Source organism: Vibrio gallicus, assembly GCF_024346875.1.
GTDB lineage: Bacteria > Pseudomonadota > Gammaproteobacteria > Enterobacterales > Vibrionaceae > Vibrio > Vibrio gallicus.
The window spans coordinates 1,730,142-1,960,827 of record NZ_AP024871.1 but is presented as its reverse complement, the minus strand read 5'-3'; the positions used below and the strand labels follow the sequence as shown (position 1 = coordinate 1,960,827).

The following is a 230,686-nucleotide window of genomic DNA, read 5'->3' as shown; positions in this document are numbered from 1 at the left end:
TTTAGCAAAACAACGCTCGGCTGCAGCAAGGGTTGCATTGATATCTGCTTCGCTGTGAGCCAAAGAGGTAAAGCTTGCTTCAAATGCAGAAGGTGCTAAGTAAATGCCTTCTTCTAGCATAAGGTGGAAGAAAGCCTTAAAGCGTTCAACATCACACTCGGTCACGTCCTGATAGCTGGTCACTTCACTTTTATCGGTGAAGAAGAAACCGAACATACCACCTACTTGGTTCACAACCAGTGGAATACCTTGTTTGTCGGCAGCCGATTTAAAACCATCAGCCAGTGTCTTCGTGATTTGAGCAAGGCGCTGTTCGTTACCCGGTTGAGTCAGTTCGGTTAAGCAAGCGAAGCCTGCTGCCATAGCTATCGGGTTACCAGATAGAGTACCGGCTTGGTACACCGGTCCAGTTGGTGCGATATATTGCATGACTTCTTTGCGTCCACCAAAGGCACCAACTGGCATACCACCACCAATTACTTTGCCTAATGTGGTTAGGTCTGGTTTCACGTCATAGTAGGCTTGAGCACAGCCTTGTGCGACACGGAACCCAGTCATTACTTCATCAAGAATAAGCAGCGCATTGTATTTATCACATACGCTACGCAGCTTCTGTAGGAAGTTATCAACGGGTGGAATGCAGTTCATGTTACCAGCCACAGGCTCAACGATGATACATGCAACTTGTTCTGGATTTGCCTCAAACAAAGAGATAACAGAATCGATGTCATTGAAGGTTGCGGTAAGGGTATGCTTAGCAAAATCAGCCGGAACACCTGGTGAACTTGGTTGACCAAGGGTTAAGGCGCCAGAGCCAGCTTTAACTAGTAAGCTGTCAGCATGGCCGTGATAGCAGCCTTCAAATTTGATGATCTTGTCACGATTGGTATAACCACGAGCCAATCGAATTGCGCTCATGGTCGCTTCTGTACCAGAGCTTACCATGCGCACCTGTTCCATGGATGGAACGATACTAGATACCAGTTGCGCCATTTTGATTTCTAGCTCGGTCGGAGCACCAAAGCTAAGGCCGCGCTGAGCGGCTTCAACCACTGCATCACGAATAGCTGGGTTATTGTGACCAAGAATCATAGGCCCCCAAGAGCCGACATAATCAATATAGTCTTTGCCATCGGCATCGAAAATACGACAGCCATCAGCTTTCTCAATAAATAGTGGAGAGCCACCAACCCCATTAAAGGCCCGAACTGGAGAGTTCACACCGCCAGGGATAACGGTTTGAGCTTGTTGATAGAGTGCCTCTGATTTGCTCATTCTTAGAATCCTTGATTTCGAAAAGTGGCGCTATTGTACACATAACTGGGAGAGCAAGGCGAGATAAGGCGCAAATTACGTGTTGAATTCGCTTTGAAATTTTGAATACTTGAACACTTTGCTCAGGTATTACATAATCACTGCATAATCTGGGTTTGTAACCCTAGTGGCACCATCGTTTTTTAGGAGAGTTCCTGTGAGTGAACTAGATGTACCTTTGAATTTTTCAGACGCAGCTGCGGCGCGCGTTAAAGTATTAATTACCGAAGAAGAAAATCCAGATCTAAAACTGCGTGTTTATATTACTGGTGGTGGTTGCAGTGGCTTCCAATACGGTTTCACTTTTGACGAAAAAGTTAATGATGGTGACGCTATCATAGTTAAAGATGAGGTGACTCTTGTGGTTGACCCTATGTCTTTGCAATACCTTATCGGTGGCACGGTAGATTACACTGAGGGCCTATCTGGGGCTCGATTCTTTATTGATAACCCAAATGCGACCACTACTTGTGGCTGCGGTGCATCATTTAGCGTGTGATCCTATACTCAGATATATGAAGGTAAGTGCATTATACTGACTAATCGAAATTGATTGGTCGTAATAGTTGAAAGGATATCGACTATTACTAAAGGGATTTATATGACACCTTCAAATATAGGGCGCGTGTTTTCACAGCGCCCATGGATTATTTCTTTAGTCATTGCTGTTGCTATCTGTGCTTGGCTTTTGGCTGGATCTCTACAAGCTGATCAACCCTCCTCAAGTAATGCCTCCTCCACCAATAAAACCCCGGTTCCTTTAGCGCGTGTTGTTGTTTCTTCTTTTGAGGCAAAACCCGTGGCACGAAAGATTGATCTATATGGCCGCACAGCTCCCAATCGAGACGTTGAACTGAGTGCAGAACTCGACGGTCGAATCGAGCGAGTACGGGTTAAAAAAGGCGAGACGGTCGAGCGTGGACAGGTTATTGCCAATGTCGACAAGGGGGATCTCGCGATTCAGTTAACGCGTGCTAAGTCTTTATTAAAGGTTAGGCAAAAAGAGTTTGATGCCGCGAGCTCTTTGAAAAAGCGAGGCCTGCAAAATGAAGTCGCTTTTGCCAATTCAGAGGCACAATTAGCCAACGCTAAAGCTGGGGTTGCCAATGTCAATCTGGCGCTTAAAAACAGTGTTATTCGTGCTCCGTTTGCGGGGGTTATCGATCAGTTGTACGTTGAGGTCGGTGATTATGTTGCGCGTGGCGATCAGGTAGCACACCTTATTGATCTCGATAAACTTGTTATTGAAGTAGACCTGAGTGAGCGTCATATACAGAGGGTGAAAAAAGGGCAACCCGCCAATATTCAACTGCTAGGCGGAGAGGTTATTGTTGGCACTCTACGCTATGTTTCGCGAAACTCATCTATTGCAACCAATACCTTTCCTATCGAGATTGAGATAGCAAATCCTGAACAACAGCTTCCATCAGGGGTAAGCGCGGAGGTTGAGCTAGAGCTCGATACCAGAATGGCGGTTAAGGTCACTCCCGCAATGCTCGCCTTAGATGAGGCTGGTAACCTTGGAGTTAAAACCTTAGTTGAAGGCGATATGATTCGCTTTGTGCCGATACAGATAGTTAAGGCGCAGCAAGATGGGGTATGGCTTTCAGGCTTAGGTGACAAGGTTGAGATCGTTACCACAGGTCAAGGGTTTGTTCGAGATGGTGATCGCGTTATCGCCGTGCATCAGTAGGGGATAAGGCTTATGTTTGCGCTTATTGATGCGGCACTTTTACGTTCACGCACCATTTTAACTCTGTTAGTTATGTTGCTAATTGCTGGGGCAGCTACCTATCTAACGATACCTAAGGAATCTAGCCCCGATATTACGATCCCAATCATATATGTTTCTATTGGACACCAAGGTATCTCTCCTTTAGATGCCGAGCGTCTGCTGGTTCGCCCCATAGAGCAAGAGTTGCGGTCTATTGAAGGGGTTAAAAAAATGACCTCTACAGCCTCAGAAGGCCATGGCTCAGTAACGCTAGAGTTTGTGGCGGGTTCAGACCTTAATAAAGCGATGACCGATGTCAGAGAAGCGGTTGATCTTGCCAAGTCACGCCTGCCCGCAGACAGTGATGATCCCATCGTTAATGAGGTAACGCTGGCAAGTGAAGAGCCAGTATTGTCAATTGCCCTTTATGGTACGGTGCCAGAGCGCACCATAGTGCAGATAGGTCGACAGCTGCAAGATAGGCTAGAGAGCTTTAAGCAAATACTCGAAGTCGATATTGCTGGTGACCGAGAAGATATTGTTGAGGTTATCGTTGATCCCCTGTTAACCGAGAGCTATGGGCTAAATCAAGGCGATATCTATAACCTGATAGCGGCCAGCAATCGTGTGGTGGCAGCCGGCTTTGTCGATACGGGGTATGGGCGTTTTTCAGTTAAGGTTCCCTCGGTATTTTCCACCCTACAAGATGTTATGGATCTGCCCGTTAAAGTGGATGGCAAGCAGGTGATCACCTTTGGCGATGTGGCAACGATCCGTCGTTCATATAGAGACCCTGAGAGCTTTGCAAGGTTAGACGGCGAAGATGCAGTTGTCCTCGATGTTAAAAAGCGTGCTGGTGAAAATATTATTGAATCGGTGCACTTGGTTAAAGCGGTTATCGAGCAAGCACAACAATTGCCGCAGTGGCCGAGTAACTTATTGGTAAAGTACACCTATGACGGCTCTAAAGACGTCGATATGATGCTTACTGATCTGCAAAACAATGTGCTATCTGCAATTATCTTGGTTGTTATTGTGATTATCGCAATCCTTGGGGTTCGCACCGCACTACTGGTAGGAATATCGATCCCGGGTTCATTTCTTACTGGCTTATTAGTGCTATCCGTATTTGGGTTGACCGTCAATATTGTCGTATTGTTCTCCTTAATTATGGCAGTCGGAATGCTGGTGGATGGCGCCATCGTAGTGACTGAGTTTGCAGATCGAAAAATGCAGCAAGGGATCCCTCGCAAACAAGCCTATCAAGAAGCAGCTAAGCGTATGGCTTGGCCAATTACCGCCTCAACAGCGACGACGTTAGCCGCATTTGCACCCCTTCTATTTTGGCCAGATACCACTGGCGAATTTATGAAGTATTTGCCACTGACTCTCATTGCGACCCTGAGTGCTTCATTGGTCATGGCGCTGATATTTGTGCCTGTGCTTGGTAGTTTAGTGGGCAAGCCGCAGTATATGACCCAAGTTAAGCAGCGTAGAGCGCAGCAGATCCAACAAGGGGACTTTTCACAGACCACCGGATTTACTTGGCTTTATTATCGCACTTTATCTATCGCAATTAAGCATCCACTCAAGGTATTGTCGACGGCGATATTGATGGCGGTTGCGGTTGGCTTTGCTTATAACAAGGCCGGTCTAGGGGCTGAATTCTTCCCTGAGGTTGATCCGCCTTTCTTTACGGTTAAGGCTCGTTCACATGGGGATCTTTCAATACAAGAGAAAGATCAGATCATGCGCCAAATTGAGAGTGTCATCCTTGGTCACCCAGAGTTAGATAGTGTGTACACCAAAACAGGAGGCACTGACGAAATAGGTTCGATTCAGATAACCCCTGTAGATTGGCAAAATAGGCGCCCAGTTAAAGAGATAATTGAACAGCTTAGAGTCAATACCGACCAATTTGCTGGCGTCGAGATCGAATTTAAATTCCCAGATGCAGGCCCTCCTGTGGAAAATGATCTGGTGATTGAGGTGACTTCTAGGGATCCTACATTGATTGATGCCGCTGCGAAACAAGTTCGTCTGTGGGCAGATAGTAATCCAGCTCTAACCAATATCAGTGACAACTCAAGTAAAGCGGGGATTGATTGGACTATAGATGTGAATCGAGCAGATGCGGCGCGTTTTGGCGCCGACGCTAGCTTGGTTGGTAACACAGTGCAGTTTGTGACCAATGGTCTTGTTGTGGGGGATTATCTTCCCGATGACACTGATGATCAGGTGGATATTCTAGTGCGCTTTCCCGATCATAAAAGAGATATTGGGCGCTTCGATGAATTACGGGTCAAAACCCACGCAGGTTTAGTGCCTATTACTAACTTTGCCACCATCAAGCCCGAACCAAAGCAAGACACTATTCATCGCTTAGACGGTAAGCGTATTGTTAATGTTGTTGCAGATATGGCCGAGGGATATAACCTCGCACAACAGCTACCTGATATTCAGGCAGCCCTCGATGATTTGCCTCTTGCTAACGGCGTTGAGTTTCGTATTAAAGGGCAAAACGAAGAACAACAAAATTCTTCTGCTTTCTTACAATCTGCATTTATGGCGGCGCTTGCGGTAATGGCGTTGATCTTGATAACTCAGTTTAATAGTTTTTACCAAGCGTTATTGATCTTAAGTGCAGTGTTGTTTTCAACGGTAGGGGTCTTTGCAGGGCTACTGATAATGCAAAAACCGTTTGGGATTATCATGTCGGGCATTGGCGTTATTGCTCTGGCTGGGATAGTGGTTAACAACAATATTGTACTAATTGATACCTTTAACCAGTTGCGAAAGCGCGGATTATCTAAGGAAGATGCTATCTTGCGTACTGGAGTACAGCGTCTACGACCGGTAATGTTAACCTCAATAACCACCATTTTAGGCTTGATGCCTATGGTGTTACAAACCAATGTAGACCTGATTAACCAGAAGATTGAGGTTGGCGCGCCAAGCACGCAATGGTGGACGCAACTTGCCAGTGCAATTGCCGGTGGGCTTGCCTTTGCAACTGTACTTACGTTAGTGCTTACTCCCTGTCTGCTTATGTTCGGACGAGAGAGTAAGCCTAAGGTGAAGTAATAGAGAAGCGATGTAATTACAGCTGCTTGCGCAACACTTTTCTAATCAACATGTGCAGTTAGCAGAGTACGATAGCGCTCCAATTCAGTGAGGCGCTGCTGGGCAAGGCTAAGGAACTGCTGCTTTTTACTTCCAGTTAATGACTTAGATTGCGGTAGCTTAACGGTGCGTGGGTTCTTGTGTACCCCATTAACCAAGAACTCATAGTGAAGGTGTGGCCCAGTAACACGCCCTGTGCCACCTAAGGTACCGATGGTCTCGCCCTGTTTTACTCGTTGTCCGCCTTTTACGCGGCGCTTTTGTAGATGCAGGTACTTGGTGATATAGGTATTGCTGTGTTTGATAAATACATAATTACCATTGAACTGGTTGTAACCTGACTTCAAGACCACCCCATCTCCTGCTGAATAGATGGGTGTTCCTACTGGCGCCGCATAATCTGTACCACGGTGAGCGGTAACTTTGCCGGTTACTGGATGGCGACGATTTGGATTGAAGTTTGAGGTGACGCGACGAAAATCTACTGGTGAGCGCAAGAATGCCTTTTTCATCGCTCTCCCTTGCTCGTCATAGTAGTTACCACTCTCTTCATCGAGTATGGCTTTAAAGGTTTGCCCTTGGTTGGAAAATTGAGCGGCCAGTATCCGACCTTGATCAACAATCTCACCCTCAACAATCTTTTCTTCGTACAATAACTTGAAGCTGTCTTGTGGGCGGATATCAAGGGCAAAATCAATATCCCAGCCAAATATCCCAGCCACACTCATTATCTGATTTGGGGTTAGGTTGGCATCAATAGCGGCATTCCAGAAGCTAGAGGTGATCGTAGCTTCAGTGTAATTGAATTGCACATTTACCTGTTTTTGTTCAATCTCAGCACGAAAACCATCTGTAGTCTTATTGACCACAAAGGTTTCAAAGGTACTGAGTTGGCGTCTGATTTGAATTAGCTGATCTTGTTTATTGAATCCAAAAAAAAGCTCATCATTCGGCCTTAGTAGTGATAATTGCTTATTTATCTGCGGGTCACTATGGATAAGCCGATGCAGTAAGCCACTTGATTGACCAATACGCTTAAAAAGAACCGCAGCACTTTCTCCTGGACGTACGACAATATTTTCCCAGCGGGTGACGCGTGGCAAAGTGGTTACCTCGCTACGGTTAAGTAGCGACTCATCAATAGGGAGCGAATATAGTTTGCCTACCTGGTAATTACTCCTATGCTGACTCAGCTGCGCTGGGTCAGGGAGAAAAAATAACGCCATAATAATAAGCGCAGCAAATAGGCAAATTAACGCTCGGTGCAAAAGGGGTAAACGTTTAAAAATGGTTAGCATAGCCCGATTCGTTAAATAAACAGTTAAAATTCATATTTGATTAGTCTAACGGCTTTCAAATCTATTCGCTATTCAAGTACACTGTCACGATATTATTTTTTCCTGATTTTGTGGGAGCACGACATGGCGAGTTTCGAAACCGCACTGGCTGAGATTAAACGTGGTACGGATGAATTAATTCCTGAAAGTGAATTGATTGAAAAACTTAAAGAGGGACGCCCTCTACGTATTAAATTGGGTGCTGATCCAACGGCGCCTGATATCCACCTTGGTCATACGGTAATTCTAAATAAATTACGTACCTTCCAAGACCTAGGTCATGACGTAACGTTCCTTATTGGTGATTTCACCGGTATGGTTGGTGACCCTACAGGCAAAAACACGACACGTCCGCCACTGACTCGTGAAGATGTACTGCGTAATGCCGAAACCTATAAAGAGCAGGTTTTTAAGATCCTAGATCCTAAGAAGACCAAGATCGCCTTTAACTCTGAGTGGTTAGGTGAACTAGGCGCAGAAGGTATGCTTCGTCTAGCGGCTAACCAAACTGTAGCGCGTATGCTAGAGCGTGATGACTTTAAGAAACGCTATAGCAATGGTCAGCCTATCGCTATCCATGAATTTATGTACCCACTTCTTCAAGGTTATGATTCTGTTGCAATGGAAACCGATGTTGAATTAGGTGGTACGGACCAAAAGTTCAACCTACTTATGGGACGCGAACTGCAAAAGGCACACGGTCAAAAACCACAAGCTGTTTTGACTATGCCGTTATTGGTTGGTCTTGATGGTGAGAAGAAGATGTCTAAGTCTGCTCATAACTATATTGGTGTGAGCGATGTACCTACTGAGATGTTTGGTAAGATCATGTCGATCTCTGATGACCTAATGTGGAGCTACTATGAGTTGCTGTCATTCCGTCCTCTAGAAGAAATCGCACAGTTTAAGGCTGATGTTGCTAACGGTGCTAATCCTCGCGATGTGAAGATCCTACTGGCAAAAGAAATCATTGCACGCTTCCACTCAGAAGCTGATGCGGATGCGGCAGAGCAAGAGTTCATCAATCGTTTCCAGAAAGGCGCGATTCCAGATGAAATGCCTGAGTTTGAATTTGAGGTAGGACGTCCAGTAAGCAATCTGTTAAAAGAAGCTGAATTGTGTTCTTCTTCATCTGAAGCGATGCGCATGGTGAAACAAGGTGCTGCTAAGATCGATGGTGAAAAACTAACCGATAGCAAGTTTGTTCCTCAAGCGGGCACTTTCGTATTCCAGGTAGGCAAGCGTAAGTTTGCACGTATTACACTAAAATAATCCTACTTGAGTTGAGTAACCCTCAGCCATAGGAATATAAAGTGTAAGTAGTTATTAATGGGCGCCTATGGGTGCCCATTTTGTATTTATTGGCTGATAACATTTTGCTATATTACGCCCGCTGGGCTAATCCAGTAACCTTTGGAGATAACTATGAACACTACCGACCATCCTCCTAGTAGAAGGGGAGAAAAATAACCCTGTCGGTGTGACTGTTATCTGTCTCTGCCCTCAGTGGTAGGGAATTCATTTTCTATTTCTCTTCTGTTTTTCTCCTGTAAATCTAGCTGTAAATAAAGCCGATCTCAGCCTATTCGCTGGGGTGCTATGTGTTTTATTTTGATGGTCGTTACCGTGCTTTTGTACCGCTGATCGGGAGATTCGCCATGACGGTAATGAACACTACAATTGCTCACGACTTGAATTCATTTTCTCGTGAGGAGATATGTGCGGCAACCAGTGCATTCTTGCAATATGATACAAGTCAGCAGTTGGCACTGCTTCAAAAAATGCCAATCGAAGAAGCCGTAGGCATACTTAATCAGTGCTCTGTGGCTTATGTGCAAAAGATGATAAGTGAACTGGAGTTGTGTGGAGATGATGTCCGCGCACGCCACTTTGCGCATCAACTTGGTTTTATTCGTTCAGAGGCTGAGCCACATAAAGGCTATCTCTCGACTAGCGTATTAGCTCATGTACAGCAGAGAATAGGCTGGATTATAGGGTTAGCCTTGATGGGGATCGTTTCTGGACTGATTATCGCCAGTTATGAAGATACACTGAGCCAACTGGTTCTGTTGGCTATTTATATGCCAGTTATTGCTGCCGCTGGTGGCAATACCGGTACTCAGGCGGCAACCTTGGTTATTCGCGCCTTAGCCACCGGTGAGCTGAAAAAGCGCCAATGGCTATCGGTATTATGGAAAGAAAGCCGAGTTGCGCTGTGTATTGGCTTTGTGATTGCGTTAGTGATCGTTGGGCGAATACTGCTGTTTAGCGATGGCAGTACAACCGGGGGTTATGATCTTAATACCATTGCTCTTGCCGTTGCTATAGCACTTTTTATACAGGTGACTATCTCAACCACGTTGGGAGGGGTCTTACCGATAATTGCGCGTGCATTTAAGCTTGATCCTGCGGTATTGGTCAGCCCGGTATTGGCGTCTATCGTCGATATCTCTGGAATGTGGATATATTTCAGCGTGGTAAACCACTTCCTTGGTATCGCGTGATGATAGCAGGCCTTTGGCCTGCTATTTGTTTAGTAAATTGCGATAGAAGTTCTGTTCAAATACCGTAATTGCCGGTGGAATATCACTGCCTTTCTTGGGGTGATAGTTTGATACATACTCGACAAAGCTTCCCTTAATATTCCCTTTATCATCCAGTGTATAACCAACGATGTTGTGGGTACCAAAAAGAGATCCACTTTTGGCAAGGATATGGCCTTTTATTGGGTCTTTGCGCATGCTTGGTCTATGTTTTAGGGTGCCAGTTTCTCCAGCCACTGGCAGCATAGATAAGATCCCAAGCTGATGATCGTGGGTTTGTAGATATTGCAGTATCTGCATCATGGTTTTCGGCTGAATTCGGTTGTTTCGAGATAAGCCCGAACCATCATTTAATACCGCTAAACTCAGGTCTATATTCGCTTTGTCATGCAGTAGCTTCTTGAGGGCAGCAGTACCACTGGCAAAGCTACCACTCACACCAAATACCTCATGTCCTAATCTTTTGGTTATGGAATCAGCATATAGATTGTTTGAATCTCGAAGCATGATTTGTAGTAACTCGTCTATGCTGGCTGAGTGGTGTTGGGTAATAAGCTTGGCGTGTTGGTTCGTCTTTCCGCGCTGAATATGGCCAGTTATTGTGGTGCCCCAGTCAGTAAATATCTGTTTAATAACCGCCGCGACATACAGCTCAGAGGACTGCAATGCAAACTTCAAGGGTAAGGGCTTGCTTCGTGGCTGAAGACAACCACTTAATCTGTAGTGGTTATCAGGGAAGGTATTTAATTCAAGATCACAAAAGCTCTGTTGTTGCTGCTGCTTGGTAACGCTGACTACGCTACTTTGCACCCCAATTGGTTGAAAAGAGGGAACATATACGCGAGTACTGCCATTGGCGTTAGTGGTAATTGAGGCTTGTACACAATTCCCCTCGATAGATATCGCGCTAACTGGCGCGGCATAACATACACCGAGTACATCCCATGGCCAACCTACGCCTCGTGTATAGCCATCAAATATCGAGTCATCGAGCAATAAGTCACCATTAATGATTTTACCTTTTAGGGGGCTTAATAGCGTTTTGAGATCCGAGCGAAGCAGGCTCGGATCTCCAGTAAAGCGCACCACATAATTTTGTTGCTGCTTTAATAGTTGGGTATCAAAGCGAAAATCACCGCGAGGCCAATACAGCTTAGATGCAAGGGCGGTAACCAGTTTTAGGGTACTGGCAGGAGGCATCAATTGGTTAGGATTATGTGATTCAAGTTCGCTGTTATTATCCCTAACAATAATACCGACACTACTGCCTTGAGGTAGCTGAGAGTAGGGGGCAATGGATGCCATAGCGGTTTGGTATGAGAATATTCCGACAGCTAGAATGAAGAGGCGGCGCATATGCGTCCTATTGGCCGATTAAAGTGTTGTCAGTATAAACAAAAACAGTGGCCTATTGGCAGGTGTTTCGTCAACGGTTTTTATTGCTCACTGCATGCTTAGTAATAATAAGATTATTGGTCATATTTGTGTTATTTCGCTGCAATATTAGTGCAATAACCAGCTTCTATGGTGTCGGCATAACTCGCAGCCTTTTAAAGGCGAACATAAACACCGAAGGGAAGTAAGCATGAAACAGTTCGACCATGATGATGATCAGCGTCCTTTACAGCAGGAACCTGAATTTAATCGATTTATCGAAGCGGCTATGTCACGCAGAAGTTTTCTTAAAAATACGGGGGCTGCAAGTAGCGTTGCTTTCTTTGCTGCTAGTCCAATTAGTCAGGCTGTTGCAGGCTCTATGGCCAGTAAAACCGATATCATGGGCTTCGATGCTATTCCAGCCTCGACAGCGGATACGGTTGTGGTGCCTGCGGGTTATAATGCTGATGTCCTTATCTCGTGGGGTGACCCTGTTATTGATGGTGCACCTGAGTTTAGTCAGTCAAACGACTCTACGGCTCAAGAGAAGCAGTTCGGCGATAACAACGATGGGATGACATTTTTCCCTATTTCAAATGATCGAGCTGTGCTGGCTGTAAATAATGAATATGTGAATAAAGAGTATTTATACGCCCATCAAGGTGAAAATATTTCTGCTGATGATGTACGTAAAGCGCAGGCGGCTCATGGTGTGTCAGTTGTTGAACTGATCAACAAAAATGGCAAGTGGATAGTTAATCCCAAAGGAGCAGTCAATCGCCGCATCACCGCTTACACAGAAATGGAAATGACAGGTCCTGCTCGAGGGCATGCTCTTCTTAAAACGGCTAGCGACCCATCTGGAACTAAAATCCTTGGCACCATGAATAACTGTGCCAATGGACAAACTCCGTGGGGGACATATTTAACCTGTGAAGAAAACTTCAATGGATACTTTGGCTCTTCATCTAATGCTGAGCTTGGTGATAGCTATGCTCGTTATGGCCTTAAAAAACAAGATTGGGGTTATGATTGGTTTAAACACGATGAACGCTTTGATATGGCGAAACACCCCAACGAATCAAATCGCATGGGGTGGGTTGTAGAAATCGACCCAATGAATCCCAACTCAGTACCGAAAAAACGGAGCGCACTCGGTCGATTTAAGCATGAAAATGCCGCCTTAACCCTTGATGAATCTGGCCATGTAGTCGTATATATGGGCGATGATGAGCGCGGAGAGCATCTCTATAAGTTCATTTCTAAAAACAAATACGTTCCGAATTCGAGTACAAACCTAGACTTACTTGAGCAAGGAACACTTTATGTAGCGAAATTCACCGGTACCGAAGGCGAACAAACTGGGAGAGGTGAATGGCTGGAAATGACTTGGGGTAAAAATGGTCTTACTCCAGAAAATGGTTTTCCAGATGCTGCCTCTGTAATGATCTTTGCGCGTCTTGCTGCTACTCAGCTCGGTGCAACAACCATGGACCGTCCGGAATGGGTTGCTGTGCACCCACATGATAATTCCGTTTTTGCCACATTAACTAATAATAAGCACCGTGGAGTTAAAGAATCTCAAGGGCTCAATGCTGCAAATCCGCGACCAAAAAATCCTTATGGACATATCATTCGCTGGAGACCCGATAATGGTAAACATACCGCAAGCACGTTTGAATGGGATATATATGTGTTAGCTGGGAACCCAGAGGTTCACGAGTCAGGTTTAATGGCTGGCAGTGATAACATCAATAAAGATAATATGTTTAATAGCCCTGATGGAATCGATTTTGACCGTTTTGGTCGCCTTTGGATTCAAACCGATGGCAACTATAAAAACCAAGGTGAATTTGCGGGAATGGGGAACAATCAAATGCTGTGCAGTGATCCTAGTACTGGTGAAATTCGTCGCTTTCTAACGGGACCAGTAGCGAGTGAAATTACAGGGTTAACATTCTCACAAGACAATAAAACCATGTTTGTGGGGGTTCAACACCCAGGTGAGAAACTGGCTGATTCTCATTTTCCTCAAGGTGGGGATAGTATCCCTCGTTCGTCTGTTATTGCCATTACACGTAAAGATGGAGGTGTAATTGGTGCTTAACCAAGGGTAGCTTATTAAACAAACACCTGCCTATTGGCAGGTGTTTCGCTATTAAGCGGTATTGGCTATACCATTATAGGTAGTAACGAACACCCATGTTCCACATGTCATTCTCTTTTTCGTACAGATCAGAACCTAGGTCAACCTGGTAACCTGCAAAGGTAACGAACTTAGGAGTAATGTTGTACTCAGCTTGGAAAGCCATTTGGCTGTATACCGTGCCGTCTGCTACCTTGTCGCTACTTTCAACAGATTCATAGTTGATAGATAGGTTTAGGCTGTTTGCAAATGCGTATGCTGCAATAAATTCGATACCGTCAGAATCTTTAAGAGCGATGTCATTAGCGAGTACCGCATTGGTGTTGTAGTTTGACGTGCCGTGCATGTACTCATTCATAGTATAAACAGCAGCTACGTAAAGGCCGTTACCGTAAGAACCATACTTCGCAGAAAGTGCGTGAGAGGTTGCTTCTTTGGTTCCGATTACACCGTTAGTACGATCACCTGCGTTGTATGAGTAACCTACCATGAAGTCAGCAAAGTTTGCACCCACTGCCACTTGACCACGAGAGTCAAAACCACTCGTCGCATTGTCTTGCCAACCTAGGCCACCGAAGATAGATAGGTTGTCACCTAATTGGATGTCATTACGGTAAGAAACCATATTTTCCGCACGACCCGTACCTAGGGCACCGTGGTTGTCGTACAGGAAGTCGTTCGCAAATGCGATTGGCATATCAGCGATACCCGCAACGTCATAGTACGGAGACCATTGGGTGCCCGCTACAGCGCGACCAAATGTTTCGTGAGTCACGCCAATGTAACCAAGACGGGTAGTGAATGAGTTTGCACCACCATCAAGGTAGTTTAGAGACCACTCACCCTTAGCATCAGCCGTAAAGCCATTGCCTAGGTCTTGAGTGGCATTGAAGTTGATACGAGGAGAGTTAGCAATGATATCGGTGCCGCCGCTCTCGAATGCCTTGCTGTCTGAGTTATATACATCACCCGAGTTGCCTTTAGCGCTTACAGATACGTGTCCACCGATTGAGAAAGTAGAACCGTTGTCATTGTATAGTTCAACAGCATGTGTCTGTGTTCCAAATGCAGCCGCAGTAACGGCTAGCGCAATAATTTTCTTGTTCATTTCTAAATCCTAAAAGTATTGTCCATAATAGGCATAGTGATAGCCCAAACTTTTTTGAGACAACCCCTGTTATCTAGCTCCCACTAAGTTATTGTTATCTGTGGTTTTTTATTGCTTGATAAGAATTGCTCTGGAAGGAATTTTGACTCAATTTAGAACCTCTCAGGAAGTAAAATGATATAAAGCTAGGGAACTTTTTAAATACCACCCTATGAGTTAGGGTGCATATGCAATTAAAACAGTGAGTTAACGTGGTATATAAAATTATATGAATAGCAACTAGTTTGTTGTTTTTTATAAAAACGGTCAAAAAACGCACTTATAATCAATTGGTTGAATGTGATGTTGCTCACGAAGTTCACTTAAGAGGTGGGTGTTAATTTAGATGAAAAATGACGCCTTTTTGGGTACAATCCATGTAATCCAATTGATTTATACCTATTGAGCTATTTACTTAATAGGTTTTTTTGTTGTCCTATTTTTGTTTGGACATAGAGGTTAATATGCAAAAAGTACCTATGACTGTTCGTGGCGAACAGCAACTAAAAGTAGAACTTGAGCGTCTGTTGAAGCTGCGTCCACAAATTTCAGCTGCAATTGCAGAGGCTCGTGAACTCGGTGACCTTAAAGAGAACGCTGAATATCATGCAGCTCGTGAAGAGCAAGGTATCTGCGAAGCGCAAATTCGAGACATCGAATACAAGCTATCCGTGTCTCAGGTAATCGACGTAACCAAGATGGATAACTCTGGAAAGGTTATTTTTGGTACAACGGTAACCCTGATTGATGTGGATACTGAAGAACAGTTTAAGTATCAAATTGTTGGCGATGATGAAGCTGATATTAAATTAGGTCGTATCTCAGTAAGCTCTCCAATTGCTCGTGGTCTTATCGGCAAAATGGAAGGCGATGAAGTAACTATCACCACCCCTGGTGGTGTGAAAGACTTTGAAATCGACCAGGTAGAGTATCTATAAAAGAAAAAAGGCTGCGTAATGCAGCCTTTTTTGTCTCTATACTCGTATTATTTACGAGGGATCTCGATTTTGCGCGCTTGGGTTTGGCGATACAGAACAAGAGTTTTACCAATTGTTTGTACTTTCTCTGCGCCAGTTTCGCGAACGATAGCATCGATAATTAAGTTTTTCGTGTCACGATCTTCTGATGCAACTTTTACTTTAATAAGTTCATGATGATCGAGAGCGATTTCGATTTCCGCTAGAACAGCCTCTGTCAATCCATTTGCGCCCATTAGTACAACCGGCTTAAGGTTGTGTGCTAGGCCTTTTAGGTGCTGTTTTTGTTTGGTGCTTAAATTCATATCGCGGCCAAATTCTTTCGTGTAAGGGTTGAAAAATACTATTTTAGCTTCATATCTGTATGAAGACTATACCCAAGTCATTTATTAGCCTTTAATAAGGTAAATAGTGGCAAAAAACATCGTTATTTTGGGATTTTAATGAGTAAACAAAAACATTCTGCAAGTTCTGGCCGCTGGTTGAAGGAACACTTCGATGATAAATACGTGAGCGAGGCGAAGAAAAAAGGCTATCGTTCACGCGCTATCTTTAAGATTGAAGAGATTCAAGACAAAGATAGGCTCCTAAAGCCGGGTCAAACAGTCGTGGATTTGGGCGCGGCACCCGGTGGTTGGTCTCAGTACGCAACAAAAATTGTTGGGGATGAGGGGCAGGTCATAGCGTGCGACATTTTACCTATGGATTCCATAGCAGGTGTGGCATTCTTACAAGGTGATTTTCGTGACGAAGCAGTGCTAGATGCTTTGTTAGAAAGGATCCAACCAAGCATGGTTGACGTAGTAATGTCAGACATGGCACCAAATATGGCAGGCAATTTGTCTGTAGATCAACCAAGAGCTATGTATTTGGTTGAGCTTGCCCTCGATATGTGTCGACAAGTTCTAGCTCCAAATGGTAGCTTTGTAGTTAAGGTATTCCAAGGCGAAGGGTTCGACCAATACGTTAAGGAATGCAGAGACTTGTTTAAGGTTGTAAAAACTCGTAAACCAGATTCGTCGCGAGCTCGTTCGCGAGAGGTTTACATTGTTGCAACTGGCTACAAAGGCTAACATTTAACAATCTGGCTACAGTGTGTAAACTGTAGTAATCTATCTTTAATTACAATTAGTTATCGAGAGGCTTACACCTTGAGTGACATGGCAAAAAATCTAATTCTGTGGCTGGTAATAGCTGTAGTGCTAATGTCCGTTTTCCAGAGCTTTGGGCCTGGGGACAGCAACGGAAAAAGTGTGGATTACACCACATTCGTACAGGAAGTTGGTCAAGGCCAAGTTCGTGAAGCAAAAATCAACGATAAAGAAATTGTTTTTTATCGCAATGATAATTCACGTAATGTGACGTACATGCCTGTGTACGACACTAAGCTACTTGATGATCTTATCAATAAAAAAGTTAAAGTGTCTGGCACAGCACCAGAAGAACAAAGCTTACTAGGAACTATCTTTATTTCTTGGTTCCCGATGATTCTTTTGATTGGTGTGTGGATCTTCTTTATGCGTCAGATGCAAGGCGGCGGTGGCAAAGGTGCCATGTCGTTTGGTAAATCTAAAGCACGTATGATGAGTGAAGAGCAGATCAAAACGCTATTCTCTGATGTGGCTGGCTGTGATGAAGCCAAAGAAGACGTTAAAGAGCTCGTGGATTACTTACGTGATCCAAGCCGATTCCAGAAACTGGGCGGTAAGATCCCAACGGGTGTCTTGCTAGTCGGTCCTCCTGGTACAGGTAAAACTCTACTTGCGAAGGCGATTGCTGGTGAGGCTAAAGTTCCGTTCTTTACTATCTCTGGTTCTGATTTCGTAGAAATGTTCGTCGGTGTTGGTGCATCTCGTGTGCGTGACATGTTCGAGCAAGCGAAGAAAGCAGCGCCTTGTATCATCTTCATCGATGAGATCGATGCCGTAGGTCGCCAGCGTGGCGCAGGTGTTGGTGGTGGTCACGATGAGCGTGAGCAAACGTTGAACCAAATGTTGGTAGAGATGGATGGTTTTGAGGGTAACGAGGGTATTATCGTTATCGCTGCAACTAACCGTCCAGACGTATTGGACCCTGCATTACTTCGTCCTGGTCGTTTTGACCGTCAGGTAGTGGTTGGTCTTCCGGATGTACGTGGTCGTGAGCAGATCCTGAAAGTACACATGCGCAAGGTTCCCCTTGCTAGCGATGTAGAGCCATCTTTGATTGCTCGTGGTACTCCAGGTTTCTCTGGTGCAGACCTTGCTAACCTTGTAAACGAAGCAGCACTATTCGCGGCTCGTGGTAACAAGCGCAACGTTGCTATGGCTGAGTTTGAGCAAGCAAAAGACAAGATCATGATGGGTGCAGAACGTCGCTCTATGGTAATGACTGATGACATTAAAGAGTCAACGGCTTACCACGAAGCAGGCCACGCAATCATTGGTCGCTTGGTTCCTGAGCACGATCCTGTGTACAAGGTATCGATTATTCCACGCGGCCGTGCGCTGGGTGTGACTATGTACCTACCAGAGCAAGATCGCGTCAGCATGAACCGTCGTCACCTTGAGTCGATGATCTCAAGCCTATACGGTGGTCGTCTAGCTGAAGAGCTTATCTACGGTAAAGAGCGTGTATCTACTGGTGCATCAAATGATATCGAACGTGCGACTGATATCGCTCGTAAGATGGTGACTCAGTGGGGCTTCTCTGAGAAGCTAGGTCCTCTTCTTTATGCAGAAGAAGAAGGCGAAGTATTCTTGGGTCGTAGCGTAACTCAGACTAAACACATGTCTGATGATACCGCTAAGCTGATTGATGATGAGATTCGTCAAATCATCGACCGCAACTATGCTCGTGCTCGTCAGATCCTTGAAGAGAACATGGATATCATGCATACCATGAAAGATGCACTGATGAAGTACGAAACCATTGATGCAGGTCAGATTGATGACCTAATGGAACGCCATGACGTGATTCGTGAGCCAGCTGGATGGGGTGAACAAAGTCAGCCTGTTGAGCAGCCAAAAGCGGAAGCTGCGCCAGAAGCTAAGTCAGATACAGAAGCTGAATCAAAAGCAGATGTAGAAGCGACTAAACCAGAAAAAACGGACAAAGAGTCCGAATAATCAATAGTTAATAACAAACCCCGAGTTCGCTCGGGGTTTTTCTGTTTATACCTTTCAAAATTATGATACTAACCAATAATTCAAAACATTTAGATCTAACCACACCTCAGGTGATGGGCATCCTAAATGTCACTCCAGATTCATTTTCTGATGGTGGTCAATTCGATGGTATTGATAACGCTATCGAACACGCGGTGCAGATGATATCTCATGGTGCAACCATTATAGATATCGGCGGTGAATCAACACGCCCTGGAGCCCCAGACGTTAGTTTAGAAGATGAGCTACAACGCGTTATTCCAGTTATTAAGGCATTGCGCAGTCAGTCTGATGTATGGATATCAATTGATACCAGTAAAGCTGAGGTCATGCGTCAAGCTGCACTGGCAGGAGCTGATATCATTAATGATGTGCGAGCTCTTCAAGAGCCAAACGCACTTCAAGCCGCGGCTGAAAGTGGTCTACCTATATGTCTTATGCATATGCAAGGTCAGCCACGTACGATGCAAGCTAACCCTCGCTATGATGATCTTGTACATGACATCGGCGAGTTTTTAAAGCAGCGCATAGCGGCATGTGCAAAAGCGGGGATTGATAAGGATAAGCTTATTCTTGACCCAGGCTTTGGCTTTGGTAAAACCTTACAGCACAATTATCAGTTACTTGAACAACTGGATAAGTTACACCAATTTGGTTTGCCTATTTTGGCGGGCATGTCGCGTAAATCCATGGTATTTAAACTATTGGATAAAACAGCGACGCAAGCAGTTGCAGGTAGCATTGCTTGTGCTGTTATTGCCGTACAAAAGGGTGCACAGATTATTCGTGTGCATGATGTAGAGCAAACCGTAGATGCGATAAAAGTTCTAAACTTTATCCAACAATTAAAATAATACTAGGTAATATTATGTCGAAGAGACGTTATTTTGGCACCGATGGTGTCCGAGGCAAGGTTGGTCAATACCCTATAACTCCTGATTTTGTTTTAAAATTAGGCTGGGCTGCGGGTCGCGTACTTGCTAAGCAAGGCACCAAAAAAGTCATTATTGGCAAGGATACTCGTATCTCTGGCTATATGCTTGAATCTGCACTAGAAGCAGGATTAGCCGCGGCAGGTCTAAAAGCGACCTTTACCGGACCTATGCCAACACCTGCTGTTGCATACCTGACCCAAACCTTTCGTGCAGAAGCGGGTATCGTGATCTCAGCCTCTCATAACCCGTATTATGATAACGGCATTAAATTCTTTTCATCTGAAGGTACCAAGCTAGCCGATGATATCGAACTGGCGATAGAAGCTGAGCTAGACAAAGATATCGAGTGTGTTGAATCGGCTCTACTGGGTAAGGCATCTCGCTTAAAAGATGCGGCAGGTCGTTACATTGAATTTTGTAAGAGCACCTTCCCTCATCACCAAAATCTATCTAAGTTGAAAATTGTTGTAGATTGCGCCAATGGCGCTACCTATCACATTGCACCAAATGTGTTTAAAGAGCTTGGTGCAGAGCTGATAGTTATGGGCTGCGAACCTAATGGTTTGAACATCAATGAGAAAGTGGGTGCTACCGATGTACGCGCATTGCAAGCCCGCGTAGTCGAAGAAAAAGCTGACCTTGGTTTAGCATTTGATGGCGATGGTGACCGCATCATTATGGTTGACCATAAAGGTAATAAGGTCGATGGTGACCAAATTGCTTATATTATTGCGCGCGATGCACTTCGTCGTGGTGAATTGAAAGGGGGGGTTGTTGGCACGCTAATGACTAACCTAGGCATGGAAAATGGCCTGAAACAGCTGGGAATACCATTCTCTCGTGCTGCGGTCGGTGACCGTTATGTGATGGAGCAACTGCAACAGAAAGGTTGGATGATTGGGGCTGAAAACTCAGGTCACGTCATCTTGCTTGATAAGGTAACAACTGGGGATGCTATCGTCGCTGCGCTACAAGTATTAGCCTCTATTGTTGATAGTGATATGAGCCTATATGACCTGTCTCAAGGTATGTCACTTTACCCACAAGAGTTAGTGAATGTACGCTTTAGCGGTAACACTAACCCGATGGAGCTCGATGTAGTTAAACAAGCCGTAATAGATGCAGAAACTGAGCTTGGCGATAAAGGTCGAGTGTTATTACGTAAATCTGGTACCGAGCCACTAATTCGAGTTATGGTTGAAGGTGAAGATGGAGAGTTAGTGCTTAAGCTAGCGAACGGCATTGCTGACGTAGTTAAGCAGTACTGCTAAAAAAAATGGTCACCAAAGGTGACCATTTTTATACAAATCTAATATAAACCAAGAGCGCGCAAGCGACTTGGCTTTTATATTGGGTTAATTATTTAAGCATAGCTTCATTCGAGTTTTCACGAATGTGCTTAAGAATAGATTTAACGCCACGTGCACTAGAAGCAACGATATTACCTGATTTTAGGTAGTCAGTGCCGCCAGAGAAGTCAGTTAGAATAACACCTGCTTCACGAGCAATAAGTTCGCCCGCAGCTATTTCCCACGGTTTAAGGCCAAGCTCAAAGTAGCCATCAACGCGATTAGCTGCAAGGTAGCAAAGGTTAAGCGACGCAGAACCAGTACGACGGATGTCAGAAGCTTCCACAAATAGAGCACTTAGAATTTTAAAGTAAGATTCAGAGTGTTGCTTATGTTTGTGAGGGAAACCAGTCGCAAGTAGAGTACCTTGAAGGTCTTTTAGTTGCTTAACGCGGACACGAGAGTTGTTAAGCTGAGCGCCTGAACCACGTTGTGCTGTGAACAGGTCGTTTTGCATTGGGTCATAAACACAAGCAACTTCTGTTTTACCATTAATGCGAACTGCAATTGAAACAGCGAAGTGTGGTATGCCTCTAGCGAAGTTTGCTGTGCCATCCAGTGGGTCAATGATCCATTGTACAGCGTCGTCTTTGCCTTGTTGTAGGCCAGACTCTTCTGCAATGATGCTGTGATCAGGGTAAGAAGCTTTAATCGTTTCAATGATTAAATATTCTGCTTCTTTATCTACGTTGGTCACTATGTCATTAGTGCCCTTTAGAGATGATTCGATTTTGTCAGCGTTTTCTAGAGATTTAGCAATATGATTGCCTGCTTTTCGCGCAGCGCGAATCGCAATATTCAGCATAGGATGCATATTTATATACCCAACGGATGTTAAAGAACTAAAGCGAGGCGGAGTATAAGCAAGAATGACGCAAAATGGAAGTGGTTATTTTTTATTCGAATTAATTTTAGTGTTGCTTTAAAGAGCCGATGTATTTTGTTTCCCCTGCGGGAAATGGGTTGTGTTACCATTCTGTTGATTTAATTTTGCAAGGAAAACATGATGCTAAACCAAGTCAAAGTTGTACTGGTCGGTACCTCTCATCCCGGAAATATTGGCTCAGCGGCAAGGGCAATGAAAGTGATGGGGCTTCACCAGCTGGTATTGGTTGACCCACAATGTGACGTCGATGAACAAAGCATGGCTTTAGCCGCCGGTGCTAATGATGTGGTGAAAAGCGCTAAGGTCTATCCAACCCTTGAGGCTGCCGTTGCGGATTGTGTATTAGTTGTCGGCTCTAGTGCACGCTCACGAACTTTAGATTGGCCAATGCTAGAACCACGAGAGTGCGGAGCAAAATTTGTAGAAAATGGACAAAGTGCTCCGGTGGCCTTGGTGTTTGGTCGTGAGCGTACTGGTTTGAGTAACGAGGAGCTTCAGATTTGCCAATATCATGTCAGTATCCCAGCAAATCCAGAGTACAGCTCATTGAATCTTGCGATGGCAGTACAAACATTGACCTATGAAATACGTATGGCATTTCTCGATCATCAACAATCTGCTTTCCCTGAAGCGACACAGATCGAATATTCGCGACATAGTGAACTGGAAATGTTCTATCAGCACCTTGAAAAAGTACTAACCAATACCCAGTTTATCTCTAAGGACAAACCAAGCCAGGTTATGAGTAAGCTAAAGCGCTTATTTAGCCGAGCTAGGCCTGAGGCACAAGAGCTCAATATATTGAGAGGGGTTTTATCCTCAATTGATAAGTCAGTTTCGCGTAAATAATAACCATGTAATAGTAATGGTTAAATACCTGACTAAATCACTCAAATAAATACTTGACCGTTTTTGTCGGGTATGGGAGACTTTCCCTATTCTAGAAATCGGAAAGAGTGTGATATGAAGCTTACATCCAAAGGAAGATATGCCGTTACAGCTATGCTTGATGTGGCGCTGCATTCTCAGACGGGCCCAGTGCCACTGGCTGATATCTCTGAGCGTCAAGGTATATCTCTTTCCTATTTGGAACAACTGTTTTCCAAACTGCGTAAGGCAGGTCTGGTTGCGAGTGTTCGTGGTCCTGGTGGGGGATATAATCTTGGCAAAGTAGCCGATGATATTGCTATCGGAACCATTATCTCTGCTGTTGATGAATCAGTAGAGGCAACTCGTTGTAATGGAAAAGCAGATTGTCAGGGAGGTTCGCGCTGTTTAACTCATACCTTATGGCGTGATCTTAGCTCCCGAATCAGTAGTTTTTTAAACAATATCTCTCTTGGTGAGTTGATGTTGGATAACGAAGTTTTAGAAATTTCTGGGCGTCAAGATATGGAGCTTTCGGTTCACAATACCCCAAGTTCAATCACTGAGAAAATTAGTATCAACGTCCGCTCATAGAGCAACAGTTTTACTTGGAGTAAATAAATGAAACTGCCTATTTATTTAGACTATTCAGCGACTTGTCCTGTAGATGAGCGTGTCGCACAAAAGCTAGTCCAATTTCTGACTATGGACGGCACATTTGGTAATCCGGCATCGCGATCGCACCGTTTTGGTTGGCAAGCAGAAGAAGCCGTTGATACGGCTCGTGAACAGATTGCCGATCTTCTCAATGCCGATCCTCGCGAGATCGTATTTACTTCAGGTGCAACTGAATCTGACAACCTTGCAATTAAAGGTGCAGCTAACTTCTACTCGAAGCGCGGTAAGCACGTAATTACAAGCAAAACTGAACACAAAGCAGTACTTGACCCATGTCGTCAATTAGAGCGTGATGGCTTTGAGGTGACTTACCTTGAACCAGAAGCAAACGGCCTTATCGACCTCAACAAGCTAAAAGATGCAATGCGTGAAGACACGGTATTAGTTTCTATTATGCATGTAAATAATGAGATCGGTGTTATTCAAGACATTAACTCTATCGGTGAGTTATGCCGTGAACGCAAGATTATATTCCATGTCGATGCAGCTCAATCAGCAGGTAAACTGCCTATTGATGTACAAGAAACTAAGGTTGACCTTATGTCTTTGTCTGCACACAAGGTATATGGTCCGAAAGGTATTGGCGCACTATATGTTCGCCGTAAACCACGCATTCGCTTAGAAGCGCAAATGCACGGTGGTGGTCATGAGCGTGGTTTCCGCTCTGGTACTCTACCTACTCATCAAATCGTGGGTATGGGTGAAGCGTTCCGTGTCGCTAAATTAGATATGGAAAAAGATTATCAGCATGCTCTTAGCCTGCGTAATCGCCTATTAGATAAGTTAAAAGGCTTAGAAGAGCTCACAATTAATGGTGACCTAGAGCAACGTGTTCCTCATAACCTAAACGTAAGCTTCGCTTTTGTTGAGGGTGAATCACTGCTTATGGCATTAAAAGACCTTGCGGTATCTTCAGGTTCAGCATGTACTTCGGCAAGCTTGGAACCATCATATGTATTGCGCGCACTCGGTCTAAATGACGAACTAGCACATAGCTCAGTGCGCTTCTCATTTGGTCGTCACACCACTGAAGAAGAAATAGATTACGCTGCACAGCAAATCTGTGAAGCAGTAACAAAACTACGCGAAATGTCCCCATTATGGGATATGTTCAAAGAAGGGATTGATCTGGACACCGTTGAGTGGGCACATCACTAATTCCACGGATGTGGACAATTAGAGGAATTTATTATGGCTTACAGTGAAAAAGTAATTGATCACTATGAAAATCCGCGCAATGTAGGAGCTTTTGATAAAGAAGATCCAGCGGTAGGTAGTGGTATGGTTGGTGCACCTGCGTGCGGCGACGTAATGAAACTTCAAATCAAGGTGACACCAGAAGGTATCATTGAAGATGCGAAATTCAAAACCTACGGTTGTGGTAGTGCTATTGCCTCAAGCTCACTAGTAACTGAGTGGGTTAAAGGTAAAACGGTTGATGAAGCTGCCGCTATCAAAAACTCTGAAATTGCAGAAGAGTTAGAATTGCCACCAGTGAAAATTCACTGCTCTATCCTTGCTGAAGACGCAATTAAAGCTGCAGTAACAGATTACAAAAAGAAACATCAAGAATAATAGTTGGGGAGCGTGCTCCCCAGTTTAAAGAAAAAAGGTTGTAGTATGGCCATCACAATGACACAAACCGCAGCGGATCGCGTACAGGCATTCATGTCTAGCCGAGGAAAAGGAATTGGCTTGCGCTTAGGTGTAAAAACCACAGGCTGTTCAGGTATGGCTTATGTGCTTGAATTCGTAGACGAACTAAACGAAGAAGATACGGTTTTTGAGCAAAAAGGCGTAAAAGTAATTATCGATGCCAAGAGCCTAGTTTATCTTGATGGTACAGAGCTTGATTATGTAAAAGAAGGCTTGAATGAAGGTTTCGAATTCAATAACCCTAACGCGAAAAGCGAATGTGGTTGTGGCGAAAGCTTCAATGTCTAATCAAATTTAAGAGTAGGGAAGTGTAAGCTTCCCTACTTTTGTATTTCGATACAGAGAATCCAGATGAATCATTTTGAACTATTTGGGCTACCAACGCAGTTTGAGCTCGATGGTAGCCTTCTTTCTTCTCAATTCCGCGAACTTCAACGTCGTTTTCACCCTGATAACTTCGCTACGGCTTCAGAGCGAGACCGCTTAATGTCGGTGCAAAAAGCGGCCAATATTAACGATGCTTATCAAATTCTAAAGAACCCTATTCAGCGCGCAGAATACCTATTGCTACAAAACGGCGTCGATATTCGAGCAGAGCAGCAAACCCTTCAAGATCCGATGTTTCTAATGCAACAAATGGAGCTGCGAGAAGAGCTAGAAGAAATAGAGACAGCTCACGATGCTGAGAGTTTGTTATTTGATTTTTCAGATAAAGTATCGACAATGCATAAGCAGCAGTTGCAACAAGTTCAGCAACAACTACAGCAGTCGGACTGGGAACAAGCCGCCGATAGCGTTAGAAAATTAAAGTTTATTGATAAGCTAAATGTAGAGATTGAGCGCCTCGAAGACCGTTTGATGGGCTAGTCGCTTAATAAAAGGAAACACATGTCATTACTTCAAATAGCAGAGCCGGGTCAAAGCTCTGCACCTCACGAGCATAAGCTGGCTGCCGGTATTGATCTGGGAACCACAAACTCTCTTGTGGCGACGGTTCGTAGCGGAGAAGCTAACACGTTAAGTGATGAGCAAGGGCGTACAATTTTGCCTTCTGCTGTTCATTATCAGCAACAACAGACCCAAGTGGGTTATCCTGCTTTAGAGCTTGCTGAGTCTGATCCTGCAAACACTATTATCTCAGTTAAGCGCCTGTTAGGTCGCTCAGCAACAGATGTACAGCAGCGTTTCCCTAACCTGCCTTATAAGCTTGGGATTAGCGACAATGGTCTTCCGCTGCTTGGTACTCCACAAGGGGATAAAAACCCGATTGAGGTTTCAGCCGATATCTTAAAGTCACTTTCAGAGCGCGCGCAACAAAGCCTTGGTGGTGAGTTGACAGGTGTCGTTATTACCGTACCTGCCTACTTTGATGATGCGCAGCGTGCAGGGACTAAAGATGCAGCTACTCTAGCGGGTCTAACCGTATTACGCTTGCTCAATGAACCGACAGCGGCAGCAATTGCATACGGTCTTGATTCGGGGCAAGAGGGTATTATTGCAGTCTATGACTTAGGTGGTGGTACCTTTGATATCTCAATATTACGCTTATCACGTGGCGTATTTGAGGTGCTATCGACCGGTGGTGACTCTTCTTTAGGCGGTGATGACTTTGATCACCTATTAGCTGAATACCTACAAAAACAGATCGGATTAGACTCATTAACTGCGCAGCAGAGCCGTATTTTACTCAATGCCGCGACCAAAACTAAGATAGCCCTTTCTAACCAAGACGTTGCGCAAGTATCGGTATTGGATTGGCAAGGTGAGGTGTCTCGCAGTGAGCTTGAACAGCTAATTCAGCCGCTGATTAAGCGTACCTTGATGTCTTGTCGACGCGCAGTAAAAGATGCAGAGATCGAGAAACAAGACGTATTAGAAGTGGTGATGGTTGGTGGCTCCACCCGAACCCCGCTAGTTCGCAATATGGTTGGTGAGTTCTTTGGACGCACCCCACTTACCAGCATTAACCCAGATGAAGTTGTGGCGATCGGCGCGGCAATTCAAGCCGATATCTTAGCCGGCAATAAGCCTGATTCAGAGATGTTACTGCTAGATGTCATTCCGCTATCTTTGGGAATCGAAACTATGGGCGGCTTGGTTGAAAAAATCATCCCTCGTAATACCACAATTCCTGTAGCAAGGGCGCAAGAGTTCACCACTTTTAAAGATGGTCAAACCGCGATGTCAGTGCATACAGTGCAAGGTGAGCGTGAGATGGTAGAAGACTGCCGCTCATTAGCTAAGTTTGCCTTAAAGGGGATTCCACCGATGGCCGCTGGTGCTGCTCATATTCGAGTAACGTATCAAGTAGATGCAGATGGTTTATTGTCGGTAAGCGCAATGGAGAAGAGCACTGGTATAAACGCTGAGATCCAGGTTAAGCCTTCATATGGTTTAAGTGATGACGAAGTTGCTAATATGCTGAAAGAGTCAATGACTTACGCTAAAGATGACATGCAAGCTCGCGCATTGGCTGAGCAGCGTGTAGAGGCTGACCGGGTTATCGAAGGCTTAATTGCCGCCATGCACAGTGATGGTGATGAGTTGCTATCGGATCCAGAACGTGCAGAGCTGCTGCAAGCCGTTGAGTCTTTGATCCAATTGCGTAACCAACAAGATGCTGATGCAATTGAAGAAGGCATCAAGCAAACCGACAAAGCAAGCCAAGAGTTTGCATCTCGTCGTATGGATAAATCAATTCGCCAGGCATTGTCCGGGCAATCAGTCGATGATATTTAGAGAAGATATTAATTATGCCTAAGATAGTTGTATTGCCACACGATGATCTATGCCCTGATGGTGCTGTGTTTGAAGCGCAAGCAGGTGAAACTGTACTGGATGTAGCACTTAAAAACGGTATTGGTATTGAGCATGCATGTGAAAAGTCATGTGCTTGTACTACCTGTCATGTTGTTATTCGTGAAGGCTTCGATTCACTTGAAGAGAGTGAAGAGCTAGAAGATGATATGCTAGATAAAGCATGGGGATTAGAGCCTGAATCGCGCTTAGGCTGTCAAGCAAAGGTAGCGGATCAAGACCTAGTGGTAGAGATCCCGAAATACACCCTTAATCATGCAGCAGAAGATCACTAAACAAGGAGTATAGCGTCATGAAATGGATTGATAGTCGTGACATTGCCATAGAGTTGATTGAGCAGTTTCCTGAGCTGGACCCTAAGACTGTTCGCTTCACCGATTTGCAAGAGTGGGTTATCGCCCTTGAAGGGTTTGAAGATGAGCCCAATCACTGCAATGAAAAAATTCTAGAGGCTATTATTTTATGCTGGATGGATGAAATCGATTAAATAGATTGAACTTTGGCCGTCAATATTGAGTCACAAAGTCAATGGACTCTAAATGTTCATCCAATAGTATTTATATGATGAAGGTCGGGCTTTTATGCCCGATTTTTGTGCTTTTGAAAGCAGTCTATGCATAATGTCTTAAATAAAAGCATTAGATAGGTTATATCTAGATAAGCTCGTTGACCGAGTTTAATACAGTAATAAAAGTAGAAGGCAAGGAGAGGTTATGTCTACAATGCAAATAAAATTAACTACAGAGCAAGCCCCATCTCAATGGGGAGAGAATGCAATTCTTTCCTTCAACGGTGACAGCGCTACAATCCATATTGGCAAAGGCCATGATCAAGGTGCGATTCAAAAAGCAGCTCGTAAACTCGATACCCAAGGCATCAAAAACGTATCATTAACTGGCGAAGGCTGGGGATTAGAAGAAGTCTGGTCTTTCCATCAGGGTTATCGCAATGCCAAGAAAAACAATGAAATGGTTTGGGATACGCTAGCCGAAGCCGATCAAGCTGAACTTGAAGGTCGTATTAAGGTTTCAAACTGGACCCGCGATATTATCAATAAGAGTGCTGAAGAAGTCGCACCTCGTCAACTGGCGACGATGGCAGGTGAGTTTATTAAATCTCTAGCTCCACAGCACGTTACCTATCGCATCGTTAAGGACAAAGACCTCCTAACCGAAGGTTGGGAAGGTATTTATGCGGTTGGTCGTGGTTCGGAGCGTACTTCGGCAATGCTACAGCTAGACTTCAACCCAACTGGCGATCCTGAAGCACCAATCATGGCGTGCTTAGTTGGTAAAGGTATTACCTTTGATTCAGGCGGTTATAGCATTAAGGGCTCAGCCTTTATGACGGCAATGAAATCCGACATGGGTGGCTCAAGTACCATTACTGGTGGCCTAGGTCTTGCTATTTTACGTGGCTTAAATAAGCGCGTGAAGCTGATTCTATGCTGCGCTGAAAATATGATTTCTGGTCGTGCACTGAAGCTAGGTGACGTGATTACTTATAAGAACGGCAAAACCGTAGAAGTAATGAACACCGATGCCGAGGGTCGCCTGGTCCTTGCTGATGGCCTTATTTATGCAAGTGAGCAAAATCCTGAGCTGATCATTGATTGTGCAACCCTTACAGGTGCGGCTAAAAATGCATTAGGTAACGACTACCATGCTCTATTTAGCTTCGATGATGCCCTAGCAGAGCAAGCGTTAGCGTGTGCGCAGCAAGAGCGTGAAGGTCTATGGCAATTGCCGTTGGCTGACTTCCATCGCGGAATGCTACCGTCAAACTTTGCTGACCTTTCAAATATATCGTCTGGGGATTACTCTCCAGGTGCATCAACTGCAGCTGCTTTCTTGTCTTACTTTGTTGAAGATTATAAACAAGGTTGGTTGCACTTCGATTGTGCGGCAACCTACCGTAAATCAGCCACGGCAAAATGGCCTGCTGGTGCAACGGGGAGCGGCATTCGCACCCTAGCTAATCTACTTATTAATCAATAAACATCCAGCATGTGATCTCAGGCTTCGTAATGAAGCCTGTTTTTTGAGATAACTATAACGGTAATAATAATAAGACGAATAAGGATATATCATGGCTCTAGAACGAACGTTTTCCATCATTAAACCTGACGCGGTAAAACGCAATTTGATTGGTGCTATCTACCAACGTATCGAAGCGGCAGGATTACGTGTAGTGGGTGCTAAAATGGTACAGTTAGACGAAGCACAAGCAAGTGGCTTCTATGCTGAGCATGAAGGCAAACCATTCTTTGATTCACTAAAAGAATTTATGATGTCTGGTCCGGTTATGGTTCAGGTATTAGAGGGTGAAGATGCCATTGCTCGTTATCGAGAGCTGATGGGGAAAACGAATCCAGAAGAGGCAGCTTGTGGTACGATTCGTTCTGATTATGCTTTGAGTTTACGCTATAACTCAGTACATGGCTCTGATAGCCCTACATCGGCTGCGCGTGAGATTGAATTCTTTTTCCCTTCCTCTGAAATTCACGCTAGACCATAAAATAGCCTTGCCTAAAATAATCGCGGTCGGAGTTTATCTACCCGCGATTTTTAAACTCTATCTCGTCACTTCATAGACCTTGATCACATACTACTTGTTGAAACTGTGCAAAGCCTGTACAATTCGCGCCCCAGATTTGTTGTTTGTCGTTGAGAGGCTCCATGACCAAAACTAAAGTTAATCTACTTGATTTTGACCGCCAAGGGTTGCGTACCTATTTTGCTGAAGAGCTTGGTGAAAAGGCATTTCGTGCCGATCAATTAATGAAGTGGATGTATCACTTTGGTGTCGATGACTTCGACAAAATGAGCAACATAAACAAGAAGTTGCGCGAGAAGCTTCAACGCTTAACTGAGATTAAAGCACCCGCTGTTTCAGATGCTCAATACTCAAGTGACGGCACAATCAAATGGGCAATGCGTGTTGGCGATCAAGATGTTGAAACGGTTTATATCCCTGATGGTGACCGTGCGACGCTATGTGTTTCTTCACAGGTAGGTTGTGCCTTAGAGTGTAAATTCTGCTCAACAGGGCAACAAGGGTTTAACCGTAACCTACGCGTTTCAGAGATTGCAGGTCAGATTTGGCGTGCAGCTCGCGAGATCGGTTTAGAAAAAGAAACCGGTCGTCGTCCGATTACAAACGTTGTAATGATGGGAATGGGAGAGCCGTTGCTGAATATGAAGAACCTGATCCCGTCATTGAACCTAATGCTCGATGACCTTGGTTTTGGTCTTTCTAAACGTCGCGTAACGGTATCAACTTCAGGTGTTGTATCTGGCCTTGATCAAATGACAGGCAATATTGATGTGGCACTGGCTATCTCATTGCATGCACCGACCGATGAGCTGCGCCGTCAGATTATGCCAATCAATGACCGTTGGAATATCGAAGAATTCTTGTCTTCAGTGCGTCGTTATATTGCATCCTCTAATGCTAACCGTGGGCGAGTGACAGTTGAGTATATCTTGCTTGATCATGTCAATGACGATATGGAACATGCGAGACAACTCGCAGAACTGCTAAAAGACACTCCAGCAAAGATCAATTTAATACCATTTAATCCGTATCCTGGTTCACCTTATAAGAAGCCGAGCAATTCGCGTATTGATCGCTTTATGAAAACCCTGATGCAATACGAATATACGGTGACGTTACGTAAGACTCGCGGCGACGATATTGACGCAGCATGTGGTCAATTGGTTGGTGATGTAATTGACCGTACCAAGCGTACCCAGAAAGCGCGCACTGAAGAAACCTCTCAAGGTGATATTCCAGTCAAAACTCTGTAATTAGAGTATCCCCTTAAAAGAGTGACAAGCTTCTTCAGCGCAATGTTGGAGAAGCATATGTTTAAAGCATTGATCACACTTTTTTATCTCAGTCTCTGCCTTGGCTGTGTTACAGTAAAAAGCGCAGATGATAAAACCAAATTTGCCCCTCTGGCCGCGGCCAATGCACGCATTGAGCTTGGACTAAGTTACTTACAACTTGGTGATACTGTCAGAGCAAAGCAAAATTTCGATATTGCACACCAGTATGCACCGAAATATGTTCGTTCCTCCTCTGCATTAGCCTATTATTATCAATATGTTTCTCAGGTAAAGCTGGCTGAAGATTGGTACAGACGAGCTTTAGATCTTTCTCCAGATAATGGCAACTTATTAAATGATTTCGGCGTGTTTTTATGCCGCCAGCACCGCTATAAACAAGCGTTGCAAAAATTTGAGCAAGCGATACAACAGAGCGACTATATATTGGTCGCAGCGAGTTATGAGAACTCGGGCCTCTGTGCATTACAAGCAGGGCAATGGCATCAGGCTGAGGCTTATTTTATTAAGTCTCTTGAGTTTCAACCTAACCGCTATCGCAGTGATATCGAGTTAGTAAAACTTAATATTCGATTTGGCCAAGCTCAGTTAGCACAGCAAAGACTTAATAGAATTCATATTCGGGTAGGAGTAACACCAGAGGTAGAGTTACTGCAGAAAGAACTGCAGGGCTTACAATAACTCTGTTATTACTTTTATTTTAAACAAAAGTTTAAATTTATAATGACCACAGATTCAGCAAATACAGACACAGAAAAGACAGATGAAACCCCAAAGATTATGCTTGGGGAAATCTTAAAAACTAAGCGAGAATCTCTAGGCCTTTCAACTCGTGAAGTCGGGGATAGACTGCGCCTCAGAGTTGCAATAATTGATAGCATAGAGGCGAATGACTTTCATAAGGGACAAGTTCATACCTTTACCCGTGGTTATATTCGATCTTATGCCAAGCTAGTTGGTGTCGATGAGAAATCAGTATTAGATATCTTTGATAGCCTTAAGCTTTCAGCTTCTTGTGAAGAAGAGATGCAAAGCTTCTCTCAAAAAACCCAGAAGAAGAAACACGACAATCGCATCATGAAACTCACTTGGGGTATCTTTGCGGTAATCGTGGGTATTTCTGCAATCTGGTGGTGGCAGAACGAACAAAACGTAGATGTGGTTGCTGAACAGCCTGCACAACAAGAGGTGCAGCAACTTGATTCAACGCCTGCTGAACCTGAAGTGACAGATGAAGCCATAGCAACGGAAACCGGGTCTGCGTCAGAAGACCTTACATCCGTATCCGCTGCTGATTCTAGTTTAGCGATTGAAAAACCGACCCAATTGCCAGCCGTAATACCACCTGCAATCTCAATGAGCTTTAAAGCGGACTGCTGGATCAAGGTATCAGATGCCCAAGGTAAAACCCTACATATGGGAGTGAAGAAATCAGGAGACTCATTAAAGCTTGAAGGGCAAGGACCATTTAAGTTTGTTGTTGGAGCGCCTGAGGCCGTATCACTATCAATTTCGGGTGAACCATTCGATCTTTCTGGGTATACTGCGGGTAAAGTAGCACGTTTTACTGCAGAGTAACTATGCATCACGAATCTCCTATTAAGCGTCGTCCATCGACGCGTATTTATGTTGGCGATGTACCAATCGGCGATGGTGCGCCAATTGCCGTACAGTCAATGACCAACACCCGCACCACAGACGTGGCAGCGACCGTGGCACAGATCCAGGCCTTAGAGAAGGTTGGAGCGGATATTGTGCGCGTGTCAGTACCGACTATGGATGCGGCTGAAGCCTTTAAGCAGATTAAGCAACAAGTCAAAATCCCGCTGATTGCAGATATTCACTTTGACTATCGTATCGCCTTAAAAGTGGCTGAATACGGTGTAGATTGTCTGCGAATCAATCCGGGGAATATTGGCAACGAAGAGCGTATTCGCTCGGTTGTTGATTGCGCTCGCGATAAGAATATTCCAATTCGCATTGGTGTTAATGGCGGCTCATTAGAGAAAGACATTCAGGTTAAATATCGTGAACCAACCGCAGAGGCGCTGATTGAATCAGCAATGCGTCATGTTGATATCTTAGATCGCCTTAACTTCGATCAATTTAAGGTCAGCGTTAAGGCATCGGATGTCTTTTTAGCTGTTGAGTCTTATCGCTTATTAGCCAATAAAATCGATCAACCTTTACACCTTGGTATTACGGAAGCTGGTGGTGCTAGAGCTGGTGCGGTTAAGTCTTCTGTTGGCTTAGGCATGCTGCTGTCTGAGGGCATTGGTGATACTTTGCGTATTTCTCTTGCTGCTAATCCAGTTGAAGAGATAAAGGTTGGCTTTGATATTTTAAAATCGCTGCGTATTCGTTCGCGTGGTATTAATTTCATCGCTTGTCCTACGTGTTCGCGACAAGAGTTTGATGTTATTGGTACTGTCAATGCGCTAGAAGAGCGCCTTGAGGATATTACAACCCCAATGGATGTCTCTATTATTGGTTGCGTTGTTAATGGACCGGGTGAAGCAGAAGCATCACATATGGGCGTTGCTGGTGGTAATAAAAAGAGTGCTTTTTATCTTGATGGCAAACGCCAGAAAGAGCGCTTTGATAATCAGCAAATGATCGAGCAACTAGAAGCGAAAATCCGTGCTAAAGCAAGTCTACTAGACCCTGCGCAACGCATCGATATTAACGATATTCAAGAATAATGAGCTCAGAGCATTAGGCTCTGACATGAGATGGTAATTTATAGTGGCTAAAACTATTCAAGCAATTCGAGGCATGAACGACTGCCTTCCAACTCAATCTCCACTTTGGCAGAAAGTGGAATCAACGGTTAAACGCGTTGTTAGCGCATATGGATACAGTGAAGTTCGTATGCCTATCGTTGAGGTAACAAACCTATTTAGCCGTGCTATTGGTGAAGTTACCGATGTGGTTGAAAAAGAAATGTATACCTTTGAAGACCGTAATGGTGAAAGCCTAAGTCTTCGTCCAGAAGGTACCGCAGGTTGTGTACGCTCTGGGATTCAAAATGGATTGCTATACAATCAAGAACAGCGCCTATGGTATATGGGACCAATGTTCCGTCATGAGCGTCCACAGAAGGGACGTTACCGTCAGTTTCATCAGTGTGGTGTTGAAGTCTTTGGCATTGAAGGCCCAGATGTTGACGCTGAACTGATCATGATGACAGCACGCCTATGGCGAGAACTGGGTATTGATAAGCACGTTCGTTTAGAGCTCAACTCTATTGGCTCTCTTGACGCTCGCGCAAACTATCGTTTAGCGTTAATCGAGTTTTTAGAGCAGCATATCGACGTACTTGATGAAGACTGCAAGCGCCGCATGCATACCAACCCTCTGCGTGTTCTTGATTCAAAAAATCCAGATGTACAAGCCATCCTTGGTGATGCGCCGCGTCTTTCAGATTATCTGGATGATGAATCTAAACAGCACTTTGCTGGTCTATGTGAACTTCTTGACGCCGCTGGCATCGAATACCAAGTTAATCAGCGCTTAGTTCGTGGTCTTGATTACTACAACCGTACTGTATTTGAATGGATTACCGAAAGCTTAGGTGCTCAAGGCACCGTTTGTGGCGGTGGTCGCTATGATGGTTTGGTTGAGCAACTCGGTGGTAAACCAACTAAAGCGGTTGGCTTTGCGATGGGCCTAGAGCGTTTAGTATTAATGCTTGAGACCTTAGAGCTTGATGAGGTTCGTCCGGTTGTCGATGCCTATGTTGTTACCGCAGGTGAAGGCACACTATTAGCTGGAATGAAGCTTGCAGAGTCACTGCGTGAACAGCTACCAGAACTGCGTATTATGAATCACTTCGGTGGTGGTAACTTTAAGAAACAATTTAAGCGTGCTGATAAAGTTGGTGCTCACGTAGCATTAGTGCTTGGCGAAAATGAAGTTGAGCAAAACAGCGTAGTTGTGAAAGACCTTAAAGGTGGTGAGCAAGCTACGATCGCACAGAACGAGCTCGTATCTCACTTACAAAAATTACTATAAAGAGGAACTGTCGTGGAACTATACGATAGCGAAGAACAACAAGTTGAAGCCATTAAGGATTGGTGGCAGGAAAATGGTAAGGCTGTAATCTTAGGTGCTGTTATTGGCCTTGGAGGCTTATTTGGCTGGCGTTATTACCAAGATTCAGTGGTTGATAACCAAGAAGCTGCCTCACACGCTTACAATACAACGATTCAGACTTTGCAAACTAAAGGTCTGGACGCTACTGCTGATGTGCAAACCTTTATTGATAACAACTCTGGCCGTGAATATGCAGTATTAGCGGCAATGCAATTGGCTCAAGCACAGATAGCAGCTGCTAACTATAAGCCTGCATTAGAACAACTTGAGTGGGCTAAGGCGAATACCAAAGATTCAGCTTTACTGCCTGTTATTGAGATCCGTGCGGTTCGTGTTAAAGCCGAAACCGGGGATGTTGAAGGTGCAATTTCTGAACTAGCTGCAATCAAAGCAGAAGGTTACGAAGGCCGTCTGGCTGAGCTTAAAGGTGACTTGTTACTACGCAAGGGTGATAGTGAAGGCGCTTATAGTGCTTATACCGAAGCTCAACAAGCGAAAGATGCAAGCCAAACTCTTCAGCTTAAGCTTGATGACTTAGCAAAGTAAGGTTATAGCAGATGGCAAACAGAAAGTGGCTAAAACGCGCGCTAATTGCGAGTATTGCTCTGGGTATCGTCGGGTGCGCGAGCGAAGAAGATACTATCGTAATGGCACCGGTTCCTGTGGTGAAGAGTGAATTTACACCTTCACAGGAATGGTCAACCTCTGTCGGTAACGGCGTTGGTCAATATTACTCTAAACTGACGCCAACCTATGCCTATGGCAAGATATTTGTCGCAAGCCGAGATGGTGATGTTGTCGCATTAGATCCGGAATCTGGCGACGAAATCTGGTCAGTTGATCTAGAAAAAGATGTACCCGCCCGCTTGTCTGGAGGAATCAATGCCTCTTATGGACAGCTATTTATTGGTACCGAAAACGGAGAGATGATCTCTCTAGATGAGAATACTGGTGAAGAAAAATGGCGTGTGCAAGTAGATGGTGAGGTTCTATCTGTTCCTGAAACCGACTCTAACTTAGTGCTGGTTCATACGTCACGGGGGGCATTAGTGGCCCTTGATGAAGAAACGGGTAATGAGATGTGGACGGTAAGTACCGAGGTACCGAACCTAACACTACGTGGTACCAGTTCACCGACTGCACTCTCAGGTGGGGTATTTTGGGGGACTGCAAATGGCCGTTTGGCCGCAGCTATCGTAGAGCGTGGTCAGATGATCTGGCAGCAACCGGTAGGCACGCCAAAGGGTGCAACTGAGATTGACCGTCTCGTAGACTCTGATGCGCAACCACTGGTTATTGGTGGAATGCTGTATACCATTGGGGTTAATGGTCAATTGGTTGCGATTGATTTACGCTCCGGTGCACCGGCTTGGAAGCGCAACTACTCTTCGGCAAAAGATATGGCCACCGATGGTCGAACTATCTACCTTGTGACAGACAAAGATTATATCGTGGCAGTTGATGCGCGCAGTGGTACTGAACTGTGGCAAAACCGAGAGCTAGAATATCGCTTGCTCACACCACCAACCATTATTGATAACAAGGTTGTCGTGGGTGATAGCGAAGGCTATCTCTACTGGCTAGATCGCCGTAGTGGCGAGTTTGTTTCGCAACAGCAAGAAGACGATAGTGGCTTTGCAGTTGCACCGTTACAGCTTGAGGACGGCTACTTAGTCGTAACTCGAGATGGCAGTGTTGAGAAGAAGAAGATCGAAGAATAAGATCATTGGATCTTTTTGTTTAACTGCGGTTGAAATTCAACCACTAATTATCAACACATACTATTATCTGTGATATGATTCACATTCGGCTCTTGGCTAATGAAAGTCAAGAGCCGTTTTTATTATTCTAAATAGAACAGTTTCATTTTTGAGGTCGTTATGGTTCCAGTTATTGCGCTTGTTGGGCGTCCAAATGTAGGTAAATCTACTCTATTCAACCGTTTGACACGCACTCGCGATGCCTTGGTTGCGGACTTCCCAGGCTTAACGCGCGATAGAAAATATGGTCAAGCTAAGCTAGGCGAACATGAGTTTATCGTGATCGACACCGGCGGTATCGATGGTACTGAAGAGGGTGTTGAAACCAAAATGGCCCAACAATCTCTAGCTGCTATCGATGAAGCCGATGTGGTTTTATTTATGGTTGATGGCCGTGCTGGCCTCACCGTATCAGATGAAGCTATTGCTCAGCATTTACGTAAGATTGAAAAACCAGCGATGCTTGTAGTTAACAAGGTCGATGGTATTGATGCCGACGCAGCAAGTGCTGAATTTTGGAAATTGGGCGTTGATGATATGTATCAGATTGCTGCGGCTCATGGTCGTGGTGTGAGCGTATTGATTGACCGTGCTCTAAACCCATTTGCAGAAGAACTTAAAGCTGAGCAAGGTGAAATTGAAGATCTCACGGGTTTTGAAGATTCAGAAGAAGAGAAATTAGAATACACAGAAGAAGAAGCGGAAAATGAATTCAAGCGCCTTCAAGACCAGCCAATTAAATTAGCCATCATTGGACGTCCTAACGTAGGTAAATCTACGTTAACCAACCGTATTCTTGGTGAAGAGCGCGTTGTTGTTTACGATATGCCTGGTACCACTCGTGATTCTATCTATATCCCAATGGAACGCGATGGCCGAGAATATGTGCTGATTGATACTGCTGGTGTTCGCCGTCGTAGACGTATTAATGAAACCGTAGAAAAATTTTCTGTGGTTAAAACCCTTAAAGCAGTAGAAGATGCTAACGTGGTTTTGCTGGTTATTGATGCCCGTGAAAACATCTCAGATCAAGACCTTAGCCTATTAGGCTTTGCTTTGAATGCGGGTCGTTCGATTGTTATCTCAGTAAATAAATGGGATGGATTGGATACTGAAGTGAAAGAGCGAGTGAAGAAAGAGCTCGATCGCCGTTTAGGCTTTGTTGATTTTGCTCGTATTCACTTTATCTCAGCATTGCATGGTACAGGTGTTGGTCACTTGTTTGAGTCTGTGCAAGAGGCGTATAAGTCTGCAACGACTCGTGTAGGTACCTCAGTACTTACCCGTATTATGAAGATGGCAAGTGATGATCACCAACCACCCCTTATTCGTGGTCGCCGTGTGAAGCTTAAGTACGCGCATGCTGGTGGTTATAACCCACCTCTAGTCGTGATTCACGGTAATCAGGTTAATGACCTTCCTGACTCTTACAAGCGCTATCTAATGAACTACTATCGCCGTTCTTTAGAGATTATGGGGACACCAATTCGCATTCAATTCCAGAATAGTGAAAACCCGTACGAAGCGAAAACGAATAAGATGACCATCTCTCAAGAGCGCCGTAAGAAGCGCCTTGACCAGATGCTGAAAGGTCGCAGTAAGCGATAAACAGATAAACCGCCGTCAGGCGGTTTTTTTATACCTGCGTTATAGAGATAGCTTGTCCCGAAGCATATCTCTTATTACATAAACCTGTATTTCGACATCATTCACGAAAAGATCGTTTTATTATTGTCTTGTAATTCGGCTTTTTACTAACTGCATTAGTGTAATGTTCTTCTGTAAATCCAAAAACAGGATATGTAACTTATGCTTTCGGTATGTGGTTATATAAATGTTCTTTTTGATGTAGATCGCTGTTCAAGGAACACAAAGGCGATGATCTAGCTAAGATCTTTTTTGGGCTAATTGATTGAGTTTCTATGAACGAGGGCATATATCATAGAATATAAGTGTTTTATGGAAGTTGGAGTGTAATATGCAGCAAAATAAATGCCCACAATGTAACAGTGATCTGGAATGGGATGGAAAGTACGTATGTCATAGCTGTGAACAACACTATAACAAGGTAGGTTTTTGTCCTGATTGTGATGCCGAGATGGAAAAGCTACAAGCGTGTGGGGCTGCCAGTTATTTTTGTAATAGCTGCAATGAGTTAAAGTCTAAATCTCGTGCTCGCTTTGAGTTTCAGCCTGTTGCCTAGTCTTGTACTGTAGTGACTAAATATAGAGCGTGACATTCTCGTACTGGCATTACCCATGCTATGAACTAAAGGTTTGTTCACGACTCTATAGATATAACCTTTGAGGTGATCTTGCCATCAGCAAAGCGGGTAGTAAGCATATCATCAGCTTTAACTTGCTTGGCTTTTGTAACCACAGTTGATCCTATCGAACTGATTGAGTAGCCACGCTTCATTGTGGCCAGCGGACTGACTGCGTCGAGCTTTTCTGCCAGCAACCCAAGGGCATACTTTTCTTTATTCATACGGGTAGATAGCGCACTATGTAGCCTTTGTTCAAGGCTTGTGAGTTGCTGCTTTGCCGTAATTAATTGGTTGTCAGGTGAGCGTAGCTCAAGTCGATGGCTGAGATTAGCTAGCTGCTGTTTTCGTGCCGCTAATAGGTCACGTATTGCTTGTCTTATGCGGGTTTCTTTTTCATCAAGCTGCTGGCTTTGTTGTTGCAACTGATGCTTAGGGTGTAACTGCTGTAATCTATGCTGCTGTATCAACATCTGTTGCTGATGCATGGCCAGTTGTTGCTTAATCGCGGCGATAAGCTGACGTTTCTTGGAGACAAGTTGATCGAGCTTGTAGCTCTGATCTCGGCTGACAAGTTCAGCTGCTGCTGATGGGGTAGCGGCGCGCATATCGGCAACGAAATCTGCAATAGTGACATCAACTTCATGCCCAACGGCACTGATAATCGGGATCTGGCTGGCGGCAATTGTGCGAGCTACTGCCTCATGGTTGAAACACCAAAGGTCTTCCAAAGAACCGCCACCTCGGCCAACAATTAATACATCGCACTCGTTGCGCTCGTTTGCTAAGCCGATTGCCTGCGCGATACTAAAAGCTGCAGATTCGCCTTGTACAAGGGTAGGGTAGATGATTACAGGTAGGCTAGGGTCGCGACGCTTTAGCACGCGCAGAATATCGTGTAATGCAGCGCCAGTAGATGAGGTGACAACACCAATTCGCTGTGGATGCTCAGGAATAGGCAGTTTACTTGATTGAGCAAACAACCCTTCGCCAGCAAGTTGCATTTTTAGTTGCTCGAATTGCTGTTGCAGTCTGCCATCGCCTTCTGGCTGCATAGAGTCGATGATCAGTTGATAATCTCCACGTGGCTCATATAAAGAGAGGCGTGCTTTTACCAATACCTGTTTTCCATTCTCAGGTTTAAAGCTTACTCGACGGTTGTTGCCACGAAACATGGCACATTTAACCTGGGCGCGAGAGTCTTTTAGAGTGAGGTACCAATGCCCAGAAACTGGGGCTGAGAAGTTTGATATTTCGCCGATAAGCCACACTATACCCATTTCGTTTTCTAGTAACAGACGAACATCTGCATTTAAGCGTGAGACGGTATAGATGTTTTTATTTGGTTGGGAGGGCAAATTCAACTCGTTAGGCATGAGTATGGAAGATAGCTCCAATATAATACACATCAATGGCTTGAGTGCAAATAAAAAATATAAAAATGTCTAGCCAATCGTTTGCGCTCTGCGTATAATCCCTCCGCAATATCAATCCAACGCAATCTTCTAGCTTCCTGTTAGGTGTTGGATTTCTCTATTTTTTACTTATTGTTGTGAGATATTGCAAATGCTACGTATTGCCAAAGAAGCGCTGACCTTCGACGATGTATTATTGGTTCCAGCACACTCCACTGTTCTCCCAAACACTGCTGATCTGCGCACTCGTTTGACGAAAAACATTACCCTAAACATCCCAATGATCTCTGCATCTATGGATACAGTTACAGAAGCTCGCTTAGCGATTGCTCTGGCTCAAGAGGGGGGTATCGGTTTCATTCATAAGAATATGTCTATTGAACAGCAAGCTGAGATGGTTCGCCAAGTTAAGATCTTTGAAGCAGGCATTGTTTCTGACCCAGTGACTGTTCGCCCTGAACAAACTATTAGTGAAGTTCTTAAGCTAACTGAAAAACATGGTTTTGCTGGCTTCCCTGTAGTAGCGGACGGTCAAGAACTCGTGGGCATTATCACGGGGCGTGATATTCGTTTTGTTACTGAACTAACCAAAACGGTTGAAGAAGTAATGACGCCTAAAGCTCGCCTAGCGGCAGTGACAGAAGGCGCTTCTCCTGAAGAAGTTCAAGAGAAAATGCACGAAGCTCGCGTTGAAAAAGTTCTCGTTGTAAATGATGAATTCAAACTTCGCGGCATGATCACGGCAAAAGATTTCCATAAAGCAGAGCGTAAACCTAACGCATGTAAAGATGAGCGTGGCCGTCTACGTGTTGGCGCCGCAGTTGGTGCTGGCGCGGGTAACGAAGAGCGCGTTGCCGCTTTAGTTGAAGCCGGTGTTGATGTCCTATTAATCGATTCATCTCATGGTCACTCTGAAGGTGTTCTTAACCGTATCCGCGAAACACGTGCAGCATACCCAGATCTAGATATCATCGGTGGTAACGTTGCAACTAGCGCAGGTGCTCGTGCACTTATCGACGCTGGTGTAAGCGCAGTTAAAGTGGGTATTGGCCCAGGTTCAATCTGTACCACTCGTATTGTTACTGGTGTTGGTGTTCCTCAAGTGACAGCTATCGCTGATGCCGCTGAAGTTGCGCAAGAGTTCGATATTCCAGTTATCGCTGATGGCGGCATTCGTTTCTCTGGTGATATCTGTAAAGCTATCGTAGCGGGCGCATCTTGTGTGATGGTTGGCTCTATGTTTGCAGGTACTGAAGAAGCACCGGGTGAGGTTATCCTATATCAAGGTCGTTCTTATAAGTCTTATCGTGGCATGGGCTCTCTAGCTGCAATGTCTCAAGGCTCTTCAGACCGTTACTTCCAAACAGATAACGCTGCTGACAAACTTGTTCCTGAAGGCATCGAAGGTCGTATCGCATATAAAGGTCGCTTGAAAGAGATCGTTCACCAACAAATGGGTGGCTTACGTTCAAGCATGGGGCTTACTGGTAGCCCGACAATTGAAGATATGCGTACCAAAGCTGAATTTGTACGTATCTCTGGTGCTGGTCTGAATGAATCTCATGTTCATGATGTTCAGATCACTAAAGAAGCACCAAACTACCGCCTAGGTTAATATTTGTACCGCTGAATTCCTTGAGTTCAAGGAATTCAACTTAGCCAATATCAACTTAACTACCCCTAGCGATTAGGGGTAACAGATTATTTAAAGTTTTGGAGGTAAATTTGCCTCCATCCATCTAATACTATTGAGATTTCTAAATGACTAAGAATATCCATGACCAGCGTATTTTGATCCTTGATTTTGGTTCTCAGTACACTCAACTTGTTGCGCGTCGCGTTCGTGAAATTGGTGTTTACTGTGAGCTTTGGAGCTGGGATGTAGAAGAAGCGGACATTCGTGAATTTAACCCAGACGGTATCATTCTTTCTGGCGGTCCGGAGAGTGTAACTGCAGCTAACTCCCCACGCGCCCCTCAATATGTATTCGATTCAGGTGTTCCTGTATTTGGTATCTGCTATGGCATGCAAACCATGGCTGAGCAACTTGGCGGCAAGGTTGCAGGCTCTGATGAGCGCGAGTTCGGTTATGCGCAAGTTAAGGTTGTACAAGAATCAGCACTATTCAATAGCATCGAAGATGCTATTGCTGAAGATGGTAAAGCCTTACTTGATGTGTGGATGAGTCACGGCGATAAAGTTGTTGAGATCCCATCTGATTTTACCAAGATTGCGCAAACGGATACCTGTCCATTTGCAGCTATGGCAAACGAAGATAAAAAATACTATGGCGTGCAGTTCCACCCTGAAGTGACGCACACTCGCCAAGGTAATCGCATGCTAGAGAACTTTGTTCTTAATGTTTGTGGTTGTGAAAAGCTATGGACCTCTCAATCTATTATTGATGATGCGATTGCTCGTATCAAAGAACAGGTAGGTGATGACGAGGTTATCCTTGGTCTGTCTGGTGGTGTAGATTCTTCGGTTGTGGCTATGCTGGTTCACCGTGCAATTGGTGACAAACTGACTTGCGTATTTGTTGATAACGGCCTGCTTCGTCTTAACGAAGGCGAGCAAGTGATGGATATGTTTGGTGACCACTTTGGTCTGAATATCATTAAGATTGAAGCAGAAGAGCGTTTCTTGAGCGCCCTTGAAGGCCAATCTGATCCAGAACAGAAGCGTAAAACTATCGGTCATGTATTCATTGATGTTTTCGATGAAGAGTCGAAGAAATTGAAGAATGCTAAATGGCTTGCGCAAGGTACTATCTACCCAGATGTAATTGAGTCAGCGGCATCGAAAACAGGTAAAGCGCACGTTATTAAATCTCACCATAACGTTGGCGGTTTGCCAGATGATATGGAAATGGGGCTAGTTGAACCGCTTCGTGAGTTATTTAAAGATGAAGTGCGTAAGATTGGTCTAGAGCTTGGTCTGCCTTATAACATGCTTTACCGCCACCCTTTCCCAGGTCCTGGTCTAGGTGTACGTGTTCTTGGTGAGATCAAGAAAGAATATTGTGACCTATTGCGTCGCGCTGATGCTATCTTCATTGAAGAGTTACATGCAGCGGATCTATACAACAAGGTGTCGCAAGCCTTTACTGTATTCCTACCAGTTCGCTCGGTCGGCGTTATGGGTGATGGTCGTAAATACGATTGGGTTGTTTCTTTGCGTGCTGTTGAGACTATCGACTTTATGACTGCGCATTGGGCACACCTGCCATATGACTTCTTAGGTAAGGTTTCAAATCGCATTATCAACGAGGTTGATGGTATTTCGCGCGTTGTTTACGATATTTCAGGTAAGCCACCTGCAACAATCGAATGGGAATAATCTTCCACTAGATATCAAAAACCCGCGCAATGATGTGCGGGTTTTTTTATGCATCTTTTAAGCCGATTAGTATTTGATGTCGTTTAAGCTCGACAAACTCTAGCAAAGCGCCCCTAAGGCATGCGAAAATAGCAGTATTGAGTGAAATAGAAAGAAGAAATAAAGATGGCGAAACTGACCCTTCAAGAACAAATGTTAAAAGCGGGCTTAGTGAATGAAAAGAAGCTAAAAAAGGCTAAGAAAGGCGCTAAAAAGTCCCGAGTTCAATCAAGAGAAGCGAAGGCCGCGGCAGAAGAAAACCGCGTTGCCCAGCAAGAGCGTGATAAGAAAATTAACCAAGAACGTGAACAGGCGCGCCTAGCTAAAGAGCTCAAGGCACAGGTTAAGCAGCTTATTGATATGAACCGTATCGATACCTCAAAAGGTGAGATTAAGTACAACTTTACTGACGGCACCCTAGTTAAGTATCTATATGTTGAAGAGCTGATTCGAAATCAACTGAGTAAAGGGATTTTGAGTATTGCGCGCTATGGCGAGAGCTACGCTGTCATACCAACCATAGTTGCAGAAAAAATAGCGACGCGAGTACCTGAAGCTGTGGTTTCAACCAGTGAATCAACCGCAGACGACGTAGATGAGGATGACCCATATAAAGACTATGTGATTCCTGATGACCTAATGTGGTAGAAAATCCAATCATTACAAACAAGGCAGCTTAGGCTGCCTTGTGTCATTTTGCTCCCCGATAAACAAGGACACACACCTATTTATCAAGGACACACACCTATTTATCAGGGACACACACCCTATAATCAGGGACATACACCCTATATATCAGGGACATACACCCTATTAATTAAGGACACACACCAGAAATTAAGGTGGTTTCTATTCAAGGCTAGAAATTTATCTATCAAAACATCGGTCACAGTATGTTCAATTAACGGTGCAACTCACAGCCTTGAGCTCGTAACGTAACTATTGGTTACATTGGCTCTAGGTGCGTATTACCATATAGGTCATCGACTAAATCGAGATGAGCTTTTTGTTTCGATACCGAGTCAGCATCACGCTTAGGTTTATACCAAGGAAAGTAACGGATAACTGTATGAAAAAACTCCTCGCGATACTGAGCATCACATGGGTTACATTCATGGCTCATGCTGCGCCTCAAAACTGGCAAGATATTGAACAGAAAGCCAAAGGACAGACGGTTTACTTTCATGCTTGGGGCGGCAGTCAGGAGATAAACCGCTATCTGCAATGGGCGTCCAAAGAATTACAGAGTCGCTATGGCGTTACTCTTAAGCACGTAAAGGTCACCGATATTGCTGAAAGCAGCTCGCGCTTATTAGCTGAAAAAGCTGCGGGCAAAGCACAAGGTGGTAGCATTGACATGGTATGGATTAACGGTGAGAACTTTAAATCTATGCAGGAAAACCGGTTGCTGTTTGGACCCTTTGTCGAGCAACTTCCAAGCTGGAAATATGTTGATAAGAGCCTGCCTGTAGATGTGGACTTTTCCGTTCCAACCGAGGGCTTTGAAGCGCCTTGGGGGGTGGGGCAATTAGTGTTTATTTATGACTCAACGCAGCTAACAAATCCTCCCGCTTCTTTTAGTGAGTTACTCAGTTATGCGAAGGCTCACCCTAATCGAGTGAGCTATCCGAAACCCCCTGAGTTTCATGGTACTAGCTTTATTAAGTCACTATTGATTGAGTTAACCAATGATAGCCCGTTACTACAAAGTCCAGTAACAGATAAAAGCTATAATCAACTCACCCCAGCGCTATGGCAGTATTTAGATGCCTTGCATGCTGTGGCGTGGCGTGGCGGTAAACAGTTTCCTTCAGGGACATCTGAAACGGTGCGCTTACTAGATGATGGCCAGCTCGATCTTGCTCTGACATTCAACCCTAATGCGGTTTATTCAGCTCAGGCTGCTGGGCATTTAGAGCCAACAACACAAGCTTATGCGATGGATGCCGGGGCGCTATCTAACATTCACTTCTTAGCGATTCCGTGGAACTCCAGTGCTAAGGCTGGTGCTATGGTAGCGATTAATTTCTTGTTAAGTCCTGAGGCTCAGTCACGTAAAGGTGATGTGAATATCTGGGGCGATCCATCAGTATTAGAAAAACAGTATCTCACTGGAAGTGCAAAGCGTTCACAGCAATTTAAATCTGTCTCTGAACCGCACCCGAGTTGGCAGGTTCGCCTTGAAAAAGAATGGTTACAGCGCTATGGAAACCAGTAAGGTTGCCGCGTAATGCTTCGATTGTTGTACCTTGTGGTTATCGCGGTATGTGTATTACCGATTGTGCCGGGAATGTTAGGTGTCAGCGCCTCTTCTTTAAGCTTCATCCCTCCGTTGGGGATGGAGCAAGTTTCCTTGCAAGCATTCAGCGATGTATTTAGTTGGCATGGTGTAGGGCGCTCAATTGCTCTAAGTTTAAGCTCGGCATTACTGAGCAGTTATTTAGCTTGTTTGCTTACTTTTGTTATTCTCCAATCATGCTGGCATAGCCGCTGGTGGCGACGTATTGAAATAACACTTTCTCCTTTATTAGCCTTGCCACATGTGGCGTTTGCGATTGGTTTTGCTTTTCTGTTTTCTCCAACCGGACTTGGCGTGCGCGCACTGCATGCCTTAACCGGAGTAGACCTTACTCATAACAGTGGTGCACAACAAGCGCTGCTGGTTCAAGACCCATATGCTCTAGGGCTAACCTTGATGTTAGCCATCAAAGAGGTACCGTTTTTACTGCTAATGAGCATCCCTATCCTTAAACAGCTCAATGTAGAAAAAAGCATTAAGGTCTCCGCCTCTCTTGGCTATAGCGTCTCTCAAATGTGGTGGAAGGTGCTACTGGTACAATGGCTGGTGAAGCTGCGTTTTCCTATGTTTGCGGTGTTGGCGTATAGCTTGTCAGTAGTCGATGTAGCCTTGATTGTAGGGCCGACTAATCCCCCCACTTTTGCAGTATTGGTATGGCAGTGGTTTAACGACCCCGATTTGTCGCTGTTGCCTCGCGCATCGGCAGGTGCTGTGGTGCTGTTTTGTTTGACCTGTTTTGTGTTGCTGCTAGCTCGGGGAATCGAATATGGCGTGAGCCGGAGATACCGAGCTTGGCAATATTCGGGACGTAGTGGTATCCAGTTTCCGGGCACAAGCGTAATACTTGGATTGATTGGGCTGTGCCTAAGCATAGTGCCGGTGATGCTGTTGTGGAGCTTTGCTCAGCGCTGGCGCTTTCCTGACTTAATACCGAGTCGATACAGCATGCGGTTCTGGGAGTATGAGTGGCAGGGGATTATTTCTACCTTGCAGCAAAGCCTTAGTTTGGCTTTAGTTTCTTCACTAGTTGCTATCGTACTCGCTTTAATTGCTCATGAATATCGCCTACGTTATCGCTGGCATATCCCTGGTATGGTGATAGTGCTCCCGATGTTGATACCTCAGTTATCTATGCTATTTGGGTTGCAGATAGTGAGCTTGTCGATAGCCGGTGATTACCATTGGCTTTGGGTATGTTGGGCGCATGTATTGTTTGCATTTCCTTTTGTGTACTTGGCTCTTGATGGCCCTTGGCGTGCCTATAATCCCAAAATGACGCAGGTAGCGTTAAGCCTTGGAAAGTCGCCACTGCATGTATTTATTGCGATTAAACTACCGCAGTTGTTTTCAGCTGTACTATTTGCGTGGGCTATCGGGGTCAGTGTTAGCCTAACGCAATATCTGCCAACCTTGATACTCGGGGCTGGACGTATTACCACTTTGACCACAGAGGCGGTTGCGCTTTCGAGTGGCTTTGATCGCCGAGTCACAGCAATCTATGGGCTTTGGCAGGCATTGCTGCCATTGATGTTCTTTATGCTGGTGGTGCTATTAAGCCGCATTAAGCTTGGTCGTATTTCTATAAAAAGGTTTGTAGCTGATGAGTCTATGTCTAAACGCACTCACCGTTTATAAGCGCGATGGTGCGCTGTTGTTTGATCCTATTGATCTCACTGTTAAACCGGGAGATGTGGTGTCATTAATGGGACCTAGTGGTTGTGGGAAATCTACGCTACTTGACGTCATCGCTGGACACCTAAGTGATGAGTTCTGCTATAAAGGACGAGTCGAGCTGGATGGAGAGCAGATAGATGCTCTACCAGCTCACAAGCGAAAGGTTGGGATTCTTTTTCAAGAGGACTTGTTGTTCCCTCACTTGAATATCTGGGAAAATCTCGCCTTTGCCTTACCTGAGTCAATTAAAGGGCAGGCTCGTCGTGAACAAGCAATTCAGGCACTAGAGAACCTATCGCTATTAGAGCTACAGGCATCTTATCCTGATCAGATATCGGGAGGTCAAAGAGCGAGAATATCTTTGGCGCGTATGTTACTTGCTAAGCCTCAAGTTGCACTATTAGATGAGCCTTTCAGTAAACTCGATAAGGCTCTGCGCAGTCAGTTTCGAGACTGGGTGTTTGAGCAACTAAAGCAAGCTAACATTCCAACGCTATTAGTGACTCATGATGAGCAAGATAACCCGCCGAGTTGCCGTACCTTGAGCTGGCCTTGGTGCGATATATCACACTCGTTACAAAAAGAGGACCGTCATGCTTGATAGCTACAGCGTGCGTTTAATTCGCTGGCCACTGGCGCAATGCGCGAAACTACTAGACCGATGTGGAGCTACTGCCAATCAAGTGACTGTTATTGGCTTTGTTATTGGTTGTCTGTCTCTGCCAATGTTGGTCATTGAGCAATATACGGCTGCATTGGTGTTTATTGTTTTAAATCGTATCTTTGATGGGCTTGATGGTGCATTAGCCCGCAGGCAAGGGATCAGTGATGCAGGGGGCTTTCTCGATATTAGTCTCGATTTTCTTTTTTATTCGCTGGTACCGTTTGGCTTTGTTTTAGCTAATCCAGAAGCAAATGCGATTGCTGGAGCGTTCCTGATTTTCTCTTTTATTGGTACAGGGAGTAGTTTCTTGGCTTTTGCGGTAATGGCGGGAAAGAGGGGTATCAATAATCCTGTATATAAGTATAAATCCCTCTATTACATGAGCGGCCTTACTGAAGGAACAGAAACCATAGCCTGTTTTATTATATTGTGTCTGCTTCCTCATTATTTCTCTTATATAGCTTACGCCTTTGGTTGCTTATGCTGGTTTACCACGGTAACTCGCATCTACTCTGGGTTTCATACCCTAAAGGGAAGTGAGGATTGCTAGCCAGATAATGGTGTAAATCACGCTAAGCCACCTATATAAAGGGGTTAGTGAGCGCGCATCTAGTGATGTTGCGACCACTAACCCCTTTTTTGCTTCAAATTCCCTTAATGATCGAATCAAAATTACTCGATATTTTTTCAATCTAAGATTTCATATTCTGAATGTGTTGCCAGTAAACGGTATTGGCAACAACTATTAGCAAGCAGTATCTACTGCCACATTCAGAGGAGAAATGAATGTCACTACATCGCCCAAAGCCGACATTGGTTGAGGATCTAGGTTCTAAAGCTGCGCCTAGCCTTACCCAAACAGCTGCTGATTATGGGCATCAAAAGGTTTTAAAGCCGTTTAAGCAGTCTTTTGTATTAGCCATATTCGCAGGAGCGTTTATCGCTCTAGCGTTTGTTTTCTACATTACGGTTACCACAGGATCACAAGGCCAAGGATGGGGCATGACCCGTTTCGCTGGAGGTTTAGCGTTTGGACTTGGTCTTATTTTAGTTGTGGTTTGTGGCGGTGAGTTATTTACCAGCACCGTATTAAGCTCTATAGCATGGGCTCAGAAGCGAGTAAGTAGTAAGCAGTTACTACTGTGTTGGCTTCGGGTATATGCGGGCAACTTTGTAGGAGCAATGCTGACACTTAGCCTAATTATCATGGCCAAGATGTATTTACTCGACGGTGGAAATTGGGGGCTCAATGTATTGTACATAGCAACCCATAAGCTGGAGCACTCATGGTGGCAGGCATTTTCACTGGGAGTGTTATGTAACTTATTGGTATGCCTAGGAATATGGATGAGTTTCAGCAGTAAAGAGAGTGCGAGCAAGTCACTACTTGTTCTATTGCCAGTGGCGATGTTTGTCAGCTCGGGTTTCGAGCACAGTATTGCCAATATGTTTATGGTGCCTTTAGGGATAGCAGTGAAGTTTTTGGCATCCGGTGAAATGTTAGAAGCGGCACATACGGCAGGGATACACATTGAGCTACTTAATGTGAGCAATTTTGTAGTAAACAACCTAATACCCGTAACCCTAGGAAATATTTTTGGTGGAGGTGTATTAGTCGGGTTGGCGTTTTGGAGTATAGAGAATAAATCCGAAGACGGCCTACACGTAATCAATACATCAGATCAAAAATATTCGAACCTATCTAATTTGGAGTACGACATGCTAGAAAAACTAAAAAACTTACGCGTAGCGGATTTGGCTACCAATGATCAAGTAACTTGCTACGAGACACAAGACTGTGTGAGTGGTCTAAAAGCATTAATCGATAATAATCAAGCTGGGGCTGCGGTTATTGATAGTGCTGATAATGTTGTTGGCTTTATTTCACAGCAAGATCTACTGCGCGGGCTGTGGGGACAAGACTTTGATATTGAGTCGACACTAGTAGTAAAAGATTTTATGCAAACACCCGTTTGTACATTATCACCAGAGCAAAGCGTACTTAGCGCTCTTGAGCCAATGATAGTTGACCAAGATGTTCTTTATCCGGTTAACAACAATGGTTTTTATATGGGTGGGGTAAGTGCTTCTTATAGCGAGCGTTTAGCTCAAGCTGCGAGCAAAATGCCGAGCAGCTATCCAGTCGTTTTCCAAGGGCGTTATGTTGGTTTATTGCAGCGTGATGCTATAGCAGCATGGGTTGCTAACTTCTATCAGCCGCAACAGCAAGCTGATAAACAACGTACTGTCGCGTAAATAAAAAATGACACAACCAAGTTTTTAGGTCACACGGGAGTTGAACTCTTGTGTGGCTTGAAAGATCGTCCCTTAGTTAATCTTCTTGCTTCTGATAACAAGCACTCCCTTAAAGGGGACTCACCACTATCTGTACGCCAGATAAATGAAATTTCGCGCTGCATATTTAACTGAGGTGTTGGTAATATTATCAGTTGATTGGTCTCTAACTTATTCACCACGTCCAGATAAGGAACTACGCCAAGGTAGCTTCCGTTGGCAACCATTGCCTTTATTACACGCACACTTTCATATTCCTTCCATACCTTTATATTATCTATAAGCCCATGTATTGCGCCATCAAAGATGCGCCTAGTTCCTGCCCCTGGTTCACGTAGCACCCATTTGGCTTGTTCAAGCTGCGCTAATGTTACCTGCTTATAGTGGGCAAAAGGATGATTAGGGGAGGCAATAACCACTAAGTTATCATCTAACCAGTGTTCTGTTTGTAAGCGTCCATCGCTGTTCTTTCCCTCTATAATCCCAAGGTCACAATCATAATTTAACAGTGAGTCGATGACGTTCTCAGTATTCTCAATCATCAGGTCAATGCGCATTTCAGGGAAATCGCTATCAATTTTACTGATGAGACCAGGTAAGAGGTGTTTGGCGGCAGTTTGACTTGAACAGAGGGTTAGGTTGCCACTGATAAGGTGTTGGTCATGTAAGCCAAACTCAATTTGTTGTGCATTTTGTAGCAGTTTTTTAGCACGCGGGCGTAACCAGTGTCCCCAGTGACTTAGGACCAGTCTATTGCCTTGACGATTGAAAAGAGGGCGGTCAAGTACTGACTCCAGTTGAGATAGTGACATACTTACAGCGGATTGGGTCATAGAAAGCTTCTTAGCCGCAGCACTAACGCTCTCTTGGCTAGCGACTGCGTCAAATACGGTGATCTGTTTTAAAGAAAACTTGAACATAACCTACTCCTTGTAAGATATATGGGGTCATAACTCAGCATGAAAATCACTCACAAGTATCAAATAAATTGATACTGACTATGCATAAATACTAACATATTGATTGTTTTATAAAAGTTAGTTTTCATTACTATTGTGTAATAGGTGGTAAATAACTGTATTACTTGCACCAAGCCATATAGGGTAGTCGAGATAGACGAATACATCTGTGGGCGGAGTTGAAATATTTTTAATGAGGCGTATTATTTCGGCTATTAATAGGATAATCGGAGTAGGTCATGTCTGAATGTGAATGTGTAGTTAGCGACTTACTTAGTAGCGATGAAGGGCAATTACAGCTGGAAGCTGATTTTGCACGCTTGTCTAAAGCATTATCACATCCTGCTCGCGTTAGAATTCTAAAGGTACTTGTAGATTTAGACTCTTGCGGAGGATGCCTAAATAGCGATCTGGTTGGAGAGTTAGGGCTTGCACAATCTACGGTTTCCGAGCACCTAAGAATACTTAAAGAGGTTGGCTTTGTTCGCGGAGAACCTAAGCCCCCTAAAATGTGCTACCGAGTAATACCTGAAACAGTAGCGCAATATAAGAAAATGTTATCCGCTTTGTATTAAGCGGTTTTTTTTACTACCATCAATCGTTTTTCGACGATTAACGAAGGTGACTATGAGTCAATCACAAACAGCAACAACCAAGCTGAGTTTCTTAGACCGCTATCTTACGGTTTGGATCTTTCTAGCAATGGCAATCGGAGTCGCTATTGGAGCATTGTTTCCACAGGTAGCTGATATTAATGAGTCTTTGTCGGTAGGTGGAACAAATATTCCATTGGCGATAGGACTTATTTTAATGATGTACCCTCCGCTTGCTAAAGTGAATTACAACCTGCTGGGTAAAGTCACCAAAGACCGTAAAGCAATTAAGCTTTCTCTGGTTATGAATTGGATTGTTGGCCCTATCTTGATGTTTGTTCTAGCAATGACCTTCCTTGGCGATCACCCAGGATACATGGTTGGTATCATCCTTATTGGTTTAGCGCGCTGTATTGCAATGGTACTGGTTTGGAATGACATCGGTGGCGGTAATCGTGAATACGGTGCCGCACTTGTTGCACTTAATAGTGCTTTCCAGATAGTAACCTATAGCTTTATGGCATGGTTATTTATCACAGTGTTACCTCCAGTTTTTGGCTATCAAGGTATGGTTGTCGATATTTCAATGCTTGAGATTGCGCAAAGCGTTGCTATCTACCTTGGCATCCCATTTGCTGCCGGCTTCTTAGGTAGAAAGTATCTTGTGGCTGCAAAAGGTGAAACTTGGTACAACGAGGTATTTATTCCGCGTATCTCACCAATGACATTAATCGCGCTTCTTGGCACTATCGTGCTGATGTTTAGCCTTAAGGGTGAGATGATTTTAGAGTTGCCAATGGATGTAGTGCGTATTGCTATTCCGTTAACCATTTACTTCGTGGTTATGTTTTTCAGTAGTTTTTATATTGGTAAGCGTATGGGCATTGAGTATGACAAGAATGCATCAATTGCTTACACCGCAACTGGCAACAATTTTGAATTGGCGATTGCGGTTGCGATTGCAGTATTTGGTATTAATTCAGACCAAGCGTTCGCTGGAGTAATTGGGCCACTGATTGAGGTGCCTGTCCTAATTGCCCTTGTTAATGTGGCGCTTAAGAAAAAGTACACGCTAAAAGCGGCATAATATAATACTAATATCAATCTCTTAGCCCCATTATTATGGGGCTTTTTTTATGCCTTTATCTCTTCTTATATCTGCCTGTGCTATCGGGCATCGCACTGCCTCAATAAATTAGTGTGAGCTACTTCTCCGTTTTATCCTTCGATTATCAATAATTATGCGATCATATGCACTGTTTTGATTATGCCTGAGTGATCAATATATCATTTGCGTAACTCGTATCTACTCCTTTTGCATGTCATACAATATAGTCACGGTATATGAGCAAGCATTCATAGGGATTGAACAGATGAAGAGTCATAAAGAGATAGCTCAAGATGCTATTGAACTAGTAAAACCTGCCATTGAAAGGCTATTTGAGCGTACTAATCGCAAGGAAATGCATATTGTGATCATGGACCCAAGAGTTAAGCCTTGGGAGAGTGATTTTCAAGAAGCTATTCTATGTGAAGCCTCTCTTGGTCAACCGCAATCGTGGACGATTCCATTCGATGAGTTCGCAAGAAAGAAAGCTCAGCAAGCGTGGCGAAACTCCAATTCAAATTTAACCAATCAAACCCTACATACATCTTCGCTTCGTGAAGACGACCTGTTGTTCTACGGCTCATTTGTCTATGGCGATATCGTTGTCGCGTGCAGTGGCGTAGAGCAGTGGTATGACATGCTAGTGAGCGGCTGGATTGCAGTCGCTATGGAGCAGCTATGCATGAGTGAATATCAAAATAATAAGATCTCCAACCCTACTCAAACACTTAGAAAGTAACTATCCAACATAAGGTCAATACAATGAATAAACTATTAAAATCTCTACTGGTTGCTGCCGGTATTATGGTATCTGCAACTGCAGTTGCTGCTGATTACCCAACTAAGAATATCCGCTTGGTCGTTCCTTTTGGTGCCGGTGGTGGTACTGATGCTGTTGGGCGTACACTTGCAAATTCAGCCAAAGACATTCTTGGCCAAAATATAGCGGTGATGAACCGTACTGGCGGCGCAGGTGCTGTAGGGATGAGTTTTGGTGCTCAACAACGAGCAGACGGTTATACCTTGACTGTTGTTACTCGTGAAATTGCTTCTTTACCACAGATGGGACTGATGCAACACGATGCAAGTGATTTTAAACTGATTCGTATGGTTAACCTTGACCCTGCAGTTGTTCTAGTTGCTAAAGATAGCCCATATAACACCATTAACGACCTTATTGCTGAAGCTAAAAAAGGCGATGGCGTAGTTAAGTTTGCATCTACTGCGGCTCCAAACTTCTATCTAATGGCACTAGAGAAAAACCAAGGTATTAAACTAAACGCAATTCCTTACAACGGTGCAGCAGAAGCGATTCCTGCGGTTCTTGGTAACCATACTGATGTAACTATGGTTACCCCAGGTGAAGCCATTGCTCAGCTGCGTTCTGGTCAGCTAAAAGCACTAGGTGTAATGTCTGAAGAGCGTATTTCTTATATCCCTGATGTACCAACTTTAAAAGAGCAAGGTATTGATGTAGTCACTGGTACATGGCGTGGTATTGGCGCTCCTAAGAATACACCAGATGAAGTAATCGAGACGCTAGGCAAGGCATTTGATCAAGCGATGGCATCACCTGAATTCAAAGAGTTTATGAATAAAGGCGCGATGACTATCCACAACATGAATGCACAAGAGTTCACTAAATTTGTTGAGCAAGATACTAAGTCTCTTTCGACTTTGATTAACTAACACCATTGATATTAGGGGAGGGTGCAAGCCTCCCCTTAATTCTAAATACCTAAGGGCAAACGCTATGCTCAATCGACACGTTGTATTTCCCTCTCTTCTTATTGTTTGTAGTGCGTTCATTCTTTATTTCGTTAGCCAGTTCGCAGAGCCTAGATTTCAAGATGCCAGCGTAGACGCAAAATTCTTTCCAGCTGTGATTGCGATTATTCAGGTGTTGATCTGTGTAGCGCTTATTGTGCAACATAAGCTTAAAAAAGCCGCGACCGAAGCTGAGCAAAAAATCATCTCTAAGATGGCTGTATTTGGCATTCTATTTTTGATTGGCTATGCGGTTCTTATCACGATTGTAGGCTACTTATATGCCAGTCTTATCGCTTTCACTCTTTATCTAGTTTTCTTCAAAGTTAAGAAGCCTCTTTATTATGCAGTGGCTTGGAGCTTTGTACTTGGAGTGTATTACCTATTTGGTGAAGTGTTTTATATCGCACTGCCTGAAGGCATGTTTTATTAGGAGCCACTATGCTTGAACATATTTTAAATGGCCTATTAACCGCCTTTAGTCCTGACGTTTTACCGGTTCTGATATTTGGTGTTGTGGGTGGGATTGTGCTGGGTGCTTTGCCTGGGCTTACCGCAACAATGGGGGTAGCTATATTACTGCCATTTACCTTTGGTATGGAACCTACAGCTGCTTTAGTTATGCTGATTGGGGTCTATATTGGTGGAATTTACGGCGGCTCAATTGCTGCTATCTTACTAAAAACACCCGGTACACCGGCATCAGCAGCTACCGTGTTAGACGGACATACATTAGCCGCCAAAGGGCAGGCAGCCCGAGCGCTTAGTATCTCTGCGGTTGCTTCTTTTACTGGAGGCTTGATCAGCACCATAGTATTGATTGCTGTTGCCCCGCTTCTAGCCAATTTTGCGTTGCGCTTTAATGCTCCCGAATATTTTGCACTTGCGCTATTTGGTTTAACTATTATTGCTAGTGTGTCATCGCAGAATATATTAAAGGGATTGCTGGCAGGTACGATTGGCTTGCTAATCTCAACGGTAGGGTTAGACCCTATCAGTTCAGTTCCTCGCTTCACCTTTGGGGTGATGGATCTCTATAGCGGTATCAACGTAATTCCAGTATTGATTGGCTTATTCGCACTTTCTGAAGCCATTAATCAGATAGAGAAAATTCTACAAGAGAAGAAAGCCAAAGCACCGAAGTTTGATCACAAACTGATGAGCAAACAAGACCTGAAAGAGATGATGCCAACTGCAATTAAGAGTGGGGTCATGGGAACAACCATAGGGTCTGTTCCTGGCGCTGGCGCGGATATCTCGGCTTTTGTTTGTTACAACGAAGCCAAGCGTTCTTCTAAGAACCCTGATGAGTTTGGTAAGGGTTCAGTGCGCGGATTAGCAGCGGCAGAGGCGGGCAACAACGGTGTTACTGGCGGGTCATTGGTTCCACTTCTAACCTTAGGCGTTCCTGGAGATGCAGTTGCCGCAGTACTGCTTGGGGCATTGATTGTTCAAGGACTTACCCCAGGACCGCTGCTATTTGCTCATAGCCCAGAAGTAGTTTATGGCGTGTTTAGCTCTATGCTGGTAGCAAACGTAGTGATGCTATTAGTTGGGCTACTTGGCATTCGATTCTTCTGCCGTATCATCGAAGTTCCTAAGCTGCTGATGATCCCTGTGATCCTGTTTTTATCTGTGGTTGGCGCCTATGCTATCAACAACTCGATGTTTGATGTGGGCATTGCGATTGCATTTGGTGTTTTGGGCTTTGTATTAGGTAAATTAGAGATCCCATCTTCACCAATACTACTGGCTATCATATTGGGGCCAATGGCTGAAACCAATTTGCGTAAATCATTACTTATGTTTGATAACAGTTGGTCATTCTTGTATGAGCGTCCTATTGCACTAGCCTTTATTTTACTGGCTGTGTTCTCTGTTTACTCGACAATGAAAATGAAGAAAAAGCAGAGGCTTGAGTCACTAAAGAACTCATAATGTTCAACTAAGTCAGTGATAATATTCACTGGCTTAGTTATTTTTTTACGCAGAAAAGCCCATCTAGGCTGACCGTTTGAGCAAGATAAGATTTTTGATTTGTAAGCGGCTAATTTTTATAGTGTGATGCGATTCAAATATTGTCTTATTATATTAATGCATTATTAGTGCATCTAATTAACAAGGCTCAATATTGGAGTCTGAATTAATATCCCAGAGGGAACGATTCATGCAAAAACTGAATAAAACAGCAATGCTTGTAATGGCAGCACTAGCTGGTGGCCTTGCAGGCTGTGCAACTACCGCAACAGATGCAACCACTGCAACAGATACAGCGACTGCAACCACTGTAAATCATTCACAAACTGTTGTAGCTAAAGACCCAGCATTAGCAGCACAGTACAACCTTGATGTTAACAAGACTCCAACTGAAAACTTTGACTTGTCAAAATTCAAACTAAACCTGCCAATGGATGACGATAAGTCAGAGCGCGCAGGTAAGGTTATGGAAATCTACAAGGATATGTTGAACAATAAAGAGAAGCCATTCTCTCAAAAAGATTGGTTCTACACTGACCAAACTACAGGCGCAATGGTGTTTGCTTCTCCAAACAAAGCAATGACCACACCTAACTCAAAGAATGCTCGTAGTGAACTGCGTGCAATGCTTGCCGATGATTACGGTTCAAACAAAAATAACTTTACTGTAGCTTCGACTAAAGATGCTGATCAATACGGCTCTATCGGCGGCGAAATGAGTGCGACTCTTTCTGTTGATTGGGTTAGTACCAGTGGTAACTATAAAAAGAACGGTGCATTCGCAACTGTAATTGGTCAAATCCACGGTTCTAAAAATGAACCGCTGAAGATCATGTACCGTAAACTGCCAGAGCATAAGCACGGTTCACTTTATTGGAACTATGAAACAAATGCGCTAGGTGATGACTATGGCCAACGCCGTGACATCATGCATGAAGTATTTGGTAAATCAGGCCTACGTAAGGGTTCTGCAGATCCAGTTGATGGTATCCTATTGGGTGAAGTGTTCTCTTATAACGTAAATGTAGAAGGTGACATCATGCACCTAACCTTTACTAAGAACCCTGGCAAGCCAACTCAAGAAATTAAGAAGTTCGACATCAACCTAGCGAAAGGTCACTATAAAGGCGATGAGTATGACCAAGGCTACGCAAATGATTGGATGTACTTCAAAGCAGGTACTTACAACCAATGTAATACTGGCTCAAGCGGTTGTTCTAACAACGGCATCGAAGCTGGTGACTACACTAAAGTAAGCTTCTACCAGTTTAAACTTGATCAATAAACTTCGTTTTTATTGACCTCTAACAGCCCGCTCACATTTTGAGCGGGTTTTTTTATGCTTGTAGTTGCTGGCTAGGGGGAGGAGTTATCGTATTGAGGAGTAGAGGAAATCGAGCTGATAAAAAAGGGCTCTTAGAGCCCTTTAAAACGGTTTAACAGAACAGTGACTATCTTGCTAGATTGCCGCTATAACTGAAATCTCCACGAGTAATTCTTCTCTTGCCATAGATGCTTGCACGCACGCTCGTGCAGGGGCATGACCTTCAGCAACCCAGTTGTCCCAAACCTCATTCATTGCTGAGAAATCATCCATGGTCTTAATATAAATAGTAGCTGAAAGCAGCTTGGTTCGATCAGAGCCGACACTGGCTAGTAGATCATCTACTTTCTCCAGCATAGTACGAGTTTGGCCGGTGATATCTTGGCTAGAGTCTTTAGCAACCTGGCCACAAAAATACACGGTATTATTATGAATCACAGCGCGACTCATGCGTTGTTTGGTTTCTTTTCGTTCAATCATCGTCTTCACTTTAAAAGAGTATTTATGGTTCAAATAGATGAGTGGCGATTATACCGAACAGCCAATAATATAATTTGGTAACTAGCTCAGTTTTTCGTTTTTTATCTTGTGTACGTCACGATATGGGAAGTAAAAGGTAAGGTCTAAAGTGTGGTTAGGCCGCTATTTGTATGGGGTGTGTTAGAAGCAAGATGCTTTCTATTTAACAGCGACTACCTGAATGCAGAGCTAATGGTTACTCATCCCCATCGCTTAATGCATACTTTATCTCCTCAGAAGAGAAGCCTTTGCGCGAAAGCATAGCGTAGGCCTTGCTTCGTTCTTTAAAGTCATTCAGGTCGTAAGATTTCTTATGTAGCTGTTCGAGGCAAGAGGCAAAAAAGTCGATCTTGCCGCTGTTAGTCGCTTGTTCGATAAAAGTATCGAGGTCAGAAATATCGATTTTTCGCAGCTTCAGTTCTTGGCGAATGACCGTAAGGCCTTTGCCTTTTCTTACATACTTGAGCACTTCCTTTTCAAGGTCTGCTTTTTCAGCCTTTATCTCTAAGTTAGAGCGTAAAGTGCCTACATAGGGGTGCTGAGAAATAGCTGTTTGCACCTGCGAAAATGTAAACCCACGCTTTAGTAAAGAGTTAACTAGCTTCTCACGACTCATCGTAAATTCTTGATACTGGTTATTGAGCCTTTCTATCAAAATAGCCAACTCGTCTATTTCAAGTCGCTTTTTAACGGTGTCGATAGCACTGACAATAGTGTGCTCACCAATCCCTTTATGCTTTAATTTCTCTACAATGTAGTTCGACCCATACTCACTACTAAAAGAACGCTCAGCAAACTGCTCAGCAAACACAGAGTCAGACTTGAGATAACCGTAGCCTCGCAGGCTCTGCAAGGTCTGATCGATCCATTCTTGATTATCTGTTTTCGCCTTGAGTTTAGTCAGCAGTTCACTCTCAGTCATATCCCTCTGAGTTAGGTGCCACATAGCCGAATTCATCACGCTCTCAATGCGTGTGGCTTTTCTTGGTTTGTTGGAGTCAGAGTTCATGGTGTTACCGAGAGGTTTGAATGACGGTGATTATCATAACTTAGATTATGGTCATTTGGACTAACCTGTGTAGTTTGATTTTAGACTTAGATTGATGGAGTCTTAAGATTCTAAAGCAATTGGCTTAGGGGACTTGCCTTTTTACTCAGTTATCGATTGCCTGGCGCCAGATAACCCTGATTGAGATCGAATTGACATGGAATCTGTCACTATGTCCACCGACGGTAGAGCGTGAATTATCCGATAAGACCCAGTAAGACAATGAAAATGAGATATTGCCTATTTTTCAATGCTTTAGGGAGTAAGGTGATTATCGAAGAGCGACCTCCATTATCCAAGTGCTTAATGCTAAACAACCGTTATGCCAGCACTTTTCAGCCGGAATAACGGTTATAGTTTAACTATTTACATAACGAGTAAGTTCCCTTAATACGTTGCGTAAACACTTGTGTTGGCATCATTATCATAGGCGATGACATCGAAGCCCTTATACGCACCACCGGCCATGCCCGGAGAGTGCATTGGCATTCCCGGCGTTGCTAGTCCTTTAATATCTTGCGGGCGCTCTTTGAGAAGGCGGGCAATCTCTTTCTCTGGTACATGCCCTTCAATTAGATAGCCATCGATAATCGCGGTATGGCATGCCTTGAGCTTAGTAGGTAGCCCATACTCTTGATTGACGCTTGTCCAATCTTCTTGGTCATGGACATCTACCTTATACCCTTTGTGCTCCATGATCTTTACCCAAGCGGCACAGCATCCGCAACTTGGGGATTTGTACACTTCAATATTGCTACTTGCAAAGCTTAGACCACTAAATAGCAGGGAAGAGGTAAGGATGACTTTGTTGATTGTATTCATTGTATTGCTCCATTGCCAAGCGATGAGCTCGGCAAATTAATATTGTGTAGAAAGTGAAAAATACCTTTATCGTTAGATTTTGTGGGATCGAACGCTAAACAATAGGAGGCCGCAATACGGCTTGCTTGTAGGCTGGAAAAATACCTGGAGAGGGTAGCGCATCACTCGCTTGCTCAAGGCTTATACTTGATAAAATCAGTGTTGATGAGGGTAAACTCAGTAAACTGCCACAGGCCTGTTCGCAGCACTGGTGAGAAGTGCTTCCAAAGTCTTTTATTTTTCTTTATTTTCAATGTCTTATTTGAAATTGATTTTTTGGTTTTGTGTCGATTTAGTACTGAAAATATGGATTAATTACCTTGAGCTGTCAACTGGGTTCAGCTCCCACTTAGGGAGTTGAACTGGCAGCGATAGCTATGAGTAGATAACACAAAGAGCGGAAGCTCTTTGGACTTTCCTATTGTATTTATTGATACTGAAAGGGGTTATTGGCCTGAATTTATACCTAGTTTTTTTACCATTTTTAGAGAATTATCGAATATAGCTGTCGAAACTTCTTCAGGAAAGCTATCTGGAAGTCTAGCTTTTAGTCGTTCAATTGCTTGAGGAAGCTCAACTTGGATATCGTCTAAGATTTGTTGCATCTTTTCTTTGCTAAATCCTACAGATGTGGCTGTATCTAAGAAGTGACGAGCGTAGATTTTATTTATTTCATACTTCTTACCACGAGTTGCTTTTATCCCCATAGCTAACTTTAGCTTTCTTATATTTAATCCTTTTCCTCCAAGGACAACATAAGCAGATAGAATGTCATAAAAAGGGGTAAGCTTATAGCTTCCTCCTTTTTCAATAAAAATGGAAAAGTTCTTAGCATGTCCATCTGTAGCGCCAATTGCCCACTGGAAAACTTGGAACTTCATGAAGTTGTATTGGTCTTCTAGTGCGTTACTCGACCCCATCAAAAGCTCCATTATTTCAGCGATACCAGGACCACCTTGAGACTCATACTTTATAGATGAAGGTTTTCCGAAAACTTGGCAAATATCCTCTTGAGGTAATCGCAATAAATTTGTTTTATCTTTGTTCCAGCGTCTATCGAAACGTTCTACTGCTAGTGCTTTGACTTTTTCAGTATGGATAATCTCAACATTAGGCACTTCGAAACCAAGCTCTCTAGCCAACTCAATACAAAGGTATTCATTTTCAACGCTATCTGTTAGATCTAACGTTGCATGAGCTTGCTGTATTTCTCCAATAGGTAACTTGATAATATGAGTAGTTGGTGTATTGCCTTTCGGTATGCACCATTGGTCGTTGGAGCGAAGAAGAGCCGTTTTTTCTTGTGCGCCCGCCACTGATATTCTGAAGTCTTCCTCTTCTTCAAGCATCCCTAAGGGTATATCTGATTTGTATGCGAGAAGAACATTTTCAAGCTTTTCTTCATTTAGCGTCTCATAATTGATCTTATCTTCATTATAAGGTTGCTCAGGAGGTAATAAGGCTATTGCACCAACACTGTCTTTACCTACCTCTTTTAAAAGGTCAAATGGTTGCTTAGAAGAGGCTTTATATCTAGCAACTATTCTTTCTCTAACTTTTGGAGCATCAGGCAAAAGGTTATCAAAGTAATTAATAACTGCATCTGATTTTATTGGTGCTATTTGCAACTTTAATGATAAAGATATGGGGCGGGCTTTTCTGTTATTTATCCAGTCTGGATCATACTGGAAAGAATGAGCACCATTCGATTGTTTTTGTAATCTGCCGACAAGCTCTCCATTCATATAAGCTAGTAGTTCTTGCATTACCAGTCTTCCTCATCATTATCGTTACAATGTTGTACTAGGCTCTTTTCTTCTAACTTCAGTGTTAAGTTCATGGCTTGGAGCAGTTTAAAAAAAGTTGAGAGTGTAGTGAGATTTGGATTGTTCTCGAAGTTGGATATTGTTGATTGCTTTATACCAACTCTTTTGGCTAGCTCAGTCTGACTCCAGTTGTTCTTTTGCCTTATAAGAAGCATGCTATCAGCAAGTTGCTTTGGGCTATATATCATGTATTAGCTTCCTATTTTTTTGAATTTTAGATGCATAATTGCGTGCTTTATACATAGAGTATAGCATTATCCCTTGTAGGGGATACTAATTTGTTTTTGAATTGTACCTATCCCTTACAGGGGATGATAGTGTACCTATCCCTTATAGGGGATGATAGTGTACCTATCCCTTGTAGGGGGTAATAGTGTGCCTATCCCTTGTAGGGGATGATGGTTTACCTATCCCTTATAGGGGATGATAGTTTACATATCCCTTGTAGGGGATGATAGTGTACCTATCCCTTGTAGAGGGTGATATGTGCGTATCCCTTGTAGAAGGGAGGATATATACATTATGTTTAGATAGAACAATCAAAGCCCTTGGCTTTGACTTATCTATATACAGGATGATATTTAGCATGGATGAGCTTGAGTAAGTAAATCAAGGGATAGAAATTGCGGGACACCCATAAATATTGACGCCTCTCGACTCTACAGCTAGCTTTAATTGATGCACAGTGCATCTGGAGGTAGTTGTTATGACACAATCTCGACAGTCTCAAGTTTCTCTTTCTGATACTCCTTATTATCATTGTATCTCGCGTTGTGTTCGCAGAGCCTATCTGTGTGGCGACGATAAATATACAGGGCAATCATTTGAGCACCGTCGAGCATGGGTGGTTGAGCGGATGCATTATTTGTCTACGGTATTTAGTATGGATATCTGCGCCTATGCGGTGATGTCAAATCATTACCACATTGTGCTGCATGTCGACGAGCAATTAAATCAACAGCTTAGTGATGAAGAGGTCTGCTGGAGATGGGGGCAGTTATACTCACTTCCCGTATTAGTTCAGCGCTGGCTAAGAAAACAAACCTGCGTTGGAATTGAAAGTGAAACAGCTCTTAGTATCATCAATGATTGGCGAGAGCGCCTGATTGATATTTCATGGTTCATGCGCAGCTTAAATGAGTTTATTGCGCGCAAAGCCAACGCAGAAGATGACTGCTCGGGACGGTTTTGGGAGGGGCGGTTTAAGTCTCAAGCGTTACTTGATGAAGAAGCCTTATTAACATGCATGGCTTATGTCGATTTGAATCCCATACGCGCAGGCATCAACGACAGCATCGAAGCGTCTGAATACACCTCCGTTTATGAGCGTGTTCATGGCGTGTCACATCAAGATGACCCCCCTTGTAACAAGAAGGCATTATTTGGTTTTGTTGGCGATACCAGTGAGTCTGAGCAGCGTGGCATTCCGTATTCATTACTCGATTATATTGAGCTAGTGGATTGGAGTGGCCGTGTTATTCGAAATGACAAACCCGGTGCAATTGTCGCTTCGCACCCGAAACTACTACATTCACTTGGCTTAGATACAGAGACTTGGATGGGCTTAGCCAGTAATTTTGGCAAAGATTATCAAGGAGCGGTCGGAACACTGGATGAGTTGGCGTTATTTGCAGAGCATACAGGTAGGCGATGGATAGCGAAAAAGAACCAACTGCGACGATGTTTGCACTGACCACTCGCTCTATTTACTCATATTCACCGCACATCTTTATTAATTAGCCTAGCTAACGATACGCCACGCCTTGAATTCGCTAAGTTACGTATTTTAATGTCAATTTCACGACATTAATCAATATTTGGCCGATTTGAACTCATTATTTTGCGCTTTACCACGTAGCGGTTAAGTATCGTTCTGATTACTATAATTAATGGGTGTCCAGTTTTATCTTTCTCTGGCTAAGAAAACAAACCTGCGTTGGAATTGAAAGTGAAACAGCTCTTAGTATCATCAATGATTGGCGAGAGCGCCTGATTGATATTTCATGGTTCATGCGCAGCTTAAATGAGTTTATTGCGCGCAAAGCCAACGCAGAAGATGACTGCTCGGGACGGTTTTGGGAGGGGCGGTTTAAGTCTCAAGCGTTACTTGATGAAGAAGCCTTATTAACATGCATGGCTTATGTCGATTTGAATCCCATACGCGCAGGCATCAACGACAGCATCGAAGCGTCTGAATACACCTCCGTTTATGAGCGTGTTCATGGCGTGTCACATCAAGATGATCCCCCTTGTAACAAGAAGGCATTATTTGGTTTTGTTGGCGATACCAGTGAGTCTGAGCAGCGTGGCATTCCGTATTCATTACTCGATTATATTGAGCTAGTGGATTGGAGTGGCCGTGTTATTCGAAATGACAAACCCGGTGCAATTGTCGCTTCGCACCCGAAACTACTACATTCACTTGGCTTAGATACAGAGACTTGGATGGGCTTAGCCAGTAATTTTGGCAAAGATTATCAAGGAGCGGTCGGAACACTGGATGAGTTGGCGTTATTTGCAGAGCATACAGGTAGGCGATGGATAGCGAAAAAGAACCAACTGCGACGATGTTTGCACTGACCACTCGCTCTATTTACTCATATTCACCGCACATCTTTATTAATTAGCCTAGCTAACGATACGCCACGCCTTGAATTCGCTAAGTTACGTATTTTAATGTCAATTTCACGACATTAATCAATATTTGGCCGATTTGAACTCATTATTTTGCGCTTTACCACGTAGCGGTTAAGTATCGTTCTGATTACTATAATTAATGGGTGTCCAGTTTTATCTACTGACACTGCTATGCTTGGATACACACCATTGATGTTAGCGATTGAACTTGATGAAGCTGAGCTGGTGGAGGCTATGATAGATTCAAAACAGTATCAGGCTAACTTTCAAGATACCTGTATTGATTCACGTACTGGTCAACGAGTCGATATTGAACGCTTGATAAGAGAGTGGCGAGCGTCGAATGTAGCTAAAGCGCTTAGTTAAAGGGTATAGCTGAGCGCTACTCGATCTCATTCGAGGAATAAACTAATGAGGCTGATTTTATCTACTCTCACTAAAGATATACTTCAATGATACAAATACCCTAATGGCTGCTATTTTTATCCCAACCAGTATATTCAATACGTTGCCTTAAATGGAATCTATCTCATTGTTTTAAATTATTTTATTAAGTAATCTCTTTGGTGCTTATACAAAACTAATTACATAGGTGGGCTAGATGAATAGACAAGCGGCAGAACAATTACTCAAAACAGCAATTGATGACGAGGATGCGCAGTTTAGAGAAGGTCAGTGGGAAGCTATTGATGCATTAGTTAACCACAATCAAAAGTTGTTGGTTGTTCAACGAACTGGTTGGGGAAAGAGTTCGGTCTATTTCATTAGCACAAAAATTTTCAGGGATAGAGAGCAAGGACCTACAATCATTGTATCGCCTTTGCTTGCGTTAATGCGTAACCAAATAGAGTCTGCTGAGAGGTTGGGTATACGTGCAGTTACAATGAACTCATCTAACAATGAGGATTGGGAGGCTGTTACTCGTGACATCTTAAATGATCAAGTTGATTGTTTATTGATTTCTCCCGAGCGACTCGCGAATGACAATTTTGTTGAGACTGTTCTTCGTCCAATTGCTGACAGAATATCCTTAATGGTTGTAGATGAGGCTCATTGTATCTCTGATTGGGGGCATGATTTCCGTCCAGATTATCGCCGAATTGTTAGTATTCTAAGGCAACTTCCAGCAAATACCCCGGTTCTTGGAACTACAGCGACTGCAAATAGACGAGTTGTTGAAGATATTGAAGCACAGTTGGGTGATATTCAGACGCTACGCGGACAATTAGGTCGTGATAGTTTGGCATTGCAAAATATTCGATTACCTGATCAGGCGTCCAGATTAGCTTGGCTTGCAAGAGTAATTCCGCAATTGGACGGTACAGGGATTGTCTACACATTAACTACTCGTGATGCTGAGCAAGTCGCAGAATGGCTAGTTCGCAATGATATTAATGCTCGTGCTTATCATGGCAAAGTTACTCACCCAGATTTTATTACCCCGGCAGGTAATCCTGATTCAAATGCTTATCGTCAGCATTTAGAAACCCTGCTATTAAATAATCAAATTGACGTGTTGGTAGCTACTACCGCTTTAGGAATGGGTTATGACAAACCTGACCTTAGTTTTGTTATCCACTACCAATCACCAGGCTCAATCGTAGCTTACTATCAACAAGTTGGTCGGGCAGGGCGAAGGATTTCAGATGCGAAGGGGGTACTTTTATCCGGTGTCGAGGATTCTGATATCCATGAGTATTTCCGATCTTCAGCATTTCCCAGCCTTGAGCAAATCAATGAGATACTTGAAGCACTCGCTAGTGTCGATGGTCTAACAATACGTCAATTGGAAGAGCTAACCAACCTTCGTTTTGGGCAAATTGAGAAAGTGTTGAAGTTACTCAGTGTAGAGAACCCTGCACCTGTAATTAAAGAAGGTTCACAATGGAAGCGGACACCGGTTAGGTTCAACTTGGATCAGGATAGAATCGAACACCTGACTCATCAGCGGGAGTTAGAATGGCAAGAGGTTCTAGATTACCAAGTGAGTGATACTTGTTTAATGCTATACCTTCGCCAAGCTCTGGATGATGAGGAAGCACAGCCTTGTGGACGATGTGCAGTTTGTCTCGAAGAAGAAATAGTGACTAGTGCAATAGATTCTGCATTAGCCCACGATGCAGCGATTTTTTTGCGTCATGCAGAAATGACAATAAAACCAAATGTTCAGGTAGCAGCAGGAGCATTTGTTGAAGAAGGGTTTAGAGGTAACTTACCTATTGAGCGAAGAGCTCAAGAGGGCAGAGTACTGTCTCGTTGGGGGGATGCTGGTTGGGGACAAATGGTAAGAGATGATAAACATGACAATCATTTCCGAGATGAGTTAGTTGATGCAATGGCTGAAATGATACTTGAACGTTGGGAGTTAGAAGAACGACCAACTTGGTTATGTTGCGTCCCGTCCCGTAATCACCCTGAACTAGTTCCTGATTATGCTAGAAGGTTAGCTATACGGTTAGGTTTAGAATTTGTCGACGTGATACAAAAAGTTAGAGACAATGAACAACAAAAGTTCCAGCAAAACCGCTTTCATCAATGTCGTAATCTAGATGGTGCTTTTGAAGTCGAGGGATCGATACCAGAAGGGCCTTGCTTCTTAGTTGATGACATTGTTGATTCGGGTTGGACGTTAACTGTTCTCGCTGCGAAGCTTCAGCAAGCTGGCAGTGGTAAAGTATACCCAGTCGCACTAGCTTCCACATCGGTAAATGATTAATGAATTTAACAACAACAGCACAAGCGATAATCCTGCTTACCAGTTACTTTGGCAAGCAGGATAAAGATGCAGCAAAGCCGCTCACTAATGCGGAATGGGCACGTTTCGCTATGTGGTTGAGGGATAGTCAACTCAGTCCAGCTGACTTGCTGGATAACGACAAGAAAGCGTTGCTATCTCAGTGGCGAGATCCTAAAAACAAAGTGACTCAAGAGCGAATTGAAGCCCTCTTAAAGCGAGGCCACAGCATGGCACTAGCGCTTGAAAAATGGAGTCGCTCAGGCTTGTGGGTGATTACTCGTGCCGACAAAGATAGCTACCCTAAACGTTTACTCCATAAGCTTGGTAACCAGGCTCCTCCTGTGCTGTACGGATGTGGAGACAAAGAGTTGCTTAAGGCTGGTGGTATTGCAGTCGTAGGCTCACGCAATGCTTCTCCTGCAGATCTTGCTTATGCCGAACTGGTTGGATGTAAATCCGCGAATGCTGGTCTAGGGACTGTTTCTGGTGGAGCTAGAGGTGTCGATGAAACTTCAATGCTAGGTGCTATGAGTACTGGGGGTGCTGTTATTGGCATACTCGCTGATAGTTTACTGAAAACCTCTACTTCGGCCAAATATCGAAGCGGTCTAATGAGCGGCAACGTTGTGTTGGTCTCCCCTTTCAATCCTGAAGCTGGCTTTAACCGTTTTAATGCAATGGACCGCAATAAGTACATTTATTGTCTTGCGGATACTTCTGTAGTGGTTCACTCAGGAACTAAAGGCGGTACATGGGAAGGGGCTATTCAGAACATAAAGAAAGGTTGGGTTCCTACTTGGGTAAAGCAAACTCAAGACGCTGCAGCTGGTAATGCTGGAATTGTTGCAGCAGGAGCAAGCTGGTGTAGCGAGAACATTGTAGAGCTGGATGTTCAATCATTATTAGTCAACAGTGCCAATTCTAACGTTAACAACCAAACGGACTTGTTTAGCCGAGCACAAGCAGATTTGTTCGCACAGCCAAATGAAATATCTCAGAGTGAATATAACGATGAGAAGGCTGTAGAAGGCAGTTCTGAGCAAGAAATGAAAAATAATGAAGCGCTAGTAGAGAACAAAGAATCCGCTTTACTGACAAAGGCAGAGCCTGATGCTGTTACCAAAGACAGCTTTTATCAATTGTTTGTTCAGTATCTACAAACTTTAGCCAGTGAACCAATATCAGAAACAGAACTTGTTGAAGTATCAGAATTGCATAAAGGACAGGTAAAAAGCTGGCTAGCTCTTGCTCTAGAGCAAAATTTGGTGACTAAATCAACACGACCAGTGCGGTACCAGTGGAACAAAAAATAACTAAAAATAAAATCACAACACAGAGCTTAGGTATTTCATGACCAAACAAAACGAAGATACACGGGTAAAGATACCAACCATACTGCACCTAACGCGCTTAGGGTATAAGTACTTATCTTTAAAGCAGGCTACTTGGTGCACTGATACCAATATTTTCCCGGATATCTTCAAAAAGTCGATTGAGCGTATTAATCCTGGAGTGGATGATGGAGATGTTGAACGTTGCTTGGATGACTTAAAGTTAAGCTTAGATAATGAAGATCTAGGTCGTGCTTTTTATGAAAAACTGACGAGTCGTTCCGGTACAAAACTCATCGACTTTGACGACTTCTCAAAAAATAGCCTACACGTAGTAACAGAGCTTACATACAAGAATGGTGATGAAAAGTTTCGTCCAGATATCATTCTGCTCATTAACGGTATGCCTTTAGTCTTTATTGAGGTGAAAAAGCCAAATAATAAAGATGGTGTTCTAGATGAACGAAAACGAATCAATGAACGTTTCCAAAATCCCAAATTTAGACGCTTCGTTAACATTACTCAGCTCATGCTGTTTTCTAATAACATGGAATACGATGATGGTAGCCCCGAGCCTATTCAAGGGGCGTTCTATGCGAGTTCATCTTATACAAAGCCTACCTTCAACTACTTCCGAGAAGAAGAAGTTCTTAATCTTACTAAGCTACTTAAGCCTTTAGCCGATGAGACTGAGAACTTTGTTCTAAAAGACAATAACTACACTGTTATTAAACATAGCCCTGAATTCCTCACCAACAAAGGCCATGATGCGCCAACCAATAGAATATGCACATCACTTTTTAATCCAGAGCGCCTTGCGTTCATGCTGAGATATTCTCTAGCGTACGTTAAAGAAACCGATGGTCTACAAAAACACGTGATGCGCTACCCACAGCTGTTTGCGACCAAAGCGATTGAAAATAAGTTAAGCGAAGGCATTAAGAAAGGCATTATTTGGCATACTCAGGGAAGTGGAAAAACGGCTCTGGCTTATTACAACGTAAGGCACTTAACCGACTACTATCAAAAGCAACACATAATCCCTAAGTTTTATTTTATTGTTGACCGGATTGATCTACTGAAACTACAGGGTCGTGTCTTGCGTTTTGCCTACCCAACTTTTCCATACCTAAATTAATCCGCTTTTTACTAATTTAGGATAATCACTGGCAAGGTTTTGTCCAAAAATGAGTTATAGAGCGTTCATTAGTAATGACAGAGCGTTCATTAGTAACAGACCTATCAACTAAAATCTTTTGGATGCTTTAGTTATATATGCACTCCACCAGTTCATCATATCTCGGCGACGCTCAATGTATTGAGCTCGATTGTACGCGCTACGAGTTTGGTTTGGGTCTACATGTGCAAGAGCAGATTCAATCAAGTCGAAATCAAATCCCTCATCGTTGAGTGCTGTAGAAGCTATTGAACGAAAGCCATGGCTCACGAGTTTTCCTTGATACCCCATACGCTTTAATGCCGCATTTACTGTTTGGCTATTAAGAGGCTTGAAGTTGTTCAAAGGGGAAGGGAAAACACAAGGACTGTTTCTTCTCAAGCTTTTAGTGAATACCAATAGCTCAATACAGCAATCACTTAAAGGAATGATATGCTCCCGTCTTCTTTTCATCTTATGAGCTGGAATGATCCAAAGTTTATTTTCGAAGTCTATTTCGTCCCATAGGGCGCTAGCAGCTTCGCTTGGCCTTGTCATTGTGTGAAGTTGAAATTCTATAAGGCAACGAGTTACTCGGTTTAGTGAGGCTCTAGATATTGTGCGCATCAGCTCGGGAAGCTCAGAAGGTGGAAGGGATTTCATGTTTTCTGGCTTAGGTTTTTTGAACGCGACATGGATCTTTTGAATTGGGTTAGAGTGGATCTTTCCCGTATTGACAGCAAAATTCATAACTTCATTAAGTCGCTGGCAAAGTCGCTTGACTGTTTCTAGGTTTCCTTTGGCTTCTACAACACGCAAAATCTTAATGACTCTAGGCGCTGTAACTTTTCCTATAGGCATTTGCCCTAAATAAGGAAAGATGTGTAGCTCAAGAGAGCGCAATATATCTTCGGCATAGTCGGCAGTCACACTGTGTTTTTTGACTTCTAACCATTCGTTGGAGACTTCAATAAGCAAGTTCGACTCTTCTAAGAGTGCTAGCTCGTTTTGAGCCTCAATGTGTTGTTTGGGATCGATACCCTGTTCAACGAGTTCTTTATAGTCAAATGCCACTTTGCGGGCATGCTTCAGTGAACAGTGAGGGAATTTTCCAATTTGAAGTTTGATTCGTTTTTTTGTTAAAGGGTGAGAGTAGAGGAAATAGAAGATCTTCGAACCATTTGGTCGGACCCTAAGAGAGAGGCCGTTGCCATCAGACAGTAGTTGTTCTTTTTCTGTAGGTCTCAGTTTTAGGAGCTTAGTATGTGACAGTCTTGAAGTGGCTAGTGGCATTTTATGTTCCCCCAAATTTCATTTTGTTCCCCAACAGTAGGTTTTGGGGAACAAAATGTCTAAGATGCAGTGACATCTCTTGAGAACTCTTAAGAATGTAAGTGTTTGATTTATGTTGTTATAGGCAAAAAAAAGGCCACCCAAAGGTGGCCTTTTCCAATCGATTGGTGGAGCTGGCGGGAGTTGAACCCGCGTCCGAAAATCATTCATCATTGGTACTACATGCTTAGTCGATCTTTAAATTCACCAAGTACCTGCGAACCGACACGCTAGTAAATGACTATCCTGAATTATATTTCGAACTTCATCTCTCAGGCGGGAGAATCCGATCTAGCTCTTTTGGGTTTGATCTCTTATTGGTCCCCGTCTTAAAAGCGGAAGCTAGGGTAAGAGAGCTCTCAGCAGGTTATTAAGCTGCTAGTGCGTAGTTTTCGTCGTTTGCGACTATTTTTTTGCGGCTTTTTACGTGGCCAACCGCCCCACGGCATGCACCTCAGACTTCAGAATTCCCGTCGAATCCTAGATCAGCCCCAAGTGTTATTTGCATAGTACCAGAAAAGGCTCGCCTGTCTAGTTCGATGCTAACTGGATGCTCAATATTAGCGCAAATTACTCTTCATAATTCGTGCTTTGTCGCGAGCCCAGTCTTTTTCTTTTAGATCTGTACGTTTATCGTGCAGTTTCTTACCTTTAGCTACGCCTACTTTGATCTTCACCCAGGAGCGTGACCAGTATAGAGAAAGGGCAGTAAGGGTCATACCATCACGATTAATGCTACCGAATAGGTTATCCAGCTCTTTCCTTGAAAGTAGAAGCTTACGGATACGAGTCGGGTTAGCAACAATATGTGTTGATGCTTGATTGAGCGGTATGATGCTCATACCACTAATAAATGCCTCGCCATCTTTAAGATAGACGTAGCTCTCAGCGATATTCGCTTTACCCTGACGTAGAGATTTTACCTCCCAACCTTGGAGCTCTAAGCCAGCTTCAAGCTCGTCGTCGATAAAGTATTCGTGACGGGCTTTTTTATTTAGCGCAATAGTATTACTAGTCGCTTTGGTTTTTGATTTTTTCTTTGCCATAATGGCTTCATTATACGGATTGCCTTATTATAGGGAAATTGTTTTTGTCCTTGTAAGGACGATTTTTAGGCAAATTAATGGTTTAGCCTTGGAGGAGATGAAATGCCACAAGTGACCCGTTCGGCTTTGGTGTCTTTTAGTGCTGAACAAATGTTTGATTTGGTCAACGATGTTGCACGTTATCCTGAGTTTCTACCCGGCTGTTCTGGCAGCAAGGTGCACAATGTCGATGATGTGAGTATGACGGCATCGGTTGATGTATCTAAAGCAGGTATTAGCAAGACGTTTACGACTCAAAATGTACTTGAGTATGGTCGAGTGATTGAGATGAATCTTGTTGATGGTCCATTCAAGCATTTAAGTGGCGGTTGGTTTTTTACTCCCTTAGATGAGCATGCTTGTAAGGTTGAGCTTAAGCTTGAGTTTGAGTTTTCAAGCAAGATTGTAGAGATGGCATTTGGCAAAATATTTAATGAGCTGATGTCTAACATGGTGAGTGCTTTTACGAGCCGAGCAAAACAGGTGTACCCGTGTTATGAGTATTGATTCTGTGATGATTCATGTGGAGGTGGTATACGCACTTCCACAGGAACAGCGCGTGGTTTCGCTGGTGGTGAATAAAGAGCTTACGGTTGAAGATATTATTGTTCAATCTGGGTTGTTAGCCTTATATCCTGAGATAGACCTCAAGCAAAATAAGGTTGGGGTGTATAGCCGCAATGTAAAACTGAATTCTACAGTGCGCGATCAAGATAGGATTGAAATCTATCGGCCGCTATTAGCAGATCCGAAAGAAATCCGCCGTAAGCGTGCCCAGCAGGCAGCTGAGAAGACAGCCTAAGCTTAATAAAATTTAGTGATAAAAAGGCGCTTATTAAAGCGCCTTTTTTTATTGAATCGGTTGGTTAAATTGAGCACCAGCAGGGAAGTCGCCTTCAATGCGCTGCAATTGGCCGCTATCACCAAAGAATACAAAGAGGTTCTTTTGGGTAGGGTCATTGTGACCTTTAGTGTAATGGTAGATGTAATACCATTTATTAGGCTCACCATTTTCAATTAGCATTGGAGAACCAAGGACGAAACGTACCTGTTCTTTGGTCATGCCAATACGCAGCTGATCAACTGCTGATTGCTCAATATAGTTACCTTGAGCTATGTCGATTCGATACACTAACTTCTCAAGAAGAGAGCAACCGGAAAGCATAGACACCGCGAGCGGTACTGCGATTAACCACTTTTTAAACTGCATATTAGGTCTTTAACTTTAAAACTGAAACTCGGCAAATGATAAACAAGCTCTAACAGCTTGTATAGCGAAACAGCTTTTAGTTATCTAATTTCGCTACTGATATTCTATTTTGTGCATCAACTTCGGTTTTTGACCAGTATAAGCTGTATGAGTTCCCTGTTAGGCCGCCATTAATTCACGAGCATTTGCTAGGGTGGTATCGGTTATCTCACTTCCCCCCAATAGCCTTGCTAGCTCTCCAACTCGCTGTTCGGAGTCAAGCATGGTCATGCTTGTTTCAGTGTGTCCAGAGTGCATTTTTTTAGCGACAAACATTTGTTGATGACCACAGCCGGCAACTTGGGGCAGGTGGGTAACACACAATATTTGGGTACTCTCTCCGAGGGAACGCAACATCTTGCCAACGATTGCGGCCGTTGGACCACTGATACCTACATCTACTTCATCAAAGATAAGGCTCGGGGTCTCAACTTTTTGAGCGGTAATAACCTGAATCGCAAGGGAGATCCGTGATAGTTCCCCGCCAGAGGCCACCTTAGCTAATGACTGTAATGGCTGTCCTGGGTTTGCTGAAACCAAGAACTCAACGTCATCTGCGCCAAGTGGCGATGAGAACTTACTGTCGAAGTTGATTTGAATATCAAAGCGCGCCTGCTCCATACTCAGCTGTTGCATGCTATTTGATATCAGCTTATTAAGCTCTTTAGCGTAGCGCTTACGAGATTTACTAAGCTTTTCTGCACTCTTTATATAGTTCTCTTGAGCGATGCTAACCTGTTGGGTTAGTTGCTCAATCTTTTCATCTGAACAATCAAGTGCTTCAATTTGTGCTGAGAGCTGTTGATGGTGAGTGTAGAGATCTTCTGGTAATACATTGTGCTTTTTAGCCAGCGACATAACTTGTGAAAAGCGCGCCTCAACGCTTTGCATATGTGCAGGGTCGATATCGACAGAGTCAAAATAATTACGCAGCTCGCTATTGGCTTCTTCGGCTTGAATAAGGGCATCGCCTAGCATCTGACTTATCTCACTCAGTTGCGGGTCAAGCTCACTGAGTTGATTTGCACAATTGATACTAGCTTGCAGCATGCTAAGTGCGTTGTATTGTTCGTTCTCACTAAGGAGATCTAAACTCTGTTGGGTGAGACCTAATATCTCGCCACTGTTGGCTAATCTTTTATGCTCGGTCTCAAGCTCGCTAAACTCATGTTCGGTTAGCATTAGCTCGTCTAATTCTTTGATTTGATATTCAAGTAATTGTTTTTGAGCTTGATTTTGCTCACTGTTTTGAATGATTTGCTTGAGTGTATTCTCAGCCTGACGCCATGTTTGATAACGTTTTTGGGTGTGAGCTATTAGATTGCTATGTCCTGCATAGTCGTCGAGTAAGTTAATTTGATACTCTTTTTTCAAAAGCTGGTGGTGAGCATGCTGACCGTGAATGCTCACAAGTCGTTGTCCTAGTGATTTCAGCTGTGAGATAGGTACTGGATTGCCGTTAATAAAACCACGCGAGCGGCCATCTTTGCTCACGACTCGACGCAAGATACATTGCTCATTCTCTGCCAGTTCATTGTCTTCTAACCATCGTTTGGCGCTGAGGTTATGTTCAATGATAAAGCTGGCTACAATATCGACCTTGTCTTCACCCTGACGAATCATACCGGCATCGGCGCGACAGCCTAGACATAGGCTAAGTGCGTCGATGGCGATTGATTTACCGGCACCGGTTTCACCGGTGATGGTAGTCATACCAGGGTTAAGTTCAACCTGTAGTGATTTTACGATAGCGAAGTTATTAACACTTAAATGAGCGAGCATACTGAAATCCATATCTAGAAGTACTGTATATGAGAACAGTATATACTGGTTTTACATACAGTAAAGATGTTGGGTGAAATTTTTTATTCAGTATGCGCTAGGCTCTAAAACAACTTACTTGACCAACCTAGCTTCTCTCTAAGTACGTGGTAGTAGCTGTAGTTCTTGGGGTGAATTAGGTTGAGGACGTTTGGGCTCTGATAAATATGGATCTCATCGCCAGGTTCAACCGGAAGAGAAATTTGGCCATCACAGCTGACTTCTTGGGTGCCAACCATATCTGGAGCGAGTAATAGCTTTATGCGACGGTTACCGTCAACTACCAGCGGGCGACTAGATAGGGTGTGTGGAAACATCGGCACTAGCGATATGCTGTTTAGGCTAGGGGAGAGTATCGGCCCGCCACCAGAGAGTGAATATGCGGTTGAGCCGGTCGGAGTCGAAATAATTAAGCCATCAGAGCGTAATGAGAAGGCGAAAGTATCATCGATATAGACTTCAAACTCTATCATATGAGCGACTTTTCCAGGGTGTAATACCGCCTCGTTTAAGGCTGCATTTTGACTCTTAACCTGCCCATGGCGGTGGATTTCAGCCTCTAACAAAAAACGCTGTTCGCTGATGTATTCCCCTGATAGTACCTCAAGCAATGGCTGTTTAAAGCTATCTGGGTCGAGGTCGGTTAGAAAGCCTAGATTACCTCGATTTACTCCGATGACTGAGATATCAAAACGCGAGAGAACACGAGCCGCCCCGAGCATATTGCCATCACCACCTATCACAATTGCAAGGTCGGCATTTTTTCCGATATGCATTAGATTGGTAAAAGCACTGCTATCTACTTTGTGATTCATCAGCTCTTTAAGGCGGTCATCAACCAGAACCTTATAGCCTTGCTCAACCAGCCAATCATAGATTTCTTTGTGAGTTTGAATTGCAAGGTGGCTGCGTGGCTTACCTAAAATCGCAATAGTTGAGAAATGTTTACCCATTTTAATCCCATTTTTTAATATATGGACTTCGAGAGACTTGAATCAGAAATGATGATCCCCATAATAAAGGCAAGTTGATTAGAGATGCTAATCTTTTGTCAGAGTTTATCTGTCAATATAATAGCACTTTCATGAATAGACTTGTCTTGCTGGAGATATCATGAGCGACAAAGATACAAAGATTGATGAACAAGAATTAGAACAAGCAACTCAAAAGCAAGCCGCTGAAGAGATTGTTGAAGAGATTACTGCTGAACAAGATGCTGATGTTATTGGTGACGAAGGCGATGTTGAGTGGAATGAAGAATCGGTTGCTGATTTTGAAGAGTCTAAAATAGCTCAGCTTGAAGCTGCGCTGTTGCAAACTGAAACTCGCTTGAAAGAGCAACAAGATTCAGTATTACGTGCCAAGGCTGAGGTCGACAACATGCGTCGTCGTACTGAGCAAGAAATGGCAAAAGCTCGTAAGTTTGCTATCAATAGATTCGCAGAAGATTTATTGCCAGTTATTGATAACCTTGAGCGTGCAATTCAAGCTGCGGATACCGAAAACGAAGCCATTAAGCCTATCCTTGAAGGCATTGAAATGACGCATAAGTCTTTCCTTGAGGTTGTGACTAAGAATGGTTTAGTTGAGATCAACCCTGAAGGGGAAGCCTTTAACCCAGAACTGCACAATGCAGTATCTATGGTTGAGAGCCCTGATCACGAAAGCAATATGGTAACGATTGTATTGCAGAAAGGGTATGAACTTAACGGTCGTGTGGTTCGCCCAGCGATGGTAATGGTTGCTAAGTAATCCTTTAAGCAAACTGTATGTTAGAAGAGAGGCCGTTATGGTCTCTCTTTTTTTTGCCTTAAAACGGTGGGTATTCCGAGTACAGATAGCTCAAGTAGGCGCAATAATATGCTTCACTACCAATAAAAACTCGTTTTTTTACTTTTTTTTGGGCTTTGCTCTTGAATCCACGTTTCTCGCCCTTATCTATCAGTCAGAGCAAATAATTACTGAGCGAAACAGCTCACCTGCTTTGAAAATTTTGTAAGACTTGGGGTTGAATCCAAGCGAAACACACCCCATTTATTGGGATATAGAAATAGACAATTAAATTTTTGGAGATAGCCAGATGGGTAAAATCATTGGTATTGACTTAGGTACTACAAACTCTTGTGTAGCAGTACTAGACGGCGATACGCCACGTGTAATCGAAAATGCTGAAGGTGAACGTACAACAGCATCTGTTATCGCATATACAGACGGTGAAACATTAGTAGGTCAACCAGCTAAGCGTCAGGCGGTAACTAACCCAGAAAACACGCTATTTGCAATTAAACGCCTAATCGGTCGTCGTTTTGAAGACGAAGAAATTCAGCGTGATCTTGAAATCATGCCTTATAAGATTGTTAAGGCTGACAACGGTGATGCTTGGGTTGAAGCGAAAGGCCAAAAAATGGCTGCTCCTCAGGTTTCTGCTGAAGTTCTTAAGAAAATGAAGAAAACAGCTGAAGACTTCCTAGGCGAAGAAGTAACTGGCGCAGTAGTGACTGTTCCTGCTTACTTTAACGATGCTCAGCGTCAAGCAACTAAAGATGCTGGCCGTATCGCGGGCCTAGACGTTAAACGTATTATCAACGAACCAACAGCTGCGGCTCTAGCATATGGCCTAGACAAGTCAGGTGGCGATCGCACTATCGCAGTATATGACCTTGGTGGTGGTACTTTTGATATCTCAATCATCGAGATTGACGAAGTTGAAGGTGAAAAAACCTTCGAAGTTCTAGCAACTAACGGTGACACTCACCTAGGTGGTGAAGACTTTGATAACCGCATGATCAACTACTTAGTAGAAGAGTTTAAGAAAGAGCAAGGTATCGATCTTAAAGCTGATCCACTAGCAATGCAGCGTGTTAAAGAAGCAGCAGAAAAAGCGAAAATTGAGCTTTCTTCTACTACTCAAACTGACGTAAACCTACCTTACGTAACTGCTGATGCAACTGGTCCTAAGCACATGAACGTTAAAGTGACTCGTGCAAAACTTGAAGCGTTAGTTGAAGACCTAGTTCAACGTTCTCTTGAGCCACTTAAGGTTGCTCTAGCGGATGCAGACCTATCTGTAAATGACATCAACGATGTTATTCTAGTAGGTGGTCAAACTCGTATGCCTATGGTTCAAGCTAAAGTTGCTGAGTTCTTCGGTAAAGACGCTCGTCGTGACGTGAACCCTGATGAAGCAGTTGCTATGGGCGCTGCAGTTCAAGGTGGCGTACTAGCTGGTGAAGTTAAAGACGTACTTCTACTAGACGTTACTCCTCTATCTTTCGGTATCGAAACGATGGGTGGTGTAATGACTAAGCTAATCGAGAAAAACACTACTATCCCAACTAAAGCGGATCAAGTGTTCTCTACAGCGGAAGACAACCAAAGCGCAGTGACTATCCACGTTCTTCAAGGTGAACGTAAGCAAGCGATGTACAACAAATCTCTTGGTCAATTTAACCTAGAAGGTATCCAAGCTGCACCACGTGGTATGCCTCAAATCGAAGTAACATTCGATCTAGATGCTGATGGTATCCTGAATGTATCTGCTAAAGATAAGCAAACAGGTAAAGAGCAGAAGATCACAATCCAAGCTTCTGGTGGCCTAAGCGACGAAGAAATCGAAAAAATGGTTCAAGAAGCAGAAGCTAACAAAGAAGCTGATAAGAAGTTTGAAGAGTTAGTAACTGCACGTAACCAAGCTGACCAAATGATCCACGGTACTCGTAAGCAAATGGAAGAAGCAGGTGATGCACTTCCAGCTGAAGAGAAAGAGAAAATTGAAGCAGCAATCAAAGAGCTAGAAGAAGCGAAGAATGGCGAAGATAAAGACGCTATCGACACTAAAGTTCAAGCTCTTATGGCTGCGGCTCAAAAACTAATGGAAATGGCTCAACAACAAGCTCAAGCACAGCAAGCACAAGGTGCTGATGCAGGCCAACAACAGTCTCAAGATGATGACGTTGTTGATGCTGAGTTTGAAGAAGTTAAAGACGAGAAAAAATAATTATCGATGCTATAGCGAGTCATTTGAAGCTGTGTTTACCTGAGTAAAGGTGACACCTTGTTTTGAACAACTCGCTCTAGTTTAGAAATAATTTTTCTATTCTGACAGTAGCTTATGGGCGTTTGGGGAAACCTTTACGCCCTTCTGTTTGTAAATACAGCTGTCGATATAGATGATACTTTTAGATCCTAGAACCTCCATCTATATCGATATAAACACCAAGCGGTTGAAGCCGTTTGCAGTACTAAATTGGTGACGAAACACATGTCTAAACGTGATTTTTACGAGATCTTGGGTGTAAGCAGAGATGCTTCAGAGCGTGATATTAAGAAAGCATATAAGCGCTTAGCGATGAAGTATCACCCTGATAGAAACCCTGATGATGAATCAGCAGCTGGAAAGTTTAAAGAAGTAAAAGAAGCGTACGAGATCCTAACTGATTCGCAAAAGCGTGCAGCCTATGATCAACACGGTCATGCAGCCTTTGAGCAAGGCGGTATGGGCGGCGGTGGCTTTGGCGGCGGCGGTGCGGATTTCGGTGACATCTTTGGTGATGTATTTGGTGATATCTTCGGCGGCGGTCGTCGTGGTGGTGGTCAACAACGTGCCCAGCGCGGTTCAGATCTGCGTTACAACATGGAACTGACTTTAGAAGAAGCGGTTCGTGGATGCGCCAAGGAAATCGAAGTTCCGACTCTAGTTAGCTGTGATGTGTGTGAAGGCACTGGCGCTAAGAAAGGCTCTTCAGCTCAAACCTGTGGTACTTGTCATGGACACGGCCAAGTTCAGATGCGTCAAGGCTTCTTTGCCGTACAACAGACTTGCCCTACCTGTAATGGTAAAGGTCAAATCATTAAAGATCCTTGCGATGCATGTCATGGTGAAGGTCGTAAACACAAGACTAAATCTCTTAGCGTTAAGATCCCAGCAGGCGTGGATACCGGTGATCGCATTCGTTTGTCTGGTGAGGGTGAAGCTGGAGAAAATGGTGCTCCAGCGGGTGACTTATATGTTCAAGTACATGTTAAAGATCACCACATCTTCGAGCGTGACGGTAGCAACCTGTATTGTGAAGTACCAGTAAGCTTTGCAATGGCGGCGCTTGGTGGTGAAGTTGAAGTTCCGACTCTTGATGGACGAGTTAGCCTGAAGGTCCCTTCAGAAACCCAAACTGGTCGTATGTTCCGCATGCGTGGTAAAGGTGTGAAGGGTGTTCGCGGCGGTCCACAGGGCGACTTGATTGTTAAATTAGTGGTTGAAACACCGGTTAAGCTTAGCTCGCGTCAAAAAGAACTACTGCGTGAATTTGAAGATTCTTGTGGTGGCGATGCGGCCAATAAACACAAGCCTAAATCGGAAGGTTTTTTCAACGGCGTGAAAAAGTTCTTTGATGACCTAACCAGTTAATCATTGCACCACAATTTACTAGGCCAGCTTTTAGCTGGCCTTTTTTGTATCTCAATTTAGCATGCGTTTTTTCGAGATAGCTCCCATGCCTGGGGGCTGTTTTTGCCTATCGACCAGAACGGATTACCTTTTGAGGATGTAATGTGAATTGAGATAGATGCGAATGAGCGGCTTTTCATTGATTGAACTCCTTACTACGCTGTGTGTGTTGAGCCTTAGCTGCGCTGTTGGCATACAATCCTACGCGGAATATCACCAGCAGCAGAGACACAAACTTGCCGCTCAGCAAGTGTATTCAACTATTTTGGCAACTAGCAACCTTGCCTATGCCAAGCACCGCTCTTTGTGGCTTCACATTCAGTCAGCGACAGACACACAACACACCCTTCTCATATCTGCTTCTAATTCACCATTGCCAGCGTTGACCCAGATTACCCTTGAGGATGTAACATTAACCGCAACCGATGCCAGCATTCGTTTTGATGGCGCGAAGGGGATTGCTATGGGTAATGGGAGTATCGTAATTGGTGGCAGTTCTGACTCGCAACTTAAGGTGATTTACCATCAGATCAGTGGTCGAATTAGAATATGTTCGACCGGCAGTGAGAGCTTAGGCTATGCGGCATGTTAGGGGATACAGCCTCATAGAGCTGTTGGTAGCGCTATCAATGTCATCGCTACTCATGCTTAGCGTTAGTAGTTTAATGATTACCTTGCATCAGCAGGTTGTCGCGGAACTAAAACAAGCGCAATTGTTGATACAAGCCAATCGGATTAATGAGTATCTGGTCGCTGAAATAAAAAGAGCAGGCTTTGCTGTTTCGCAATCGGCATCGGTGGTGGGTAATCAACTGGCGATACATTATAAGCTAGGGGAGTGCTCAGAGTGTCAATATCAAGGTTTACTGATATTTGAGGAAGACAATAAGCTTAAGGTCTGTAACCGGTTGTCAGCCAACCCCATATCACTTACCCAGGTGTGTGAACAATCGATTAAGTTTTCAATGTTGAGCGATAAGTTGATTGTGGTGGAGTCCTTTATCGTTTCAGAGGTCACTAGCCGGCTGTACAGCATCGACTATGCCCTGAGGTTGAAAGGAGATACACAGCTAGAGGAATTCAGCTTGCTGGCCAGTGCGCGAGGCGCTGACGGTGCTGAGTAATACCCCACGTAATATGCAAGGTGGAGCCTTGCTGATTGTGATGTCACTCATGCTGGTACTTGGTGTTTATTCAATCTACCAATTTAATACTGTGTCACAGCGCTTGCTGTGGCATCAAGAGTTAATAATGTCTCGCACTCAACTCAATCTTACCCTAGATAGCGCACTAAATTGCTATGCATTACATTACCCAGATGCGAGCCCATGTCACTATCAATCTATGCTAGATTTTGACTCCGAATTTATAGCAGTAAATCAGGTACGGCTAACTGTTTTACTCGGTGAAGCTAAGCGTGCTCAAGTTATGTATTTAGGTGGGGAGTTAGCAGAGCATGCTTTGGTGACTGACGATAACGCCATAGTGTCTGTATTTGGCCGACAGCAAACGGAGCTAGAGGCGACTTTTGAAGCCACCAATGCTGATGAGTGTGGCAGCGCTTTAGCTTTGTTGTTAGAGCAAGGTTATCGTTCCATTTGGATTAAGGGAGACTGCCAGATCACGGCTGATAAATGGCAAGTGGTAACCACCTATCAACCGCAAATTCTGCTGTTTAGCGCAACAGAGGTATTTATTTCTGGAGCCGGTCATTACCAAGGCAGTTTGCTATTTGAGGGGGTGGCTAGCGATGGCTTACAGGGACAGATTGCGTTGCAAGGGATCACCCTTTCAGGATATGTGGTCATTGATGGTGAGCTTATATTGGATGATGTTGCCCTTATCCCAGAGGTGGCTCAGCTTTCTCAATCGCTAATCTATTATGCTAATCGCCACTGGCAAGCGTGGAGTTGGTATGATCTCTAAGCTTGCAGGGCTAGCACTGTTGGAGGTACTGGTTGCTGTCGCACTGTTGTCTGGTGGTTCATTGTATCTCATTGAATTGTCGCTATGGTCTCAGCGTGAAATACACAGTCAGCGTCAATCCAATCAAATCCGCCGCGCATTAATCAATAGACTGGAGATTATACGGCACATGCAGATAAACCCAGACTTGCTGCTTACTTTAACCCCTGCCTTAAATAATACTGCTATGCAGGGGGTGAGTTTTGAATTAACTCGCGCTGATTATTTAGGAAGTTTTGGTCATAGCGGTACACAGATAACACTACAAGCTGAATGGGAAAACCCACATGGTGAATTTAAATCTTTAACCGTAAATACACTATTGGCATTTCATTGAATAGAGTTGCGATTGAGAGTTGTATTAAAGATAGGTATTTGGCTGTAGCGTCATTGTTAATGACGAGTTGACCTACTGTTGGTGTGGTTGTTTTGCTTGTGTTAATCATAAATAAAAATGCAATCCCACCCCACATTTTGGAATCTTACATTCCAAAATGCACAGGTAAGTTTGGTACGATGCGCTCCTAAAAAAATAATAACAATTAACGCATCAACACAACTAATACTTAAATTACGGTACTATTTATGAGCAATCACGCAGCCAACCTGCCTCCTCAGAAAGCGAGTGGTATGGACCGCTTTTTGAATTTAATTGAAAAAGTGGGCAACAAAATTCCAGATCCAGCAATACTGTTCTTCTGGGCACTGATCATCGTTTGGGTTAGTTCAGCACTACTTTCTAATGTTTCTTTTGACCTGATTAACCCGCGTACAGGCACACCGCTTGAGATTACAAACCTATTAACTGGTGAAGCCCTTGCTAGTTTCCTAGCCAACATGGTGACAACCTTTACTGGATTTGCACCACTGGGCATTGTACTGGTGGCTATGTTAGGGGTCGGTGTTGCCGATTCATCTGGTTTCATTACCACTGGCCTGAAAAAAATGCTGGCTTTTACCCCAGCTAAGCTTTTAACGCCAATGCTGATATTGGTGGCTATTGTTTCGCATACCGCAGCAGATGCTGGCTACGTATTGGTTATTCCTCTAGGTGGTATCATCTTCCACGCTGCTGGTCGTCATCCTCTTGCGGGTATTGCAGCTGCATTTGCCGGGGTTTCTGGTGGCTTCTCAGCAAACTTTGTTCCATCAGGAATTGACCCTCTACTGGCGGGCTTTACTCAAACAGCAGCTAATGTATTAGACCCTGAATATGTGGTGAACCCATTAGCTAATATTTACTTTACGGGCTTGTCTTCAATCTTGATTGTCGCGATTGGCTGGTTTGTCACTGAGCGAATCATTGAACCGCGCCTTAATGCATCAATCGATGTAGATGAAGATGCAGAAGAAGCACCAGATCTTGGCTCTATGACAGCTCAAGAGTCAAAAGCATTTAAATATGCTGGCTGGTCTATGGTGGTGGGTATTGGTCTACTTATTGCCGCTATCATGCCTGAGAACTCAGCTCTGCGCTCTCCGGAAGGGGAGGTGACCGCCTTCTCTGCACCATTGATGCAGTCAATCGTGCCATTGATCTTTATCCTATTTATCATCCCAGGCATCGTATACGGTCGTGTGGTAGGTAAATTTAAGAGCAGTAATGATGTTATCAAGTCTATGTCTGACACCATGAATACCATGGGTGCATATATGGTAATGTCGTTCTTCTGTGCTCAGTTCCTAGTTGCGTTTGGTCAATCAAACATAGGTACTATGCTGGCGCTGTATGGCGCGGAAGGCCTAAAGGCGATGAACCTAGCTGGTGAAGCGACAATCGTGGGTATGATTTTGCTGACTGCGATGGTGAACCTATTGGTTGGTTCAGCTTCTGCTAAGTGGGCATTGATTGGTCCTATTCTAGTTCCAATGCTGATGGCTGTGGGTATTTCCCCTGAACTCTCGCAAGCGGCTTATCGTGTCGGTGATTCGGTATCTAATATTATTTCACCCTTAATGGTGTTCTTCCCATTAGTCGTGGTTTATTGCCAGCGCTACGTTAAATCGACTGGTATCGGGACGCTAGCGTCATTAATGATGCCATTCTCAATTGCGATGCTGATTGGTTGGACTATCTTCTTACTTGCGTACTGGGCTCTGGGCATTCCTTTAGGAATTAGCGCACCTTATACCTATAGCATGTAACTTAGCTTAATTAGAACAGCCCGCAGCCTTAAAACTGCGGGCTTTTTTGATCATGGGTTTAGGTGTTTGGCGTGAAAGGCCAAGTGGTCACTAATAAAACTCTGTATGAAGAAATAGCTGTGGTCATAGCCTTTTTGCATGCGCAGTTCAAAGTCTAATGAGTGCTGTGCTGCTACATCAATTAAATGATTGGGTTTAAGCTCTTTTTCTATAAATCCGTCAGCATCACCTTGGTCAATTAAGATAGGTAAACTTGAACCAAGCTTGGCAAGTAGGCGGCAGGCGTCATATTGCTCCCACTGCGTTTTATCCTCACCAAGATAATTGGACAACGCTTTTATCCCCCATGGGCATTCCATGGGATTAGTTATAGGGCTAAAAGCGGAGATCGAGCGATAGCGGTGTTGGTTTTTAAGGCCAATGGTTAGTGCGCCGTGCCCTCCCATACTATGACCAGATATGGATCGCAGATCCGATACTGGGAAATATTGCTCAATCAAGCTTGGCAATTCATCGACGATGTAGCTATACATCTGATAATGCTTAGACCATGGCGATTGAGTGGAGTTGAGATAAAAGCCTGCTCCGAGTCCAAAATCATAGGCTGACTCAGGATCATCAGGGACCTCTTCACCACGAGGGCTGGTATCTGGGGCGACAATGGCAATCCCTAGTCGCGCTGCTGCTTCAAATGCCGCTGCTTTTTGCATAAAGTTTTCGTCACTACAGGTGAGCCCTGATAACCAATACAGTACAGGAACCGGGTTGTCGGTTGTGGCCTGAGGGGGAAGAAAAAGTGCAAAGCGCATCGCGCAATTGAGTACATCTGAGTTATGGGTATATTGCTTGTGCCAGCCACCATGGACTTTTGCCTGGCTGATATTTTCAAGTGACATAAAGCGTTCCTAAATAAAAGGAGGCGTCAGGCTTTAGCTGACACCTCCTTGCTTAGATATAATTAATAGTGAATTACAGTACGGATGCTTTCACCTTTGTGCATTAGTTCAAAGGCTTCATTAATATTATCAAGGGGCATGGTGTGGGTGATAAAATCTTGCAGACCAAATTCACCAGCCATATAACGCTCTACAATTTCAGGAAGCTCAGAGCGTCCTTTTACACCACCGAAAGCACTGCCACGCCATACGCGGCCAGTAACCAGTTGGAATGGGCGGGTGGATATTTCTTGGCCAGCACCAGCAACACCAATGATGACTGACTCACCCCATCCTTTATGACAACACTCAAGGGCGGAACGCATTACATCTACATTGCCGATACATTCAAAAGAGTATTCGACGCCTCCATCGGTCATTTCAACGATAACCTCTTGGATTGGCTTATCGTAGTGTTTAGGGTTAATGCAGTCTGTTGCACCAAGTTGTTTTGCTAACTCGAACTTACTTTCATTAATATCGATACCTATGATGCGATTGGCTCCTGCCATTTTAGCGCCAATGATGGCCGATAGGCCGATACCACCAAGCCCGAAGATAGCAACATTATCGCCTTTTTCTACTTTGGCGGTATTTAGTACCGCACCCATACCGGTGGTGACTCCACAGCCCAGTAAGCAAACCTCTTCAAGAGGGGCTTCTTTATTTACCTTCGCTAGTGAAATCTCAGGTAATACCGTGTATTCAGAGAAGGTTGAGCACCCCATATAATGGTAAATTGGTTGGCCGTCTTTGTAGAAGCGGGTAGTGCCATCAGGCATTAGGCCCTTACCTTGGGTCTCTCTGACTGCTTGGCAGAGATTGGTTTTGCCGGACTTACAAAATTTGCACTCACCACACTCGGCAGTGTAAAGAGGGATAACATGGTCACCGACCTCAACGCTGGTCACGCCGTCACCGATCATCTCGACAATGCCGCCGCCTTCGTGTCCTAAAATGCTAGGGAAGATACCTTCAGGATCATCCCCTGATAGTGTAAATGCATCTGTATGGCACACACCAGTAGCAACGATACGCACCAACACCTCGCCCGCTTTAGGAAGCATAACATCAACTTCTTCCATCTTAAGTGGTTGGTTTGGTCCCCATGCTACTGCTGCGCGAGATTTGATAAATTGTTCTGCCATGATGCTTCCTATTTAGTTTGCCAAAGCCCCTATAAAGGTAGTTGAGTTTGGCGGCTTTTCATTTAATAGACTTAGTATATATTTCCTATAAATAATGATAATAGGTCTATTTTGAAATAGACTATTACATTAATGTAATAATAGGTTGTGATTGATGGCGAACTGGGAAGGTATTAATGAGTTTGTTGCGGTAGCACAGAACCAAAGCTTTACTGGAGCGGCTCAACAACTAGCAACCTCAGTGGCAAATATTAGTCGCCGAGTGCATAGTCTTGAGCAGAGGTTGGGGATTAAGCTGTTGCTACGTACCACGCGCAAGGTGTCACTGACTGAAGCGGGGGCGACTTATTACCATCACTGTAAGCCATTAGTTGAAGGCTTAGGTATGGCTGAGCTAGCGGTAACCCAATTGCAGTCCTCTCCACAAGGGCGAATCAAAGTCACCGCTCCCGTCACCTTTGGTGAGCAGGTACTTGCCCCTTTGATGCACCAGTTTTTACTTGAATATCCGCAGGTAGAGCTCGAGCTTGTATTGTCCAATCAGCGTATGGATCTGATTGAAGATGGTTTCGATCTGGCGATTCGTTTAGGGCGACTTCAAGACTCAACGATGATGGCGAAAAAGCTGTTAAATCGAGATGTATTTGTGTGTAGTAGCCCTGAGTATCTAGAAAGACATGGTGAACCACACACCTTGTCTGAGCTCAAGCATCATCAATGTTTGCGTGGGTCGGTAAAGTACTGGCGTTTTGATGACAAAGGAAATGAGCGCCTTATTCATGTTGACGGTAGAATACAGTGTAATAGTGGTTATGCATTAGTTGATGCAGCGATTAAGGGGCTAGGTATTGTCCAGCTTCCTGATTATTATGTGCAATCCTATCTTGCGTCAGGAAAACTGATTGAACTGCTAAAGGCCTACCGAGGGAAGCAAGAAGGGGTGTGGGCGTTATACCCGCAAAATCGGATGTTGACGTCTAAGGTGAGAACCTTGATTGATTATCTCTCAGATACACTTACTAGGAATAAGTATGGACAGCAATAGCCCATCAACACAATTTAGTGAACTCGATTATCAGTTTATGCGACGAGCAATAGAGTTAGCTGCTGAGGCTGAAGAGCATGGCGAGGTGCCAGTTGGAGCGGTACTGGTTAAGGATGGGCAAGAGATTGCCTGTGGTTGGAATCAGAGTATTGGACTGCATGATGCCACGGCACATGCTGAGATAATGACCCTACGTGCTGCGGGCAGTAGCTTACAGAACTACCGCTTATTGGATACCACCCTATATGTCACCCTTGAGCCATGCCCTATGTGTGCTGGTGCCTTATTGCATAGCCGAGTAAAGCGGATCGTATATGGTGCACCAGATCTTAAAGCGGGTGCGGCAGGGACTGTCCTTAATTTATTTGAGAGCCCAGCTGCGTTTCATTACGCTGATATTGAGTCTGGATTAATGGAACAAGAGTGCAAACAGCAATTACAGGCATTTTTCCGCCGTAGACGAAAAGAGCACAAGGCCTTGAAGCGGTTAGCGCAACAGCAAGATGGTGAGCAAGAGGGTTAAGCTAAGCTAAATGTCTGGCTTGAGTTTTCAATTGTAGTAGCAGCGTAAGCTCTATTGCGCCAAAGAATCTTTTTCTTGTTATTAGAAAGCATGCGTTTACGGCGATTTGCTGCAACGGCTTTTAGTGCTAATTTTTTAGACATTCTTCTCTTTTGTTTCAATGACATATCTCCATGATTACGAGGTTAGGCAATGTTGTTGTTTTCATTGCTTAACTATATATAGACCATAATTGTGAACGTTATATGAACCTATATATATGCTCGAGGTGATATTTTCAATATGCGTCATTAAAGCTAAAAATTAAACTGTGATCGCTACCATCTTTATTGTTTAAGGAGTGCTCGTTTGTGAGCTATCAGTCTGATTAGCTGATGATTCAGGCGTATTCACGGCCTGAATAACCTTTAATCCTTCAGTGCTGGTTTGTGTCTGTTTGTGGTCCCGTTTATCAATGTGCCCAATAATACTCTGATAATAGCGACGGATATTCTCAACGTAGTTGAGTGCCTCATCACCTCTGGCATAGCCATAGCGTGTATATTCGTAATACCCTTTTTTACGTAGCAATGGTAAACGCTCTTTTACATCACTCCATAGATTGGGGTTAGCACCTTGTGCTTTAGCGATGCGCCTTGCATCCATTACATGCCCATAACCCACATTGTATGAGGCAAGTGCAAACCAGATTTTCTCATGCTCGGTAATCGTGTCTGGGATGCGTTTGACGATTTTTCTAAGATAGGCAACGCCCCCTCGAATCGACTGTTCAGGGTCGAGTCGATTAGTCACGCCGACACTTTCTGCGGTAGGGAGTGTCAACATCATCATGCCGCGCACACCCGTTGGGGATTTAGCATAGGGATTCCAGTGAGATTCTTGATATGCCAGCGCTGCAACCAAACGCCAATCGAACTCTTCAGAGTGTTTCTTAAACAGCTGCTCCCATTTTGGAAGTTTACTGTCTAATGAACGCACAAAGGCGCGGGTATCGACATAGTCAAAATCTTGGATGTGTCCTAGGTATTTTTCTTCGAGTAGATGCAGTTCGCCATTTTGTTGGATATTGCCAAAGAATTCGATCACCAAGGCATAAAGGCTCTCATCACTGGTTTGTCGTAAATACCAAGAGGTGGGTTGATCCTCGGTAAGCTCAAATGCCAATGCTAGGTCTGGATAGATGCGCTGGGTTAGAGAAAGCTCGATGGAATCGGCGACAGTGAACAGTCGCTTACCTTCAGATACCTGTTTGAGTAGTTCATTGATATCGTAGCGATCGGTTGTTTCATACTTTATTTTAGTGTGAGTTTTGGACAGGTCAGCTAAGGTATGCTCAAAGTGAGATCCCTTTACTACAGTCAGCATTTCACCACTATCGATAAGCTGTTGTAGGTTTCTTGGGCGCCATGTGCCTTTCTTATAGACAACCTGCTGACTTACGTAGTAATAGGCAGGCCCTGGGCGAAACGCTTTTATTCTATTTGGTGCTTGGGTTAGTCCCGCTGCAATGATATCAATTTCCCCATTCTTTAAGGCAGGGAACAATTCAGATAGGCGATAGGCCGGCTTTATTTCGAGCTTAACCCCGAGCTCTTTTGCAAATTCAACAGCTAAGTCGTACTCCAGCCCTGTTGGACCGTCAGGACCTATATAGTATGAAAGCTGGTTATTTAGAGTACCAACTCGCAACACTCCGCGATCTTTTATTTTTTGCAATTCACTCTTAGAGTCTATTTCATATTGGCAGCCAGTTAGGGCAAACAAAACCAATAGTGATAGTGAAGATTGCAGTATCTTTTTGAACATCGACGTGCGCATGTTGTTGGAACTTCTCCTGCTTACAAGCTTAAAGTTCACCTTTATATCAAAGGCAGTACCTAGGTGAAAGAGAAACAAGCATAGCAGTGATGTTATTGGGAGGTAATTAGGGTTGATTGGTGGGTTAAAAAAAGTCAGAGGCAAATATTTGCGCAAACGGTTGCTTTTTGTGTTACTTCACAAAACAATTTGCTCTATAATACGCGAAAAATTAAAAGGTAATGCTGCAATAGCTTTAGTGGTTTACGTTTAACCAACTGAATATATTGGAATATTACTTTTAATCCATCATTTAAGAGACCTAAGCACATGAGAATTTTGCGTGGCTCCCCAGCTCTTTCTGAGTTTCGTGTTCAAAAACTTCTAGAACTTTGCCGTGAGCAAGGGCTTCCAGTGACAGGCATTTACGCTGAGTTTATGCATTTTGCAGATTTAAACTCAGAGCTCGATGACCAAGAACTAGCTAAGCTTGAAAAACTGCTTACCTACGGCCCAACTATCGAAGAGCACAAGCCTGAAGGTCTTCTACTTTTAGTTACACCTCGCCCAGGTACGATTTCACCTTGGTCTTCAAAATCTACTGATATTGCGAATAACTGTGGGTTAGAAAAAATTAAGCGCTTAGAGCGCGGTACTGCTTACTACATTGAATCTCAAGCCGAGCTGAATGCTGATCAGGTAGATGCCATTAAGGTACTTATCCATGACCGCATGATGGAAGCGGTTTTTGTTGAGTTTGAAGATGCAAGCGCACTATTTACTATCTCTGAGCCAGCACCGCATACCGTGGTTGATGTTCTAACGGGTGGTCGTGAGGCCTTAGACGAAGCAAACATCTCCCTTGGCCTTGCATTGGCTGAAGACGAGATTAGCTACCTAGCTGAAAGCTTTACCAAGCTTGGCCGCAACCCAAACGATATCGAATTGATGATGTTTGCTCAGGCGAACTCTGAGCATTGTCGCCATAAGATCTTTAATGCAGGCTGGACTATTGATGGTGTTGAACAAGAAAAATCTTTGTTCAAAATGATTAAAAACACCATGGAAACCACCCCTGATCACGTTTTATCTGCTTATAAAGATAACGCGGCAGTAATGAGTGGTTCTACTGTGGGACGCTTCTTCCCAGACCCAGATTCTCGTCAATATAACTATCATAACGAACAAGCGCACATCCTGATGAAGGTTGAGACGCATAACCACCCAACGGCTATCTCTCCATGGCCGGGCGCTTCTACTGGCTCTGGTGGTGAGATTCGCGATGAAGGCGCAACTGGTATCGGTGGTAAACCTAAAGCGGGTCTAGTGGGTTTCACCACTTCTAACTTGCGTATCCCTGGCTTTGAACAGCCTTGGGAAACCGACTTTGGTAAGCCTGGTCGCATTGTAAATGCCCTTGATATTATGCTTGAAGGCCCACTAGGTGGCGCGGCATTTAACAACGAATTTGGTCGCCCGAACCTACTTGGTTACTTCCGTACTTATGAAGAGAAAGTAACCTCACATGCTGGTGAAGAGATCCGTGGCTACCACAAGCCGATCATGATCGCTGGTGGTATGGGTAATATTCGTGATGAGCACGTACAGAAAAAAGAGATCCCAGTCGGTGCTAAGCTGATTGTTCTCGGTGGTCCTGCTATGAACATCGGTCTTGGCGGCGGCGCAGCCTCTTCTATGGCTTCTGGTCAATCAGCTGAAGATCTAGACTTTGCTTCTGTACAGCGTGAAAACCCAGAAATGGAGCGTCGTTGTCAGGAAGTTATCGACCGTTGTTGGCAGCTAGGTGAGCAAAACCCAATCGCGTTCATCCACGATGTGGGTGCTGGTGGTATCTCGAATGCACTTCCTGAGCTGGTTGACGATGGTGAGCGTGGTGGTAAATTCCAACTACGTAACGTACCAAATGATGAATTAAGCATGAGCCCACTTGAGATCTGGTGTAACGAATCTCAAGAGCGTTATGTAATGGCGGTCGCGCCAGAGAATATGGAAGTATTCGAAGCTATCTGTAAGCGTGAACGCGCACCTTTTGCCGTGGTAGGTGAAGCAACAGAAGAGCGTCATCTAACCCTAGAAGACTCACACTTCGACAATACCCCAATTGATATGCCAATGGATATCTTGCTGGGTAAAACACCTAAGATGCACCGCGATGCTAAGACCTTGAAGGTGGATAGCCCAGCAATTACTCGTGATGGTATTGAGATAAATGATGCCGTTGAGCGTGTATTGCGTTTACCAACGGTTGCAGAAAAAACCTTCCTTATCACAATCGGTGACCGCTCGGTAACGGGTCTGGTTGCGCGTGATCAAATGGTTGGTCCATGGCAGGTGCCAGTGGCAAACTGTGCGGTAACAGCTGCAAGTTATGACACCTATCATGGTGAAGCAATGTCTATGGGTGAGCGTACTCCGGTTGCTCTTCTTGATTTTGGCGCTTCAGCGCGTCTTGCGGTAGGTGAGTCTCTTACTAATATCGCAGGTACTGATATCGGTGATATCAAGCACATTAAATTGTCTGCAAACTGGATGTCTCCAGCGGGTCACCCAGGTGAAGATGCCGGTCTATATGAAGCGGTAAAAGCGGTGGGTGAAGAGCTGTGTCCTGCGCTTGGTTTGACGATTCCAGTTGGTAAAGACTCAATGTCTATGAAAACTAAGTGGAATGAGAACGGTGAAGATAAAGAAGTTACCTCTCCACTGTCATTGGTTATTACTGCCTTTGGTCGCGTAGAAGATGTTCGCAAGACTGTAACCCCACAACTTCGCACTGATAAAGGTGATACCTCACTGGTGTTGGTTGACCTAGGTAATGGTAAGAACCGTCTTGGCGCAACAGCTCTAGCGCAAGTATACAAACAGCTAGGGGATAAACCTGCCGATGTTGATAATGCAGAGCAGCTAAAAGGCTTCTTCGATGCAATGCAAACCCTAGTACGTGATGACAAGCTTGTTGCGTATCACGATAAAGGCGATGGTGGCTTATTTGTTACCCTAGCTGAGATGGCGTTTGCTGGTCACTGTGGTCTGAAAGCGGATATTTCAGAGCTAGGTGAAGACGTATTAGCGACGCTGTTTAACGAAGAGTTAGGTGTCGTTGTACAGGTTAAGAACTCTGATTTGGATGCAGTTAAAACCGTGCTTTCGGCAAATGGTTTACAAGCTTGCTCACATGTTATTGGTTCAGTTGAAGCAAGTGACAACTTTGAAATATTTGCTAACGGCAATGCCATTATTGAGCGTTCTCGTACCGAGCTTCGTACTATTTGGGCTGAGACAACCCATAAAATGCAAGCACTACGTGATAACCCAGCTTGTGCAGACCAAGAGTTTGCAGCCAAGAAAGATAATAGCGACCCAGGTCTAAATGTAGCGCTTACCTTCGATACTCACGAAGATATCGCAGCTCCATATATTGCAACTGGCGCTAAGCCTAAGATGGCTATCTTGCGTGAGCAGGGCGTTAACTCTCATGTTGAAATGGCGGCGGCGTTTGACCGCGCTGGTTTTGATGCGGTTGATATCCACATGAGTGATATCTTAACAGGCCAAACTGTGCTTGATGAATACCAAGGCTTAGTTGCATGTGGTGGCTTCTCTTATGGTGATGTGCTTGGTGCTGGTGAAGGCTGGGCTAAGTCTGTTTTATTCAATGCTCAGGCTCGTGACCAGTTTGAAGGCTTCTTCAAGCGTGAAGAGACGTTCTCTCTTGGCGTGTGTAATGGTTGTCAGATGCTATCGAACCTGAAAGAGCTAATCCCAGGTGCTGACCTGTGGCCACGCTTTGTTCGTAATGAATCTGAGCGCTTTGAGGCTCGCTTTAGCCTAGTTGAAGTACAGAAATCAGATTCTGTATTCTTTGATGGTATGGCGGGCTCTCGTATGCCAATCGCAGTATCTCACGGTGAAGGCCGAGTTGAGGTTCGTGATACCGCTCACTTAGATGCGATTGAAGCGTCTGGTACAGTGGCAGTGCGTTACGTGGATAACCAAGGTAATGCAACGCAACAGTATCCAAATAACCCGAACGGTTCACCAAATGCGATTACAGGTCTGACTACCAATGATGGCCGCGTGACTATCATGATGCCTCACCCTGAGCGTGTATTTAGAACCGTAGCTAACTCTTGGGCTCCAGAGTCTTGGGGTGAAGATTCAGCGTGGATGCGTATGTTCCGCAATGCTCGTAAAAACGTTGGATAATCCAGCGAAATAATTGAGATATGTTATGAGCGCCTCTATTGAGGCGCTTTTTTTATGTGAGCGAAGGTAAGTGCTAGCTACTAATGTATAGCTTTGATTTAAAAGTAAAAAAAACCGAAAATTAAATGTAAAATTCGGAAGTTGTACTATTTTTATAATGTAAAACATATCTTTAACATTATAAAAGGGACGTATTTAATGAAAAAGTTTTGCATGAAGGCTGTAGGCATGGCAGTAGTAGCAGCTTCTTTATCGGGCTGTATTGGTAGTAATGCGGTAACCGGTTATGTAATGAAGTTCAACCTTGAGGTAGTTGATAACCGCTATGCTCGTGGTGGTGTGAACATGCTTCTAGCGCCTGTTTATGCACTTTCTGTGGCAGCAGATACCCTGATCTTCAACTCCCTTGAGTTCTGGACTGGTAAAAACCCCCTCAATGGTAAGCCGCATATCTTTGATACTAAAACCAAAACAATGATGAATATTAACGAATCTATCGATCCATCATTGCACGATGCACCGGTTGAACCGATTAGCATGCGTGAGGTACAAAAGAGCTCTTTTGAGGCGATTGACCAAAATACAATCCAGATGAATATTACTTATAATACGGGTGAGAAAGCGATTGTCACTGGTATTCGTGATGGTGAAAATGTTTCTTATTACTACAACGGTGAGTTGATGTCTCAAACGACTATTACTCAACTAGAAGCGATGAAAAACACTCAAGTTTAAATTGTTTATTGTATAAAAATGCCGAGCATTCATGCTCGGCATTTTTGATCTTAAGGGCTGTTACGCTTTTTTAGGGATGTGCTTTAATAGCGCAACCATTTGTTCCCAGAATAGATCAACGGTATCGATCTTTACCTTCTCATCAGGTGAGTGGGGGAATTTAATCGTTGGGCCAAATGACACCATATCCATGTTTGGATAAGGTTCTTTAAATAGGCCACACTCAAGACCGGCATGAATTACCATGATATTTGGTTTGTGACCATAGATGCCTTGGTACATATCACGGAATACCCCCATTATTTCTGAGTCTGCATCCGGCTTCCAGCCTGGATACGCACCAGAGAAGCTAATCTTGGCACCAGCAAGTGTGGCAACAGAACTTAGCATGCTCTCTACTTGTGAACGACCAGAATCAATTAGAGAGCGAATCAAGCATAATGCACGCACACTGTTTTGTTCGGTTGTAATCACACCAAGGTTTAGCGAGGTCTCTACAACGCCTTGGATGTCATCACTCATACGAATGACACCATTTGGACAAGCATTTAAAGCAGCGATCAATCTTTGTTGTGACGCCTTGCTAAATACTTGGCTATCGTCTTGGCTATCTTCGATAAAGCTAACAAGGTCGGTTTCAACACTACCGAGCTCGGCTTTTAGTATATCCGTGTATTGAGTAAATAGGAGCTCAAGCTTAGCTACATTTTCTTGGGGCAATGACACGCTAGCAAAGGCTTCACGAGGGATAGCGTTACGCAAGCTACCACCACGGATTTCAATTAATTGGATATCAAGCTGTTGTGCGTGTCCGGCTAAAAAGCGCGCCAGCAGTTTATTGGCATTGCCACGACCGGTGTGAATATCACAACCGGAGTGACCGCCTTTCAAGCCCTTAATAATAAGCTTTTTAGTGGTATTTTCACTGGCTGCTATTTCGCGCTCAATGCTGAAATTAAAGCCGGCATCGATACCACCGGCACATCCCATATACACTTCACCTTCTTGCTCTGAGTCGGTGTTGAGTAGGATGTCGCCATCAAGAAGCCCTTGCTTGAGACCGAAAGCACCAGTCATACCGGCTTCTTCATCTATGGTTAGTAGCACTTCTAATGGGCCGTGCTCAATGTCAGTTGAGGCAAGTACTGCCAAACATGATGCCATACCAATGCCATTGTCAGCACCAAGAGTCGTCCCGGTTGCGGTTACCCATTCACCATCGATATAAGGTTTAATTGGGTCGGTAGTAAAGTCATGCTCGGTATCTTCATTTTTTTGAGGAACCATATCTACGTGAGCCTGTAGAACTACTCCTTTACGATCTTCCATACCTGGTGTGGCAGGCTTTTTAATGATCAGGTTACCAACTTCATCAACCTTTACAGCTAGGTTTTGTGATTGCGCCCAGTTTGTAATGTAATCAGCTAATGCTTGTTCGTGTTTAGAGGGATGTGGGATAGAGCAAATTTTGTCGAATAAAGGCCAAATTGGATTATTAGTTTGGCGAGTAATTTCAGTCAAAAATTGAGACATGCGATACTCCTTCATGCTCGCAGGAAAAGATATTAATGCCTTGTTAGAACTGTGCCTAAATCAAGTTGCAGGCAGAATAGCACCGCTAAGTAGCATTTCACAGTGATTGAGATTCCATTAGTGGGTGAATCTATTAACTATGACGTTTTTGGGCGATGATTCGCCATATTTGTGGCTGCTCTCAGGCACTAAGTTCACGGTTTTTAGTTGGGGTTGGTTGTTTATTGAACGTTTTTTGGTTCGGTTATTTATTTCGACATTGAAAATAAATTACCAACCCAGGTGATAATCATGCCGTAGAAAGCAATGATCAATAAAAATACTTGTAATTAAATTACAGTAAAGGTATTATCTTACCATCAAATACAAAAGACGTATGCACTCCCCCTAATAGTACATAACGTTTTTTGTATTAATGCTTATTTTATGCATAAGTTGTTGTGAATAACTTATGTTAAAGGTTTGAATCATGATTATATGGCCCATTTGTTGAGCTATTAGTTATCATTCAAATTGATGGTTTCGTTTATCGAATCATAAAGCATGTGATTGAACCTAGGTTCACCCCCTCTTATGTTTGGAAATTTATTACTTATTTTGTGGCCGCACCTGTATGGAGCGGCTTTTTTTTGCCTAAAATTCAGGGATTTCAAGGTATATAACTAGTGCTGAGTCAGTAATGAACGGGTTTAGATAGGGATTTGATTTAAAGTGCTTGAATTAATAACTATAGATAAATAAAAGAGCGCTTTTCCGATTGTAACTTTATAACAAAGTATAAAAAAAACACATTAGATTAATAACGCCTTTTTTGATTTATATTAATTTAAAACAATGGCTTAAATATAGATTGTGAGAGGTTATATGGTAGTAGTCTAGATGAATATGCTGATAAATGGACGCTACAGTATGGTATTTCGTTATTGTTCTCTTTATAATTCTGCTCAATTCATATACGCAAACGTTTACTTTTATACTTTTTTAGGAATTTAATGATGCTGGAGAGGCTATTTAAACTGAGTGAGCACGGTACCAATGTGCGCACTGAAATCATTGCCGGAATGACCACCTTCCTGACAATGGCTTATATCATCTTTGTGAATCCAGCAATGCTGGCTGACGCTGGAATGGATCACGGTGCGGTATTTGTCGCGACATGTCTGGCGGCTGCAATAGGCTGTTTCGTCATGGGTTTCTACGCTAACTACCCGATTGCACAGGCTCCAGGTATGGGCTTAAATGCCTTCTTTACCTATGCAGTAGTTTTGGGCATGGGTCATACGTGGCAGGTAGCGTTAGCCGCTGTATTTGTTTCAGGTGTATTATTTATCCTGTTGAGCCTACTTCGCATTCGTGAGTGGATCATCAATTCAATTCCAATGTCCTTACGTACTGGTATTTCAGCCGGTATTGGCCTTTTCTTAGCCTTTATTGGTTTAAAAAATGCAGGCATCGTTGTTGCAAATCCGGCTACGTTTGTTTCTCTAGGGGATGTAACGTCACTGCACGCGGTGTTGGCAGCTCTAGGCTTTTTCATTACCATTGCTTTAGTACAGCGCGGTATTCGTGGCGCGGTGATGATTGCTATTTTAGTGGTCACTATCCTAGGTATTATCTTTGGTGATGTGCAGTATCACGGCATTATGGCTATGCCGCCGAGTATTGCCCCTACATTCCTACAGCTTGATTTCTCTGGTCTTTTTGAAGTTGGCATGATTTCTATCGTGTTTGCATTCCTGTTTGTTGACTTGTTTGATACCGCTGGAACTCTAGTCGGTGTTGCAAGCAAAGCTAACCTAATTAAAGAAGATGGAAAATTACCACGCCTAAATAAAGCACTGCTAGCTGACTCAACTGCAACCTCTATTGGTGCTTTGCTAGGTACTTCAAATACAACCTCTTATGTTGAATCAACAGCAGGCGTTGCAGCGGGTGGTCGTACAGGTTTAACCGCAGTAACGGTTGGTGTTTTGTTCGTACTGGCTTTGCTGTTTTCTCCATTAGCGGGTATGATTCCGGCATATGCGACAGCAGGTGCGCTATTCTATGTAGCAATCCTTATGCTTTCTGGTTTGGTGAACATTAATTGGGGAGATATTACTGAGGCAGCGCCTGTAGTAGTAACTTGCTTATTGATGCCTCTAACCTTCTCTATCGCTGAGGGTATCTCATTGGGCTTTATCTCTTATGCAGCAATTAAACTGCTAAGTGGTAAAGGACGTGAGGTTTCATTGAGTGTATGGATAATGTCTGCTGTCTTTATCCTAAAATTTGTTGTGGCTGGTTGATCCAGTCAGTTTAAAAATAGGTCGCAAGTTATGCCAAAAAAATACGTTATCACCTGGGACGAAATGCAGAAAAACTGCCGTGAGTTAGCTGCTCGTCAAATGCCTGCTGAACAATGGAAAGGTATCTGGGGTGTGAGTCGTGGTGGTTTAGTACCCGCTGCAATTCTTGCTCGTGAACTAGGGATTCGCTATGTAGATACTATCTGTATCTCTAGCTATGACCACGATCATCAAAGAGATATGACCGTTGTTAAAGCACCAGAGGGTGACGGGGAAGGATTCCTGATTGTTGAAGACTTAGTGGATAGTGGTGACACTGCACGTAAACTACGTGAAATGTACCCTAAAGCTAAATTGATTGCGGTATGTGCTAAGCCGTCAGGATCTGACTTACTAGATGACTACGTTGTAGATATCGCTCAAGAAACTTGGATCGAACAGCCTTGGGATATGCAACTTACTTACGTTGAACCGGTTAACCGTAAGCGTAAGTAGCGCCAACGCGAATTAAATAAATAAATGCCTCTATTTAGAGGCATTTTTTGTTTATGCTTAGAGGACCACGGTGCAACGTAACGTTTGTTATGGATGATCAAAAAAATAAGAACCTTTCAGAAACATTATTTGCTAAACATCACCAAGCTAAAGAGACCTCTAGTTTGGTGCAATATATGCCGAGCAGCGAAAGCATATTAGAGCTGCGACCTGAACATAAGTGGTATCGCAACCTTCGTCGCTTGCAGTGGATCTGGCAAGGGGTGGATGCGATTGAGCAAGAGCAGATATTAGCGCGAATTGCCTCTTCACCTAACTCGCGTACCAATGACGATGTGCTTGATACGGTTCTGGGTTTTCGCAAAGGAAACTGGGCCTACGAGTGGACTCATGTAGGGATGCAGCATCAGAAGCGAGCGTCACAATTACAGGGGGAAGAGGCATCTCTTGCGCTATATAAAGCCAGTCTTTATTTTAGTATCGCCGCTTATCCGCATATTCGAGGAGATAACCTCGCATCTCAGGCTCAGGTACTGGCCAACAAAGCGTATGAAGAAGCCTCCAAAAAAAGTCAGTACACCTTTAAGCAACTTAAAATCCCGTATCAAGGTAAGAGTATTGAGGCTAACTTGCATCTACCACACACAGATAGGCCGCTACCGGTGGTTATCGTATGTGGCGGGTTAGACAGCTTACAAACAGATATGTGGAAGCTATTTTTGGATTACTTAGCGCCAAATGAGTTTGCTATGTTGACCATAGATATGCCGTCGATGGGAAAAAATAGCCAGTGGTCATTGACCGAAGATGCCAGTGTGCTACATAAAGCCGTTTTGGACCATCTACCTGAAGTGCCTTATATCGATCATTGGAATGTGGGATTACTTGGTTTTAGGTTTGGTGGTAATGCCCTGATTCGTTTGAGTTTCTTAGAGCAAAAGAGAATCAAAGCCTGTGTTGCACTTGGTGCACCAGTGCACGATGCATTATCGAGCTCTGAGAAAATTAAAGGGATGCCGAAGATGTACCTCGATGTATTAGGGTCACGCCTTGGTAAAACTGCGGTTGATATTCAAAGCCTAGCATTACAGATGTCGGCATGGTCCTTAAAAATGCAGGGCTTGCTTGGCTCTAGAAAAACTAAGGTGCCGATTTTGGCGGTGTCATTAGAGGGAGATCCGATTGCACCGCATAGTGATAATCGATTGATTGCCTTATCTAGCCAGTATGGGAAAGCGGTACAAATACCTTGTGAGAACCTAAGCCAAGGGTACGAAAAATCATTAGATCTGGCTATAGAGTGGATGATCACCGAATTAAAATCGTGACAAATTTGTTAAATTGATAGAGTATGGCTTATGCATGCTACTGAATATGCATGTGATTTTCTGAATTTTTAATTAAACATAAATAGTAAATGGAGTTTTATTTATGTCTGAAAAGAAGCCTACCTATCATCGTTTAATTGCAAAACTTAAAGCGATTGGCCCTTATTTACGTGAAGGCGAGTGCGAGCCAAATTTTTTCCTGTTCGATTGTTTATCGGTCTGTGTTGATGATAAAAAATCCCCTGAGTGTCGAGAATTTTGGGGCTGGTGGATGAAGCTTGAAAAGCAAGAAAAGACCTTTATTGCCCGTTTCCATCATGGCAAATATAACGCTGAAGGGGAGTGGGATGAAGAGGCTCTACCAGAAAGCGCAGAAAAAGAAGTGATTCGCACGCAACAAGCTTTTTATTCAAAGGTAGAAGCATTGTTGCAAGAGCAGTTCGGTCTGAGTGTCGAACTACATCAAGACTCAGAAGTTATCGCTTAAAGCTCGAATACTACTACTTTAAGGCGCCATTGTGCGCCTTTTTGTTTTTTTGCTTGAGAAACGGTGCTCGGCTTGTTAAAACAGATATCTATTCGAATTAGAACAATACGGACCCATGCAATCGAAAACAGTGGTGGTTAAGCTTGGCACGAGTGTGCTAACGGGGGGCTCACAGGAGCTAAATAGAGCTCACATGGTAGAATTGGTTCGCCAATGTGCGCAATTAATTCAACAAGGTCATCGCCTTGTTTTAGTCTCATCAGGTGCAATCGCGGCAGGACGTGAGCATTTAGGTCACCCCGAACTCCCCACATCAATGGCAACCAAACAGTTACTGGCAGCGGTTGGCCAATCACGTTTGATTCAAGTATGGGAATCGCTGTTTTCTATCTACGGCATCAAGATTGGTCAGATGCTTTTGACTCGTGCTGATCTCGAAAATAGAGAGCGTTTTTTAAATGCTCGCGATACCATCAATGCATTGGTTAGCTACGGTATTGTCCCGGTAGTGAATGAAAATGACGCAGTAGCAACCACCGAGATTAAGGTAGGAGATAACGATAATCTTTCTGCCTTGGTGGGTATTTTATGTAGTGCCGATAAACTTATTTTGCTAACCGATCAGCCTGGGTTGTTTACTGCCGATCCTCGCTCAAACCCAGATGCGGAGCTGATTCGTGAGGTTACAACTATCGATAAAACCTTGCGAAAAATAGCTGGCGGAAGTGGCACAGCCTTAGGTACAGGCGGTATGGCGACTAAATTACAGGCAGCGGATATTGCACGTCGAGCTGGTATCGAAGTGGTGATTGCGGCAGGTAGTGCAGCTGATGTTATTCAAACATGCACCTCAGACACTCCGGCAGGCACACGTTTCTTGCCACTTCCAGAAGCACTAGAAAATAGAAAGCGCTGGATCTTAGCAGGCCCTGCGGCGACGGGGGCGATCACCGTAGATCAAGGGGCAATTGATGCACTACAAATGAAGGGCAGTAGTTTACTAGCCAAAGGCGTTGTTGGGGTTAAAGGCCAATTTGAGCGCGGTGATGTCGTTCGAGTGGTGAATAGTGATGGCGATACTATCGCCAAAGGGTTGATTCATTACTCGAGTGCTGATATGCAACAAATTCAGGGTATGCACAGCAATGAAATAGGGCAAGTGCTGGGCCATGATTACGGTTCAGAGGTTATTCATCGCGATGATCTCGTGGTTATTTAAACGGAGATAAAAGTGGATTTAATAAAACTAGGGCAGCAGGCAAAACAAGCCTCATTTACTCTTGCAACCACAGATACAGCAACCAAAAATAAAGCTCTAGCGCTGATGGCCGATGAGCTAGAGAAGCAAGCTGATATTATCTTAAAGGCCAATGCGTTAGATATTAATGCAGCGCGTGAATCAGGCATGGGAGAGGCATTGTTAGATCGCTTAATGCTCAATACAGAGCGCTTAAAGGCGATTGCAGATGATGTGCGCAATGTAATTAACCTTGATGACCCTGTAGGTAGCGAGCTTGATAGTCGAATCTTAGACAATGGCTTATCTCTATCTCGCCGCCGAGTGCCACTAGGCGTCGTCGGTGTGATCTATGAGGCGCGTCCTAATGTCACTATCGACATTGCTTCGTTATGCCTAAAAACGGGTAATGCCAGCATCTTGCGTGGTGGTCGAGAAACATTCCATTCAAACATGGCGTTGGTTGAGGTTATTCAAACCGCACTCTCTTTAGCTGGGCTACCAGGTGCTGCGGTGCAATACATTGACAAACCGGATCGCGAATTGGTGTCTAAATTACTTAAATTAGATGACTATGTGGATATGATTATTCCTCGCGGAGGTGCGGGATTGCACAAAATGTGTAAAGAGAACAGTACCATCCCTGTGATCATCGGTGGCTTTGGTATTTCACACATATTTGTTGACGAGAGTGCTGACCTAGAAAAATCCGTATTGTTGATTGAGAATGCCAAAATGCAGCGCCCTTCAGCGTGCAACGCATTGGACTCGCTGTTGGTTCATAGGGCGATTGCCCAGTCATTTCTAGATAAACTGATTGCAAGACTCACCGATAGGGTTGAGTTTGTGGCAGACCAAAGTGCAACCGATTTTGTTAATCAAGCACCCAAAGTACGCGAGGCGGTAGCCGGAGATTTTGATACTGAATGGTTAGCGTATATCTTAGGAGTTAAAGTTGTTGATGATGTTGATGAAGCGATTACGCATATGCGTAAGCACAATGCCAGTCACTCAGATTCGATTCTAACCAACGATCTGCGCAATGCTGAGAAGTTTATCAATGCCGCAGGTTCGGCGGCGGTATATGTGAATGCTTCAACTCGCTTTACCGATGGCGCTCAGTTTGGTCTTGGGGCTGAGGTTGCGGTATCGACGCAGAAGTTACATGCTCGCGGCCCAATGGGGCTTGAAGAGTTGACCAGTTATAAGTGGGTAGGCAAAGGCGACTACCTGTCACGTATGTAATTTAAAACGCTTAAAACTGAAATAATCCGAGGGCTCTATCACAGAGCCCTTTTTAATATGCGATAGTGTGCTTTTGAATTGTCGAATAGTGCCCATAAATCCGTTACAATTTATGATCTATTGACTTAAGGTTAGATGAAAGTTTAACCACTAAAGGTCTTAGTTAATTTCTCCCTTGAGTGGGTATTTTGAAGAGATACCGAATATCAGCGGGAAATATGCAGGTTTAACAGCAATAAACCTAACATATTGAGGTTGGTAAGAAATGCTCATGTGTATTCGATTTATTTAGGGAGCAGGTATGCATTGCCCATTTTGTTCTGAAAACGAAACTAAAGTTATTGATTCTCGACTTGTCGCTGACGGTCATCAAGTTCGCCGCAGGCGTCAATGCCTTGCATGTAATGAGCGTTTTACGACCTTTGAAACGGCGGAATTAGTCATGCCGAAGGTGATAAAATCTAATGGTAATCGCGAACCGTTCAATGAAGATAAGATGGCAAATGGCTTACTTAGAGCATTAGAGAAGCGTCCTGTAAGTGCAGATGCTATTGAGCTGTCTATTAGTGTAATCAAATCTAGTATTCGAGCTACGGGTGAGCGAGAAGTGCCTAGTGATATGATAGGAAACTTGGTTATGGAGCAGCTCAAAGATCTTGATAAAGTTGCTTATATCCGTTTTGCCTCGGTTTATCGTAGTTTTGAGGATATCCGTGAGTTTGGTGAAGAAATCGCCAAGCTTGAGGATTAACCGATGCCGTTTTCCGTGTTTGATCACCAAATGATGGCGCGTGCAATAACCTTAGCAGAAAAAGGTAAATTTACTACGCACCCAAATCCTAATGTAGGCTGTGTCATCGTTCAGGAAGATCAAGTCGTTGGTGAAGGGTTTCATATTAAAGCTGGTGGTCCTCATGCAGAGGTGCACGCATTAAATCAAGCTCAGGCTTTGGCGCAAGGTGCGACCGTTTATGTCACCCTTGAGCCCTGCTCGCATTATGGAAGAACGCCGCCATGTGCCCAAGCCTTAGTTGAAGCAAAGGTGGCACGGGTGGTATGTGCTATGCAAGACCCAAACCCTCAGGTTGGTGGACGCGGTTTTAATTTATTGCGTGATGCAGGTATTGAGGTCGAGGTGGGGTTGCTTGAGCAAGATGCAGAAAGAATTAATAAACCTTTCCTTAAAAAAATGCGCAGCAATATGCCGTATGTACAACTTAAGCTTGCGGCAAGCTTAGATGGAAAAACAGCACTAGCCAACGGCAAAAGCAAATGGATCACAGGTCCTGCTGCTCGGGCTGATGTGCAGCGTTATAGAGCCCAAGCCGGAGCGATACTTTCTACCTCTCGCACGGTAATTGACGATGACGCTTCACTCAATGTTCGCGCTGACGAATTACCTGCCTCAGTGATGTCCAAATATCCAACTAAAGATATACGTCAGCCATTACGGGTTATTTTAGACCGTAGAGGACAGCTAGAGGAGAGCCTCAAGCTATTCACTGGTAAGGGTGGAGAGTTGATGATAATTGCTGAAGATACGATGGTTGGCGTTGGTGAGCAGGAAATAGATTTACCACAGCTACTTGCAAATCTAGCAAAAGAGCACAATATCAATCACTTATGGGTTGAGGCTGGGGCAACCTTAGCCGCGTCTATGATAGAACAAAAACTCGTTGATGAATTGGTTTTATATTTGGCACCGAAACTGATGGGGGCGGATGCTCGTGGATTAGTGAATCTATTTGGATTACAAGAAATGAGTGAAGCTGTTGACCTCAAGATTGCTGAAGTAACGCCAATTGGCGAAGATATAAAGATTGTTGCGCATCTGTCGTAACGCTATTTTAGTTAGGATAATTTATGTTTACCGGTATCGTTGAAGCGGTTGGCAGTATTGCCAATATTGTCTCTAACGGAGAGGATATCTCTATCACTGTCCATAGCGGCACCTTAGATATGTCTGATGTTAAGTTAGGGGACTCCATTGCGACCAACGGTATTTGTTTAACCGTTGTCGCCTTTGACTCAAGTTCGTTTAGCGCAGATTTATCTGTTGAAACCCTCAATAAGACAGGGTTTCGAAACTATCAGGTTGGCGACAGAGTCAATCTCGAAAAAGCAATGCTACCGACGACACGCTTTGGTGGTCATATCGTCTCAGGTCACGTTGATGGTGTAGGTACTATCGTTGAGCGCATTCCCGTTGGTCGAGCGGTCGAGTACTGGGTTGAGATGCCACAAGATATTGAGCGATACGTCGCACAAAAAGGATCAATAACAGTTGATGGCATTAGCCTAACGGTAAATGATCTAAGAAAACAAGGCTTTAAATTAACAATAGTGCCCCATACAACGCAGCAAACTATCATTGATGAATTTGAGGTTGGGCGTCAAGTCAACCTAGAGGTTGATGTATTAGCTCGCTATATGGAGCGCCTACTTGGGGTAGAAGAGCAAGATTCACAGGGCTCGTCTATTACTATGGAATTTTTACAACAGAACGGCTTTGCTTAAGCAAGGCTGTTATTGCTAGGAACCTGACATGTCAATTAGCTCACCACAAGAAATTATTGAAGATATCCGCCTAGGTAAAATGGTTATCCTGATGGATGATGAAGACCGTGAAAATGAGGGCGATCTCATTATGGCGGCAGAGCATATTACTCCTGAATCAATTAACTTTATGGCAACCTATGGCCGCGGCCTAATCTGCTTAACCATGACAGGCGAGCGTTGTGAACGCTTAGGTTTGCCGCCTATGGTACAAGATAACAATGCTCAATTTACTACCGCGTTTACTGTCTCAATTGAGGCTGCTGAAGGGGTGACCACCGGCATTTCTGCTGCGGATAGAGCGGTAACCGTTCAGGCGGCAGTAGCTAAGGATGCAAGAGCGGCTGATCTGGTTCAACCGGGACACATCTTCCCATTAGCTGCGCAAGATGGCGGGGTGTTAACTCGCGCTGGGCATACTGAGGCCGGTTGTGATTTGGCGCGCCTTGCTGGGCTAGAACCAGCATCAGTTATTGTCGAAATCCTTAACGACGATGGCACTATGGCTCGCCGCCCTGACCTTGAGTTATTTGCTAAAAAGCATGGGGTGAAGCTGGGTACTATTGCGGATCTTATTGAATATAGAAACAATACTGAAACCACAATTGAGCGCGTGGCTGAGTGCAAACTCCCTACTGAATTTGGTGAGTTTGATATGGTGACCTATCGCGATACGATAGATAAACAATTGCACTATGCGTTGCGTAAAGGTGAGGTATCGGAAGAGGCGTGCTTAGTGCGCGTTCACCTGCAAGACACCTTTACTGATTTGCTTCGCTCTAACCGCGACGCAGACCGCAGCTGGTCGCTAGATAAGGCGATGCAACGCATTAACGATGAAGGTGGCGTATTAGTTGTTTTGGGCAACGAAGAAGGCTCGGAGCAGTTGATCCATAAGCTGAATGCGTTTGAATTACAAGACAAAGGCGAAGCGCCAACCATGGCTAAGAAGCAAGGCACCTCACGTCGTGTCGGTGTCGGTTCACAGATCTTAGCAGATATGGGGGTGAGTAAGATGCGCCTGATGTCATCAAGTGATAAGCGTTACCACTCATTGTCAGGCTTTGGTCTTGATGTTGTTGAGTACGTTTGCGAATAAATACACAAGAGCTATATGAGCTCTTAATCATGTTAACTTGAGAATTCGGTAAATGATATTAGATTCTGATCACAGATTTGTGCTAGAATCCCGCGATTCTCGCTTACGAGATAGTTGAAGGTAATTTTATGAAAGTAATCGAAGGTGGATTCCCTGCGCCAAACGCAAAAATTGCAATTGTAATTTCGCGTTTTAATAGCTTTATTAATGAAAGCCTATTGTCTGGTGCTATCGACACTTTGAAACGCCATGGACAGGTAACTGAAGAAAATATTACTGTAGTACGTTGCCCAGGAGCTGTAGAGCTACCACTAGTGGCACAACGTGTTGCGCGTACCAATAAATATGATGCTATTGTATCTTTAGGTACTGTTATTCGTGGTGGAACACCACACTTCGACTATGTTTGTAGTGAGTGTAATAAAGGTCTAGCGCAGGTTTCTTTGGAACACAGTCTTCCAGTAGCCTTTGGCGTTTTGACCGTAGACACTATTGATCAAGCTATTGAGCGTGCTGGTACCAAGGCGGGTAACAAGGGTGCAGAGGCTGCACTAAGCGCGCTAGAGATGATCAACGTTCTTTCTGAAATCGATTCCTAATGGGGGCCAGTGTGAAACCAGCCGCACGTCGTAATGCACGTCAATTTGCTCTACAAGCGATCTACTCTTGGCAAATTACTAAAGAAAATATCGCTACTGTAGAAGAACAGTTTTTGTCTGGTGGCAAGTATGATGAAGAAGAGCATCATGCAGAAGAGCCAGCGCTTAATGAACAAGAGACAGACGTTGCCTATTTCCGTGACTTGTTGACAGGTGTAGCACTGACTCATCAAGAGCTTGATAGTAAGCTTCGTCCATTCCTTTCTCGTCCAATGCAAGATTTGGATATGATGGAGTTGGCTCTGCTACGCTTAGCTGTATATGAAATGACTCGTCGTCAAGATGTACCGCATAAAGTCGTTATTAATGAAGCCATCGAGCTTGCGAAAGTATTTGCAGCTGAAGATAGCTACAAGTTTGTGAACGGCGTATTAGATAAAGCAGCGCCGCATCTTCGTAAGAAGAAGTAATACAACTTGATATTTAATTGGAAGGTCAGCTTATGCTGACCTTTTTTACATGTAGAGTTAGGGGGAAAGGTGGCCAGCGAGTTTGATCTTATAGACAACTACTTTTGTGGTCAGCAATCACATCGAGATGATGTCATATTGGCACAAGGAGATGATTGCGCCATCGTAAGCTGTAATCCAGATCAGCAAATAGTGATTAGTACAGACACAGTTGTTGTGGGGACCCACTTTTTGGCTGACGCCCCTCCTGCTTGGGTTGCGCACAAAGCTTTAGCTTCAAACTTAAGTGATCTTGCCGCTATGGGGGCAAAACCTGCATGGGTCTCAATGGCTATAACCCTACCGCATCAAGATCTTGCTTGGCTTAAAGCCTTTTGTGATAGCTTTTTCTCCTTGGCTAATCAACACAATTTACAGCTTATCGGTGGGGATACAACTAAAGGCCCTCTTGCGGTTAGTTTGACCATACAAGGTATAGTGCCGCGAGGTAGCGCTCTATTGCGCAGTGGAGCAAAAGACGGAGATATTATCTGCGTAACCGGCAACCTTGGTGATAGCCATGCCGGTCTTGAGGTTATCCTTGATACAAGTAAGCGTCACCTGCCTCATGCCCCGGAGCTTGAGCGTCGCCACTTTGTTTCCATCTCAAGGGTTGCATTGGCGCAACAGCTAAGGGGCATCGCATCCAGTTGTATCGATATTTCTGATGGTCTAGTATCGGATATTAGGCACATCATGAAGCGCTCTGGGGTCGGAGCTAGCATAGATGTTATGGCACTCCCTGTTTCTAATGAGTTAAGCGCATTCTCATCGTGTGCTGAGAGTGAATATGCAGCGCCTTGGCAGTATGCTCTATGCAGCGGTGAAGAGTATGAACTGTGCTTTACAGTTGCCCCGGATCTGCTAGAGTCTGTACAGTCATTATCCAACGAAATCAAAGCTATAGGTCGCGTTAACAGCTCGCAAGAGCTGCACTTACATCGCGGCGGTGAGCGACTAGATTATACTAGTCAAGGCTTTGATCATTTTAGAGAATCTTAATCAATGAGTAATCCTCTCGATAAAATCGCACTAAGTAACCCTTGGCATCTGTTAGCAACCGGTTTTGGTAGCGGTTTATCACCGATCATCCCCGGCACTATGGGTACGCTAGCTTCTATCCCATTTTATTTGATACTGGTTCAGTTACCTTTACCTGCATACCTATTGGCGGTAGTGATTAGCTGCATTGTTGGGATTAAGATCTGCGATATTACGGCTCAGGATATGGGGGTTCACGACCATGGCTCAATTGTATGGGATGAGTTCGCCGGCTTTTGGATCACGATGAGTATCGTGCCCTTGCTAGGATTGGCAACGAATGACTGGAAGTGGGTTGTGGCTGGCTTTGTATTATTTCGTGCCTTCGATATGATCAAGCCGTGGCCTATTAGTTATCTAGATAAGCATGTAGATGGCGGCTTCGGTATTATGATTGACGATATTCTTGCCGGTGTTATGGCGGCAATTTCGCTGGTTGTGTTAGGTAAGGCTTTAGGCTGGTTCTAATTTTTATCTCCCCCTTTGGTGCTAAGTTTGGGTGCTTAGAACCAAAGGGGGAGTGTTCATTTAGCTATTTATCTATCTATCGATCTAGATACTCTTGTATCTGACGCACAATGCCCTGCGCATCTAAGCCCAGTTCAACATGCATCTCTTGTTGAGTACCTTGTGCTACAAAGCGATCAGGTAGACCAAGAGTGAGTACTGGCTTAATTACCTTATTGTGCATTAGAAACTCAACCACACCACTTCCTGCACCGCCAGCGACCACGTTCTCTTCGATAGTTACCAACACATCGTGAGTGTGAGCGAGCTCGAGTATTAACTCTTGGTCTAAAGGCTTCACAAAGCGCATATCAGCAACGGTAGCATCGAGTTGCTCTGCTGCCTGTAATGCATTATCTAAGAAAGTACCAAAGCTTAAAATGGCTACCTTGTTTGCACCTTGACGAACCTTACGACCCTTACCTATTTCAAGGGCGGTAAAGGCTTGCTGGATATCAGCACCTCGACCACTACCTCTAGGGTAGCGAACAGCTGAAGGACCTTGATGTTGATGGCCGGTATATAGCATCTGACGACATTCGTCTTCATCACTTGGTGCCATAATAACCATGTTCGGGATGCAACGCATAAAGCTAAGATCGAACGCACCTTGGTGGGTTTGACCATCGGCACCGACTAAACCTGCGCGGTCGATAGCAAACATTACGGGTTGATTCATGATTGCAACATCGTGGATCAGTTGATCGTATCCACGCTGCAAGAAGGTGGAATAGATGGCGACGATAGGCTTGTTGCCAGAGATTGCTAGGCCAGTTGCCAGTGTTACAGCATGCTGCTCTGCAATAGCGACATCAAAATATTGCTGTGGATACTGTTTCGAAAACTCAACCATACCAGAGCCTTCACGCATGGCAGGGGTGATTGCCATTAGTTTCGGGTCGATAGCGGCCATATCACACAGGAAATCCCCAAAAACCTTAGAAAAGGTGGGCTTGCCGCCTTTGCTTTTTGGAAGAGATGTGCCGGCAGGGTCAAACTTGGGAACGCCATGATAACCGATAGGATCGCGCTCTGCAGGTTCATAACCTTTGCCTTTCTTGGTCATGATATGCAGGAACTGTGGACCTTTCAGGTTACGCATATTCTTAAGGGTCTTAACCAATTCTAATACATCATGCCCATCAATAGGGCCGATGTAGTTAAAGCCCAGTTCTTCAAACATGGTACCAGGTACAACCATACCTTTAAGGTGTTCTTCAGTTCGTTTAGCGAGCTCTTTGATTGGAGGAAGGCCCGACAAGACCTTCTTACTGCCTTCACGTAGGGTTGTGTAAAGATTGCCGGATAACACCTGAGCAAGGTGGTTGTTGAGCGCGCCTACGTTTTCTGATATCGACATCTCATTATCATTGAGAATAACTAGCATATCTGTGTTGACGTCTCCAGCATGGTTCATGGCTTCAAATGCCATCCCTGCTGTAATAGCACCATCACCAATAACGCTGACTACTTTACGATCTTGACCTTCTTTTTCTGCGCCAATAGCGATACCTAATGCCGCGCTTATCGAGGTCGATGAGTGACCTACTGAAAGTACGTCATATTCACTCTCATCACGCCATGGAAATGGATGAAGGCCATCTTTTTGGCGAATCGTCGGTAATTGATCGCGGCGCCCAGTTAAAATCTTATGAGGATATGCTTGGTGGCCCACATCCCAAATGAGCTGGTCAAAAGGGGTGTTATATACATAGTGTAGAGCGACAGTAAGCTCTATTGTGCCAAGGCCTGATGCTAGATGTCCACTGGACTGACTAACACTATTTAATAAGTAAGTGCGCAGCTCATCGCATAACGTCGGTAGTGTCTGCTTGGGCAGATCTCGAAGTTCATCAGGCGTATTGGCTAATGCCAATGTAGGGTATTTTGAGATATTAAGAGTCATATTCATTCGCACTGATAAGGTTAATTTTTTCGTTCAACAACATAACTGGCAAACTGTTCAAGTATTTGAGTATCAAATGGGATCTCATTAAGCGCTTGTATAGCTTGGTTAAAAAGCTCATTTGCGGTTTGCTGAGCTTGCTCTAAACCTAACAGTGATGGGTAGGTTGATTTATTTAATGCTAGGTCTGACCCTTGTGGCTTACCTAAGGTCTGAGTATCACCCGTTATATCTAAGATGTCGTCTTGAACCTGAAATGCTAAGCCAATTTTTTCAGCATAGTTATTAAGGTTAGGCAGATACTGTATTCCTAACTCTCCGGCTGCTAGAGCACCCAATTGCACCGCTGCTTTAATTAGAGCACCAGTTTTGTTGCGATGGATCAATTGTAATTCATCTAGCTCTATTTGCTTGTTTTCTGCCGATAAATCCAGAGATTGCCCAAGGCACATGCCCGCTGCACCTGAGGCTTTGGCTAGGCTTTGTATCATATGTATACGCTGTGATTCAGCATTTGGTGCAAGTTTACCTTCACACAAAATAGTAAATGCTAAGGTTTGTAATGCATCACCAGCAAGAATGGCAGTTGCTTCATCAAACTTAATATGACAGGTCGGTTGACCACGACGCAGTTCATCGTTATCCATTGCTGGTAGGTCATCGTGAATCAAAGAGTAGGCATGGACGCATTCAATAGCGCTAGCAGGGCTGTCTAAGTGCTGCAACTCAACATTAAATATAGAGCCTGTAGCATAGACTAAAAATGGTCGCGCGCGCTTACCGCCCAACAGCAATCCGTAACGCATTGCTTGGGTTAGGTTATCTTGCTGGACAGGCAGGGTATCTAACCAATCACTTAGTTGTTGGCTATTTCGCTGCTGGTATGAAGAGAGCAGTTGCTTAAAATGGTTCATCGCCAATTTCTGGATTAAAGTCTATAGGAGCAGAGTCTGCTTGGTTTTCCATTAAAATAGAGACGCGTTGTTCGGCTTGGTCTAATTTGGTTTGGCCAGCGCGCGCCAGCGATATTCCACGTTCAAAGCCTTTTAATGCGGCATCGAGGTCAAGATCGCCTTGTTCGAGTTGATTCACAATCGTGTCGAGCTCATTTAAGGACTCCTCGAAACTCATATTCTCAGGTTTTTTAGCTGCCATATAGACTCTTCTCTTCGCTATGATCTGAGAAAGGTAACTCAGTGAAGGGACAGGGTCAATTTTAGTGACTGAATTTCCTGCAATAACTCTAAAATTATCGCTTTAAGTGGTAAAAAAGTAATCATATTTAGCAAAGGAATATGTATAAGCTTGGTGGTGAACTCTGTATCTTGCTCTCACATAGGTATATAATTCTTCGCCCTTAGAAACAGGTCTTGGGTTTAAGCTAGACTCAAGTGATTTACAGCGTAATAAGTGAAGTTACCTATGAAGTTTATCGTTAAGCCGCATCCAGAAATTTTTGTAAAAAGTGAATCCGTTCGCAAGCGCTTTACGCGCATCTTGGAGTGTAATCTAAGGATTATCATCCAGCGTCGCACAGAATCGGTAGCTGTTTACAATCGTAGAGACCATATTGAAGTTGCAGCTAATAGTCATCAATACTATCAAGAAGTGTTGGAGATCTTAACGCAAAGCCCGGGTATTCACCATGTTCTAGAAGTTAAGCAATCTGACTTCTCTGACATGCATGACATCTTTGAGCAGGTTCTAGAGCTAAACCGTGAGCGTATTGTCGATAAAACCTTTGTTGTTCGCGCCAAGCGCCGCGGTAAGCATGATTTTAGCTCGATTGACCTTGAGCGCTATGTGGGTGGTGGTCTTAACCAAGCCGTTGAAAGTGCAAAGGTTAAGCTCAAGAATCCTGACGTTTCGATTAATGTAGAGGTCGCTCAAGATAAGCTAAACCAAGTACTGGCTCGTCATAAAGGGCTAGGTGGTTTTCCGCTGGGTACTCAAGAAGATGTGCTTAGCCTTATTTCTGGTGGCTTTGATTCTGGCGTTTCTAGTTACCTACACATTAAACGCGGCTCTAAGACCCATTACTGCTTTTTCAATCTAGGCGGTCCAGCGCATGAGATTGGCGTAAAGCAGGTTGCACACTACCTATGGAATAAATTTGGCTCTTCGGCCAAGGTGAAGTTTATCGCAGTGGATTTTGAGCCTGTGGTGGCGGAGATCCTTGAGAACGTAGAAGACGGTCAGATGGGGGTTGTGCTTAAGCGTATGTTTATGCGCGCTGGTGGTATGATAGCTGAACGATTCGGTATCCAAGCTTTGGTTACGGGAGAGGCGCTAGGGCAGGTTTCAAGTCAGACATTGACTAACCTTCGTCATATTGATGGTGTAACAGAAAGCCTAATTCTACGCCCACTTATTAACTGGGATAAAGAAGATATTATCGACCTTTCCCGCGTTATCGGCACCGAAGATTTTGCCAAGGTCATGCCAGAGTATTGTGGTGTGATCTCGCGTAAGCCAACGGTAAAAGCGGTGAAGGCTAAGCTTGAGACTGAAGAGCAGAACTTTGATTTTTCTGTGCTAGAGAAGGTTGTGAGCGAAGCACGTATTATGGATATACGTGATATTGAGAAAGAGAGCCAACAACAAGCGCCAGAAGTAGAACAAGTGACGGCGATTGAAGATGAGGCGTTGATTCTTGATATTCGCAGTCCAGATGAAGAAGACGAAAATCCATTGCAGATCGACGATGTTGAGGTTAAACATCTGCCATTCTACAAATTAGCAACCCAGTTTGGCGATCTTGATCAGAGCAAAACATACTTATTGTATTGTGATCGTGGCGTGATGAGTCGTCTGCAGGCGCTTTATCTGCAAGAGCAAGGCTTTAATAACGTTAAGGTCTACCGCCCTTAATCGTGTCTAATGCTTAGAAGCTGTAAAGCGCATCAAATGGTGCGCTTTTTTATTATTTCTTTATACATAAAAAAACACCGCTCATAAGAGCGGTGTAAAATGACAGACAAGTTCATTAAATTGGAATTTTGCTTACTTGGAGTCGTAAGCGGGTGGTAGATACTACCTAGCTCAAAATGAGCCACAAACACAACATTACAATATGGCTCCATACCCGAGGGTATGCCGTTTAGAGCCGTATTGACTTGGTAGGGAATATAGATTTTATCTGGCTGTTCAACAACGGACAATTTATAATGTTTCGCATGAAAAAAACTAATGATAGATAACGGTGTATGTCGAGACGATTACCTCCATTGAATTCACTCAAGGTTTTTGAGGCAGCAGCAAGGCACCTGAGTTTTACTCGGGCTGCGGAAGAGCTGTTTGTCACGCAAGCGGCAGTCAGTCATCAAGTGAAGGCATTAGAAGAATTTTTGGCCTTGAAGCTATTCCGTAGACGCAACCGATCATTGTTGCTTACTGAGGAAGGGCAGAGCTATTTTTTAGATATTAAAGATATTTTTAGTTCACTCTCTGAAGCAACGGATAAGGTGCTTGAGCGCAGTGAAAAAGGCTCGTTGACCATTAGCTTACAGCCAAGTTTTGCGATTCAATGGCTGGTGCCGAGGTTGGCGGATTTTAACGCCCAAGAGCCCGATATAGATGTACGGATTAAAGCCGTCGATATGGATGATGGCTCGCTAGCCGATGATGTGGATGTAGCCATTTATTATGGTCGTGGTAATTGGGCTGGTGTGCGTGCCGATAAACTATACCAAGAGTATTTAATCCCCTTGTGTTCACCGAGCTTGCTTTCGGGGACTAAACCGTTAGAGTCCCTTAAGGATCTTTCTCGACATACCCTATTGCATGACACATCGCGTAAGGACTGGAAGCAGTTTGTACGTCAGCATGCAGTGGAAGGGGTAAATGTGAACCATGGCCCGATATTTAGCCATTCGACAATGGTTTTACAAGCGGCCGCTCACGGTCAAGGCATAGCCTTGGGAAATAACGTACTCGCTCAGCCTGAAATAGAAGCTGGACGATTGATAAGCCCATTTGAAGAAGTATTGGTAAGCAAGAATGCCTTTTATGTGGTGAGTGATGCCAAACAAGCGGAAATGGGAAGAATTGCTACCTTTAGAGATTGGATGCTGAATATTGCAGCCAAAGATGGCGCACCAGCTGTCTCTCAAGAGTAACTTAAATTTAAAACGAGGTAAGACTTGAAACAGGTTATTTTGTATTGCCGTGCAGGGTTTGAAAAAGACTGTGCTGCTGAAATCCAAGCGAAAGCGACTCGAATCGAGGTGTTTGGTTATCCAAAGACTAAGAGCAACAGCGGCTATGTTGTATTTGAATGCTACAGCGAAGGTGATGCGCAGCGACTAATTAAAGAGATTGATTTTCAGACGCTGATTTTTGCAAGGCAGATGTTTGCCGCAGCTACAGAGCTGAAGTCGCTACCAAGTGAAGACCGTATCTCACCTATTCTTGAAGCATTAGATACCGATAAGATGCCTACCTGTGGCGATATTCGTATTGAGACCCCAGATACCAATGAAGCGAAAGAGCTGCTTAAGTTTTGTCGTAAATTTACCGTGCCTTTGCGTCAAGCAATGCGTGGTAAAGGCTTACTATTTAAAAAAGAAAACTTCAAAAAACCGGTAATGCATGTCTGCTTTGTCGCTCCCGGTCATTGCTTTGTGGGGTATTCGGTTCCGGGTAATAACTCTCAATTCTTTATGGGGATCCCGCGCCTTAAATTCCCTTCTGATGCACCAAGCCGCTCAACCCTTAAGCTTGAAGAAGCGTTCCATGTCTTTATCCCTAAGAGTGAGTGGGAGACTCGTCTTGCTTCCGGAATGTGGGCTGTTGATCTCGGGGCTTGTCCCGGCGGTTGGACTTATCAGCTGGTTAAGCGCTCGATGTTTGTGCATGCCATAGATAACGGCATGATGGCACAAAGCCTTATGGATACCGGTCAGGTTAAGCACCACCAAGTTGATGGGTTTAAGTTTGAACCACCACGCAAAAACGTAACTTGGTTAGTATGTGACATGATTGAAAAGCCGTCGCGTGTTGCTCAGTTGATGGGAGAGTGGTTAATCCAAGGCTGGTGTAAAGAGGCTCTTTTCAACCTTAAGCTGCCGATGAAAGGTCGCTACGATGAAGTGGTTGATGATATTGAAAACCTTAAGATCTTCTTACGAGACAACGGTATCAAATACACACTTCAGGCTAAGCATTTATACCATGATCGCGAAGAAATCACGGTACATGTTCGCTCACATGCGAACCTTGGCTGGTAATTAAATCATTTATCATTACGAAAAAGCGAGCTTAGGCTCGCTTTTTGTTTTCTGGAATTTATTTTTTTAGTAGACCTAATGACACCGCTACTATGGCTTTTGCCAGCGAATATCTTGCAGGTTAAAGCCTAATTCAAGGTCCGTTTTAAGGCTAGACAGCTCTCTGCACAATAGAGCATGCTGCTCATTGCCGGTTATTTTTTTGCGATACTTCTCGGGGATGGATGAATCCTCGATAATTTGCTCTAGGGTAGCGCACTGCGTAAGAAGCTCTTTGGCAGCCTTGGGGCCTATTCCTGGGACGCCACTCAGTCCTGTACCATTTATTCCAGTCAGACCCCAGTAGTCCGCTAATTGCGAGACCTTTACGCCAAATTCTTTTTCAATAAAGGCTGCATCTAGCCATCGATGCTGGAAGTAGTCGCGAATCCTTAAGCTCGGAGAGAGCAACTGACAATAGCCTTTATCCGTGGATATGATAGTTACTTGCAGGTCTTGATTGGCAACCTTAACCGCGAGGGTTGCGACGAGATCATCGGCCTCGTCCCCTTCAGAAAGTAAGGAGTCTATACCTAACTCCCACCAAGCCTGTTGGATGCGGTCTAGCCCTTGAGCTAGTGGTTCTGGCATCGGTTTACGCCCTTGTTTGTATTGTGCAAACTTTTGCTCTCGCCAGCCCCGAGTCTCTAACATATGGTCAAATACCGCAATAATATGTGAGGGCTCGGTTTCATTAAGAATGCGATTTAGGGTGCGAGTTGAGGTATCTATAGTTCGCTGTATGTCTTCTGGGTTGGGCTGAGCTGAATGAATGCGTCGAATGAGGTTGAGTGCATCAATTATTACTAAGTGTATAGACATAGAGCGCTTATATAAGTAGAAGAAAAATGGGAGCCATAGCTCCCAAGTATACCTCACCTCAAAACAAGCCTAAATGGCGTAGTGACCAATTAATGGTATGAGGTGGGGGGCATTTAGTCGGTTTCGACCCGATAACACGGCGTATATTCTGAACCCGGAAGCTTCATGCGTTGCTGCTTCACAAAGTCACTTAGTAGCTTATCCATCTTACTCATTAATTCTTTGTCACCATCAATAATATATGGGCCATGTTTTTCTATCTCCAAGATGCCTTCAGCCTTGACGTTACCCGCCACCACACCAGAGAAGGCTCGACGTAGATTTGCCGCTAAGATCTCGGGTTTTTGCTGAAGGTGCAGATCCAAGTTACGCATATTCTCATGTGAGGGCTCAAATGGCATTTGGAATTCAGGTTCAATATGCAAGGACCAGTTATAGCTGTAGGCGTCTTCATTTTGTTTTCTATGCGCTTTAACCTGTGGCATAGAGTGCTTAATTGCTTTAGCCGCTTTGGCCGGATCGCCGATGACTATCTGGTAGTATTTCTGAGCCTCTTCGCCGAGTGTATCGCGGATGAAGTTATCGATAGAGGTAAAGTAGTCGGCACTTTCTTGTGGTCCAGTTAATACAATCGGCAGTGGTTGATCTTGATTCTTAGGGTGCATCATGATCCCGAGAATATACAGCAACTCTTCGGCTGTGCCCGGGCCGCCAGGGAAGATCACGATACCGTGTGCAATACGTACAAACGCCTCTAGACGCTTCTCGATATCGGGCATTATGATCAACTCATTAACGATGGGGTTTGGTGGCTCAGCTGCAATAATTGAGGGCTCAGTTAAGCCTATATATCGAGAGTGCTGATGACGCTGCTTAGCATGACCAATTGCTGCTCCCTTCATTGGGCCTTCCATCGCACCCGGTCCACAACCGGTACAGACATTCAATTCACGCAATCCAAGCTCATGGCCTACTTCTCGCGTATATTGGTACTCCGTAGGATTAATAGAGTGACCTCCCCAGCAGACGATAAGGTTTGGGTCGACCCCAGGAATCAATACTTTAGCATTGCGTAAAATACCAAATACTAGGTTGGTAATATGGGTAGAGTTGGTCAGGTTTAGGGTATTGTTTTGTGCCAGAGACATATGCACGAATACAATATCTCTCAATACTGCAAACAGGTGTTCTTGAATCCCTTTGATGATGGTGCCGTCTACAAAGGCATGCTCGGGGGCGTTTAACAGTTCAAGTTGAATACCACGTTCCCGTTGCAACACGTTGACATCAAACGATAGGTATTGCTCTAGCAGTTTTTTACTATCATCGGTATGACTACCCGAATTAAGTACCGCTAAGGTACAGTTTCGATATAGGTTGTAGATCTCACTAGAAGCGGTTTTTTTTAGGCGTTCAACTTCAAGTTGAGAGAGAAGATCCATGCTTCCTGCAGGGTTGATTGTTGTGATCATAACGGCTCCTTGGCTGCATTGGTAGGGCCCTGTTGGCTGAGCTACCTTGCTTATTATTTATGGTTATGATGAGTAAATGGATTAATTACCGTGGTAATAATCCATTTACTCAACCTAACCATAGAGCCTTAACAATCAAATGCAAAGCATTATTCTAATGAACTCAATGATTTAATTGTTTGCCTTGGGCAATGCATCAAGGGCGCTGGTAAGGTTTTTTTCCACACCACTGGTTTGTACCTTGATTAAGCCTTTTTTGATGGCGCTTAAGGTTGAGCTACGAATATTGTCTTGTGCAAAGCTGGCTGCGGGCGCCATCGGAATTGCGGTAAAGGATACCCATTGGCTGGTTTGCTCTAGCTTGGAAATCTTGGTTGCTATCTCAACCGATAATAGTAGTAAGTCAATCAGGTCTTCATCATTGATGGCAGTATAGGCCCGAGGAAGGAATGGATAATCTGCAAAGCTGACAACAAAGGTACGATTAATATCATAGTCATGATTAAACTCTTCAATCCATGACTGGAAGCGCTCAAATAGCACCTCGCTTTGTTGGCGTTTATCAGGATTGGGTTCGATGTATAAGAAGCTATGATCTGAAAAATGATATAAGCGAGCGCCGTCAGGTAGCTGTGATTGAATATGCTGGCCAAATTCTAACTCAGCAATACGTCCTTCTTTGTAGCCATACTTTAAATAGACCTCTTCAAGCATAGGAACGTCAATAAGGGCAAATTTCAGGCGGTCATTTAGCGGTTCATCGATAAGCTGACCAAATCGCCATTGCTCATAGTTTCGTCCGGTTCGTTCTAGTGAGTCCGGTAGGTTTCTAATGAGTAAACGCATGTTTCTTAGGCCGGATCTAGGGTGTGTGTATAGCTCCTGATTAAGTTCATTGATAACGCGAGTGCGATTACGAACGCCTTTTATATAGATAAATAATATTAGTAACAACAGGGCAGTCGTTATACTCAGGCCAAAACTGATACTTTTATAGGTATCGAATTCTGAGCTAAGGTCGGTAAGTTCGTCAACTTGGTCTTGATAATGTAATGATTGTTCCACTGAAGAAACTTGGTTCAAAAAAGCGCGATTGATTAGCTGGTTTTTCTTTTGAATGTCGATAGCAGTCAGGCGGTTAAACTCTTCAAGGTAACCTAATGAGTCTTCATTTTTATTTAATGACTTAGCGACGCCATGCAGTAGATCCAAGGCTTTTAACTGGATTTGACTATTGCCTTGTTTCTTAGCCTGAGCTAACGCTTCAATGGCCAGCTTTTCTGCTTGTTTCGGTTTATTTTGGAGGCTGTCTAATTTTGCTTTTATTAGGGTTGCGCGTACCTTCTGAGATGAGACATCAGAGTAATCTAATAACTCTGTTGCTCGGTTGAGGTAACGCTCAGAAAGGGTGTAGTTGACCAAGTTTAAATAGGTTTCGGACAGGCTTAATCTAAGGTCTATGATCTCTTCAAGGTCTTTCTCTGCGAGCTCTAGATCAAGTACATTAAAATAGTGAACCAAGGCTAGGTTATAGCGACCTTGAATAAAATAAACATCAGCGAGTTTACGTAGCACTTTGGCAAAAATAGGGGAGTGTTCATACTGACCATAGTAGCTGGCGGCTTGCGATAAATGCTCTTGTGCCTTGCTATACATTTGGCGAGCAATATAAAGGTCGGCTAATAGATTATTTGCCCTGGCTATCAATTGAGCGTTGTCTTGCTCTATTGCAAACCAATAACTCTGAATCAATTCACTCAGTGCAAGATTGAGGCGTTCACTTTTCAGGTGATATTCACCAATATCTAGGCTTAATTGTATGCTCTCTTTTGGATAATCTAATTTATCAGCTTTTTTTTGCGCTGCGGCAAATAACTCATCGGCTTGGGCGTTTTTCCCCTGTCCAGAAAGAATCTTGGCCTTGAGTAAATTGAGGTGCAGCTCTAAAAGCTCTCTTTGGTTATCTTCAATATTATAGGTTTTCAAGGCGTTAGTTATTTCTGCCAATGGCGCTTTAACTTTGCGTTCATCCTTGGTCATCAGCCACAGCAGCCGAGTCTTAATGATACGTGATTCGACGTCGCGAGCTTGCAAGCGATTGGTTTTAGAAATTGATATACTGCGGTCTATGCTAGACAAAGATGCGCGAAAATTACCTAGCATATAATCGGAGATGGCTATGGTTTGATAGGCATGCACCTGATTAGCGGCCTTGACTATAGGGGTTAGTTTTCCCTTGACCACACTCGATGAGTAGTCTCCATTCTCCATTTTTGGGGATAGGGTTGAGATATATGACTGCGCAATTTTTTTTGCTTGAACTGGCGCAACATCTGCCAGTTTGCGTGCATCCAAGAGCTCCTTGGCTAGATTGGAATCTGATGCCATAGCTGGCATAGCTAACAAGAGTATTAGAGCTATAAATAGGAGCCGTTGGAATACTGAATACATTACTGACGTGCCAGCCTTTGTGTATTAACGTTGACAGAAGAAGTACTTCGAACTGGATTGATATCAAGCCCTCCTCGGCGAGTATAGCGAGCGTAAACAGAAAGCGATGTAGGCTGACAATATCTCATGATATCGGTAAATATACGCTCAACACACTGCTCATGGAACTCATTGTGTTCACGAAACGAGACGATATAGCGAAGCAAGGCTTCTCTGTTTATTTGGTTGCCGGTATAACAAATCTCGACACTGCCCCAATCTGGCTGATTGGTAATTAAGCAATTTGATTTTAGAAGGTGGCTATGAAGTGTTTCTTCAACTATTTGAGATGAAATAGCATCCTTTAAATAGCCACTCTTAAATTCATAGTCATTAATAGTGATATTTTGCTCATCGATACACTCGCCTTGCATATCAACGATAGCTTGTTGATTAAATTCTTGTACCTTTTGCAGGTTAACGCTCACCTGACCACCGGCACATGCAGATAGGTCTTGTGCCAATTGGTGGCTAACCTCTTGCCAGTTGGAGAATCGAGTCTGATTGTAGCTATTGAGATAGAGCTTAAAGGATTTGGACTCTATGAGATTTGGGCTATCAGCAGGGATAGCTACGGTACCGACTGCAACCTGAGGTAAGCCGTTACTGTTTAACCAAGATAATTCATAAAGGGTCCAGATATCTTGCCCAACAAATGGCAACTCAGTACCTAAATTAAGGTCATCTCGGTTTAAGCTACGCGGTACCGCTTGTAGCAATGTTGCATCATATTGGGATGCATACTCGGTTTTTTGGCCTAGTGTTAGACCCGCTAGCTCTTTTGCGTCTGAATATTTGCTCATTTTGTTGTGCATTTTACAGTAGAATGTACAGAATTTTACCTAGTATACCCTAGTAACATCAAGTGGTGCTTTTCGCATCTTTGAATCATGGGTATAAATTTCAATTCTGGTCAACAGTTCTATCGATTGGACCAGCGGTAGTTACAGGAATCCTTATGTCGACACCTATAGCGTTAGCACTTGAGTGTATCAATTCAGAATATCAAACCGCTTATCAGCAACAGTATGGCACCCTGCCCAGTAGTGCGGACTTGGTTGGGGTAGCGTCGCCGTGTATCCAACAGTCACAAGATAATCAAGTTTTATGGCAAGCAGTGGTTCGTGAAGAGTTGGCTGATTTTAGCAACCTTGAACGTGGTATAGAGCTAACTTTGCACTCTGACATCAAGGCATTCTATGGCTCTCAGTATAGCGCTAATCTCACCGTGAGCTGGAACAAAAAGCCACTGACGTTGCTTCAGGTCTGGAGTGATGATGACTTTACTCTTTTGCAAGAAAACATCTTAGGGCATTTGGTGACTCAGCGCAGATTAAAACTAAAACCGACTGTATTCATTGCGGCAATTGATTCTGATATAGATGTTATTTCGATATGCAATATTTCTGGAGAGGTCATCTTAGAGCAGTTAGGTACGGACAAGCGTGAAGTGCTAAGTGACAATATAGAAAAATTCTTATCTGAACTGAAGGCTGAGGTTTAGATATGTTTGTTTGCGAGTTGATGTTTGAGTGCTTTGAAAACACCACCATTACTAAGGTAGAGGGCGCAATCAACGGCTTAATGGATGCATTACGCTTTAATGGTCAGGTTCTAGGGCGAGAGTTTCCTTTGGCTATGGATGACGCAACCTTTACTGTACGTGGTGTGTGTCCTGAAGAGCAGAGTTTACATCCGCGCAATCATTCGGACTTTGTTAATTTTTGCCTAAAAAGATTAAGTGAAGCGGGATTGCTGGCACCTAAAGTTAGGTTGTTAGGTCAAGACATCAACTCAGAGCATACCGCGCCACCGCAACAACCAAGCTGGCAGGTACTCTACACTACCTATGTTCATACCTGTTCCCCATTGCGCAGTGGGGATGATTTTATGCCAATCCCACTGTATCGAAACCCACCGACACTCAATGGCGACCATAAATCAGTGATCAAGTGGCAGAGCGAATGGCAAGCATGTGATGAGCTACAGATGGCGGGGGGATGTAAGGCTGAGCATGCGGCGCTGCGCGAATTGACCGATACCAACAGCGACTTATTTCGTCGGGGATGGAATATTCGAGGGCGTATTGAGTTTGTGACCAATATCCCGACTTATTATTATCTGTATCGTGTTGGCGGAGAGAGCCTTGCTGCTGAGAAACTAAGAAAATGCCCACGATGCGGTGGGGATTGGGCTGTTGAAGAGCCCATCCATGATATGTTTCACTTTAAGTGTGATGACTGCCGAATCGTGTCCAATATCTCTTGGGATCACCTTAAGAATCACTAGTTAATATAACGGTGTGAGTTTGTTTAGCGTGTCTTGGCTAGGATTCTATCTAGTGCGTTAGCAAATTCACGCCTATCGGTTTGTGATAATGCGCTTGGACCTGACGTTTGTACACCTGAGGTGCGCATGGTGTCCATAAAGTCGCGGATATTAAGCCTAGCCTTAATGTTTTGCTCGGTGAACTCTTCACCACGGCTACTTAATGCCTTGGCCTGTTTAGTTAGCACCTCATCGGCAAGTGGGATATCAGAGGTGATAACTAAATCACCAGCCTCGGCAAGCTCTACTATGACGTTATCTGCGACATCAAAGCCTTGATTTACCCTGAGTTGGCGAATGTTATTTCGTTGCGGCAAGGGGATAGGGTGATTCGCAACAAAGACACACTCGATTCCAGTGCGTTCAGAGGCGCGAATTAACACATCCCGGATAACTTTAGGGCAGGAGTCTGCATCGACAAGTATCTTCATTTTTGAGCCTGTTCTAGAGCCTCTAGGCGAGCAGTTAGCTGTTTTACTTGCTCTTCAAGGGCTGAAATTTTTTGATCCGTTGATAGGGTTGGTTCTGCCGCGACCTCTATCTTCGGTATACGTCTGCTACTTTTCCAGTTTTTAATCGCACTGATAAGAGCAGGCAGTGGCACAGCGGATGAAAGGCGTGCCTTTACTAGCGCCATACTTGGCTCTTTACCTTCTGCTTCCAGCGCTTGAAAGATCGAGTTGAGCTCTTGGGTTATTTCTTTTGTCAGCATTTTTTTAGCCTATCGGAATAATCTATTTATCCTAACCAAAAGGTGGATTTGAGTATATATCTACATGCGGTGAGCTTGGGTTTGAACATCCATAATCCGCATACCTTGCATGATTAATCGCCCTTGATAGCAATCATCACCTAAGGCTGAGAACTCAAAGGCAAACTCGGTATGTCGATACCAACGACCTTGATGGTCGCGCAACTTGTGTGCTCCAGATGAGATGCTCACCACCTGCAACTCCATTTTGTTGCAATAGCGTTCAATTGCCATTCGAGCGACTTCAGTTTGCTTTCGATGTTGCCAAAACAGGGCCAGTATAATAGCTAACCCTAAGATGAGAAGCAGATGATCCATCTAGTGCTTGCCCTTAGTTTGCGCTTGAAGAGTTAATAGCGCGTTGGCCAGCGCTTGTGATGGTGCTTGATGTAGCATGGGAAGAATGACGATGCGTAATTTCGGCAGTAATACTAAGTCAGCAAATAATTGATTGAACAGCTCTTGATTGTTGGTCTCAGCGAGTCGAATTAAGAATTGCTCAGCGATGGATTGTTGCTGCAGTGGTGTCCAACAACGTCCAGCAATAGCAATAAGTACCTCTTGGTGGCTAAATTGAGGCTCAGATAAGATAGCCGTTACAAGTGAATCGAGCTTATCGCTGCTATCCCCAGCCAGAGAGCGCACCAAAGCTGAGAGCAAGAATAGATCGCACTCTCCACTATTGAGCTCGGTGAGCGCTAAATCATGGATACGATTAGCCAGTGAAGGCGATATCTGTTGATGCTCTAAAGCACCTAATAATGCATATAAAGGCTGACTGGGTAGATGGTTTAGGCTTTTTTTGACCACTTGCTCGTTGTTGTCGATATGCAGTCGCGCACACATATCTGTAATGCCTTGCAGACCAACGGTCTGCCAATTGCTCCATCCTAGTTTTCCAGAAAAGTAATCCTGTGTATGGGCAAGGTATGCACTGGCTTCAAGGCCAAGCTGAGCTCGGATTTGGCTGTTAAATACCGCTAATTTATCTTCTTTGGGTTTAAAGGTGTACGGATTACTGGCTAGAGCTTGTTGCGTCTCTTCTGACAGTTCTTTTTGCAGCCTTGAGCCCATAGCTTCGAGAACGAACTTAATAAAGTTGCCAATGTCGGTCGGACTGAGCAAGCCGCGCTCATCGAGATCAAATTTAAGGAACCATATCCATGGTTGCTGCTGTTGATTCCAATATGAGATCGCCAGTTGGGCTTGGCGTTGGACAGGGTAAGGGTAAGGCTGTTGTCCTCGCTCTATACGAGCGAATTCTTGATTATCGATTTTTTCGATACGTCGACCAAGATCGTGGATGGTAAATTCACATCCGCTGTCGGCTAAAATTTGAGTAATAGTTGAAATATGTTCCATGGGGTATTGATACCTTGGCAAGTTCTACTTATAAAATGGTAACCTTGTCAGCAATTTCAAGAGCAAAAGAGAAATAGCGTGAGCAAACAGGCCATTAAGCTCAAAAAATTGCTACTACAGCTTACTGAGCGATTACAAAATGCACAACTTTGGGATGTCGAGCCACCCTCAACAAGTGCATTGAGCAGTCAGCAACCCTTTGCAGTCGATACGCTCAAACCGCAACAATGGTTACAGTGGGTCTTTATCCCACGAATGCAACAGATAATAGCGGATGCTCAACCTATCCCAAGTGGTTTTTCGTTAACACCCTACTTTGAAGAGGTGTGGAAACAGGAGTTAGATATGACCGCTATCATTGAAATCATCCAATCTATAGACGAGGCATGTTCATGTTAGAGATTATTTATCAAGATCAGTATTTTGTGGCCGTGAATAAACCGGCCGGAATGCTGGTGCATCGCTCTTGGTTAGATAAACATGAAACCCAGTTTGTAATGCAAACCCTAAGGGATCAAATAGGGCAGCATGTCTTCCCTTTACATCGATTAGATAGACCCACTTCAGGGGTGCTAATGTTCGCACTCTCTAGCGAGTACGCCTCAAAGATGATGCCTATGTTTGCCGAACATAAGCTAACTAAGACCTATCACGCTATCGTGCGAGGTTGGATTGAGCAAGGGGATAGGCTTGACTATGCGCTTAAGGTTGAACTAGATAAGGTTGCGGATAAGTTTGCTAATCAGGAAAAAGAGGCGCAATCGGCTATTACCGACTATAAGCCATTAGCAAAGGTGGAACTGCCTCTTTCTACTGGGCGATTTCCAACCTCACGTTATTGCCTTATGGAGTTGTCGCCGTTAACTGGACGCAAGCATCAATTACGTCGCCATATGAAGCACTTAAGACACCCTATTGTCGGGGATACCACCCATGGTGACGGTAAGCATAATCGCCTGTTTCGCGACAATTTTGCCAGTGAAAGACTGATGTTACATGCCTCTAGGTTGGAGTTTGAACATCCATTTACTGGGATGCAGATGGTGTTAGAGGCAAAATTTGACGAGACATGGAAAGCACATATACAGCGCTTTGAATGGCAAGGTGTATTCCTAGATGGGGATGCTGAACCGCTTGACTATTAAGGGCTGCGGCTCTGTAGCTGAAAAAATGAATCGATATTATTTATCGATTCATTTTGTACCAAGGTGATTACTTGAGCTTAGCGAGGTCAGCTTCAATCTCTGCAATTTTACTTGAGACGACCTTCTCAAGGTGGCGTAGATCAGAAAGAATCTTTTGTTTCGGATCAAGGGTTTGAATCTGTGCCGGTTTAGTGATGAGATTTAGCTCATCAATGACCAACGTAAGATTACGATTTATCTCGCTAATTTCTCTATATTGATGACTTCCACCGTCAACCAAAACATTTTTCTTCTGTCTTGGATATTTGAACTTCACGCTCTTGGCGAAAAGCTCACCTTTTTGTTTTCTAAAGTAGATCTTGAGTACGTCTTTGTGCGCTTCTTGACGAACAGAATAGCGCTCAATTTGATCAGGCTCATGGATTCCAAGGCCAGTCAGGTGTGGATACATAGGTACCTCAAAAGTTAGCGTTTGTTGAGTTAAGTTAGCAGGGAATCAAGGGCTTAGATAGCAGCAACTCTTTCAACCCTGCGCTTATTCACACTTTAATTTGGGGCTAACTTGGTTAGGTTTATCTCAAGCTTGTTACACAACTGCTGTTTAAGGTCATCATTGAGCGGTAAATACTCCGGTGAGGTAATAATAAACAGATCCTCAGCGCGCTCACCAATGGTTGTGATCTTAGCTGCATGCAGGTGGATACCGAACTCGGCAAACGTGGCACCGACACTCGCCAGCAGTCCAGGGGTATCTAATGCCACAAGCTCCATCATGGTGTGTTTATTGTTCTTGGTTTCAACGAACTCAGTAATCGTCTTAACCTTAAAGTGAACCAAATTTCGCGGCGTGCGGCGTGTTTTTATCTTGGTTAATCGACCGTCGTTAATAATTAACCTGAGTTGATTGGCGAGCCTTTCATGGCAATCGATACCGAGCGGTTTGTTATTTTGATCGCTGATTATAAAGGTATCGAGAACATACCCATCTCGGCTGACCATAACCTGTGCATCATGGATGTTGTAATTGCGGCGATCTAGCTCAGCGACAATACTGGCAAAGAGTACTGGCTGGTCTTTAGTGTACACGAACACCTCGGTCCCACCTCGAGTAGTGGTTGGACTGGCTAAGATCAAGGTTTCACCTTGTTGGTGCTTTTGCAAAATCCCTTCGGTATGCCATACGAGTTGCTGGTGGGTGTGACGCAGGAAATAATCAGCCTTAAAGCGTTGCCATAAAAGGTCGACCTCTTTTTTGTCAAATCCTCGAGCTTGGAGAATAAGTGATGCCTGTTGCTGGTTGTGTCGAATACGCTCACGGGCATCAGCGGGATGCTCAAGACCACGACGTAACGCCCTTTGTGTTGAGTAGAATAGCTCGGAAAGCAACGAACGCTTCCAGCTGTTCCAAAACTCGGGGTTAGTTGCACAGATATCAGCAACGGTTAAGCAGACTAAAAATTCTAAGTACTCTTCATTGCGAACTTTCTTAGCAAACTCGGTGATCACTTCAGGGTCTTGGATATCACGCTTTTGAGCGGTAACAGACATCATCAAGTGATTTTTTACCAGCCATGCAACGAGTTTGGCTTCCGCTTTTGATAGCCCGAGTTCAGTACAGAATTGTAGGGCTTCACCTTCCCCAATCTCAGAGTGGTCACCACCGCGTCCTTTACCTATATCGTGGAAGATAGCCGCGATAATTAACAGCTCTGGCTTCTGTATTCTAGGTAACACCTCACAGCATATCGGGTTTCTTTCGTGGTTCTTGGCAAAACTAAAACTATGGATATGCTTAAGTAAGCGAATTGTATGTTCATCTACGGTGTAGACATGAAATAGGTCAAATTGCATCTGCCCTACAATCTGACTCCATTGCGGAAGATACGCCGCCAGAACACCATGTTGATGCATCAATCTAAATGCATTGCTTAGTACGTTTGGGTGGCGAACCAATTGTAAGAACTTTTCCCTTGCCACAGGAATATCGTGTAAGAATTTATTGAGGCGGCGGCGCGCAGTTCTCAATTGGCGCAGGGTTGGGGGCGATACCCCTGTAATGCTAGCATCATTGGTTATATGGATGAACATATCCAAGATGGTTTCAGGTCTTGCTTGAAAAAGAGCGGGTTTACGCGCTTCGATAAGGTGCCCGCGACGCTGAAAATCGTCATCTAATATCTCAGCTGGGGTTAACTTCCCTTTATTGATAATGGCTTGATCAAATAGCTTGAGCAGCATTTTATTCAATTCAGTAATGCGACGTAGAGTGCGATAAAACTCCTTCATCATCCGTTCTACTGGCTGGTTACGTTCCCCTGTGAAACCCAAGTTTTCGGCAACCTTAGCTTGGTAGGCAAATGAGAGGCGGTTGTCGTAGCGCTTTAACTCTATGTGCAGCGCAAAGCGGATCTGCCATAAGAAGTTTTGGCACTCTTGTAGCTCTCTGTATTCAGCGTCGGTTAGAAAGCCATGTTGGCTCATCTCAATGAGACAGGTGGCTCCAAAGTGGCAACGAGCTACCCAACTTAGGGTATGGATATCACGCAATCCACCCGGGCTTGATTTAATGTCGGGCTCTAGATTATATCCAGTATCGTGATAGCGAGCGTGTCGCTCTTTTTGCTCTTCTAGCTTCGCTTTATAAAACACCTCACTTGGCCAGAAGTCTTTTTTATTAAGTAATTGATTGAGTTGGGCGTAGCAGTCTTGGCTGCCGCAGATCAGCCGGGATTCTAGTAGATTAGTTGCAACCGTAAGGTCTTCTTTAGCAACGCTGTAACACTCTTTTAGGGTGCGAACACTGTGTCCAACTTCAAGTCTCAAGTCCCATAATAGGGTGACAAATTCGCTAACTTTTGGAATCCATTCTTTCTTTAATGGGCGCTTTGATAGGATAAGAATGTCAATATCTGACAGCGGATGAAGCTCTTGCCTACCGTAGCCTCCTACTGCGACTAAGCTTATCCCCTCAATTGAGTCAAAATGATAGTGTTGCCACAATCGGGCTAGCAATGCATCCATGTATAGGCTGCGCTCTGCAACTAGGTCAATGACTGAATACCCAGCCAGAAACTGTTGCTTCTGTTGCTCAGAAAAGTCAGCTAGGCGTTGCTTGAGACCTGCAATGCTTATTTCATTGTCACTCAGTTGTTGAATGGAGAGTAGGTCAATATGTGACACTTTAAATTCCTTTTTATAGATCTAGTTTAAATAGTTCCTGATTTCAGTGCGTTACGCAAGAGTTGTTCTACGCTATTAAGACCTTGTATTCATCATCTGTACGCTATGAAAAGACGTTTTACGATTAGATTTACAGTCATTGGTTTATTTTTATTAACCACAGCTCTCACCGCTGGGGTAGCGATTGCATTGCAGTACTATTTTAGTAAACAGCAAGTACTTAAATATACCCTTCAAGAGTATAAATCAACCGCACAATCGATTGCGAATAATGTTAATCAGATAGATGACTACTTCTCTAATGCTACTGAATTGATCTCTCAAGTAGGCCCATCTTTGGCAAACCTAAAGCAAGCCGATCTCACCCGTGACCTGTTTGTGAGTATGATGCGAGCCTCCCCCTTTTTTTATAGTGCCTATGTGGGTAAGCCAAATGGTGATTTCTATCAAGTTATCAATCTAGAATCATTGCCTGATTTGCGGCAAAAGCTTGGCGCTGCTACAACCGATCGTTGGATTGTGGCGCAGATAAACCCAAACTCACAACTTCGCACTGTAACCTATTACGATCAAGATATGGCTATGACCGGGCAACGCCAACAACCATCTCGATATTTAGCCAATCAACGCCCTTGGTATATAGGGGCTCAGAATGGACAGCTTTATAAAACGCAACCTTATCTGTTTCAGGTGGTGCCTGTCAGTGGGCAAACCTATGCCAAGGTTATTGCCGGGACTGAGGCTGTGGTGGGGGTCGATATTGTTCTGGGGTCGATGGCATCGGATATTGCCAATGATTTAGGTAATGCGCTTCATAATCAAGGGGTTGAGTTTTATATCTATGACCAATCAGGAAACATTAAAGCCGCTTCAGACCTTGATAGTTTGCAGTCTCTGCCTGAGGTCCGGCCGCTTTCTCTTCCTCAGGAAATGCAGGATTTTGTGGACTCTTCTGGGAAGATAAGAATATCAAATGAGAATAACTGGCCTCCATTAGACTTTGCATTACGAGGGCAACCTAGTGGGTATATGGTTGATTTAATTAAAATCCTTTCACTCAAGATAGGCTTGGATATCACCTTTATCAATGGATTTAGTTGGTCAGAGTTGATGAATGCTTTTGAACAGCGACAACTCGATGTATTACACCCTTTAGCCAATAATTCAGTCAGTCGACAACTGGGTGCTTTGAGTAAGCCATTGGCATCGTTTGATTTTGCTCTCGCGCAACTGGGTAATCAGTATAGCGCTCTATCTCAGATGCAAGGCAAGCGGTTAGGTCTGCTGGGTGGATGGTCAATTATTGACGATATAAGAGGGAGTTTTCCCACTATAGAGTTGGTGGAGTATAGCGATATATACCAAGCTTTATTGTCTCTTGAGCGGGGTGGGGTAGATGCGGTTCTTGACCTTGAGGTTATTTTGCATCGAGTACAACAGCAGCATTTTATGCACGATGTTGACGTTATTAATATGGCGCTACCCAAGGGGCTAGCTAGCAGTCAGTCATTCCACCTGGCGGTTAGCCAAGACAATGAGATCTTGCTTAAATTATTCAACCTTGCGTTAGAGAATTTGACCTCACAAGAGCGGGCATTTTTAACCAGTAAATGGCTAGACAAAGACAGCCATTTAGGTGTGGTTCCACATAAGATTTTACTCGATGCCACTGGTGATGACAGCTTGCAAAATACCTTACTAGAGAAGACCTTTGATGGTGAAAAACACTTCGTATTTGTGGCGGAATTAGACCTATTTGAGTCGGGAAGAGAGTTCTTTGCTATTTCTGTACCGAGCGCGAGCTTACTTAAAAGCACCCAAACTAGCGTCATAACCTCTATGAGCGCTTCCAGTGCGATTCTAGTATTACTGATTCCTTTATCTGGGATATTTGCTCGCCCGATAGTTAGGCCAATACGTGATTTGATTGAACAGATGAACAGAGTGCGCGAGCGAGATTATAAGCAGGTACAGGTGGTGGAGTCGATGATTGTTGAAATCAACTCACTTTCCCACTCGATTACGCTCACCTCTGATGCCCTACAAGAGCATGAACGTACTCAAGAAGAGTTTATTGAATCCTTTATTAAGGTGATAGCTCAGGCTATCGATGATAAATCACCTTATACCGCAGGGCATTGTAATCGCGTTCCAGAACTGGCTTTAATGCTGGTTAAAGAGGCTGAGCAGAGCCAAAGTGGGGAGTTAGCCAGTTTTAGATTTGACAATCACAAGCAGCGGCGTGAGTTTCGTATTGCCGCATGGCTACATGACTGCGGTAAAATCACAACCCCAGAACATATCGTAGATAAAGGCTCTAAATTAGAGTGCAACTATAATCGTATTCATGAAATAAGAACACGCTTTGAGGTGATGATCCGCGACCAAATTATTGATTTTTATCAACACAATAACCCTCAACTTCAACCCGAGAGCGATGCTGCGTTGCAGGCGGATATAGAGCAACTCAAGCAAGAATTTGCAGAGGTCGCCAAAGCCAATGTTGGCGGTGAGTTTATGGATGATGAGAGCGTTGAAAAAATAGAGCGCATCGCTAAGCGAACTTGGGTTCGTTATCTCGATGACCGACTTGGTTTATCACCAGAAGAGCAGCGTCGATTGGAGATAATGGAGATAGCCTCAACGGCGCCCGCAGTGGAATCATTACTTAGCGATAAGCCAGAGCATATTTATCAGCACCCATGCAAAGTAGAGTTTGATCCCAGCTTTGAGATTAAAATGCCAGTACCGGAATATCTGGCTAATCGAGGTGAGATATACAACCTTACAATACGTAAAGGCACGCTTACCAGTGAGGACAGATTTAAAATCAACGAACATATTGTTGGTACGATTAAAATGCTAGAGCAGATGCCATTTCCCGCTGAACTGGCTAAGGTGCCACGCTACGCTTCTACTCACCATGAGACGATGAAAGGAACTGGCTACCCACGTCAACTGAAAGGGGAACAACTGAGTATTCCTGAACGCATTATGGTGCTGGCAGATATTTTCGAGGCGTTAACGGCAGCAGATAGGCCATACAAACAGGCAAAAACCTTAAGTGAAGCGCTTCGCATTATGCGCTTTATGGTACTCGATGAGCATATTGATAAAGAGGTATATCAGCTATTTTTAGAAAGTAAGGTATACCTTAGTTATGCAGAGCAATATTTGAATCGCGAACAAATCGATGAGGTCGATATTGAAGATTTTAGGGTGTGAGTGAAGGGGGAATAGTTGTTAAACAGGCCAGCTGATAACTGGCCTGTTTATTAAATGATATTTACTTATTTATCATAAGGCGAGGGATGGACTCATCACTGCGCAGGGTTAGAACCTCACAACCATCGCTGGTTACAACAATGGTATGTTCCCATTGTGCGGAGTTTTTACCGTCACCGGTATAAACTGTCCAGTCATCATTACCATCAATGGTACAGCCAAATTTGCCTGCGTTGATCATTGGCTCAATGGTGAAGCACATGCCTTCTTTTAGGGTGCGACGGTCAAAGTTTTTATAATGAACAACTTGCGGCTCTTCATGGAACTCATTGCCGATACCATGGCCACAGAAATCTTTTACAATTGAGAACTTGTTGCGAGGGTTCTTCTTATTGTTCTCTTTGATGTATTTCTCAATGGCGGTGCCAATTTCACCCACGGATGCTCCAGGCTTCACTTGCTTCATACCTAGATATAAAGCTTCTTGTGCAACCATACATAGACGTTTATCCGTTGGTGCAACGTCACCGATTAAGAACATCTTCGATGTATCGCCGTGATACCCTGCTGGACGCACAGAGAGGTCTGCATTTTCATCGTCAGGAATAATAACCGTGATATCGATATTTACGATGTCACCATTTTTGAGTACTGCCGGCTTAGCTTGTCCGTTGCTGCCGGTGGCATCTTGTTCTGCAGGGATACCATGGCAAACAATATGGTTGATTGAGGTACAGATGGATTTAGGGAAACCATGATAATCAAGAGGTGCTGAATACGCGCCATTTTGTAGGGTAAATTCATGGCAGATACGGTTAAGCTCTTCTGTGGTAACCCCTTCTTTAACATGGGGCTCGATCATCTCTAGTACGTCTGCTGCTAGCTTGCCAGCTACGCGCATTTTTTCGATTTCGGTAGCTGTTTTGATTTTGATTGACATGCACAACTCAATTATTTCGCTTGATATTAGATACATTCTAACAAGCTTGGGTAATGGCGCAAATGAAAATCAAACTCACTGGGTGTTAAAAGTGAGTAAAAAACAGAATTAGCTGGTCAATTGGTGTTTAAATATGGTATAAAGCGCGCCGAGATAGGTTCTATTTTCTTTCTGTATGCAGAGCGATGTAGAGTTTAGTCTCACTTACTTTATTTTAATTCACACACATTTCGACACATGTTTCGGGGTGCTTCACTGTTTGTTAACCATACAGTAGAGGTCGAGACCATGGGAAATGTGGAGGCCTAACCCCATTAGAGGATTTTAAAAATGGCAACTGTATCAATGCGCGATATGCTTAAAGCTGGTGTTCACTTCGGTCACCAAACTCGTTACTGGAACCCAAAAATGAAACCATTCATCTTTGGCGCTCGTAACAAAGTTCATATCATCAACCTAGAAAAAACTGTACCTATGTTCAACGACGCTCTTGCTGAGCTTGCTAAAGTTGGCGAGAAAAAAGGTAAAGTTCTTTTTGTTGGTACTAAACGCGCTGCATCTGAAGCTGTTAAAGAAGCTGCAATCGCAAGCAACCAATTCTACGTTAACAACCGCTGGTTGGGCGGTATGCTAACAAACTACAAAACTGTTCGTCAGTCTATCAAACGTCTTAAAGAGCTAGAAGCTCAAGCTCAAGACGGTACTTTTGAGAAACTAACTAAGAAAGAAGCTCTAATGCGTACCCGTGAAATGGATAAGCTAGAGAAATCTCTTGGTGGTATCAAAAACATGGGTGGCCTACCAGACGCTCTATTTGTAATTGATGCTGATCACGAACACATTGCAGTTAAAGAAGCAAACAACCTAGGTATCCCTGTATACGCAGTAGTTGATACTAACTCTGACCCTGACGGTGTTGATTTCATCATCCCAGGTAACGACGATGCTATCCGCGCGGTACAACTATACCTAAACGCTGTAGCTTCTGCTGTGACTGAAGGTCGCAACAAAGACGTTGCTACTGCTGCTGATAAAGACGGTTTCGTAGAAGAAGCTGAATAATAGCGGCTCCAAGTCACACTTAGTTTGTCGCTTTGCGACATATATTGACTAAGTGATAGTATGCTTCAGGGGCCCCATTTTGGCCCCTGAATTTTACCTTTGAATTTAACTGAGGATTAGAGGATGGCTGTAACTGCTGCTCTAGTAAAACAACTGCGCGACCGCACTGGCGCAGGCATGATGGACTGTAAAAAGGCTCTTACCGAGACTGACGGTGACATCGAACTAGCAATTGAAAACATGCGTAAATCTGGCGCTGCTAAAGCTGCTAAGAAAGCAGGTAACGTAGCTGCTGAAGGCGCAATCATCATCAAACACGCTGACGGTGTTGCTGCTCTTCTTGAAGTTAACTGTCAAACTGACTTCGTTGCTAAAGACGTAAACTTTGTTGCTTTCGCTGATAAAGTAGCAGAAGACGCTCTAGCGACTAAAGCTACTTCAGAAGAACTACAAGCTAAGTTCGAAGAAGAGCGTATTGCTCTAGTTGCTAAAATTGGCGAAAACATCAACATCCGTCGCGTTCAATACGTTGAAGGTACTGATCTTGCTTCTTACCGTCACGGTGAGAAAATCGGTGTTGTTGTTGCAGGTCAAGGCGACGCTGAAACTCTTAAACACGTTGCAATGCACGTTGCTGCTTCTCGTCCTGAGTTTGTTAACCCAGCAGACGTTCCAGCTGCAGTAGTTGAAAAAGAGAAAGCGGTACAAGTTGAGATCGCAATGAATGAAGGCAAACCAGCGGAAATCGCAGAGAAAATGGTTATCGGCCGCATGAAGAAATTCACTGGCGAAATCTCTCTAACTGGTCAAGCTTTCATCATGGAACCAAAGAAAACTGTTGGTGACGTACTGAAAGAAAAAGGTGCTTCTGTAGTATCTTTTGCTCGCCTAGAAGTAGGTGAAGGTATCGAAAAAGCAGCTGAAATGAGCTTTGCTGATGAAGTTGCAGCGGTACAAAAAGGTTAATTATTAGCCTAGTCGAATAGAAAAAGACCGTGGCAATTGCTACGGTCTTTTTGTGCAAGGGCTAATGTGGCTTTTTAATTGACAAAGAATGATAGTTGTCGTGAATATGGATTTATCCATTTTGAATTAAGGATTAGAATCTCTATCCACGACCGTTAATCGAAAACTGACTTGGTAGGTATACCCAATGACTACAAACCCAAAACCAGCATATCAGCGTATTTTGTTAAAACTGAGTGGTGAGGCTCTTCAAGGTGATGAAGGATTCGGCATTGACCCAGCAGTTCTTGACCGTATGGCTCAAGAAGTTAAAGAACTTGTTGAGTTGGGTGTAGAAGTGGGCGTCGTTATCGGCGGCGGCAACCTTTTCCGTGGTGCAGGTTTGGCTGAAGCAGGCATGAACCGTGTTGTTGGCGACCATATGGGAATGCTAGCGACAGTAATGAATGGCTTGGCAATGCGTGATGCACTGCATCGTGCTTATGTTAATGCCCGCGTTATGTCGGCTATCCCACTCAAAGGTGTATGTGACGACTATAACTGGGCGGATGCAATTCGTGAATTGCGTCATGGTCGTGTAGTTATTTTCTCAGCTGGAACAGGTAACCCATTCTTTACTACAGACTCAGCAGCTTGTCTGCGTGGTATCGAAATTGAAGCGGATATCGTTCTTAAAGCAACAAAAGTTGACGGCGTATACAATGCTGACCCAGCGAAGAACCCAGACGCTGAACTTTATGAGAAGTTGTCGTACAATGCTGTATTAGAGCAAGAGCTAAAAGTTATGGACCTTGCTGCATTCACATTAGCGCGAGACCACAAAATGCCGATCCGCGTATTTAACATGAACAAGCCTGGTGCGCTTCGTCGAGTAGTGATGGGTGAACCTGAAGGCACCTTGATCAACAACGATTAATCGTACTTAGGGCAAACTAAAAAAATATAGGTGACATCGTGATTAACGAAATCCAACAAGATGCAAAACAACGTATGGAAAAAAGCGTTGAAGCGCTTAAAGCAACTTTATCAAAGATCCGTACTGGTCGTGCACACCCAAGTTTACTTTCTGGTATCTCAGTAGAGTACTACGGTGCTCCAACGCCTCTTAACCAGGTGGCAAACGTTATTGCAGAAGATGCGCGTACCCTTGCTATTACTGTATTTGACAGAGAATTAGCACCAAAAGTTGAAAAAGCTATCCTGCAATCGGACCTAGGTCTAAACCCTATGTCTGCTGGTACGGTTTTACGCGTGCCGCTTCCACCGCTTACTGAAGAGCGTCGTAAAGACCTTGTTAAGCTTGTTCGTGGTGAAGCAGAAGGTGGACGTGTTGCTATCCGTAACATTCGTCGTGATGCAAATGGTGATCTTAAAGCACTGCTTAAAGATAAAGAAATCTCTGAAGATGAAGACCGTAGAGGCCAAGATGAGATTCAAAAGCTAACTGATGCTGCGGTTAAGAAAGTAGACGAAGTTCTTGCTGGTAAAGAAAAAGAGTTGATGGAAGTTTAATTTCTTCGACTTAATGGTTACAAAACGCTGCCCTACTGTGCAGCGTTTTTTTCTGCTATTATTCCCCACCTGTTTCATTTTACTAATCTTTTATGTCTGATTCTTCCCTCTCTAATGCGGCACTACCGCAACATATCGCAATAATTATGGATGGTAATGGTCGCTGGGCTAAGGCTCAGGGCAAGCCGCGCGTATATGGCCATAAAAAGGGTGTGACTGCTGTAAGGAAAACCATTACTACAGCTGCCAAACTGGGGATAAAAGCCGTTACTTTGTTTGCTTTTAGTAGTGAGAACTGGCGTCGCCCACAGGCAGAGGTCGGTCTATTGATGGATCTATTTATTACTTTGCTCTCTAAAGAGATAAAGCGGTTACATAAAAACGATCTAAAACTGCAAATCATTGGCGATAAGAGTCGATTTTCCGATAAGCTTCAGAAAAAAATAGCAGAAGCGGAACAGCTGACTAAAGACAATAAAGGCTTGGTAATTAACATTGCGGCCAACTATGGCGGCAAGTGGGATATCGTTCAAGCAACCCGTAAGCTTGCGGAGCAAGCGGTGCGAGGTGAAATTCAAACGCAAGATATTAGTGAACAGCTGATGGCTGAGTGTTTGAGTTTATCCGATTTACCTGATGTAGACTTAATGATTAGAACCAGCGGTGAGTCACGCTTGAGCAACTTTTTGTTGTGGCAGGTTGCCTATGCTGAGTTTTACTTCTGTGACACCAATTGGCCTGATTTTGATGAGGATACCTTATCAGAGGCGATTTCATGGTTTGTTAATCGTGAACGTCGTTTTGGCTGTACTGGTGAGCAGATCAAAGCCCTAATGGCTCAAGAATAAGGAATATCTTTTGAAGCAACGTATTATTACGGCACTGATTTTAGCGCCTCTGGTTATCCTCGGTGTATTTAAGCTCCCATTAGTCGGCTTTATGCTGATGTTGGGCTTTATTACATTACTGGGGCTGTGGGAGTGGACTCAATTTGTCGAAATGGGTTCACGAGCGCAAAAGATGGTACTGTTATTTGCCACTTTCTTGGTTCCTTTTCTGTTTATCCCCGAGAGCTTTGTTAAGCAGTCTGAATTGGGTGGCGCACTATTAATTATTGTTGCAGGTGGAGCCATTTGGTGGCTTATCGCCAGTGCACTTGCAATCAGTTACCCCAAGTCAGCCGTTTTATGGAAAGAGTCAGACCTGCTGCGGTTTGTGTTTGGTCTTTTGACCCTAGTCCCATTTTTCTGGAGCATTGTGGCGTTGCGTGCCATTAGTATTGATACCGATTTTTATTATGGTGCTAAGCTCGTAATGTATGTGTGCGCACTAGTGTGGGCCGCGGATAGCGGTGCTTATTTTGCAGGGCGCAGCTTCGGTAAGCATAAAATGGCACCGAGTGTAAGCCCAAATAAAACTATCGAAGGCCTTATCGGTGGTGTGATAGTCGCTATGATTGTAGGGTGGGGTTTGACCCTGTGGTTTGACTTACATTTTTCTAGTCCAGGATTAATGGTGCTCATCACCCTAGTTACGGTAGTGATTTCCGTGCTTGGTGACTTGGTTGAAAGTATGTTTAAGCGTGTGGCAGGAATCAAAGATAGCAGCAATATTATCCCTGGACACGGTGGAATTTTGGACCGTGTAGATAGCCTTACTGCCGCCTTCCCTGTATTTGCAGTACTTTACTTTTTGATGCAGTAACGGAAAACCGTATTCAATATGCAAAACATATCTATATTGGGTGCTACTGGATCTATTGGTTCAAGTACCCTCAAGGTTATCGCCCAAAACCCTGAACATTATCAGGTGTTCGCATTAGCGGCGGGTAGCAATGTTCAGAAGATGCTCAAGCTATGTAAGCTGTGGCAGCCTGAATATGCGGTGATGGCCAATGATGATAGTGCGCTCAAGCTTAAGGCTGCGCTCAGCTCTGCTAGATTGAAGACAGAAGTTCTATCTGGCGATGAGGGAATGTGCTTTGTCGCTTCCGCGCCACAGGTAGACATGGTGATGGCGGCGATTGTTGGAGCTGCTGGATTGCGTTCAACTATGGCTGCGGTAACTGCAGGTAAACGTGTACTGCTGGCAAATAAAGAAGCCTTAGTCATGTCAGGTCAACTGTTTGTTGATGCTGTAAAACAACACGGTGCAGAGTTATTACCAGTAGATAGTGAACACAATGCTATTTTCCAATGCTTACCGCAAAACATACAAACTGATTTAGGCCATTGCGATCTAAATCAAGCTGGCGTTGAGCGTATCTTATTGACGGGCTCTGGCGGACCGTTCCGTTATAGCGCAGTTGATACACTCCCTAATGTAACGCCTGAGCAAGCGATAGCTCATCCAAATTGGTCTATGGGGCCTAAGATCTCAGTTGACTCAGCAACTATGATGAATAAGGGACTTGAATATATTGAGGCTCGCTGGCTGTTTAACGCCAATAAGCAACAATTACAGGTGCTTATTCACCCGCAATCTGTTATTCATTCAATGGTTCAATATAAGGATGGCTCTACCTTAGCACAGCTTGGTGAGCCGGATATGTGTACACCTATTGCCTTGACTCTTGCTTATCCGCAACGTATCTCTGCTGGGGTTAAAGCACTTGATTTTACTAAGGTTGGTGAACTTAGCTTCCTTGAACCAGACTTCTCACGATATCCGTGTTTGGAGCTGGCGATTGAAGCTTGTTATAGTGGGCAACATGCAACAACAGCACTCAATGCTGCAAATGAGATTGCTGTAGAGGCTTTTTTAGCTCGCCGCATCGCATTTACTGATATTGCTAAGGTAAATGCCGCTGTAATGAACAAGGTTTGTGCAACTGAACACGCAACCCAACTGGATAGCTTGGAAAGCTTGATAGAGCTAGATAGAATGGCACGAATACTAGCGCGAGAGCACCTAACTTAAGAGTGGATCTTATGACTACCGTTTTATGGAATTTTGCGGCTTTTGTAGTCGCCCTAGGCATTTTAGTTGCAGTACATGAATACGGACATTTCTGGGTTGCTCGTCGTTGTGGCGTGAAGGTCCATAAATTTTCAATCGGCTTCGGTAAATCTATCTGGAATAAGATAGGTAAAGACGGCACCGAATATTCTATTTCAATTATACCTCTTGGCGGCTATGTCAAGATGCTAGATGGTCGTATCGATGAGGTCTCTGAATCAGAGAAGCATCTCGCATTTGATCATAAACCTCTTGCTCAGCGTAGTGCGATTGTGGCAGCTGGACCTATAGCCAATTTCCTATTTGCAATTCTTGCCTATTGGTTGGTGTTCTTAATTGGAATACCAGCAGTAAAGCCTGTAATTGGTGAGGTAACCCCCAATTCTATTGTCGCTCAAGCTGGAATTGAGTCTGGAATGGAACTTAAGGCGGTAAATGGCGTCAAAACCGCAGATTGGGAATCGGTTAACATGGGATTAATTGCCAAGATTGGCGATGATCACATGACTATGACCCTTGCTTCATCTGCTGAGTTAGGGGTCGAAAAACAATACACTTTAGACCTCAAGAGCTGGTCGTTTGACCCAGAAACTGAGTCAGCAATGTCAACGCTTGGCTTTAGACCGTTTTCACCTGCGGTTCATTTGACCCTTGCCAGTGTTCAAGAGGGAGGGGCTGCTTCCAAGGCGGGTTTATTGGTTGGTGATACCATTTTATCAGTAAATGACAAGTCTGTGACGCAGTGGCAAGAGTTTGCCTCAATAATCCGCGATAATCCGGAGCGCTCTTTATCTCTAGCTGTTGATAGAGATGGTGCTATAGAGCAACTCACGTTAATCCCTGAACAACGAAAGGGGCGTAATGATGACATTGGCTTTGCCGGTATTTCGCCCACATTTGATGCTTGGCCAGCTGATTATCGATTCGACCTTAGGTTTGGACCGATAGAGGCAGTTGGTAAAGCGATAGAAAAAACTAAGCAGGTAGTAGGGTTAACCTTGACCATGCTTAAAAAACTGGTTGTTGGAGACGTCGGTCTTAATAACTTGAGTGGCCCTATCTCTATTGCAAAAGGAGCGGGAGCTACTGCTGACTATGGACTGGTCTATTTCTTAGGCTTTTTAGCGCTTATCAGCATAAATTTAGGGATTATCAATCTGGTGCCACTACCGATTTTGGACGGTGGGCATCTGTTATTTTTCGCAATTGAGGCAGTGATTCGTCGTCCGGTACCTGAAAAAATCCAAGATGTGGGGTATCGAGTAGGCGGTGTGATTATTTTTGCCTTAATGTCTATTGCGATCTTGAACGATTTTATGCGTCTGTGAATTTAAACGGCAGCGTGTTTTTATAGGAAATTAGTAGTCGATATGTCGTTAAAACGTTTACTGCTTACCGGTTTACTTTTATGTAGTAGTGCTGTGCACGCTGCAGGGAACTTTGTAGTAGAAGATATAAAAATTGAAGGGCTTCAACGTGTTGCTCTTGGGGCTGCATTGCTTGAGATGCCCGTTCGTGTTGGTGATACTGTAGGAACTAAGGATGTCTCTGAAATTATCCAGTCCTTATATCAATCCGGCAACTACGAAGATGTAAAGGTATTGCGTGACGGCAATGTGCTTGTGGTGCGCGTTAAAGAGCGCCCGACCATTGCGAGCATATCCTTTTCCGGTAACAAGGCCATCGAAGAAGATCAATTGAGCCAGAACCTCAAATCCTCCGGGGTTCGAGTTGGTGAGGCGCTTGATCGCACCACGCTAAGCACTATTGAAAAAGGCCTTGAAGACTTTTATTACAGCGTTGGTAAATATAACGCTTCAGTACAAGCTGTCGTGACCCCGTTGCCGCGAAATCGCGCCGACCTAAAGTTTGTTTTTTCTGAGGGCGTGTCAGCCAAAATTCAGCAAATCAACTTTATTGGCAATGACGTGTTTACGGATAAGGAGCTACTGTCGCGCTTTAACCTAAACGTTAATGTGCCGTGGTGGAACTTCTTAGCCGATGACAAATATCAGAAACAGGTATTAGCTGGTGATCTGGAAGCACTAAAATCCTATTACCTTGACCGCGGCTACCTAAAATTCAAGGTTGATTCTAGCCAGGTGGCTATCTCCCCTGATAAGAAAGGCGTTTATATCACCTTGTTCTTAGACGAGGGTGAGCAGTATACCGTTAGCAATGTCGAGATCCGCGGCAAGCTCATTGGTAAACGTGAAGCGTTTGAAGCTATGAACCCATTTGCTAAGGGTGATGTTTATAGCGGAGCTTCGGTTACTGCTATGGAAGAATCTATTAAGCGTGAGCTTGGTGAGTCTGGGTATGCTTATCCAGAGGTTCGTACTATTCCAGAATTTAATGACGAAGATAACACGGTATCGTTAGTTGTAAACGTAGACCCTGGTGCACGTATCTACGTACGTGATATTCGTTTTATGGGTAACAACACCACTAAAGATGAGGTTTTGCGTCGTGAAATGCGTCAAATGGAAGGCGCTTGGCTTAACTCTAAGTCTTTAGAAACCGGCAAGACTCGTCTTAACCGATTGGGCTTCTTTGAAACCGTGGATGTACAAACCGCTCGTGTGCCAGGCACTACCGATCAGGTTGATGTGATTTATACGGTTAAAGAGGCAAACTCAGGCAGTGTCAACTTCGGTGTTGGCTATGGTACTGAGTCAGGTATTAGCTTCCAAGTAGGCCTGCAGCAAGATAACTTCTTAGGTTCTGGTAACCGTGTCGGCATCAACGCAATGATGAACGATTACCAAAAGAATATCAGCCTTGAGTATCGTGACCCGTATTGGAACCTTGATGGCGTAAGTCTCGGTGGTAAGGTTTTCTACAATATGTTTGAAGCCTCTGAAGCTGGTATTGTTGATTATACCAATGAGAGTTACGGCGGTTCATTGACCTGGGGTTTCCCGTTTGATGAACTAAACTTTGTCGAGCTCGGTGTTGGCTATACACACAACAGCCTATCTAACCTAGACCCGTACGTACAGATTGAGAAATTCTTACAATCGCAAGGTAGTAACTACGATGCGTTAAATAATACCCTTGATACTGACGATTTTGATATTTCTCTGACTTGGACGCGTAACAATCTAAACCGAAGTATTTTCCCTACATCGGGTAACCACCAACGTTTGACGACTAAGATTACGGTTCCAGGTTCGGATGCGCAGTACTATAAAATTCAGTACGATGCACGCCAGTACTTCCCGCTGAACAAGTCGCAATCCTTTACTCTGCTATTCCGTGGACGTTTGGGTTATGGTAATGGTTATGGACAGACGGGTGGCAATGACAACTTGTTCCCATTCTATGAGAACTTCTATGCAGGTGGTTTCAGTACCCTGCGTGGCTTTGGCTCAAACTCTGTAGGTCCACGTGCGGTTTACGATGATGCGTCAGGTTGTTCTGGTAACACAGCAGGTAACAACCCTTGCTACTCATCTACAGATGAATCAGCTGGTGGTAACGCCACTATGCTAGGTAGTATCGAGCTAATCGTACCTACACCATTTGCTAGTGAAGGGGTGCGTAGTCAAATTCGAACGAGTGTCTTCTTTGATGTGGCAAGTGTTTGGGATACTGAATTCCAAGACGTAAATATTGATAAAAACTTACCGGGTTCTGAGTATTATTATGATTATTCTGACCCATTTGCATTCCGTGGCTCTGTTGGTGCGGCACTGCAATGGATGTCTCCGATGGGACCTTTGGTCTTCTCGTTGGCAACTCCGGTGAAAATTTATGAAGGTGATGACGAAGAAGTCTTTACTTTCACCATTGGTAGAACCTTCTAAAATTAAGGATAGAAATTTTGAAAAAATTAATTAAAGCCGCTGGCTTAAGCCTAGTTGTACTGACTTCATCGTTGGTAGCACACGCAGCAGAAGCCGCACAGAAGGTTGCTTATGTGAACACAGCTCAAATCTTCCAAGAACTACCTCAGCGTGAGGCAGTACTTAAGAAGCTACAAGAAGAGTTTAAAGATCGCAGTGCTGAAATGAAGACATTAGAAGATAAAATCAAATCTAAGGCTGATAAAGCTCGCCGCGATGCATCACTGCTTGGTGACGACGGTGTTCGTCAGCTACAAATTGAGATTGCAGGTCTTCAGGCTGAATACAAATTAAAAGGGCAGTCTCTAGAGCGTGACGGTAAACGTCGTGAAGCAGAAGAGAAGCAAAAGCTATTTAAAGCAATCCAAGATGCAGTATCTAAGGTTGCTGAGCGTGAAGGCGTAGATATGGTTATCGATGCACAAGCGTTGCAATATGCTAAACCAGAATTAGATCTATCTAAAAAAGTAATCGACGAGCTTAAGTAATTAACTATGACAACAACACTGACTCTAAAACAACTCGAACAGTTAACCGGAGGCACACTACATGGTGATGCCGAGGTTAGTGTTTCTTCTGTGGCTGCGATGGATAAAGCGCAACCAGGGCAAGTGACATTTATGTCTAATCCTCGCTATAAAAAGCAGCTTAGTGAGTGTCAGGCGTCAGTGGTCATGGTTAAGCAAAGTGAGCTTGATTTGTGCAATGGCAACGTATTAGTGGTTGCAGACCCATATGTCGCATTTGCTAAAGTAGCTCAAGCACTTGATATACCTGAGTTGCCTGCGGTTGGTATCGCAACCTCTGCACATATTGCTAGCGATGCTATAGTGGGTGAAAACGTCTCGGTTGGTCCCAATGCCACTATCGAATCTGGTGCCGTAATCGGTGATGGCGCTTCTATCGGTGCGGGCGCCTATGTTGGTCGTAATGCTAAGGTAGGAGCTCAGACTCTGCTATGGGCAAATAGCACGCTTTATCATCATGTAGAAGTAGGTGAAAAGTGTGTGTTTCATTCTGGCTGTGTTATTGGCGCCGACGGCTTTGGCTATGCAAATGAACGTGGAGAGTGGATTAAGATCCCTCAAACCGGTACTGTGGTAATCGGTGATCGCGTTGAAATTGGTGCTAGTACCACTGTCGACCGAGGTGCCCTCGAAGATACAATTATCGAAAGTAACGTTATTTTAGATAACCAATTGCAAATTGGGCATAACGTTCATATCGGTTATGGCTCGTGTATTGCGGGTGGTACAGTGGTTGGTGGCAGTACTCACATCGGTAAATACTGTATCATTGGTGGTGGCGCGGCAATTTCTGGTCATCTTGAGATTACCGATGGCACTATGATCTCTGGCCGAGCGATGATTCTGAAAAGTATTACTGAGAAGGGCGTATACTCGTCCGGTATGCCTGCTCAACCGAATAGAGAATGGCGAAAGTCGGTTGCGAGATTGAATCGCTTAGAGGATATACTCCATCGATTGAATCAATTGGAGAAAAAGGTAACCCCTTAAGTGTCGCAATTCATTCCAAAGGCCTGCATAATGCAGGCCTTTTTAATCCAAACCACCTCAAGTTGCAGGTCAGAAATTTAACAATTTTTTACGGAAACGTGCACCTTGAAGTAGCTTGGGTATATAATTCCCCATAAAATAAAGCATTCTACGAAAGGAACTAAACTTTGACTTCTGAAAAAAAGACCATGGATATTACCGAGATACAATCACTTCTTCCTCATCGCTATCCTTTTTTATTAATCGATCGTGTGACGGACTTTGAAGAAGGTAAATATCTAGTTGGTTTAAAAAACGTGTCTTATAATGAGCCACAGTTTACTGGTCATTTCCCGCAATTGCCTGTGTTCCCTGGCGTTCTTATTCTTGAAGCTATGGCGCAAGCTACTGGATTGCTAGCATTCAAAACCTTCGGTGAACCAAAAGAGAACGAGCTTTATTACTTTGCGAGTGTTGATCAAGCTAAATTCAGAAAGCCGGTTACTCCTGGAGATCAGATGATTATCGAGGTAGAACTGCTGAAAAACCGTCGTGGTATCGCTATGTTTAACGGTGTTGCCAAGGTTGATGGTGAAGTAGTGTGTTCTGCTGAACTAAAATGTGCCCGTCGAGAATTCTAAATATGATTGATCCCTCTGCAACTATTCACCCTACTGCAGTTATTGAAGGCGATGTAAAAATTGGTGCTAACACCACCGTAGGACCATTTACCTATATCAGTGGCAACATTGAAATTGGTGAAAACAACGAGATTATGTCGCACGTTGTGATTAAGGGTAATACCACCATCGGTAACGGTAACCGTGTATTCTCCTTTGCTATTGTTGGTGAAGAAAACCAAGATAAAAAATATCAAGGCGAAGATACCAAGCTTATTGTTGGCGATCGAAATGTTATCCGTGAAAGCGTGCAGATGCATCGCGGTACAGTTCAAGATAAGGGGATTACACAAGTAGGTAGTGACAACCTATTCTGTGTGAATGCTCATATTGCACACGACTGTGTTATTGGTGATAACGTTATTCTTGGTAACAATGCCACCCTTGCTGGACACGTAACAGTGCAAGACTATGTCATCCTGACTGCTTTAGTACCTGTGCATCAGTTCTGTACCTTAGGTGCGCATGCCTTTATTGGTGGCGGATCAACCGTTGCTCAAGATGTACCGCCGTTTGTTATGGCGCAAGGTAACCACTGTAGTCCTATCGGTATTAACTCCGAAGGTATGAAGCGTCGTGGATTTGAAAAGCAAGATATCTTAGCAGTACGTCGTGCATTTAAAACCTTGTATCGCGCAGGACTAAGCTTTGACGAAGCGAAACAAGAAATCGCAAAAGAAGCGGAACAATATCCGGCGGTTAAGCAATTTCTTGATTATCTAAATAATGACGTAAAACGCGGTATTATTCGCTAAAATTAGATTGGTTTAGTTGATAAAAGATCGCTTTAGGGCGATCTTTTTTGTTTATCTAGGAGTGTTGTGGCATGAGTCGACCATTGCGTATTGGTATCGTGGTAGGGGAGTTATCGGGGGATACCCTCGGAGAAGGCTTAATCAAAGGAATCCAAGCCCAATATCCAGATGCAGAGTTTGTCGGGATTGGCGGGCCGAAGATGCAAGCGCTGGGCTGTAACAGCTTGTTTGAAATGGAAACCTTAGCTGTAATGGGCTTAGTTGAAGTTGTTGGCCGCCTGCGCAGTATCTTGCATGTTAAGCGCGAACTGGCTAAATACTTTAAGCAATGGCAACCGGATGTATTTATCGGTATCGATGCCCCTGACTTCAATCTGCGCTTAGAACTAGAGCTTAAACAAGCGGGACTCAAAACCGTACATTATGTCAGCCCTTCAGTTTGGGCTTGGCGGCCAAAGCGTATCTTTAAAATAGATGCAGCTACCGACCTAGTACTTGCCTTTCTTCCCTTTGAAAAAGCGTTCTATGATAAGTACAACGTTGCCTGTGAGTTTATCGGTCATACCTTGGCTGATGCTATCCCGTTGCAATCAGATAAACAACAAGCTCGAGCGCGCTTTGGTTTAGATCCGTCTCGTCGATATTTAGCCGTTTTGCCGGGCAGTCGTCGGGCTGAGGTTAAATTATTGGGGGCTGACTTTATCGGTGCGTGTCAATTGATTCATCAAACGCACCCAGATATTGGATTCATTGTTTCGGCGGTGAATCCAGTGCGTAAGGCTCAGTTTGAAGAGTTGTGGCAGCAGGTTGCCCCAGAGCTTGATTTTCAAATCATTGAAGAGAATTCGGCGCGTAATGTTATGGCGAGTGCCGACTACGTATTGTTAGCCTGTGGTACAGCGGTACTAGAGGGAATGCTGGTAAACCGTCCTATGGTGACGGCGTATAAAGTGAATAAGCTGACAGGGTTTATTGCAAAACGCATGATGCTTAATAAATACTATAGTTTGCCTAATTTACTGGCTGATGAAGAGCTAGTAGAAGAGTTCATTATGGAACAGTGTTATCCTCAAGCTTTGGCTACCGCCCTTGAGAAGATTATTGAGGGTGATAATAGCTACGTGACAGACAAGTTCACCCAGATGCATGAATGGATACGCAAAGATGCGGACAAGCAGGCTGCGGCTGCGGTATTAAGTTTGATTGGTAAGTAAATGAGTAAACCTATTTTTGAACCCTTTGTGTACCCACAAGGGTATACCCTGTTTGCTGGTGTGGATGAGGTTGGGCGAGGCCCCTTAGTTGGTGATGTCGTGACTGCGGCCGTTATCCTTGACCCGAATAATCCAATTGAAGGTTTAGGGGATTCTAAAACCCTGTCTGAGAAAAAACGACAGGCGCTATTTCCAGAGATACAGCATAAGGCGTTAGCTTGGTCTGTAGGGCGATGCTCACCACAAGAGATCGATGAGCTAAATATATTACAAGCAACGATGCTGGCGATGACACGAGCAGTTGAAGGCTTGTCTGTTACCCCTGAATTTGTACTCATTGACGGTAATCGCGTACCAAATATTGCAATGCCGGGACAGGCCGTGGTTAAAGGTGACCTACGAGTTGCTGAAATAAGTGCTGCGTCAATTATCGCCAAGGTTGTTCGAGACCAGGAGATGGTTGAACTAGATAAGCGTCACCCACAGTTTGGTTTTGCCCAACATAAAGGCTATCCAACTAAAGCGCATTTTGCGGCGATTGAGAAACATGGTGTAATAGCCGAGTATCGCAAAAGCTTCAAGCCAGTAAAGCGTGTGTTAGGTTTAATTGATTAAGAGAGTTGTAAGCACCAATGACAGAACCTAGGTTTATTCATCTACGGGTCCACAGTGACTATTCTATGGTTGACGGCTTATCCAAAGTGCCACCTTTGGTTAAGAAAGTCGCTGAGTTAGGCATGCCTGCGGTTGCCTTGACCGACTTTAGTAACCTATGTGGATTGGTCAAATTCTATAATAATGCGCATAGTAATGGTGTGAAACCCATTATCGGCGCGGATTTCAGCATGCGCTCAGCAGACTTTGCTGACGAGCTGACCACCCTTACGGTGCTTGCCACCAATAATACCGGTTATAAGAATCTAACACTCCTTATCTCTAAAGCGTATTTGCGCGGGCATGTGCAGCATCAACCGGTTATTGACAAAGAATGGCTCACTGAGTTTAGTGAAGGGCTCATCCTTCTTTCGGGCGGTAAGGATGGCGAGGTAGGACGAGCCTTGCTCAAAGGGAATCCTGCTTTAGTGAAACAGACGTTGGATTTTTACCAGCAATACTTCCCTGACCGCTTCTATTTGGAGTTGACTCGAACAGGGCGACCGGATGAAGAAAGCTATCTGCATTTTGCTTTAGAGTGCGCTGAGCAGTATGAGATTCCTGTCGTCGCCACCAATCAGGTGGTATTTCTGACAGAAGATCAATTTGATGCCCATGAAATACGGGTTGCCATCCATGATGGTTATACCCTTGAAGACCCTAAACGACCAAAAAATTACAGCGCTCAGCAGTATCTGCGTACTGAGCAAGAGATGTGTGAACTGTTTTCTGATATTCCTGAAGCATTAGAAAATAGCGTCGAGATTGCTAAGCGTTGTAATGTCACCGTGCGCTTGAATGAGTATTTCCTACCTGCATTCCCAACAGAGGGAATGGAGGAAACCGAGTTCTTGGTCATGAAGTCTCAACAAGGCCTTGAGGCCCGTTTAGAGTTTCTATTTCCAGACCCTAAGGTTCGTGAGCAGCGACGCCCTGAATATGATGAGCGCTTGCAGATTGAATTGGATGTTATCAACCAGATGGGATTCCCTGGTTACTTCCTTATCGTAATGGAGTTTATCCAGTGGTCTAAAGATAACGATATTCCGGTTGGACCAGGAAGGGGGTCAGGTGCCGGTTCGTTGGTCGCTTATGCACTTATGATCACCGACTTAGATCCCTTGGAATATGATCTGCTGTTCGAGCGGTTTTTGAACCCTGAGCGTGTATCCATGCCCGATTTCGATGTCGATTTTTGTATGGATAAGCGTGATCAGGTTATCGATCATGTTGCTGAGATGTATGGCCGTGATGCGGTATCTCAGATCATTACCTTTGGTACTATGGCGGCAAAAGCGGTTATTCGCGATGTTGGTCGAGTACTCGGGCACCCTTATGGCTTTGTAGATAGAATTTCCAAGCTCGTTCCACCCGACCCTGGTATGACGCTGGCTAAAGCATTTGATGCCGAACCGCAGTTCGGTGAGCTATATGAAGCAGATGAAGAGGTCAAAGAGCTGATTGATATGTGTCGCATCCTCGAAGGGTGTACACGAAATGCCGGTAAGCATGCCGGTGGTGTTGTTATTTCACCGACTACAATTACTGACTTTGCCCCTATTTATGCGGATTCTGAAGGGCACTTCCCAGTTACTCAATTCGATAAGAACGATGTTGAAACGGCTGGCTTGGTTAAGTTTGACTTCTTGGGGTTGCGAACCCTAACCATCATTGACTGGGCCCTTGGGTTAATAAACCCTAAGCTTGAACGTGAAGGGAAAGATCCGGTTCGAATTGAATCGATTCCTCTGCAAGATGAAGCCTCATTCCGTCTGTTACAGAACTCAGAGACAACGGCGGTATTCCAGCTTGAATCTCGCGGTATGAAAGACCTGATCAAACGCCTGCAACCGGATTGTTTTGAGGATATTATCGCTTTGGTGGCGCTGTTCCGTCCGGGTCCATTACAATCTGGGATGGTAGATAACTTTATTGACCGTAAGCACGCTCGTGAGGCGGTGTCGTATCCTGATGAAAAATGGCAGCATGAATCACTTAAGGAAACCCTAGATCCAACTTATGGCATTATCTTGTATCAAGAACAGGTAATGCAGATTGCTCAGATATTAGCGGGCTACACCCTAGGCGGCGCAGATATGCTTCGCCGAGCTATGGGTAAGAAAAAACCGGAAGAGATGGCCAAACAGCGTACTGTATTTAAAGACGGTGCGGAGAAAAATGGCGTCGATGGCGAGTTGGCAATGAAGATCTTTGACTTGGTGGAGAAGTTCGCCGGTTATGGATTTAACAAATCACACTCAGCTGCGTATGCGCTAGTTTCTTATCAAACCCTATGGCTTAAAACGCACTATCCTGCCGAGTTTATGGCTGCGGTAATGACCGCGGATATGGATAATACCGAGAAAGTGGTTGGCTTGGTTGACGAATGTCTGCGTATGGGGCTAAAGATCCTGCCTCCGGATGTCAACTCTGGCTTATACCGCTTTAATGTGGATGAGAATGGCGCTGTGGTATACGGCATCGGTGCAATCAAAGGTGTAGGTGAAGGGCCGATAGAGAGCATCACACAGGCACGTAATAGCGGTGGACATTTTAAGGATTTATTCGATTTCTGTGCTCGAATTGACCTTAAAAAATGTAACAAACGGGTCATCGAAAAACTGATTCAAGCCGGCGCACTGGATAAGCTTGGACCACATCGAGCTGCCATGATGGCATCGGTTGATGATGCCGTGCGCGCTGCGGGACAACACAATCAAGCTCAGGCATTTGGGCAGTCAGATATGTTTGGGGTATTGAACGATACCCATTCAGGTGTAGAGCAAGCCTATGCTCAGGTGCCTAATTGGCCAGAGAAGGTTTGGTTGGAAGGGGAGAGAGAAACCCTAGGTCTGTACTTGACGGGGCACCCTATTAATGAATATCGTAGAGAGTTAGCTAAATACATCAGTTGTCGTTTAAATAATGCGACCCCAACCCGACGTGACCAATCTGTTACACTTGCCGGGCTAGTTATTGCAGCTAGGGTGATGACGACCAAACGCGGAACACGCATTGGAATCATGACCTTAGACGATAGATCCGCTAGGATGGAGGTCATGCTTTTCTCGGATGTGTTAGAAAAGTATGCAGATTTTGTAGAAAGCGATAAAATTGTGGTCGTTTCTGGACAGGTCAGCTTTGATGATTTCAATGGTGGCCTTAAAATGACGGCGCGTGAGATCATGGATCTTGGGCAGGCTCGTGAAAAGTTTGCCTCTGGGCTTTCGCTTTCTATCTCAGAGTCACAAATTAATGCTCAGTTTTTTCAACGATTTGGGGAAATTCTAGAGCCGCACCGTGCGGGTACTGTGCCTGTAAGTATTTATTACCAACGAGAAGACGCAAGGGCAAAATTAAGCTTAGGTGTAGAATGGCGAGTAACGCCATCGGATATCTTGTTGGATGATTTAAAAATGCTACTTGGTCCTGACCAGGTAGAACTTGAATTTAATTGATGATGGAAACCTCCGTCATCAGCCGAAATACATGAAGGAATGCTAGATGAGTTTAAACTTTCTAGAGTTTGAAAAGCCGATTGCAGAATTGGAAGCAAAAATCGAAGCCCTACGTGACGTGAGTCGCCATGGTGATGAAGACGGACTTGATCTGAATAAAGAGATCGCATCTTTAGAGAAGAAGAGCCTAGAGCTGAAGAAGAAAATCTTTGGAGATCTAGGTGCGTGGCAGGTTGCCCAACTTGCTCGCCATCCTCAGCGCCCTTATACCTATGATTATATTGAGCATGTATTTACTGAGTTCGAAGAATTATGCGGTGATCGTGCTTATGCTGATGACAAAGCGATTGTTGGCGGTATTGCTCGTATTGATGGACGTCCAGTTATGGTTATTGGCCATCAAAAGGGTCGTGAGACCAAAGAAAAAGTAATACGCAATTTTGGTATGCCAAAGCCTGAAGGATACCGTAAAGCCTTACGCCTTATGCAATTGGCTGAGCGCTTTAAGATGCCAGTTATTACCTTCATCGATACCGCTGGTGCATACCCAGGTCTTGGTGCTGAAGAACGCGGTCAATCAGAAGCCATTGCACAAAACCTTAAAGTTATGGCTGGATTGACGGTACCGGTTATCTGTAACGTAGTCGGTGAAGGCGGCTCTGGTGGAGCATTAGCTATCGGTGTTGGTGACTTCGTCAACATGTTAGAATATTCGACTTATTCGGTTATCTCTCCTGAGGGCTGTGCTTCCATTTTATGGCGTGACTCAGATAAAGCCCCACAAGCAGCTGAAGCTATGGGCCTTATTGCGCCACGCCTAAAAGAGCTTGGTTTAATCGATGAGATCATTACTGAACCACTTGGTGGTGCGCATCGTGACCATATTGCTACAGCCGAGAATGTTAAGTCGACCCTCATTGCTCAGCTTGCTGAATTGGAAGGTAAAGATAACGATCAGCTACTTGAGCGTCGTTATGATCGCTTAATGAGCTACGGTTACTGCTAAGATTAACGCTATTATCCTAGAAGCGAGCCTTGGCTCGCTTTTTTTGTTTAAGGGTTTTCATGACTGAGTTGCTATCGTCTTTGAGTGGCCTGCTACAGGCACATCAATCCCCTGCATCCAAACTGGTTCTCGCCTTGAGTGGAGGATTAGACTCGCGTCTGCTACTACATACTTTATTTGAATATAGGCAACAACACCCCGATACGGTTATTGAGGTGGTACATGTTCATCATGGATTGAGTGTACATGCTGACCACTGGGCCCGTGAGTGTCAACGTTGGTGTCATGAGTATCAGCTTACCTTACATATTGAGTATGCGGCGTTGGACTTAGACTCAAATCAAAGCCTTGAAGCTCAGGCAAGGGAAGCTCGATACGGCTTGCTTGCGCGACATCTAGCGCCACACGACCTGTTATTAACCGCGCAACACGCTGATGATCAATTGGAAACATTACTATTGGCATTAAAGCGTGGCAGTGGTCCTGCAGGGCTAGCGGCTATGGGGGAGGTCAGTGATTTTAATGGTGCTTACTTACTGCGACCGTTTTTAGGCTTTACTCGGCAATACTTGGAACAATGCGCAGCGCAACTGCAATTGGAATGGGTTGAAGATGAAAGTAATCAAAATCAAGATTTTGATCGAAACTTCTTACGCCATGAAATTGTGCCTAAACTGGCCCAGCGTTGGCCTCATATTCAAGCCGCAGCCGTGCGTAGTGCTGGGCTGTGCTATGAGCAACAGAGCCTGCTACAAAGCTTAATCGATGAGAAGTATCAAACCTTAGTCGATTTAAATCAAAGCTTAGATTGTCAGCAGCTTATTGGTTATGAATCTGCGCTGCAAAATCAATTGCTGCGCATGTGGCTCAAGCAATTAAAGCAGGTGATGCCTTCACAAAAACAGTTACGCCTTATTGTAACGGAAGTTATGGGGGCAAAGAGCGATGCGAATCCAAAACTGGTACTGGGTGAAAACAGCGTCCATCGTTATCAAAATCGACTTTACCTCGTTGCTAATTGCGCAGTAAATAAACAGTGGTCACAACCGCTTGGGTTTGGAGAGGCGATGCCGCTGCCTTGTCGCTTAGGTACGGTCGAGTTAACTCATACTGATGACAGAGGCATGCAGCTACGCTCTCCTCTAAAAAATGAGCTTGTTTCAGTGGTATTTCTCGACAGTGTCAAGGGGGCTATTTTGCACCCAGAGGGACGACTGGGTAGCAGAAAGCTAAAAAAACTGTTTCAGGAGTATCAAATTCCGCCATGGAAACGAACCTTTATACCCATTTTGATGTATAACCAACAGGTAGTCGCTGTAGGAAATTTATTTGTTTGTAAAGAATTTTCAGGAGATGACTGTCGTTTCTATTGGGATAATTAAAGTGTGAAAGGTGAATGATGAAAAAGTCTCTATTTATTGCAGTTATGGCTTGTATGGTTGGCTTTTCTGCGAATGCAGCAGATATCGCAGCAGGTAAGGCTCGCGCTGCAATTTGCGGTGCTTGTCATGGCGCGGATGGAGTAGCTCTTATCGATGGTTACCCAAACCTTGCAGGTCAGAACGAAAAATATTTGGTGTCATCAATGAAGGCCTATAAGAGTAAACAAAGAACCGGTGGCCTAGCCCCTGTAATGGTCGCTCAAGCTTCATTACTAAGTGATGATGATATTGCAAATCTTGCAGCTTATTACGCATCTTTGAAGTAAAAGCATATAGCATTTTTGTTTAAAAATAGTATAAAATTCAAGTACACACATACTTGTAGAGTTAGGGAATAACCATGAAAAAAATCGAAGCGATCATCAAACCATTTAAACTTGATGATGTGCGTGAGGCACTAGCAGATGTCGGTATCACAGGTATGACAGTATCTGAAGTTAAAGGCTTTGGGCGTCAAAAAGGCCATACCGAGCTGTATCGCGGAGCAGAATACATGGTCGATTTTCTTCCAAAAGTAAAGCTTGAGATAGTGGTCTCTGAAGAAATGGCTCCACAATGTATTGATACCATAGTCGATACTGCTCAAACGGGTAAAATTGGTGATGGTAAGATTTTTGTCACTGATGTTGAACGCGTGGTACGTATTCGTACAGGCGAAGAAGACGAAGACGCAATCTAAGTCGTTTTATTGATAGTGTATTTATAAGCCCTCGCATTTCGCGAGGGCTTTTTGTTTGTGTTAGATTTAGATCATCTTGATTGAATAGGGCTTGTTGGTTATGCGCTTTACTCGCGTTTTTGGCGCGCTGCTAGTGTTGGCTGCTGGTGGTGTATTGAGCTTTAATTTTCTGTTTAAAGTCCCTAATGCCGACACTGTCGTTGTGACTGATGGTGTGGCTGATAGACAACAAACTAGTGTTCAATGTCGACAATTTTCTGCTCCGCAACCCTTAGATAACCATGGGGATATTAAGGTGTTAGTGTGGAATATCTATAAGCAGAACAAGCCGGGATGGAGGCATGAACTTGATTCTTACCTGCCTCATATTCAGCTGGGCTTACTGCAAGAAGTCAGTATGTCGGATGAATTTAAACAGTGGCTCTATCATGCTGATTGGGTAGGACAGCAAGCAACTGCATTTGAGGCATTTGATGCCACTGCGGGAGTGTTTAATTTGGCGCATGTCTACCCAACAAGCATTTGTGCTCAATTGGCCAATGAGCCTTGGTTGCGACTTCCTAAATCGGCCTTATTTGCAACCTACCTATTGTCTGATGGTGCAACCTTAGGTGTTGGCAACTTACATGGTATCAATTTTACATTGGGAACCCACGACTATGCGCAGCAACTGGCAAAGCTAACCGATAAGCTAGGGCAGCATATAGGACCGGTTATCCTTGGCGGAGACTTTAATTCTTGGAATAGTGAGCGGCTACAAGCGCTTAGACAAGCGATGGTAAGTGCGGGGCTATCAGAGGTGGTTTATACGCCGGATAGGCGCACCCGTTTCTTGGATGGGCAGGTGTTAGATCATATTTTTTATCGAGGCCTAAAGCTAGATAAAGCAGAGGCGTCAACTAGTGACGCCTCAGATCATAACCCTTTGACCGCTAAATTTAGCCTAATCGAATAGGATTTATACGCTTACCTTGGTTACATCAACATAGAGCTTGAGCTTTTGTCCCGGTTTTAGGTATTTCGATTTTTCAAGGTTGTTCCATTTGATCACATCAGTGGAGCTCACCTTGAAGCGATTCGCGATAATACTGATATTGTCACCGCTGCGAACCTGGTAATAGACAGTGCGGATTACCGCGCCTTGCTTACCTTTCTTCCATACCACAAGGTGCTGACCTACGCGTAATGTATCTTTAGGGGCCATGCCGTTCCACTTAGCTAACGATTGCACCGATACATCGTGTTTTTTAGCTATAGTCCAGAAGCTTTCACCAGATGCTACGGTATGCGTTACCTTATAGTCACCACGCGCCCGAGACTGGGTTTGTTTTAGACGGTTGTCGGCGCTAAGAGCGTAAGCATTGGCTTTTTGAGATGAGGTTGGTACGAGAATGAAGTGGCCTGCTCTCAGTGCTGATGAGTCCATGTTATTGGCGGTTTTTATCGCATCCATGGTGGTATTGTGTGATTTGGCTATCTGACTCAAGGTGTCACCAGATTGAACCTTGTAGCGAGTTACCTTAATGCCTTTGCCTTTATTTTTCTTGGCCTGTTCTTCAAAGCGCGATTTTTTATCAATAGGTATCAATAGATGGTATGGACCATTTGGTGCGGTTGCCCATTGATTATAACCAGGATTATAGCTTTGTAGCTCACGTACAGAGATGCCAGCATAGTGCGCAGCAATGCCTAGGTCGAGTTGCTCTTTAGGGTCAACACTTACTAATACAGGCTTGTTCTCAATGGGTGGGATTTCAACGCCATATTTCTCTTGATTTGCAATGATATCGGCTAATGCCATTAGCTTTGGTACATAACCGCTGGTTTCTTTAGGAAGCTGCAATGAAAAGAAATCAGTCGGTTTGCCTAGGCGGCGGTTTTTGCGTACTGCACTGCTCACACGTCCACTACCACTGTTATAAGACGCGATCGCATGATTCCAATTTCCATCAAAGCGGCGCCCAAGGTAGGTCAAATAATCCAAAGCGGCATCGGTAGCTGCTTCCACGTCTCGGCGACCGTCATACCAATAGGTTTGTTGCAGGCCGTACATCTTGCCTGTGCCTGGAATAAACTGCCATAGACCAGCGGCGCTACCATGAGAATAAGCAAACGCATCGAATGAGCTTTCAACAATCGGTAGTAGTGCCAGTTCCATCGGCAAACCTCGCTCTTCTATCTTCTCTGTAATGAGATATAGGAACGGTTGTGCACGCTTGGATACCGTACGAAGATGGCTAGGGTGTTTTAGGTACCAGTTGCGGTAGTAGTCAACTTTCTGTTGATCGGCAACCGGCAGCTTTAATTGCATACCGATGCGCTTCCATACATCGTCCTGCTCTTGAGGGGTTAACTCTTTTACCGGCTCGGGCTCAGGAGTAACTTCCTCCTCAACTGGAACGACTACCTGAGCGTTATCCGTGGGTTGGCTCACATCATTACTAGAGCGCGGCGATTCGCTCTCTGTGGTTTGGGGAGTCTGTGCCACTTGGCACCCAGTTAGTAATAATGCCAGTACCCAACAGTGCTTAAGTCTCATTGATGTGCCTTGTAACCCTAGTAATCGCGGAAAATTCGCCAGAGTGTATACAATTAGAAGTGATCTTTCCATTTTCGTAGTGCGCTAAATACGCCACAGGGGGTGAGATCCTCTGTTTTATTGCGTATGCCATCGATAATTTCAGGCTCTGTGACGCGTAAAAATGGATTTATGTTCTTTTCTGTCCCTATCGTGGTTGGAAGTGTGGGTTTTTGCTGAGCTCGGAGGTGATTTACGGTATCTCTATATTTTTGTAACTCAGTATTTCCAGGCTCAACAGCAAGGGCAAATGCCAGGTTGCTAGCGGTATATTCATGGGCACAAAAGACCTTGGTTTGCTCCGGCAGTTTTTGCAGTTTTTGTAGTGATTCCCACATCTGTTCAGCGCTGCCTTCAAAGATACGTCCACATCCAGCTGAAAAAAGAACGTCACCGCAAAAAAGCTTATCATCGCCTAGGTAGGCAATATGCCCTAGGGTATGACCTGGCAGGTCAAGGACATCGAGCGTTGTACCCAACACTTCAACGGTATCGCCTTGTGCTACTGACTGTGAGAGACCTGCTACAGCATCGTTTTTAGGGCCTACGATTTTTATATGTTTATAAGCACGCTTTAACGCCGCAACCCCTCCAATATGGTCAGGGTGATGGTGAGTGACAAGGACCTGAGTGAGTGTTAGCTGGTGCGATTGCAGATACTCGATAACTGGCTGGTGGTCGCCAGGATCAACAACTGCACACTGACCTTGGTTATTGTGAATTAGCCAGATGTAATTGTCGTTGAATGCAGGTATGCTTTTTACTACTAACATTAACAATGTCCCTTATTATTGAGCTTTGGATGGCCTCTGAATGCGACCTGCTCGAATATCCCGAAAATTAAAGCAACCTCACTCATGGAGTGACCTACCAAAGCATGATTGGGTGTTTGATACGATTCAAACGCGCCTTGATGAATGGTCTCCCAAGCTATTTGGCTACCATATGCTAAAGCTGGGCGGATTGAGCTGTGAGCTTACCAGTTGCGACAGTAACATTCAGCATCAAATTAACCTTGATATCACTAACCCAGCACACAATGTGATTGCGGATGCCTTTGATTTACCTTTTCTAGAGAAAAGTATCGATGTGGTGGTAATGGCTCATCAGCTTGATTATTGTCTAGACCCTCATCGATTACTGCGCGAAGTCGACCGAGTAATGATAGACGATGGATACCTTATTATTACTGGGTTTAATCCTGTTAGTTTAACAGGAATAAACAGTTTAATGCCTTGGCGCAAGGATGATCTACCGTGGAATGGGCGTATGTTTACCCCATACCGGGTTAAAGATTGGCTTAGTTTACTTAATTATCAAGTCGTTCATCTTGATAGCTATGCGATGATTCCAGCCAAGAAGCAGCGAGCCATTTGGACGTGGATGGAAAACCTATGCGGTGGTTGGAGCGCGCCGTTTTGTAGCCTCTATTTTATGGTGGCACGTAAACGTACATACCCGTTAAAACCGATTAAGCCACACTGGAAACTCAAGCGTCGTTTATCTCCAGTGAGTGTTAATTACCGAACATAGGCTATTAACTATTTGGCTTGATAACCGGTATCTTCTTCTGTTGGAGCCTCGGCTGCCGCGCGAGCAATATCGTCACAGATTTCGTTTTCGCGGTGACCTGCATGGCCTTTTACCCATCGCCAATCAACACTGTGGCGCTGGGTTTCTTTATCTAGTGCCTTCCATAAGTCTGCATTCTTCACCGGCTTTTTGTCCGCTGTTTTCCAGTCACGTTTCTTCCAGTTGTGGATCCACTGGGTGATGCCTTGGCGGACATACTGGCTATCGGTGGTGAGAGTTATCGCACAAGGTTCGGTTAGGAGTCTTAGGGCTTCAACTGCTGCCATCATCTCCATACGGTTGTTGGTGGTGAGTGTAAAACCTTTAGATATTTGCTTTTCATGGGCTTTATAACGCATGACAATACCATAGCCACCGGGGCCTGGATTACCTAAGCAAGAACCATCAGTGAAAATTTCAACTTGTTTGAGCATGATTTGGTATATTAGTAGCTAGCCGATGCCTTAGTCTGACACAGTTTTAATTATGAATACTAGCAACAATTTACATCGTATCGTGGTACTCGATACAGAAACCACCGGTATGAACCGCGAAGGTGGCCCAACTTATCTTGGTCATAGAATCATTGAGATAGGGGCGGTAGAGATCATCGACCGTAAACTCACTGGCCGTCATTTTCATGTGTACATCAAGCCAGATAGAGAGAGTCAACCAGAAGCGATTGGTGTACACGGTATTACCGATGAGTTTTTGTTAGACAAGCCCGAATATAAAGAGGTGCATCAAGAGTTTCTGGAGTTTATCTCTGGCGCTGAGCTGGTGGCACACAATGCGCCGTTTGATGTCGGCTTTATGGACAATGAGTTTAATATGCTGGATCCCAGCATAGGTAAAACCAAGGACCATTGTAAAATTACCGATACCTTGGCAATGGCAAAGCGTATGCCAAATATGCCGGGCCGTAAAAACTTAGACTCTCTAGCAAAGCATTACACCATTGATATTTCAGCGCGTGTGTTGCACGGCGCCTTGCTCGATGCCGAGATCCTCGCCGATGTTTATTTGGCGATGACGGGGGGACAAACCGCACTAGAGTTTGCGAGTAGTTCAAGTGACTCTGGTCAATCACAAGGTTTTGCTCGAGTGGTCGCTGGACGTAAGCTTAAGGTATTGCGAGCGAGCGATGAAGAGCTAGAAGCCCATGCCGAGCGACTCAAATTGGTGGGTGGGGATCGTAGCTGGTAACCCTATTGAGCTGTGCAGTAACTATAAAAATGCCTCCAAATTGTGGAGGCATTTATGTTATTACTCGGTTTTAATTTTAGGTTTGCTGCTGTGCTAGTGACGATTTAACGGAGCCCGCTTTTAAAGCGTCTGCGGCGAAATCATCCACATTGATTGAACGCATCCTATGCTCTTCAGCTTCTATCAGTACTTCTGCTTCTTCTTGAGTGATGATATCTGCTTTAAGGCCATCTTTGGCAACTAAATCTAAGCGAGTGAAGGCTCTTCTAGTTTGTAATTGCTTACATACCTTTTCAAAAATAGGTTCTGCTTGCAAGATTACGGTTAAGGCTAGTTCAAGTTGACCTTGTACGTTGTATTTCGAAGGCTCAAGATATTGATTGCAGCCTAAGCGAGCACGACTTGGACTTGGAGTTTGTAGTATTTTAGCCAGTGTGCTGTCGAGTTTGTCACTCGGTGCTTTACGTACTCTTCCTATTGGCATTAACAGTAACTTCAATACCGCGCCAATACCTTTAACGGGGAAGTTACTTAGGAAATCATGCATTGCCGATTCAATCTGATAGAGACTGTTTTGTGCACACCAATCTACTAGCGGCAGGTCTTCTTGTGGCTGCCCATCTTGTTCAAATCGCTGTAGAACCGCCGAGCACAGATAGAGCTGACCGAGCATATCAGCCAGTCGCGCTGAGAGCCGTTCTTTGCGCTTTAGAGAGCCACCTAACATCAGCATGGAGATATCAGATAATAGAGCGAGGTTCGCACTATAGCGGTTGAGTTTTTGATAGTAATGCTTGGTTGCACCTTTGACCGCTGTGTGTGAACCATAACCATCAGTGAGAGAGAAGGTTAAGCTACGAACAAAATTACTCATTGCAAAACCAATATGCCCAAGTAGTGCTTTATCAAAGTTTGCTAGGGCTTGGCTATCACTGGAGTGGGCGGCTTCCATTTCTTTAAGGACATAAGGGTGGCAACGAATGGCACCTTGGCCGTAAATCATCAGCGAGCGAGTTAGGATGTTAGCTCCTTCAACGGTAATGGATACCGGCGCGCCTTGATAGCCACGGGCAAGGAAGTTGGAAGGACCGAGCATGACCCCTTTGCCTCCAGCAACGTCCATTGCATCGATAGAGGCGCGTTGACTAAGATGGGTGCAGTGATACTTCACGATAGCTGAAATAACCGATGGTTTAGCACCCTGGTCGATTGCACTCATGGTTAATAGGTTGGCGGCTTCCAGTAAATATGCAGTGCCTGCTATGCGCGCTAATGGCTCTTCTACACCCTCCATTCGACCTATCGGTTGTTTAAATTGACGACGGATACGAGCGTAAGCACCAACTGCTAATGCATTGGTTTTTACGCCGCCAGTATTTGCCGATGGAAGTGTGATTGCTCGCCCTACAGATAGGCATTCAACCAACATTTTCCAACCTTGTCCTGCCATTTTGGGGCCACCGATAATGAAATCGAGAGGTACGAATAGTTCCTGGGCTTGAGTTGGGCCATTTTGAAATGGAATATTAACCGGGAAGTGGCGACGACCAATTTTGACTCCTTCAAGATTGGTGGGAATTAGAGCGCAGGTAATCCCTAGGTCTTGTTTATCACCAAGTAGCCCATCGGGATCTCGTAACTTAAAGGCGAGCCCAAGTACTGTCGCTATTGGCGCTAGGGTAATGTACCGCTTATTCCAAGTGAGCTTCATACCCAATACATTTTTACCCTTCCAAGTACCGTGGCATACCACACCAAAGTCGGGGATTGCGCCGGCATCTGATCCTGCTTCTGGGCTGGTTAAGGCAAAACATGGGATCTCTTTACCTTGTGCAAGGCGCGGCAGGTAATAGTCTCTCTGTTGCTCAGTACCATACATTTGTAGTAACTCACCAGGCCCTAGAGAATTCGGCACTCCAACGGTAGAGGCCACGACGATAGAGGAGCCAGCGAGTCGTTGCAGAACTAATGCCTGTGCGTACGCAGAAAACTCTAAGCCACCATATTTTTTCTTAATGATCATGGCAAAGAATTTGTGTTGTTTGAGGAACTGCCATACTTCAGGAGGAAGATCGGCTATTTCATGGGTTATTTCGAAGTCATTGACCATGGCACACAGCTCATTTACTGGGCCATTTAAGAACGCCTTTTCTTCTGTTGTTAGCTTGGATTTTTTTATGTCTTTTAGAAAAGCCCAATCGGGTTTGCCTTGAAATAATTCAGCCTCAAACCAGGTTGTACCAGCATCCAATGCCTCTTTTTCAGTTTGGGACATGGCGGGTAGCATCTTTCTAAACCCATTTAATATCGGTCGAGTTAGGTTCTGCTGTCTCCATGTATCTAGCATTAACAGTGTCCCAAGTGCAACAAATGCTAGCCAAGCCACCCACGATATACCAATGGCGACACTTGATATCATTAATGCACCAAGGTTGAAAAATAGACTCGATAACAGCGGAGTTCGTCGATATAAACAAACACAGGTTGTGCCCATAAGGGCAAGTAAGGCGATAAGCAGTTCCATGATTTGGGGCTCTCCATAAATTAGAACCAATACCTATAATATAGGTCAGAGGTCATACCAGATCAAAATACTAGCTTGTTTGTTAATATAATGTGATTTTAAATGCAATGAAATGTGATCTGTGTAGGGCGGATTTTTTTATGCTATCGATTAAAAAAAAGGCATTGTCGAGCGAGATTTAACCGCGCAGGTATTAGTCACGGTGAGAGATACATTAATAGAGGCAGATAGCTCGACACTGATTAAGGTTTCTTGCTACATTCGAGGTAATATAATTTAAAGACCCACAGGGAGTAAATGTCATGTATTTGGATCTAATTAAGAGTGAGCTAAATGAAGCAGCTCAAGTGCTTGAAGCCTTTATTAATGATGAAAATAACATCAAGCAAATTGAGGCTGCAGCTAAGCTCATCGCTGACTCCTTCAAACAAGGTGGTAAGGTTTTATCATGCGGCAACGGCGGCTCTCACTGTGATGCGATGCATTTTGCTGAAGAGTTAACTGGTCGTTATCGTGAAAACCGTCCTGGTTATCCGGGAATTGCTATCTCTGATCCTAGCCACCTTTCTTGCGTGAGTAATGATTTCGGCTATGACTTTGTGTTTTCACGCTACCTCGAAGCCGTTGGTCAACAAGGCGATGTGCTGTTTGGGCTGTCAACGTCTGGTAATTCAGGCAACGTTTTAAAAGCTATTGAAACAGCCAAAGAGAAGGGCATTAAAAGTATTGCGCTAACTGGTAAAGATGGCGGTAAGATGGCGGGTGCTGCGGATATTGAAATTCGAGTACCACACTTTGGATATGCAGATCGTATCCAAGAAATCCATATTAAAATCATTCATATTATTATCCAGCTAGTTGAAAAAGAGATGGAGCTATAAGGTTCTAAACGAGGAAATGAATTATGTGTGAACTGCTTGGCATGAGCGCCAATGTGCCAACAGATATCTGCTTTAGCTTTACTGGCTTAATGCAGCGTGGAGGCAACACCGGCCCACATAGAGATGGTTGGGGTATTACTTTCTACGAAGGGAAGGGGTTTCGTACATTCAAGGACCCTAACCCAAGCTGTGAGTCTAAAATAGCTGAGTTGGTTCAGAACTATCCAATTAAAAGCCGTGCGGTCATTAGTCATATTCGACAAGCAAATCGTGGTGCAGTAAATCTAGAAAATACCCATCCTTTTACTCGAGAATTGTGGGGACGCTATTGGACTTTTGCACATAACGGACAGCTTAGTGGCTATCAAGATTTGCCTGAACTACGCCATCGCTCAGTCGGTGAAACTGACAGTGAGAAAGCATTTTGTTGGCTATTAGATAACCTAGAAAATCGTTATCCAGAACTGCCTCAAGATATGGTTGAGGTGTTTAATTACATTGCTACGCTTTGCGATGAGCTCAGAGATATCGGTGTATTTAATATGCTGCTATCTGACGGAGAGTATGTGTTTGCATACTGCACCAATCATCTATATTACATTACTCGCCGCGCCCCGTTTGGCGAAGCGAGTTTAATAGATGAGGATGTTACGATTAACTTCCAAGAAGAAACCACGCCTAATGATGTAGTTTCTATCATTGCAACCCAGCCTTTAACTGAGGATGAGGTGTGGTACAGGCTTAAGCCGGGAGAGTTCACCTTGTTCCAATTTGGTGAGGTTATTTCTGGTAACTCCAATAGCCTTGCGCATGTTGCGTTTGCTGAAGCAAAACCTCGCAGCCAAGCGCCGACTCAAGCCCTAGATTAATAAAATTATGCGGCTCTTCTGCGAGCCGCTACCATTGCCAACATTAACAACCACAGCCCACCAACAGAACCACCACTAGTCGAGTTTGATTTTTGTGTAGCCTTAGGTTGCACTTTATTTTCAGAGCTATCCGTTTCTAGTTGTAGATCTTGGTGATAGATGCTGTGGTCAACAACTTCAACGATACCACTGAGGCGATTGGATTCTTTAATGCGCAGGTGTGTGGTTGTATCGGAGTCAATCTGACCATTTAGCACATCTGTAATCCAATAATCGAAACTCGATACCTTGGTGTATACCGACGTTGCTTTCTGTGATGGTGTACCGCACACAGTAGTACCAAAGCTAGTAATACCAATTAGGGTCTTTTTACTATCATGTAGCCAATAGAGTGGACCACCAGAATCACCGTTACAAGGCGCATTTCGGAGTTGGGTTTGAGGATTGTAAATGCCTCCAAAACAGAGCTGAGAGTTTGTGATAAGGTTTCCAATGTCACGATGGCACTGTGATTCACCTTGTAGTAACAGTTCAGTTTGTTGAAGGGTATGTGTGTTTTTGTTGCCTGTAGATGTCTTACCATGCCCAACGGCAATGTAGCGTGACGTAGCGTCATTACGGTACTGCTCATCGATAGCCCAATCTATAACAGAACCAATCTGTCGAGGTGCTTCTAGTTTCAGTATCGCAATATCATTGGGATAAGAATCATCGGGACTATTGATAAAGTCATTGCGATAAAATATATCGGAAACGCGTCGGCTCTGTACACCATCAAATTGTGGGTTACTTAATGCTTCATTCTGAGGCTTAAATACCACTGAGGTGTAGAGTTGATCCAATCTATCATTATAAATACAGTGCGCAGCGGTGAGTACATACTGAGGTGCAATAAGTACCCCACCACAGTACGGATAATGTGGATTCTCTTTGATATAGCCATCTGGGTTGTAGTACAGGCTCACAAATGAAGAATAGTCATCTATCTTAGCATCACTACCATTTACAATATAAGCCTTGTTATGCTGCTCACTGGCCAAGGCCACGTGACTGCCTAGCAATAACAACATTAATAATCCGATAACTTTTTTAACGCTCACCACAACTCTAAATACTAGCAAAACAGCATTCTATGGTGGCGGCGAATATTTATCCACATTCAACCGCTCTGTTGCAGTGAAATCTTATTGACCAATAAATAGAGTTAAGAGGACACACACCAATTTAAGCGATCAACTGGTGTGTGTCCTCAATTTAATGTATTTATTTGAGATAAAAAAAAGCAGGCTTAGAGCCTGCTTAGTAACTAGTTCTGCCATTTTATCCGACCGGATAAAATGTCTTGAATCACTCTGGGGTAGAGCTTATGTTCAGCAATCTGCACTTTAGTCATTAGTGACTCAGGTGAATCATCGCTAGTCACTTCCACCTTTATTTGCTCGATAATTGGGCCACTGTCTAGCTGTGGCGTAACGAAGTGGACACTGCTGCCATGTTCAGTATCCCCGGCATCGATAGCGCGTTGGTGGGTGTGCAGGCCTGGGTACTTGGGTAATAATGAAGGATGAATATTGATCATTTTACCTAAGTAGTGATTCACGAATCCTTCAGAAAGGATTCGCATATAGCCAGCTAAAACGATTAAATCAGGCTGATAGTTATCGATTATCTTCATAACTTGGTTGTCAAAAGATTCACGATCTATAAAGGATTTATGAGATAGAGAATGAGTAGGAATCGCCGCCTGTTGAGCTCGTTGCAAACCATAAGCATCAGTACGGTTACTAATAACTGCGCTGACATGGCCATCAATCTCGCCCTTCGTACAGGCATCAATGATGGCCTGTAGATTACTTCCATTCCCTGAAATTAGGACGACGATACTTTTCATTGCTATTTGATCTCTACTTGCTCTTCGTCAGCGGTTGCATTAGCAATCTGACCAATTACCCAAGCGTTTTCACCTTCAGCTTTTAATAATTCTACCGCAGCATCAGCTTGGTCTTGTGGAAGCGCTACAATTAAACCAACACCACAGTTAAAGGTGCGGTACATCTCACGTGTATCCACGTTACCATTCTCTTGTAACCAGTTGAAAACGGTAGGCCACTGCCAGCTATTGCCATCAATAACTGCTTTAGTTCCTTCAGGAAGTACGCGAGGAATGTTTTCCCAGAAGCCACCACCTGTAATGTGAGAAATCGCATGAATGTCGTGCTTCTCAATCATCTTAAGTGCAGATTTAATGTAGATTTTAGTTGGTTCTAAAAGGTGCTCACCAAGAGTCTTACCTTCTAGTGGTTGCTCTAGGTCAGCCTTTGATACTTCAAGAATTTTGCGAACTAAAGAGTATCCATTTGAGTGAGGGCCGCTTGAACCAACTGCGATAAGTGCATCACCAGCCGCTACTTTTGTGCCATCGATGATATCTTCTTTTTCGACAACACCAACGCAGAAGCCAGCAACATCGTAGTCGTCGCCTTCATACATACCAGGCATTTCTGCGGTTTCACCACCGATTAGAGCACAACCACTTTGTACACAACCCTCAGCGATACCTGCAACTACGTCTGCGGCGGTCTCAATGTCTAGTTTTCCTGTAGCATAGTAGTCTAAGAAGAATAGAGGCTCTGCACCTTGAACTATAAGGTCGTTTACACACATAGCAACAAGGTCAACACCGATGGTATCGTGTTTTTTCATGTCTAAAGCAAGGCGTAGTTTAGTACCTACACCATCTGTGCCTGAAACCAATACGGGGTGTTTATATTTGGTTGGCAGTTCACATAATGCACCAAAACCACCAATGCCCCCCATGACCTCTGGACGACGGGTGCGCTTTACAGCACCTTTAATTTTGTCAACCAGTGCGTTGCCAGCGTCGATATCTACACCAGCGTCTTTGTAGCTAAGAGAAGTCTTGTTACTACTCACGGGAAAGTCCTCGGTCAAATTATTAGGTAAGAAAAATCGGCGCTATTCTAACAAGGGACAAAGTGCAATAGCAAACGTTTGCGCTGTTATTTTTAATAAATACTAACTTATGGTTAAACTCGCATCCTATAGCGGGTTAGGTATATAATTCACAGGTTTATAGTTACTATTTCTGGAGAAAGAGATGAAAGTCATTGAGGTAAAACACCCACTTGTCAAACATAAATTAGGTTTGATGCGTGAAGGAGACATCAGTACTAAGCGTTTCCGTGAGCTAGCAACTGAAGTTGGCAGCCTATTGACTTATGAAGCGACAGCAAACTTAGAAACTGAGCGGGTAACTATTCAAGGCTGGGACGGCGATGTTGAAGTCGACCAAATTAAAGGTAAAAAGGTTACCGTTGTGCCAATTCTACGTGCTGGATTAGGTATGATGGATGGCGTTCTTGAACATATGCCAAGTGCTAAAATTAGTGTTGTTGGTATTTATCGTGATGAAGAAACGCTAGAGCCGGTTCCTTATTTTAATAAGTTGGCGTCTCATCTTGATGAGCGTATAGCCTTAGTCGTTGACCCTATGCTTGCTACTGGTGGGTCGATGATTGCTACTATTGATCTTCTTAAAGAAAGCGGTTCTAAAAATATTAAAGCGTTAGTGTTGGTCGCAGCTCCTGAAGGTATCGAGGCTCTAGAGAAAGCTCACCCTGATATTGAGCTATATACCGCAGCTATCGATCAGTGCTTAAATGACAAAGGTTATATCGTTCCTGGTCTTGGTGATGCAGGCGATAAAATCTTCGGCACTAAATAAGTCGATATAATAAGGAGGATTGATTCGTCATCTTCCTTTATTTCGTTACTTGTCCTTCATGTTTACTTCATAATATTGAGTTGTTTATGCGAATTTGTGCGTTATTGGTGATGGTATTAGCCTCTTTTTCAAGCTTTGCGGCCACTAAAGTTAACTTGTTTGATGTGGAATCTGTAGTCTATGAGCAACAAGCTAATGCAAAACAAAGTGGCGAGGAGTTAGCTCGTCGTAGTGGTATGCGAGAGGTGATAGTGAGAGCGACTGGAGACAGTGCATCGCTAGATAATCCGGTTGTGAAAAAGGCAATTACTCAAAGCAGTCGCTTTTTATCAACCATCTCACCCTCTTCGAAAAATGGGCAACCTACGCTGTTAATGTCTTTTAACCCTCGCCAGATTCAAGCATTATTGCAACAGGCCAATTTGCCTTACTGGCCACCAGAGCGAGCTAAGGTACTGGTGTGGATTGTAGAAGATAATGGCTATGACCGCACTATTAGTTGGGAGCAATCCGGACGCACATCTGTTGCGAATTTAAACTATGTAGCGCATCAAAAAGGCCTACCAGTGGTTGTTCCGGTTGGAGATATTGATGATGTCACTAGTATCAAAGCAACCGAATTATGGGGTGGTTTCGGAGAGCAAATATCAAAGGCGAGTCGTCGCTATCATACAGACTCTGTAGTTGTGGTTAGAATCGAACGTAATGGCAGTAAACAGAAATTACGTTGGACGCTATATGACGACAAGGCACAATATATTGCAGATCCATCGCTGGCTAAGGTGACAGGGCAATTTAGTGGCACTAGTAAGCAGGTTACAGAGGCTCTAGTTGCGGAACTTGGTCGTTATTATGCTAATAAGAGCACAGCGAAGAGTGGTGGCAAGATTGCTTCTTCAATAGTGGTTAACTTTGATGGCATTGAGACAGCTAAGGACTTCTTCACTGTAGAAAAAATGCTACAAGGTTTAGCTAGCGTAGCTTCTGTTGAATTGGACAAAGTTACCGGTAATAGTGTTGATTTTCGTATCAATCTCATTACCGACCAAGATGATTTTCAACGTCAGCTTTTGCGCAGCAAACAGGTAAACAAAGGGCAAGCGCCTCAACCTGTATTACCTGTTATCAAAACACCTGAGGTAACTACTAACGGGACTGTCCCAGAATCAGTACCTTCCTCAGAGTCGGCAGATGCTGCTCCAAGCCAACAATTAAGCACTGAATCCGAACCTGAATTAGGGCCGAGTTCGCAAGATACTGTTGATGAAGAACAAGAGCTTTATTTTGATTGGAATTAATTACACGTTCTAAATCAGAGGAAAATAACCCCACAATAATGTGGGGTTATTTTTTATCTATGAATATCTCAAATGTAGTCTAGCGATAAGCTACTTAGCAGAGTACTGTTCAGATTCTTCTTGGGTTAATTGTGATAGTTTTTTGAGTTTTAACCCCAATTCTTTGCCTCTTAGGCGACTAAAAATCAAGTTAGCTATAAACGTGATACTCACAATGACAAGCTCTATGATAGCTAACCATCGCTCGCCCTCATCTACATAAATAAGAGTTAAAGAGTGTAGGAAGTAGAGTAAGAGCACAAAGTTACCCCAAGCAAAGGTATAAGGCTTGGCCTTGAGTATGCCTTTAATTGGGAGCAATAACGGGACAGTCCAGACTAAGGTTAGGACCCAAGGGTTGAGTTCAATAGCTGGCGAGATAAGGCTATGCCAAGCTATAACCCACACCAGCAAAGTAAAGTGGCCTATCTGAGCAACCTTAAGCGCTAGTCGAGTAATGTTTGCCTGTGGGGAGTTCATTATAAAATCTCTAACACCTGCTCTGGTGGACGACCATGGCGAGCTTTACCCTTATTTATTACTATCGGCCTTTCGATCAGTTTACGGTGTTCTAGCATAGCGCTAAATAGTTGATCATCATTGATATTTTCCGCGCCGAGTCCAAGCTCACGATATTCAGCCTCTTTAGTACGCATCATATCTCGAACGTCTGTAAGGCCAAGTTGGATATATATTTGCTTTAAGTTATCTAGAGACAGCTCAGCTTGTTGATAAAGTACGACTTCAGGTTCTATTCCTTGAGCTTCTAATAGAGCAAGGGTTTGACGACTCTTAGAGCAGCGAGGGTTATGAAAGATAGTAACTGACATAAAAATTCCTTTGATTGTTTAGTCTTGTAGGGACATGAATTGATCACGTTGTTGTAATAGTTGATCGATACGGGCGTCAAATCTGGCTTGTTGTAAGCTTCCCAGATCTGATAATTGAGCGGCTTGAGTAAAGCTTTGAATAGCTCGATTCCAATTGGCATTAAGCGCGTATAGCTCACCACGGGCAGCAACCTCATTTGCTGAATCACCTAGGTTTGCGTGAGCTTTGCTTAGAAGGTGCCATCCATTGGTGTCTTGCGGGTTGTCGTGAGCAAAGCGTTGTAGGATTCTGACAGCTGTTTGATTTTGGTTGTCTTCTATCAAAACATTGGCAAGGTTGATAGTCAGAACCTTATTTTTGGGCTTAGTTTCGAGTGCTTTTTCAAGCATAGCCTGTGCTTTTTTACCTTGCTTACGCGCGATATAAAAATCAGATAAAGCGTCAAGAACAAAGTTGTTATTTGGGTACGTTTTGTCTAACTGAAGCAGTAGGGGCTCGGCTTTATCGAGTTGCTGGTTATCCAAATAAACCAGTGCTTTTCCGTAGGAATAAGCAGGCTTGATACTAGGGGCTGCTCGTTTTTCTTGACGAGCGAACCAATCTAAAGCGCCATCGCTATCAATGCCAACATAGCGAGCTATGATTCTGGATTTTGCGAAATGAAAGTTGAGTGAGGGCTTAACTGGCGTTACTGGGTATTTATCAGCTCGGGCACGGGTATCGGTGATTCGGTCTTCAGGCAACGGGTGAGTTAGTAACATTGGCGGCGGTTTGCTCGCATAGCGATATTGGTCAGCAAGCCTACCAAAGAAGTGTGGCATAGCATGGGGATCAAAACCTGCTTTGATAAGGGTGCTCATTCCGACCCTATCTGCCTCTTTTTCGTTGCTTCGCGTATAGTTAATTGAACTTTGAATAGCACCAGCTTGTGTCGCTGTTATCGCTGCAATTCCTGCCTCTGGCGCCGCAATCGCTAATAGAATAGAGCCGGCTAATGCTGCGATAGTCAGTGGCGTTTTACGTGCCTGATCTTCCATGCGCCTTGCAAGGTGTCTTTGGGTTACGTGCGCAATTTCGTGCGCAACAACAGATGCTAGCTCACCCTCAGAGTTTGCGTGTAGAAATAAGCCAGTATGTAGGGCAACGTGACCGCCAAAAAATGCAAATGCATTGATGTTTCTGTCACGGATCAGGAAAAAAGTAAATGGTGTTTTCACATCACTTGCGTTGGCGACTAAACGATTACCCAAGCCTGAAACGTATTCTGAAAGTACGGGATCGCTGACTATAGGCTGACTCGCTCTGAGTAGGCGCATATAGGCATCACCGTAATTATTCTCTTGATCTATGGATAATGTCGCACCCGCAGTGGTGCCTATATCAGGTAAGTTCGCGCTATTGGCCCAACTTGAGGGAGCCATACATATTGATGAGCTGAGTAAAATAGCCAACGCGGTACGCAGTGGCTTAAGCTTGAAGGGATTCAACAAACACATCCTATTTGAACTGTAACCTATGACTAGATAGCGTATCGCATATAGGTTACGACCATTTATTAAGTAAATGGTTTCGTTAATACTCCATTAGTTTCTTCTACTTAAGCGGTTTATTATGACCACTTGAGCTTATAATAGGTTACCATTGACACCCAGCTTGGGTATACAGATTCTGTTAAAAAGAATTACAATACCTTTTTTAAGAAAGGCTCATCCATGCGCAGTAGTGTGATAGATTTAACAGAACATCGTTGTCCAATGTCATTACTATTGGCCAAGCGAGCTAGCCTTGAGCTAACAGTCGGCGAAAGCATCAAGTTTATGGTTACAGAGCTCAGCTCAATCGAAGATATGATTCGATATTTCAGCAGTAATCAATGGCATACACAGCTTGAACGTACATCTGATTGTTATCACCTTACGATTATCAAAGAGTAGTCATTCATGTTTAAAATGTTGAGTCAGTGGTATTACCGTCGTTTTTCTGACCCACATGCAGTTAGCTTGGTTGTTATTATCCTAGCTGGCTTCATTACAATTTATTTTTTTGGTAGCTTAATAGCGCCTCTGTTAGTCGCCATTGTTCTAGCGTATTTACTGGAATGGCCGGTAACTAAATTGGTTAAGTTTGGGTTACCTCGCTCTGTTGCAGTAGTGTGTGTCCTGCTTGTATTTATCAGCCTAGTTTTGATTTCAATGATAGGGATTATCCCAACAATCTGGCAACAGATTGGGAATCTTATTAATGATGTTCCCAGCATGTATGTGGAGCTGCTGGGCTATATTCACTCCATACCGGAGCGCTACCCTGAGTTCGCAACTATCACCAATGTTGAGACAATCTTTGGCGATGTTAAAAATCAGGTTATGGGGATGGGGGAAACCATAGTTAAAGGCTCATTAGCCTCACTAGTGAGTCTGGCAACAGTTGGTATCTACCTAATATTGGTACCATTGCTTATTTTCTTCTTACTTAAAGATAAAGAGCAAATGCTGAGTGCCTTAGGTGGCGTATTACCCCAGAATAGAAACTTAGCCTATAAAGTATGGGTGGAAATGAATCAGCAGATCTCTAATTATATCCGAGGTAAGGTATTGGAGATTCTGATTGTTGGATTAGCAAGCTACGTCACCTTTTATCTGCTTGATTTGCGTTACTCAGCCTTATTGGCGTTGGCGGTAGGATTGTCGGTGCTCATTCCTTATATCGGTGCAGCAGCGGTAACAATTCCGGTCGCAATTGTGGGCTTATTCCAGTGGGGACTGTCCCCGCAATTCTATTACTTGCTGGTGGCCTATGGAATTATTCAAGCACTCGACGGTAATGTGTTGGTGCCTGTCCTGTTTTCTGAAGCAGTGAACCTTCACCCTGTTGCAATTATTGTTGCTGTATTGGTGTTTGGAGGTCTGTGGGGATTCTGGGGGATTTTCTTTGCTATACCACTAGCAACCTTGGTTAAAGCCGTCATTAGTGCTTTTACATATACCAAGGAACCCGATATCGATAGCGTTGCAGAATAAACAAAAAAATAGCCGCTTTTGAAGCGGCTATTTTTTATTAATGAACGGGTTAGGCGTTGTTTAGATAATCCAAAACAACTTGATGGTGCTCTTTGGTTTTGAACTTATTGAAGACATGCTCAATCACACCATTTTCATCAATTAAGAAGCTAATGCGATGCAGTCCATCGTATACTCGTCCCATAACTTTCCTCTCTCCCCATACCCCGAATTGCTCAGCCGCAGCATGGTCTTCATCTGAGAGTAGGGTGAAGTTAAGCTGATCGCGTTCGATAAACTTACTTAAGCGCTTCACAGGGTCGATGCTAACGCCAAGTACCACAACACCTTTATCATCTAATTCAGCTTTGATATCACGTAAGCCTTGCGCTTGAACAGTACAGCCTGGTGTCATCGCTTTAGGGTAAAAATAAAAGAGAACTTTCTTACCTTTAAAGTCGGTGATTGATACGGGTTGATTATCTTGGTCCAAAAGTGTTACGTCGGGTGCGGTAGCCCCCGCTTGCAATGTCTGCATGTTGTTTCCTTATCCATTATTCAAAAAGTTGAGTGTTCCATTAACGCCAAGGCTTAAACACAATTCATTAAAGGCTTCTTGTAATTCCATTAGATTGTATTCGTCAGATAAAGAAGCGGTGAGGGTGATCTGAAATTGGTCTTCTTTATTTGGTGTCTTATTGGCGAGTAAAGTCTGAGCGCTTAAAGAATCCAGACCAATATCGCGCTGGGCAAAGAACTGGGTGATGCCTTCGGTCAATCCGACTTTATCAGCTGAAACAATATGGGCTTCCAAGGTAAAGTTTTGAATCACTTCTCGGTGCCTGGAGGTTCGTTTCATCATTGTCGCTAAATCTAGCTCTTGGCCAAGCTGTGGCAGGGTATGTTCGATACGAGCAATTTGCGCATTAGTACCTGAAACCATCATTATCAGAGTAAATTCGTTACCAAATATAGCTAAGCGGCTATCTACAATATTGCAGCCAATCTTTGATACCAGCTGAATGACTTGGTTTCCTATGCCTGCGCGGTCCGCGCCTATTGCAGTAATCACGAGATGTTGCGACATTGAATATGCATCCTTAGCAAAAAGTCGACCTTGAAGCCGGTTTCCCAGAAGGGAACTATTGTAATATTTTACACGCTTTAGTTTTGTGTTGTGACCAGAAATGTTAGAAAATTATAATTTGAAGCTAACGACTTTGTTTTGAGTCAGCCTTTATGCAAAATAACCGTAAATAATGCGATTCTTGCTCGTGTATCCCTTGTCTAATCTAAGCGCTATCAAGTACCATGCTATATCAATCAAGATTAGGGAGTGGATCATGTTTTCAGGTAGTATTGTTGCTTTAATCACACCGTTGAACCAAGACGGAGAAGTGGATTATCAAAGCCTTCAAAACTTGGTGGAGTACCATATTGAAGCAGGCACTGATGCAATTGTTGCCGTAGGTACTACGGGTGAGTCAGCAACTTTAACTGTTGAAGAACATGTAAAGGTGGTAAATAAAACCGTACAATTTGCAGCAGGTCGTATTCCTGTTATTGCCGGTACGGGAGCCAACGCGACCCATGAAGCCGTGACGTTTAGCCGTCTATTGAATGATTCTGGGATCGCTGGTTGCCTTAGTGTGACTCCTTATTACAATAAGCCGACTCAAGAGGGCTTATACCAACACTTCAAAGCGATCTCTCGCGTTAGTGCAGTACCCGTTATCCTATATAATGTTCCTGGCCGTACTGGTGTCGACCTGAAGCCAGAAACTGTTGCGCGCTTGTCTAAACTAGAAAACATTGTTGGCCTTAAAGATGCAACCGCAGATCTTTCTCGTATTGCTGAACATCGGGAACTTTGTGGAAAAGATTTCATCTTACTCTCTGGTGATGATGAAACCGGTCTTGAGTTTGTTAAACAAGGTGGTAATGGTGTGATCTCTGTGACTAATAATGTTGCAGCTAAAGATATGGCCACTATCTATAATCTAGCCAAGCAAGGTAAGTTTGACGAAGCTGAAACAATTAATCAGAGCTTAGTCGGACTTCACAAAGGTTTATTTGTAGAATCCAGCCCGATTCCAGTAAAATGGGCCGCTTATCATCTCAATTTAATTCAACAAAACCATCTGCGTTTGCCGTTAACTTCATTATCGGAGCAGAGTCAGCAGGTGGTTAAAGCTGCTCTAGAGCAAGCGAATCTCGCTTAGAGCACCGTCATACACTATCTCATGATAGTGGCTAGGAGTATCGATGAAATTTGTTAATCAGCTAGTGATAAGCTCACTGGCTGTTGCTGTTTTAAGTGGCTGCGCAGGCAGTGCCGCTGAGCGACGTCAAGCAAAAGACGACTTTAAGTATCTAGAGGTTGAGCCAACCTCGGCTATTGTATCTTCGCCTGAGCAAACCTTAGAGCATTATCCTGATTATGATATTCCTAAGGGTGAGTTTTCTGGTGGAATTGGTAAGCAGGTAGATATTCGACCACCACAACAAGTTTTGGAGTTGATTCCTGGAGCTCGTACCGATCAAAAAGATGGAGAGGTTACGTTGTGGCTGTTAACTTCCGAAGAGCGCGATAAGGTCTGGGAAACAGTAAAGAATATGATTTCAGAGCGAGATATTAAACTTGTTGAAGAATCAGATAATAGCCTAGAAACAGACTGGATCGTTTGGGAAGAAGAAGACGAAGAAGAGACCTTACAAAGTCGATTTAAGATTGAGCGCTTCGAGCAAAACTCTCGTTATGGCTTCCGTATCAGTCTGATTGCGTGGAAAGAAGGCGGTGAAGAAAAACCGGTTTCTCGTACCAATAAAGAACGTTATAACACCTTTATGACAAACCTTGTTACGTCACGTTATGATCAAAGCGTGAGGGAAGAGGCGGCAAGACAAGCCCTTGCTTTAGTTAAGGTTATCCCATTGAGCATGGGCAAAGATCGTAGTGGTTTACCTATAATTATCGCTCGCGCGCAATACAATGTATTTTGGCAAAGGGTTCCTGAATTACTACCGGTTATGGGCTTTAGTTTAGAAGAGCGTAATCAATCTCAAGGTACAATTAAGGCCAGCTACGCAGCGCCTGACGACGATTTTTGGGACCGAGTCGGAACCAAACCTTTGAATTATAATTCAGAGACATATACCTTCTTGCTTGGTGATTTAGGCAACCGAACCTCTATAAATATAACTGACGCCAAAGGCAAACCAGTCACAGAGGAAATGCTTGAAGATATGTTACCAGTGCTAGTTGAAGTCATGAAAGACGAACCAGCTAAAGATACTGATACTGACGACAAATAAAACTAACAACGCCCACTCTTAGAGTTGGGCGTTTTTTATTCCCCAACTTTACTCTCCCCCTGTATCAAGGACACACACCAATTTCACCCCGCCAATTTAGGGGTAGACTGCGCTAAATTAAGGACAGACCGCTTAATGGTTATGCTTTAGACTCGACTTTATATTCATAATTAGGTCATCAGAATTAAGCTATTAAGCTTTTGTTTTTCGCATGAAAGTATGAGATTTAGTATGAACTTTTGTTTATTTGAAGGGTTTTTAGGCTTCTTTAAGAGTGTTCCTCTCCTGACTGTACTATCACTATAAGATGATTTGTTATTGTAAGGGGGTTTCTGGTGACAACAGCAAGAAAGCAACTCGTATCTGTCGAAGCGACGCCTTATTATCACTGTGTTTCGCGGTGTGTTAGACAAAGTTTTCTTTGTGGAAAAGATATCACGAATAATATTAGCTACGAGCACCGTAAAGACTGGATTGAGACGAAATTACAAACCTTGTCTAAGTTATATTGTATCGATATTTGTGCATATGCAATTATGAGTAATCACTATCATCTAGTTATCCACCTCAACAAAGACAAAGCTGAAAATTTATCACCGTTTGAAGTTGTTGAAAGATGGGGGTTAGAGCATAACTTACCGAATTTGATTATGCGGTGGAAAAGCGGTCAGATTGAGTGTGCGATAGAAGAGGCGGCTTGTCTGAAAATCATTGAACAATGGCGTGAGAGACTATGGTGCCTAAGTTGGTTCATGAAAGAGCTCAATTATGACATTGCATGCCGAGCCAATGATGAGGATAACTGCAGAGGTCATTTTTGGGAGAGCCGGTATAAAAGCCAGGCTTTGTTGGATGAAAAAGCACTGATCGCCGCAATGGTCTATGTTGACCTTAACCCTGTTCGCGCTGGTATTGTGGATACACCTGAAGCGTCGGATTTTACCTCTATAAAAGCGAGAATAGCCCGAGCTTATCAAGGGGAAATTAATGCACCTTGCCTTTATCCGTTTGTCGGGGATGTATTAAACGAAGCTTATGAAGGTGTTCCTTTGATTCTCTCAGACTATATTGAGTTAGTTGATTGGTCAGCTCGGCATATTCGACAAGGTAAGGCTTCAGTTAGTGAACAATGCCCTCCAATATTGGAACGGTTACAGCTTCACCCTAAAGAGTGGATTAAAGTGTGCACTCAATTAGGACAAACAGGCCGAACAGCGGTAGGTGACCCTAATGATATTCAAGCGTTAAAGTCTATTTTGGGTAAGAATAAGATATGTCTCTATCGACTTCAGGAAAGAGGGGCCTAACAAGTAGTAGGAACCAGTAATAGACTCGAACTAGTACTGCTAGTATTGTCTCAATATTAACTATCTTCCCCTTCCTATTATAAGCAGTGCTTTCTAGTGTAAATATTTTCCTCAATATGCTTATCGAGGTACCTAAATACAGCGTGATCTTTGATGAAAATATATGAGACTGTCCTTGAGATACCTCGGACTGTCCTTAAAAGCATTTATTACTTATCTTTGAAGTCATTAGGTTCATTTTCATCTTTTTGGTTTCTAGCTTGGCGCTCTTCGTCATACTGCTTTAACCGTTCAAGCTCATCGCGTTTTTTTTCTGACATTGTACTTATTTTAAAATTAGCAGTGTGCTTTAAAGCTGCAATATTCCCTACAACTATACATACAACGACGAAGATAATGACCCAAGGGTTAAAAATTAAATCTAAAAGCATTCGGTGTGTGTCCTATGTTGTTTATTCTAATCAATAGATATATTTGAGATGTATCGAACGTAAAGGTTATCAATATTGTTGATAATGGCACTCGAGCCTTCAATAGGGTGGTTTAATAATGTACTGCTAAGTAACAGAGGGGATAGGTGGTGTAGAGCTTGAGTTGCTACTGCTTTATGGCTTATGTGCCAAGGTTCAGCGGCTACCCCGCCTAAATCCTTGCTATAAGGAAAGAAAAACCCAAATAGATGTGCATTTTTTTGTAGCCAATTATAAAAATGTATTTGATGACCAGCTAGGTATTCCCAAGGTTCTAGTTTTAGGTGTGTGTCCTTAGGAAGGGTGTTTTGCGCGTAGACATCAAAATCTGTTCCCCAATGGTGACGACTGGCTCCAGGTAGTGCTGACCAGCGCATGATAGCCGTGATTTTTTGTTCATCGTCGAGAGAGTGTGGGTCTATAGGGTGAGAGTCGGAGTCTAAAATCGCACGCTGCCCGGTAAACTTACTATTCCAAATGGCCTTCTGGCGGGAGAAGTCTCTAAATCCACTTGCAATGTTTAATTCAAATCCTTCAGCGTGCGCAGCCCTAGCAAGATTTTGTAAATCCCTAGCAACTAAAGTATGAACGAGGAGACGTTGTTCATTGATGTTAGTTGGAATTAAATGGGATTGGCATAAACCGGTTAGGTGTGTGTCCTGCCAAAGGATTTGAGTTTTTGTCATAGGTTTATTTAACTAGTAGGTTTTGTAGTACGTTTTGATACATTTTGGCAAGAAGATCAAGATCTTCTGCTTTCACGCATTCGTTAACTTTATGGATAGTAGCGTTTACCGGCCCCAATTCAATCACTTGCCCACCCATTTTCGCGATAAAGCGACCATCGGAGGTACCACCAGTGGTCAGTAATTGAGGCTTTTGACCGTTTACTTGTTCTACAGCATCAACAACGGCGTCTAATAGATCACCAGTTCCGGTAAGAAAGGGTTCGCCGTTTAGTGTCCATTTTAGGTCATATTCAAAGTCGTATTTATCGAGTATTTGATAGATACGCTGTTTTATCTCTTCATGGGTGATTTCTGTGCTGTAGCGCAGGTTAAACATTGCGTGCAACTCACCGGGGATAACATTACTGGCGCCTGTCCCTGAGTTTAGGTTAGGGAATTGGAAGCTAGTTGGTGGGAAAAATTCATTGCCTTGATCCCATTCAACCTGGCTAAGCTCGGCAAGTGCCGGTAAGGCGAGGGGTATCGGATTTTTTGCAATATGTGGATAGGCCACATGCCCCTGAATCCCTTTTACGGTTAGTTCGCCAGTAAAGGAGCCTCGTCGACCATTTTTGACTATGTCACCAACGTAGTTAGTACTAGAGGGTTCACCTACAATACACATATCAATAATTTCATTACGAGCCATCAAGGTCTCTACGACACGAGTGGTTCCGTTGATGAACGGGCCTTCTTCATCTGAGGTAATAAGAAAGGCTATGGAGCCTTTATGGTCAGGATTAGCAGCAATAAATTCTTCTGCTGCAATAACCATTGCGGCAAGAGATCCTTTCATATCTGCAGCGCCGCGACCATATAGGTAACCATCAATAACTTGTGGCTCGAATGGCGCAGTATTCCAGTGAGTAAGATTACCAGCTGGGACGACGTCGGTGTGGCCTGCGAAAGCAAATAAGGGCGCTTCTTTTCCACGGCGAGCCCAAAGATTTAGGGTGTCCTCAAAGTGTAATACTTCAATCTCAAAACCAAGTGCTTTAAGGCGTTCAATCATAAGTGGCTGACAGCCTGCATCTTCAGGGGTTACAGACTCTCGACTGATAAGATCTTTGGCTAGCTCTAAAACTGGACTTGCTTGCATTCTAATTCCTTGAATATTTTAAATATGAAAAATGTCGTTATATTGTTCAGCTTTAAAGCCTATATGTAGCAGTTCACCGATACGAATGATTGGGCGCTTAATCATTGCTGGGTGCTCTACCAAAAGAGGGATTAACGTCTGTTCGTTGAGTGTCTGCTTTTGTTCATCCGTGAGTTGGCGATAGGTTGTACCACGTTTATTGAGAACCTGCTCCCAACCTAACAAATGACAAAATTCGTTGACCAAATCGGTATCGATACCTTGCTTACGATAATCGTGAAATTGAAACTCAATGTCGTTTTCCAATAGCCATTTTTTGGCTTTTTTGATGGTATCGCAGTTTGGTATACCGTACATGATTACACTCATTTCAGATCCTTTGTTGATGTGTTTATTGGCATCCTAGCAGACTACATTCCACGATTGTAGAGTTACTGTAACAGTTTGCTTTGTCTATTGTTTGCTAAAAAAGTGTGTTTGAACACAGTTGAATTGATCCGCCTCAATTTTCCTCAACCAATATTAGTAATAATGAATACGACTAATTTTCGGAGGTATCAATGGAATTGAATCCTGTTTTCGCGCGTCGTTTGTATCTTGCACACCTAATAGCGAGTATTGAGCGCCCAAATGTCCCCAAGCTGATTGAGCGCACAGGCTGGCCTCGTCGCACCATTCAAGATGTACTCAAAGCTTTGCCTGGGATTGGCATAAGCTTACAATTCATTCAAGATGGTTGCCGCCATAATGATGGGTATTACACCGTATCTGACTGGGGGCCATTAGATGAAAAGTGGCTCACCTCGAATACCGCTCAACTCGAAGCGCAATTTAACAGCTAATACTATTTAGCAAGGTAGAGTGCAAATCCAATCCAGCTTAAGATAAGTAATATCCACGGCAGCATAGAGCCCGTTTTGTTCGATGATGGTACTGCATTGCTAGCCGGTAGTTCGGTTTCAGATGCTTGGTTAGCTACAGCAGGTCGTATGCTCTTCTTCTTGGCTTTATCAGCTTGTCGCGCTTTTTGTTTGTGCTGTTTTTTGTATTCAGCAATACCTTTGGCAATACCTTGCGCGATAAGCCGAGTTTGTTCTTTTGTTTGCCCAGGGCGTTGAGTTGCTTTAGCGACTTTTTCTGCTTGCTGTTGGGCTTCGTTTGATATTATCGTATTGTTCTTTTTCATTGCGATCGGTATAGAGAAATTCTAATTAGAATTATGCCTAATTTTTTGAGTAACGTGAATGCGATATTTTATCGAAGATTATGATAAACATGGCTATTTGAAGGCTCCAATCTGGCTTTGGGTTGGGTTAGCGTTCTTAGCTCGTGGCTGGGTCGCATTTGTTATGGCAGCAGCAACCCGTGATAAAGGCAGTGAGATATTAGGCTTATTGTACCCTAGCGTCTCACATCTATATTTAATGATGTGGTTAGGGCTGCCTTCTATTGTCATTATGTGGTTTATTGGTCTGCGTACCCCAGAACGACCATGGATTGCGAAGGTTGTACGTATCGGGCGTTGGGTCGTCCTGGCTACCGCTTTTATTCAGATTGTCATAGAGCTACAAGCGGTTGTATTAAGGCATGGACAGTTTAGTTGGGGAAGTGCAGTATCCATCGTAGGATTAAGCTGGATAATCATATATTTATTTAATAGTCATAGAGTTAAAGAGTGCTTTAAAACACCATAACCTTGTAAAATCATAATGTAATCTATTTTTAGGAGTGAAAATGATTCAATCGCAAACAGCTATTGTGCCAGAACCTGGCCCATTTGCTTTATATGTATTATTGAAGGTTACAGGGGACAGTCGCCTTGTGATGCAGAGCCTACGTCAAGTAGGTGAATGGGTTGGAGAGATCAACCACAATCAACCTGGTGCGAACCTTACGAGTAGCATTGCCTTCTCCCATGATTTCTGGAGTTCTACATTTGAACAAGCTCCGCCTCTAGAATTGAAGAGCTTTCCTCGACTAGAGGGTGGTGAGCAGGTTGCTCCTACAACGGAAGCTGATATTTACCTGCACTGTCATTCTCATCGTCATGACCTGCATTTCTACTTGTTACGCAAATTGATGCAAGAGATCTCCCAGCAGGTTGAAGTCGTTGATGAAACCTATGGATACAAATATCTAGATTCTCGTGACATGACCGATTTTGTTGATGGCACCGAGAACCCGAAAGGGGCTGATCGCGCGGATGTTGCTTTAGTAGCTGAAGGTGAGTTTGAGGGTGGAAGCTATGTAATGGTGCAACGCTTTATTCATGCACTGCCTGCATGGAATGCGCTTTCAGTTTCTCAACAAGAGAAGATTGTTGGGCGCACAAAGCCAGACTCAATAGAACTTGATGATGTAGATGCGCAGTCACATGTGGGGCGTGTAGATATTAAAAAAGAAGGTAAGGGGCTTAAGATTGTACGTCATAGCTTGCCATACGGCTCTGTATCGGGTGAGCACGGCTTATTGTTTACAGCTTATTGCAATACCCTAAGTAACTTCAGCGCAATGCTAGACAGCATGTATGGTCAAGTAGATGGTAAAACAGATAATCTTCTAGATTATACTAAAGCTGTGACTGGCGCTTACTTCTTTGCACCGAGCCAAAATTTGTTACAAACCTTAGCTTAGAACTAAATTCTGATAATAAAAAACGCAGCCTAAAAGCTGCGTTTTTTTATACCTAAAGGTACTTATTTAGTTATGCGAAGTACCGCAGTCTCGCCAACTGTTACTGTACCAGAAAGTTTGTTCAGCTCTTTAATTTCATCCATGTTAGAGATAACAACAGGAGTAAGAGTTGATTTTGCTTTCTCTTCTAGAAGGGCTAGGTCAAATTCGATAACAGTGTCACCAACTTTAACTTCTTGGCCTTCTTCAGCGATACGAGTAAAGCCTTCACCTTTAAGTTCAACTGTGTCGATACCAAAGTGAACGAACATTTCAATACCGTCAGTAGACTCGATAGAAAACGCGTGGTTAGTTTCGAAGATTTTACCGATAGTACCATTTACAGGGGCAACGATTTTGTTACCAGTTGGTTTAATTGCGATACCATCACCAACGATTTTTTCTGCAAAAACCACATCAGGCACATCTTCAATGTTAACGATTTCACCGTCCAGAGGAGAGATGATTTCGATTGAACCTGCAGTGTTGCCTTCGTCCGATACCAGCTTCTTAAGTTTGTCAAACAGACCCATTACATGCTCCTAAGCAATTAATTTCTATTGAATTATATTATTAGTTGGTTTTATCCGCGATAAATTTCGCAACGTGCGCTTCAATTTCAGCAGCAGTTGGCATTTGCAGAGCTTCATCTGCCATTGCCTTAACTTCTGCGAAGTTAGAGTTACGGATAACTTTCTTAACTGTTGGTATAGAGATGCCGCTCATTGAGAACTCATCTAGACCCATACCTAATAGTAGAAGTGTCGCACGCTCGTCGCCGGCTAACTCACCACACATTCCAGTCCACTTACCTTCCTTGTGAGAAGCGTCAATCACCTGTTTAATAACTGTAAGTACAGCTGGTGATAGCGGATTGTAAAGATGAGAAATAAGCTCATTACCACGGTCTACTGCTAGAGTATACTGAGTTAAGTCGTTTGTACCAATACTAAAGAAAGAAACTTCTTTTGCTAAGTGGTGTGCAATCGCTGCAGCGGCTGGTGTTTCAACCATTACGCCGATTTCGATTTCTTCATCAAACGCTAGCCCTTCGCTACGAAGTTCAGCTTTGTATTCTTCAATTGCATCTTTAAGTTGACGAATTTCTTCAACCGAGATGATCATTGGGAACATGATGCGCAGTTTACCGTGTGCAGATGCACGTAGAATACCACGTAGCTGATCGCGAAGAATTTCACGACGGTCTAAACTGATGCGAACTGCGCGCCAGCCTAGGAATGGGTTCATCTCTTGAGGCAGGTCCATGTACGGTAGGTCTTTATCACCACCGATATCCATAGTACGGATAATTACGGCCTGACCTTCCATTGTTTCGGCTACTTCTTTATACGCTTGATATTGCACTTCTTCTGTAGGAAGTGAATCGCGGTCCATAAATAGGAATTCAGTACGGTATAGACCAACGCCTTCGCCACCGTTACGGATAATGCCATCGCAGTCTTTTACAGTGCCGATATTGCCACAAACTTCGACATGATGACCATCAAGAGTGACAGCTGGTAAGTCTTTTAGTTTTGCGAGCTCTGCTTTATCTGCAAGGAAACTTTCTTGGAATTGTTTCGCTTCATCAAGCTCAGCTTGTGATGGGTTAATGATGATCTTGTTGTTTAATGCGTCCAGGATCAGCATGTCGCCGTTTTTCACTTGTTTAGTGATGTCGTTAGTACCAACAATCGCTGGAAGCTCTAGAGAGCGAGCCATGATAGAAGTGTGTGATGTACGACCACCGATATCACAGCCAAAACCTAATACATAGTCTAGGTTGATTTGTGCTGTTTCTGATGGGGTAAGGTCGTATGCAACAAGAATAACTTCTTCATTGATATCGCTGAGCGATACAATATTGATACCTAGAGCATTTTTAACAAAGCGCGTACCGATATCTCGGATATCAGTGGCACGTTCTTTTAGATATTCGTCATCTAGTGACTCAAGAGCAGTTGCTTGCTCTTCGATAATGCTGTGGATTGCATTGTCAGCAGAAAGTTTGTCACCTTTAATAAGAGCAAGAATCTCTTCTTCTAGCTCTTCATCTTCAAGAAGCATGATGTGACCTTCAAAGATCGCTTCTTTTTCTTCACCAAAGGTTTCTAATGCTTTTTGTCGTACAATATCAAGCTGAGCAGAAGATTTAGAACGCGCATCATAAAAACGCTGAACTTCAGCATCTACTTGATCTGCTGTAATTTTATTTGTGTTAAGAACGATTTCGTCTTCTTGAAGAAGTAATGCTTTACCAATAGCAATACCCGGAGAGGCTAGAATACCTGAGATCATAGCTGTACCTCGAATTGGTCAGTTTTTGTCCTAGATTAGTGTTAATTTTTACTCTAACTAGGCATTAAATCAATAAAGCCACTTGGCTTTTTAAGCAAGTGGCTTTAGAAACTAGATGGGATGGCTTAGTGAAGCTCATCCATCAGTGCTACTAGGTGATCTACCGCTTCTTGAGCTTGTGCGCCCTCTGCAGAGATAGTTACTAGAGTACCTTTAACTAGACCAAGAGTTTGAAGCTTGAAAAGGCTTTTAGCGCTTGCGCTTTTGCCATTTGAAGTCACAGTGATGTCTGCGTCGAAAGATTTTGCTTCTTTAACGAACTGTGCTGCTGGGCGAGTGTGAAGACCATTTTCTGCTGTGATTTCTACTTGCTTCTCGTACATGTGAATTACCCCGTTGTTTATATCGATTATGTTTGTGAATTCTGAATTAGTTTTCATTTTGTAAGGAATTATTAACCAAGCAAAATGCTACTTTCAGTTGAATTGACTTCGGTTCTTATGACCTCTTGTTCAACCCTTATTTTATGACTTCTTTTATTTTGAAGTGAAAAATAAACCAAACTCATAGTACCAAATGTTAGCGACGGATCAATAAAAAAGCCCCGAGTCGGGGCTTTTTATGTCTAAAAATTGATACATCTACAATTTTTGAATAATTTATTGTTGATTTTCTTTTTCAGTGAATATGCCAGCAAATAGTGCTGTACTTAGGTAACGTTCACCAGAGCTAGGTAGGATGGTTACAATATTTTTACCTTTAAATTCAGGTAGTTCTGCTATTTTATTAGCAGCAACGACTGCAGCACCAGACGAAATCCCAGCAAGAATGCCTTCTTCTTCCATTAGTCGGCGAGCCATCTCAATCGCTTCATCAGAAGTGACGGTTACTACCTTATCAATAAGTTCTAGATCTAAGTTTCCAGGAATAAAGCCCGCACCGATACCTTGAATTTTATGCGGAGCTGGTTGAATTGCTTCTCCGGCTAACGCTTGACCAATTACTGGTGATTCAGCCGGTTCAACGGCAACAGAGGTTATTGCTTTGCCTTTGGTCTTTTTAAGATAACGGCTTGTACCCGTGATAGTACCACCGGTACCAACACCAGAAACCAACACATCGATTTCACCATCGGTTGCTTCCCAAAGCTCAGGACCGGTTGTTTGTTCGTGAATTGCTGGGTTGGCAGGGTTATTAAACTGTTGTAGCAATAAAGTGCTCTCTGGGTTCTGAGCAACAATCTCTTCAGCTTTAGAGATTGCACCTTTCATGCCTTTAGCCGCTTCAGTTAGCACAAGATTTGCACCCAGAGCCTTGAGAAGTTTACGACGCTCTAAGCTCATAGATTCAGGCATTGTCAGAGTCAGCTTATAGCCACGAGCCGCTGCCACAAATGCCAATGCAATACCCGTATTACCACTAGTCGGTTCAACCAGTTCTATGCCAGGCTTTAATAGTCCCTGTTTCTCGGCTTCCCATACCATATTTGCACCGATGCGGCACTTTACGCTAAAGCTTGGGTTACGCGCTTCAACTTTTGCGAGAACGTTACCTTGGCTAACACGGTTTAGGCGAACTAATGGAGTATTACCAATAGTCAGTGAGTTATCTTCGTAAATCTTGCTCATTGCTCTATATCCTTGTGCACATTGATGCGAATTAGTTTGGGTCTATATATGCCCTAGAATAAGTCGCATCAATCCGGTTATAAAGTAATAAAAGGTTATAACTAATATCAGTTTGTATTATAACGTTTATATTATTACAGCTTATAGCTGTCCTTAAACTCTGATACCCACATAGCGGTAGCCCCGCATACGGCAATAGGCATAATAATCAGGTTAAGAATGGGGATGGACGTAAACAAAGCCACCAGAGCTCCAAAGCCATAAGCTTTAGATTGTTTGCCTTTTAGGCTCATACGCATGCTTTGAAAATCGACCTTGTGGTTATCGAAGGGATAATCGCAGTATTGGATCGCTAGCATCCAACTGGTAAAAATAAACCATATCACTGGAGCCACAGTTTGGCCGAAAGCAGGAATGAGCAATAGTAGAAATAACCCAATAGCTTTAGGTAATAGATAGCGGAGTTTTCGCCATTCTCTAGCTAAAATTCTTGGCACATCCTTGACTAATTCTGCCCAACTTTCCTCTATCATTCCTTCAGGGCTCAAGGTTTGTTCTACTTTTTCTGCCAGTAAGCCGCAAAACGGGGCGGCAATAAAATTGGCTAAAGTGCTAAAAAAGTAAGAGAAAGTCGCTAATATAGTAAGAGCAAGTAGTGGCCATAAAACGTAAGTTAGCCATTCTAAGAATTCGGGCAAACCACCGATCCACTGTTCAATCCAACTATTTAGGTTAGAAAACAAGTAAAACAGTGCTGAACCTATTAATAAAACGTTGATCAGGAGGGGCATAAATACATATCGGCGTAAGCCTGGTTGCATTGCAAGCTTGGCGCCGGTGAAAAAATAGCCAACCCCAGTTTGGGTTTGGCGTTGGACAGAGGTGGCATGTTGAGGCATTGTGTCTTGTGTGACCCTGTTTATAGGCATTTGAGCTTAATATATGAAAAGCGTGCTCAAAATCACAGCATAAAATGAGTGAAAACAACGAAAAGATTCAAATCTCTATAGGAGTTTTGTTAAAGTAGAAGTAACCACTCATGGGTATCTGACCAAGGTAAAGCAGAGAGCAAAAAATGCAGGAATTGCGAATCGTACTCATCATAGTCGGCATCCTAGCGATAGCTGGCCTACTGATTCATGGATTATGGACTAATCGCCGCGAACAAAGTGGCAAGTTTTCTGATAAACCATTGGGCAAACTTCAAAAAGAAGAGCCTGAACTTAAGCCAGTTCAGAGTTCAGAGATTAAACAACAGGACCAGAGCACTGACGACTTTGATGTTGTTAAGGTGTCTAAATCAACGACTAAACAAGAACCAAGTTTCTCGGCATTAGAAGAGACGGATAACCCAGATCCTCTTATGTTTTCCGATGTTCAAACTGAGGTTAATGTTGAAGACGATTCGGAGCATCTTAAGTCAAAATCAATTAAGACAGATGCACTACCGACTATTACCATTAGCTCAGATGCATACTCGAAGCATTTTGATGAAGATATTCCATCGGTTACTGCAGTGGAAGAGCCTGAAATCGAGCCTGTATTTGAAGAGCCTCAACCACAAGTTGTTGAACCACAACCTGTCGCTGAGCAACCTGAGCCTGCACAAGTCAGCGAAGACAAGCTAGAGGTGTTAGTGCTACATGTTCAAGCCGCTCATCATCAACAGTTCGCGGGTACAAACCTGTTTGAGAGTATGGAGCAAAACGGTTTGATATTTGGTGCCATGAATATTTACCACCGCCATTCAGACTTAACCAGTAATGGTAAAGTCTTGTTTAGCGTCGCCAATATGATGAAACCAGGTACATTTGAATATATCGATCCTGCTAGTTTTTATACCGATGGCATTTCATTCTTTATGACCTTGCCATGCTATGGAGATGCAGAGCAAAACTTTAAACTAATGCTACATACTGCGCAGATGATTGCCGATGATCTTGGTGGGAATGTATTAGATGACAAGTATGCTCTAATGACGCGCGATAGAATCGACGCCTTTAAGCGACAGGTGCAACAATTTGAAGCCAACAAAAAAGCGCAGCAAGCTAGCCAAGCATTATAGGTTTAACTAATTGAAATTAAATAAAGGCTCTTTATAGAGGATCTATAAGGGGCTTTTTTGTATGAGTACGACTATGCCAAAGACTATTTTTCAACAACACGCTGAGCTCGCTAAAGCTCTTCATTATCATGCGGTGCGTTATTACGTAGAGGACAGTCCTGAAATTCCAGATGCGGAATATGATCGTCTAATGCGCCAACTTCTGGAACTAGAAGCACAAAACCCTGAGTTAGTGAGCGTGGATTCTCCTTCGCAACGTGTTGGTGGCGCAGCTTTGTCTGGCTTCACTCAGGTTGCACATGAGGTCGCGATGCTGTCATTGGATAATGCCTTTGATGACCAAGAACTGGCAAGTTTTTACAAACGCATGCAAGACCGGCTTAATACCACAGCGTTAGGCGACTTTAGTTGTGAACCTAAGCTTGATGGCCTTGCAGTAAGCCTGATGTATGAAAACGGAGTTTTGGTGCAGGCGGCTACCCGTGGTGATGGTGCAACCGGTGAAAATATTACTCAGAATGTACGTACTATCTCAGCTATCCCTCTTAAATTACAAGGAGAGGGTTACCCAACTCGCCTTGAAGTTCGGGGGGAGGTATTCATGCCTAAAGCTAGCTTTGAAAGGCTAAACCAGCGTGCGCTTGAGCGCGGGGATAAGCCGTTTGCCAACCCACGTAACGCTGCCGCGGGCAGTTTGCGTCAACTAGACTCTAAGGTCACGGCTAGCCGCTCACTTGGGTTCTATGCGTATAGCGTAGGAGTTATTGAGGGTGGAACGCTCGCGAGTAGCCACTATCAACGCTTTCTTGAGTTGAAAACCTGGGGATTGCCAATGTGTCCTGAAGTAAGGCGTGTTGCTAATCTACAGGATGTCATTGAATATTATCAGGCTATTTTAAACGGTCGCGATGATCTCTCGTATGAGATTGATGGGGTGGTGATTAAGCTCGATGATATAGCCAAGCAGGAGCAATTGGGCTTTGTTGCACGAGCGCCGCGCTGGGCTATTGCGTATAAATTTCCTGCTCAAGAAGAACTTACTCGCCTCAATGATGTTGAATTTCAGGTCGGTCGAACGGGTGCTATAACCCCAGTGGCTAAGCTCGAACCTGTTTTTGTGGGTGGAGTAACGGTGAGCAATGCAACCTTGCATAACGCGGACGAAATTGAGCGCCTTGGGGTTATGATTGGTGATACGGTTATTATCCGGCGGGCAGGGGATGTGATCCCTCAAATTACTGCAGTTGTAAAAGAGCGCCGCCCAGAATCTGCTGTGGCCGTTGTTTATCCTACACATTGCCCTGTATGCGGCTCCGATACCGAGCGTACTGAAGGGGAAGTGGTTACTCGTTGTAGCGGAGGGTTAGTGTGCTCGGCACAGCGTAAGCAAGCCCTAAAACACTTTGTGTCTCGTAAAGCGATGGATGTCGATGGCCTTGGTGATAAAGTCGTTGAGCAATTGGTGGATAAAGAGATGGTGGAAACACCCGCAGACCTGTTTCGATTGAGTGCTGGGCGAATTACTGTCCTTGAACGTATGGGACCAAAATCGGCACAGAATGTGGTTACCGCTCTAGAAAACGCGAAACAAACCACCTTAGCTCGCTTTTTGTTCTCTTTGGGGATACGTGAAGTTGGAGAGGCGACAGCAGCCAATCTTGCTCTGCATTTCAAAACCTTACCAGCAATTGAGCAGGCGAGTGTTGAACAGCTATTGGAAGTTGATGATATAGGCGCTGTGGTTGCAGAGCACATACGTAGTTTTTTTGCGCAGCAGCGTAATCAAGATGTCATTAATGAGCTTTTAGAGCTTGGTATTAATTGGCCTGAAATTGAAGTGCTATCTGACCCTAGTACCTTACCATTAGCAGATAAAACGGTTGTATTAACTGGCTCTCTATCTCAGCTTAATCGTGGTGACGCTAAAGCAGCACTGCAACAGTTGGGGGCTAAGGTGACCGGCAGTGTATCTAAGAAAACCGATATATTGTTTGCAGGTGACAATGCAGGCTCTAAGCTAGCCAAAGCCACTGAGCTTGGTGTAGAGATTAGAACAGAAGCGGATCTATTGGAGCTAATAGCCCAAAACCAGATTGCTTTATAAGTGAAAAAGGAGAGCTGTGAAGCTCTCCTTTTTTAGGTCAGTTTCACGGCCTCAGTCAATGGCACGAATGTGTAACACTATACCTTCTACTTTGTATACTTCGACTCGAGTACCTTGGGCAAGCGACTGCTCTGAGACCGCACTCCAAGAGGTATCTCCCAAGTGAATGCGTCCTTTACCCACAGCAAATGCCTGTGTAAGGATTGTCGTTTCACCAATCAATTGCTTGGAGCGTTGATTTAGGGTCGATGTTTGATGGGACTTGATATCGCGCTTAGATTGATAGCGCCACCATAGCCAAGTAGTGACAAGGCTAAAACTGGCAAAGCTCATCAATTGCATTTGCCAGCTTAATGGCAGAAATGACAATAATAGGCCCACGATTAACGCAGATAGGCCTAGCCATAAGAAATAACCCGCAGTACCTAGCAACTCAACGCACAACAGGATCAAGCCAAAGGCGAGCCAGTGCCAGAAATTGATCTGCGAAAGTAGCTCGATCACGATTCACCTTTATCAGCAGAATGCTTAAACATTTCAGCTACACCAGCAATTGAACCCATTAGGCCAGCAGCCTCTAGCGGAAGCATAACGATCTTACTATTTTCAGCCTGACCAATACTCTTTAGGGCATCGGTGTAACCTTGCGCGATAAAGTAATTGACCGCTTGCATATCCCCTTTGGCGATCGCCTCAGAAACCATTTGAGTTGCCTTAGCTTCGGCTTCTGCCGAACGCTCACGAGCTTCTGCTTGTAGAATAGCAGCTTGCTTTTCCCCTTCGGCTTTTAGGATTTCGGATTGTTTGTGGCCTTGGGCGCGTAATATCTCAGCTTGACGAACGCCCTCGGCTTCTAGCACTTCGGCACGCTTGTTACGCTCAGCCTTCATCTGAGCGTTCATCGCCGCAGTTAGATCTGCTGGCGGCTGAACATCTTTAATCTCGATACGAGTGACCTTAACTCCCCAAGGATTGGTCGCTTCATCTACGATAGTTAGCAATTGTGTGTTGATAAGGTCACGCTGACTTAGCATTTGGTCCAATTCCATAGAACCTAATACAGTACGAATGTTAGTCAGGGTTAGGTTGCGAATTGCATGCTCAAGGTCAGTAATCTCATAGGATGCTTGAGCTGCATCGACAACTTGAACAAAGCACACCGCATCGATAGTGACATTGGCGTTGTCTTTGGATATCACCTCTTGAGCAGGGATGTCCATTACACGCTCCATCATATTGATTTTGTTACCTATAGTATCAATAAATGGAATAATTAAGTTTAGCCCTGGGTTTAAGGTCTTGGTATAGCGACCAAATCGTTCCACTGTCCAGTTGTTGCCTTGAGGGACAGTTTTTACCGCAGACATAATAAAAACCACAGCCAGTATGATAAATACCACAATTGTGATGAGAGTTGAGTCCATGTGCTTTTCCTTGTATGGATGAATCTAGTTACTATACCTGAAATATTATCCGGACATAGTTTAGCGGCTAATCTTTGCGCGATAAATCAAAACGCTAAGTGGTTTATTACATAATAAAGGGGCAATATATGCCCCTTTATTTGAAATGCTTAGTAAAGAATCGAGTAGAGTTGGCGTCGATACTGCTTGGCCGCGCTGTTGTCTTGACCAAGTGCCGATAGAAGATCCATAAAGGTCTTACGCATCTCACCATCAAGGCTAGCTAAGTCTTTGCTAATAAACGACCACAGTAATGCCAGTGCATCTTCACTGCGGTTAACCTGTTGATACTGCAGAGCTAGGTCATGTGCTATTTGAGCATCTTGCGGTGTCTGTGCTAATTGCTGTTCAAGGGCTTGGATCTCAGGGCTATTGGCAGCTTGCGCATGCAGTTCGAGTTTAGCGACTAACCCTTTATAGTAATTGTCTTGGTACTGAAGTGGGATGTGTTGCAGCACCGTTTCTGCTTGCTCATATTGCTGCGTTTCAAGTAGACAATCTGCGATTGCCAATTTCACCTCACCCTGTGCTTTTAGTTCTTCAGCTAGGCCATTTAAAAGGGCAAGCGCTTGAGCATGCTGAGACTCAGAGATCAAGGTCAGAGCTTGCTTGAGATTCAGCTCATCTTGGCTTGGCAGGTGTTTGTCGAGCATATCTTGGATAGCTTGGATCGGCTGCGGTCCTCCAAGTCCATCCACCGCCTGACCTTGATTAAATAGAGCGATAGTTGGTAAGGCTTGAACACCGAATTGGGCGGCAATATTTTGTTCAGCTTCACAGTTTAATGTCGCGAGAGTGAAGGCACCCGCATATTGTTGGGTGAGTTGCTGTAACTGAGGGATGAGAGCTGCGCTCTCTTGACTCATTGGAGCCCAAAAGTAGGTCAGTACTGGAGTTTCCATTGAACCTTGAAGGATCTGTTGAAAGTTCTCTTGGTTCATTTCGACGATAAGTTGTGCCTGCATTATGAGTCTCTTGGTGATTGTTTAGGTACAGTTTATGTTATTGGGTTGTTCTGAGAAAATTCAAGTCTTTGTTAGCTAAACAAAGCGCGCAGTTCAAGAGATTAATAAACAAAAAAGCCAGTACATTTATTAAAAAATGATACTGGCCTTTTCAGGGATTGAGTTGGGGATCACAGCAAAATGATCACAAGTAGCACTACCCCCACACTCAACCAATTGAATTGATTAAATGACATATTGTTCTCGACACCGTAATTACACATTAGTGTGAATACGATCATTATGCATTTGGTTTGTTACAATTTTATGGCGTCGAGTAATAAACTGTATTTATGAGCGACTAAATATTTGTCTTAGTGCAGGCTGCAGGCGTGAATAGGTAAACTGATAGCCTAACTCAGTGAGTTTTACTGGCTTGGCGTTGACGCTATCGAGTAATAAACAGCTCGACTCTCCCATAAGAAGTTTCATAATCAACTTGGGTGTAAATAGAAAATGAGGGCGTTTTAGCGTTTTTGCTAGCTGCTGGCTAAATTCAGAATTGGTGACCGGATGAGGGGCAACGAGGTTAAAAGCCCCATACGCTCTGGCGTCTTCCAATACAAACTGGATGCCACACACCATATCTTGGAGGTGTATCCAAGGCATATATTGTTGGCCGTTTCCGATAGGCCCGCCAAGTCCCATTTTATATGGAAGCTGCATTTTTTTTAGGGCGCCGCCATCTAGTCCTAATACGACGCCAGTTCGAAGTAGACAAACGCGAGTCTGTTCACTTTGCGCTTTTAGGGCAATGGCTTCCCACTGTGAGCATACGTGGAATGGAAAGTTGGAAGTCGGGCATTCGGTTTGTTCGTTGACCACAGTATTGCCTTGGTCGCCGTAAATCCCAACCGCGGAACCACTAATAAAAACCGCGGGTGGCGTATCACTGCAACAGATAAGTTCGACTAGCTTTTCAGTTACCTGCCAGCGACTGCTGCAGATGCGTTGCTTTTGAGTCGCGCTCCAACGTCGCTCAACAATGGGCTCACCAGCTAGGTTTATAACCGCATCAAATTTGTCTAGGTTATCCAGTTCATCTAACGAATCGATCAACTCAAAATAGTTGCTATTGAAGTGGTGGAGTTGTTTTTTTGCAAGCTCAATGTCTCGAGTTAATATCGTAATGCGGCTAGGCAGAAGCTGCTTAATTAGAGCTTTCCCAACAAAGCCTGTGCCTCCAGTCATGAGTATCTGCATTTCACCCTCATTGATAGTTTTAGGTATGAAGTAAGGTTTTATAGAGTATAGATTGAAACAATGGTGATAGGTTTGCAACTCGGATAACGTTCGACAAATCACGCGTTAGCACTGGTCTCATATTATGTGACTTGGTAAACTTTGAGTCATTCCAAATTACTCAAAATGTTGTTTATGAAGTTATTTTTCGCCTCAGATTTACATGGTTGCCTCGTTTCAACCAAAAAAGCATTACAAGCCTTCCATGAAAGTGAAGCCCAGCACCTGATTATTCTAGGGGATGTGCTTAACCATGGGCCAAGGAACGCGGTTCCCGCAGGTTATGCCCCGGCAGAGGTTGCCGAATTACTCAATCAATATAAGCAACAGATCATTGCAGTACGTGGTAACTGCGACAGCGAAGTTGATCAGATGCTACTTGAGTTCCCAGTATTGAGTGATTTTGCACAAATCTTACTTGAGGATGGAAAGCGTTTATTCCTAACCCATGGCCATCTGTATAACCAAGATAGATTACCGCCGTTAAACAGTGGGGACGTGCTGGCGCATGGACATACACATTTGCCGGTTGCTCAGTGTATGGGGGATTACATCTTGTTTAACCCAGGCTCAGTAACCTTACCTAAAGGTGGAAATGTTGCCAGTTACGGGATTTTGGATGGACGTGAATTAAAGGTATTGAGTTTTGACGGAGAAGTGTTAGCTGATACCTATATTTAACGATAAAAAAAGGAGGCTTAGCCTCCTTTTTGTTGAGTTGATACTAACTTTTATGGTGTCGAGACCAGTACTCGAGAACCGTGTCCTAGGCTTGTCAGTAGGATAGAGTTATCGTTGATAATATCCATTCTACGGCTTTGTTGAGCATCGGTAATAAATACTTGCTTAATCATTCTCAATTGCGCATCAGTAAAATCTTGAGATTCACCAGTGGTGGATGAATCTTTAAATTCTTTGGGGTCAATAAGCAGATAGTTATCGCTTAACTCCCAACGTCCAGACTCAGCAATATTCATAGTTAGAGAGATCTCTTCATCATCATTGAATATCTGCATTCGAGAAGAGCGAATATAATCACCATTGGGTAAATATTTCACATTGGATGTTACGTGAACCTTACTTACCGGACCAATCGCTTTATCTGCTTCATCTGAGTAGACCAATGTGTTCATATTGGTTTGCCATTCACGCGATGTGAGAACTTGCTCAACCTTCACATCACTGCCCCAAAAAATCCAGCTACTTACTAGGGTAGATATGATCAGAATTATCGCTGCTATTCGTTTATTCATTTATTGTTCTCCTTTTTTGGAGAGCAGATGTGTCTAAGGTCACTTTGGTCTGCAATGAGACGAACAGTACTGTTCTTGTCGGTAAATTCTGGAGCATGGATATAGTTTAGATAGAGTTGGTTATCCTGACTTGCTGTCGCAATTACCTCAACCGGATCTGAATCATCTGGGTAGGCATTAATATAGCTCTCAACACACATTTTAATGCTTGGTAGCCACTGCTCTAGAGTAGGATGCCCTTCAATTGTCTTCACCTGAATGTCGGCGACGCTTGTAACATCTCTAAATGCTGACGGAGCAGAATTAGGGATAAATATAGCGATAATGGGTAAAGCTAATGCAAACGCTAACATTACACGTGTTTGAATGTCTAAACGCGCCCATAAAGATGATTTCTTTGATTCTGGCTTAGGTTTAGATTCTTTTAGATTAGCTTGAGCACCATTGGCTATTTGCGACAATGGAGACTCTAAAACTATATCTTTAGGCTGTTCTTCTACAACCGCACTTGGCGTAGTGCGCTCAACTGAACAAATGAGTTGATATCCACGTTTAGGTACGGTTTTTACAAATTGAGGCGATTTCGTAGAATCTTTTAACATTCTTCTTAAGGTCGAAATCGCTTGTGTAAGGCTAGAGTCATCGACTTGAAAGCCTTGATCTCGCCATACAAATTCATGCAGTTGATCACGAGTTATCACTTCGTTTGGCTTGTCACAAAGTAAGGTTAAAATACGACTCTCGTTACTACCTAAACGTGTGATCGTATCTTCCGCGTGTTGTTCAACCAGCGAGTTATTGTTTGGATCAAAAATATACTTCTGGGCCAGTATGTATTTTATACCGATATTACTCATTTAGTTCTTCTTTGATTTTCAACTTTAAAACATCCTTAAGCATTGCACTTGCTGTCCATTCGCAATGTGCTTTCAATTCATTTTTAGAATGAATTGTTAGTAGCATAATAAATTTTTATTTAAAAAACATTTTTTTTGTCACCTTTGACCTTGATTTTGCATCTTAAAGCCTTATTTCTTGTGTTATATAGCTTTTATAGTCCCCTGAATGGCGGCAAAGCTTGTTGGTTTTATGTTTTGAGGTGACTTGTATTCATCAAGGTGTGAATAGTGAGTCATGCACCTCCAGCAAGTGAATGTTTAAATTCGAATAAAACTTAGCTATGAACTAATTACCAGGCCAAATGGCCGCTAATAATATTGATTACAATGGAGTTAATATGAGCGAGACAATCTCTGCGAACAAAGAAACTCGTGGTTTCCAATCTGAAGTAAAACAACTGCTTCACCTGATGATCCATTCTCTCTATTCGAATAAAGAGATCTTCTTGCGTGAGCTTATCTCAAATGCGTCAGATGCATCGGACAAACTTCGCTTTCAAGCACTGTCAAATACAGATTTATATCAAGGTGATGCAGACTTAGGGGTTAAGCTGTCATTCAATGAAAAAACCAATACCCTGACTGTTTCTGATAACGGTATCGGCATGAGCCGTGAGGATGTTATCGAACATCTTGGAACAATCGCAAAATCGGGCACGGCTGATTTCTTCTCAAAACTGTCTGAAGATCAATCTAAAGACTCACAACTTATCGGTCAATTTGGGGTTGGATTTTATTCAGCATTTATCGTTGCCGATGCAGTAACGGTACGTACTCGCGCTGCAGGACTAAATGCCGACCAAGCAGTGCAATGGCACTCTGCTGGTGAAGGTGACTACACCATCGAAGATATTGTAAAAGAGCAGCGCGGTACAGAGATCACCTTGCATATGCGTGAGGAAGGTAAAGAGTTTTTATCTGAGTGGCGCCTGCGTGATGTAATTGGTAAGTATTCTGATCATATCGGTATCCCTGTTTCTATCTTAACTAAGGTTACTGATGAAGAAGGCAAGGAAACGGGGGATAGCAAGTGGGAGCAGATCAATAAAGCTCAAGCACTATGGACTCGCTCTAAGTCTGAGATCAAAGAGGAAGAGTACCAAGAGTTCTATAAACATGTATCTAACGACTTTGCTGATCCTCTACTTTGGAGCCACAACAAAGTAGAAGGTAAAAACGATTACACTAGCCTTCTTTATATTCCATCGAAAGCCCCTTGGGATATGATGAACCGTGACCATAAGAGTGGTCTTAAGTTATACGTACAGCGTGTCTTCATTATGGATGATGCGGCGCAGTTTATGCCTTCTTACCTACGTTTTGTAAAAGGCTTGATTGATTCAAACGATCTACCGCTCAATGTTTCTCGTGAAATCTTACAAGACAACAAGGTAACTCAGTCTTTGCGTAATGCATGCACTAAGCGTGTACTAACTATGCTTGAACGCCTTGCAAATAAAGATGATCAAAAATACCTTACGTTCTGGAAAGAGTTCGGTTTAGTACTTAAAGAAGGCCCGGCGGAAGATATGGCGAATAAAGAGAAGATCGCTAATCTTCTTCGCTTTGCTTCAACCCATACCGATAGTGCGGAACAATCCGTTGGCCTTGCGGGCTATGTCGAGCGCATGAAAGAGGGACAAGATAAGATTTATTATCTAACTGCGGATAGCTATGCAGCGGCGAAAAACAGCCCTCACCTAGAGCAATTTGCGGCTAAAGGTATTGAGGTCGTGCTGATGTACGATCGCATCGACGAATGGCTGATGAACTACTTAAATGAGTTTGATGGCAAATCGTTCCAATCTATTACCAAAGCGGGTCTCGATCTAAGTCAATTTGAAGACGATGCCGAAAAAGAGAAGCAGAAAGAAGCCGAAGAAGAGTTTAAGTCGGTGGTTGAGCGCACTAAAGATTACCTAGGTGATCGTGTTAAAGAGGTTCGCACTACCTTTAAGCTTGCCACTACCCCTGCCGTTGTTGTAACCGATGACTTCGAAATGGGTACTCAAATGGCTAAGCTGCTTGAAGCTGCAGGTCAAGAAGCACCAGAGGTTAAGTACATCTTAGAGATTAACCCTGAGCATGAACTTGTGAAACAAATGGCCGATACAGCAGATGAAATCGCGTTTGGTCGCTGGGTAGAGATGCTATTAGGGCAGGCAATGTTGGCTGAACGTGGTTCACTACAAGACCCAAGTCAGTTCTTAAGTGCTGTAAATCAATTGTTGGCAAAATAAGTCAAATTAGCAAAATTAAACACCGAGCCCCGATTTGTGATAACATTCGGGGCTCAATTTGTAAGCATTCTAACTTTATACCGAAATCCACTGCATAATCAGCAGTTTAGCTAGATATTGTGGCATTCGTTATACGGTCAATTTCAAAGAGGATAAACAATGCGCATCATTCTTTTAGGTGCTCCTGGCGCTGGTAAAGGCACTCAAGCTCAGTTCATCATGGAAAAATATGGTATTCCACAAATTTCTACCGGTGACATGCTGCGTGCAGCAATCAAAGCGGGTACTGAACTTGGCAAAAAGGCAAAAGAAGTCATTGATGCAGGTCAGCTGGTTTCTGATGATATCATCCTTGGTTTGATCAAAGAGCGTATCGCACAACCAGATTGTGCAAAGGGCTTCCTACTTGATGGCTTCCCTCGTACTATTCCTCAGGCTGATGGCTTGAAAGAAATGGGTATCGATGTCGACTACGTGATTGAGTTTGATGTAGCTGATAGCGTGATTGTTGAGCGTATGGCTGGCCGTCGTGCTCACCTAGCATCAGGTCGTACTTACCACCTTGTATACAACCCACCTAAGGTTGAAGGTAAAGATGACGTAACTGGCGAAGACCTTGTTATCCGTGAAGATGACAAAGAAGAAACCGTACGTGCACGTCTAGGTGTTTACCATGAGCAGACTGCACCACTTATCGAGTACTACGGTAAAGAAGCAGCGGCGGGTAACACTCAGTACCTAAAATTTGATGGTACTAAGCAAGTTGCAGAAGTGAGTGCTGACATAGAAAAAGCACTGGCTTAAGTATTGCGACATACTGCTTAAGCAGAGATACTATTAGGCGACGTAATGTCGCCTTTTTATTGCTTATAATTTAGGATGTTATGCAAAACAAACCCAAGACCGGTGTGTTATTAGTAAACCTTGGCACTCCAGATCAACCGACATCGCATGCGGTTAAAAAATTCCTTTCTCAGTTTCTACATGACCAACGCGTTGTGGATATGAGCCGATGGCTATGGTGCCCCTTGTTGCACGGTATTATCTTACCGGTTCGAGCGCCAAAAGTAGCTAAGCTCTATCAACAGGTATGGATGGAGCAAGGCTCTCCGCTTTTGGTTTATTCTAAGCGCCAAGCAGATGCTCTAGCCAAGGTGCTAGACTGTCCCGTTGAATTAGGTATGACCTATGGCAATCCCAGTTTATTAAGTGGTATTGAGCGCTTAATACAGGCCGGCGTGGATGAAGTGGTGATATTACCTTTATATCCACAGTACTCTGCAACAACGACCGCAGCTGCTGTTGATGGAATAGGTAAAGCACTTGGCTGCCTTACTTTGGTTCCGGCACTGCGCACAATTGATGCTTACTATCAGCATCCGCTTTACATTAAAGCCTTAGCCGAGTCTGTACGCAGTAGCTGGGATAAGCATGGTCAATCTGATTATTTGCTGTGTTCCTATCATGGGATCCCAAAGCGTTATGCTGACAACGGTGATGTCTATCCGCAGCATTGCGTGGCAACGACCGAGCTACTAGCTCAAGAGCTAGGCTTAGATGAGTCTCAGATTGGAATGTCATACCAATCTCGGTTTGGACGAGAAGAGTGGCTGCAACCTTATACAGATAAAACCCTGCACCAATTAGCCAAAGATGGGGTAACAAGCCTAGATATCATAACCCCTGCTTTTGCTGTTGATTGCCTTGAAACCTTGGAAGAAATATCTGAAGAGTGCCGTGAGGAGTTTTTGCACGCTGGTGGACACTCATTTAACTATATTCCTTGTTTGAATGACGATGAGCTGCATATTGAGATGATGGCAGCCCTTGTTCAAAGGTAGAGGCTATAAGCGCGGCGAGTTAGCCATTTAAGCGCTTTTGACTGCCTGCCGTTAGGTGCAATCGTTAAAGACGTGATAAGCTGTAATTAGTGAAAGGCTAAGGGCAATAATATGAAACGTTGGTATTTACTGTATTGCAAACGAGGTGAGCAGCAAAGAGCAAAAATGCATTTGGAGAATCAGGGGGTTGAGGTCTATTACCCACAAGTTTCTATAGAAAAATGCATACGCGGCAATGTGAAGATTACACACGAACCATTATTTCCTGGCTATATGTTTGTCCGTTTTGACTATGAGATTGGCCCGAGTTTTACCACGGTGCGTTCAACCCGAGGTGTTGCCGACTTTGTTCGTGGCGGAGTGTATCCTAAGGAGCTGCAAGGGGATCTTGTTTATACCCTTAAACAGTTAGAGCCAACGCAAACTGTACCCCTTCCCGAAGCTGAAGTTATAGATAAGGGTACTAAGGTAACCATTACATCCGGTCAATTTGCTGGTGTAGATGCCATCTATCATGAGCCAGATGGAGAAAAGCGTTCAATATTATTGGTAACCTTAATCAGCAAGCAAGTTGAGGTTCATATCGATAATCAGGATATTGAAAAGAAGTAAAAAAGGGATGCTATCAGCATCCCTTTTTGTTAATCAACTTACGCGATTTAAGCTTGAGCGAGCTTAGTATGAGTCGTTATGTACCGCTTTTACGGCGCGACCTGATGGGTCTGCATTGTTTTTAAATGACTCATCCCATTCTATCGCTTTTGCTGAAGAGCAGGCTACAGATGGACCACCAGGTACACACTCTGCTGCTGAAGGCAGTGGGAAAAGCTCTTCAAAAATCTCACGGTACGCATAACCTTCTTTGGTCGTTGGCGTGTTGTATGGGAAGCGGAATTGTGCAGTTTCCATCTGCTTATCCGTAACCTTCTCCTCTGCCACTTCACGTAGAGTATCAATCCAGTTATAGCCTACACCGTCCGAGAACTGTTCCTTTTGGCGCCATGCAATAGATTCAGGTAGATAGTGCTCAAAACATTCGCGTAGGATATGTTTCTCCATCTTACCGTTGCCACACATTTTATCTTGTGGGTTAAGGCGCATTGCTACATCAATAAATTCTTTGTCTAGGAAAGGTACACGCCCCTCTACACCCCAAGCGGCTAATGATTTGTTAGCGCGAGCGCAATCAAACATGTTTAGGGCTAATAGTTTACGTACTGTTTCTTCATGGAACTCTTGTGCGTTAGGCGCTTTATGGAAATATAGATAGCCGCCAAAGATCTCATCAGCACCTTCTCCAGAAAGTACCATCTTGATACCCATAGCTTTAATTTTACGTCCCATAAGGAACATAGGAGTCGAAGCACGAATAGTGGTTACATCGTAGGTTTCAATGTGATAGATAACATCACGTATAGCATCTAGACCTTCTTGTATGGTGTAGGTCATCTCGTGGTGAACCGTGCCAATTTGGTCAGCTACTTCACGAGCGGCTTTTAGATCAGGGGCACCCTCAAGGCCAACGGCAAATGAGTGAAGTTGTGGCCACCACGCTTCTGACTTCTCATCATCTTCAACGCGCATCGCTGCAAAGCGTTTTGCTACCGCAGAAGTAATCGATGAATCAAGTCCACCTGACAATAGTACACCGTATGGTACGTCGGTCATTAGCTGACGTTTTACGGCTGCTTCAAGGGCTTCAGTAAGGTCTTTTTTACTGGTGCTGTTTCCTTGAACCGCAGCATATTCGTTCCAGTCACGAACATAGTAACGGGTTGGCTGGGTATCCGTTGATTTTAAGTATGCGCCGGGAGGGAATTCACTTACGGTTTTACAAACCGGCACTAATGCTTTCATCTCTGAGGCAACATATAGGTTACCGTGCTCATCTAGACCCTGATAAAGTGGGATGATACCAATGTGGTCACGACCAATTAGGTAGCTGTCTTTCTCTTCATCATAAAGCACAAAAGCAAAGATACCGTTAAGCTCTTCGAGAAGGTCTTCACCCATATCTTGATAGAGAGCTAAAATAACCTCACAATCGGAGTCAGTTTGAAACTCGTATTTATCTTCATATCGAGCACGTAGCTCTTTATGGTTGTATATTTCACCATTTACGGCAAGGATCAGCTTTTTGTCTGGGCTATAAAGGGGTTGAGCACCACTATTTAGACCAACGATAGCAAGACGCTCATGTGCAAGTATGGCTTTCTCTGAAGAGTAGATACCTGACCAATCTGGGCCACGGTGGCGCAGTTTCTTCGACATTTCTAGAGCTATTGGGCGCAAACTTGCCGCATCACTCTTAATGTCTAGAATTCCAAAAATCGAGCACATAATATTTCCTTTGAAACAGTTAAATCGTATAAAACCAATTTGCCATCCCAGTCAGAAAAAGCAAGCCATTATATGTAATTAATTATCTTCCAAGCCTTATGGTTAGATAATTTACATTAAAAGCGTGCTTTTAGTGAATGTAGTTTAATGACTGGTTGTTTTATATACTCAGGATGAAATTTTAAATCCATTGCGACCGCTTTCTTTTACTTGGTATAAGGCTGCATCGGCTAAAGCGATCAAATGTTGAGTATCGCGTACTGGGCTGTTGGTTAAAGCTATGCCTATGCTCACCGTTAATGGATTGCCGTTTGGGTGTGGGAGATTGATATCAATAAGACTTTGCGTTAATCGCTTCGCTTGTATGGTGAGTTCTTGAGCGGAGGTGTCCGGTACTATGATGGCAAACTCTTCGCCACCATAGCGGCAAACGATATCTGTAGCGCGTAGGAAGGTCTGTTTTAGCTGGATAGCCACTTGCTTTAAGAAAGCATCACCAGCTTGATGGCCTAAGGTATCGTTCACTTGTTTAAAGTGGTCTATATCGATAATCAATATCCCTAGGGTTGCGCCATTGCGAAGGGTTCGTTTGTATTCTTGCTCTAATGAGTTATCAAAATATCCACGGTTAAATGTACCAGTTAGTGCATCTTGGGTAGCTAATGATAGTAACATTTGCTTTTGCGATTTGAGTTCTAGAAGTTGCAGGGTTATTTTTTGCCGTGCTCGCCACTGCTGCTGCTGATGAGTAAAAGCCTTTTTTCTCATCATGTAATGGTCGTTTCCTAAATAAATCAGCCAAATGAACACCAGTAAAATCGACAACAGTAGATGATTATTTAACACCCTGTTGCCTTCAAATATCATGATAGCGGCAATGCCTGATAGCACGCTGGTGCTGTAGATTACGCAGATAGCCGCAGTCTTTAGAATCATAACTTTGACAATAATACTGAGTAATACAATAGAAATAGGGGCAAAAGTATGTGACTGGTTCAACATGACTGCATGTAGGCCGGCCACCAAAACTGCAATGCACAGGATTAAAATCAGGTTTGAATGATTAGTTTGATGGCTATTCTTGGCCACATACCACAGCGCAAGGCATAGGATTGGCGCTATGATTATCAAGAATAACTGGAAGTAACGGACATCGTTTACGGAGTTCAGTAAAAAGGTGGTCGATTGTATATGGGGTATAGAAAGCCCAAACAATAAAAAGATACCACACAGTATCGGCAGCCACTGGATAAGCTTACTTCGATTCTCATTTACTACAAATTGAAGGAAGGTATTGGTTGTCATGTACTTTTCATATTATTGATTTATAAGTAAGTTTAGCCTATCCATCAAACTTGGCATGGAAATACAGTCAATCGTAGAAAAGAAAAGCAGCCTAATTAAAGGCCGCTGGTTATCTAGCTATTTCTGTGTGTGAACTCTGGTTTTAGGGTATCACAGACATGTGTTGCAAAGCCGCTGCCAGCCTCGCGATAGATGTTGAACGCGGCATCGGCGCCCAAATCTAAAAACTCTTCAACTTGGTCAGAGTATTCAGCAATAGCTGCAATCTTACCTTGATAGCCCCTTTGCTTTAACTGCTGAAAAGCATAGTGGTTTCCCTTGTTGTTTGGGATGGCCAGCAGCACCAGTTCGATCTGTTGCAGGTCTTGAATGCGTTCCCAAAAATCAGAATCGGTTACATCGCCAGATATAATATTGCGATGTTGATGCTGATGGTGAGACGCCGTATCATCGCGGATCTCGACGCCGATACATATCGGGCCGTGGCGCCGTACTAATTCGTCATAGGCGCCGGTGCCGATACGCCCCATACCTAAGATCATAACCTGAGCATCTTCTATCGGGATGAATTGATCTCGAATATTGATCTTGGTATCGCTGTTTTCTCGCAGCCACTGGGCACTGCGTCGATATATCTGATTGCTAAAGCGGTTAATAGGGGCTGCAATGACAAAAGAGATGGATACGGCCAGAGCGATCGAAACCATGATGTCACTTGATATCCACCCTTCTTTGTATGCAAGTCCACCCACAATGAGCCCAAATTCACTGTAGTTAAATAGTGTCAGAGAGGTGAGTAGTGAGGTGCGGTTGCGAAACTTAAAGCGGTCAAGAATAAAATAGTAGAACACCGCTTTAACTGGGAGTAATAGTATAAATACTACAGCCATGATTAGGCCACTGATGGTGGGCTGATCTGATAAGCCTATATTTAGGAAAAAGCAGACTAACAGCAGCTCTTTCATATTAAATAGTGACTTAGAAAGCTCTGAAGCCTTGGCGTGTCCAGCGAGTAACATACCCATTACCAGAGCACCAAGGTCAGCTTTCACTCCAACCAACTCAAAAAGCCCAGCCCCAACTACTAGAGCAAAGAAGATGCCGCCGAGTACTAAAAGTTCACCATGCCCTAGCTTATTAAGTAGCTTATAAAAAAGAGGTCTGACAAAGGGGAGGGCAAATAAGAAAATGGCATACCACTGCGGTATCTTTCCGGTAGAGGCGGTTAAAAACAACACTGCAAAGATATCTTGCATAACCAAAATACCTATCGCTAGCGTGCCATAAACTGAGTTCATCTCGCCATTGTCTTGCAAGGCTTTAATGGCAAATACAGTACTAGAGAAAGAGAGAGCAAAGCCCAAAATCATAAGTTGGCTGACACCCATGCCAGCGAATGCGCTAACGCCTATGACTTTAAGAGCGAGCAGAGAAAGAGTAAAAAAAGCGGTTGATGCAAGGTTGTGGATGGTCGCGCCAGCCCAAATCTCTTTGGATAGGAGGACTTTGATATCAAGCTTGAGTCCAATAGTGAACAATAATAAGGTCACCCCTATATCGGCCATGCTCGCTATGGCTTGATTGCTCTCGACCCCCATTGCGTGAAGGCCAAAGCCCGCAAGAAGAAAGCCGACCAAAGGCGGCAGATTACATCGCTGCGCGGCAAAACCGGCGATAAATGCCACGCATATTAGAACTATATCCATATTACCCTGTTAACAATTACTCAAACAGGGCACATTCAATCACAAATAGCACATAGATTGTAATCGTTATTGATTCGAATCCATCAATTTCTGTAACAATATACCATTTAACATGGCACGCTTCACAATTGCGAAGGCGCCCATCGTCGGTTGATGCTCAAGAGAAGAGGCAACAATCGATAAACCTTTATTAAACGCAGTTAAGGATTGGCTAGATACGTTTCTTTCGATGGCAGGAAATAAGATCTCGTGTGCCTTGGTAATATGCCCCGCAATTACTATTTTATCGGGATTAAACAGATTAATAACAATAGCGATAGCTTTACCTAGTTGATTACCAACTCGCACGATGCTTTGAGTTGCAAGTGCATCACCAGATAATGCGTGATTGCATATGGTGTCTATATTGATGTGAGACTCTTCAGCCAAGGTTGAATTATAGCCTTGAGCCAGGCGCTCTTTTACACCCTTAATAATTGCAGGGTTAGAGGCGATGGTTTCAAGGCAACCAAAATTGCCACATTGACATTGCTCACCCAAAGGGTCTACCTGAATATGGCCGATTTCGCCCACATTCTGGTTACTGCCTAAGAACACTCGACCACCGGCAATAATGCCAGAACCTGCTCCGCGGTGGACACTAACCAATACCGAATCATTACAGTCTTGGGTTTGCCCAAAGTAGTGTTCGGCTAATGCCATAGCTCGAATGTCATTACCAACGAAACACTCAACGCCAAACTCTTTTATCATCAACTGTGCCAGAGGCAGGTGGTCGATTTTAGTGTTAGGCATATAGTCGACTTCACCTTTCTCAGGGTTAACTAACCCAGGCAGGATTACGCCAATAGCAATTAGGTTTTGCACCTGATCTAGGGTGCTAGCTTTAAATAGGTTTATCTTGTCGTACAGCAACCCAACCAGTTCGGTTTGATTACTGTACGAAATAGAGGATTCATCCTGTGCCAATATTTGACCACTAAGGTCGTGCAGTGACAATTGGATGTAATCTCGCCCAATCCGAACTGCAATAGTTTGGAATTGGGAAACTTGGGTCTTTAATGATATTGCGCGGCGTCCACCCGTTGAGGCTTGCTGTGCAACCTCTTGGATAAAGCCAAATTCTAGTAACTGACGAGTTATCTTCGTGACACTTGCAGGCGCCAAGTGACTCAGTTCTGCAATTTGAATCCGAGAAATAGGGCCTTGTTGGTCAATGAGTCGATAAACAGCAGCACCGTTTAGCTGTTTGACCAAGTCTACGTTACCAATTTGCTCGCCAGTCATAGCTATCCTTATTGAATTTCGCCGTTCACGACGGTTTTTAACATGTTGAACTTACTATCAAAAATAGCAAGGTTGGCAATCATACCTGATTTTATGCGTCCTAGCTTATTTTCTATTCCAATCGCTTTAGCTGGATATAAAGTTGCCATACGCAGGGTTTCATCCAAAGGAAGGCCGACATATTTAACGCAGTTTTCTACAGCTTCTATCATAGTTAATGCTGAACCACCAAGAGTGCCATTGGCATCAACGCATTTACCGTCTTTATAATAGACTGTTTTTCCTACAAAATTAAACTCTGTCATTGATGCGCCTGCTGGAGCGGTGGCATCAGTAACTAGAACCAGTTTGTCGCCTTTTACGTGCTTCGCAATACGAACGTTTGCATAATCTACATGATGTCCGTCCACAATAATGCCAGCGTATACCTCGGGTGTGTCATAGATTGCGCCCACGACCCCAGGCTCACGAACGGTATTAGGTGTCATCGCGTTAAATAGATGAGTTGCGAAGGTAATGCCGTTGGCAAAGCCTTCACGTGCCTCTTTATAGGTCGCTGCTGTATGACCAATCGAAACCACTATGCCTGCATTGCTCAGTTTTTGGATATGCGCTGGGTTATTTTGCTCTGGAGCTAAAGTAACCTTTGCTACGGCGTCTGCGTTCTGGCAGATAAAATCAATCATATCATCGTCGGATTGGCGAATGTAAGACTCGGTATGAATGCCTTTACGTGCAAGGTTTAGATAAGGACCTTCTAGGTGCAGACCAAGAGAGTGGTTAGGGTAGCGTGCACAATAATCGCGTTGGGCTGTAATTGCTGCTTTCATATCATCATCCGATGAGGTGATAAGTGTTGGCAGGTAGCTAGTACAACCAGACTTTAGGTTGGCAAGGTGCATGGTGTGTAGTGTGTCGGCATTAATGTGGTCGTTGAACATAACGCCCCCACAACCATTTAGCTGCACATCGATAAAGCCAGGTGATACGTTGGCACCATTAAGGTCGATAGTATCAATTGAAGGTGCAAGCTCGTGTTGAGGGCATACCTGAACAATTTGATCACCATCAATGACAATAGCGTGTTGATATAAAGTATCACTGCCAGTAAAAAGGACGCAATTGGTTAACGCATACATAATGTATAGCTCCTGATGAAAGTAAATAGCCCGCGATAGCCGACTACAAAATCTGTTGTTGTAAGGGTAAAGTGCCCGCCATATAAGGCTTCATGCACCTTTAATCTAAGGTAATTAACCTTTGTTAACCGCAGTATACTCAAAAACTAAGTTAATTTTAAGTGTGAAATAAGTTTTATGATCATGCTAACAAAAATCAGTTGTTGAAATTATATACCATGACCCACGTCACGTTTCTTGGGGTTTTAATTTGCGACGCAAATTTATGTGCTTATGATGGAAATAACTAAATTGGAGAGTAAAAAAAAGTTTTCATCTGCTTCTCTACATAGTAAAAAGTGTAGCGACGCTAGATTACGGCTGAATTAATATAATTTCCTGGGAGGGAGACTAACGTGAATGTTCTCGGATATTTTCAAAAAATAGGTAAGGCGCTAATGGTTCCAGTAGCAACTTTGCCTGCTGCTGCGATCCTAATGGGGATCGGATACTGGATTGACCCAACCGGTTGGGGGGCAGATAACGTTTTAGCTGCATTCCTGATTAAATCTGGTGGTGCAATCATTGATAATATGGCTTTGCTATTTGCGATTGGTGTCGCGTTTGGTTTAAGTAAAGATAAAAACGGTTCAGCGGCACTAGCTGGCTTTGTATGTTACATGGTACTGACAACACTGCTTTCGCCTGCGTCAGTTGCTCAAATGCTACACGTAGACCAAGCTCCTGCAGCATTCAACAAGATTGGTAACCAGTTTGTTGGTATTGTAGTAGGTATCGTATCTGCGGAAATCTATAACAAATTCCACACTGTAGAACTGCCTAAAGCTCTTGCATTCTTCAGTGGTAAACGCCTAGTTCCTATTCTGACTTCAATTGCAGGTATGGTATTAGCTGCGGTATTCCTATTTATCTGGCCGCCGATTTTTGATGGTTTGAATAGCTTTGGTATCCAACTTCAACAAATGGGCGCTGTTGGTGCTGGTCTATTCGGTTTCTTTAACCGTCTATTCTTAACCGTTGGTCTTCACCACGCATTGTACCCAGTATTTTGGTTTGACGTTGTTGGTATTAACGATATCCCTAACTTCCTTGGTGGCGCAAAATCTATCGCTGAAGGTACTGGTATCCCAGGTGTGACTGGTATGTACCAAGCGGGCTTCTTCCCGATTATGATGTTTGGTCTACCTGGTGCAGCACTTGCTATGTACCATACTGCGAAGCCAGAAAACAAAGCGAAAGTAGCATCTATTATGCTAGCAGCTGGTATGGCATCGTTCTTCACTGGTATCACAGAACCACTTGAATTCAGCTTCATGTTCCTAGCTCCACCACTATACTTGCTACACGCAGTATTGACGGGTATCTCGTTGTACGTCGCGGCAACAATGCAGTGGATGGCTGGTTTCGGCTTCTCGGCAGGTCTGGTTGACTTCGTGTTATCAAGCCAAAACCCACTAGCTGTAAATTGGTACATGCTAATTGTACAAGGTCTAGTATTCTTCGCGATTTACTACACAGTGTTCCGTACCGTTATTGTTAAGTTCGGCCTAAAAACTCCAGGTCGTGAAGATGACGAAGATGGCGTTAGCACCTCTAAGGTTTCTGAGAACTCAGCTGAACTTGCTAAGCAATATCTAAAAGCACTAGGTGGTCATAGCAACCTTACTACTATCGATGCTTGTATCACTCGCTTACGTCTAACTCTGAAAGATCCAAGTGTGATTAATGAGAGGCAACTGAAGAATATGGGTGCGATGGGCGTAGTTAAGCTTGGCTCAAATAACGTTCAAATCATCTTAGGTCCTCTAGCTGAAATCATTGCAGGGGAGATGAAAAATATCCCTGAAGATACTGACTTAACAGCAGTTGAGCTTCCTTCTTAGTCGATTTAGTTAAAGTATTGTGTAAATGCCTCCCTTGGGAGGCATTTTTTTTATCTTTACGACATTAAACCCTAGATTTAGTTGCGGTTACGAATACAATGTAGGGTCAGAAAAGATTAATTAATTGAACAATACTAATGAGGTGTTTCGATGACTGAAGCCGAGGCTCGTCCATCAAACTTTATCCGTCAAATCATTGATAAAGATCTTGCGGATGGCAAACACAACAGCGTGCATACCCGTTTCCCGCCAGAACCAAATGGCTACCTACACATCGGGCACGCCAAATCCATTTGTCTAAACTTTGGTATTGCTCAAGACTATCAGGGACAGTGTAATCTACGCTTTGATGATACCAACCCTGAGAAAGAAGATATTGAATACGTTGACTCAATTAAGAGTGACGTTCAATGGTTAGGCTTTGAGTGGTCAGGCGATATTCACTACTCATCTAACTATTTTGATCAGCTACACGGTTATGCAATTGAGCTAATCAATAAAGGTCTAGCTTATGTTGAAGAGCTTTCAGCTGAGCAGATCCGTGAATATCGCGGTACCTTGGTTGCCCCTGGTAAAGAGAGCCCATATCGTACGCGCTCGATTGAAGAGAACTTAGCTCTGTTTGAAAAGATGCGAGCTGGTGGCTTTAAAGAGGGCGAGGCGTGTCTGCGTGCGAAGATCGATATGTCTTCTTCGTTCATGGTAATGCGCGATCCCGTTTTATATCGTGTGCGGTTTGCTACCCACCACCAAACTGGTGATAAGTGGTGCATCTATCCGATGTATGACTTTACCCACTGTATTTCGGATGCGTTAGAAGGTATTACTCATTCATTGTGTACCCTTGAATTCCAAGACAACCGTCGTTTATATGATTGGGTGCTAGAGAATATATCGATTGAATGCCAGCCACATCAGTACGAATTTAGCCGCTTGAATCTTGAAAACACAGTGATGTCAAAGCGTAAGCTAAGTCAGCTTGTGACTGAAAACCTAGTGAACGGTTGGGATGACCCGCGTATGCCTACAATCTCAGGCTTGCGTCGTCGTGGGTTTACACCAGCTTCTGTTCGTGAGTTCTGTAAGCGCATCGGTGTGACTAAGCAAGAGAATATGATTGAGTATGGCTCTCTTGAATCTTGTATTCGTGATGACTTAAATGAGAATGCTGCGCGTGCTATGGCGGTACTTGATCCGGTTAAGGTCGTTATTGAAAACTTTGGCGATGAACAAACGCTCGAGGTGGCTAACCATCCGAACAAACCAGAGATGGGCACGCGTCAGGTTCCATTTACCCGTGAATTGTTTATCGAAGCGGATGATTTCCGTGAAGAAGCAAATAAGAAATACAAGCGCTTAGTATTAGGTAAAGAAGTTCGTTTACGTGGTGCCTATGTGATAAAAGCAGAGCGTATTGAAAAAGACGCTGATGGCAAAATTACCACCATCTTCTGTAGCTATGATGACGAAACCCTGGGTAAAAACCCAAGTGATGGCCGTAAGGTTAAGGGTGTTATTCATTGGGTATCTGCAAATAAAGGGATTGCCGCTGAAGTGCGTCTTTACGACCGTCTATTTACAGTAGCCAATCCAGCTGCTGCAGACGACTTTAAGGCATGTATTAACCCTGAGTCATTGACTGTGGTTCAAGGTGTGGTTGAACCAAGCCTAATTGATGCATCAGCCGAGAAAGGGATTCAGTTTGAGCGTACTGGGTATTTTTGCATAGATAGCAAAGATAGCTCACAGCAGAAACTGGTCTTTAACCGTACAGTAGGCCTTCGCGATACTTGGGCAAAGATCAGTAACTGATTGATAGCTTAAGATAAAAAACCGGCCATTGAGCCGGTTTTTTTACATCTATCTTTATGAGTTGGTGATATAGGTGACATCACCTGTTCTAGAGTCGTACCATATAACATGCTTAGCAACCTCAGGGTCAAGGTTGAAGCTATCTTTAGTATAGATGTAATAGCATTTAGATTGAGCGGTAGTAGTACTGCCGTCAGGGAGTGTAATTGAATTGGATTGGCGCCTTGCAAAAAAGTCTACCGTTTCAATATTTGCTTGTTGATGGCTTGCAGTAAGTGAGGTATCGAGTAGGGTCTGAAACAGCTCAGCGCATGCCTTTTGCCCCCTACCTATATTGTAGGGTGCGCTCAGGGCAGCATTTTTGTCGATGCCTATTGGAAAGCCAACATCATTGATATCGAGTTGGCCATCAACATAGCCGGGTAAATTAACTTGAGCTTGATTGGCGCGCCCTTCGATAGCCCACTTATGGTTGGCAAAGCTGACAGCTTGTTGATACTCGCTGGCAACCCCTTTTAGCATTGAACTGCGGGCATCGTGGCTTAAATTTAGAAATCGTGGCGCTGCAATAATCGCTAGGGTTGCTAAGATTACAATCACCACCATCATCTCGATTAAAGTAAATCCTTTTCCTTTAACCATATATCACACCCAGCTAGTTATTGTGCAGGCTCGGGTTGTTCTTGCAGTCGCCTTTGGCACAGCGACCATATAGATAAAGGCTATGATTGGTTAGATTTATATTATATTTCTTCGCAATTTCATGCTGACGTTGCTCAATGACGTCATCGGAGAATTCGATTACCACACCACAGTCAAGGCAAACAAGGTGGTCATGATGCTGTTGAGTGGCGAGCTCAAATACAGATTTTCCGCCTTCAAAATGGTGACGGGTGACTATACCTGCATCATCAAATTGGTTGAGTACGCGATAGACAGTTGCAAGACCGATCTCTTCACCAATGTCGATTAACTTTTTATATAGATCTTCGGCACTAATGTGCTGACAGCCGGGTTGCTGTAAAAGCTCTAAGATCTTCAAGCGAGGCAGTGTGACTTTTAGTCCCGCGTCTTTTAAAGCTTTATTGTTATCTGGCATGTTAGTTCCTAATTTAAGCTCAGCTATACGTCATTATATTGAAACCCTTTATAACATTAAACCATAGCTTTACTAAGGGGATGATTTTTCATTGTATTCTAGTGGCTAATCACGCATATTAATATTTCCATTAACAATAACTTAACAGAATGTGTTATGAAAGCAAGCTGGTACAAATGGATGACGCCTAAATGGGTCAAACGAGTGTTCAATTGTTGGCCCGTTTTTGTTGGCTCAGGAATTCGTATTGAGGAGATTAGCGATGATTTCTGCTATGCACGGGTCGCATTGAAATTTAGCTGGTGGAATAAAAATGCCAATCGTACTCAATATGGGGGGAATATATTCTCCATGACAGATCCCTTATACCCTTTTATGTTGATGGGGGTGTTTGGTCCAGAGTATTTGATTTGGGATAGTAGGGCGAGTATCCACTATATTAAACCCGGTAAAAGTCGCTTAAGCGCTGAGTTTCGCTTGTCTCCTGAAATGCTGGCGCAGATCCGCAATGCTACGGCTAACGGGGATAAGTTCTTTCCTAAATTTATCGTGAATATTAAGGATGAGAAAGGGGATATCGTGGCTAAGATGGAGCGAACCCTGTATATACGTCGGCGCAATAAACAGGTTGTTGATATTTCTGCAAATAAAGCGGCATAAAAAAAGGGACCGAAGTCCCTTTTAAGAATGTTTAGAAATTAGTCTTCTAATTCAGCTAAGCACATCTCGGCGTAGATCTGCTCAACCCAAGTCTTAACTCGTTCATCGGTCAGTTCAGGTTGGCGGTCTTCATCGATGCATAGGCCAACAAAGTTGTCGTCATCGATTTGCGCTTTAGAGGCTTCAAATTCATAGCCTTCAGTAGGCCAGTAACCAACGATAGTACCGCTTTTGGCTTCGATGATATCGCGCACGGTGCCCATCGCATCACAGAAGTACTCGGCATAATCTTCTTGGTCACCACAACCGAAGATAGCAACAAGTTTAGTGCTAAAATCGATGTCTTCGAGTTCAGGGAAAAAGTCATCCCAATCACATTGAGCTTCACCGTAGTACCACGTCGGGATACCTAGTAGCAGCAGGTCAAAGTTATCGATATCTTCCTTACTACTTTTCGCAATATCTTGAACATGAACCAGTTTTTTACCAAGTTGTTTTTGAATCATCTTTGCTACAGCTTCAGTGTTACCAGTGTCGCTGCCGAAGAAGATACCTACGCTTGCCATAGAATGAATACCTTATTGATTGATGAAGATGCACATTGTCTTGAGTTTATAACCCTGAGCCTTCCCAAGAGACCTGAATGATTCCCTTGGCAACAAACCCAGCACAACCTAAGAACAACACTAGCCATACGATTCGACGGCCAAAAGGAGGTACATTACCTTGGTTTAGTACGTCTTTAATTGCCAAACCTATCAAAATAAAGATAGAGGCGAATAATATATCGAGTCCGATAGATTCTATCTGATCGATGTAATCGTAGAGCATGGCATCCCTTTATGCTTGATTAATCGAAGAACTATACCACAGCAATTAAGGCTTGTAATAGACTTTGTTAGTCACTTATTGTGTTCAAAAATTTACGTATAGTACGCAATACCATCGCGGGCTTTTCTGCGTGCAACCAGTGCCCAGTGTTAGCAATAATATGCGCTCTAGCATTTGGAAATTGAGCCAATATTTGGGGTTGATGCTCAGCTTTTATGTAGTCTGAATCAGCTCCTTTTATAAACAAGGCAGGTAGTGGATTAGCAGTGAGGCTTTCCCAGCCAGTAATGTGCTTATATTCAGCTTTAAGAGCTTGATGATTAAAGCGCCAGCCTAGATGCTGACCTTGTTTATAGAGTGACTTACTTAAGAATTGACGAACACCATCTATTTCGATTTTGTTTGCCATTAGCGCGATGGCTTGGGCGCGAGTAGATGGCTGTCCCGTTTCTACCTCTGCAATACCGGCGAATACGTTTGAATGCCGATCCTCTTGATAAGGGACAGGCGCCATATCCATAACGATAAGTTTATGGATAATATCAGGGGCAAGTGTGGAGAGTTTCATCGCCACCTTTCCTCCCATTGAGTGCCCGATTACAGTGGCCGTTTTAATATCGAGATGGTTTAGCAGCTGCAGAACATCCGTTGCTTGCGCTAAATAACTATGATCTTGGCTATGAAATGATTGACCGTGGTTTCTCAGGTCTACGCTAATGACTCTATGATCCTGAATTAGATCTCGAGCTAAAAGCCCTAGATTGTCCAGACTTCCAAACAATCCATGGATTAATATGATTATTTCTCCATCGCCTTGGTCACGATAATGTAATAGGTTCGACATTTTCATCATTTCCCTTTTGCTTTCCGTAGAGAACTCAACAATAACTGGTTATAATCTGCCGCAGTTTAAACTAATAAGATTGTGAAATGCGAATGAAAACCATCGAAGTTGACGACGAATTGTATAGCTTTATTGCGAGCCGTACCCAGCGCATTGGAGAAAGTGCATCCGATATACTACGACGTTTATTGATTGCGGATGGTGAACAATCGCAAGAATCTACTACGCCACAAGTTCAAAGCAATGAACCAACAACAGATAGCGCAACGCCTAATGTTGTGAGCAAAGAAACGTCTAGCATTGATCCTATCAAGCAGATCCGAACTGTTCTAATTTCGGATGAGTTTGCAGCCCTGAATAAGAAGATTGATCGCTTTATGTTTGTGCTGGCATCACTACATAGTATCGACAAAGATGGCTTTGCTGAAGCGACTCAGGTTAAGGGTCGCAAGCGTATTTATTTTGCGGATAACAAAGACGTTTTACTTGCCAGTGGTAAGACAACGAAACCAAGAGCAATTCCTGGGTCACCATTTTGGGTGATTACCAATAATAATACAGAGCGTAAGCGCCAGATGGTTGAGCAGCTAATGGTGAGGATGTCCTTCCCTGTTGAACTCATCGAACGTGTGACTCGTTCAATATAATGGAAAATATGGCCCACTTGAAAGCTTGTTGCTTAGTGGGCTTTTTATTGAAAGCTATACCGATAATAAAAAAGGATGATTTATGGCTATGCACCCTCGAGCCGGTCAAAAAGCTCTACAAGAAGACCTACACAATATACCTCAGTTAGTTGCAAACTATTATCTTCTTCAACCTGAAGCAGGCAATGATGATCAGAAGGTTCAATTTGGTACCTCTGGTCACCGTGGTAGCTCAGACAAAATTACATTCAATGAAAACCATATCCTTGCGATTGCTCAAGCGGTAGCGGAAGTTCGTGCGACCAATGGTGTAACCGGTCCTTTATATGTAGGGAAAGACACCCACGCACTATCTGAGCCTGCGTTTACTAGCGTTGTCGAGGTTTTGATTGCCAATGGTATCACTGTTATTTGCCAAGAAGATCAAGGCTATACTCCAACGCCGGGTATCTCTCATGCAATTTTGACACATAATCTTGCCAATGCAGATAAAGCAGATGGTATTGTGATTACACCTTCACATAACCCACCACAAGACGGTGGGATCAAATATAATCCAGTTCACGGTGGGCCTGCTGAAGGTGAGCTTACTCAAGCTATTGAAGACCGTGCAAATGAGATCATTGCCTCAGGTTTGGCTGCTGTGAAGCGTATCAGTATTACTCAAGCTAAAGAGAGTGAGCTATTTGTTGAGCGTGACCTTGTTGCACCTTATGTTGACGATTTAGTCAACGTTGTGGATATGGCTGCTATCCAAAAAGCAAATCTTAAGCTGGGTGTCGATCCTCTAGGTGGTTCTGGTATTGAATACTGGCGTCAAATTAAACAAGCTTATGGTCTTGACCTAACTTTAGTTAGTGAATCTGTTGACCCTAGCTTCCAGTTTATGTCTTTGGACAAAGATGGCGTGATCCGCATGGATTGTTCATCCCCATATGCAATGGCTGGCTTACTTGCTCTCAAAGACGAGTACGACCTAGCGTTTGGTAATGACCCTGACTATGACCGCCACGGTATTGTTACGCCAGCGGGCCTTATGAATCCAAATCACTTCTTAGCCGTGTGCATCGATTACCTTTATCGCCACCGTAATGAGTGGTCAGCTGACGTTGCCGTGGGCAAAACGCTAGTATCTAGTGCGATCATTGACCGCGTAGTAGCAGATCTTGGGCGTGAGCTATGCGAAGTACCAGTTGGCTTTAAATGGTTTGTTGACGGACTGTATGAAGGCAAATTTGGCTTTGGTGGTGAAGAGAGTGCTGGCGCTTCTTTCTTACGTAACGATGGTACGCCGTGGGCAACGGACAAAGATGGTATTATCTTGTGCCTGCTTGCAGCTGAAATTACCGCAGTTACAGGGAAGAATCCGCAGCAATATTACAATGAACTCGCTGCCAAACATGGCGAGTCTAGTTATACCCGTATTCAAGCTGTCGCGAACGGTCCGCAAAAAGAGATATTGAAGAAATTGTCTCCTGAAATGGTCGCAGCTGAGACTCTAGCTGGTGACAAAATCACTGCACGACTAACGCATGCACCAGGTAATGGCGCTGCAATCGGTGGCCTTAAGGTGACAACTGCGAACGGTTGGTTTGCGGCTCGTCCATCGGGTACAGAAGATATCTATAAAATCTACTGTGAGAGCTTTAAGGGTGCAGAACATCTAGCCCTTATTGAGCAAGAAGCACAACAGATAGTAAATGATGTATTTAAAAGCGCAGGTCTATAAGGCTAAGTTTTAAGTATATCTATTTTGGCCCCGCTTATGCGGGGCTTTTTGTTTTGGGGTTTGGTGTTGAAACGGAACCCGAGTGTCTACAGATTCCCGCCTGCGCGGGAATGACGAAACATTGTGGATCGATGATGGATCGATGGACTCTATGTATCTATGTATCTATGTATCGATGGTTCACTGTCAGTACCTTCGTCACCCCGGTGGTGTTTTAAGCCGGGGTCTGTCCTAGTACTAAGCTGGGCTGGTTATGAAGGGCTCGATGTATCTGTATCGATGTATTATGGTTCGCTGTCAGTACCTTCGTCGCCCCGGTGGTGTTTTAAGCCGGGGGCCTGTCCTAGTACTAAGCTGGGTTGGTTATGATGGACTCGATGTATCTATGTATCTATGGTTCGCTTTCAATACCTTCGTCACCCCGGTGGTGTTTTAAGCCGGGGTCTGTCCTAGTACTAAGCTGGGCTGGTTATGAAGGGCTCGATGTATCTGTATCGATGTATTATGGTTCGCTGTCAGTACCTTCGTCACCCCGGTGGTGTTTTAAGCCGGGGTCTGTCCTAGTACTAAGCTGGACTGGTTATGAAGGGCTCGATGTATCTATGTATCGATGTATTATGGTTCGCTGTCAGTACCTTCGTCGCCCCGGTGGTGTTTTAAGCCGGGGTCTGTCCTAGCACCAAACCGGACTGTTTATGATGGACTCGATGATTTGATGTGGCGGTGGGGGGATGTCTTTTTGAGAGCGGTCAGCGTTGAGTTTAACTCCCGTGTGGCCAACTATCGGGTACGATGAACCAAAACTTACCGTGTTGAGTTTGGCAATGAACTGGCTGGTTGGGGAAGGTGGTGATGGGGGTGTTGAACTCAGTTAACCCAATCGCCCATAGCGGCTTAGGCACGAAATATAGAGTATCACTAACTAGGTGCAATTGGCTCTTATAGCACCAATGTCCATCTATCTGGCTTGAATTTAGAGGCCAGCCTGCACAATGGCTAGGGATAGGTTCGTCAGAGAAAGGGTTGGTATATAAGCGCCCTTGAAGCATGAGTTGCAGCTTGAGGTTTGGGTATTGAGGGTAGCGCGTTTTAAAAAACAGGCTTTGCCCGTGTTGCAATTGACGCTCTAGCATATGGGTGAATTTTTTATCGAGTCTATCTATCGCGTTAGGTCCATACCAGTAATCAGATTGGAGCAGATAAAACTTTATCGCCACTTCCCAATGTTCAAATTGGTTATTGATACGATTTTTAACAATAAAATCGATCTCTCCTAGGGTCTTCTTGTTATCAATTAACTGAAGCTCACTTTCACAAACCTCAAAGGTAGGGCTTTGTTCTAGCCACCTTTGCCAAAGGGTTTGATAGATAAATCCTAGTCGCGTGTTGCCTTGATATTCGCAACAATCCAGAAGCTGCTTATCATGCAAAGGAGGCAGCTTTACTACTGGTTGCTCACCCACAAATAAATTTGGCGTGCGTTGTATCCAGTGAGCAAAGCGTAATAGAGATTCAGGCGTTAAAAGTGGCAACATACTTTGACGTGTTTTCAAATGTTTGGTTAACTTGCCTCTATTATATACCCAAGCGATACAATGTTGAGACTTCAGTGCATCCTCAATAGGTCACGACTTTAACTATGGTAATAAGATGAATAACCTAGAATTACAAACCCTGCTTAATGCAAAGCTATCTCCTGAGCTTATCAAAGACTATGCGCCAAATGGCCTGCAGATTGAAGGTAGGAGAGAGATCAATAAAATAGTCACTGGGGTTACCGCCTCGCAAGCCTTGATTGATGCAGCTATTGAAGTGCAAGCCGATGCTATCTTGGTTCATCATGGGTATTTCTGGAAGGGCGAACCTGAGCCTATAGTTGGAATGAAAGGCCGTAGAATTCGTAGCTTAATCAAGAATGATATCAACCTATATAGCTATCATCTGCCCCTAGATATTCATCCTGAAATTGGTAATAACGCCCGCCTTGCACAGCTATTAAATATAGAAGTTAAGGGGGGGTTAGAGGGGCATCCACAGTCTGTTGCTATGTATGGTCGATTGAAAGCCCCAATTTCAGCGAGTGAATTTAGTAAACAAATCAGTTTGGTATTAGGACGTGACCCGTTACATATTGCTCCTGATAGCGACAAAACTATGATCGAAACACTAGGTTGGTGCACAGGTGGAGGACAAGATTATATTGATCTTGCAGTGAAATTTGGACTGGATGCATTTATTTCAGGTGAGATATCTGAACGCACAACCTATAGTGCGAGAGAGCAGGATATCCATTATTTCGCAGCTGGGCACCATGCGACTGAGCGTTACGGTATCAAAGCATTGGGGGAATGGTTGGCTGACACTCATAACCTCGATGTCACCTTTATCGATATCGATAACCCAGTATAAAAAAAGAGGCCGTTTGGCCTCTTTTTAGTTTTTATAAGCGAATTATTCGCGCTCGTGAAGAGCCTTAAATTCTCGCTGCGGTGCACCAGTATAAAGCTGACGTGGACGCCCAATACGGTTAGTTGGGTCGCTGTGCATTTCGTTCCAGTGAGCAATCCAACCTATGGTACGAGAGATTGCAAAGATCACAGTAAACATAGATGCAGGGATACCAATCGCTTTAAGAATAATACCCGAATAAAAATCTACATTCGGATACAGCTTCTTCTCCACAAAGTATTCATCAGAAAGCGCAATACGCTCAAGTTCCATCGCTACATCAAGTAGTGGATCTTCGATGTTTAGCTCTTTCAATACATCGTGGCATGCGTCACGCATTACTGTTGCACGAGGATCGTAGTTCTTGTACACGCGATGGCCAAAGCCCATCAGACGGAATGGGTCTTCTTTGTCTTTCGCACGCGCTACATACTCTTCAATGTTGTCAACGCTACCGATTTCTTCAAGCATACGTAAACAAGCTTCATTAGCACCGCCATGTGCAGGTCCCCATAAAGATGCGATACCTGCTGCGATACACGCAAATGGGTTAGCGCCTGAAGAGCCGGCCAAACGAACCGTTGAGGTCGAAGCGTTTTGCTCATGGTCAGCATGTAGGGTAAAAATCTTATCCATTGCTCGAGCAACCACTGGGTTAACTTCATATTCTTCACATGGGTTTGCAAACATCATGTGCAGGAAGTTTTCTGCATAGGTTAGGTCGTTGCGCGGATAGATAAAAGGCTGACCAATGCTGTATTTGTAGCACATTGCGGCTAAGGTCGGCATTTTTGATAACAAACGGAACGCTGCGATTTCACGGTGTTTGTCGTTATTGACATCCAAGGAATCGTGGTAGAAGGCCGCAAGAGCACCTACTACGCCACACATCACCGCCATTGGGTGAGCGTCACGGCGGAATCCGTGAAAAAAGCTTGCGATTTGTTCGTGAACCATAGTGTGGCGAGCAACTATGGTTTTAAATTCATTATATTGAGAGCTAGTTGGTGTCTCTCCATATAAAAGGATGTAACACACTTCGAGATAGTCTGCATTGTTTGCTAGCTGATCGATAGGATAGCCACGGTGAAGTAGGATACCGGCGTCGCCATCGATGTAGGTAATTTGAGATTCACAAGAAGCAGTGGCAAGAAATCCTGGGTCGAAGGTAAAGAAGCCCTTACTCCCTAGCGTGCGAACATCAATTACATCTGGGCCAACAGTCCCTTCCATAATTGGTAGCTCGAACGGTTCTTGGCCCTTGATATTAAGCGTCGCTTGCTTATCTGCCATAACATTCTCCTTTGTTATTTATTGTTCCATTTTTCTCCAATGGTGCACCGAATTTGTACGCAGGTTCGACGATGATGTCAATTTATATAAATCTTTGTGTGCACTTGTTTGGGTTTTTGTACATAAAAAGGTTAAAAATCGGCTCTAGGTAGCATATTTTGTTAAGTCAATTGTATTAACATGTTAACAATTTTATAGTGGAGAGGTATTTATGCCTCAACCCTAGTATTTTCAAGGCTTTGCCAGTGTTATTAACGGGTTAATAGGTATGTAGAGAGCAATAATAAAGCTGCAATATAACAAAGTTCAGTCGTGGGTTTTGTAAGGTTTTGTTAAGTTTTCGATAAATTATTATCTAAATGCATTTAACCATGCTCAAAGGAGCTGAGTGAGAGCGCCGTGACCAAGAAAAATCAAAGACCTATAAATTTGGATTTACAGACAATCCAATTCCCTATAACTGCTATCGCATCCATATTGCACCGTATTTCTGGTGTTATCACCTTTGTGTTTGTTGGTGTTTTACTGTGGTTGTTATCAACGTCTTTATCGTCGCCAAAAGGCTTTATGGAGGCTGCCAATTTTATTGATGGGTGGTTTGTGAAGTTTATTTTGTGGGGAATGCTAAGTGCATTGTTCTATCACATTGTTGGTGGGATTCGTCATTTATGCCAAGACTTGGGCTATTTCGAAGACCTTGAAAGCGGCACCAAGAGTGCACAGGTTTCATTCATTATTACCGGTGTTCTAGCGCTACTTGCAGGAGTTATCGTATGGTAAACCATGTTTCGTCAATTGGACGCAACGGTGTCCATGATTTCTTATTGATCCGCGCATCTGCGATCTTATTGACTCTTTACACCATTTATATCTGCGGTTTTTTCCTCATAACCGGTGATGTCGGTTATCTAGAGTGGAACAATTTCTTCAGTGGTTTATTTACCAAAATCTTCACTATGGTCGCGCTGGCTAGCATCTTAATTCATGCATGGATTGGGGTATGGCAAGTACTGACTGATTATATTAAGCCAACTCTGCTTAGAGGCAGCCTGCAATTTGCATTGGTTGTTGTTTTGTTTGGCTATTTCTTTTCTGGCTTATTCATTCTTTGGGGAGCATAAATGACGATTCCAGTTCGCGAATTTGACGCCATAGTCATTGGTGCCGGTGGTGCAGGTATGCGTGCCGCGCTGCAAATATCAGAGCAAGGCCTCTCTTGTGCTTTGCTGTCGAAGGTGTTTCCAACTCGTTCTCACACGGTATCGGCTCAAGGTGGTATTACCGTAGCTCTTGGAAATTCGCATCAGGATAACTGGCAATGGCATATGTACGATACCGTTAAGGGCTCTGATTATATCGGTGACCAAGATGCGATTGAATACATGTGTAAAAACGGTCCAGAGTCCGTTATCGAGCTTGAGAAAATGGGTTTGCCGTTTTCTCGATTTGAAGATGGGACCATCTATCAGCGTCCTTTCGGCGGTCAATCTAAACAATTCGGTGGAGAGCAAGCGGCACGTACAGCGGCGGCGGCTGACCGCACCGGTCATGCACTGCTTCATACCTTATATCAACAAAATATTAAGCACAAAACCACTATATTTAGTGAGTGGTATGCCCTTGATTTAGTGAAAAACCAAGATGGTGCAGTGGTGGGTTGTACCGCTATCTGTATGGAAACTGGTGAAAAATGCTATTTCAAAGCTAAGGCAACGATTCTGGCAACCGGCGGTGCTGGTCGAATCTACCAATCAACAACCAATGCCCATATCAACACAGGTGATGGCGTCGGTATGGCACTGCGTGCAGGCGTACCAATGCAAGATATGGAAATGTGGCAGTTCCATCCAACTGGTATTGCTGGCGCGGGTGTATTGGTAACAGAAGGGTGTCGTGGTGAGGGTGGCTACCTGCTCAATAAAGATGGTGAGCGCTTTATGGAACGCTATGCTCCGAACGCGAAAGACCTAGCTGGTCGCGACGTTGTTGCTCGCTCAATGATGATAGAGATCCGTGAAGGACGCGGCTGTGATGGCCCGTGGGGACCTCATCTTAAGCTCAAACTTGACCATCTTGGACGTGACGTTCTTGAATCTCGCCTGCCGGGTATTCTTGAGCTATCAAGAACCTTTGCTCACGTTGACCCAATAAAAGAACCTATCCCTGTTATTCCAACCTGCCACTATATGATGGGTGGTGTACCCACTCAGGTTTCAGGTCAGGCGATTAAGCAAGACAGCAACGGCAAGGATATTGAAGTTCAAGGGCTGTTCGCTTGTGGTGAGATTGCGTCTGTTTCTGTGCACGGTGCAAACCGACTTGGAGGTAACTCACTACTGGATCTTGTGGTCTTTGGACGTGCTACCGGGTTACACCTTGGTGAGGCTCTGGCGGCACAAACTGAAGCGCGCCCAGCAACAGACTCTGATATTGAAGAATCTCTTGCGCGCACTATGCGTTGGGAAAATAGCACCAGTGGTGAAGACCCAGCTCAAATCCGTAAAGACCTACAATCTTGCATGCAAAATAGTTTCTCAGTATTCCGTGAAGGGGATGCGATGGCGAATGGACTTGAGGAGCTTAAGGTTATTCGTGAGCGCCTAAATAACGCCCATTTAGCAGATAAATCCAGCGAGTTTAATACCCAGCGTGTTGAATGTTTAGAGCTTGATAACCTGATGGAAACCGCGTTCGCTACAGCAGTTGCGGCGAACTACCGCACAGAAAGCCGTGGTGCACATGCGCGTTACGATTATCCTGAGCGTGATGATGAGCAGTGGCTATGCCATTCAATTTATAACCCTGACACGGAAGAGATGTCTAAGCGTGATGTGAACATGGAACCTGTTCATCGCGAAGCCTTTCCTCCGAAAGCAAGAACCTATTAAGGGAGCGAGATATGAACCTGAATTTTTCTATCTATCGCTACAACCCAGATGTGGACTCTAAACCTTATATGAAGCAATACACCCTAGAGGTGGATGAAGGTTCAGATATGATGGTTTTGGATGCGCTCATTCTATTGAAAGAACAAGATCCGAGTCTTTCATTTAGGCGTTCATGCCGCGAGGGTGTGTGCGGCAGCGATGGCCTTAATATGAATGGTAAGAATGGTCTAGCGTGTATTACTCCGCTGTCCGCTTTAGGCGGGGGTACGCTTACCATACGTCCATTACCTGGATTGCCAGTGGTACGTGATCTGATAGTCGATATGACTCAGTTCTACGATAATTATACCAAGGTTAAGCCATTCTTGATTGCTGAGGGTGACCTACCGCCTTCTCGTGAAAATAAACAGTCACCAGAAGAACGAGCTCATCTTGATGGACTTTATGAGTGCATTATGTGCGCATGTTGCACCACGTCGTGTCCTTCATTCTGGTGGAATCCAGATAAGTTTATTGGTCCTGCTGGTCTATTAGCTGCATATCGCTGGCTGATTGATAGCCGAGATACTGCCACAGATGAGCGACTCGACAATTTGGATGATGCATTTAGCGTTTTCCGTTGTCATGGCATTATGAACTGTGTCAGTGTATGTCCTAAGGGGTTAAACCCAACTAAGGCAATTGGTCATATTAAGACCATGCTGGTGGAACGTTCTATATAGATGATTGAAATTTCAGGCTTTTCAAGGTTAACTGTTAAGCCTGTTACCCAGTCAACTTAGCTGTGTAGCAACTGTTTTGGAAAATGAGTTCGGCATAGACCGAAATCGTGAAAAATAAAATTACTAGTTAAGGGAAAATATGCATAACAATGTGATGAAGGCCTGGCTCGAGTCTTCTCACTTGGCTGGAGCCAATGCAACGTACGTAGAAGAACTCTACGAACTTTATCTCAGTGATCCAGATCTGATAAGTGAAGAATGGAAGCGCGTTTTTGAAGGGTTGCCTGCGCAAACTTCTGAAGCAGGGGAGCAATCCCACTCGCGTGTTCGTGATTACTTTCGCAGACTTGCACAAGAAACGAAGCATTACAGCGTTCCAGTCAGTGACCCTGATGTCGATGCAAAACAAGTTAAAGTCTTACAGCTTATCAATGCCTATCGTTTTCGTGGGCATCAAGCAGCAAACCTAGACCCGCTTGGTTTGTGGGAACGACCAGTTCAACCGGAACTGGATCCTGCATTTCATAACCTCACAGAAGATGACTTAAACGAGAGTTTCAACGTTGGTTCTTTTGCTGTAGCGCAAGAGACGATGAAACTTCGTGACCTCTACAAGGTACTTAATAACACCTATTGTGGCTCAGTCGGTGCAGAATACATGCACATGACCAATACAGAGCAAAAGCGTTGGATACAACAGCGCCTTGAATCTGTTCAGTCGCACGCGGATTTCTCTCTGGATGAAAAAATCACCTTCCTAGATGAGCTTACCGCTGCCGAAGGTTTAGAGCGTTATCTTGGTGCTAAATTCCCAGGGGCTAAGCGATTCTCTCTTGAAGGTGGGGATGCACTTATCCCAATGACCAAAGAGCTTATCCGTCATGCAGGCCGTAGCGGCATGCGTGAGGTCGTGGTTGGCATGGCACACCGTGGCCGTTTAAATATGCTAGTCAACGTTCTGGGTAAGAAGCCTCAAGACCTGTTTGATGAATTTGCCGGTAAACACGATGACACATGGGGCACTGGTGATGTGAAATACCATCAGGGTTTCTCAGCAGACTTTGCCACTCCAGGTGGTGACGTGCATCTTGCTTTGGCATTTAACCCATCTCATCTAGAAATTGTAAACCCAGTAGTTATAGGGTCGGTTCGAGCTCGTCAAGACCGCTTAGCTGATAAGCATGGCGATAAAGTCTTGCCAATTACCATTCATGGTGACTCTGCAATTGCTGGACAAGGTGTCGTACAAGAGACCTTCAATATGTCTCTTGCCCGCGGATTCCAAGTGGGTGGTACGGTTAGAATTGTGGTCAACAACCAGATTGGTTTTACCACATCTAATCCAAGAGA

219 protein-coding genes, 1 other RNA gene and 1 pseudogene (2 of these 221 only partly in view) are annotated in these 230,686 nt (G+C 43.9%); 142 read left to right on the top strand and 79 right to left on the bottom strand.

All coding sequences use genetic code 11. The annotated features are described in order from the left end of the window. Positions 1 to 1,275 carry the 5' portion of a glutamate-1-semialdehyde 2,1-aminomutase gene (gene hemL, locus OCU28_RS09090; protein ID WP_261815890.1) on the bottom strand. 9 nt of this gene lie to the left of the window's left edge, so 1,275 of the gene's 1,284 nt are visible here — the first part of the coding sequence; its start codon is at positions 1,273 to 1,275; the stop codon falls past the left edge of the window. Between the two features lie 196 nt (positions 1,276 to 1,471). On the opposite strand from hemL, the gene erpA reads away from it, so the two are divergent. The 3 genes from erpA (at position 1,472) to OCU28_RS09075 (ending at position 6,112) form a co-directional block, all read left to right on the top strand. Beyond that, complete coding sequence (gene erpA / locus OCU28_RS09085; protein WP_261815889.1) at positions 1,472 to 1,813, top strand: iron-sulfur cluster insertion protein ErpA; 342 nt, start codon at positions 1,472 to 1,474, stop codon at positions 1,811 to 1,813. Between the two features lie 102 nt (positions 1,814 to 1,915). Further along, positions 1,916 to 3,007 (top strand): efflux RND transporter periplasmic adaptor subunit, encoded by a 1,092-nt coding sequence (locus tag OCU28_RS09080; RefSeq protein ID WP_261815888.1) that lies wholly within the window; start codon positions 1,916 to 1,918, stop codon positions 3,005 to 3,007. A 12-nt stretch (positions 3,008 to 3,019) separates the two neighbouring features. Beyond that, complete coding sequence (locus OCU28_RS09075; protein WP_261815887.1) at positions 3,020 to 6,112, top strand: efflux RND transporter permease subunit; 3,093 nt, start codon at positions 3,020 to 3,022, stop codon at positions 6,110 to 6,112. Positions 6,113 to 6,153: 41 nt separating this feature from the next. Here the strand turns inward: OCU28_RS09075 and OCU28_RS09070 are convergent, their stop codons facing one another. Then, entirely contained in the window at positions 6,154 to 7,449 is a 1,296-nt protein-coding gene (locus tag OCU28_RS09070; RefSeq protein WP_261815886.1) for a peptidoglycan DD-metalloendopeptidase family protein, read from the bottom strand. Positions 7,450 to 7,572: 123 nt separating this feature from the next. Here OCU28_RS09070 and tyrS point away from each other — a divergent pair, with 123 nt between their 5' ends. After that, positions 7,573 to 8,760 carry a tyrosine--tRNA ligase gene (gene tyrS, locus OCU28_RS09065; RefSeq protein WP_261815885.1) on the top strand — a complete coding sequence of 396 codons (1,188 nt, stop codon included), beginning with the start codon at positions 7,573 to 7,575 and terminating at the stop codon, positions 8,758 to 8,760. Positions 8,761 to 9,146: 386 nt separating this feature from the next. After that, positions 9,147 to 9,992: a magnesium transporter gene (locus OCU28_RS09060; RefSeq protein WP_261815884.1), complete on the top strand. Its 846-nt coding sequence runs from the start codon at positions 9,147 to 9,149 to the stop codon at positions 9,990 to 9,992. A 21-nt stretch (positions 9,993 to 10,013) separates the two neighbouring features. On the opposite strand, the gene dacB is transcribed toward OCU28_RS09060, so the two are convergent. Next, on the bottom strand, positions 10,014 to 11,387 hold the full coding sequence (gene dacB, locus OCU28_RS09055) for a D-alanyl-D-alanine carboxypeptidase/D-alanyl-D-alanine endopeptidase (RefSeq protein ID WP_261815883.1): 1,374 nt from the start codon (positions 11,385 to 11,387) through the stop codon (positions 10,014 to 10,016). 229 nt (positions 11,388 to 11,616) lie between these two features. Here dacB and OCU28_RS09050 point away from each other — a divergent pair, with 229 nt between their 5' ends. Beyond that, a complete protein-coding gene (locus OCU28_RS09050; RefSeq protein WP_261815882.1) occupies positions 11,617 to 13,515 on the top strand; it encodes a PhoX family protein in 1,899 nt (632 codons plus the stop codon). A gap of 73 nt (positions 13,516 to 13,588) precedes the next feature. Here the strand turns inward: OCU28_RS09050 and OCU28_RS09045 are convergent, their stop codons facing one another. After that, positions 13,589 to 14,662 carry a porin gene (locus OCU28_RS09045; protein ID WP_261815881.1) on the bottom strand — a complete coding sequence of 358 codons (1,074 nt, stop codon included), beginning with the start codon at positions 14,660 to 14,662 and terminating at the stop codon, positions 13,589 to 13,591. Between the two features lie 503 nt (positions 14,663 to 15,165). Between OCU28_RS09045 and greA the strand changes: the two genes are divergently transcribed. Beyond that, positions 15,166 to 15,639 carry a transcription elongation factor GreA gene (gene greA / locus OCU28_RS09040; RefSeq protein WP_261815880.1) on the top strand — a complete coding sequence of 158 codons (474 nt, stop codon included), beginning with the start codon at positions 15,166 to 15,168 and terminating at the stop codon, positions 15,637 to 15,639. Positions 15,640 to 15,686: 47 nt separating this feature from the next. Here greA and yhbY read toward each other — a convergent pair whose 3' ends face one another. After that, complete coding sequence (yhbY, locus tag OCU28_RS09035) at positions 15,687 to 15,983, bottom strand: ribosome assembly RNA-binding protein YhbY (protein ID WP_261815879.1); 297 nt, start codon at positions 15,981 to 15,983, stop codon at positions 15,687 to 15,689. Between the two features lie 138 nt (positions 15,984 to 16,121). Between yhbY and rlmE the strand changes: the two genes are divergently transcribed. The 4 genes from rlmE (at position 16,122) to glmM (ending at position 21,030) form a co-directional block, all read left to right on the top strand. Next, positions 16,122 to 16,751: a 23S rRNA (uridine(2552)-2'-O)-methyltransferase RlmE gene (rlmE, locus tag OCU28_RS09030; protein WP_261815878.1), complete on the top strand. Its 630-nt coding sequence runs from the start codon at positions 16,122 to 16,124 to the stop codon at positions 16,749 to 16,751. An 87-nt stretch (positions 16,752 to 16,838) separates the two neighbouring features. Beyond that, entirely contained in the window at positions 16,839 to 18,785 is a 1,947-nt protein-coding gene (gene ftsH / locus OCU28_RS09025) for an ATP-dependent zinc metalloprotease FtsH (protein WP_261815877.1), read from the top strand. Positions 18,786 to 18,847: 62 nt separating this feature from the next. Next, positions 18,848 to 19,678, top strand: a complete 831-nt coding sequence (gene folP, locus OCU28_RS09020) for a dihydropteroate synthase (RefSeq protein WP_261815876.1) — start codon at positions 18,848 to 18,850, stop codon at positions 19,676 to 19,678. An 11-nt stretch (positions 19,679 to 19,689) separates the two neighbouring features. Then, on the top strand, positions 19,690 to 21,030 hold the full coding sequence (gene glmM, locus OCU28_RS09015) for a phosphoglucosamine mutase (RefSeq protein WP_261817471.1): 1,341 nt from the start codon (positions 19,690 to 19,692) through the stop codon (positions 21,028 to 21,030). A gap of 88 nt (positions 21,031 to 21,118) precedes the next feature. On the opposite strand, the gene suhB is transcribed toward glmM, so the two are convergent. Continuing rightward, the gene (suhB, locus tag OCU28_RS09010; protein WP_261815875.1) at positions 21,119 to 21,922 is read right to left on the bottom strand and encodes an inositol-1-monophosphatase; all 804 of its coding nucleotides are present in this window, start codon (positions 21,920 to 21,922) and stop codon (positions 21,119 to 21,121) included. A gap of 192 nt (positions 21,923 to 22,114) precedes the next feature. On the opposite strand from suhB, the gene trmJ reads away from it, so the two are divergent. From trmJ to OCU28_RS08910, 20 genes are all read left to right on the top strand, one after another. After that, positions 22,115 to 22,843 (top strand): tRNA (cytosine(32)/uridine(32)-2'-O)-methyltransferase TrmJ, encoded by a 729-nt coding sequence (gene trmJ / locus OCU28_RS09005; protein ID WP_261817470.1) that lies wholly within the window; start codon positions 22,115 to 22,117, stop codon positions 22,841 to 22,843. Between the two features lie 114 nt (positions 22,844 to 22,957). Beyond that, complete coding sequence (iscR, locus tag OCU28_RS09000; RefSeq protein ID WP_261815874.1) at positions 22,958 to 23,455, top strand: Fe-S cluster assembly transcriptional regulator IscR; 498 nt, start codon at positions 22,958 to 22,960, stop codon at positions 23,453 to 23,455. 27 nt (positions 23,456 to 23,482) lie between these two features. Continuing rightward, the gene (locus OCU28_RS08995) at positions 23,483 to 24,697 is read left to right on the top strand and encodes an IscS subfamily cysteine desulfurase (protein ID WP_261815873.1); all 1,215 of its coding nucleotides are present in this window, start codon (positions 23,483 to 23,485) and stop codon (positions 24,695 to 24,697) included. Positions 24,698 to 24,730: 33 nt separating this feature from the next. After that, positions 24,731 to 25,114, top strand: coding sequence for a Fe-S cluster assembly scaffold IscU (gene iscU / locus OCU28_RS08990; RefSeq protein ID WP_261815872.1), 384 nt, complete (start codon positions 24,731 to 24,733; stop codon positions 25,112 to 25,114). A gap of 45 nt (positions 25,115 to 25,159) precedes the next feature. After that, positions 25,160 to 25,483, top strand: a complete 324-nt coding sequence (gene iscA / locus OCU28_RS08985; RefSeq protein WP_261815871.1) for an iron-sulfur cluster assembly protein IscA — start codon at positions 25,160 to 25,162, stop codon at positions 25,481 to 25,483. Between the two features lie 63 nt (positions 25,484 to 25,546). Next, a complete protein-coding gene (gene hscB / locus OCU28_RS08980) occupies positions 25,547 to 26,062 on the top strand; it encodes a co-chaperone HscB (protein ID WP_261815870.1) in 516 nt (171 codons plus the stop codon). A 21-nt stretch (positions 26,063 to 26,083) separates the two neighbouring features. Further along, positions 26,084 to 27,934: a Fe-S protein assembly chaperone HscA gene (hscA, locus tag OCU28_RS08975; protein ID WP_261815869.1), complete on the top strand. Its 1,851-nt coding sequence runs from the start codon at positions 26,084 to 26,086 to the stop codon at positions 27,932 to 27,934. A 14-nt stretch (positions 27,935 to 27,948) separates the two neighbouring features. After that, positions 27,949 to 28,287, top strand: coding sequence for an ISC system 2Fe-2S type ferredoxin (fdx, locus tag OCU28_RS08970; protein WP_261815868.1), 339 nt, complete (start codon positions 27,949 to 27,951; stop codon positions 28,285 to 28,287). Positions 28,288 to 28,304: 17 nt separating this feature from the next. Further along, positions 28,305 to 28,499, top strand: coding sequence for a Fe-S cluster assembly protein IscX (gene iscX / locus OCU28_RS08965; RefSeq protein ID WP_261815867.1), 195 nt, complete (start codon positions 28,305 to 28,307; stop codon positions 28,497 to 28,499). 226 nt (positions 28,500 to 28,725) lie between these two features. Next, positions 28,726 to 30,009, top strand: coding sequence for an aminopeptidase PepB (gene pepB, locus OCU28_RS08960; protein WP_261815866.1), 1,284 nt, complete (start codon positions 28,726 to 28,728; stop codon positions 30,007 to 30,009). A 91-nt stretch (positions 30,010 to 30,100) separates the two neighbouring features. Then, positions 30,101 to 30,529: a nucleoside-diphosphate kinase gene (ndk, locus tag OCU28_RS08955; RefSeq protein WP_261815865.1), complete on the top strand. Its 429-nt coding sequence runs from the start codon at positions 30,101 to 30,103 to the stop codon at positions 30,527 to 30,529. A gap of 161 nt (positions 30,530 to 30,690) precedes the next feature. Then, positions 30,691 to 31,821 (top strand): bifunctional tRNA (adenosine(37)-C2)-methyltransferase TrmG/ribosomal RNA large subunit methyltransferase RlmN, encoded by a 1,131-nt coding sequence (locus OCU28_RS08950; protein ID WP_261815864.1) that lies wholly within the window; start codon positions 30,691 to 30,693, stop codon positions 31,819 to 31,821. Positions 31,822 to 31,878: 57 nt separating this feature from the next. Further along, positions 31,879 to 32,541, top strand: a complete 663-nt coding sequence (gene pilW, locus OCU28_RS08945) for a type IV pilus biogenesis/stability protein PilW (RefSeq protein WP_261815863.1) — start codon at positions 31,879 to 31,881, stop codon at positions 32,539 to 32,541. A 42-nt stretch (positions 32,542 to 32,583) separates the two neighbouring features. Then, positions 32,584 to 33,438 carry a RodZ domain-containing protein gene (locus OCU28_RS08940; protein ID WP_261815862.1) on the top strand — a complete coding sequence of 285 codons (855 nt, stop codon included), beginning with the start codon at positions 32,584 to 32,586 and terminating at the stop codon, positions 33,436 to 33,438. A gap of 2 nt (positions 33,439 to 33,440) precedes the next feature. After that, the gene (gene ispG / locus OCU28_RS08935) at positions 33,441 to 34,562 is read left to right on the top strand and encodes a flavodoxin-dependent (E)-4-hydroxy-3-methylbut-2-enyl-diphosphate synthase (protein ID WP_261815861.1); all 1,122 of its coding nucleotides are present in this window, start codon (positions 33,441 to 33,443) and stop codon (positions 34,560 to 34,562) included. 43 nt (positions 34,563 to 34,605) lie between these two features. After that, the gene (hisS, locus tag OCU28_RS08930) at positions 34,606 to 35,874 is read left to right on the top strand and encodes a histidine--tRNA ligase (protein WP_261815860.1); all 1,269 of its coding nucleotides are present in this window, start codon (positions 34,606 to 34,608) and stop codon (positions 35,872 to 35,874) included. Positions 35,875 to 35,886: 12 nt separating this feature from the next. Then, positions 35,887 to 36,501: a YfgM family protein gene (locus OCU28_RS08925; RefSeq protein WP_261815859.1), complete on the top strand. Its 615-nt coding sequence runs from the start codon at positions 35,887 to 35,889 to the stop codon at positions 36,499 to 36,501. An 11-nt stretch (positions 36,502 to 36,512) separates the two neighbouring features. Beyond that, positions 36,513 to 37,676: an outer membrane protein assembly factor BamB gene (gene bamB / locus OCU28_RS08920; RefSeq protein WP_261815858.1), complete on the top strand. Its 1,164-nt coding sequence runs from the start codon at positions 36,513 to 36,515 to the stop codon at positions 37,674 to 37,676. Positions 37,677 to 37,835: 159 nt separating this feature from the next. After that, positions 37,836 to 39,323 carry a ribosome biogenesis GTPase Der gene (gene der / locus OCU28_RS08915; RefSeq protein ID WP_261815857.1) on the top strand — a complete coding sequence of 496 codons (1,488 nt, stop codon included), beginning with the start codon at positions 37,836 to 37,838 and terminating at the stop codon, positions 39,321 to 39,323. 370 nt (positions 39,324 to 39,693) lie between these two features. After that, complete coding sequence (locus OCU28_RS08910) at positions 39,694 to 39,918, top strand: zinc ribbon domain-containing protein (protein ID WP_261815856.1); 225 nt, start codon at positions 39,694 to 39,696, stop codon at positions 39,916 to 39,918. A gap of 77 nt (positions 39,919 to 39,995) precedes the next feature. Here OCU28_RS08910 and xseA read toward each other — a convergent pair whose 3' ends face one another. Next, a complete protein-coding gene (xseA, locus tag OCU28_RS08905) occupies positions 39,996 to 41,354 on the bottom strand; it encodes an exodeoxyribonuclease VII large subunit (RefSeq protein WP_390623773.1) in 1,359 nt (452 codons plus the stop codon). 190 nt (positions 41,355 to 41,544) lie between these two features. Here xseA and guaB point away from each other — a divergent pair, with 190 nt between their 5' ends. The 3 genes from guaB to OCU28_RS08890 all read left to right on the top strand — a co-directional run bounded on the left by guaB (position 41,545) and on the right by OCU28_RS08890 (position 45,419). Continuing rightward, entirely contained in the window at positions 41,545 to 43,008 is a 1,464-nt protein-coding gene (guaB, locus tag OCU28_RS08900) for an IMP dehydrogenase (protein ID WP_261815854.1), read from the top strand. A gap of 146 nt (positions 43,009 to 43,154) precedes the next feature. Beyond that, positions 43,155 to 44,732 (top strand): glutamine-hydrolyzing GMP synthase, encoded by a 1,578-nt coding sequence (guaA, locus tag OCU28_RS08895; RefSeq protein WP_261815853.1) that lies wholly within the window; start codon positions 43,155 to 43,157, stop codon positions 44,730 to 44,732. Positions 44,733 to 44,897: 165 nt separating this feature from the next. Then, positions 44,898 to 45,419: a DUF2058 domain-containing protein gene (locus OCU28_RS08890; RefSeq protein WP_261815852.1), complete on the top strand. Its 522-nt coding sequence runs from the start codon at positions 44,898 to 44,900 to the stop codon at positions 45,417 to 45,419. 298 nt (positions 45,420 to 45,717) lie between these two features. Here OCU28_RS08890 and OCU28_RS08885 read toward each other — a convergent pair whose 3' ends face one another. Continuing rightward, positions 45,718 to 45,894 (bottom strand): hypothetical protein, encoded by a 177-nt coding sequence (locus OCU28_RS08885; RefSeq protein WP_261817491.1) that lies wholly within the window; start codon positions 45,892 to 45,894, stop codon positions 45,718 to 45,720. On the opposite strand from OCU28_RS08885, the gene OCU28_RS08880 reads away from it, so the two are divergent. The 5 genes from OCU28_RS08880 to focA all read left to right on the top strand — a co-directional run bounded on the left by OCU28_RS08880 (position 45,841) and on the right by focA (position 51,664). Further along, complete coding sequence (locus OCU28_RS08880) at positions 45,841 to 46,989, top strand: ABC transporter substrate-binding protein (RefSeq protein WP_261815851.1); 1,149 nt, start codon at positions 45,841 to 45,843, stop codon at positions 46,987 to 46,989. The two genes, OCU28_RS08885 and OCU28_RS08880, sit on opposite strands and share 54 nt — an antisense overlap. A gap of 12 nt (positions 46,990 to 47,001) precedes the next feature. Further along, a complete protein-coding gene (locus OCU28_RS08875; RefSeq protein ID WP_261815850.1) occupies positions 47,002 to 48,705 on the top strand; it encodes an ABC transporter permease in 1,704 nt (567 codons plus the stop codon). After that, complete coding sequence (locus tag OCU28_RS08870; protein WP_261815849.1) at positions 48,671 to 49,345, top strand: ATP-binding cassette domain-containing protein; 675 nt, start codon at positions 48,671 to 48,673, stop codon at positions 49,343 to 49,345. Before OCU28_RS08875 ends, OCU28_RS08870 begins: the two co-directional genes overlap by 35 nt. Then, the gene (locus OCU28_RS08865) at positions 49,338 to 49,958 is read left to right on the top strand and encodes a CDP-alcohol phosphatidyltransferase family protein (protein WP_261815848.1); all 621 of its coding nucleotides are present in this window, start codon (positions 49,338 to 49,340) and stop codon (positions 49,956 to 49,958) included. Before OCU28_RS08870 ends, OCU28_RS08865 begins: the two co-directional genes overlap by 8 nt. Positions 49,959 to 50,194: 236 nt before the next feature. Next, a complete protein-coding gene (gene focA, locus OCU28_RS08860; RefSeq protein WP_261815847.1) occupies positions 50,195 to 51,664 on the top strand; it encodes a formate transporter FocA in 1,470 nt (489 codons plus the stop codon). Positions 51,665 to 51,693: 29 nt separating this feature from the next. Here the strand turns inward: focA and OCU28_RS08855 are convergent, their stop codons facing one another. Further along, positions 51,694 to 52,623, bottom strand: a complete 930-nt coding sequence (locus tag OCU28_RS08855; protein ID WP_261815846.1) for a LysR substrate-binding domain-containing protein — start codon at positions 52,621 to 52,623, stop codon at positions 51,694 to 51,696. Between the two features lie 278 nt (positions 52,624 to 52,901). Between OCU28_RS08855 and OCU28_RS08850 the strand changes: the two genes are divergently transcribed. From OCU28_RS08850 to OCU28_RS08820, 7 genes are all read left to right on the top strand, one after another. Beyond that, positions 52,902 to 53,237: an ArsR/SmtB family transcription factor gene (locus tag OCU28_RS08850; RefSeq protein WP_261815845.1), complete on the top strand. Its 336-nt coding sequence runs from the start codon at positions 52,902 to 52,904 to the stop codon at positions 53,235 to 53,237. A 52-nt stretch (positions 53,238 to 53,289) separates the two neighbouring features. Continuing rightward, the gene (gene arsB, locus OCU28_RS08845) at positions 53,290 to 54,342 is read left to right on the top strand and encodes an ACR3 family arsenite efflux transporter (RefSeq protein ID WP_261815844.1); all 1,053 of its coding nucleotides are present in this window, start codon (positions 53,290 to 53,292) and stop codon (positions 54,340 to 54,342) included. A 286-nt stretch (positions 54,343 to 54,628) separates the two neighbouring features. Beyond that, the gene (locus OCU28_RS08840; protein ID WP_261815843.1) at positions 54,629 to 55,102 is read left to right on the top strand and encodes a hypothetical protein; all 474 of its coding nucleotides are present in this window, start codon (positions 54,629 to 54,631) and stop codon (positions 55,100 to 55,102) included. A 23-nt stretch (positions 55,103 to 55,125) separates the two neighbouring features. Beyond that, positions 55,126 to 56,052: a tripartite tricarboxylate transporter substrate binding protein gene (locus tag OCU28_RS08835; protein WP_261815842.1), complete on the top strand. Its 927-nt coding sequence runs from the start codon at positions 55,126 to 55,128 to the stop codon at positions 56,050 to 56,052. A 64-nt stretch (positions 56,053 to 56,116) separates the two neighbouring features. Continuing rightward, entirely contained in the window at positions 56,117 to 56,563 is a 447-nt protein-coding gene (locus OCU28_RS08830; protein WP_261815841.1) for a tripartite tricarboxylate transporter TctB family protein, read from the top strand. An 8-nt stretch (positions 56,564 to 56,571) separates the two neighbouring features. Further along, a complete protein-coding gene (locus OCU28_RS08825; RefSeq protein WP_261815840.1) occupies positions 56,572 to 58,068 on the top strand; it encodes a tripartite tricarboxylate transporter permease in 1,497 nt (498 codons plus the stop codon). A 229-nt stretch (positions 58,069 to 58,297) separates the two neighbouring features. Beyond that, on the top strand, positions 58,298 to 59,392 hold the full coding sequence (locus OCU28_RS08820; protein ID WP_261815839.1) for a polysaccharide lyase family 7 protein: 1,095 nt from the start codon (positions 58,298 to 58,300) through the stop codon (positions 59,390 to 59,392). Between the two features lie 174 nt (positions 59,393 to 59,566). Here the strand turns inward: OCU28_RS08820 and OCU28_RS08815 are convergent, their stop codons facing one another. From OCU28_RS08815 to hipB, 5 genes are all read right to left on the bottom strand, one after another. Beyond that, the gene (locus OCU28_RS08815) at positions 59,567 to 59,911 is read right to left on the bottom strand and encodes a RidA family protein (RefSeq protein ID WP_261815838.1); all 345 of its coding nucleotides are present in this window, start codon (positions 59,909 to 59,911) and stop codon (positions 59,567 to 59,569) included. Positions 59,912 to 60,146: 235 nt separating this feature from the next. Further along, positions 60,147 to 60,959: a RecX family transcriptional regulator gene (locus OCU28_RS08810; protein ID WP_261815837.1), complete on the bottom strand. Its 813-nt coding sequence runs from the start codon at positions 60,957 to 60,959 to the stop codon at positions 60,147 to 60,149. A 426-nt stretch (positions 60,960 to 61,385) separates the two neighbouring features. Continuing rightward, the gene (locus OCU28_RS08805; RefSeq protein ID WP_261815836.1) at positions 61,386 to 61,820 is read right to left on the bottom strand and encodes a DUF411 domain-containing protein; all 435 of its coding nucleotides are present in this window, start codon (positions 61,818 to 61,820) and stop codon (positions 61,386 to 61,388) included. A gap of 485 nt (positions 61,821 to 62,305) precedes the next feature. Further along, complete coding sequence (locus tag OCU28_RS08800; RefSeq protein WP_017107446.1) at positions 62,306 to 63,625, bottom strand: type II toxin-antitoxin system HipA family toxin; 1,320 nt, start codon at positions 63,623 to 63,625, stop codon at positions 62,306 to 62,308. Next, a complete protein-coding gene (hipB, locus tag OCU28_RS08795) occupies positions 63,625 to 63,873 on the bottom strand; it encodes a type II toxin-antitoxin system antitoxin HipB (protein WP_017107445.1) in 249 nt (82 codons plus the stop codon). The genes OCU28_RS08800 and hipB overlap by 1 nt, the downstream gene beginning before the upstream one ends. 518 nt (positions 63,874 to 64,391) lie before the next feature. Between hipB and OCU28_RS08790 the strand changes: the two genes are divergently transcribed. From OCU28_RS08790 to OCU28_RS08765, 6 genes and pseudogenes are all read left to right on the top strand, one after another. Continuing rightward, on the top strand, positions 64,392 to 65,378 hold the full coding sequence (locus tag OCU28_RS08790) for a transposase (protein ID WP_261815835.1): 987 nt from the start codon (positions 64,392 to 64,394) through the stop codon (positions 65,376 to 65,378). 200 nt (positions 65,379 to 65,578) lie between these two features. Next, positions 65,579 to 66,265: a Mobile element protein gene (locus OCU28_RS08785; protein ID WP_261815834.1), complete on the top strand. Its 687-nt coding sequence runs from the start codon at positions 65,579 to 65,581 to the stop codon at positions 66,263 to 66,265. A gap of 228 nt (positions 66,266 to 66,493) precedes the next feature. After that, positions 66,494 to 66,688, top strand: a complete 195-nt coding sequence (locus tag OCU28_RS08780; protein WP_261815833.1) for a hypothetical protein — start codon at positions 66,494 to 66,496, stop codon at positions 66,686 to 66,688. 235 nt (positions 66,689 to 66,923) lie between these two features. Beyond that, positions 66,924 to 69,038, top strand: a complete 2,115-nt coding sequence (locus OCU28_RS08775) for a RecQ family ATP-dependent DNA helicase (RefSeq protein ID WP_261815832.1) — start codon at positions 66,924 to 66,926, stop codon at positions 69,036 to 69,038. Next, positions 69,038 to 70,372 carry a DNA-processing protein DprA gene (locus OCU28_RS08770; RefSeq protein WP_261815831.1) on the top strand — a complete coding sequence of 445 codons (1,335 nt, stop codon included), beginning with the start codon at positions 69,038 to 69,040 and terminating at the stop codon, positions 70,370 to 70,372. The genes OCU28_RS08775 and OCU28_RS08770 overlap by 1 nt, the downstream gene beginning before the upstream one ends. Positions 70,373 to 70,409: 37 nt before the next feature. Next, positions 70,410 to 71,474 (top strand): annotated as a pseudogene (locus OCU28_RS08765) (type I restriction endonuclease); the annotation flags it as partial. A gap of 162 nt (positions 71,475 to 71,636) precedes the next feature. Here the strand turns inward: OCU28_RS08765 and OCU28_RS08760 are convergent. The 3 genes from OCU28_RS08760 to smpB form a co-directional block, all read right to left on the bottom strand. Further along, entirely contained in the window at positions 71,637 to 72,839 is a 1,203-nt protein-coding gene (locus OCU28_RS08760) for an integrase domain-containing protein (RefSeq protein ID WP_261815829.1), read from the bottom strand. 165 nt (positions 72,840 to 73,004) lie between these two features. Further along, positions 73,005 to 73,371, bottom strand: a transfer-messenger RNA (tmRNA) gene (gene ssrA / locus OCU28_RS08755). A gap of 67 nt (positions 73,372 to 73,438) precedes the next feature. Then, positions 73,439 to 73,924, bottom strand: coding sequence for an SsrA-binding protein SmpB (gene smpB, locus OCU28_RS08750; protein WP_261815828.1), 486 nt, complete (start codon positions 73,922 to 73,924; stop codon positions 73,439 to 73,441). A 102-nt stretch (positions 73,925 to 74,026) separates the two neighbouring features. Between smpB and OCU28_RS08745 the strand changes: the two genes are divergently transcribed. Together OCU28_RS08745 and OCU28_RS08740 are read left to right on the top strand one after the other, a co-directional pair. Next, positions 74,027 to 74,470, top strand: a complete 444-nt coding sequence (locus OCU28_RS08745) for an SRPBCC family protein (RefSeq protein ID WP_261815827.1) — start codon at positions 74,027 to 74,029, stop codon at positions 74,468 to 74,470. Beyond that, positions 74,460 to 74,765 carry an RnfH family protein gene (locus OCU28_RS08740; protein WP_261815826.1) on the top strand — a complete coding sequence of 102 codons (306 nt, stop codon included), beginning with the start codon at positions 74,460 to 74,462 and terminating at the stop codon, positions 74,763 to 74,765. Before OCU28_RS08745 ends, OCU28_RS08740 begins: the two co-directional genes overlap by 11 nt. Before the next feature lie 48 nt (positions 74,766 to 74,813). On the opposite strand, the gene bamE is transcribed toward OCU28_RS08740, so the two are convergent. The 3 genes from bamE to nadK form a co-directional block, all read right to left on the bottom strand. Next, positions 74,814 to 75,173, bottom strand: coding sequence for an outer membrane protein assembly factor BamE (gene bamE / locus OCU28_RS08735; protein ID WP_261815825.1), 360 nt, complete (start codon positions 75,171 to 75,173; stop codon positions 74,814 to 74,816). Positions 75,174 to 75,332: 159 nt separating this feature from the next. Then, positions 75,333 to 76,994, bottom strand: coding sequence for a DNA repair protein RecN (gene recN / locus OCU28_RS08730; RefSeq protein ID WP_261815824.1), 1,662 nt, complete (start codon positions 76,992 to 76,994; stop codon positions 75,333 to 75,335). A gap of 104 nt (positions 76,995 to 77,098) precedes the next feature. Continuing rightward, positions 77,099 to 77,986 carry an NAD(+) kinase gene (nadK, locus tag OCU28_RS08725; RefSeq protein ID WP_261815823.1) on the bottom strand — a complete coding sequence of 296 codons (888 nt, stop codon included), beginning with the start codon at positions 77,984 to 77,986 and terminating at the stop codon, positions 77,099 to 77,101. Positions 77,987 to 78,146: 160 nt separating this feature from the next. Here nadK and grpE point away from each other — a divergent pair, with 160 nt between their 5' ends. From grpE to OCU28_RS08685, 8 genes are all read left to right on the top strand, one after another. Then, a complete protein-coding gene (grpE, locus tag OCU28_RS08720) occupies positions 78,147 to 78,785 on the top strand; it encodes a nucleotide exchange factor GrpE (protein ID WP_261815822.1) in 639 nt (212 codons plus the stop codon). A 328-nt stretch (positions 78,786 to 79,113) separates the two neighbouring features. Continuing rightward, a complete protein-coding gene (gene dnaK / locus OCU28_RS08715) occupies positions 79,114 to 81,030 on the top strand; it encodes a molecular chaperone DnaK (RefSeq protein ID WP_261815821.1) in 1,917 nt (638 codons plus the stop codon). Positions 81,031 to 81,294: 264 nt separating this feature from the next. After that, positions 81,295 to 82,437 (top strand): molecular chaperone DnaJ, encoded by a 1,143-nt coding sequence (gene dnaJ / locus OCU28_RS08710; RefSeq protein WP_261815820.1) that lies wholly within the window; start codon positions 81,295 to 81,297, stop codon positions 82,435 to 82,437. 163 nt (positions 82,438 to 82,600) lie between these two features. Then, on the top strand, positions 82,601 to 83,068 hold the full coding sequence (locus OCU28_RS08705; RefSeq protein ID WP_261815819.1) for a hypothetical protein: 468 nt from the start codon (positions 82,601 to 82,603) through the stop codon (positions 83,066 to 83,068). Further along, the gene (locus tag OCU28_RS08700) at positions 83,055 to 83,600 is read left to right on the top strand and encodes a prepilin-type N-terminal cleavage/methylation domain-containing protein (protein WP_390623771.1); all 546 of its coding nucleotides are present in this window, start codon (positions 83,055 to 83,057) and stop codon (positions 83,598 to 83,600) included. Before OCU28_RS08705 ends, OCU28_RS08700 begins: the two co-directional genes overlap by 14 nt. After that, positions 83,590 to 84,402, top strand: coding sequence for a hypothetical protein (locus OCU28_RS08695; protein ID WP_261815817.1), 813 nt, complete (start codon positions 83,590 to 83,592; stop codon positions 84,400 to 84,402). Before OCU28_RS08700 ends, OCU28_RS08695 begins: the two co-directional genes overlap by 11 nt. After that, positions 84,392 to 84,778, top strand: coding sequence for a type IV pilus modification PilV family protein (locus tag OCU28_RS08690; protein WP_261815816.1), 387 nt, complete (start codon positions 84,392 to 84,394; stop codon positions 84,776 to 84,778). The genes OCU28_RS08695 and OCU28_RS08690 overlap by 11 nt, the downstream gene beginning before the upstream one ends. A 248-nt stretch (positions 84,779 to 85,026) precedes the next feature. Next, complete coding sequence (locus OCU28_RS08685) at positions 85,027 to 86,586, top strand: AbgT family transporter (RefSeq protein WP_261815815.1); 1,560 nt, start codon at positions 85,027 to 85,029, stop codon at positions 86,584 to 86,586. Positions 86,587 to 86,636: 50 nt separating this feature from the next. On the opposite strand, the gene fghA is transcribed toward OCU28_RS08685, so the two are convergent. Both fghA and OCU28_RS08675 read right to left on the bottom strand, forming a co-directional pair. Then, positions 86,637 to 87,482 carry an S-formylglutathione hydrolase gene (fghA, locus tag OCU28_RS08680; RefSeq protein WP_261815814.1) on the bottom strand — a complete coding sequence of 282 codons (846 nt, stop codon included), beginning with the start codon at positions 87,480 to 87,482 and terminating at the stop codon, positions 86,637 to 86,639. Positions 87,483 to 87,544: 62 nt separating this feature from the next. Continuing rightward, positions 87,545 to 88,669, bottom strand: coding sequence for an S-(hydroxymethyl)glutathione dehydrogenase/class III alcohol dehydrogenase (locus OCU28_RS08675; protein WP_261815813.1), 1,125 nt, complete (start codon positions 88,667 to 88,669; stop codon positions 87,545 to 87,547). Positions 88,670 to 88,823: 154 nt separating this feature from the next. On the opposite strand from OCU28_RS08675, the gene OCU28_RS08670 reads away from it, so the two are divergent. Together OCU28_RS08670 and tadA are read left to right on the top strand one after the other, a co-directional pair. Then, complete coding sequence (locus OCU28_RS08670) at positions 88,824 to 89,714, top strand: LysR family transcriptional regulator (RefSeq protein WP_261815812.1); 891 nt, start codon at positions 88,824 to 88,826, stop codon at positions 89,712 to 89,714. After that, positions 89,701 to 90,237 (top strand): tRNA adenosine(34) deaminase TadA, encoded by a 537-nt coding sequence (gene tadA, locus OCU28_RS08665; protein ID WP_261815811.1) that lies wholly within the window; start codon positions 89,701 to 89,703, stop codon positions 90,235 to 90,237. Before OCU28_RS08670 ends, tadA begins: the two co-directional genes overlap by 14 nt. Here tadA and OCU28_RS08660 read toward each other — a convergent pair. Both OCU28_RS08660 and mltF read right to left on the bottom strand, forming a co-directional pair. Beyond that, positions 90,234 to 90,380: a hypothetical protein gene (locus OCU28_RS08660; RefSeq protein WP_261815810.1), complete on the bottom strand. Its 147-nt coding sequence runs from the start codon at positions 90,378 to 90,380 to the stop codon at positions 90,234 to 90,236. The two genes, tadA and OCU28_RS08660, sit on opposite strands and share 4 nt — an antisense overlap. A 190-nt stretch (positions 90,381 to 90,570) precedes the next feature. Further along, positions 90,571 to 92,055, bottom strand: a complete 1,485-nt coding sequence (gene mltF / locus OCU28_RS08655) for a membrane-bound lytic murein transglycosylase MltF (protein WP_390623770.1) — start codon at positions 92,053 to 92,055, stop codon at positions 90,571 to 90,573. A gap of 309 nt (positions 92,056 to 92,364) precedes the next feature. On the opposite strand from mltF, the gene purL reads away from it, so the two are divergent. Continuing rightward, entirely contained in the window at positions 92,365 to 96,258 is a 3,894-nt protein-coding gene (gene purL / locus OCU28_RS08650; RefSeq protein WP_261815809.1) for a phosphoribosylformylglycinamidine synthase, read from the top strand. A gap of 198 nt (positions 96,259 to 96,456) precedes the next feature. Next, on the top strand, positions 96,457 to 96,993 hold the full coding sequence (locus OCU28_RS08645; protein WP_261815808.1) for a DUF3332 domain-containing protein: 537 nt from the start codon (positions 96,457 to 96,459) through the stop codon (positions 96,991 to 96,993). 60 nt (positions 96,994 to 97,053) lie between these two features. Here the strand turns inward: OCU28_RS08645 and OCU28_RS08640 are convergent, their stop codons facing one another. Continuing rightward, on the bottom strand, positions 97,054 to 98,526 hold the full coding sequence (locus OCU28_RS08640; RefSeq protein ID WP_261815807.1) for an aminoacyl-histidine dipeptidase: 1,473 nt from the start codon (positions 98,524 to 98,526) through the stop codon (positions 97,054 to 97,056). 995 nt (positions 98,527 to 99,521) lie between these two features. Here OCU28_RS08640 and OCU28_RS08635 point away from each other — a divergent pair. From OCU28_RS08635 to pgpA, 14 genes are all read left to right on the top strand, one after another. Beyond that, the gene (locus OCU28_RS08635; protein ID WP_261817468.1) at positions 99,522 to 100,814 is read left to right on the top strand and encodes an NCS2 family permease; all 1,293 of its coding nucleotides are present in this window, start codon (positions 99,522 to 99,524) and stop codon (positions 100,812 to 100,814) included. A 30-nt stretch (positions 100,815 to 100,844) separates the two neighbouring features. Then, on the top strand, positions 100,845 to 101,309 hold the full coding sequence (gene gpt / locus OCU28_RS08630; protein WP_261815806.1) for a xanthine phosphoribosyltransferase: 465 nt from the start codon (positions 100,845 to 100,847) through the stop codon (positions 101,307 to 101,309). 89 nt (positions 101,310 to 101,398) lie between these two features. Further along, complete coding sequence (gene frsA / locus OCU28_RS08625; RefSeq protein WP_261815805.1) at positions 101,399 to 102,637, top strand: esterase FrsA; 1,239 nt, start codon at positions 101,399 to 101,401, stop codon at positions 102,635 to 102,637. Positions 102,638 to 102,740: 103 nt separating this feature from the next. Then, entirely contained in the window at positions 102,741 to 103,124 is a 384-nt protein-coding gene (gene crl, locus OCU28_RS08620) for a sigma factor-binding protein Crl (RefSeq protein ID WP_261815804.1), read from the top strand. Positions 103,125 to 103,239: 115 nt separating this feature from the next. Then, positions 103,240 to 104,343, top strand: a complete 1,104-nt coding sequence (gene proB / locus OCU28_RS08615) for a glutamate 5-kinase (RefSeq protein ID WP_261815803.1) — start codon at positions 103,240 to 103,242, stop codon at positions 104,341 to 104,343. Between the two features lie 12 nt (positions 104,344 to 104,355). Next, entirely contained in the window at positions 104,356 to 105,606 is a 1,251-nt protein-coding gene (locus tag OCU28_RS08610) for a glutamate-5-semialdehyde dehydrogenase (protein ID WP_261815802.1), read from the top strand. Positions 105,607 to 105,907: 301 nt separating this feature from the next. After that, positions 105,908 to 106,357 (top strand): transcriptional regulator NrdR, encoded by a 450-nt coding sequence (nrdR, locus tag OCU28_RS08605; protein WP_261815801.1) that lies wholly within the window; start codon positions 105,908 to 105,910, stop codon positions 106,355 to 106,357. Positions 106,358 to 106,360: 3 nt separating this feature from the next. Next, positions 106,361 to 107,446, top strand: a complete 1,086-nt coding sequence (gene ribD / locus OCU28_RS08600) for a bifunctional diaminohydroxyphosphoribosylaminopyrimidine deaminase/5-amino-6-(5-phosphoribosylamino)uracil reductase RibD (protein ID WP_261815800.1) — start codon at positions 106,361 to 106,363, stop codon at positions 107,444 to 107,446. Between the two features lie 23 nt (positions 107,447 to 107,469). Beyond that, the gene (locus OCU28_RS08595) at positions 107,470 to 108,123 is read left to right on the top strand and encodes a riboflavin synthase (RefSeq protein WP_261815799.1); all 654 of its coding nucleotides are present in this window, start codon (positions 107,470 to 107,472) and stop codon (positions 108,121 to 108,123) included. 28 nt (positions 108,124 to 108,151) lie between these two features. Next, positions 108,152 to 109,261 (top strand): bifunctional 3,4-dihydroxy-2-butanone-4-phosphate synthase/GTP cyclohydrolase II, encoded by a 1,110-nt coding sequence (ribBA, locus tag OCU28_RS08590; protein WP_261815798.1) that lies wholly within the window; start codon positions 108,152 to 108,154, stop codon positions 109,259 to 109,261. Between the two features lie 128 nt (positions 109,262 to 109,389). Next, complete coding sequence (gene ribH / locus OCU28_RS08585) at positions 109,390 to 109,860, top strand: 6,7-dimethyl-8-ribityllumazine synthase (protein ID WP_261815797.1); 471 nt, start codon at positions 109,390 to 109,392, stop codon at positions 109,858 to 109,860. After that, entirely contained in the window at positions 109,860 to 110,330 is a 471-nt protein-coding gene (gene nusB, locus OCU28_RS08580) for a transcription antitermination factor NusB (protein WP_261815796.1), read from the top strand. Before ribH ends, nusB begins: the two co-directional genes overlap by 1 nt. 69 nt (positions 110,331 to 110,399) lie before the next feature. Next, positions 110,400 to 111,371, top strand: a complete 972-nt coding sequence (gene thiL / locus OCU28_RS08575) for a thiamine-phosphate kinase (protein WP_261815795.1) — start codon at positions 110,400 to 110,402, stop codon at positions 111,369 to 111,371. Positions 111,372 to 111,374: 3 nt separating this feature from the next. After that, the gene (pgpA, locus tag OCU28_RS08570; protein WP_261815794.1) at positions 111,375 to 111,878 is read left to right on the top strand and encodes a phosphatidylglycerophosphatase A; all 504 of its coding nucleotides are present in this window, start codon (positions 111,375 to 111,377) and stop codon (positions 111,876 to 111,878) included. Between the two features lie 76 nt (positions 111,879 to 111,954). Here the strand turns inward: pgpA and dxs are convergent, their stop codons facing one another. The 3 genes from dxs to xseB are packed head-to-tail and all read right to left on the bottom strand — an operon-like array spanning position 111,955 to position 114,978. Beyond that, a complete protein-coding gene (gene dxs, locus OCU28_RS08565; protein ID WP_261815793.1) occupies positions 111,955 to 113,823 on the bottom strand; it encodes a 1-deoxy-D-xylulose-5-phosphate synthase in 1,869 nt (622 codons plus the stop codon). 20 nt (positions 113,824 to 113,843) lie between these two features. Further along, the gene (gene ispA, locus OCU28_RS08560; RefSeq protein ID WP_261815792.1) at positions 113,844 to 114,737 is read right to left on the bottom strand and encodes a (2E,6E)-farnesyl diphosphate synthase; all 894 of its coding nucleotides are present in this window, start codon (positions 114,735 to 114,737) and stop codon (positions 113,844 to 113,846) included. Then, entirely contained in the window at positions 114,724 to 114,978 is a 255-nt protein-coding gene (gene xseB, locus OCU28_RS08555; protein WP_261815791.1) for an exodeoxyribonuclease VII small subunit, read from the bottom strand. The genes ispA and xseB overlap by 14 nt, the downstream gene beginning before the upstream one ends. 267 nt (positions 114,979 to 115,245) lie before the next feature. On the opposite strand from xseB, the gene thiI reads away from it, so the two are divergent. From thiI to rlmM, 3 genes are all read left to right on the top strand, one after another. Further along, the gene (thiI, locus tag OCU28_RS08550; protein ID WP_261815790.1) at positions 115,246 to 116,694 is read left to right on the top strand and encodes a tRNA uracil 4-sulfurtransferase ThiI; all 1,449 of its coding nucleotides are present in this window, start codon (positions 115,246 to 115,248) and stop codon (positions 116,692 to 116,694) included. Positions 116,695 to 117,029: 335 nt separating this feature from the next. Next, the gene (locus OCU28_RS08545) at positions 117,030 to 117,941 is read left to right on the top strand and encodes a transcriptional regulator GcvA (protein WP_261815789.1); all 912 of its coding nucleotides are present in this window, start codon (positions 117,030 to 117,032) and stop codon (positions 117,939 to 117,941) included. A 24-nt stretch (positions 117,942 to 117,965) separates the two neighbouring features. After that, entirely contained in the window at positions 117,966 to 119,051 is a 1,086-nt protein-coding gene (gene rlmM / locus OCU28_RS08540) for a 23S rRNA (cytidine(2498)-2'-O)-methyltransferase RlmM (RefSeq protein WP_261815788.1), read from the top strand. Positions 119,052 to 119,141: 90 nt separating this feature from the next. Here the strand turns inward: rlmM and xni are convergent, their stop codons facing one another. The 4 genes from xni to queF all read right to left on the bottom strand — a co-directional run bounded on the left by xni (position 119,142) and on the right by queF (position 124,677). After that, entirely contained in the window at positions 119,142 to 119,912 is a 771-nt protein-coding gene (gene xni / locus OCU28_RS08535; RefSeq protein ID WP_261815787.1) for a flap endonuclease Xni, read from the bottom strand. A 113-nt stretch (positions 119,913 to 120,025) separates the two neighbouring features. After that, positions 120,026 to 121,384, bottom strand: coding sequence for a nucleotide 5'-monophosphate nucleosidase PpnN (ppnN, locus tag OCU28_RS08530; RefSeq protein WP_261815786.1), 1,359 nt, complete (start codon positions 121,382 to 121,384; stop codon positions 120,026 to 120,028). Positions 121,385 to 121,555: 171 nt separating this feature from the next. After that, positions 121,556 to 123,772: a tetratricopeptide repeat protein gene (locus tag OCU28_RS08525; RefSeq protein WP_261815785.1), complete on the bottom strand. Its 2,217-nt coding sequence runs from the start codon at positions 123,770 to 123,772 to the stop codon at positions 121,556 to 121,558. Positions 123,773 to 123,834: 62 nt separating this feature from the next. Then, the gene (gene queF, locus OCU28_RS08520; protein ID WP_261815784.1) at positions 123,835 to 124,677 is read right to left on the bottom strand and encodes an NADPH-dependent 7-cyano-7-deazaguanine reductase QueF; all 843 of its coding nucleotides are present in this window, start codon (positions 124,675 to 124,677) and stop codon (positions 123,835 to 123,837) included. A gap of 155 nt (positions 124,678 to 124,832) precedes the next feature. On the opposite strand from queF, the gene syd reads away from it, so the two are divergent. Both syd and OCU28_RS08510 read left to right on the top strand, forming a co-directional pair. Beyond that, a complete protein-coding gene (gene syd / locus OCU28_RS08515) occupies positions 124,833 to 125,378 on the top strand; it encodes a SecY-interacting protein (RefSeq protein ID WP_261815783.1) in 546 nt (181 codons plus the stop codon). A gap of 2 nt (positions 125,379 to 125,380) precedes the next feature. Continuing rightward, positions 125,381 to 126,163: a Zn-ribbon-containing protein gene (locus tag OCU28_RS08510; RefSeq protein ID WP_261815782.1), complete on the top strand. Its 783-nt coding sequence runs from the start codon at positions 125,381 to 125,383 to the stop codon at positions 126,161 to 126,163. Between the two features lie 23 nt (positions 126,164 to 126,186). Here OCU28_RS08510 and OCU28_RS08505 read toward each other — a convergent pair whose 3' ends face one another. The 4 genes from OCU28_RS08505 to OCU28_RS08490 are packed head-to-tail and all read right to left on the bottom strand — an operon-like array spanning position 126,187 to position 128,315. Then, positions 126,187 to 126,633, bottom strand: a complete 447-nt coding sequence (locus tag OCU28_RS08505) for a YaiI/YqxD family protein (RefSeq protein ID WP_261815781.1) — start codon at positions 126,631 to 126,633, stop codon at positions 126,187 to 126,189. Beyond that, complete coding sequence (locus OCU28_RS08500) at positions 126,630 to 126,914, bottom strand: hypothetical protein (protein WP_261815780.1); 285 nt, start codon at positions 126,912 to 126,914, stop codon at positions 126,630 to 126,632. Before OCU28_RS08500 ends, OCU28_RS08505 begins: the two co-directional genes overlap by 4 nt. Positions 126,915 to 126,974: 60 nt before the next feature. Then, the gene (locus OCU28_RS08495) at positions 126,975 to 127,271 is read right to left on the bottom strand and encodes a DUF3301 domain-containing protein (RefSeq protein ID WP_261815779.1); all 297 of its coding nucleotides are present in this window, start codon (positions 127,269 to 127,271) and stop codon (positions 126,975 to 126,977) included. Continuing rightward, positions 127,272 to 128,315 carry a DUF3549 family protein gene (locus OCU28_RS08490; protein ID WP_261815778.1) on the bottom strand — a complete coding sequence of 348 codons (1,044 nt, stop codon included), beginning with the start codon at positions 128,313 to 128,315 and terminating at the stop codon, positions 127,272 to 127,274. Positions 128,316 to 128,393: 78 nt separating this feature from the next. Between OCU28_RS08490 and OCU28_RS08485 the strand changes: the two genes are divergently transcribed. Beyond that, positions 128,394 to 128,714 carry a YqcC family protein gene (locus OCU28_RS08485; RefSeq protein WP_261815777.1) on the top strand — a complete coding sequence of 107 codons (321 nt, stop codon included), beginning with the start codon at positions 128,394 to 128,396 and terminating at the stop codon, positions 128,712 to 128,714. Further along, a complete protein-coding gene (truC, locus tag OCU28_RS08480) occupies positions 128,708 to 129,460 on the top strand; it encodes a tRNA pseudouridine(65) synthase TruC (RefSeq protein ID WP_261815776.1) in 753 nt (250 codons plus the stop codon). Before OCU28_RS08485 ends, truC begins: the two co-directional genes overlap by 7 nt. 67 nt (positions 129,461 to 129,527) lie before the next feature. Here truC and OCU28_RS08475 read toward each other — a convergent pair whose 3' ends face one another. Both OCU28_RS08475 and glnD read right to left on the bottom strand, forming a co-directional pair. Further along, positions 129,528 to 129,911 (bottom strand): DUF3461 family protein, encoded by a 384-nt coding sequence (locus tag OCU28_RS08475; RefSeq protein WP_261815775.1) that lies wholly within the window; start codon positions 129,909 to 129,911, stop codon positions 129,528 to 129,530. 95 nt (positions 129,912 to 130,006) lie between these two features. Then, positions 130,007 to 132,631, bottom strand: a complete 2,625-nt coding sequence (gene glnD / locus OCU28_RS08470; RefSeq protein ID WP_390623812.1) for a bifunctional uridylyltransferase/uridylyl-removing protein GlnD — start codon at positions 132,629 to 132,631, stop codon at positions 130,007 to 130,009. 114 nt (positions 132,632 to 132,745) lie between these two features. Here glnD and OCU28_RS08465 point away from each other — a divergent pair, with 114 nt between their 5' ends. Further along, positions 132,746 to 135,865 carry an HD domain-containing phosphohydrolase gene (locus OCU28_RS08465; RefSeq protein ID WP_261815773.1) on the top strand — a complete coding sequence of 1,040 codons (3,120 nt, stop codon included), beginning with the start codon at positions 132,746 to 132,748 and terminating at the stop codon, positions 135,863 to 135,865. A 61-nt stretch (positions 135,866 to 135,926) separates the two neighbouring features. Here the strand turns inward: OCU28_RS08465 and map are convergent, their stop codons facing one another. Next, positions 135,927 to 136,805: a type I methionyl aminopeptidase gene (gene map / locus OCU28_RS08460; RefSeq protein WP_261815772.1), complete on the bottom strand. Its 879-nt coding sequence runs from the start codon at positions 136,803 to 136,805 to the stop codon at positions 135,927 to 135,929. Positions 136,806 to 137,135: 330 nt separating this feature from the next. On the opposite strand from map, the gene rpsB reads away from it, so the two are divergent. The 21 genes from rpsB to OCU28_RS08355 all read left to right on the top strand — a co-directional run bounded on the left by rpsB (position 137,136) and on the right by OCU28_RS08355 (position 159,490). Continuing rightward, positions 137,136 to 137,867 carry a 30S ribosomal protein S2 gene (gene rpsB, locus OCU28_RS08455; RefSeq protein WP_261815771.1) on the top strand — a complete coding sequence of 244 codons (732 nt, stop codon included), beginning with the start codon at positions 137,136 to 137,138 and terminating at the stop codon, positions 137,865 to 137,867. 123 nt (positions 137,868 to 137,990) lie between these two features. After that, positions 137,991 to 138,833, top strand: a complete 843-nt coding sequence (tsf, locus tag OCU28_RS08450) for a translation elongation factor Ts (protein ID WP_261815770.1) — start codon at positions 137,991 to 137,993, stop codon at positions 138,831 to 138,833. 187 nt (positions 138,834 to 139,020) lie between these two features. Beyond that, positions 139,021 to 139,749: a UMP kinase gene (gene pyrH / locus OCU28_RS08445; RefSeq protein ID WP_261815769.1), complete on the top strand. Its 729-nt coding sequence runs from the start codon at positions 139,021 to 139,023 to the stop codon at positions 139,747 to 139,749. Positions 139,750 to 139,787: 38 nt separating this feature from the next. After that, positions 139,788 to 140,345: a ribosome recycling factor gene (gene frr, locus OCU28_RS08440; RefSeq protein ID WP_261815768.1), complete on the top strand. Its 558-nt coding sequence runs from the start codon at positions 139,788 to 139,790 to the stop codon at positions 140,343 to 140,345. A 92-nt stretch (positions 140,346 to 140,437) separates the two neighbouring features. Continuing rightward, positions 140,438 to 141,193, top strand: coding sequence for an isoprenyl transferase (locus tag OCU28_RS08435; protein ID WP_261815767.1), 756 nt, complete (start codon positions 140,438 to 140,440; stop codon positions 141,191 to 141,193). Positions 141,194 to 141,203: 10 nt separating this feature from the next. Further along, on the top strand, positions 141,204 to 142,049 hold the full coding sequence (locus tag OCU28_RS08430; protein WP_261815766.1) for a phosphatidate cytidylyltransferase: 846 nt from the start codon (positions 141,204 to 141,206) through the stop codon (positions 142,047 to 142,049). An 18-nt stretch (positions 142,050 to 142,067) separates the two neighbouring features. After that, positions 142,068 to 143,264: a 1-deoxy-D-xylulose-5-phosphate reductoisomerase gene (ispC, locus tag OCU28_RS08425; RefSeq protein WP_261815765.1), complete on the top strand. Its 1,197-nt coding sequence runs from the start codon at positions 142,068 to 142,070 to the stop codon at positions 143,262 to 143,264. Between the two features lie 11 nt (positions 143,265 to 143,275). Then, entirely contained in the window at positions 143,276 to 144,631 is a 1,356-nt protein-coding gene (rseP, locus tag OCU28_RS08420; protein ID WP_261815764.1) for a sigma E protease regulator RseP, read from the top strand. A 42-nt stretch (positions 144,632 to 144,673) separates the two neighbouring features. After that, on the top strand, positions 144,674 to 147,112 hold the full coding sequence (gene bamA, locus OCU28_RS08415) for an outer membrane protein assembly factor BamA (protein ID WP_261815763.1): 2,439 nt from the start codon (positions 144,674 to 144,676) through the stop codon (positions 147,110 to 147,112). 17 nt (positions 147,113 to 147,129) lie between these two features. Further along, the gene (locus OCU28_RS08410) at positions 147,130 to 147,639 is read left to right on the top strand and encodes an OmpH family outer membrane protein (protein ID WP_261815762.1); all 510 of its coding nucleotides are present in this window, start codon (positions 147,130 to 147,132) and stop codon (positions 147,637 to 147,639) included. Positions 147,640 to 147,645: 6 nt separating this feature from the next. Then, entirely contained in the window at positions 147,646 to 148,668 is a 1,023-nt protein-coding gene (gene lpxD, locus OCU28_RS08405; protein ID WP_261815761.1) for a UDP-3-O-(3-hydroxymyristoyl)glucosamine N-acyltransferase, read from the top strand. Positions 148,669 to 148,856: 188 nt separating this feature from the next. Beyond that, positions 148,857 to 149,288, top strand: coding sequence for a 3-hydroxyacyl-ACP dehydratase FabZ (fabZ, locus tag OCU28_RS08400; RefSeq protein WP_261817467.1), 432 nt, complete (start codon positions 148,857 to 148,859; stop codon positions 149,286 to 149,288). Between the two features lie 2 nt (positions 149,289 to 149,290). Then, a complete protein-coding gene (gene lpxA, locus OCU28_RS08395; protein ID WP_261815760.1) occupies positions 149,291 to 150,082 on the top strand; it encodes an acyl-ACP--UDP-N-acetylglucosamine O-acyltransferase in 792 nt (263 codons plus the stop codon). A 71-nt stretch (positions 150,083 to 150,153) separates the two neighbouring features. After that, positions 150,154 to 151,296, top strand: a complete 1,143-nt coding sequence (lpxB, locus tag OCU28_RS08390; RefSeq protein WP_261815759.1) for a lipid-A-disaccharide synthase — start codon at positions 150,154 to 150,156, stop codon at positions 151,294 to 151,296. Beyond that, positions 151,297 to 151,911: a ribonuclease HII gene (rnhB, locus tag OCU28_RS08385; protein ID WP_261815758.1), complete on the top strand. Its 615-nt coding sequence runs from the start codon at positions 151,297 to 151,299 to the stop codon at positions 151,909 to 151,911. A gap of 17 nt (positions 151,912 to 151,928) precedes the next feature. Continuing rightward, on the top strand, positions 151,929 to 155,408 hold the full coding sequence (gene dnaE / locus OCU28_RS08380) for a DNA polymerase III subunit alpha (protein WP_261815757.1): 3,480 nt from the start codon (positions 151,929 to 151,931) through the stop codon (positions 155,406 to 155,408). Positions 155,409 to 155,454: 46 nt separating this feature from the next. Then, on the top strand, positions 155,455 to 156,414 hold the full coding sequence (accA, locus tag OCU28_RS08375; protein ID WP_261815756.1) for an acetyl-CoA carboxylase carboxyl transferase subunit alpha: 960 nt from the start codon (positions 155,455 to 155,457) through the stop codon (positions 156,412 to 156,414). 59 nt (positions 156,415 to 156,473) lie between these two features. Beyond that, positions 156,474 to 157,796, top strand: coding sequence for a tRNA lysidine(34) synthetase TilS (tilS, locus tag OCU28_RS08370; RefSeq protein WP_261815755.1), 1,323 nt, complete (start codon positions 156,474 to 156,476; stop codon positions 157,794 to 157,796). Between the two features lie 17 nt (positions 157,797 to 157,813). After that, positions 157,814 to 158,122 (top strand): c-type cytochrome, encoded by a 309-nt coding sequence (locus OCU28_RS08365; protein WP_390623769.1) that lies wholly within the window; start codon positions 157,814 to 157,816, stop codon positions 158,120 to 158,122. A 74-nt stretch (positions 158,123 to 158,196) separates the two neighbouring features. Continuing rightward, entirely contained in the window at positions 158,197 to 158,535 is a 339-nt protein-coding gene (gene glnB / locus OCU28_RS08360) for a nitrogen regulatory protein P-II (protein WP_261815753.1), read from the top strand. Positions 158,536 to 158,635: 100 nt separating this feature from the next. After that, positions 158,636 to 159,490, top strand: coding sequence for an endonuclease/exonuclease/phosphatase family protein (locus OCU28_RS08355; RefSeq protein ID WP_261815752.1), 855 nt, complete (start codon positions 158,636 to 158,638; stop codon positions 159,488 to 159,490). Between the two features lie 3 nt (positions 159,491 to 159,493). Here the strand turns inward: OCU28_RS08355 and OCU28_RS08350 are convergent, their stop codons facing one another. Both OCU28_RS08350 and gloB read right to left on the bottom strand, forming a co-directional pair. Then, a complete protein-coding gene (locus OCU28_RS08350) occupies positions 159,494 to 161,074 on the bottom strand; it encodes a lytic transglycosylase (protein ID WP_261815751.1) in 1,581 nt (526 codons plus the stop codon). A gap of 53 nt (positions 161,075 to 161,127) precedes the next feature. Then, positions 161,128 to 161,886: a hydroxyacylglutathione hydrolase gene (gene gloB, locus OCU28_RS08345; protein ID WP_261815750.1), complete on the bottom strand. Its 759-nt coding sequence runs from the start codon at positions 161,884 to 161,886 to the stop codon at positions 161,128 to 161,130. Between the two features lie 40 nt (positions 161,887 to 161,926). Here gloB and OCU28_RS08340 point away from each other — a divergent pair, with 40 nt between their 5' ends. Next, complete coding sequence (locus OCU28_RS08340) at positions 161,927 to 162,646, top strand: class I SAM-dependent methyltransferase (protein WP_261815749.1); 720 nt, start codon at positions 161,927 to 161,929, stop codon at positions 162,644 to 162,646. An 8-nt stretch (positions 162,647 to 162,654) separates the two neighbouring features. Here OCU28_RS08340 and rnhA read toward each other — a convergent pair whose 3' ends face one another. After that, entirely contained in the window at positions 162,655 to 163,119 is a 465-nt protein-coding gene (rnhA, locus tag OCU28_RS08335) for a ribonuclease HI (protein WP_261815748.1), read from the bottom strand. 52 nt (positions 163,120 to 163,171) lie between these two features. On the opposite strand from rnhA, the gene dnaQ reads away from it, so the two are divergent. After that, on the top strand, positions 163,172 to 163,891 hold the full coding sequence (dnaQ, locus tag OCU28_RS08330) for a DNA polymerase III subunit epsilon (RefSeq protein ID WP_261815747.1): 720 nt from the start codon (positions 163,172 to 163,174) through the stop codon (positions 163,889 to 163,891). A 76-nt stretch (positions 163,892 to 163,967) separates the two neighbouring features. Here dnaQ and fadE read toward each other — a convergent pair whose 3' ends face one another. Then, positions 163,968 to 166,415 (bottom strand): acyl-CoA dehydrogenase FadE, encoded by a 2,448-nt coding sequence (fadE, locus tag OCU28_RS08325; RefSeq protein ID WP_261815746.1) that lies wholly within the window; start codon positions 166,413 to 166,415, stop codon positions 163,968 to 163,970. Between the two features lie 302 nt (positions 166,416 to 166,717). Here fadE and lpcA point away from each other — a divergent pair, with 302 nt between their 5' ends. Then, complete coding sequence (gene lpcA / locus OCU28_RS08320; RefSeq protein ID WP_261815745.1) at positions 166,718 to 167,296, top strand: D-sedoheptulose 7-phosphate isomerase; 579 nt, start codon at positions 166,718 to 166,720, stop codon at positions 167,294 to 167,296. Between the two features lie 23 nt (positions 167,297 to 167,319). Further along, the gene (locus OCU28_RS08315; RefSeq protein ID WP_261815744.1) at positions 167,320 to 168,165 is read left to right on the top strand and encodes a class II glutamine amidotransferase; all 846 of its coding nucleotides are present in this window, start codon (positions 167,320 to 167,322) and stop codon (positions 168,163 to 168,165) included. Positions 168,166 to 168,170: 5 nt separating this feature from the next. Here the strand turns inward: OCU28_RS08315 and OCU28_RS08310 are convergent, their stop codons facing one another. The 3 genes from OCU28_RS08310 to purM form a co-directional block, all read right to left on the bottom strand. Next, positions 168,171 to 169,265 carry a S1 family peptidase gene (locus OCU28_RS08310; RefSeq protein WP_261815743.1) on the bottom strand — a complete coding sequence of 365 codons (1,095 nt, stop codon included), beginning with the start codon at positions 169,263 to 169,265 and terminating at the stop codon, positions 168,171 to 168,173. 206 nt (positions 169,266 to 169,471) lie between these two features. Next, complete coding sequence (gene purN / locus OCU28_RS08305; protein ID WP_261815742.1) at positions 169,472 to 170,056, bottom strand: phosphoribosylglycinamide formyltransferase; 585 nt, start codon at positions 170,054 to 170,056, stop codon at positions 169,472 to 169,474. Positions 170,057 to 170,058: 2 nt separating this feature from the next. Further along, positions 170,059 to 171,099, bottom strand: coding sequence for a phosphoribosylformylglycinamidine cyclo-ligase (gene purM, locus OCU28_RS08300; RefSeq protein WP_261815741.1), 1,041 nt, complete (start codon positions 171,097 to 171,099; stop codon positions 170,059 to 170,061). 184 nt (positions 171,100 to 171,283) lie between these two features. On the opposite strand from purM, the gene upp reads away from it, so the two are divergent. Beyond that, positions 171,284 to 171,910 carry a uracil phosphoribosyltransferase gene (upp, locus tag OCU28_RS08295; protein WP_261815740.1) on the top strand — a complete coding sequence of 209 codons (627 nt, stop codon included), beginning with the start codon at positions 171,284 to 171,286 and terminating at the stop codon, positions 171,908 to 171,910. A gap of 86 nt (positions 171,911 to 171,996) precedes the next feature. Further along, positions 171,997 to 173,208 carry a DUF2066 domain-containing protein gene (locus OCU28_RS08290; RefSeq protein ID WP_261815739.1) on the top strand — a complete coding sequence of 404 codons (1,212 nt, stop codon included), beginning with the start codon at positions 171,997 to 171,999 and terminating at the stop codon, positions 173,206 to 173,208. Between the two features lie 90 nt (positions 173,209 to 173,298). On the opposite strand, the gene OCU28_RS08285 is transcribed toward OCU28_RS08290, so the two are convergent. The 3 genes from OCU28_RS08285 to bepA are packed head-to-tail and all read right to left on the bottom strand — an operon-like array spanning position 173,299 to position 175,574. Beyond that, positions 173,299 to 173,727, bottom strand: a complete 429-nt coding sequence (locus tag OCU28_RS08285; RefSeq protein WP_261815738.1) for a DUF2069 domain-containing protein — start codon at positions 173,725 to 173,727, stop codon at positions 173,299 to 173,301. Beyond that, positions 173,727 to 174,077, bottom strand: coding sequence for an arsenate reductase (glutaredoxin) (gene arsC, locus OCU28_RS08280; protein WP_261815737.1), 351 nt, complete (start codon positions 174,075 to 174,077; stop codon positions 173,727 to 173,729). Before arsC ends, OCU28_RS08285 begins: the two co-directional genes overlap by 1 nt. A gap of 18 nt (positions 174,078 to 174,095) precedes the next feature. Next, positions 174,096 to 175,574: a beta-barrel assembly-enhancing protease gene (gene bepA, locus OCU28_RS08275; protein WP_390623768.1), complete on the bottom strand. Its 1,479-nt coding sequence runs from the start codon at positions 175,572 to 175,574 to the stop codon at positions 174,096 to 174,098. A gap of 216 nt (positions 175,575 to 175,790) precedes the next feature. Between bepA and OCU28_RS08270 the strand changes: the two genes are divergently transcribed. After that, positions 175,791 to 176,012, top strand: coding sequence for a sulfurtransferase TusA family protein (locus OCU28_RS08270; RefSeq protein ID WP_261815736.1), 222 nt, complete (start codon positions 175,791 to 175,793; stop codon positions 176,010 to 176,012). Positions 176,013 to 176,018: 6 nt separating this feature from the next. After that, entirely contained in the window at positions 176,019 to 177,095 is a 1,077-nt protein-coding gene (locus tag OCU28_RS08265; RefSeq protein WP_261815735.1) for an AI-2E family transporter, read from the top strand. A gap of 49 nt (positions 177,096 to 177,144) precedes the next feature. Here OCU28_RS08265 and bcp read toward each other — a convergent pair whose 3' ends face one another. Together bcp and OCU28_RS08255 are read right to left on the bottom strand one after the other, a co-directional pair. Further along, on the bottom strand, positions 177,145 to 177,612 hold the full coding sequence (gene bcp, locus OCU28_RS08260; protein WP_261815734.1) for a thioredoxin-dependent thiol peroxidase: 468 nt from the start codon (positions 177,610 to 177,612) through the stop codon (positions 177,145 to 177,147). Positions 177,613 to 177,621: 9 nt separating this feature from the next. Next, on the bottom strand, positions 177,622 to 178,161 hold the full coding sequence (locus tag OCU28_RS08255; RefSeq protein ID WP_261815733.1) for a glycine cleavage system protein R: 540 nt from the start codon (positions 178,159 to 178,161) through the stop codon (positions 177,622 to 177,624). A gap of 256 nt (positions 178,162 to 178,417) precedes the next feature. Here OCU28_RS08255 and dapA point away from each other — a divergent pair, with 256 nt between their 5' ends. From dapA to OCU28_RS08240, 3 genes are all read left to right on the top strand, one after another. Further along, a complete protein-coding gene (dapA, locus tag OCU28_RS08250) occupies positions 178,418 to 179,296 on the top strand; it encodes a 4-hydroxy-tetrahydrodipicolinate synthase (protein ID WP_261815732.1) in 879 nt (292 codons plus the stop codon). 43 nt (positions 179,297 to 179,339) lie between these two features. Further along, complete coding sequence (gene bamC, locus OCU28_RS08245) at positions 179,340 to 180,389, top strand: outer membrane protein assembly factor BamC (protein ID WP_261815731.1); 1,050 nt, start codon at positions 179,340 to 179,342, stop codon at positions 180,387 to 180,389. A 335-nt stretch (positions 180,390 to 180,724) separates the two neighbouring features. Continuing rightward, positions 180,725 to 181,696, top strand: a complete 972-nt coding sequence (locus OCU28_RS08240) for a transposase (RefSeq protein ID WP_261815730.1) — start codon at positions 180,725 to 180,727, stop codon at positions 181,694 to 181,696. 209 nt (positions 181,697 to 181,905) lie between these two features. Here the strand turns inward: OCU28_RS08240 and OCU28_RS08235 are convergent, their stop codons facing one another. From OCU28_RS08235 to OCU28_RS08220, 4 genes are read right to left on the bottom strand one after another with little or no spacing between them, the layout of a single operon-like run. Then, on the bottom strand, positions 181,906 to 182,127 hold the full coding sequence (locus tag OCU28_RS08235) for a DUF2897 family protein (protein ID WP_261815729.1): 222 nt from the start codon (positions 182,125 to 182,127) through the stop codon (positions 181,906 to 181,908). A 26-nt stretch (positions 182,128 to 182,153) separates the two neighbouring features. Then, complete coding sequence (locus tag OCU28_RS08230) at positions 182,154 to 182,852, bottom strand: M15 family metallopeptidase (RefSeq protein WP_261815728.1); 699 nt, start codon at positions 182,850 to 182,852, stop codon at positions 182,154 to 182,156. A gap of 4 nt (positions 182,853 to 182,856) precedes the next feature. Next, positions 182,857 to 183,993, bottom strand: coding sequence for a succinyl-diaminopimelate desuccinylase (gene dapE, locus OCU28_RS08225; protein ID WP_261815727.1), 1,137 nt, complete (start codon positions 183,991 to 183,993; stop codon positions 182,857 to 182,859). A gap of 18 nt (positions 183,994 to 184,011) precedes the next feature. After that, complete coding sequence (locus OCU28_RS08220) at positions 184,012 to 184,362, bottom strand: ArsC family reductase (RefSeq protein WP_261815726.1); 351 nt, start codon at positions 184,360 to 184,362, stop codon at positions 184,012 to 184,014. 191 nt (positions 184,363 to 184,553) lie between these two features. Between OCU28_RS08220 and OCU28_RS08215 the strand changes: the two genes are divergently transcribed. Continuing rightward, positions 184,554 to 184,835 (top strand): winged helix-turn-helix domain-containing protein, encoded by a 282-nt coding sequence (locus OCU28_RS08215; protein ID WP_261815725.1) that lies wholly within the window; start codon positions 184,554 to 184,556, stop codon positions 184,833 to 184,835. 2 nt (positions 184,836 to 184,837) lie between these two features. Here OCU28_RS08215 and OCU28_RS08210 read toward each other — a convergent pair whose 3' ends face one another. Next, positions 184,838 to 185,179 carry a DUF2956 domain-containing protein gene (locus OCU28_RS08210; RefSeq protein ID WP_261815724.1) on the bottom strand — a complete coding sequence of 114 codons (342 nt, stop codon included), beginning with the start codon at positions 185,177 to 185,179 and terminating at the stop codon, positions 184,838 to 184,840. Between the two features lie 58 nt (positions 185,180 to 185,237). Between OCU28_RS08210 and OCU28_RS08205 the strand changes: the two genes are divergently transcribed. Together OCU28_RS08205 and OCU28_RS08200 are read left to right on the top strand one after the other, a co-directional pair. Next, positions 185,238 to 185,687: a DUF2919 domain-containing protein gene (locus OCU28_RS08205; RefSeq protein WP_261815723.1), complete on the top strand. Its 450-nt coding sequence runs from the start codon at positions 185,238 to 185,240 to the stop codon at positions 185,685 to 185,687. A 40-nt stretch (positions 185,688 to 185,727) separates the two neighbouring features. Next, positions 185,728 to 186,627 (top strand): Dyp-type peroxidase, encoded by a 900-nt coding sequence (locus tag OCU28_RS08200; RefSeq protein ID WP_261815722.1) that lies wholly within the window; start codon positions 185,728 to 185,730, stop codon positions 186,625 to 186,627. 62 nt (positions 186,628 to 186,689) lie between these two features. Here OCU28_RS08200 and crr read toward each other — a convergent pair whose 3' ends face one another. The 5 genes from crr to cysZ all read right to left on the bottom strand — a co-directional run bounded on the left by crr (position 186,690) and on the right by cysZ (position 191,491). Continuing rightward, positions 186,690 to 187,199, bottom strand: a complete 510-nt coding sequence (gene crr / locus OCU28_RS08195) for a PTS glucose transporter subunit IIA (RefSeq protein WP_261815721.1) — start codon at positions 187,197 to 187,199, stop codon at positions 186,690 to 186,692. A 40-nt stretch (positions 187,200 to 187,239) separates the two neighbouring features. Beyond that, entirely contained in the window at positions 187,240 to 188,964 is a 1,725-nt protein-coding gene (gene ptsI / locus OCU28_RS08190; protein WP_261815720.1) for a phosphoenolpyruvate-protein phosphotransferase PtsI, read from the bottom strand. 125 nt (positions 188,965 to 189,089) lie between these two features. Then, positions 189,090 to 189,347 carry an HPr family phosphocarrier protein gene (locus tag OCU28_RS08185; protein WP_205158071.1) on the bottom strand — a complete coding sequence of 86 codons (258 nt, stop codon included), beginning with the start codon at positions 189,345 to 189,347 and terminating at the stop codon, positions 189,090 to 189,092. Between the two features lie 276 nt (positions 189,348 to 189,623). After that, positions 189,624 to 190,592 carry a cysteine synthase A gene (gene cysK / locus OCU28_RS08180; protein WP_261815719.1) on the bottom strand — a complete coding sequence of 323 codons (969 nt, stop codon included), beginning with the start codon at positions 190,590 to 190,592 and terminating at the stop codon, positions 189,624 to 189,626. A 134-nt stretch (positions 190,593 to 190,726) separates the two neighbouring features. Next, positions 190,727 to 191,491 carry a sulfate transporter CysZ gene (cysZ, locus tag OCU28_RS08175; RefSeq protein WP_261815718.1) on the bottom strand — a complete coding sequence of 255 codons (765 nt, stop codon included), beginning with the start codon at positions 191,489 to 191,491 and terminating at the stop codon, positions 190,727 to 190,729. Positions 191,492 to 191,667: 176 nt separating this feature from the next. Between cysZ and zipA the strand changes: the two genes are divergently transcribed. Beyond that, positions 191,668 to 192,657 carry a cell division protein ZipA gene (gene zipA, locus OCU28_RS08170; RefSeq protein WP_261815717.1) on the top strand — a complete coding sequence of 330 codons (990 nt, stop codon included), beginning with the start codon at positions 191,668 to 191,670 and terminating at the stop codon, positions 192,655 to 192,657. A gap of 73 nt (positions 192,658 to 192,730) precedes the next feature. After that, on the top strand, positions 192,731 to 194,761 hold the full coding sequence (gene ligA, locus OCU28_RS08165; protein WP_261815716.1) for an NAD-dependent DNA ligase LigA: 2,031 nt from the start codon (positions 192,731 to 192,733) through the stop codon (positions 194,759 to 194,761). Between the two features lie 51 nt (positions 194,762 to 194,812). Here the strand turns inward: ligA and OCU28_RS08160 are convergent, their stop codons facing one another. The 4 genes from OCU28_RS08160 to OCU28_RS08145 form a co-directional block, all read right to left on the bottom strand. Next, positions 194,813 to 195,265, bottom strand: a complete 453-nt coding sequence (locus OCU28_RS08160) for an NfeD family protein (protein WP_261815715.1) — start codon at positions 195,263 to 195,265, stop codon at positions 194,813 to 194,815. Continuing rightward, positions 195,262 to 196,185, bottom strand: coding sequence for an SPFH domain-containing protein (locus tag OCU28_RS08155; RefSeq protein WP_261815714.1), 924 nt, complete (start codon positions 196,183 to 196,185; stop codon positions 195,262 to 195,264). Before OCU28_RS08155 ends, OCU28_RS08160 begins: the two co-directional genes overlap by 4 nt. A 149-nt stretch (positions 196,186 to 196,334) precedes the next feature. Continuing rightward, complete coding sequence (locus tag OCU28_RS08150) at positions 196,335 to 197,189, bottom strand: co-chaperone YbbN (RefSeq protein WP_261815713.1); 855 nt, start codon at positions 197,187 to 197,189, stop codon at positions 196,335 to 196,337. 330 nt (positions 197,190 to 197,519) lie between these two features. Next, positions 197,520 to 198,431 carry a TIGR01777 family oxidoreductase gene (locus OCU28_RS08145; RefSeq protein ID WP_261815712.1) on the bottom strand — a complete coding sequence of 304 codons (912 nt, stop codon included), beginning with the start codon at positions 198,429 to 198,431 and terminating at the stop codon, positions 197,520 to 197,522. A 174-nt stretch (positions 198,432 to 198,605) separates the two neighbouring features. On the opposite strand from OCU28_RS08145, the gene yfcE reads away from it, so the two are divergent. Continuing rightward, the gene (yfcE, locus tag OCU28_RS08140; RefSeq protein ID WP_261815711.1) at positions 198,606 to 199,151 is read left to right on the top strand and encodes a phosphodiesterase; all 546 of its coding nucleotides are present in this window, start codon (positions 198,606 to 198,608) and stop codon (positions 199,149 to 199,151) included. Between the two features lie 50 nt (positions 199,152 to 199,201). Here the strand turns inward: yfcE and OCU28_RS08135 are convergent, their stop codons facing one another. Together OCU28_RS08135 and OCU28_RS08130 are read right to left on the bottom strand one after the other, a co-directional pair. Continuing rightward, complete coding sequence (locus OCU28_RS08135; RefSeq protein ID WP_261815710.1) at positions 199,202 to 199,723, bottom strand: regulatory protein ToxS; 522 nt, start codon at positions 199,721 to 199,723, stop codon at positions 199,202 to 199,204. Further along, the gene (locus OCU28_RS08130) at positions 199,720 to 200,580 is read right to left on the bottom strand and encodes a winged helix-turn-helix domain-containing protein (protein ID WP_261815709.1); all 861 of its coding nucleotides are present in this window, start codon (positions 200,578 to 200,580) and stop codon (positions 199,720 to 199,722) included. Before OCU28_RS08130 ends, OCU28_RS08135 begins: the two co-directional genes overlap by 4 nt. A gap of 380 nt (positions 200,581 to 200,960) precedes the next feature. Here OCU28_RS08130 and htpG point away from each other — a divergent pair, with 380 nt between their 5' ends. The 4 genes from htpG to rfaH all read left to right on the top strand — a co-directional run bounded on the left by htpG (position 200,961) and on the right by rfaH (position 205,315). Then, entirely contained in the window at positions 200,961 to 202,862 is a 1,902-nt protein-coding gene (gene htpG, locus OCU28_RS08125) for a molecular chaperone HtpG (RefSeq protein ID WP_261815708.1), read from the top strand. A 159-nt stretch (positions 202,863 to 203,021) separates the two neighbouring features. Next, positions 203,022 to 203,666, top strand: coding sequence for an adenylate kinase (gene adk, locus OCU28_RS08120; protein ID WP_261815707.1), 645 nt, complete (start codon positions 203,022 to 203,024; stop codon positions 203,664 to 203,666). An 80-nt stretch (positions 203,667 to 203,746) separates the two neighbouring features. Next, positions 203,747 to 204,703: a ferrochelatase gene (gene hemH / locus OCU28_RS08115; protein ID WP_261815706.1), complete on the top strand. Its 957-nt coding sequence runs from the start codon at positions 203,747 to 203,749 to the stop codon at positions 204,701 to 204,703. A 111-nt stretch (positions 204,704 to 204,814) separates the two neighbouring features. After that, the gene (gene rfaH, locus OCU28_RS08110; RefSeq protein ID WP_261815705.1) at positions 204,815 to 205,315 is read left to right on the top strand and encodes a transcription/translation regulatory transformer protein RfaH; all 501 of its coding nucleotides are present in this window, start codon (positions 204,815 to 204,817) and stop codon (positions 205,313 to 205,315) included. Between the two features lie 63 nt (positions 205,316 to 205,378). Here the strand turns inward: rfaH and asnB are convergent, their stop codons facing one another. From asnB to nagA, 5 genes are all read right to left on the bottom strand, one after another. Further along, positions 205,379 to 207,043, bottom strand: coding sequence for an asparagine synthase B (asnB, locus tag OCU28_RS08105; protein ID WP_261815704.1), 1,665 nt, complete (start codon positions 207,041 to 207,043; stop codon positions 205,379 to 205,381). Positions 207,044 to 207,211: 168 nt separating this feature from the next. Further along, entirely contained in the window at positions 207,212 to 208,348 is a 1,137-nt protein-coding gene (locus OCU28_RS08100; protein WP_261815703.1) for a GGDEF domain-containing protein, read from the bottom strand. Between the two features lie 113 nt (positions 208,349 to 208,461). Then, a complete protein-coding gene (locus tag OCU28_RS08095; RefSeq protein WP_261815702.1) occupies positions 208,462 to 210,054 on the bottom strand; it encodes a cation:proton antiporter family protein in 1,593 nt (530 codons plus the stop codon). A 66-nt stretch (positions 210,055 to 210,120) separates the two neighbouring features. Then, positions 210,121 to 211,341, bottom strand: a complete 1,221-nt coding sequence (nagC, locus tag OCU28_RS08090) for a DNA-binding transcriptional regulator NagC (RefSeq protein ID WP_261815701.1) — start codon at positions 211,339 to 211,341, stop codon at positions 210,121 to 210,123. A gap of 8 nt (positions 211,342 to 211,349) precedes the next feature. Next, the gene (nagA, locus tag OCU28_RS08085; protein WP_261815700.1) at positions 211,350 to 212,480 is read right to left on the bottom strand and encodes an N-acetylglucosamine-6-phosphate deacetylase; all 1,131 of its coding nucleotides are present in this window, start codon (positions 212,478 to 212,480) and stop codon (positions 211,350 to 211,352) included. A 395-nt stretch (positions 212,481 to 212,875) separates the two neighbouring features. Between nagA and nagE the strand changes: the two genes are divergently transcribed. Together nagE and glnS are read left to right on the top strand one after the other, a co-directional pair. Further along, entirely contained in the window at positions 212,876 to 214,363 is a 1,488-nt protein-coding gene (gene nagE, locus OCU28_RS08080; protein WP_261815699.1) for an N-acetylglucosamine-specific PTS transporter subunit IIBC, read from the top strand. A 150-nt stretch (positions 214,364 to 214,513) separates the two neighbouring features. Beyond that, positions 214,514 to 216,175 (top strand): glutamine--tRNA ligase, encoded by a 1,662-nt coding sequence (gene glnS / locus OCU28_RS08075; RefSeq protein ID WP_261815698.1) that lies wholly within the window; start codon positions 214,514 to 214,516, stop codon positions 216,173 to 216,175. A gap of 54 nt (positions 216,176 to 216,229) precedes the next feature. Here glnS and OCU28_RS16135 read toward each other — a convergent pair whose 3' ends face one another. Beyond that, positions 216,230 to 216,817 carry a type II secretion system protein gene (locus OCU28_RS16135; protein ID WP_315972396.1) on the bottom strand — a complete coding sequence of 196 codons (588 nt, stop codon included), beginning with the start codon at positions 216,815 to 216,817 and terminating at the stop codon, positions 216,230 to 216,232. A gap of 13 nt (positions 216,818 to 216,830) precedes the next feature. Further along, positions 216,831 to 217,274, bottom strand: coding sequence for a ferric iron uptake transcriptional regulator (gene fur / locus OCU28_RS08065; protein ID WP_261815697.1), 444 nt, complete (start codon positions 217,272 to 217,274; stop codon positions 216,831 to 216,833). A 156-nt stretch (positions 217,275 to 217,430) separates the two neighbouring features. On the opposite strand from fur, the gene OCU28_RS08060 reads away from it, so the two are divergent. Beyond that, positions 217,431 to 217,934, top strand: coding sequence for a DUF4442 domain-containing protein (locus OCU28_RS08060; protein WP_261815696.1), 504 nt, complete (start codon positions 217,431 to 217,433; stop codon positions 217,932 to 217,934). 38 nt (positions 217,935 to 217,972) lie between these two features. Here OCU28_RS08060 and fldA read toward each other — a convergent pair whose 3' ends face one another. From fldA to OCU28_RS08045, 3 genes are all read right to left on the bottom strand, one after another. Then, complete coding sequence (gene fldA / locus OCU28_RS08055; protein ID WP_261815695.1) at positions 217,973 to 218,500, bottom strand: flavodoxin FldA; 528 nt, start codon at positions 218,498 to 218,500, stop codon at positions 217,973 to 217,975. 46 nt (positions 218,501 to 218,546) lie between these two features. Next, positions 218,547 to 218,765: a DUF2788 domain-containing protein gene (locus OCU28_RS08050; protein ID WP_261815694.1), complete on the bottom strand. Its 219-nt coding sequence runs from the start codon at positions 218,763 to 218,765 to the stop codon at positions 218,547 to 218,549. Between the two features lie 67 nt (positions 218,766 to 218,832). Then, complete coding sequence (locus OCU28_RS08045) at positions 218,833 to 219,609, bottom strand: alpha/beta fold hydrolase (RefSeq protein ID WP_261815693.1); 777 nt, start codon at positions 219,607 to 219,609, stop codon at positions 218,833 to 218,835. A gap of 92 nt (positions 219,610 to 219,701) precedes the next feature. Here OCU28_RS08045 and seqA point away from each other — a divergent pair, with 92 nt between their 5' ends. The 3 genes from seqA to OCU28_RS08030 all read left to right on the top strand — a co-directional run bounded on the left by seqA (position 219,702) and on the right by OCU28_RS08030 (position 222,421). Then, positions 219,702 to 220,256: a replication initiation negative regulator SeqA gene (gene seqA / locus OCU28_RS08040; protein WP_261815692.1), complete on the top strand. Its 555-nt coding sequence runs from the start codon at positions 219,702 to 219,704 to the stop codon at positions 220,254 to 220,256. A gap of 82 nt (positions 220,257 to 220,338) precedes the next feature. Continuing rightward, positions 220,339 to 221,985, top strand: a complete 1,647-nt coding sequence (gene pgm, locus OCU28_RS08035) for a phosphoglucomutase (alpha-D-glucose-1,6-bisphosphate-dependent) (protein ID WP_261815691.1) — start codon at positions 220,339 to 220,341, stop codon at positions 221,983 to 221,985. A gap of 265 nt (positions 221,986 to 222,250) precedes the next feature. Then, complete coding sequence (locus OCU28_RS08030; protein ID WP_261815690.1) at positions 222,251 to 222,421, top strand: hypothetical protein; 171 nt, start codon at positions 222,251 to 222,253, stop codon at positions 222,419 to 222,421. A gap of 325 nt (positions 222,422 to 222,746) precedes the next feature. Here OCU28_RS08030 and OCU28_RS08025 read toward each other — a convergent pair whose 3' ends face one another. After that, positions 222,747 to 223,538 carry a DUF1853 family protein gene (locus OCU28_RS08025; RefSeq protein ID WP_261815689.1) on the bottom strand — a complete coding sequence of 264 codons (792 nt, stop codon included), beginning with the start codon at positions 223,536 to 223,538 and terminating at the stop codon, positions 222,747 to 222,749. A 97-nt stretch (positions 223,539 to 223,635) separates the two neighbouring features. Here OCU28_RS08025 and OCU28_RS08020 point away from each other — a divergent pair, with 97 nt between their 5' ends. After that, positions 223,636 to 224,394 carry a Nif3-like dinuclear metal center hexameric protein gene (locus tag OCU28_RS08020; protein WP_261815688.1) on the top strand — a complete coding sequence of 253 codons (759 nt, stop codon included), beginning with the start codon at positions 223,636 to 223,638 and terminating at the stop codon, positions 224,392 to 224,394. Between the two features lie 42 nt (positions 224,395 to 224,436). Here the strand turns inward: OCU28_RS08020 and OCU28_RS08015 are convergent, their stop codons facing one another. After that, the gene (locus tag OCU28_RS08015; RefSeq protein ID WP_261815687.1) at positions 224,437 to 225,726 is read right to left on the bottom strand and encodes a citrate synthase; all 1,290 of its coding nucleotides are present in this window, start codon (positions 225,724 to 225,726) and stop codon (positions 224,437 to 224,439) included. Between the two features lie 399 nt (positions 225,727 to 226,125). Between OCU28_RS08015 and sdhC the strand changes: the two genes are divergently transcribed. The 5 genes from sdhC to sucA all read left to right on the top strand — a co-directional run. Further along, complete coding sequence (gene sdhC, locus OCU28_RS08010; RefSeq protein ID WP_390623766.1) at positions 226,126 to 226,506, top strand: succinate dehydrogenase cytochrome b556 subunit; 381 nt, start codon at positions 226,126 to 226,128, stop codon at positions 226,504 to 226,506. Continuing rightward, positions 226,500 to 226,847 (top strand): succinate dehydrogenase, hydrophobic membrane anchor protein, encoded by a 348-nt coding sequence (gene sdhD / locus OCU28_RS08005; RefSeq protein ID WP_261815686.1) that lies wholly within the window; start codon positions 226,500 to 226,502, stop codon positions 226,845 to 226,847. Before sdhC ends, sdhD begins: the two co-directional genes overlap by 7 nt. Continuing rightward, complete coding sequence (sdhA, locus tag OCU28_RS08000; RefSeq protein WP_261815685.1) at positions 226,848 to 228,614, top strand: succinate dehydrogenase flavoprotein subunit; 1,767 nt, start codon at positions 226,848 to 226,850, stop codon at positions 228,612 to 228,614. An 11-nt stretch (positions 228,615 to 228,625) separates the two neighbouring features. Then, positions 228,626 to 229,336, top strand: coding sequence for a succinate dehydrogenase iron-sulfur subunit (locus OCU28_RS07995; protein WP_261815684.1), 711 nt, complete (start codon positions 228,626 to 228,628; stop codon positions 229,334 to 229,336). 139 nt (positions 229,337 to 229,475) lie between these two features. Further along, positions 229,476 to 230,686: the 5' portion of a 2-oxoglutarate dehydrogenase E1 component gene (gene sucA, locus OCU28_RS07990; RefSeq protein WP_261815683.1), read on the top strand. It continues 1,615 nt past the right edge of the window; the window shows 1,211 of its 2,826 coding nt (coding positions 1-1,211); it begins with the start codon at positions 229,476 to 229,478; its stop codon lies off the right edge, out of view.

Bases quoted from the DNA above. Each gene is read 5' to 3' on its own strand.
- OCU28_RS08130 (WP_261815709.1), bottom strand. From the start codon at position 200,580: ATGAGTAATATCGGTATAAAATACATACTGGCCCAGAAGTATATTTTT.
- OCU28_RS08155 (WP_261815714.1), bottom strand. From the start codon at position 196,185: ATGGACTCAACTCTCATCACAATTGTGGTATTTATCATACTGGCTGTG.
- purN (WP_261815742.1), bottom strand. From the start codon at position 170,056: ATGAAAAGTATCGTCGTCCTAATTTCAGGGAATGGAAGTAATCTACAG.
- gloB (WP_261815750.1), bottom strand. From the start codon at position 161,886: ATGTTAGTAGTAAAAAGCATACCTGCATTCAACGACAATTACATCTGG.
- arsC (WP_261815737.1), bottom strand. From the start codon at position 174,077: ATGTCAGTTACTATCTTTCATAACCCTCGCTGCTCTAAGAGTCGTCAA.
- OCU28_RS08640 (WP_261815807.1), bottom strand. From the start codon at position 98,526: ATGTCTCAATTTTTGACTGAAATTACTCGCCAAACTAATAATCCAATT.
- dnaE (WP_261815757.1), top strand. From the start codon at position 151,929: ATGACAGAACCTAGGTTTATTCATCTACGGGTCCACAGTGACTATTCT.
- xni (WP_261815787.1), bottom strand. From the start codon at position 119,912: ATGTCTATACACTTAGTAATAATTGATGCACTCAACCTCATTCGACGC.
- guaB (WP_261815854.1), top strand. From the start codon at position 41,545: ATGCTACGTATTGCCAAAGAAGCGCTGACCTTCGACGATGTATTATTG.
- OCU28_RS08095 (WP_261815702.1), bottom strand. From the start codon at position 210,054: ATGGATATAGTTCTAATATGCGTGGCATTTATCGCCGGTTTTGCCGCG.
- tadA (WP_261815811.1), top strand. From the start codon at position 89,701: ATGGACAGCAATAGCCCATCAACACAATTTAGTGAACTCGATTATCAG.
- OCU28_RS08810 (WP_261815837.1), bottom strand. From the start codon at position 60,959: ATGAACTCTGACTCCAACAAACCAAGAAAAGCCACACGCATTGAGAGC.
- OCU28_RS08740 (WP_261815826.1), top strand. From the start codon at position 74,460: ATGAGTATTGATTCTGTGATGATTCATGTGGAGGTGGTATACGCACTT.
- OCU28_RS08495 (WP_261815779.1), bottom strand. From the start codon at position 127,271: ATGGATCATCTGCTTCTCATCTTAGGGTTAGCTATTATACTGGCCCTG.
- OCU28_RS08800 (WP_017107446.1), bottom strand. From the start codon at position 63,625: ATGCAAGAACTACTAGCTTATATGAATGGAGAGCTTGTCGGCAGATTA.
- rseP (WP_261815764.1), top strand. From the start codon at position 143,276: ATGACTACCGTTTTATGGAATTTTGCGGCTTTTGTAGTCGCCCTAGGC.
- OCU28_RS08465 (WP_261815773.1), top strand. From the start codon at position 132,746: ATGAAAAGACGTTTTACGATTAGATTTACAGTCATTGGTTTATTTTTA.
- OCU28_RS08145 (WP_261815712.1), bottom strand. From the start codon at position 198,431: ATGCAGATACTCATGACTGGAGGCACAGGCTTTGTTGGGAAAGCTCTA.
- pgm (WP_261815691.1), top strand. From the start codon at position 220,339: ATGGCTATGCACCCTCGAGCCGGTCAAAAAGCTCTACAAGAAGACCTA.
- map (WP_261815772.1), bottom strand. From the start codon at position 136,805: ATGTCAATCAAAATCAAAACAGCTACCGAAATCGAAAAAATGCGCGTA.
- ispC (WP_261815765.1), top strand. From the start codon at position 142,068: ATGCAAAACATATCTATATTGGGTGCTACTGGATCTATTGGTTCAAGT.
- OCU28_RS08775 (WP_261815832.1), top strand. From the start codon at position 66,924: ATGAATAGACAAGCGGCAGAACAATTACTCAAAACAGCAATTGATGAC.
- nrdR (WP_261815801.1), top strand. From the start codon at position 105,908: ATGCATTGCCCATTTTGTTCTGAAAACGAAACTAAAGTTATTGATTCT.
- guaA (WP_261815853.1), top strand. From the start codon at position 43,155: ATGACTAAGAATATCCATGACCAGCGTATTTTGATCCTTGATTTTGGT.
- nusB (WP_261815796.1), top strand. From the start codon at position 109,860: ATGGGGGCCAGTGTGAAACCAGCCGCACGTCGTAATGCACGTCAATTT.
- dapA (WP_261815732.1), top strand. From the start codon at position 178,418: ATGTTTTCAGGTAGTATTGTTGCTTTAATCACACCGTTGAACCAAGAC.
- suhB (WP_261815875.1), bottom strand. From the start codon at position 21,922: ATGCATCCTATGCTGAATATTGCGATTCGCGCTGCGCGAAAAGCAGGC.
- sdhD (WP_261815686.1), top strand. From the start codon at position 226,500: ATGGTAAACCATGTTTCGTCAATTGGACGCAACGGTGTCCATGATTTC.
- ispG (WP_261815861.1), top strand. From the start codon at position 33,441: ATGCATCACGAATCTCCTATTAAGCGTCGTCCATCGACGCGTATTTAT.
- ppnN (WP_261815786.1), bottom strand. From the start codon at position 121,384: ATGATCACAACAATCAACCCTGCAGGAAGCATGGATCTTCTCTCTCAA.
- OCU28_RS08270 (WP_261815736.1), top strand. From the start codon at position 175,791: ATGCGCAGTAGTGTGATAGATTTAACAGAACATCGTTGTCCAATGTCA.
- OCU28_RS08435 (WP_261815767.1), top strand. From the start codon at position 140,438: ATGTCTGATTCTTCCCTCTCTAATGCGGCACTACCGCAACATATCGCA.
- lpcA (WP_261815745.1), top strand. From the start codon at position 166,718: ATGTATTTGGATCTAATTAAGAGTGAGCTAAATGAAGCAGCTCAAGTG.
- nagC (WP_261815701.1), bottom strand. From the start codon at position 211,341: ATGACTGGCGAGCAAATTGGTAACGTAGACTTGGTCAAACAGCTAAAC.
- seqA (WP_261815692.1), top strand. From the start codon at position 219,702: ATGAAAACCATCGAAGTTGACGACGAATTGTATAGCTTTATTGCGAGC.
- OCU28_RS08870 (WP_261815849.1), top strand. From the start codon at position 48,671: ATGAGTCTATGTCTAAACGCACTCACCGTTTATAAGCGCGATGGTGCG.
- tilS (WP_261815755.1), top strand. From the start codon at position 156,474: ATGACTGAGTTGCTATCGTCTTTGAGTGGCCTGCTACAGGCACATCAA.
- OCU28_RS08545 (WP_261815789.1), top strand. From the start codon at position 117,030: ATGTCGAGACGATTACCTCCATTGAATTCACTCAAGGTTTTTGAGGCA.
- OCU28_RS09070 (WP_261815886.1), bottom strand. From the start codon at position 7,449: ATGCTAACCATTTTTAAACGTTTACCCCTTTTGCACCGAGCGTTAATT.
- bamB (WP_261815858.1), top strand. From the start codon at position 36,513: ATGGCAAACAGAAAGTGGCTAAAACGCGCGCTAATTGCGAGTATTGCT.
- OCU28_RS08265 (WP_261815735.1), top strand. From the start codon at position 176,019: ATGTTTAAAATGTTGAGTCAGTGGTATTACCGTCGTTTTTCTGACCCA.
- OCU28_RS08135 (WP_261815710.1), bottom strand. From the start codon at position 199,723: ATGAATAAACGAATAGCAGCGATAATTCTGATCATATCTACCCTAGTA.
- OCU28_RS08890 (WP_261815852.1), top strand. From the start codon at position 44,898: ATGGCGAAACTGACCCTTCAAGAACAAATGTTAAAAGCGGGCTTAGTG.
- OCU28_RS08690 (WP_261815816.1), top strand. From the start codon at position 84,392: ATGATCTCTAAGCTTGCAGGGCTAGCACTGTTGGAGGTACTGGTTGCT.
- mltF (WP_390623770.1), bottom strand. From the start codon at position 92,055: ATGCGCACGTCGATGTTCAAAAAGATACTGCAATCTTCACTATCACTA.
- syd (WP_261815783.1), top strand. From the start codon at position 124,833: ATGTCGACACCTATAGCGTTAGCACTTGAGTGTATCAATTCAGAATAT.
- OCU28_RS08995 (WP_261815873.1), top strand. From the start codon at position 23,483: ATGAAACTGCCTATTTATTTAGACTATTCAGCGACTTGTCCTGTAGAT.
- rnhB (WP_261815758.1), top strand. From the start codon at position 151,297: ATGAGTAAACCTATTTTTGAACCCTTTGTGTACCCACAAGGGTATACC.
- OCU28_RS08215 (WP_261815725.1), top strand. From the start codon at position 184,554: ATGGAATTGAATCCTGTTTTCGCGCGTCGTTTGTATCTTGCACACCTA.
- OCU28_RS08820 (WP_261815839.1), top strand. From the start codon at position 58,298: ATGCAAAAACTGAATAAAACAGCAATGCTTGTAATGGCAGCACTAGCT.
- nadK (WP_261815823.1), bottom strand. From the start codon at position 77,986: ATGGGTAAACATTTCTCAACTATTGCGATTTTAGGTAAGCCACGCAGC.
- cysZ (WP_261815718.1), bottom strand. From the start codon at position 191,491: ATGCCTCAACATGCCACCTCTGTCCAACGCCAAACCCAAACTGGGGTT.
- iscX (WP_261815867.1), top strand. From the start codon at position 28,305: ATGAAATGGATTGATAGTCGTGACATTGCCATAGAGTTGATTGAGCAG.
- OCU28_RS08490 (WP_261815778.1), bottom strand. From the start codon at position 128,315: ATGGAACATATTTCAACTATTACTCAAATTTTAGCCGACAGCGGATGT.
- pilW (WP_261815863.1), top strand. From the start codon at position 31,879: ATGTTTAAAGCATTGATCACACTTTTTTATCTCAGTCTCTGCCTTGGC.
- truC (WP_261815776.1), top strand. From the start codon at position 128,708: ATGTTAGAGATTATTTATCAAGATCAGTATTTTGTGGCCGTGAATAAA.
- OCU28_RS08060 (WP_261815696.1), top strand. From the start codon at position 217,431: ATGAAAGCAAGCTGGTACAAATGGATGACGCCTAAATGGGTCAAACGA.
- dnaK (WP_261815821.1), top strand. From the start codon at position 79,114: ATGGGTAAAATCATTGGTATTGACTTAGGTACTACAAACTCTTGTGTA.
- asnB (WP_261815704.1), bottom strand. From the start codon at position 207,043: ATGTGCTCGATTTTTGGAATTCTAGACATTAAGAGTGATGCGGCAAGT.
- OCU28_RS08780 (WP_261815833.1), top strand. From the start codon at position 66,494: ATGCTTGGATACACACCATTGATGTTAGCGATTGAACTTGATGAAGCT.
- ptsI (WP_261815720.1), bottom strand. From the start codon at position 188,964: ATGATCTCAGGTATTCTAGCCTCTCCGGGTATTGCTATTGGTAAAGCA.
- OCU28_RS08205 (WP_261815723.1), top strand. From the start codon at position 185,238: ATGCGATATTTTATCGAAGATTATGATAAACATGGCTATTTGAAGGCT.
- OCU28_RS08815 (WP_261815838.1), bottom strand. From the start codon at position 59,911: ATGATTGAACGAAAAGAAACCAAACAACGCATGAGTCGCGCTGTGATT.
- xseB (WP_261815791.1), bottom strand. From the start codon at position 114,978: ATGGCAGCTAAAAAACCTGAGAATATGAGTTTCGAGGAGTCCTTAAAT.
- OCU28_RS08255 (WP_261815733.1), bottom strand. From the start codon at position 178,161: ATGTCGCAACATCTCGTGATTACTGCAATAGGCGCGGACCGCGCAGGC.
- OCU28_RS08475 (WP_261815775.1), bottom strand. From the start codon at position 129,911: ATGTATCCACACCTGACTGGCCTTGGAATCCATGAGCCTGATCAAATT.
- OCU28_RS09050 (WP_261815882.1), top strand. From the start codon at position 11,617: ATGAAACAGTTCGACCATGATGATGATCAGCGTCCTTTACAGCAGGAA.
- OCU28_RS08910 (WP_261815856.1), top strand. From the start codon at position 39,694: ATGCAGCAAAATAAATGCCCACAATGTAACAGTGATCTGGAATGGGAT.
- htpG (WP_261815708.1), top strand. From the start codon at position 200,961: ATGAGCGAGACAATCTCTGCGAACAAAGAAACTCGTGGTTTCCAATCT.
- bcp (WP_261815734.1), bottom strand. From the start codon at position 177,612: ATGCAGACATTGCAAGCGGGGGCTACCGCACCCGACGTAACACTTTTG.
- OCU28_RS08675 (WP_261815813.1), bottom strand. From the start codon at position 88,669: ATGGCAGAACAATTTATCAAATCTCGCGCAGCAGTAGCATGGGGACCA.
- thiI (WP_261815790.1), top strand. From the start codon at position 115,246: ATGAAGTTTATCGTTAAGCCGCATCCAGAAATTTTTGTAAAAAGTGAA.
- OCU28_RS08770 (WP_261815831.1), top strand. From the start codon at position 69,038: ATGAATTTAACAACAACAGCACAAGCGATAATCCTGCTTACCAGTTAC.
- fadE (WP_261815746.1), bottom strand. From the start codon at position 166,415: ATGGAACTGCTTATCGCCTTACTTGCCCTTATGGGCACAACCTGTGTT.
- OCU28_RS08865 (WP_261815848.1), top strand. From the start codon at position 49,338: ATGCTTGATAGCTACAGCGTGCGTTTAATTCGCTGGCCACTGGCGCAA.
- OCU28_RS08200 (WP_261815722.1), top strand. From the start codon at position 185,728: ATGATTCAATCGCAAACAGCTATTGTGCCAGAACCTGGCCCATTTGCT.
- OCU28_RS08660 (WP_261815810.1), bottom strand. From the start codon at position 90,380: ATGTCTAAAAAATTAGCACTAAAAGCCGTTGCAGCAAATCGCCGTAAA.
- OCU28_RS08220 (WP_261815726.1), bottom strand. From the start codon at position 184,362: ATGAGTGTAATCATGTACGGTATACCAAACTGCGATACCATCAAAAAA.
- OCU28_RS09060 (WP_261815884.1), top strand. From the start codon at position 9,147: ATGACGGTAATGAACACTACAATTGCTCACGACTTGAATTCATTTTCT.
- ribBA (WP_261815798.1), top strand. From the start codon at position 108,152: ATGTCAATTAGCTCACCACAAGAAATTATTGAAGATATCCGCCTAGGT.
- pgpA (WP_261815794.1), top strand. From the start codon at position 111,375: ATGAGTAATCCTCTCGATAAAATCGCACTAAGTAACCCTTGGCATCTG.
- lpxA (WP_261815760.1), top strand. From the start codon at position 149,291: ATGATTGATCCCTCTGCAACTATTCACCCTACTGCAGTTATTGAAGGC.
- glnB (WP_261815753.1), top strand. From the start codon at position 158,197: ATGAAAAAAATCGAAGCGATCATCAAACCATTTAAACTTGATGATGTG.
- OCU28_RS08790 (WP_261815835.1), top strand. From the start codon at position 64,392: ATGACACAATCTCGACAGTCTCAAGTTTCTCTTTCTGATACTCCTTAT.
- fabZ (WP_261817467.1), top strand. From the start codon at position 148,857: ATGGATATTACCGAGATACAATCACTTCTTCCTCATCGCTATCCTTTT.
- OCU28_RS07995 (WP_261815684.1), top strand. From the start codon at position 228,626: ATGAACCTGAATTTTTCTATCTATCGCTACAACCCAGATGTGGACTCT.
- smpB (WP_261815828.1), bottom strand. From the start codon at position 73,924: ATGGCAAAGAAAAAATCAAAAACCAAAGCGACTAGTAATACTATTGCG.
- OCU28_RS08805 (WP_261815836.1), bottom strand. From the start codon at position 61,820: ATGAATACAATCAACAAAGTCATCCTTACCTCTTCCCTGCTATTTAGT.
- fldA (WP_261815695.1), bottom strand. From the start codon at position 218,500: ATGGCAAGCGTAGGTATCTTCTTCGGCAGCGACACTGGTAACACTGAA.
- OCU28_RS08670 (WP_261815812.1), top strand. From the start codon at position 88,824: ATGGCGAACTGGGAAGGTATTAATGAGTTTGTTGCGGTAGCACAGAAC.
- ndk (WP_261815865.1), top strand. From the start codon at position 30,101: ATGGCTCTAGAACGAACGTTTTCCATCATTAAACCTGACGCGGTAAAA.
- fdx (WP_261815868.1), top strand. From the start codon at position 27,949: ATGCCTAAGATAGTTGTATTGCCACACGATGATCTATGCCCTGATGGT.
- OCU28_RS08185 (WP_205158071.1), bottom strand. From the start codon at position 189,347: ATGTACGAGAAGCAAGTAGAAATCACAGCAGAAAATGGTCTTCACACT.
- OCU28_RS08230 (WP_261815728.1), bottom strand. From the start codon at position 182,852: ATGACAAAAACTCAAATCCTTTGGCAGGACACACACCTAACCGGTTTA.
- OCU28_RS08835 (WP_261815842.1), top strand. From the start codon at position 55,126: ATGAATAAACTATTAAAATCTCTACTGGTTGCTGCCGGTATTATGGTA.
- OCU28_RS08290 (WP_261815739.1), top strand. From the start codon at position 171,997: ATGCGAATTTGTGCGTTATTGGTGATGGTATTAGCCTCTTTTTCAAGC.
- OCU28_RS08315 (WP_261815744.1), top strand. From the start codon at position 167,320: ATGTGTGAACTGCTTGGCATGAGCGCCAATGTGCCAACAGATATCTGC.
- OCU28_RS08100 (WP_261815703.1), bottom strand. From the start codon at position 208,348: ATGACAACCAATACCTTCCTTCAATTTGTAGTAAATGAGAATCGAAGT.
- zipA (WP_261815717.1), top strand. From the start codon at position 191,668: ATGCAGGAATTGCGAATCGTACTCATCATAGTCGGCATCCTAGCGATA.
- yhbY (WP_261815879.1), bottom strand. From the start codon at position 15,983: ATGAATTTAAGCACCAAACAAAAACAGCACCTAAAAGGCCTAGCACAC.
- OCU28_RS08745 (WP_261815827.1), top strand. From the start codon at position 74,027: ATGCCACAAGTGACCCGTTCGGCTTTGGTGTCTTTTAGTGCTGAACAA.
- OCU28_RS08510 (WP_261815782.1), top strand. From the start codon at position 125,381: ATGTTTGTTTGCGAGTTGATGTTTGAGTGCTTTGAAAACACCACCATT.
- xseA (WP_390623773.1), bottom strand. From the start codon at position 41,354: ATGCCTAACGAGTTGAATTTGCCCTCCCAACCAAATAAAAACATCTAT.
- bamC (WP_261815731.1), top strand. From the start codon at position 179,340: ATGAAATTTGTTAATCAGCTAGTGATAAGCTCACTGGCTGTTGCTGTT.
- OCU28_RS08210 (WP_261815724.1), bottom strand. From the start codon at position 185,179: ATGAAAAAGAACAATACGATAATATCAAACGAAGCCCAACAGCAAGCA.
- arsB (WP_261815844.1), top strand. From the start codon at position 53,290: ATGAGTCAATCACAAACAGCAACAACCAAGCTGAGTTTCTTAGACCGC.
- rpsB (WP_261815771.1), top strand. From the start codon at position 137,136: ATGGCAACTGTATCAATGCGCGATATGCTTAAAGCTGGTGTTCACTTC.
- OCU28_RS08760 (WP_261815829.1), bottom strand. From the start codon at position 72,839: ATGCCACTAGCCACTTCAAGACTGTCACATACTAAGCTCCTAAAACTG.
- iscR (WP_261815874.1), top strand. From the start codon at position 22,958: ATGAAGCTTACATCCAAAGGAAGATATGCCGTTACAGCTATGCTTGAT.
- dxs (WP_261815793.1), bottom strand. From the start codon at position 113,823: ATGACTCTTAATATCTCAAAATACCCTACATTGGCATTAGCCAATACG.
- OCU28_RS08595 (WP_261815799.1), top strand. From the start codon at position 107,470: ATGTTTACCGGTATCGTTGAAGCGGTTGGCAGTATTGCCAATATTGTC.
- hipB (WP_017107445.1), bottom strand. From the start codon at position 63,873: ATGATATATAGCCCAAAGCAACTTGCTGATAGCATGCTTCTTATAAGG.
- tyrS (WP_261815885.1), top strand. From the start codon at position 7,573: ATGGCGAGTTTCGAAACCGCACTGGCTGAGATTAAACGTGGTACGGAT.
- bamE (WP_261815825.1), bottom strand. From the start codon at position 75,173: ATGCAGTTTAAAAAGTGGTTAATCGCAGTACCGCTCGCGGTGTCTATG.
- pyrH (WP_261815769.1), top strand. From the start codon at position 139,021: ATGACTACAAACCCAAAACCAGCATATCAGCGTATTTTGTTAAAACTG.
- dnaJ (WP_261815820.1), top strand. From the start codon at position 81,295: ATGTCTAAACGTGATTTTTACGAGATCTTGGGTGTAAGCAGAGATGCT.
- lpxB (WP_261815759.1), top strand. From the start codon at position 150,154: ATGAGTCGACCATTGCGTATTGGTATCGTGGTAGGGGAGTTATCGGGG.
- dacB (WP_261815883.1), bottom strand. From the start codon at position 11,387: ATGCGCCGCCTCTTCATTCTAGCTGTCGGAATATTCTCATACCAAACC.
- purL (WP_261815809.1), top strand. From the start codon at position 92,365: ATGAGAATTTTGCGTGGCTCCCCAGCTCTTTCTGAGTTTCGTGTTCAA.
- OCU28_RS08850 (WP_261815845.1), top strand. From the start codon at position 52,902: ATGTCTGAATGTGAATGTGTAGTTAGCGACTTACTTAGTAGCGATGAA.
- OCU28_RS16135 (WP_315972396.1), bottom strand. From the start codon at position 216,817: ATGGTTAAAGGAAAAGGATTTACTTTAATCGAGATGATGGTGGTGATT.
- accA (WP_261815756.1), top strand. From the start codon at position 155,455: ATGAGTTTAAACTTTCTAGAGTTTGAAAAGCCGATTGCAGAATTGGAA.
- OCU28_RS08855 (WP_261815846.1), bottom strand. From the start codon at position 52,623: ATGTTCAAGTTTTCTTTAAAACAGATCACCGTATTTGACGCAGTCGCT.
- fghA (WP_261815814.1), bottom strand. From the start codon at position 87,482: ATGTCACTTGAAAATATCAGCCAGGCAAAAGTCCATGGTGGCTGGCAC.
- focA (WP_261815847.1), top strand. From the start codon at position 50,195: ATGTCACTACATCGCCCAAAGCCGACATTGGTTGAGGATCTAGGTTCT.
- OCU28_RS08505 (WP_261815781.1), bottom strand. From the start codon at position 126,633: ATGAAGATACTTGTCGATGCAGACTCCTGCCCTAAAGTTATCCGGGAT.
- glnS (WP_261815698.1), top strand. From the start codon at position 214,514: ATGACTGAAGCCGAGGCTCGTCCATCAAACTTTATCCGTCAAATCATT.
- gpt (WP_261815806.1), top strand. From the start codon at position 100,845: ATGCCAAAAAAATACGTTATCACCTGGGACGAAATGCAGAAAAACTGC.
- OCU28_RS08050 (WP_261815694.1), bottom strand. From the start codon at position 218,765: ATGCTCTACGATTACATCGATCAGATAGAATCTATCGGACTCGATATA.
- OCU28_RS08355 (WP_261815752.1), top strand. From the start codon at position 158,636: ATGCGCTTTACTCGCGTTTTTGGCGCGCTGCTAGTGTTGGCTGCTGGT.
- rnhA (WP_261815748.1), bottom strand. From the start codon at position 163,119: ATGCTCAAACAAGTTGAAATTTTCACTGATGGTTCTTGCTTAGGTAAT.
- OCU28_RS09045 (WP_261815881.1), bottom strand. From the start codon at position 14,662: ATGAACAAGAAAATTATTGCGCTAGCCGTTACTGCGGCTGCATTTGGA.
- OCU28_RS08830 (WP_261815841.1), top strand. From the start codon at position 56,117: ATGCTCAATCGACACGTTGTATTTCCCTCTCTTCTTATTGTTTGTAGT.
- trmJ (WP_261817470.1), top strand. From the start codon at position 22,115: ATGCTAAACCAAGTCAAAGTTGTACTGGTCGGTACCTCTCATCCCGGA.
- ftsH (WP_261815877.1), top strand. From the start codon at position 16,839: ATGGCAAAAAATCTAATTCTGTGGCTGGTAATAGCTGTAGTGCTAATG.
- OCU28_RS09080 (WP_261815888.1), top strand. From the start codon at position 1,916: ATGACACCTTCAAATATAGGGCGCGTGTTTTCACAGCGCCCATGGATT.
- OCU28_RS08685 (WP_261815815.1), top strand. From the start codon at position 85,027: ATGAGCAATCACGCAGCCAACCTGCCTCCTCAGAAAGCGAGTGGTATG.
- ispA (WP_261815792.1), bottom strand. From the start codon at position 114,737: ATGAACCATTTTAAGCAACTGCTCTCTTCATACCAGCAGCGAAATAGC.
- OCU28_RS08525 (WP_261815785.1), bottom strand. From the start codon at position 123,772: ATGGCATCAGATTCCAATCTAGCCAAGGAGCTCTTGGATGCACGCAAA.
- OCU28_RS08235 (WP_261815729.1), bottom strand. From the start codon at position 182,127: ATGCTTTTAGATTTAATTTTTAACCCTTGGGTCATTATCTTCGTCGTT.
- OCU28_RS08365 (WP_390623769.1), top strand. From the start codon at position 157,814: ATGAAAAAGTCTCTATTTATTGCAGTTATGGCTTGTATGGTTGGCTTT.
- ribH (WP_261815797.1), top strand. From the start codon at position 109,390: ATGAAAGTAATCGAAGGTGGATTCCCTGCGCCAAACGCAAAAATTGCA.
- pepB (WP_261815866.1), top strand. From the start codon at position 28,726: ATGTCTACAATGCAAATAAAATTAACTACAGAGCAAGCCCCATCTCAA.
- OCU28_RS08015 (WP_261815687.1), bottom strand. From the start codon at position 225,726: ATGGCAGATAAGCAAGCGACGCTTAATATCAAGGGCCAAGAACCGTTC.
- rfaH (WP_261815705.1), top strand. From the start codon at position 204,815: ATGAAACGTTGGTATTTACTGTATTGCAAACGAGGTGAGCAGCAAAGA.
- dapE (WP_261815727.1), bottom strand. From the start codon at position 183,993: ATGCAAGCAAGTCCAGTTTTAGAGCTAGCCAAAGATCTTATCAGTCGA.
- bepA (WP_390623768.1), bottom strand. From the start codon at position 175,574: ATGTGTTTGTTGAATCCCTTCAAGCTTAAGCCACTGCGTACCGCGTTG.
- hscB (WP_261815870.1), top strand. From the start codon at position 25,547: ATGAATCATTTTGAACTATTTGGGCTACCAACGCAGTTTGAGCTCGAT.
- OCU28_RS08285 (WP_261815738.1), bottom strand. From the start codon at position 173,727: ATGAACTCCCCACAGGCAAACATTACTCGACTAGCGCTTAAGGTTGCT.
- OCU28_RS08885 (WP_261817491.1), bottom strand. From the start codon at position 45,894: ATGAGCCATGAATGTAACCCATGTGATGCTCAGTATCGCGAGGAGTTT.
- crl (WP_261815804.1), top strand. From the start codon at position 102,741: ATGTCTGAAAAGAAGCCTACCTATCATCGTTTAATTGCAAAACTTAAA.
- iscU (WP_261815872.1), top strand. From the start codon at position 24,731: ATGGCTTACAGTGAAAAAGTAATTGATCACTATGAAAATCCGCGCAAT.
- ribD (WP_261815800.1), top strand. From the start codon at position 106,361: ATGCCGTTTTCCGTGTTTGATCACCAAATGATGGCGCGTGCAATAACC.
- OCU28_RS08880 (WP_261815851.1), top strand. From the start codon at position 45,841: ATGAAAAAACTCCTCGCGATACTGAGCATCACATGGGTTACATTCATG.
- hscA (WP_261815869.1), top strand. From the start codon at position 26,084: ATGTCATTACTTCAAATAGCAGAGCCGGGTCAAAGCTCTGCACCTCAC.
- OCU28_RS08635 (WP_261817468.1), top strand. From the start codon at position 99,522: ATGCTGGAGAGGCTATTTAAACTGAGTGAGCACGGTACCAATGTGCGC.
- OCU28_RS09075 (WP_261815887.1), top strand. From the start codon at position 3,020: ATGTTTGCGCTTATTGATGCGGCACTTTTACGTTCACGCACCATTTTA.
- OCU28_RS08350 (WP_261815751.1), bottom strand. From the start codon at position 161,074: ATGAGACTTAAGCACTGTTGGGTACTGGCATTATTACTAACTGGGTGC.
- folP (WP_261815876.1), top strand. From the start codon at position 18,848: ATGATACTAACCAATAATTCAAAACATTTAGATCTAACCACACCTCAG.
- fur (WP_261815697.1), bottom strand. From the start codon at position 217,274: ATGCCAGATAACAATAAAGCTTTAAAAGACGCGGGACTAAAAGTCACA.
- tsf (WP_261815770.1), top strand. From the start codon at position 137,991: ATGGCTGTAACTGCTGCTCTAGTAAAACAACTGCGCGACCGCACTGGC.
- OCU28_RS08020 (WP_261815688.1), top strand. From the start codon at position 223,636: ATGAATAACCTAGAATTACAAACCCTGCTTAATGCAAAGCTATCTCCT.
- yfcE (WP_261815711.1), top strand. From the start codon at position 198,606: ATGAAGTTATTTTTCGCCTCAGATTTACATGGTTGCCTCGTTTCAACC.
- grpE (WP_261815822.1), top strand. From the start codon at position 78,147: ATGAGCGACAAAGATACAAAGATTGATGAACAAGAATTAGAACAAGCA.
- proB (WP_261815803.1), top strand. From the start codon at position 103,240: ATGCAATCGAAAACAGTGGTGGTTAAGCTTGGCACGAGTGTGCTAACG.
- hemH (WP_261815706.1), top strand. From the start codon at position 203,747: ATGCAAAACAAACCCAAGACCGGTGTGTTATTAGTAAACCTTGGCACT.
- greA (WP_261815880.1), top strand. From the start codon at position 15,166: ATGCAAAAAGTACCTATGACTGTTCGTGGCGAACAGCAACTAAAAGTA.
- der (WP_261815857.1), top strand. From the start codon at position 37,836: ATGGTTCCAGTTATTGCGCTTGTTGGGCGTCCAAATGTAGGTAAATCT.
- OCU28_RS08840 (WP_261815843.1), top strand. From the start codon at position 54,629: ATGAAGAGTCATAAAGAGATAGCTCAAGATGCTATTGAACTAGTAAAA.
- OCU28_RS08645 (WP_261815808.1), top strand. From the start codon at position 96,457: ATGAAAAAGTTTTGCATGAAGGCTGTAGGCATGGCAGTAGTAGCAGCT.
- dnaQ (WP_261815747.1), top strand. From the start codon at position 163,172: ATGAATACTAGCAACAATTTACATCGTATCGTGGTACTCGATACAGAA.
- crr (WP_261815721.1), bottom strand. From the start codon at position 187,199: ATGGGTCTGTTTGACAAACTTAAGAAGCTGGTATCGGACGAAGGCAAC.
- adk (WP_261815707.1), top strand. From the start codon at position 203,022: ATGCGCATCATTCTTTTAGGTGCTCCTGGCGCTGGTAAAGGCACTCAA.
- OCU28_RS08030 (WP_261815690.1), top strand. From the start codon at position 222,251: ATGTATCTGTATCGATGTATTATGGTTCGCTGTCAGTACCTTCGTCGC.
- rlmE (WP_261815878.1), top strand. From the start codon at position 16,122: ATGAGTAAACAAAAACATTCTGCAAGTTCTGGCCGCTGGTTGAAGGAA.
- queF (WP_261815784.1), bottom strand. From the start codon at position 124,677: ATGAGCAAATATTCAGACGCAAAAGAGCTAGCGGGTCTAACACTAGGC.
- recN (WP_261815824.1), bottom strand. From the start codon at position 76,994: ATGCTCGCTCATTTAAGTGTTAATAACTTCGCTATCGTAAAATCACTA.
- sdhA (WP_261815685.1), top strand. From the start codon at position 226,848: ATGACGATTCCAGTTCGCGAATTTGACGCCATAGTCATTGGTGCCGGT.
- OCU28_RS08705 (WP_261815819.1), top strand. From the start codon at position 82,601: ATGAGCGGCTTTTCATTGATTGAACTCCTTACTACGCTGTGTGTGTTG.
- OCU28_RS08340 (WP_261815749.1), top strand. From the start codon at position 161,927: ATGCGACCTGCTCGAATATCCCGAAAATTAAAGCAACCTCACTCATGG.
- frsA (WP_261815805.1), top strand. From the start codon at position 101,399: ATGGATGATCAAAAAAATAAGAACCTTTCAGAAACATTATTTGCTAAA.
- OCU28_RS08700 (WP_390623771.1), top strand. From the start codon at position 83,055: ATGCGGCATGTTAGGGGATACAGCCTCATAGAGCTGTTGGTAGCGCTA.
- upp (WP_261815740.1), top strand. From the start codon at position 171,284: ATGAAAGTCATTGAGGTAAAACACCCACTTGTCAAACATAAATTAGGT.
- cysK (WP_261815719.1), bottom strand. From the start codon at position 190,592: ATGAGCAAGATTTACGAAGATAACTCACTGACTATTGGTAATACTCCA.
- bamA (WP_261815763.1), top strand. From the start codon at position 144,674: ATGTCGTTAAAACGTTTACTGCTTACCGGTTTACTTTTATGTAGTAGT.
- iscA (WP_261815871.1), top strand. From the start codon at position 25,160: ATGGCCATCACAATGACACAAACCGCAGCGGATCGCGTACAGGCATTC.
- OCU28_RS08875 (WP_261815850.1), top strand. From the start codon at position 47,002: ATGCTTCGATTGTTGTACCTTGTGGTTATCGCGGTATGTGTATTACCG.
- OCU28_RS08045 (WP_261815693.1), bottom strand. From the start codon at position 219,609: ATGTCGAACCTATTACATTATCGTGACCAAGGCGATGGAGAAATAATC.
- nagA (WP_261815700.1), bottom strand. From the start codon at position 212,480: ATGTATGCGTTAACCAATTGCGTCCTTTTTACTGGCAGTGATACTTTA.
- OCU28_RS08940 (WP_261815862.1), top strand. From the start codon at position 32,584: ATGACCACAGATTCAGCAAATACAGACACAGAAAAGACAGATGAAACC.
- OCU28_RS08150 (WP_261815713.1), bottom strand. From the start codon at position 197,189: ATGCAGGCACAACTTATCGTCGAAATGAACCAAGAGAACTTTCAACAG.
- OCU28_RS08500 (WP_261815780.1), bottom strand. From the start codon at position 126,914: ATGCTGACAAAAGAAATAACCCAAGAGCTCAACTCGATCTTTCAAGCG.
- ligA (WP_261815716.1), top strand. From the start codon at position 192,731: ATGCCAAAGACTATTTTTCAACAACACGCTGAGCTCGCTAAAGCTCTT.
- lpxD (WP_261815761.1), top strand. From the start codon at position 147,646: ATGACAACAACACTGACTCTAAAACAACTCGAACAGTTAACCGGAGGC.
- OCU28_RS08950 (WP_261815864.1), top strand. From the start codon at position 30,691: ATGACCAAAACTAAAGTTAATCTACTTGATTTTGACCGCCAAGGGTTG.
- OCU28_RS08825 (WP_261815840.1), top strand. From the start codon at position 56,572: ATGCTTGAACATATTTTAAATGGCCTATTAACCGCCTTTAGTCCTGAC.